210 protein-coding genes and 7 tRNA genes (2 of these 217 only partly in view) are annotated in these 230,686 nt (G+C 55.2%); 118 read left to right on the forward strand and 99 right to left on the reverse strand.

Annotated elements, in window-relative coordinates; all coding sequences use genetic code 11:
* The 4 genes from H151_RS0110545 to H151_RS0110560 all read right to left on the reverse strand — a co-directional run.
* Nucleotides 1–1,720: the 5' portion of a TonB-dependent receptor plug domain-containing protein gene (locus H151_RS0110545; protein WP_019961632.1), read on the reverse strand. The gene continues 362 nt to the left of window position 1, outside the view; the window shows 1,720 of its 2,082 coding nt (coding positions 1–1,720); its start codon is at nt 1,718–1,720; its stop codon lies beyond the left edge, outside the window.
* A gap of 30 nt (nt 1,721–1,750) precedes the next feature.
* Entirely contained in the window at nt 1,751–2,263 is a 513-nt protein-coding gene (locus H151_RS0110550; RefSeq protein WP_019961633.1) for a hypothetical protein, read from the reverse strand.
* Nucleotides 2,264–2,366: 103 nt separating this feature from the next.
* Nucleotides 2,367–2,990 carry a hypothetical protein gene (locus H151_RS17125; RefSeq protein WP_019961634.1) on the reverse strand — a complete coding sequence of 208 codons (624 nt, stop codon included), beginning with the start codon at nt 2,988–2,990 and terminating at the stop codon, nt 2,367–2,369.
* Nucleotides 2,991–2,999: 9 nt separating this feature from the next.
* Nucleotides 3,000–3,434, reverse strand: coding sequence for a hypothetical protein (locus H151_RS0110560; RefSeq protein ID WP_019961635.1), 435 nt, complete (start codon nt 3,432–3,434; stop codon nt 3,000–3,002).
* A gap of 202 nt (nt 3,435–3,636) precedes the next feature.
* Between H151_RS0110560 and H151_RS17130 the strand changes: the two genes are divergently transcribed.
* Complete coding sequence (locus H151_RS17130) at nt 3,637–4,227, forward strand: TetR/AcrR family transcriptional regulator (RefSeq protein WP_019961636.1); 591 nt, start codon at nt 3,637–3,639, stop codon at nt 4,225–4,227.
* Here the strand turns inward: H151_RS17130 and H151_RS0110570 are convergent.
* Nucleotides 4,224–4,862 (reverse strand): TetR/AcrR family transcriptional regulator, encoded by a 639-nt coding sequence (locus tag H151_RS0110570; RefSeq protein ID WP_019961637.1) that lies wholly within the window; start codon nt 4,860–4,862, stop codon nt 4,224–4,226. The two genes, H151_RS17130 and H151_RS0110570, sit on opposite strands and share 4 nt — an antisense overlap.
* A gap of 228 nt (nt 4,863–5,090) precedes the next feature.
* On the opposite strand from H151_RS0110570, the gene H151_RS16200 reads away from it, so the two are divergent.
* The 5 genes from H151_RS16200 (at nt 5,091) to H151_RS0110595 (ending at nt 9,079) form a co-directional block, all read left to right on the forward strand.
* Nucleotides 5,091–6,164 carry an efflux RND transporter periplasmic adaptor subunit gene (locus tag H151_RS16200; protein WP_169336741.1) on the forward strand — a complete coding sequence of 358 codons (1,074 nt, stop codon included), beginning with the start codon at nt 5,091–5,093 and terminating at the stop codon, nt 6,162–6,164.
* Nucleotides 6,154–7,356, forward strand: a complete 1,203-nt coding sequence (devC, locus tag H151_RS0110580; protein ID WP_019961639.1) for an ABC transporter permease DevC — start codon at nt 6,154–6,156, stop codon at nt 7,354–7,356. The genes H151_RS16200 and devC overlap by 11 nt, the downstream gene beginning before the upstream one ends.
* Nucleotides 7,356–8,039, forward strand: a complete 684-nt coding sequence (locus tag H151_RS0110585; RefSeq protein ID WP_019961640.1) for an ATP-binding cassette domain-containing protein — start codon at nt 7,356–7,358, stop codon at nt 8,037–8,039. The genes devC and H151_RS0110585 overlap by 1 nt, the downstream gene beginning before the upstream one ends.
* A gap of 167 nt (nt 8,040–8,206) precedes the next feature.
* Nucleotides 8,207–8,662, forward strand: a complete 456-nt coding sequence (locus H151_RS0110590; protein WP_019961641.1) for a helix-turn-helix domain-containing protein — start codon at nt 8,207–8,209, stop codon at nt 8,660–8,662.
* A gap of 9 nt (nt 8,663–8,671) precedes the next feature.
* Complete coding sequence (locus tag H151_RS0110595) at nt 8,672–9,079, forward strand: DUF1801 domain-containing protein (protein ID WP_019961642.1); 408 nt, start codon at nt 8,672–8,674, stop codon at nt 9,077–9,079.
* A gap of 62 nt (nt 9,080–9,141) precedes the next feature.
* Here H151_RS0110595 and H151_RS0110600 read toward each other — a convergent pair whose 3' ends face one another.
* The gene (locus H151_RS0110600) at nt 9,142–10,101 is read right to left on the reverse strand and encodes a hypothetical protein (protein WP_019961643.1); all 960 of its coding nucleotides are present in this window, start codon (nt 10,099–10,101) and stop codon (nt 9,142–9,144) included.
* A gap of 133 nt (nt 10,102–10,234) precedes the next feature.
* Between H151_RS0110600 and H151_RS0110605 the strand changes: the two genes are divergently transcribed.
* The 3 genes from H151_RS0110605 (at nt 10,235) to H151_RS17135 (ending at nt 12,427) form a co-directional block, all read left to right on the forward strand.
* Entirely contained in the window at nt 10,235–10,444 is a 210-nt protein-coding gene (locus H151_RS0110605; protein WP_019961644.1) for a hypothetical protein, read from the forward strand.
* Between the two features lie 106 nt (nt 10,445–10,550).
* Nucleotides 10,551–11,771, forward strand: a complete 1,221-nt coding sequence (gene zigA / locus H151_RS0110610) for a zinc metallochaperone GTPase ZigA (RefSeq protein WP_019961645.1) — start codon at nt 10,551–10,553, stop codon at nt 11,769–11,771.
* Nucleotides 11,772–11,812: 41 nt separating this feature from the next.
* Complete coding sequence (locus tag H151_RS17135) at nt 11,813–12,427, forward strand: DUF1826 domain-containing protein (protein ID WP_169336742.1); 615 nt, start codon at nt 11,813–11,815, stop codon at nt 12,425–12,427.
* A 147-nt stretch (nt 12,428–12,574) separates the two neighbouring features.
* On the opposite strand, the gene H151_RS0110620 is transcribed toward H151_RS17135, so the two are convergent.
* Nucleotides 12,575–12,665: transfer RNA gene (locus H151_RS0110620), tRNA-Ser, on the reverse strand.
* Nucleotides 12,666–12,848: 183 nt separating this feature from the next.
* Between H151_RS0110620 and H151_RS0110625 the strand changes: the two genes are divergently transcribed.
* Nucleotides 12,849–13,925 (forward strand): Mrp/NBP35 family ATP-binding protein, encoded by a 1,077-nt coding sequence (locus tag H151_RS0110625; protein ID WP_019961647.1) that lies wholly within the window; start codon nt 12,849–12,851, stop codon nt 13,923–13,925.
* Between the two features lie 10 nt (nt 13,926–13,935).
* Here the strand turns inward: H151_RS0110625 and H151_RS0110630 are convergent, their stop codons facing one another.
* Entirely contained in the window at nt 13,936–14,448 is a 513-nt protein-coding gene (locus H151_RS0110630; protein WP_019961648.1) for a hypothetical protein, read from the reverse strand.
* Nucleotides 14,449–14,564: 116 nt separating this feature from the next.
* Between H151_RS0110630 and H151_RS0110635 the strand changes: the two genes are divergently transcribed.
* Entirely contained in the window at nt 14,565–14,918 is a 354-nt protein-coding gene (locus H151_RS0110635) for a rhodanese-like domain-containing protein (protein WP_019961649.1), read from the forward strand.
* A 10-nt stretch (nt 14,919–14,928) separates the two neighbouring features.
* On the opposite strand, the gene H151_RS0110640 is transcribed toward H151_RS0110635, so the two are convergent.
* The 3 genes from H151_RS0110640 to H151_RS0110650 are packed head-to-tail and all read right to left on the reverse strand — an operon-like array spanning nt 14,929 to nt 17,437.
* A complete protein-coding gene (locus tag H151_RS0110640) occupies nt 14,929–15,870 on the reverse strand; it encodes an alpha/beta fold hydrolase (protein ID WP_019961650.1) in 942 nt (313 codons plus the stop codon).
* A gap of 10 nt (nt 15,871–15,880) precedes the next feature.
* Nucleotides 15,881–16,735: an alpha/beta fold hydrolase gene (locus H151_RS0110645; RefSeq protein WP_019961651.1), complete on the reverse strand. Its 855-nt coding sequence runs from the start codon at nt 16,733–16,735 to the stop codon at nt 15,881–15,883.
* A gap of 24 nt (nt 16,736–16,759) precedes the next feature.
* Complete coding sequence (locus H151_RS0110650) at nt 16,760–17,437, reverse strand: TetR/AcrR family transcriptional regulator (RefSeq protein WP_019961652.1); 678 nt, start codon at nt 17,435–17,437, stop codon at nt 16,760–16,762.
* 179 nt (nt 17,438–17,616) lie between these two features.
* Here H151_RS0110650 and H151_RS0110655 point away from each other — a divergent pair, with 179 nt between their 5' ends.
* From H151_RS0110655 to hisIE, 10 genes are all read left to right on the forward strand, one after another.
* Complete coding sequence (locus tag H151_RS0110655) at nt 17,617–19,893, forward strand: TonB-dependent receptor (RefSeq protein WP_019961653.1); 2,277 nt, start codon at nt 17,617–17,619, stop codon at nt 19,891–19,893.
* A gap of 111 nt (nt 19,894–20,004) precedes the next feature.
* Complete coding sequence (locus H151_RS0110660; RefSeq protein WP_019961654.1) at nt 20,005–21,360, forward strand: spinster family MFS transporter; 1,356 nt, start codon at nt 20,005–20,007, stop codon at nt 21,358–21,360.
* Between the two features lie 164 nt (nt 21,361–21,524).
* Nucleotides 21,525–21,857: a YerC/YecD family TrpR-related protein gene (locus H151_RS0110665; protein ID WP_019961655.1), complete on the forward strand. Its 333-nt coding sequence runs from the start codon at nt 21,525–21,527 to the stop codon at nt 21,855–21,857.
* Nucleotides 21,854–22,735: an ATP phosphoribosyltransferase gene (gene hisG / locus H151_RS0110670; RefSeq protein ID WP_019961656.1), complete on the forward strand. Its 882-nt coding sequence runs from the start codon at nt 21,854–21,856 to the stop codon at nt 22,733–22,735. The genes H151_RS0110665 and hisG overlap by 4 nt, the downstream gene beginning before the upstream one ends.
* 4 nt (nt 22,736–22,739) lie before the next feature.
* Nucleotides 22,740–24,044, forward strand: a complete 1,305-nt coding sequence (gene hisD / locus H151_RS0110675; RefSeq protein WP_040759411.1) for a histidinol dehydrogenase — start codon at nt 22,740–22,742, stop codon at nt 24,042–24,044.
* Nucleotides 24,045–24,046: 2 nt separating this feature from the next.
* Entirely contained in the window at nt 24,047–25,234 is a 1,188-nt protein-coding gene (hisB, locus tag H151_RS17140; protein WP_019961658.1) for an imidazoleglycerol-phosphate dehydratase HisB, read from the forward strand.
* Nucleotides 25,235–25,236: 2 nt separating this feature from the next.
* Nucleotides 25,237–25,854, forward strand: a complete 618-nt coding sequence (hisH, locus tag H151_RS0110685; RefSeq protein WP_019961659.1) for an imidazole glycerol phosphate synthase subunit HisH — start codon at nt 25,237–25,239, stop codon at nt 25,852–25,854.
* Nucleotides 25,851–26,579, forward strand: coding sequence for a 1-(5-phosphoribosyl)-5-[(5-phosphoribosylamino)methylideneamino] imidazole-4-carboxamide isomerase (locus tag H151_RS0110690; protein WP_019961660.1), 729 nt, complete (start codon nt 25,851–25,853; stop codon nt 26,577–26,579). The genes hisH and H151_RS0110690 overlap by 4 nt, the downstream gene beginning before the upstream one ends.
* A complete protein-coding gene (hisF, locus tag H151_RS0110695; RefSeq protein WP_019961661.1) occupies nt 26,579–27,346 on the forward strand; it encodes an imidazole glycerol phosphate synthase subunit HisF in 768 nt (255 codons plus the stop codon). The genes H151_RS0110690 and hisF overlap by 1 nt, the downstream gene beginning before the upstream one ends.
* Nucleotides 27,343–27,954: a bifunctional phosphoribosyl-AMP cyclohydrolase/phosphoribosyl-ATP diphosphatase HisIE gene (gene hisIE, locus H151_RS0110700; RefSeq protein ID WP_019961662.1), complete on the forward strand. Its 612-nt coding sequence runs from the start codon at nt 27,343–27,345 to the stop codon at nt 27,952–27,954. Before hisF ends, hisIE begins: the two co-directional genes overlap by 4 nt.
* Before the next feature lie 3 nt (nt 27,955–27,957).
* Here the strand turns inward: hisIE and H151_RS0110705 are convergent, their stop codons facing one another.
* Nucleotides 27,958–30,543, reverse strand: a complete 2,586-nt coding sequence (locus tag H151_RS0110705; protein WP_019961663.1) for a M14 family zinc carboxypeptidase — start codon at nt 30,541–30,543, stop codon at nt 27,958–27,960.
* A 174-nt stretch (nt 30,544–30,717) separates the two neighbouring features.
* On the opposite strand from H151_RS0110705, the gene H151_RS0110710 reads away from it, so the two are divergent.
* The 8 genes from H151_RS0110710 (at nt 30,718) to H151_RS16215 (ending at nt 41,132) form a co-directional block, all read left to right on the forward strand.
* Complete coding sequence (locus H151_RS0110710) at nt 30,718–32,397, forward strand: methyl-accepting chemotaxis protein (protein WP_019961664.1); 1,680 nt, start codon at nt 30,718–30,720, stop codon at nt 32,395–32,397.
* A gap of 93 nt (nt 32,398–32,490) precedes the next feature.
* The gene (locus tag H151_RS0110715) at nt 32,491–34,143 is read left to right on the forward strand and encodes a thiamine pyrophosphate-binding protein (protein ID WP_019961665.1); all 1,653 of its coding nucleotides are present in this window, start codon (nt 32,491–32,493) and stop codon (nt 34,141–34,143) included.
* 73 nt (nt 34,144–34,216) lie between these two features.
* The gene (locus H151_RS0110720) at nt 34,217–35,422 is read left to right on the forward strand and encodes a glycine C-acetyltransferase (RefSeq protein ID WP_019961666.1); all 1,206 of its coding nucleotides are present in this window, start codon (nt 34,217–34,219) and stop codon (nt 35,420–35,422) included.
* 12 nt (nt 35,423–35,434) lie between these two features.
* Nucleotides 35,435–36,469: an L-threonine 3-dehydrogenase gene (gene tdh / locus H151_RS0110725; protein WP_019961667.1), complete on the forward strand. Its 1,035-nt coding sequence runs from the start codon at nt 35,435–35,437 to the stop codon at nt 36,467–36,469.
* A gap of 196 nt (nt 36,470–36,665) precedes the next feature.
* Nucleotides 36,666–37,337 (forward strand): nitroreductase family protein, encoded by a 672-nt coding sequence (locus tag H151_RS0110730; protein ID WP_026353971.1) that lies wholly within the window; start codon nt 36,666–36,668, stop codon nt 37,335–37,337.
* A gap of 95 nt (nt 37,338–37,432) precedes the next feature.
* The gene (locus H151_RS0110735; protein ID WP_083918555.1) at nt 37,433–38,830 is read left to right on the forward strand and encodes a methyl-accepting chemotaxis protein; all 1,398 of its coding nucleotides are present in this window, start codon (nt 37,433–37,435) and stop codon (nt 38,828–38,830) included.
* A gap of 80 nt (nt 38,831–38,910) precedes the next feature.
* On the forward strand, nt 38,911–39,459 hold the full coding sequence (locus H151_RS0110740) for a heme NO-binding domain-containing protein (RefSeq protein WP_019961670.1): 549 nt from the start codon (nt 38,911–38,913) through the stop codon (nt 39,457–39,459).
* Between the two features lie 5 nt (nt 39,460–39,464).
* Entirely contained in the window at nt 39,465–41,132 is a 1,668-nt protein-coding gene (locus H151_RS16215) for an ATP-binding protein (RefSeq protein ID WP_019961671.1), read from the forward strand.
* A gap of 11 nt (nt 41,133–41,143) precedes the next feature.
* Here H151_RS16215 and H151_RS0110750 read toward each other — a convergent pair whose 3' ends face one another.
* Complete coding sequence (locus H151_RS0110750; protein WP_019961672.1) at nt 41,144–41,332, reverse strand: superinfection immunity protein; 189 nt, start codon at nt 41,330–41,332, stop codon at nt 41,144–41,146.
* Nucleotides 41,333–41,454: 122 nt separating this feature from the next.
* A complete protein-coding gene (locus H151_RS0110755) occupies nt 41,455–43,092 on the reverse strand; it encodes a long-chain-fatty-acid--CoA ligase (RefSeq protein ID WP_019961673.1) in 1,638 nt (545 codons plus the stop codon).
* 148 nt (nt 43,093–43,240) lie between these two features.
* On the opposite strand from H151_RS0110755, the gene H151_RS0110760 reads away from it, so the two are divergent.
* Nucleotides 43,241–44,257, forward strand: a complete 1,017-nt coding sequence (locus H151_RS0110760; RefSeq protein WP_019961674.1) for a threonine ammonia-lyase — start codon at nt 43,241–43,243, stop codon at nt 44,255–44,257.
* Nucleotides 44,258–44,269: 12 nt separating this feature from the next.
* Here the strand turns inward: H151_RS0110760 and H151_RS0110765 are convergent, their stop codons facing one another.
* Nucleotides 44,270–46,495 (reverse strand): lytic transglycosylase domain-containing protein, encoded by a 2,226-nt coding sequence (locus H151_RS0110765; RefSeq protein WP_019961675.1) that lies wholly within the window; start codon nt 46,493–46,495, stop codon nt 44,270–44,272.
* Nucleotides 46,496–46,689: 194 nt separating this feature from the next.
* Between H151_RS0110765 and dapA the strand changes: the two genes are divergently transcribed.
* Together dapA and smpB are read left to right on the forward strand one after the other, a co-directional pair.
* Complete coding sequence (gene dapA / locus H151_RS0110770; protein ID WP_019961676.1) at nt 46,690–47,562, forward strand: 4-hydroxy-tetrahydrodipicolinate synthase; 873 nt, start codon at nt 46,690–46,692, stop codon at nt 47,560–47,562.
* Nucleotides 47,559–48,032 (forward strand): SsrA-binding protein SmpB, encoded by a 474-nt coding sequence (gene smpB, locus H151_RS0110775; protein ID WP_019961677.1) that lies wholly within the window; start codon nt 47,559–47,561, stop codon nt 48,030–48,032. Before dapA ends, smpB begins: the two co-directional genes overlap by 4 nt.
* A gap of 40 nt (nt 48,033–48,072) precedes the next feature.
* Here smpB and H151_RS0110780 read toward each other — a convergent pair whose 3' ends face one another.
* Both H151_RS0110780 and H151_RS0110785 read right to left on the reverse strand, forming a co-directional pair.
* The gene (locus H151_RS0110780; RefSeq protein ID WP_019961678.1) at nt 48,073–48,729 is read right to left on the reverse strand and encodes a uracil-DNA glycosylase; all 657 of its coding nucleotides are present in this window, start codon (nt 48,727–48,729) and stop codon (nt 48,073–48,075) included.
* A gap of 8 nt (nt 48,730–48,737) precedes the next feature.
* Nucleotides 48,738–49,310, reverse strand: a complete 573-nt coding sequence (locus H151_RS0110785; RefSeq protein WP_019961679.1) for a LabA-like NYN domain-containing protein — start codon at nt 49,308–49,310, stop codon at nt 48,738–48,740.
* 3 nt (nt 49,311–49,313) lie between these two features.
* Here H151_RS0110785 and folK point away from each other — a divergent pair, with 3 nt between their 5' ends.
* The 11 genes from folK (at nt 49,314) to parC (ending at nt 59,952) form a co-directional block, all read left to right on the forward strand.
* Nucleotides 49,314–49,868, forward strand: coding sequence for a 2-amino-4-hydroxy-6-hydroxymethyldihydropteridine diphosphokinase (gene folK, locus H151_RS16220; RefSeq protein ID WP_169336743.1), 555 nt, complete (start codon nt 49,314–49,316; stop codon nt 49,866–49,868).
* Between the two features lie 77 nt (nt 49,869–49,945).
* On the forward strand, nt 49,946–50,320 hold the full coding sequence (gene rpoZ, locus H151_RS0110795) for a DNA-directed RNA polymerase subunit omega (RefSeq protein WP_019961681.1): 375 nt from the start codon (nt 49,946–49,948) through the stop codon (nt 50,318–50,320).
* 6 nt (nt 50,321–50,326) lie between these two features.
* On the forward strand, nt 50,327–52,540 hold the full coding sequence (locus H151_RS0110800; RefSeq protein ID WP_019961682.1) for a RelA/SpoT family protein: 2,214 nt from the start codon (nt 50,327–50,329) through the stop codon (nt 52,538–52,540).
* 28 nt (nt 52,541–52,568) lie between these two features.
* A complete protein-coding gene (gene pyrE, locus H151_RS0110805; RefSeq protein WP_019961683.1) occupies nt 52,569–53,159 on the forward strand; it encodes an orotate phosphoribosyltransferase in 591 nt (196 codons plus the stop codon).
* Entirely contained in the window at nt 53,159–53,902 is a 744-nt protein-coding gene (locus tag H151_RS0110810) for a pyridoxine 5'-phosphate synthase (RefSeq protein ID WP_019961684.1), read from the forward strand. Before pyrE ends, H151_RS0110810 begins: the two co-directional genes overlap by 1 nt.
* Nucleotides 53,903–53,905: 3 nt before the next feature.
* Nucleotides 53,906–54,316 carry a holo-ACP synthase gene (acpS, locus tag H151_RS0110815; RefSeq protein WP_019961685.1) on the forward strand — a complete coding sequence of 137 codons (411 nt, stop codon included), beginning with the start codon at nt 53,906–53,908 and terminating at the stop codon, nt 54,314–54,316.
* A 40-nt stretch (nt 54,317–54,356) separates the two neighbouring features.
* On the forward strand, nt 54,357–55,247 hold the full coding sequence (gene lepB, locus H151_RS0110820) for a signal peptidase I (RefSeq protein WP_019961686.1): 891 nt from the start codon (nt 54,357–54,359) through the stop codon (nt 55,245–55,247).
* 11 nt (nt 55,248–55,258) lie between these two features.
* Nucleotides 55,259–55,954 carry a ribonuclease III gene (gene rnc, locus H151_RS0110825; RefSeq protein ID WP_019961687.1) on the forward strand — a complete coding sequence of 232 codons (696 nt, stop codon included), beginning with the start codon at nt 55,259–55,261 and terminating at the stop codon, nt 55,952–55,954.
* Nucleotides 55,938–56,897 carry a GTPase Era gene (era, locus tag H151_RS0110830; protein WP_019961688.1) on the forward strand — a complete coding sequence of 320 codons (960 nt, stop codon included), beginning with the start codon at nt 55,938–55,940 and terminating at the stop codon, nt 56,895–56,897. The genes rnc and era overlap by 17 nt, the downstream gene beginning before the upstream one ends.
* A gap of 9 nt (nt 56,898–56,906) precedes the next feature.
* Complete coding sequence (gene recO, locus H151_RS0110835) at nt 56,907–57,635, forward strand: DNA repair protein RecO (protein WP_019961689.1); 729 nt, start codon at nt 56,907–56,909, stop codon at nt 57,633–57,635.
* Between the two features lie 67 nt (nt 57,636–57,702).
* Nucleotides 57,703–59,952 (forward strand): DNA topoisomerase IV subunit A, encoded by a 2,250-nt coding sequence (gene parC, locus H151_RS0110840; RefSeq protein ID WP_019961690.1) that lies wholly within the window; start codon nt 57,703–57,705, stop codon nt 59,950–59,952.
* Nucleotides 59,953–60,307: 355 nt separating this feature from the next.
* Here the strand turns inward: parC and H151_RS0110845 are convergent, their stop codons facing one another.
* The 7 genes from H151_RS0110845 to H151_RS0110875 all read right to left on the reverse strand — a co-directional run bounded on the left by H151_RS0110845 (nt 60,308) and on the right by H151_RS0110875 (nt 68,684).
* Nucleotides 60,308–61,405, reverse strand: coding sequence for an AI-2E family transporter (locus H151_RS0110845; RefSeq protein WP_019961691.1), 1,098 nt, complete (start codon nt 61,403–61,405; stop codon nt 60,308–60,310).
* Nucleotides 61,406–61,437: 32 nt separating this feature from the next.
* The gene (locus tag H151_RS0110850; RefSeq protein ID WP_019961692.1) at nt 61,438–63,012 is read right to left on the reverse strand and encodes a TRAP transporter large permease; all 1,575 of its coding nucleotides are present in this window, start codon (nt 63,010–63,012) and stop codon (nt 61,438–61,440) included.
* Nucleotides 63,013–63,021: 9 nt separating this feature from the next.
* The gene (locus H151_RS0110855; protein WP_019961693.1) at nt 63,022–63,801 is read right to left on the reverse strand and encodes a TRAP transporter small permease subunit; all 780 of its coding nucleotides are present in this window, start codon (nt 63,799–63,801) and stop codon (nt 63,022–63,024) included.
* Between the two features lies 1 nt (nt 63,802).
* Nucleotides 63,803–64,942: a TRAP transporter substrate-binding protein gene (locus H151_RS0110860; protein ID WP_019961694.1), complete on the reverse strand. Its 1,140-nt coding sequence runs from the start codon at nt 64,940–64,942 to the stop codon at nt 63,803–63,805.
* Between the two features lie 35 nt (nt 64,943–64,977).
* Nucleotides 64,978–65,736: an arginyltransferase gene (locus H151_RS0110865; RefSeq protein WP_019961695.1), complete on the reverse strand. Its 759-nt coding sequence runs from the start codon at nt 65,734–65,736 to the stop codon at nt 64,978–64,980.
* 83 nt (nt 65,737–65,819) lie between these two features.
* The gene (locus H151_RS0110870; protein ID WP_019961696.1) at nt 65,820–67,661 is read right to left on the reverse strand and encodes an SLC13 family permease; all 1,842 of its coding nucleotides are present in this window, start codon (nt 67,659–67,661) and stop codon (nt 65,820–65,822) included.
* Between the two features lie 105 nt (nt 67,662–67,766).
* Nucleotides 67,767–68,684, reverse strand: coding sequence for a flagellar motor protein MotB (locus H151_RS0110875; RefSeq protein ID WP_019961697.1), 918 nt, complete (start codon nt 68,682–68,684; stop codon nt 67,767–67,769).
* 85 nt (nt 68,685–68,769) lie between these two features.
* Between H151_RS0110875 and H151_RS0110880 the strand changes: the two genes are divergently transcribed.
* From H151_RS0110880 to H151_RS0110895, 4 genes are read left to right on the forward strand one after another with little or no spacing between them, the layout of a single operon-like run.
* Nucleotides 68,770–69,237: a flavin reductase family protein gene (locus H151_RS0110880; protein WP_019961698.1), complete on the forward strand. Its 468-nt coding sequence runs from the start codon at nt 68,770–68,772 to the stop codon at nt 69,235–69,237.
* A gap of 36 nt (nt 69,238–69,273) precedes the next feature.
* Nucleotides 69,274–70,140 carry an NAD(P)-dependent oxidoreductase gene (locus tag H151_RS0110885; RefSeq protein WP_019961699.1) on the forward strand — a complete coding sequence of 289 codons (867 nt, stop codon included), beginning with the start codon at nt 69,274–69,276 and terminating at the stop codon, nt 70,138–70,140.
* Between the two features lie 17 nt (nt 70,141–70,157).
* Nucleotides 70,158–71,147 carry a TIGR00341 family protein gene (locus H151_RS0110890; RefSeq protein WP_019961700.1) on the forward strand — a complete coding sequence of 330 codons (990 nt, stop codon included), beginning with the start codon at nt 70,158–70,160 and terminating at the stop codon, nt 71,145–71,147.
* A gap of 9 nt (nt 71,148–71,156) precedes the next feature.
* On the forward strand, nt 71,157–71,789 hold the full coding sequence (locus tag H151_RS0110895; RefSeq protein WP_019961701.1) for a trimeric intracellular cation channel family protein: 633 nt from the start codon (nt 71,157–71,159) through the stop codon (nt 71,787–71,789).
* A 38-nt stretch (nt 71,790–71,827) separates the two neighbouring features.
* Here the strand turns inward: H151_RS0110895 and hemB are convergent, their stop codons facing one another.
* Nucleotides 71,828–72,814: a porphobilinogen synthase gene (hemB, locus tag H151_RS0110900; RefSeq protein WP_019961702.1), complete on the reverse strand. Its 987-nt coding sequence runs from the start codon at nt 72,812–72,814 to the stop codon at nt 71,828–71,830.
* A gap of 88 nt (nt 72,815–72,902) precedes the next feature.
* Between hemB and H151_RS0110905 the strand changes: the two genes are divergently transcribed.
* The 5 genes from H151_RS0110905 to H151_RS16225 all read left to right on the forward strand — a co-directional run bounded on the left by H151_RS0110905 (nt 72,903) and on the right by H151_RS16225 (nt 77,595).
* The gene (locus H151_RS0110905; protein WP_019961703.1) at nt 72,903–74,039 is read left to right on the forward strand and encodes an isobutyryl-CoA dehydrogenase; all 1,137 of its coding nucleotides are present in this window, start codon (nt 72,903–72,905) and stop codon (nt 74,037–74,039) included.
* Nucleotides 74,036–75,094, forward strand: coding sequence for an enoyl-CoA hydratase/isomerase family protein (locus H151_RS0110910; protein ID WP_019961704.1), 1,059 nt, complete (start codon nt 74,036–74,038; stop codon nt 75,092–75,094). Before H151_RS0110905 ends, H151_RS0110910 begins: the two co-directional genes overlap by 4 nt.
* Nucleotides 75,095–75,097: 3 nt before the next feature.
* Nucleotides 75,098–76,000 (forward strand): 3-hydroxyisobutyrate dehydrogenase, encoded by a 903-nt coding sequence (gene mmsB / locus H151_RS0110915; protein WP_019961705.1) that lies wholly within the window; start codon nt 75,098–75,100, stop codon nt 75,998–76,000.
* 123 nt (nt 76,001–76,123) lie between these two features.
* Nucleotides 76,124–77,341 carry a 5-aminolevulinate synthase gene (hemA, locus tag H151_RS0110920; protein ID WP_019961706.1) on the forward strand — a complete coding sequence of 406 codons (1,218 nt, stop codon included), beginning with the start codon at nt 76,124–76,126 and terminating at the stop codon, nt 77,339–77,341.
* The gene (locus tag H151_RS16225; RefSeq protein ID WP_019961707.1) at nt 77,338–77,595 is read left to right on the forward strand and encodes a DUF6898 family protein; all 258 of its coding nucleotides are present in this window, start codon (nt 77,338–77,340) and stop codon (nt 77,593–77,595) included. Before hemA ends, H151_RS16225 begins: the two co-directional genes overlap by 4 nt.
* A 13-nt stretch (nt 77,596–77,608) precedes the next feature.
* Here the strand turns inward: H151_RS16225 and H151_RS0110930 are convergent, their stop codons facing one another.
* Complete coding sequence (locus H151_RS0110930; RefSeq protein ID WP_019961708.1) at nt 77,609–78,031, reverse strand: MucR family transcriptional regulator; 423 nt, start codon at nt 78,029–78,031, stop codon at nt 77,609–77,611.
* A gap of 237 nt (nt 78,032–78,268) precedes the next feature.
* Here H151_RS0110930 and glyA point away from each other — a divergent pair, with 237 nt between their 5' ends.
* The 10 genes from glyA to H151_RS0110980 all read left to right on the forward strand — a co-directional run bounded on the left by glyA (nt 78,269) and on the right by H151_RS0110980 (nt 87,394).
* On the forward strand, nt 78,269–79,570 hold the full coding sequence (gene glyA, locus H151_RS0110935; RefSeq protein ID WP_019961709.1) for a serine hydroxymethyltransferase: 1,302 nt from the start codon (nt 78,269–78,271) through the stop codon (nt 79,568–79,570).
* Between the two features lie 9 nt (nt 79,571–79,579).
* Nucleotides 79,580–80,083, forward strand: coding sequence for a transcriptional regulator NrdR (gene nrdR, locus H151_RS0110940; RefSeq protein WP_019961710.1), 504 nt, complete (start codon nt 79,580–79,582; stop codon nt 80,081–80,083).
* Nucleotides 80,080–80,769 (forward strand): RibD family protein, encoded by a 690-nt coding sequence (locus tag H151_RS0110945; protein WP_019961711.1) that lies wholly within the window; start codon nt 80,080–80,082, stop codon nt 80,767–80,769. Before nrdR ends, H151_RS0110945 begins: the two co-directional genes overlap by 4 nt.
* Nucleotides 80,751–81,356, forward strand: a complete 606-nt coding sequence (locus tag H151_RS0110950; protein WP_019961712.1) for a riboflavin synthase — start codon at nt 80,751–80,753, stop codon at nt 81,354–81,356. Before H151_RS0110945 ends, H151_RS0110950 begins: the two co-directional genes overlap by 19 nt.
* A gap of 56 nt (nt 81,357–81,412) precedes the next feature.
* Nucleotides 81,413–82,549 carry a 3,4-dihydroxy-2-butanone-4-phosphate synthase gene (ribB, locus tag H151_RS16230; RefSeq protein WP_019961713.1) on the forward strand — a complete coding sequence of 379 codons (1,137 nt, stop codon included), beginning with the start codon at nt 81,413–81,415 and terminating at the stop codon, nt 82,547–82,549.
* Nucleotides 82,536–82,970 carry a 6,7-dimethyl-8-ribityllumazine synthase gene (locus H151_RS0110960; RefSeq protein WP_156823481.1) on the forward strand — a complete coding sequence of 145 codons (435 nt, stop codon included), beginning with the start codon at nt 82,536–82,538 and terminating at the stop codon, nt 82,968–82,970. Before ribB ends, H151_RS0110960 begins: the two co-directional genes overlap by 14 nt.
* A gap of 9 nt (nt 82,971–82,979) precedes the next feature.
* Nucleotides 82,980–83,513, forward strand: coding sequence for a transcription antitermination factor NusB (gene nusB / locus H151_RS0110965; protein WP_019961715.1), 534 nt, complete (start codon nt 82,980–82,982; stop codon nt 83,511–83,513).
* Nucleotides 83,514–83,515: 2 nt separating this feature from the next.
* Nucleotides 83,516–84,496, forward strand: a complete 981-nt coding sequence (thiL, locus tag H151_RS0110970; RefSeq protein ID WP_019961716.1) for a thiamine-phosphate kinase — start codon at nt 83,516–83,518, stop codon at nt 84,494–84,496.
* 23 nt (nt 84,497–84,519) lie between these two features.
* On the forward strand, nt 84,520–85,065 hold the full coding sequence (locus H151_RS0110975) for a hypothetical protein (protein ID WP_019961717.1): 546 nt from the start codon (nt 84,520–84,522) through the stop codon (nt 85,063–85,065).
* Between the two features lie 178 nt (nt 85,066–85,243).
* Nucleotides 85,244–87,394, forward strand: coding sequence for a sodium-translocating pyrophosphatase (locus H151_RS0110980; protein WP_019961718.1), 2,151 nt, complete (start codon nt 85,244–85,246; stop codon nt 87,392–87,394).
* Between the two features lie 73 nt (nt 87,395–87,467).
* Here H151_RS0110980 and H151_RS0110985 read toward each other — a convergent pair whose 3' ends face one another.
* Nucleotides 87,468–87,977 carry an outer membrane protein assembly factor BamE gene (locus tag H151_RS0110985; protein WP_019961719.1) on the reverse strand — a complete coding sequence of 170 codons (510 nt, stop codon included), beginning with the start codon at nt 87,975–87,977 and terminating at the stop codon, nt 87,468–87,470.
* 115 nt (nt 87,978–88,092) lie between these two features.
* Here H151_RS0110985 and H151_RS0110990 point away from each other — a divergent pair, with 115 nt between their 5' ends.
* The 6 genes from H151_RS0110990 to H151_RS0111015 all read left to right on the forward strand — a co-directional run bounded on the left by H151_RS0110990 (nt 88,093) and on the right by H151_RS0111015 (nt 91,870).
* Entirely contained in the window at nt 88,093–88,626 is a 534-nt protein-coding gene (locus H151_RS0110990) for a ubiquinol-cytochrome C chaperone family protein (protein WP_019961720.1), read from the forward strand.
* A gap of 117 nt (nt 88,627–88,743) precedes the next feature.
* Nucleotides 88,744–89,811, forward strand: a complete 1,068-nt coding sequence (plsX, locus tag H151_RS0110995; protein ID WP_019961721.1) for a phosphate acyltransferase PlsX — start codon at nt 88,744–88,746, stop codon at nt 89,809–89,811.
* On the forward strand, nt 89,808–90,785 hold the full coding sequence (locus H151_RS0111000; protein ID WP_019961722.1) for a beta-ketoacyl-ACP synthase III: 978 nt from the start codon (nt 89,808–89,810) through the stop codon (nt 90,783–90,785). Before plsX ends, H151_RS0111000 begins: the two co-directional genes overlap by 4 nt.
* Nucleotides 90,786–90,875: 90 nt before the next feature.
* Complete coding sequence (locus H151_RS0111005) at nt 90,876–91,178, forward strand: integration host factor subunit alpha (RefSeq protein ID WP_019961723.1); 303 nt, start codon at nt 90,876–90,878, stop codon at nt 91,176–91,178.
* Nucleotides 91,179–91,205: 27 nt separating this feature from the next.
* Nucleotides 91,206–91,694 carry a MerR family transcriptional regulator gene (locus H151_RS0111010; RefSeq protein WP_019961724.1) on the forward strand — a complete coding sequence of 163 codons (489 nt, stop codon included), beginning with the start codon at nt 91,206–91,208 and terminating at the stop codon, nt 91,692–91,694.
* A gap of 98 nt (nt 91,695–91,792) precedes the next feature.
* Nucleotides 91,793–91,870 (forward strand) — tRNA-Pro (locus H151_RS0111015).
* A 212-nt stretch (nt 91,871–92,082) separates the two neighbouring features.
* Here H151_RS0111015 and H151_RS0111020 read toward each other — a convergent pair.
* Nucleotides 92,083–92,472, reverse strand: coding sequence for a VOC family protein (locus H151_RS0111020; protein WP_019961725.1), 390 nt, complete (start codon nt 92,470–92,472; stop codon nt 92,083–92,085).
* Nucleotides 92,469–92,981 carry a paraquat-inducible protein A gene (locus H151_RS16235; RefSeq protein ID WP_019961726.1) on the reverse strand — a complete coding sequence of 171 codons (513 nt, stop codon included), beginning with the start codon at nt 92,979–92,981 and terminating at the stop codon, nt 92,469–92,471. The genes H151_RS0111020 and H151_RS16235 overlap by 4 nt, the downstream gene beginning before the upstream one ends.
* A 157-nt stretch (nt 92,982–93,138) precedes the next feature.
* On the opposite strand from H151_RS16235, the gene H151_RS0111030 reads away from it, so the two are divergent.
* Nucleotides 93,139–94,188 (forward strand): COX15/CtaA family protein, encoded by a 1,050-nt coding sequence (locus H151_RS0111030; RefSeq protein ID WP_019961727.1) that lies wholly within the window; start codon nt 93,139–93,141, stop codon nt 94,186–94,188.
* A 31-nt stretch (nt 94,189–94,219) separates the two neighbouring features.
* On the opposite strand, the gene H151_RS0111035 is transcribed toward H151_RS0111030, so the two are convergent.
* On the reverse strand, nt 94,220–95,323 hold the full coding sequence (locus H151_RS0111035) for a hypothetical protein (protein WP_156823482.1): 1,104 nt from the start codon (nt 95,321–95,323) through the stop codon (nt 94,220–94,222).
* The gene (locus H151_RS0111040) at nt 95,215–96,648 is read right to left on the reverse strand and encodes an alkaline phosphatase PhoX (protein WP_019961729.1); all 1,434 of its coding nucleotides are present in this window, start codon (nt 96,646–96,648) and stop codon (nt 95,215–95,217) included. The genes H151_RS0111035 and H151_RS0111040 overlap by 109 nt, the downstream gene beginning before the upstream one ends.
* 226 nt (nt 96,649–96,874) lie before the next feature.
* Here H151_RS0111040 and rplM point away from each other — a divergent pair, with 226 nt between their 5' ends.
* Together rplM and rpsI are read left to right on the forward strand one after the other, a co-directional pair.
* Entirely contained in the window at nt 96,875–97,339 is a 465-nt protein-coding gene (gene rplM, locus H151_RS0111045; RefSeq protein WP_026353975.1) for a 50S ribosomal protein L13, read from the forward strand.
* A 2-nt stretch (nt 97,340–97,341) separates the two neighbouring features.
* Nucleotides 97,342–97,839 carry a 30S ribosomal protein S9 gene (gene rpsI, locus H151_RS0111050; protein WP_019961731.1) on the forward strand — a complete coding sequence of 166 codons (498 nt, stop codon included), beginning with the start codon at nt 97,342–97,344 and terminating at the stop codon, nt 97,837–97,839.
* A gap of 62 nt (nt 97,840–97,901) precedes the next feature.
* Here the strand turns inward: rpsI and H151_RS0111055 are convergent, their stop codons facing one another.
* Entirely contained in the window at nt 97,902–98,804 is a 903-nt protein-coding gene (locus H151_RS0111055) for a LysR family transcriptional regulator (RefSeq protein WP_019961732.1), read from the reverse strand.
* A 95-nt stretch (nt 98,805–98,899) separates the two neighbouring features.
* On the opposite strand from H151_RS0111055, the gene H151_RS0111060 reads away from it, so the two are divergent.
* Nucleotides 98,900–99,523 (forward strand): class I SAM-dependent methyltransferase, encoded by a 624-nt coding sequence (locus H151_RS0111060; protein ID WP_026353976.1) that lies wholly within the window; start codon nt 98,900–98,902, stop codon nt 99,521–99,523.
* Nucleotides 99,524–99,548: 25 nt separating this feature from the next.
* On the opposite strand, the gene phaC is transcribed toward H151_RS0111060, so the two are convergent.
* Complete coding sequence (gene phaC, locus H151_RS0111065) at nt 99,549–101,420, reverse strand: class I poly(R)-hydroxyalkanoic acid synthase (protein ID WP_019961734.1); 1,872 nt, start codon at nt 101,418–101,420, stop codon at nt 99,549–99,551.
* A gap of 86 nt (nt 101,421–101,506) precedes the next feature.
* Here phaC and H151_RS0111070 point away from each other — a divergent pair, with 86 nt between their 5' ends.
* The 6 genes from H151_RS0111070 (at nt 101,507) to H151_RS0111095 (ending at nt 106,653) form a co-directional block, all read left to right on the forward strand.
* Nucleotides 101,507–101,839, forward strand: a complete 333-nt coding sequence (locus H151_RS0111070) for a hypothetical protein (protein ID WP_156823483.1) — start codon at nt 101,507–101,509, stop codon at nt 101,837–101,839.
* Nucleotides 101,840–101,885: 46 nt separating this feature from the next.
* Nucleotides 101,886–102,851, forward strand: coding sequence for a class II fructose-bisphosphatase (glpX, locus tag H151_RS0111075; protein ID WP_019961736.1), 966 nt, complete (start codon nt 101,886–101,888; stop codon nt 102,849–102,851).
* Between the two features lie 20 nt (nt 102,852–102,871).
* Nucleotides 102,872–104,671, forward strand: a complete 1,800-nt coding sequence (gene recJ / locus H151_RS0111080; protein WP_019961737.1) for a single-stranded-DNA-specific exonuclease RecJ — start codon at nt 102,872–102,874, stop codon at nt 104,669–104,671.
* A 73-nt stretch (nt 104,672–104,744) separates the two neighbouring features.
* Nucleotides 104,745–104,819: transfer RNA gene (locus H151_RS0111085), tRNA-Glu, on the forward strand.
* A 67-nt stretch (nt 104,820–104,886) separates the two neighbouring features.
* Nucleotides 104,887–104,961: transfer RNA gene (locus H151_RS0111090), tRNA-Glu, on the forward strand.
* Between the two features lie 126 nt (nt 104,962–105,087).
* Nucleotides 105,088–106,653 carry an EAL domain-containing protein gene (locus H151_RS0111095; protein ID WP_019961738.1) on the forward strand — a complete coding sequence of 522 codons (1,566 nt, stop codon included), beginning with the start codon at nt 105,088–105,090 and terminating at the stop codon, nt 106,651–106,653.
* A gap of 50 nt (nt 106,654–106,703) precedes the next feature.
* Here H151_RS0111095 and ppa read toward each other — a convergent pair whose 3' ends face one another.
* On the reverse strand, nt 106,704–107,249 hold the full coding sequence (gene ppa / locus H151_RS0111100) for an inorganic diphosphatase (RefSeq protein ID WP_019961739.1): 546 nt from the start codon (nt 107,247–107,249) through the stop codon (nt 106,704–106,706).
* A gap of 190 nt (nt 107,250–107,439) precedes the next feature.
* Here ppa and H151_RS0111110 point away from each other — a divergent pair, with 190 nt between their 5' ends.
* Nucleotides 107,440–107,973 (forward strand): DUF192 domain-containing protein, encoded by a 534-nt coding sequence (locus tag H151_RS0111110; protein WP_019961741.1) that lies wholly within the window; start codon nt 107,440–107,442, stop codon nt 107,971–107,973.
* Nucleotides 107,974–107,979: 6 nt separating this feature from the next.
* Here the strand turns inward: H151_RS0111110 and H151_RS0111115 are convergent, their stop codons facing one another.
* Entirely contained in the window at nt 107,980–109,233 is a 1,254-nt protein-coding gene (locus H151_RS0111115; RefSeq protein WP_019961742.1) for a Y-family DNA polymerase, read from the reverse strand.
* A 2-nt stretch (nt 109,234–109,235) separates the two neighbouring features.
* Complete coding sequence (locus H151_RS0111120; protein ID WP_156823484.1) at nt 109,236–109,697, reverse strand: LexA family protein; 462 nt, start codon at nt 109,695–109,697, stop codon at nt 109,236–109,238.
* Nucleotides 109,698–110,004: 307 nt separating this feature from the next.
* Between H151_RS0111120 and H151_RS0111130 the strand changes: the two genes are divergently transcribed.
* The 3 genes from H151_RS0111130 (at nt 110,005) to H151_RS0111145 (ending at nt 110,659) form a co-directional block, all read left to right on the forward strand.
* Nucleotides 110,005–110,081, forward strand: a tRNA-Pro gene (locus tag H151_RS0111130).
* Nucleotides 110,082–110,133: 52 nt separating this feature from the next.
* Nucleotides 110,134–110,439, forward strand: a complete 306-nt coding sequence (locus H151_RS0111135) for an ETC complex I subunit (RefSeq protein ID WP_019961745.1) — start codon at nt 110,134–110,136, stop codon at nt 110,437–110,439.
* A 143-nt stretch (nt 110,440–110,582) separates the two neighbouring features.
* Nucleotides 110,583–110,659 (forward strand) — tRNA-Arg (locus H151_RS0111145).
* Nucleotides 110,660–110,859: 200 nt separating this feature from the next.
* On the opposite strand, the gene H151_RS0111150 is transcribed toward H151_RS0111145, so the two are convergent.
* Entirely contained in the window at nt 110,860–111,165 is a 306-nt protein-coding gene (locus tag H151_RS0111150) for a hypothetical protein (RefSeq protein ID WP_019961747.1), read from the reverse strand.
* A 150-nt stretch (nt 111,166–111,315) separates the two neighbouring features.
* Here H151_RS0111150 and H151_RS0111155 point away from each other — a divergent pair, with 150 nt between their 5' ends.
* Together H151_RS0111155 and H151_RS17145 are read left to right on the forward strand one after the other, a co-directional pair.
* Nucleotides 111,316–113,661, forward strand: a complete 2,346-nt coding sequence (locus tag H151_RS0111155) for a methyl-accepting chemotaxis protein (RefSeq protein WP_019961748.1) — start codon at nt 111,316–111,318, stop codon at nt 113,659–113,661.
* Nucleotides 113,662–113,673: 12 nt separating this feature from the next.
* Nucleotides 113,674–114,768, forward strand: a complete 1,095-nt coding sequence (locus H151_RS17145) for a hypothetical protein (RefSeq protein WP_019961749.1) — start codon at nt 113,674–113,676, stop codon at nt 114,766–114,768.
* Here H151_RS17145 and H151_RS0111165 read toward each other — a convergent pair.
* Together H151_RS0111165 and metC are read right to left on the reverse strand one after the other, a co-directional pair.
* The gene (locus tag H151_RS0111165; protein ID WP_169336744.1) at nt 114,765–115,904 is read right to left on the reverse strand and encodes an acyltransferase family protein; all 1,140 of its coding nucleotides are present in this window, start codon (nt 115,902–115,904) and stop codon (nt 114,765–114,767) included. The genes H151_RS17145 and H151_RS0111165 overlap by 4 nt on opposite strands.
* A 54-nt stretch (nt 115,905–115,958) precedes the next feature.
* Nucleotides 115,959–117,101 (reverse strand): cystathionine beta-lyase, encoded by a 1,143-nt coding sequence (metC, locus tag H151_RS0111170; protein ID WP_019961751.1) that lies wholly within the window; start codon nt 117,099–117,101, stop codon nt 115,959–115,961.
* Nucleotides 117,102–117,176: 75 nt separating this feature from the next.
* Here metC and H151_RS0111175 point away from each other — a divergent pair, with 75 nt between their 5' ends.
* Entirely contained in the window at nt 117,177–118,229 is a 1,053-nt protein-coding gene (locus H151_RS0111175) for an amino acid ABC transporter substrate-binding protein (RefSeq protein WP_156823485.1), read from the forward strand.
* 7 nt (nt 118,230–118,236) lie between these two features.
* Here the strand turns inward: H151_RS0111175 and H151_RS0111180 are convergent, their stop codons facing one another.
* The gene (locus H151_RS0111180) at nt 118,237–119,241 is read right to left on the reverse strand and encodes a cysteine synthase A (protein WP_019961753.1); all 1,005 of its coding nucleotides are present in this window, start codon (nt 119,239–119,241) and stop codon (nt 118,237–118,239) included.
* A gap of 90 nt (nt 119,242–119,331) precedes the next feature.
* The gene (locus H151_RS0111185) at nt 119,332–120,768 is read right to left on the reverse strand and encodes a cryptochrome/photolyase family protein (protein ID WP_019961754.1); all 1,437 of its coding nucleotides are present in this window, start codon (nt 120,766–120,768) and stop codon (nt 119,332–119,334) included.
* A 150-nt stretch (nt 120,769–120,918) separates the two neighbouring features.
* Between H151_RS0111185 and kdsA the strand changes: the two genes are divergently transcribed.
* Both kdsA and rfaE2 read left to right on the forward strand, forming a co-directional pair.
* Complete coding sequence (kdsA, locus tag H151_RS0111190; RefSeq protein ID WP_019961755.1) at nt 120,919–121,788, forward strand: 3-deoxy-8-phosphooctulonate synthase; 870 nt, start codon at nt 120,919–120,921, stop codon at nt 121,786–121,788.
* 38 nt (nt 121,789–121,826) lie between these two features.
* Nucleotides 121,827–123,293, forward strand: a complete 1,467-nt coding sequence (gene rfaE2 / locus H151_RS0111195) for a D-glycero-beta-D-manno-heptose 1-phosphate adenylyltransferase (protein ID WP_019961756.1) — start codon at nt 121,827–121,829, stop codon at nt 123,291–123,293.
* A 9-nt stretch (nt 123,294–123,302) separates the two neighbouring features.
* Here rfaE2 and H151_RS0111200 read toward each other — a convergent pair whose 3' ends face one another.
* The gene (locus tag H151_RS0111200; protein WP_169336745.1) at nt 123,303–124,520 is read right to left on the reverse strand and encodes a DUF3089 domain-containing protein; all 1,218 of its coding nucleotides are present in this window, start codon (nt 124,518–124,520) and stop codon (nt 123,303–123,305) included.
* A gap of 138 nt (nt 124,521–124,658) precedes the next feature.
* Between H151_RS0111200 and H151_RS0111205 the strand changes: the two genes are divergently transcribed.
* Nucleotides 124,659–125,375, forward strand: a complete 717-nt coding sequence (locus H151_RS0111205; RefSeq protein WP_019961758.1) for a DUF502 domain-containing protein — start codon at nt 124,659–124,661, stop codon at nt 125,373–125,375.
* 6 nt (nt 125,376–125,381) lie between these two features.
* Here H151_RS0111205 and recG read toward each other — a convergent pair whose 3' ends face one another.
* A complete protein-coding gene (gene recG / locus H151_RS0111210) occupies nt 125,382–127,466 on the reverse strand; it encodes an ATP-dependent DNA helicase RecG (RefSeq protein ID WP_019961759.1) in 2,085 nt (694 codons plus the stop codon).
* A gap of 82 nt (nt 127,467–127,548) precedes the next feature.
* On the opposite strand from recG, the gene H151_RS0111215 reads away from it, so the two are divergent.
* Together H151_RS0111215 and mfd are read left to right on the forward strand one after the other, a co-directional pair.
* On the forward strand, nt 127,549–127,857 hold the full coding sequence (locus tag H151_RS0111215) for an FAD assembly factor SdhE (RefSeq protein ID WP_019961760.1): 309 nt from the start codon (nt 127,549–127,551) through the stop codon (nt 127,855–127,857).
* Between the two features lie 33 nt (nt 127,858–127,890).
* Nucleotides 127,891–131,385, forward strand: coding sequence for a transcription-repair coupling factor (gene mfd, locus H151_RS0111220; RefSeq protein ID WP_019961761.1), 3,495 nt, complete (start codon nt 127,891–127,893; stop codon nt 131,383–131,385).
* Nucleotides 131,386–131,420: 35 nt separating this feature from the next.
* Here the strand turns inward: mfd and H151_RS0111225 are convergent, their stop codons facing one another.
* The gene (locus H151_RS0111225) at nt 131,421–132,701 is read right to left on the reverse strand and encodes a diguanylate cyclase domain-containing protein (protein WP_019961762.1); all 1,281 of its coding nucleotides are present in this window, start codon (nt 132,699–132,701) and stop codon (nt 131,421–131,423) included.
* A gap of 110 nt (nt 132,702–132,811) precedes the next feature.
* Between H151_RS0111225 and H151_RS0111230 the strand changes: the two genes are divergently transcribed.
* From H151_RS0111230 to H151_RS0111250, 5 genes are all read left to right on the forward strand, one after another.
* On the forward strand, nt 132,812–133,939 hold the full coding sequence (locus tag H151_RS0111230; RefSeq protein WP_019961763.1) for a CaiB/BaiF CoA transferase family protein: 1,128 nt from the start codon (nt 132,812–132,814) through the stop codon (nt 133,937–133,939).
* A 205-nt stretch (nt 133,940–134,144) separates the two neighbouring features.
* Nucleotides 134,145–135,011, forward strand: coding sequence for a YihY/virulence factor BrkB family protein (locus tag H151_RS0111235; RefSeq protein WP_233354571.1), 867 nt, complete (start codon nt 134,145–134,147; stop codon nt 135,009–135,011).
* A 147-nt stretch (nt 135,012–135,158) separates the two neighbouring features.
* Nucleotides 135,159–135,794, forward strand: a complete 636-nt coding sequence (locus H151_RS0111240; RefSeq protein WP_019961765.1) for a CoA transferase subunit A — start codon at nt 135,159–135,161, stop codon at nt 135,792–135,794.
* Between the two features lie 14 nt (nt 135,795–135,808).
* The gene (locus tag H151_RS0111245; RefSeq protein WP_019961766.1) at nt 135,809–136,459 is read left to right on the forward strand and encodes a CoA transferase subunit B; all 651 of its coding nucleotides are present in this window, start codon (nt 135,809–135,811) and stop codon (nt 136,457–136,459) included.
* Between the two features lie 172 nt (nt 136,460–136,631).
* Nucleotides 136,632–138,656 (forward strand): TonB-dependent receptor domain-containing protein, encoded by a 2,025-nt coding sequence (locus H151_RS0111250; RefSeq protein WP_019961767.1) that lies wholly within the window; start codon nt 136,632–136,634, stop codon nt 138,654–138,656.
* A 77-nt stretch (nt 138,657–138,733) separates the two neighbouring features.
* Here the strand turns inward: H151_RS0111250 and H151_RS0111255 are convergent, their stop codons facing one another.
* The 3 genes from H151_RS0111255 to H151_RS0111265 are packed head-to-tail and all read right to left on the reverse strand — an operon-like array spanning nt 138,734 to nt 142,276.
* Complete coding sequence (locus H151_RS0111255) at nt 138,734–140,116, reverse strand: L-serine ammonia-lyase (RefSeq protein WP_019961768.1); 1,383 nt, start codon at nt 140,114–140,116, stop codon at nt 138,734–138,736.
* Nucleotides 140,117–140,136: 20 nt separating this feature from the next.
* Entirely contained in the window at nt 140,137–141,381 is a 1,245-nt protein-coding gene (kynU, locus tag H151_RS0111260) for a kynureninase (protein ID WP_019961769.1), read from the reverse strand.
* A gap of 46 nt (nt 141,382–141,427) precedes the next feature.
* A complete protein-coding gene (locus H151_RS0111265; RefSeq protein WP_019961770.1) occupies nt 141,428–142,276 on the reverse strand; it encodes a tryptophan 2,3-dioxygenase in 849 nt (282 codons plus the stop codon).
* Between the two features lie 304 nt (nt 142,277–142,580).
* Between H151_RS0111265 and H151_RS0111270 the strand changes: the two genes are divergently transcribed.
* Nucleotides 142,581–143,036, forward strand: coding sequence for a hypothetical protein (locus H151_RS0111270; protein WP_019961771.1), 456 nt, complete (start codon nt 142,581–142,583; stop codon nt 143,034–143,036).
* A gap of 49 nt (nt 143,037–143,085) precedes the next feature.
* Here the strand turns inward: H151_RS0111270 and H151_RS0111275 are convergent, their stop codons facing one another.
* The 4 genes from H151_RS0111275 to trhO form a co-directional block, all read right to left on the reverse strand.
* Complete coding sequence (locus H151_RS0111275; RefSeq protein ID WP_019961772.1) at nt 143,086–144,936, reverse strand: M2 family metallopeptidase; 1,851 nt, start codon at nt 144,934–144,936, stop codon at nt 143,086–143,088.
* 96 nt (nt 144,937–145,032) lie between these two features.
* The gene (locus H151_RS0111280; protein ID WP_019961773.1) at nt 145,033–145,710 is read right to left on the reverse strand and encodes a fumarylacetoacetate hydrolase family protein; all 678 of its coding nucleotides are present in this window, start codon (nt 145,708–145,710) and stop codon (nt 145,033–145,035) included.
* Between the two features lie 11 nt (nt 145,711–145,721).
* Entirely contained in the window at nt 145,722–146,390 is a 669-nt protein-coding gene (locus tag H151_RS0111285; protein ID WP_019961774.1) for a glutathione S-transferase, read from the reverse strand.
* 8 nt (nt 146,391–146,398) lie between these two features.
* Nucleotides 146,399–147,325, reverse strand: a complete 927-nt coding sequence (trhO, locus tag H151_RS0111290) for an oxygen-dependent tRNA uridine(34) hydroxylase TrhO (RefSeq protein WP_156823486.1) — start codon at nt 147,323–147,325, stop codon at nt 146,399–146,401.
* Between the two features lie 136 nt (nt 147,326–147,461).
* On the opposite strand from trhO, the gene amt reads away from it, so the two are divergent.
* Nucleotides 147,462–149,867 carry an ammonium transporter gene (gene amt, locus H151_RS16245; RefSeq protein WP_019961776.1) on the forward strand — a complete coding sequence of 802 codons (2,406 nt, stop codon included), beginning with the start codon at nt 147,462–147,464 and terminating at the stop codon, nt 149,865–149,867.
* A gap of 47 nt (nt 149,868–149,914) precedes the next feature.
* Here the strand turns inward: amt and H151_RS0111300 are convergent, their stop codons facing one another.
* The 5 genes from H151_RS0111300 to H151_RS0111330 all read right to left on the reverse strand — a co-directional run bounded on the left by H151_RS0111300 (nt 149,915) and on the right by H151_RS0111330 (nt 159,708).
* The gene (locus tag H151_RS0111300; RefSeq protein ID WP_169336746.1) at nt 149,915–151,375 is read right to left on the reverse strand and encodes a glycerophosphodiester phosphodiesterase; all 1,461 of its coding nucleotides are present in this window, start codon (nt 151,373–151,375) and stop codon (nt 149,915–149,917) included.
* A gap of 19 nt (nt 151,376–151,394) precedes the next feature.
* Nucleotides 151,395–152,894: a glycerophosphodiester phosphodiesterase family protein gene (locus H151_RS0111305; protein WP_169336747.1), complete on the reverse strand. Its 1,500-nt coding sequence runs from the start codon at nt 152,892–152,894 to the stop codon at nt 151,395–151,397.
* Between the two features lie 203 nt (nt 152,895–153,097).
* Entirely contained in the window at nt 153,098–154,060 is a 963-nt protein-coding gene (locus tag H151_RS16250) for a glycerophosphodiester phosphodiesterase family protein (RefSeq protein WP_019961780.1), read from the reverse strand.
* A gap of 63 nt (nt 154,061–154,123) precedes the next feature.
* Nucleotides 154,124–156,568 (reverse strand): TonB-dependent receptor, encoded by a 2,445-nt coding sequence (locus H151_RS17150; RefSeq protein WP_169336748.1) that lies wholly within the window; start codon nt 156,566–156,568, stop codon nt 154,124–154,126.
* Between the two features lie 554 nt (nt 156,569–157,122).
* Nucleotides 157,123–159,708: a TonB-dependent receptor gene (locus tag H151_RS0111330; protein ID WP_083918563.1), complete on the reverse strand. Its 2,586-nt coding sequence runs from the start codon at nt 159,706–159,708 to the stop codon at nt 157,123–157,125.
* 225 nt (nt 159,709–159,933) lie between these two features.
* Between H151_RS0111330 and H151_RS16260 the strand changes: the two genes are divergently transcribed.
* Both H151_RS16260 and H151_RS0111340 read left to right on the forward strand, forming a co-directional pair.
* On the forward strand, nt 159,934–160,452 hold the full coding sequence (locus H151_RS16260) for an RNA polymerase sigma factor (RefSeq protein WP_019961783.1): 519 nt from the start codon (nt 159,934–159,936) through the stop codon (nt 160,450–160,452).
* A gap of 128 nt (nt 160,453–160,580) precedes the next feature.
* Nucleotides 160,581–161,492 carry a FecR family protein gene (locus H151_RS0111340; RefSeq protein ID WP_169336751.1) on the forward strand — a complete coding sequence of 304 codons (912 nt, stop codon included), beginning with the start codon at nt 160,581–160,583 and terminating at the stop codon, nt 161,490–161,492.
* 87 nt (nt 161,493–161,579) lie between these two features.
* Here the strand turns inward: H151_RS0111340 and H151_RS0111345 are convergent, their stop codons facing one another.
* Nucleotides 161,580–162,023 carry an SRPBCC family protein gene (locus H151_RS0111345; RefSeq protein WP_019961785.1) on the reverse strand — a complete coding sequence of 148 codons (444 nt, stop codon included), beginning with the start codon at nt 162,021–162,023 and terminating at the stop codon, nt 161,580–161,582.
* 412 nt (nt 162,024–162,435) lie between these two features.
* Here H151_RS0111345 and H151_RS0111350 point away from each other — a divergent pair, with 412 nt between their 5' ends.
* Complete coding sequence (locus tag H151_RS0111350) at nt 162,436–164,508, forward strand: outer membrane protein assembly factor BamB family protein (protein WP_019961786.1); 2,073 nt, start codon at nt 162,436–162,438, stop codon at nt 164,506–164,508.
* Between the two features lie 43 nt (nt 164,509–164,551).
* Here H151_RS0111350 and H151_RS0111355 read toward each other — a convergent pair whose 3' ends face one another.
* Both H151_RS0111355 and H151_RS0111360 read right to left on the reverse strand, forming a co-directional pair.
* Complete coding sequence (locus H151_RS0111355) at nt 164,552–165,241, reverse strand: DUF4336 domain-containing protein (RefSeq protein WP_019961787.1); 690 nt, start codon at nt 165,239–165,241, stop codon at nt 164,552–164,554.
* Nucleotides 165,242–165,370: 129 nt separating this feature from the next.
* A tRNA-Ser gene (locus H151_RS0111360) sits at nt 165,371–165,460 on the reverse strand.
* A gap of 117 nt (nt 165,461–165,577) precedes the next feature.
* Here H151_RS0111360 and H151_RS17155 point away from each other — a divergent pair.
* Nucleotides 165,578–166,156, forward strand: a complete 579-nt coding sequence (locus tag H151_RS17155) for a septal ring lytic transglycosylase RlpA family protein (RefSeq protein ID WP_083918576.1) — start codon at nt 165,578–165,580, stop codon at nt 166,154–166,156.
* Between the two features lie 17 nt (nt 166,157–166,173).
* Here the strand turns inward: H151_RS17155 and H151_RS0111370 are convergent, their stop codons facing one another.
* The gene (locus H151_RS0111370; RefSeq protein ID WP_019961789.1) at nt 166,174–168,588 is read right to left on the reverse strand and encodes a TonB-dependent receptor; all 2,415 of its coding nucleotides are present in this window, start codon (nt 168,586–168,588) and stop codon (nt 166,174–166,176) included.
* Between the two features lie 284 nt (nt 168,589–168,872).
* Here H151_RS0111370 and H151_RS0111375 point away from each other — a divergent pair, with 284 nt between their 5' ends.
* Genes H151_RS0111375 through H151_RS0111395 form a run of 5 tightly spaced genes read left to right on the forward strand, consistent with a single transcriptional unit; the run spans nt 168,873 to nt 173,340 of the window.
* A complete protein-coding gene (locus H151_RS0111375; RefSeq protein ID WP_026353980.1) occupies nt 168,873–170,024 on the forward strand; it encodes a D-alanyl-D-alanine carboxypeptidase family protein in 1,152 nt (383 codons plus the stop codon).
* A gap of 2 nt (nt 170,025–170,026) precedes the next feature.
* Nucleotides 170,027–170,656: a dTMP kinase gene (gene tmk / locus H151_RS0111380; protein ID WP_019961791.1), complete on the forward strand. Its 630-nt coding sequence runs from the start codon at nt 170,027–170,029 to the stop codon at nt 170,654–170,656.
* A 9-nt stretch (nt 170,657–170,665) separates the two neighbouring features.
* Complete coding sequence (locus H151_RS0111385; protein WP_019961792.1) at nt 170,666–171,706, forward strand: DNA polymerase III subunit delta'; 1,041 nt, start codon at nt 170,666–170,668, stop codon at nt 171,704–171,706.
* A gap of 15 nt (nt 171,707–171,721) precedes the next feature.
* The gene (locus H151_RS0111390) at nt 171,722–172,501 is read left to right on the forward strand and encodes a TatD family hydrolase (RefSeq protein ID WP_019961793.1); all 780 of its coding nucleotides are present in this window, start codon (nt 171,722–171,724) and stop codon (nt 172,499–172,501) included.
* A gap of 8 nt (nt 172,502–172,509) precedes the next feature.
* Entirely contained in the window at nt 172,510–173,340 is an 831-nt protein-coding gene (locus H151_RS0111395; protein ID WP_019961794.1) for an MBL fold metallo-hydrolase, read from the forward strand.
* Here the strand turns inward: H151_RS0111395 and H151_RS0111400 are convergent.
* The 5 genes from H151_RS0111400 to H151_RS16275 form a co-directional block, all read right to left on the reverse strand.
* The gene (locus H151_RS0111400) at nt 173,324–174,454 is read right to left on the reverse strand and encodes a hypothetical protein (protein WP_019961795.1); all 1,131 of its coding nucleotides are present in this window, start codon (nt 174,452–174,454) and stop codon (nt 173,324–173,326) included. The genes H151_RS0111395 and H151_RS0111400 overlap by 17 nt on opposite strands.
* Before the next feature lie 28 nt (nt 174,455–174,482).
* Nucleotides 174,483–175,322, reverse strand: a complete 840-nt coding sequence (locus H151_RS0111405) for an AraC family transcriptional regulator (protein WP_019961796.1) — start codon at nt 175,320–175,322, stop codon at nt 174,483–174,485.
* A 125-nt stretch (nt 175,323–175,447) separates the two neighbouring features.
* Nucleotides 175,448–176,692 (reverse strand): acyl-CoA dehydrogenase family protein, encoded by a 1,245-nt coding sequence (locus H151_RS0111410; protein ID WP_019961797.1) that lies wholly within the window; start codon nt 176,690–176,692, stop codon nt 175,448–175,450.
* Nucleotides 176,693–176,731: 39 nt separating this feature from the next.
* Nucleotides 176,732–177,919, reverse strand: a complete 1,188-nt coding sequence (locus tag H151_RS16270) for an aminotransferase class I/II-fold pyridoxal phosphate-dependent enzyme (RefSeq protein ID WP_019961798.1) — start codon at nt 177,917–177,919, stop codon at nt 176,732–176,734.
* A 163-nt stretch (nt 177,920–178,082) separates the two neighbouring features.
* Nucleotides 178,083–178,973 carry a sterol desaturase family protein gene (locus H151_RS16275; protein WP_019961799.1) on the reverse strand — a complete coding sequence of 297 codons (891 nt, stop codon included), beginning with the start codon at nt 178,971–178,973 and terminating at the stop codon, nt 178,083–178,085.
* Nucleotides 178,974–179,311: 338 nt separating this feature from the next.
* On the opposite strand from H151_RS16275, the gene mazG reads away from it, so the two are divergent.
* The gene (gene mazG, locus H151_RS0111425) at nt 179,312–180,142 is read left to right on the forward strand and encodes a nucleoside triphosphate pyrophosphohydrolase (protein WP_019961800.1); all 831 of its coding nucleotides are present in this window, start codon (nt 179,312–179,314) and stop codon (nt 180,140–180,142) included.
* A gap of 26 nt (nt 180,143–180,168) precedes the next feature.
* Here the strand turns inward: mazG and hflX are convergent, their stop codons facing one another.
* The 9 genes from hflX to dusB all read right to left on the reverse strand — a co-directional run bounded on the left by hflX (nt 180,169) and on the right by dusB (nt 191,739).
* Nucleotides 180,169–181,485: a GTPase HflX gene (gene hflX, locus H151_RS0111430; protein ID WP_019961801.1), complete on the reverse strand. Its 1,317-nt coding sequence runs from the start codon at nt 181,483–181,485 to the stop codon at nt 180,169–180,171.
* Nucleotides 181,482–181,739 (reverse strand): RNA chaperone Hfq, encoded by a 258-nt coding sequence (gene hfq, locus H151_RS0111435; protein ID WP_019961802.1) that lies wholly within the window; start codon nt 181,737–181,739, stop codon nt 181,482–181,484. The genes hflX and hfq overlap by 4 nt, the downstream gene beginning before the upstream one ends.
* A gap of 108 nt (nt 181,740–181,847) precedes the next feature.
* On the reverse strand, nt 181,848–183,242 hold the full coding sequence (locus H151_RS0111440; protein ID WP_019961803.1) for a TrkH family potassium uptake protein: 1,395 nt from the start codon (nt 183,240–183,242) through the stop codon (nt 181,848–181,850).
* A gap of 21 nt (nt 183,243–183,263) precedes the next feature.
* Nucleotides 183,264–184,637 carry a Trk system potassium transporter TrkA gene (gene trkA, locus H151_RS0111445; protein WP_019961804.1) on the reverse strand — a complete coding sequence of 458 codons (1,374 nt, stop codon included), beginning with the start codon at nt 184,635–184,637 and terminating at the stop codon, nt 183,264–183,266.
* 34 nt (nt 184,638–184,671) lie between these two features.
* Nucleotides 184,672–186,069, reverse strand: a complete 1,398-nt coding sequence (ntrX, locus tag H151_RS0111450; RefSeq protein WP_019961805.1) for a nitrogen assimilation response regulator NtrX — start codon at nt 186,067–186,069, stop codon at nt 184,672–184,674.
* On the reverse strand, nt 186,069–188,312 hold the full coding sequence (locus H151_RS0111455; protein ID WP_156823487.1) for a sensor histidine kinase: 2,244 nt from the start codon (nt 188,310–188,312) through the stop codon (nt 186,069–186,071). The genes ntrX and H151_RS0111455 overlap by 1 nt, the downstream gene beginning before the upstream one ends.
* A gap of 77 nt (nt 188,313–188,389) precedes the next feature.
* Nucleotides 188,390–189,667 carry a response regulator gene (locus H151_RS0111460; RefSeq protein WP_019961807.1) on the reverse strand — a complete coding sequence of 426 codons (1,278 nt, stop codon included), beginning with the start codon at nt 189,665–189,667 and terminating at the stop codon, nt 188,390–188,392.
* Nucleotides 189,668–189,670: 3 nt separating this feature from the next.
* Nucleotides 189,671–190,723 carry a two-component system sensor histidine kinase NtrB gene (locus H151_RS17160; protein ID WP_019961808.1) on the reverse strand — a complete coding sequence of 351 codons (1,053 nt, stop codon included), beginning with the start codon at nt 190,721–190,723 and terminating at the stop codon, nt 189,671–189,673.
* Nucleotides 190,720–191,739: a tRNA dihydrouridine synthase DusB gene (gene dusB, locus H151_RS16285; protein WP_019961809.1), complete on the reverse strand. Its 1,020-nt coding sequence runs from the start codon at nt 191,737–191,739 to the stop codon at nt 190,720–190,722. The genes H151_RS17160 and dusB overlap by 4 nt, the downstream gene beginning before the upstream one ends.
* A gap of 94 nt (nt 191,740–191,833) precedes the next feature.
* Between dusB and H151_RS0111475 the strand changes: the two genes are divergently transcribed.
* Both H151_RS0111475 and H151_RS0111480 read left to right on the forward strand, forming a co-directional pair.
* Nucleotides 191,834–192,985, forward strand: coding sequence for a bifunctional 2-C-methyl-D-erythritol 4-phosphate cytidylyltransferase/2-C-methyl-D-erythritol 2,4-cyclodiphosphate synthase (locus H151_RS0111475; protein ID WP_019961810.1), 1,152 nt, complete (start codon nt 191,834–191,836; stop codon nt 192,983–192,985).
* Between the two features lie 14 nt (nt 192,986–192,999).
* A complete protein-coding gene (locus tag H151_RS0111480) occupies nt 193,000–193,494 on the forward strand; it encodes a CinA family protein (protein ID WP_019961811.1) in 495 nt (164 codons plus the stop codon).
* A gap of 2 nt (nt 193,495–193,496) precedes the next feature.
* On the opposite strand, the gene H151_RS0111485 is transcribed toward H151_RS0111480, so the two are convergent.
* The 17 genes from H151_RS0111485 to eno all read right to left on the reverse strand — a co-directional run bounded on the left by H151_RS0111485 (nt 193,497) and on the right by eno (nt 211,397).
* The gene (locus tag H151_RS0111485) at nt 193,497–194,018 is read right to left on the reverse strand and encodes a type II toxin-antitoxin system RatA family toxin (RefSeq protein WP_019961812.1); all 522 of its coding nucleotides are present in this window, start codon (nt 194,016–194,018) and stop codon (nt 193,497–193,499) included.
* A 12-nt stretch (nt 194,019–194,030) separates the two neighbouring features.
* Entirely contained in the window at nt 194,031–194,999 is a 969-nt protein-coding gene (gene lipA / locus H151_RS0111490) for a lipoyl synthase (RefSeq protein ID WP_026353981.1), read from the reverse strand.
* A 75-nt stretch (nt 195,000–195,074) separates the two neighbouring features.
* Nucleotides 195,075–195,626, reverse strand: coding sequence for a DUF6702 family protein (locus H151_RS0111495; protein ID WP_156823488.1), 552 nt, complete (start codon nt 195,624–195,626; stop codon nt 195,075–195,077).
* Between the two features lie 3 nt (nt 195,627–195,629).
* Nucleotides 195,630–198,071: a M1 family metallopeptidase gene (locus H151_RS0111500; protein WP_019961815.1), complete on the reverse strand. Its 2,442-nt coding sequence runs from the start codon at nt 198,069–198,071 to the stop codon at nt 195,630–195,632.
* Nucleotides 198,072–198,189: 118 nt separating this feature from the next.
* Nucleotides 198,190–199,431 carry a bactofilin family protein gene (locus H151_RS0111505; protein WP_156823489.1) on the reverse strand — a complete coding sequence of 414 codons (1,242 nt, stop codon included), beginning with the start codon at nt 199,429–199,431 and terminating at the stop codon, nt 198,190–198,192.
* Nucleotides 199,432–199,448: 17 nt separating this feature from the next.
* Nucleotides 199,449–200,282 (reverse strand): hypothetical protein, encoded by an 834-nt coding sequence (locus H151_RS0111510; RefSeq protein ID WP_019961817.1) that lies wholly within the window; start codon nt 200,280–200,282, stop codon nt 199,449–199,451.
* A gap of 287 nt (nt 200,283–200,569) precedes the next feature.
* Nucleotides 200,570–201,238 carry a hypothetical protein gene (locus H151_RS0111515; RefSeq protein ID WP_019961818.1) on the reverse strand — a complete coding sequence of 223 codons (669 nt, stop codon included), beginning with the start codon at nt 201,236–201,238 and terminating at the stop codon, nt 200,570–200,572.
* Nucleotides 201,239–201,381: 143 nt separating this feature from the next.
* The gene (gene lpdA, locus H151_RS0111520) at nt 201,382–202,800 is read right to left on the reverse strand and encodes a dihydrolipoyl dehydrogenase (protein WP_019961819.1); all 1,419 of its coding nucleotides are present in this window, start codon (nt 202,798–202,800) and stop codon (nt 201,382–201,384) included.
* A 49-nt stretch (nt 202,801–202,849) separates the two neighbouring features.
* Entirely contained in the window at nt 202,850–203,641 is a 792-nt protein-coding gene (locus H151_RS0111525) for an acyl-CoA thioesterase (RefSeq protein ID WP_019961820.1), read from the reverse strand.
* Between the two features lie 12 nt (nt 203,642–203,653).
* Nucleotides 203,654–204,958: a pyruvate dehydrogenase complex dihydrolipoamide acetyltransferase gene (locus H151_RS0111530; protein ID WP_019961821.1), complete on the reverse strand. Its 1,305-nt coding sequence runs from the start codon at nt 204,956–204,958 to the stop codon at nt 203,654–203,656.
* Between the two features lie 32 nt (nt 204,959–204,990).
* A complete protein-coding gene (locus tag H151_RS0111535; protein WP_019961822.1) occupies nt 204,991–205,404 on the reverse strand; it encodes a hypothetical protein in 414 nt (137 codons plus the stop codon).
* Nucleotides 205,397–205,819: a GFA family protein gene (locus H151_RS17165; protein WP_019961823.1), complete on the reverse strand. Its 423-nt coding sequence runs from the start codon at nt 205,817–205,819 to the stop codon at nt 205,397–205,399. Before H151_RS17165 ends, H151_RS0111535 begins: the two co-directional genes overlap by 8 nt.
* Before the next feature lie 2 nt (nt 205,820–205,821).
* On the reverse strand, nt 205,822–207,222 hold the full coding sequence (locus H151_RS0111545; protein ID WP_019961824.1) for a pyruvate dehydrogenase complex E1 component subunit beta: 1,401 nt from the start codon (nt 207,220–207,222) through the stop codon (nt 205,822–205,824).
* 73 nt (nt 207,223–207,295) lie between these two features.
* Entirely contained in the window at nt 207,296–208,300 is a 1,005-nt protein-coding gene (gene pdhA / locus H151_RS0111550) for a pyruvate dehydrogenase (acetyl-transferring) E1 component subunit alpha (RefSeq protein WP_019961825.1), read from the reverse strand.
* 112 nt (nt 208,301–208,412) lie between these two features.
* Nucleotides 208,413–208,736, reverse strand: a complete 324-nt coding sequence (locus H151_RS0111555) for an FtsB family cell division protein (RefSeq protein ID WP_019961826.1) — start codon at nt 208,734–208,736, stop codon at nt 208,413–208,415.
* Nucleotides 208,737–208,868: 132 nt separating this feature from the next.
* The gene (locus H151_RS0111560; protein ID WP_019961827.1) at nt 208,869–210,011 is read right to left on the reverse strand and encodes an agmatine deiminase family protein; all 1,143 of its coding nucleotides are present in this window, start codon (nt 210,009–210,011) and stop codon (nt 208,869–208,871) included.
* A 108-nt stretch (nt 210,012–210,119) separates the two neighbouring features.
* Nucleotides 210,120–211,397: a phosphopyruvate hydratase gene (gene eno / locus H151_RS0111565; protein ID WP_019961828.1), complete on the reverse strand. Its 1,278-nt coding sequence runs from the start codon at nt 211,395–211,397 to the stop codon at nt 210,120–210,122.
* A gap of 228 nt (nt 211,398–211,625) precedes the next feature.
* Between eno and H151_RS0111570 the strand changes: the two genes are divergently transcribed.
* Nucleotides 211,626–212,099, forward strand: coding sequence for a YbaK/EbsC family protein (locus tag H151_RS0111570; RefSeq protein ID WP_026353982.1), 474 nt, complete (start codon nt 211,626–211,628; stop codon nt 212,097–212,099).
* Nucleotides 212,100–212,173: 74 nt separating this feature from the next.
* Here H151_RS0111570 and rpmF read toward each other — a convergent pair whose 3' ends face one another.
* The 5 genes from rpmF to tpiA all read right to left on the reverse strand — a co-directional run bounded on the left by rpmF (nt 212,174) and on the right by tpiA (nt 216,677).
* The gene (gene rpmF, locus H151_RS0111575) at nt 212,174–212,356 is read right to left on the reverse strand and encodes a 50S ribosomal protein L32 (RefSeq protein ID WP_019961830.1); all 183 of its coding nucleotides are present in this window, start codon (nt 212,354–212,356) and stop codon (nt 212,174–212,176) included.
* Between the two features lie 120 nt (nt 212,357–212,476).
* On the reverse strand, nt 212,477–214,105 hold the full coding sequence (locus H151_RS0111580; RefSeq protein WP_019961831.1) for a CTP synthase: 1,629 nt from the start codon (nt 214,103–214,105) through the stop codon (nt 212,477–212,479).
* Between the two features lie 128 nt (nt 214,106–214,233).
* Nucleotides 214,234–214,749 (reverse strand): preprotein translocase subunit SecG, encoded by a 516-nt coding sequence (gene secG / locus H151_RS17760; protein WP_019961832.1) that lies wholly within the window; start codon nt 214,747–214,749, stop codon nt 214,234–214,236.
* A gap of 127 nt (nt 214,750–214,876) precedes the next feature.
* Nucleotides 214,877–215,875, reverse strand: coding sequence for a response regulator (locus H151_RS0111590; RefSeq protein ID WP_019961833.1), 999 nt, complete (start codon nt 215,873–215,875; stop codon nt 214,877–214,879).
* Between the two features lie 67 nt (nt 215,876–215,942).
* Nucleotides 215,943–216,677: a triose-phosphate isomerase gene (gene tpiA, locus H151_RS0111595; RefSeq protein WP_019961834.1), complete on the reverse strand. Its 735-nt coding sequence runs from the start codon at nt 216,675–216,677 to the stop codon at nt 215,943–215,945.
* Between the two features lie 180 nt (nt 216,678–216,857).
* On the opposite strand from tpiA, the gene H151_RS0111600 reads away from it, so the two are divergent.
* Nucleotides 216,858–218,750, forward strand: a complete 1,893-nt coding sequence (locus H151_RS0111600) for a peptidylprolyl isomerase (protein WP_083918567.1) — start codon at nt 216,858–216,860, stop codon at nt 218,748–218,750.
* Between the two features lie 17 nt (nt 218,751–218,767).
* Nucleotides 218,768–220,276, forward strand: coding sequence for an anthranilate synthase component I (gene trpE, locus H151_RS0111605; RefSeq protein ID WP_019961836.1), 1,509 nt, complete (start codon nt 218,768–218,770; stop codon nt 220,274–220,276).
* Nucleotides 220,277–220,592: 316 nt separating this feature from the next.
* Here the strand turns inward: trpE and H151_RS17170 are convergent, their stop codons facing one another.
* Entirely contained in the window at nt 220,593–221,759 is a 1,167-nt protein-coding gene (locus tag H151_RS17170; protein ID WP_169336749.1) for a divergent polysaccharide deacetylase family protein, read from the reverse strand.
* A gap of 172 nt (nt 221,760–221,931) precedes the next feature.
* Between H151_RS17170 and H151_RS0111615 the strand changes: the two genes are divergently transcribed.
* The 4 genes from H151_RS0111615 to lexA all read left to right on the forward strand — a co-directional run bounded on the left by H151_RS0111615 (nt 221,932) and on the right by lexA (nt 225,183).
* Nucleotides 221,932–222,519, forward strand: coding sequence for an anthranilate synthase component II (locus tag H151_RS0111615; protein ID WP_019961838.1), 588 nt, complete (start codon nt 221,932–221,934; stop codon nt 222,517–222,519).
* The gene (gene trpD, locus H151_RS0111620) at nt 222,516–223,553 is read left to right on the forward strand and encodes an anthranilate phosphoribosyltransferase (protein WP_019961839.1); all 1,038 of its coding nucleotides are present in this window, start codon (nt 222,516–222,518) and stop codon (nt 223,551–223,553) included. Before H151_RS0111615 ends, trpD begins: the two co-directional genes overlap by 4 nt.
* A gap of 12 nt (nt 223,554–223,565) precedes the next feature.
* On the forward strand, nt 223,566–224,357 hold the full coding sequence (trpC, locus tag H151_RS0111625; RefSeq protein ID WP_019961840.1) for an indole-3-glycerol phosphate synthase TrpC: 792 nt from the start codon (nt 223,566–223,568) through the stop codon (nt 224,355–224,357).
* Between the two features lie 115 nt (nt 224,358–224,472).
* Complete coding sequence (gene lexA / locus H151_RS0111630; protein WP_019961841.1) at nt 224,473–225,183, forward strand: transcriptional repressor LexA; 711 nt, start codon at nt 224,473–224,475, stop codon at nt 225,181–225,183.
* Nucleotides 225,184–225,222: 39 nt separating this feature from the next.
* Here lexA and H151_RS0111635 read toward each other — a convergent pair whose 3' ends face one another.
* Nucleotides 225,223–227,157 carry a ComEC/Rec2 family competence protein gene (locus tag H151_RS0111635; RefSeq protein ID WP_169336750.1) on the reverse strand — a complete coding sequence of 645 codons (1,935 nt, stop codon included), beginning with the start codon at nt 227,155–227,157 and terminating at the stop codon, nt 225,223–225,225.
* 275 nt (nt 227,158–227,432) lie between these two features.
* On the opposite strand from H151_RS0111635, the gene gltX reads away from it, so the two are divergent.
* A complete protein-coding gene (gltX, locus tag H151_RS0111640) occupies nt 227,433–228,857 on the forward strand; it encodes a glutamate--tRNA ligase (RefSeq protein ID WP_026353983.1) in 1,425 nt (474 codons plus the stop codon).
* Nucleotides 228,858–228,902: 45 nt separating this feature from the next.
* Nucleotides 228,903–230,207: a citrate synthase gene (gltA, locus tag H151_RS0111645; protein WP_019961844.1), complete on the forward strand. Its 1,305-nt coding sequence runs from the start codon at nt 228,903–228,905 to the stop codon at nt 230,205–230,207.
* Nucleotides 230,208–230,278: 71 nt separating this feature from the next.
* Here gltA and lpxB read toward each other — a convergent pair whose 3' ends face one another.
* Nucleotides 230,279–230,686 carry the final stretch of a lipid-A-disaccharide synthase gene (gene lpxB, locus H151_RS0111650; protein ID WP_019961845.1) on the reverse strand. It continues 756 nt past the right edge of the window, so the window shows 408 of its 1,164 coding nt (coding positions 757–1,164); its start codon lies beyond the right edge, outside the window; its stop codon occupies nt 230,279–230,281.

The following is a 230,686-nucleotide window of genomic DNA, read 5'->3' on the forward strand; positions in this document are numbered from 1 at the left end:
CACCGGGCCGGGCCAGTAAGTCATCATCGGTGTCTGAATAGGCATAGTTGAGCCGCCAGCTGAAGTTCGATGCGGTTTCACCATAGAGTTGAGCCTCAAAGCCATAGGTGTCGGCATCGCCGATATTCGCAGAGCTTAAATGATACTTATTGGCCGGGTTCAGGCGCATGACATAGCTGCGCCGGATAATGTCGGTGTCTTTGCGCAGATAGGCCGACAGATTGAAGCCGCCATTCAGGCTGGGGATTTGACGTTCCCAGGCGGCTTCGAATTGTTGGGAATATTCCGGATCAATATCGGGGTGGCCACCCACCGCATCTGTGACGCCGGGCACCAATAGATAGGCATGGATGTTATTTCCGCCCAGATTGAAGAGATTGGGTGCATTAAAGCCGCGGCTATAGGTGAAGCGATAAAGATTGTTCGCGTCTGGCGTCCAGATCAGCGCCATATTCAGGCTAAGCGCGGTATAGTCTTTAAAGTCGGTGTTTTTGAAGGCGAAAATATCGAGGTCAATGGCATCGCGTTTGGTGTCGACATAATCGACGCGGGCTGAGGCCATAAAGCTGACCGTGGGCGATACCGTATAGTCCGCCAGGCCCGAGGCGAACAGGGTGGTATAGGACACATCCCCAGTATTATCGGCCGCCGAGACACCAAATTGCGGCACGGCGTCTTTTTGATATCCAGCTGAGAAACGCAGGCCCAGATCTGAACGGGGTTTGGAAACCCGGCTCACGGTGATATTGGTACTTTTGGCCTCAATGGAGCTTAACAAGACAACTTCCTGTCCGCCGGGAATAACAACCACAGTATTTCGCGTTTCGGCTTGATCATTGTGATTGGCGCTCAGCGTCCAAACGGCCCCATCAGCGCGATAGGACAGGAAGCCGCCATAAGAGCGGTCTTCAATCTCGGTATAGGCATTATCGCCGGTATTAAGTTGGATACGGCCTGGCCCTTCGAACAAGCTGGCGTTAAACCCGCCTGCAAAGCGCTCGCTCAGCTGGAAGGCGGCTTCAATATTGGCGCGCTCATAATCGGGTTCACCTTTGGCGATGCGTTCGCCGGGGGTGAGATCGGCGTCATAGTGATCCATTTCACCACGCCCATAGGACAGGCGTACACCGCCTTTGTTATTGGGCAGCTGGAAGGTATAAAGGGCGGCCCCTTCATACTGATCTTCACTGCCGATGCGCGCGCTAAACGCGCTTAAATCTTCAAACATCGGCTTATAGGTGATGATATTGATCACCCCGGTGACGGCATTGGCTCCATAAAGCGCGGTAGATGGCCCGCGCACAACCTCGATCTGACGGATCTCTTCCATATTCACGGGCAGGGAGGCCCAAATGGTTACGCCTTCATAATTGCGGAAGGTGTCACGACCATTGATCAAAACCCGTAGACGACCGCTGTCGATATTCATGCCGCGAATACCGATGGTGGCCGAGCTTTGCTCGGTGCGTTGAACATCGACCCCGGCAACCCGGCGCAGGATCTCAATGACATCGCGCGCGCCAGAGCGGCGGATTTCATCGGCGGTGATGATGGTCATATTCGCGGGCGTTTCCGAAGCGCGCTTGGGTGTGCCGGTGGCCCCGATGGTGATGGGCTCATCAAACAACATTTCATAGTCGGCATAGTTCAGCTCTTGGCCGTGGGCTAAGCCGGTCAGGGTCACCAGTGTGGAACTCGTAAGGAGGATGGAGCGGATCATGAGTATCTTCCCTTTCCTGAGGGCTGCGGCCTAAATTTCTTCAACAAGCATCACGAAGGCGGGTTCAAAACGGATCCCGGCTTCAGCAAGGCTGGCGCGATTGGCAAGGATGCGCACATTGGGCGCGCTTTGAACGCCGAGCATGCAGATATGCGCGGTGACACAGGCGAGATCGGTGGAAATCGTAACAATGCCTTGGCTTTGCGCGGCGGCGATCAGGGCTGAATTATTTTTGGCATTACCCACAAGGAAGACCGCATTGGCCCCGCTTAAGGCCCCGACATCTTCACCGATGGCGCGCCCGGTTAAACGAATCGAACCGGCTTGAACGCCGCCACTAAGAAGGCCCGCGATATTGGCCGCTTCGCCGGCTCCGTCACCATCATGGGCGATGACCATAACCCTTTCGCTGCCGCCCGCGCCTTCTAAGAATTTTAAGGCGCGTGCGACCACTTCCAGATCGCGTTGGGTGGTTTGGGCGAAGGTGAGCGATGCCGGACCCATAAAGGTCAGGCATGCGGCTAATATGACTTTGCGCAACATCAATCCAAGCCTTTGTTTGCATTCGAGCGATTGTGCGCACATTCGCTGAATGCATTTTATGAGGCGTTAATCATGAGGGTGATTAACGCCTCGGTAAGGCTGGCTAAAGGTCTTTAGGGGTGGGGCGATAGGGTTCCTCACGCACCGCATGACCCAATATAAGTTTTAAAAAGAGACAAGGAATAAACCAGCTAAGCCCTGGGCCTAGGGGTAGAAAACTGTGAGCGATGATAATGGCAAACAGGCATAGCCCCGCTGCCAAAGGCCGACGCAGATAAAGCGGAACGGCCAATACACTCAAACACGCCAGTTGAAGCGCGACATACCAGATAAGGCCGACTTGCCATCCGGCCCCCAATAGGCCAGCCGCGATAATCGGATGGATATGGCACAAGGTGAAGACGAAGGAATGTTTAAAGGCGCGGCCGATGCGGCCTTCACCAGGTTGGGCCGGGGCGTGATAATAACGCTTACACGAGTTTAAAAAATTCGCGATCACGCCGCCGCACAGATCAAAGGCGAGAAAGAGAATGAGCGCGCCTTGCCACAGGCCATGATGAGGGCTGTCCCGCCACCAGATATAACACACGAGCCCAGTGAGAAGAGCGGCGCTGATCATTGTTAGCGCCTGTTCAGCGCGCGTCGCGCCATTGCCCATCAGGGGGTCGTTTTTCCCCGTGAGCGCCCAATCAATATGGCAGGTTGGCTTTGAAGATGTATCGCTCATGATGGCACCTTAAATATGGCCTAGCGCGCGATGGCACAGCACCATCACATAGGCGGCAAGGATCCCATCCAGGATTTCGATTATACCGAGGAGGAGGGGGATGGGATCTGGCGAGAGCGGGAAGACATGGCCCAAATCTAGCGCGACCACGAAGATATACCCCCAGGATACACCAATCGCGATCCAGGCCGCGAGGTTATAGCCAAAGCGCAGCATTACCGCGCTGGCGATCGCGATCAGGCCCAGGCTGATCAAGAAGGCATTAAAGCCCCAAAACACCGGCCCACCGAGATGGGAGAAATCGCGCGTTTCAATGGGGCCGCCGGGGACGAGCGTAATGAAGGTCATCACCAGGATCAGAAGACAGGTCGAAGCCATTTTCATAGTGTCACGCTTTTTCTGGGCGCAGAGGTGGGGCACATCATAGGGAGGTTCGTGGGTCATGCGGGGCATCCTTTATTTATTCCGACCGGTCGGTCATAATAAATTTTGCACTCTTGGAAAAGCGCAAAATGGTAATAATCGACCCATCGGTCGATAATATCGCATATAGATCGGTGAGCGCTGAAGCAGATGGGCCGCGGCTTGGCCGTGTGTCGTGTGCAAAAAGCCGGGCTGAAACAAAGATAAAGGTGAGGGGGGCAGGATGCCGAAAATCGTCGATAAGGACGCCGTTAAAGCGCAAATTTTAAGCGCAGCCTTGAGCGTCTATAGTCAAAAGGGCGTACATTCGGCCTCGATGAGTGATGTGGCCAAGGCTGCCGATATGGGCAAGGGCACGCTGTACCACTATTTTGCAAGTAAAGAGGCTTTGGCCCTGGGCTTGGTGGAGGCCCATTTTTCTGGTTTGAAAGCGGCGCTGGACGCCCAGCCGCTTGCCACGACACGCGATGTGTTTCTCGATCAGCTAGACGCCATGCTCGATCTACCGCCCGAGGCTGAGCATATGACGCGGGTCATGATTGAAGTGTTCTCGCCCAGTTTTGGCTCCGGCGCGATCCGTGAGTATGCCGCGCGGTTTTTTGAGGATGTTTCTGTAGGGATTGCGGCGCGTATGAAAGCTTTAGAGCTAGGGCGCGAACATGCGCTCAGCGCTGATCCTAAAGCCTTGGCGCGGTTTCTGGTCTGCATGCTGGACGGGATGAGCCTTCATTTCTCGCTTTTTCATATGCCGGGCGAAGCGCGCTCTGCCATGCGTATGGTCTGGCGCACGATGATTGAAAAGGCGCTGGATTAAAGCGCGTCCGGTTTGAGAAGACCCTGACGGATCAGGTGAATATGATCATTCATGAAGGCGTCAGTATCCATAGCATCTTCACCGGCAAAGACGCTTTGCCAGATCGCGGCCATGATGGCGGGCGCGATAATCAGACGCGCATCCAGATCGCTCATGCCGTCGCGTAATTCCCCGCGAGCTTGCGCGCGCTTTACGATGAAGCCTATGGCGGCCATGCCAGTTTCAATTGCCACTTCGCGATAGAGCTTTACCAGGTCCGGAAAGTGATGACCTTCGCCGATTAAAACTTTCAACAAAGTCACAGCATCGGTTTTCAGCAGGCGCGCATACACGGTGTTTAAGAACAGCGTCAACAATTCAGCGCTAGACCCTTCAAAACTTTGGGAGAGGCCTTGGTGTTCGCGCATCACGCTCACTAAGCGATCTTGGATGGCGGCTTCGAACAGCGCTTCTTTGGACGCGTAATAAAGATAGACCGTGCCTTTGGCGATGCCTGCAGCCTTGGCGACATCGTCCAGACGTGTCGCGGCAAAACCGCGTTCTGCCCATAAAACCATTGCCGCATCAAGGATTTCCTGGGGGCGTGCGTCTTTGCGACGTTGGCGTTTTTTACCCGGTTCTGCGTCTCTCGTCATTATTCTCTCTTGTGCGTTTCTGCGTTCTATGCAATTTAATGACCCATCGGTCATTAGTCAAATGGAAGCCCCGCTATGCAGGACACGACCCCAGATCCCACCCGCACGGGTCTACCTTTGAGCGAGAATGGTAAGGGAAAGGGCCCCACCCGACCTCACCTATCGTTCAAGCGACTATGGCCGATACCGGTTATCATCGCCTTGCTGTTTACCGGGGCGGTGATTGGCATGTATTTTCAACCCCCCGGACTGAAGGCGTTTTTCCATTTCACTGGGCTAAAACCCGGCGCGGGTACGTCGCGGCCCATCGCTGTGCCTTTGACCCGTTCTGAGGCGCGCGGTGAGGGCGAAGTGATCGCGTCTTCAGTGACGGCGCTGGGGCGGCTCATTCCCGAAGGTGAAACCATCGCCCTTGCCATGCCCAATGGCGCAGGGGATGCGCGCATTGCCCGCCTGTTTGTCGATGAAGGTGATAGTGTCGCGGCAGGCGATGTCATCGCCGAGCTTGATAGTCTGCCGCAATTAGAGGCCGCCTTGGCAAGTACGCAGGCCAATGTCCAAACGCGGGAGGCGGCCCTGGCCCAGACCCGGATCAATGTCGCGGCTAGCCTGGCGGAAACTCGTGCGGCGCGTGATCGCGCAGCGGCGGCGGCGGATCTGGCGCAGCGCGAATTGGCGCGGGTACAAGATCTGGCCCAGCGCGGGGTGATGCCCCAATCGCGCCTAGATAGTGCCGAAGCCCATGCGATAGAAACCGCGCGTGAACTGGACCGCCTGACCGCGACCCTCAGCCGGTGGCAGGGCGGTGAGGCGCAAGGCGATATTACGTTGGCCGAACGCCAGTTGGATCAAGCGCGCGCTGAGCTGGAGCGGGCCCGGCGTGATATGGCGCGTGGGCGGGTGATTGCGCCCCAGGCCGGGGCCATTTTGGATCTGCATGCGCGCGCCGGGGAGCGCCCCGATCAGCGCGGTGTCGCGACTTTGGGCTCCATCACCCATATGCAGGCCGAGCTGGAGGTCTATCAAGATGATATCGCGCGTGTGCATGTGGGACAGCGTGTGCGTCTTACCGCACCTGCGCTTGATACCCCCTTAGAGGGCGAGGTGGTACGTATCGGTCTGGAGGTTGAACGCCAGAGCGTGCTCTCCTCCGATCCTGTCGCCCATACCGATGCGCGCATTATCCGGGTGTTAGTCAGCTTGGATCCCGCCTCTTCCCAGCGGGCACGCGCGTTGAGCGGGTTGGAAGTGGTCGCAAGCCTAGGGGCGAATTTGGGCGGGGCCGCATCTGATGGCCAGTAATGCGCTGCGCGATACGATCACGCGGGCACTGACCCAAGTTTTGGGCCGGATGCCCATAGGGTGGTTACAGCTGACCCATAGCCGGATGCGCATGATCGTTGCGGTCGCGGGGGTGGTGTTTGCCAATATTCTGGTCTTTGTCCAGCTGGGTATTCTGGGCGCGCTAAACGGCACCATTGAGCAATCGTATGAGTTGCTTCGCGCGGATATCATTATCGCCTCTGATGATGCCCATACGCTGGCGGATGGTTCACCCGTGGCGCGGCGCTATCTCTATCAGGCGTTAAGTGTTCCGGGTGTTGCTGCAGCCAGCCCACACTATCTGGGAAAGCTCGACTGGGCGCGCCCGGATCGCTCCTCGGCGACGCTTTATGTCTATGGCCTTCCTGTGGATGTGTCGGACTTTGCCGGGCCGATGATTGCGCCTCATCTGCCGCGTTTAAGCCTGGCAGATCGCGCCCTGATTGACCGTCATATGCGCGGTGGGGATCGTGATGCCTTTGGCGCGATCAGGGCTGAGGATCCTATGCTGATTGAGGCGAGGGGCCATCAATTGACCCTGGTGGGCAGTTTTGCCCTGGGCGGCGGGTTTACCGCCGATGGCGCGCTGTTCGTCTCAGATCAAACCTTCTTGCGCCTTTTCCCCCAGAGGCTCGCCGGAACGCCCAGCCAGATCCTGATCAAGGTGGAGGAGGGCTATAGCCCCGCCCAAGTCGTTGCTGACTTACAGCGCGTGCTGGACGCTGAACCGGTTCAGGTCAAAACCTGGTCGCAATTTATCCGCGCCGATCGGAGTTATCAAACGACGCAGCGCCCCGTGGGTATCGTCTTCGGCTTTGGCGTTTTTATCGGCGTGTTGGTGGGTATCGTGATCGTCTATCAGGTGCTTTCCACCGATGTCGCCGATCATATCAAGGAATATGCGACCTTTAAGGCGATGGGCTATCCCCAGGGCTTTTTCCTGAGTGTCGTGTTTGAAGAGGCGATGATCCTGGCCGTTCTGGGCTTCATTCCAGGCTCGATCATAGCAACGCTGATTTACAAGGGATTGTCCAGCGTCAGCGGGCTTCCCGTCGCCATGGATGCGGGCCGTATTGGCCTGGTCTTCATCGGGACTTTGGTGGCGTGCTCCATTTCGGGCGCGATTGCCACCCGGCGCCTGACCGCAGCCGATCCGGCGGAGTTGTTTTGATGTCTCCCATTATTGTCTCTCATCTCGATCATTGGTTCGGGGAAGGCGAAGCGCGCAAGCAAGCGATTTTCGATGTCAATTTAGAGATTGAAGCGGGCAAGCTGACCATTCTGATGGGGCCATCGGGGTCGGGTAAAACCACGACTTTGACCCTGATGGGGTGTTTGCGTGCGGTGCAATCGGGATCGGTCCAGCTGTTGGGGCAAGAGCTAAAAGACGCCTCCGACTTCCAACAAGAGACTTTGCGCCGACGTCTGGGCTTTATCTTTCAGGCCCATAATCTGCATAATTCTTTGAGCGCGCGTCAGAATGTTTTGATGGGGCTGCAAGTGCATGGGCGCGGCGATAGCGCGCAACAGACCCGCGCGGCCTGTCATGCGCTGGAGCTGATGGATCTGGGCGAGCGTATTGATTACCTGCCTGAGCATCTCTCCGGCGGTCAAAAGCAAAGGGTCGCCATTGCGCGCGCTTTGGTCTCCAACCCCGATATTATCTTTGCTGATGAGCCAACGGCCGCGCTCGATAAAACCTCCGGGGCCAATGTCGTCACAATGCTGAAACGTCTGGGCGAGGAGCGCGGTACCACCACCGTCATGGTCACCCATGATAATCGGATCCTGGACCTCGCCGATCGCATCATCACCATGGAAGATGGGCGCATCGTTAAAGATAGCCTGACTTAGCGGGCACCTAATTTTTTTGAGCGCATTCCCTTAAAGTACTGATTCATTGCCACTGGCGGGGTGGTGGCGGCAGGCTGGCGGGTTGACGTCACCGTGCTGGCGTCGTCAAATCCCGCTTCATACGCTCTTTGGGGCTATCTGAAATTTAGACCCTTGAAGGAGTGAACATGGCTTTCAAAGTTGATGCAGAAAAAATCAAACGCTGGCGTGAGGAGCGTCATTGGTCGCAAGAGCATCTGGCCGGATTGGCCGGGATTGGTCTGCGCACCATTCAGCGCGTGGAAAAGGGCGAGCCTGCCGCCAAAGAAACGCTGATGGCTCTGGGGGCTGCGTTCAATGTGGATGCGATGGACCTGAGCTTGGATCCAGAGCAAGAGGCCGCGAAAATCCTGATCAGTAAAAACCAGAAAATTCGCGCCGCTATGCGTCTCTCTTTAGGGATCAGCGCGGCGAGCTATGTGTTGGGCATGATAATTTTTGCGGGCATCAGCTTAGGCATGCAGGCGGGCAGTTATGTCATGGTGTGGCCTAGCATTTGGTGGACAGTGGGCCTTGTGGCCCATGGTGTAACGGCGCTGATCATTGAGTTGGCGACGCGTTATCAAGATCAATATGGAGCATAGAGAGCCGGAATGAGCGACAGCGCGCACCCCCCCTCCGCATTAATCGACCAACGCATAGCCGATTTAGACGATTGGCGCGGGCCATGCCTGGCCCGCATGCGCGCGCTGATCTTAAAGGCTGAACCGGCCATCACAGAAGACTGGAAATGGCGCGGCGTACCGGTTTGGTATCATCAGGGCATGATCTGTACCGGTGAAAGCTATAAGGACAAGATTAAGCTGACCTTTGTTAAAGGCGCGCGCTTACCCGATCCCAAAGGCTTATTTAATGCTAGCCTGGAGGGCAATACCCGGCGCGCTATCGACATCTTTGAAAGCGATGTGATCGATGAAGCGGCGTTCCTGGATTTGATGAAGGCGGCGTTGGACCTCAACGCCGCAAAACCCGCCAAGCCTACACGCAAGACTAAAGCTTGAAATCTATACAGTTCAGGAAAAATGGGCTCCCCCGAGAGCCCATTTTTTTTCGTAAGGTCGATTTATTCTGCAGGGTTCGGCTCTGTGTTCGATGAACACTGCGGATCAGCATGGCGATTAGAAGCGTTGGGATCAATCGCGCGCGCTGCGATGGCAGAAGTTGGTCCAAGGACGATTAAAGTGAAGAGCGTCATAAGGGGCGTTAGCACATAGGTGAAGTTGCCAAAGGGGTTGGACATTATGTTCACCATTTGCGCCATATGTGCCTCATCCGTATTGGCCCCTACTGTAGCCAATTCAATACTGGACATCATCAAGGGCATAAAGACAATGAATTGAAGAACCACCAGGGCGATCACCATCACGAGGTGAGCGCTAAATAATGACCAGCCCATGCCTTTGCTTGATGACCAGCCCGATAAGGTCAAACGGCGAAACTTGATGCTGAGGGGAAGGCTGACGCCGAACCGACCCATGACATAAATCAAGACAGCATAAACTGGAATAACGATGAGTAAGATGATGAGGCTCATCATGACTGTGGGTGGTTGAGCATCGCCCATAAGGGGGGAGAGCGCCAATGTTAAGGCGAGCGTGACGAGACTCATCACGATTGCTAGAGCGATCATTACGCAAAGCATCACGGCGGCGACGGCTAAAGAGGCGAAAAAAATCCGAACTTCATCCAGGCCGAGTTGAACCGGTAAGCTGATTTTTAGATTGTCGCGTACGAGAAGGCGATAGGCTGCGGCGTAATAGATCACGCTAAACAGAAATAAAACTGGATATATAAGCGCAATATAAGAAAAATATGATCCCGCACCTTTTCCAGCGGAGAGGGCGTTTAACGATTGAGCATATCCAAGCAGAAAGCCTTGGCCGCTGGAGCTGCTTAGCCACAGATTGTACGCTAGCATTAAACAAGAATAAAAAGCGATAAAAAACAGTGTGTTCAAGGGTCGTCTTTTGAATACCACGAAGCTGTGGCTCATCATATCAATAAAAGCAACGCGCTCGCTCATGACATTCCCCCTTTAAGCGTATTTGCGCTATGGCACATCGCTCGAGGGGAGGCAATCGTTAATTGGCTCAATAGTCAATTTAAGGCATGTTCTTGAGAATATTAGCTTAGGTGAGGGTGCAGGAGAAATCTGCTTGATCAGGTCGCGTCATGAAGCGCGCCAGGGCCTCATCGCGCCAGTGTGGGGCGAAGAACCAGATGGTATGGGGGCTACCCTCAGCCGTGACCAGGGTGACATCCGCACCGGTGGCTTTGATCGCTTAGATTGGGGCGATGGCGATCGCGTGCATGCCGTCACCTTTCATTCTATGTGCAATTTTTCGCAGTTCGTACAGGTGTCATAATCCTTCACCCTTGCAGACGTGGCATTATGTTATATCATAACGTACAGCGTGAGCCTCGAAGACGGGACACGCCTGGTTCGGCACTTGCAAAAGGATGCGTCCCCTCATGGCAGACGATAAACGGCTCCCGGTAACCGTGCTTTCAGGCTTTCTGGGTGCAGGCAAGACGACATTGATGAACCACATCCTCAATAATCGCGAGGGTAAGCGCGTGGCTGTGATCGTCAATGACATGAGTGAGGTCAACATTGATGCCGATCTGATCCGCGAGGGGGGCGCTGATCTCAGTCGCACCGAAGAATCCCTGGTTGAAATGACGAATGGCTGCATTTGCTGCACGTTGCGCGATGACCTGCTCAAGGAAGTCCGTCGGCTCGCGCAAGATGGCCGGTTTGACTATCTGCTGATTGAATCGACCGGCGTTTCCGAACCGCTGCCTGTGGCTGCGACGTTCAACTTTCGCACTGAAGAGGGTGAGAGCTTAGAGGATGTCGCGCGCCTGGATACGATGGTCACCGTGGTTGATGCGGTGAACCTCCTCAACGATTACGCCTCTCCTGATTTCCTTAAGGATCGCGGGGAAGCCGCCGGAGAGGAAGACACGCGTACGTTGGTCAATCTCCTTGTTGAGCAGATCGAATTCGCCGATGTCATTCTTCTAAACAAGGTTGATGCGGCGACGCGCGCGCAGCTCGATGCGGCGCGCAAAATCATTCGCTCCCTCAATCCGCACGCCGATGTCATCGAAACCACCATGTCGCGCGTCGCGCTGGACAAGGTGCTGAACACCGGGCGTTTTGATCACGATAAGGCCGAGGAGCACCCCCTCTGGTACAAAGAGCTATACGGCTTCGCCGATCATAAGCCTGAAACAGAAGAATATGGGGTGAAGAGCTTTGTCTATCGCGCGCGCCGCCCGTTTCATCCTGAAAAATTATACGCCTTTATCAACTCCGCCTGGGCGGGTGTTATACGGGCCAAAGGCCATTTTTGGTTAGCCACGCGCCCAGAATGGGCCGGCGAGCTTAGCCAGGCCGGTGCCCTGGTGCGTCACGAGGCGATGGGCTTTTGGTGGTCCAGCATTCCTCAAGCGCGTTGGCCTGACCATCCGCAATGGCGTGAACACATCGCCAAGTCCTGGCATCCGGTCTACGGGGACCGACGCCAAGAGATCGTCTTCATCGGCACGGACATGGACGAAGACGACATTCGACGCCGCCTAGATGCTTGTCTTGTGGGCGAGCACGACGCAGAAACTCTCTCGATAGAAGCCTGGAGCCAGCTAAAGGACCCCTTTCCGGTCTGGAAGCGGGCCTCGTCGTCATGATCGCCGCATCCAGAGTGCAGGGTGGTGGAGAGAGCGGAGCTTTGCCCGCGTTTCCCATGGGCATTGAGATCTGCAAGACGGCGCAGGGTCTCGCGGTTATCAAAAAGCCGGGCATGGAGCTGGTGATCTGGAGGCGTACACTCTCTTCGGACTTGCAGACCTGGATCGAACGCTTGGATGCGTCGTGTCTTCCTGACATTCGCGTCCTCGTTCAGCCCCGAGATTTGCACGCGGCGCTGGAACCGCATTTAGAGGACTGCGTCATGCCTGCAGGCGAGATGCGGGACCTTCTTCTTCATGATATTGCGGCGCTTGTTACGGCCTTCGCCACGATCACCGGGCGGGCTTGGGTCGATGTTCGCTTGAAGCGTGTCAATACTGATGCGTGCTGGAAATTCCACCGCGACAGTGTGGAGACCCGGCTTCTAACGACCTATCGAGGCCATGGAACACAATGGGTCCAGCCCATCAACGCGGACCAGGCCTTGCGCGAACAGACATGTTTCAAAGGCAAGATCGAGCAGCTGCAGGCGCATGACGTAGCGATCTTTCGGGGCAGCAGTGCGGGACGGGGCAGGGGGATTGTGCATCGCTCGCCGCCCATTCTGGGTACGGGTCAAACCCGATTATTGCTTGTCCTTAATCTGGCGCAATAAGCGTCGTCTGAGCTCTAAAGTTCGGCATTTCTTACATCCTGACAGTTTAAGCCACAGGACTGTAAGCGTGTGTCATGCCTCAATCTGACTAGATGTGATCATGCGCAGGATTGAGGCGTGAGTTTTACATATCATAAAAAAGGGAAGTGGCGGACAGGATGGGATTCGAACCCACGGTACGCTTTTGGCGTACACTCCCTTAGCAGGGGAGCGCCTTCGACCACTCGGCCACCTATCCAAGACCGGGTTTAGCCGCTCCGGCTTGGTTCAATCAAGAGGATTAAGCGGCTGGAATGCAGCGGGGGCGAGTTTTTCTGCAGTTGATCCGTCCGCGGAAGGGTCTATTTGCCGCGCAATAAATCGGTAAATGTGATGTTTTGGGGGCTAGGCGGGCTTGGCGCTCTGGGCTAAGCGAAGGCGTATGAGTGAGATCCTAAAAGCCCATATCTTATCATTGCGTGCGCCTGGATCGGGTGATGCTTTGATCGAGCCCGCGCGTCTGGAAACCGCAATGGTGAAGGAGGGGGTGGCGACCCTTATCCTGCGTCCAGGGGCAAAGGATGAAGACGCTAAAGCCCTAAAGGCCCAGTTAGACACCGAACTGACGGGATTTGAAGGTATTACGCGCGTGCGTGTCATCTTTGAAGCCCCGGCATCAGGGCGTCCGGCCAAGCCACGCGCGAATGCCAATCCCAATGCGCCCCTGACTGTCTCTGCCAAACAGATCATCGCTGTGGCCTCGGGTAAGGGCGGGGTGGGGAAATCCACCGTGTCGGCCAATCTGGCCGGAGCCTTGGTGAAATCGGGCCTTAAAGTGGGCTTGATGGATGCTGATATCTATGGCCCTTCTGTGCCGCGCCTGTTCGGGTTGAGCGATGCGCCGGGCCTTAAGAAGACCGATGCGGGGATTCAGCCCTTAATGGCCCATGGCATCAAAGTCGTCTCGATGGGCTTCCTGGTGGGCGATCGTGAGCCGGTGGTTTGGCGTGGGCCGATGGTCTCCGGTGCGGTGCGCCAATTCCTGGGCGATGTCGATTGGGGCGATCTGGATGTGCTGATCATTGATATGCCGCCGGGAACGGGTGATATTCAATTGTCGCTGGCCCAAAGCGTGGCGGTGACAGGCGTGGTGATTGTTTCCACCCCGCAGACCCTGGCGCTGGATGATGCGCGCAAAGCCATGGCCTTGTTTGAAAAGACCCATATTCCAATTTTGGGTCTTGTCGAGAATATGAGCTTTTACATTTGCCCTTCGTGTGGCGATACGGCCGAGATTTTTGGCCGGGGCGGCGTGCGTGATGAGGCACAATTATTGGGCGTGCCGTTCTTAGGAGAAATTCCGCTTCATCCCGTTCTTCGCGACGCTTCAGATAAGGGTGAGTTGATCGCGCTGGGCGAGGGACCCGTGGCACAAGCTTTTGCCCGTGCGGCCGAGGCCATGCGTCATCAGGCCAGTCAGGCGGTCAAGCCCGAACCCATCGTGGAGTTTCTGGACTAGGCGTTAAGCCCTAGCCTTGGGTGAAAAGCGCATCGACATTGGCTTGCGTGCTTTCACCCAGGTCGAGCGAGGGGTCGATATGGCCGTGAATGGCCCCGCTGGCCGCTGCGATCAGGGGACGCACATCATGGGTGGCGATTCGCGCCAGACGTTGGCCGGTGGCCTGATCGACTTCATTCTCACGAATGATGAATTGGGCGTTGATAACCGTACGATCGAGCTGGAGAATAATGGTTTCCAGATGCAGACGTAGATCGCGCGGGGCCGCACGATAGGCCAAGATGGCAAGCTGTTTGTCTTTGAAGGTAGAGTGTTCAAAATGTTGCGGATAGCTGGCCGGTTTCCAGTCCAGAACATCTTCGGCACAATCAGGCATGTCGCCCAACATTTCCATCAACATCACGACTTCGTTGAAGTGATTAAGGTAATCCGTAGCGAGCCCCGTTGTAGGATTGATATTGGCCGCCGCCAAAATCTCGGGTGCCAGTTCACCTTCGCCTAATACCAACGTCTCTTGCGTCATGCTCTGGTCTCTTGTTATCCGGTTTGGCGTTAGAATAGCCGCACTAATCTTTCTGTTTTGATAACCAAAGCCGTCTCATGTGCAGACATTTGACGCCAATGACAGAGATCATACCCATGCCGGATATCGTAGACTGGACAGAAGAAGACGTCGCCAAAGCCCTACAGGCTGGCGAAATTACGCTGATTGATGTGCGTGAGCCGAATGAATATGGCGCACAGCGTATTCCCGGGGCTTTGCTTTACCCGCTATCGACCTTCGATCCGTTGGCTTTACCGGTCCATGAAAGTCGTAAAATCGTCTTCCATTGTGCGGCGGGGATTCGGTCCGCGCGTGCAATCGCTGCCTGCGAAGGGGTGGGGATCAGTGCCTTTGATCATATGCCAGGCGGTATTAAAGGCTGGCATGAGGCGGGCCTTCCCTTGATTTGGGCCGATCCCGCCACCGGACAACTGATGCGTTCGAGTTGATGCACTCTGCCTAATTGTTCAGGCCGTTCAAGAACTCCAGAGCGGGGGCCAGGCTCTCTTCTGGGGCTTCTTCCATGGCGACATGACCGGCATTTTCGATAATGACCAGGCGCGCATTCGGCATTGCCGCTTCAAAGCGTGGGCCATGCTCGGTTGGCACTAAAGTGTCGTGATCGCCCCAGATTAAGAGGGTCGGCACCTCCACTTCGCCGAGATCGGCTTGCGGGTCGGGCAGGGTGAATTGCTCCAACCGGGCAATCATCGCTTCGCCATTGCCATCGCGCTTCATCAGATCGGTAATACGGCGAACTTGCGCATCTGTAACCTTGCTGGGGTCGGCATAAAGCGCGCTGGTTGCGGCGCGAATGGCGATCTCTGGCGCAAAGCGGAAGAAGGCTTTTAAGGCGTCGGGCACTTCGACCGGGGTTTCCGTCACGCCATTGATGGAATAACCGCCCGGGCTGATCAAGATCAGCGCTTTGACCTGATCTTCGTGATCCTTGGCATAGCGCCAAGCCACCAGGCCGCCCAGCGAATTTCCCGCCAAAATGAACGGCCCTTCGGTGATCTCATCCAACAGGGCCGCGACTTGGTCGACAGTTTGGGGGATGGAATAGGCGTTATCTTCACGCGGACCGGTCAGGCCATGGGCCGGTAGATCAAAGCGTATCACCCGGTAAGTCTCATCAAGACGATCGGCCCAGGCCTCGAAGGCTTCCAGGCTGTGGGTGAAGCCGTGGATCAACACGAGGGTCTCACCGGTTTCAGGTCCGGTTTCACGCACCCGCCAGCGTGCGCCAGCGGCCTCGACATAGCGGTCATTGGCGGTGAAATACGGGTCATCACTCGGTGTTTGGCCCGGTTGTGCGCTGTCACCCATCTGGGTCCAGGCAAAATAAGCGACGATGGCGACGGTGATCAGGATCGCACCGCCCAGAATGCGTTTCAACATAGGTTTCCCCTTAATAAAAGGTCGAAATGGCCGACCACGCCGCTTCTTCGGTCAATAGGGGCGCATGGCCCACATCAGGCACTTGCACCACATCCATCTTACCATGACGCGTCTTCATGTCTTTCACGGTATCGGGGCTTAAAAGATCGGTCAGTTCGCCGCGAATTAGCAGCAGCGGAATGCCTCTAAGCGCCTCAAAGAAGGGCCACATATCCACGGGGGCGACATCACCGCCCTTAACCGGCTTTGAAATCTCTGGGTCATAATCCAGGCGAATACGGCCCGTTTCGTCTTCGCGGCAGGTCCGCTTGGCAAAGGCCAGCCAAAACGCGTCGCTGGTTTCCTTGGGGAAGGCGATGCCATTGATTGCGCGAAGGGCCGCGCTAGCGTCATCCCAAGTGGCAAAATCGCGGCTGCCCCCGACATAGCCCTTGATGCGTTCAATGCCCTCCGTTTGCAGGACGGGGCCGATATCATTGATGCAAGCGCGCGTGATCAGGCCGGGTTTCAGCTTGGCCATAATCATCGTCATCAGCCCCCCCATAGAGGTGCCAAGCGTCGCGACTTGGGTGATGCCGCGTTCTTCCAGCATGCCAAAGATGTCATTGACATAGGTCAGGGGGATATAGCGCGCCGGATCGGGGTCATAATCAGAGAAGCCCCGTCCGCGCACATCAATCGCAATCACATCATGGCCCATGGCGGCCAGGCGAGGGGAGATGTCTTCAAAGTCACGCGAATTGCGTGTCAGGCCATGCATGCACAGAATAGGCGTTTTGGTGCCCCCTTGGGCACCGGGATAAAAGCGATAAAACATTTTAATGCCATCGCCAGGCGTATAAAAATGTTCGCTATGGTTCGTCATGATGTCTCCCCTCAACATGTGAAGTTAGGGCGTGGGATCGCCCTTATCTTTCTGGCAGATGCGCCGAAAACCGGCGGCGATGAATTGTGGCAGGCGTTTATGCACGCTTTCGATATCGGATGCGCTGCATAGCCCGCCGGACAGATGGTCAATCCGCCCGGTCTGGGCGAAGGTTAGAACGAGGGCCCCCGATAGGAAGTGATAGGACCAGAATAGGTCTTCATCGGCGCTTTCGGGCAGGGCCTTACGCAGCGATTCCAGGAAACGGCGCACGATGGGGTCGAAATATTTCGGCATCACCGCCCCGCCCCATTCCGGGGAGTTGGTGATTTGCGCGACGAGCGCGAAATAGCTTTTCCAACCCGGCCCCCCAAATTCGGTGCGGTCCAAAAGAGGATGGCTGAAGGCGTGGATGATGTCTTCAACGCTGGGGCCTTCGGGGCCGGCGTTTTTCTCACACGCTTCCAACTCCTCAATACGGATCTGGTTGAGAATTTCTGCGCGGCGCAGCAAAACTTCATCAAACAATTCACGCTTACCGCCAAAATAATAGGCAATCAGGGCCGGATCCGAATCAGCCGCGCCAGCGATAGCGCGCACCGTGACCCCGTGAAAGCCCTTTTCTGCGAACAATTGTTCAGCCGCATCAAGCAGGCGCTGCTTGGTATGTTCACCGCGTTTATGCTGGCGTGCCTGGGCCATGGCCTCCCCTTTCTCTTCTTTTTTATGGATTGATGCATTTGCGCATCAACCTTTCAGAAACCAGCTTTAGCAGGGTTAAAGGCGTTGACAATTCATTCAACGTTGAAAATAACTCAAGGATCGCCGGAAAGAAAGTGTCTTTAGAACGCTAGGCCGGTCCACCTCAGGGGAGGAATACCATGGTGAAACACAAAACCTGCCTGAAGGCAGCGTTATTGCTGTCGTCTGTCGCTTTCGCACCAATGATGGCGGCTCCCGTTTATGCTCAATCAGATGAAGCTGCGGTTCAAGATCGCATTGTGGTGACGGCGCGTCGCCGCGAGGAAAGCCTGCAAGACACCCCTGTGGCCGTCTCGGCCTTCACCGGGGACATGCTGGAAGATACCGGCGCGGTGGACATCACCGACCTGCAAGAAAATGTACCCAATGTCACCGTAGAGGTTGCGCGCGGTACGAACTCCACCTTGATTGCTTTCATTCGCGGCGTGGGTCAGCAAGATCCGCTGTGGGGTTTTGAACCGGGCGTGGGTCTCTATGTCGATGACGTTTATGTCGCCCGTCCACAAGGCTCGGTGTTGGATATTTTTGACGTCGAACGTGTTGAGGTTCTGCGTGGCCCTCAAGGTACGCTTTATGGCCGTAACACCATTGGGGGTGCCATTCGCTATGTGACCAAGCGTCTGGACATGGATGCGCCCCAAGCGCGCGCCAATATTTCCGCCGGTAGCTATAATCAGCTCGATTACTCTGTTTCCGGCTCTGTGCCTATAAGCGATACCTTTGCCATTGGCGGGGCCTATGCGCGCTATCGCCATGATGGTTATGGTCAAAACCTGACCACGGGCGCAGATCACTATAATAAAGACGTTGAGGCCTTCCGCATCAGTGCCGAATGGGCTCCGACCGATCGCTTCTTTGCGCGCTTTGCGTTTGATCAAACTCAAGACGATTCCAATGCTAAGCACGGCCATCGTCTGATCCCAGGCATCTTGAACGGTGAGCCCGTTACCGATGATATCTATGATACCCGTGCGGGATTGGGTGACAAGAACTCGGTCGAGACTAAGGGCTATTCTTTAGCGCTTGAATACGAAATCAATGATAGCTTCACCTTCAAATCCATTACGGCCTATCGCGAAGGTAAAACCGAAACTCCGATCGACTTTGATGGTTTGCCTGGCCCTACCTTTGATGTGCCGGCCTATTATAAAGATGACCAGATCACACAGGAATTCCAGCTCTTGTTTAACCATGGCCGCTGGTCGGGTGTTGCGGGTCTTTATTACATTAAAGGCAATGCGGAAGGGGCGTTTGATGCGGCCTTGACTGCATCCACGGTTTTGACCGCTGGTGACGTTGAAACAAAGTCTTATTCGGCGTTTGCGGATGTGACTTATGAGGTCAATGACCAATGGAGTGTCTCTGTTGGTGGGCGTTGGACCTCGGATGAGAAAACAGCTGATGTTCTGCGTCAGATTTATTTGGGGCTTTACACGCCGCGTTTCGGAAATCCGAATGCGACCCCCTTTGGCGCACCCTTATCTGATTTCACAGGTAACCGCACGGATGATAAATTCTCGCCGCGCGTCTCGGTAAACTGGGAACCCACGGATGATCTCAGCCTCTATGCCTCTTACTCACAAGGCTTTAAGGGCGGCGGGTTTGACCCGCGTGGCCTGGCAGGGCCTGAAGGGACTGTAAATTACAAAGTCATCACCAGCGGGTTTGCGCCAGAGATTGTCGATTCCTATGAAATCGGCCTCAAAGGTTATTTCTTCGATGGCAATTTAATGCTGAACACTGCGCTGTTCTTGGCCGATTATTCTGATCAACAGATCACGGTACAAGAGGGGGCAGATTCCGATAACGATGGAACCAACGATACATTCGTATCAACGGTGTTCAATGCCGGTAAGTCGCAATATAAAGGTATTGAGGTCGAGTTTTTGGCCCGAGTGAATGAAAACTTCAACATCACGGGTATGATTGGCTTGATCGACGCTGATATTGAAGAAATCATTGATAAAGGTGTTAATGTCGCCGATGATTATGTAACGCAAAATACACCGGAAACTACGGCGTCGATTGCGTTTAATTACACCCGTGATCTTCACAATGATTGGGGTGATATTAGCGCCAATCTTGGGCTCTCCTATCGCAGCGATTTCCATATTTTCAATGTGGCAAATCCAGGTTTCCCGGCTGGCACCATCCCTAATCTGCCCAATACACCTCTGCCTGCGCTTGATCCAGACAGTGTAACTTTAGTGAACGCTAATCTGGTCTGGAATTCAGACAATGAGAAATGGCGCGTGGGGCTGCATGGCCGCAATCTAAGCGATGAAGCTTATAAGGTTGCTGGCTATAGCTTCCCGACAACGGGTGCGGATGGCGTGTACTCGTCCTTCTATGGCGCTCCGCGCACCTGGACAATTTCTGTGGGTTATAAATATTAAAGCTAACGCTTGATCTCTGAGGGGCCTGCTTTATCAAAACGGTAAGGCAGGCTCTTCCTATTTGCGCAAATGCGCACAATAGTGGGGGGATTGCGCGGGAGGATATACCGTATGACTGATACCCATCTCAGGGCTCAGCCCTCTGTGCCGGGCACCCCGCAACAAGGCGGGCTCTACCGCACCTTTGTGCTCTTCATGTTGATCGTGGTCTATACGTTCAACTTCATTGATCGCCAGATTATCGGCATTCTCTCCATTCCCATTCAAGAAGAATTGGGCGTCACAGATGCCCAACTCGGCTTGATGCGCGGGGTGGCGTTCGCAATATTCTATTCCATCCTGGGTGTCCCGATTGCGCTATTGGCGGACCGATTTAACCGCGTCACGATCATGAGTGTGGCGCTGGGCCTATGGAGTTTGATGACGGCCGTGTGCGGAGTGGTGACGACCCCGGTTCAGCTCTTCTTTGCCCGCATGGGCGTGGGCGTGGGCGAAGCGGGCGGTGTCGCGCCAGCTTATTCCATCGTGACCGATTATTATCCGCCGGAAAAGCGCGCGCGCGCGCTGGCCACCTATTCCTTCGGTATTCCGATTGGTAGCGCGATCGGGATTGTGTTCGGGGCCGTGATTTCCCAGATCCTGGATTGGCGGGCCGCTTTCATGATTGTTGGTGCGCTGGGCCTGGTTCTGGCCCCGATTTTCCGCCTTACAGTGCGCGAGCCCAAGCGCGGCCAGTACGATAGTGCCACGGCGAAAACTGAACCGGCGAAAATCTCTGAAGTCTTTGGCGTTCTCGTTAAAAAGCCCTCTTTCTGGCTGTTATCGCTGGGGGCGTCTTTCTCCTCCATGATGGGCTATGGTCTGTTTGCCTGGCTGCCTGCCTTCTTTGTGCGCAGTTACACGCCGGAGCTGGATGCGATGTTTGGCGGCTTGCCCGAATTGCTGCGCCCCAATGGCGGATCGCCCGTGCTCTATGCGGGGTATTTCTATGGCTCAATCGTGTTGATCGGGGGCTTGATTGGGATTTGGCTTGGTGGATTTTTAGCCGACCTCTTGGGCAAATCCGATAAGGCGATGTATGCGCGGGTTCCCGCCATCGCCTTTATCGCCACGGCACCGCTTTTCGTGCTGGGGGTTCTTTCGCCTAATCTGAGTTTGAGCTTTGTGCTCTTCCTCTTCCCAACCGCCTTGAGCTTGGCCTGGTTGGGGCCGTTATTATCGGCCTTTCAACATATCGTGCCGCCCAATATGCGCGTCACGGCCTCAGCGATTTTCTTGCTGATCAACAATCTCGTGGGGATTGGCGCCGGCGATTATATTCTGGGCTTCATCTCTGAAAGCTTGAAAGAGGGCTATGGCGCAGAATCGCTGCGCTATTCCATCCTCTCCGGGACCAGCTTTTATATTATTGCTGCGGTGATCTTATTGTTTGCGGCACCCTTCCTGCGTAAGGATTGGGAGAAATAAACGCTAGTATTAAGCGTGCAAGTGAAGGGTGTCCCGCAAGGGGCACCCTTTCTTTTTGGACTTAGGGCCTGCGTAAGGTGGGAGGTGATAATGCCTATTGTGTTAGCAAGCTAACACGCTATAAGGGTGTCACGTGAGAACAAGTACCCCCTTTGAGGTCTGAGATGAGTGCCATGAAACCCTCCAGCCAGGATGAAAGCCGGGCTCAGCAGCAAGCCGATATTGAAGCTTTGTGTGAGGCCTTGCTGAGTTTTGAAACCGCCGATGAAATTCAGCGCTTCTTGTTGGACTTGTCGACACCGGGGGAATTGCGGGCGCTGGCCGAACGCTGGCGGGTGGCGCAATTATTGGATACCGGTGCGAAATCCTATCGCGAGATCAGCGCCGAAACCGGGGTCAGCACCACGACCGTCACGCGGGTGGCGCGTTTCCTCTCTCAAGAACCTCATCAGGGCTATCGCCTGGCCCTATCCCGGCGCAAGGAGGCCCGATCATGACCGAGACCCGTATCAAAATCGCCGTCCAGAAAAAGGGCCGCTTGGCAGAAGGCAGCTTTGCCTTGCTGGATAAGGCCGGTGTGAAGCTGGCCTATGGCAAGGACCAATTGCTGCGCCGGGCCGAGAATATGGCCTTGGATCTGATGCTGATCCGCGATGATGACATCCCCAGCTTTGTCGCCAGTGGGGCCTGTGATTACGGCATTGTGGGTGAGAATGTTCTTTATGAACTTCAAGCCGATCGTGCTGGTCGGTTGAACGATTTAGAGGTCGCGTTGGAGCTGGGATTTGCCAAATGCGCGCTCAAACTGGCCGCGCCTAAGGACGGTACAATCGCGTGCGCGGCAGACTTGGAGAGCAAAGCCGTCGCGACGTCTTATCCGGGCCTGACAAAGGCCTATCTCAGCGCGCGCGGCATCCGCGCCGACATTATCGAAATGGGCGGATCGGTGGAAGTTGCCCCGCGTATGCATATCGCCGATGCCATTTGTGATCTGGTCTCAACCGGGGCCACCTTGGATGCCAATGGCTTGGCGGCGTTTGAAACCGTGTTGGAAAGCCAAGCGGTGATGATCAAGCGCAAAGATGCTCCAAAGGATGTCATCGGGGACATTTTGATCGAGCGCTTCAAGGGTGTGATCGCTAGCCGTCAGACCAAATATATCCTGTTGAACGCCCCAAAAGATCGCCTGGATGATGTGCGCAATATCTTACCTGGTGCCCAAGCCCCGACGGTTGCCCCCGTTGTGGGACGCGATGATGTGGTGGCCGTCCATGCGGTATGCACTGAAGCGGTATTCTGGTCGACCTTGGAACAACTCAAAAGCGTAGGCGCGCAGTCCATTCTGGTGCTGCCTATCGAAAAAATGATGGCCTGAAGTGATGCTAGATATAATTGACTGGAATAACGCATCCTCTGAGATACGAGCGGCGGTGCTTTCGCGTCCCTTAGAGGGGGCCAAAGCCTGCGATATTGCCCAAGATATTGTGCGCAACATTGAAGCGCGCGGCGATGAGGCGGTTGTTGACTATGCCCAACGCCTGGATGGTTGGACGGGGGATGGTTTTCTTGTCCCGCAATCTGACTTGGAAAGTGCTTTCAGTGCCTTAGATGCGGATGATAAGCTGGCAATTGAAGAGGCGATTGGTGCGGTGAGCCGTTTTCACGCCTCCCAGGGATATCGCGACATCCAGGTGGAAACCTGGCCCGGCGTCATGGCGCGCCGGGTGGTGCGCCCTTTAGAACGCGTCGCGCTTTATATCCCTGCGGGCAGTGCGCCCCTGGTTTCCACCCTCATTATGTTGGGCGTGCCCGCGCAATTGGCCAAGGTCGATGACATCATTTGCCTGGTGCCGCCCGGTCCCGATGGGCAGGTCAATTCAACTATTCTAGCCACCGCCTATATGCTGGGGCTCACCAAAGTCTATGCCATCGGTGGTGCGCATGGTGTGGCGGCGGCGGGCTTGGGTAAGGGTGGACTGCCCAAAGTCGATAAGATTTTCGGTCCCGGCAATGCCTATGTCGCTGCAGCTAAAGCGATCTTGTCCCAGATGCCCGGCGGGGCGGCCAGCGATCTGCCTGCCGGTCCCAGTGAGGTTTTGGTCATCGCCGATGATCAGGCCAATCCGGATTTCGTGGCGGCGGATCTGTTAAGCCAGGCCGAGCATGATCCCATTGCCCAAGTGGTTTTGGTCAGCGACAGCCGCGACCAAATTCGCGCCGTGAATGCGTGCGTGAAGACGCAACTTAAAACCCTATCGCGTCAGGAAATTGCCCGCCAAAGCCTGACCCACGCACGCGCCATTCTGGTCAAGGACATGGCTGAGGCGATTGCGGTCTCCAATCTCTACGCGCCCGAGCATTTAATTGTGCAATGCCGCGCACCGGAAGGCTATCTCGACCAGATCCGCCATGCCGGTTCGGTATTTCTGGGGGCGTTGACCCCAGAAGCAGCCGGTGATTATGCGGCTGGTCCCAATCACGCCCTGCCCACATCGGGCGCAGCGCGCGCCTATGGCGGGGTCAGTGTGGAGATGTTCCAGAAAACTATGAGTGTGCTCTCGCTTTCGCCGCAGGGTACGCAGACCTTAGGCCCTATCGTTGAGCGCTTAGCCGATCTTGAAGGCCTGGATGCCCACCGCCAGGCCATGCGCCTACGCCGGATCGCGATGGAAGAGGGGGTTTAAAAATGGATCTGTCTCAGAGCTTTGATGATCAGCGCCAAGCCTGGATTGCGCAGATTAAGGCGCGCCTGGGCGCTTTAACGGGTCACGATGAAGGCAAGATCTATGTCTATGATAGCGCACGTGCAGCCTATCAAGCCGCAGGCGCCATGCCCTGGATGATCTATGATTATACCGATCAAGGGGTGGAGGCGTTAAAGCGCGCCCCGAGCGAGCGCAATTATCCGGCATTACTCGCGCTTGGGACGCCAGAGGCCCCCGTGTGCGTGATGCTGGCTCCAGAGAAACTCGATAGTCGTGAGCTTCTGCCCGCTGCCATCGTCTTGAAGCAGCTACAAGATCGGCTTAGTCCGGCTGGATTGAAGACGGCTTATGATGAAGCTCTTGAAAAACACGCCATGATGACGCCCTTGGCAGGCTTTTTTGAAGCCCAAGCGGGCGCGATAAGCGTCAAAATTCACCAAAATGGGTTAACCATACGCCCAAAAAATGTCCCAGACTTTCAAAACAAAATAAAACACCTAGGGTTAACGCTATGCGAGGATGAAAACGGCTTTACCGCTTTCATTCCTGATGTCGTGACCGCGAAGGCCTTAGCCGCGTATCTGGGGCTTAACGGGACACATCGGCGTGCCCAAATCCGGCGCAAAACTAAAGAGACCGATATCGCCTTGAGCCTGGACCTTGATGGCAGCGGGACGCGCATTGAAACGGGACTGGAATTCTTTGATCACATGCTGGATCAGATCGCGCGCCATGGCGGCTTTGCCCTGGATGTGGTGTGTGAAGGGGATCTGGGCGTTGATGCCCACCACACGATTGAAGATGTCTGCCTGACTTTGGGGGAGGCCTTGCGCGAAGCCTTGGGCGATAAGCGCGGGATTGGCCGGTTCGGCTTTGCCTTACCCATGGATGAAACGCGCGCCAGTGTCTGGATAGATGTGTCCGGGCGACCCTTCATCAAGTTTGACGGTGATATTCCCGGTGAGCGCGTGGGCGATTTCCCTGTGGAGATGACGGCCCATGCCTTTCGTTCGCTTTCAGAAAGCCTCAAAGCCTCGATCCATGTCGAGGTGCAGGGCGAGAACGCGCACCACATGATTGAAGGCTGTTTCAAAGCCTTTGGCCGCGCCTTGCGTCAGGCCATTCGCATTGAAGGCTCCGATCTGCCCTCCACCAAGGGGGTGTTATAGCCATGACGATAGCGGTGATTAACACCTCGACGGCGAATATCGCGTCTGTGCTTTATGCCTTGGATCGTTTGGGCGCAGCCTATCGTCTGGTCGATTGCCCTGAGGAGGCCCAAGATTGCGCGCGTCTGATCCTTCCCGGGGTCGGCGCGGCGGGTCCTGCGATGGCAGCGCTTCATAAAAGCGGCTGGGTTGAGGTCCTGCGTAAAGAGACACGGCCCCTTTTGGGGATATGTCTCGGCATGCAACTCCTCTTTGACTATTCCGAAGAAAGCGATGTGGCGTTGTTGGGGCTAATCCCTGGACGGGTTGAGCGTTTGAAGTCCGAGCCCAAGCTGGTCTGGCCGCATATGGGCTGGAATGCGTTGGAGGCCGTCAACTCCGATGAGCCCTTGCTGAACGGGGTCGAGCCCGGTGCGCGGGTCTATTTCGTGCATGGCTTCTATGTGAAGGCTGGTCCGGCCTGTCAGGCCAAAGCGCACTATGGTGATGATATCACCGCGATTGCCCGCCAGGGCTATATCGTGGGCTGTCAATTCCACCCGGAACGCTCCGGCGCGGTGGGTGCTAAAATCCTGGAAAACTTTATCACGAATACGACGAGCGCTGAGGCCCGATCATGATCCTTTATCCGGCAATTGATGTTCTTGATGGCCGTGTGGTGCGCTTAAAGCAGGGCGATTTCAACGCGGTCACCGATTATGGCGATGATCCGGTGCGCGTGGCCGAGGGCTATTTGGCTGCCGGGGCGAGCTGGCTGCATATGGTGGACCTTTCTGGTGCGCGCGATGGTGCCCGTCGCCAGCATGATCTGGTTAAAGCCGTCAGTGATGTTGGCATCAAAGTCCAAACGGGCGGCGGTGTGCGCAGCGAAGCCGATGTCGAGGCGATCCTAGAGGCGGGGGCGAGCCGTGCCGTGATTGGCTCGCTCGCCGTTACGGATGTGCAAACTGTGATTGGTTGGCTCGCGCGCTTTGGCGGGGATCAATTGGCGCTCGCCTTTGATGTGCGCATCATGGACGGGGCACCTTACCCCACGACCCATGGCTGGGCAGAGGCCGATGATCGGCCCTTGGGTGAGCTGCTGAGTGATTATCGCCGCGCGGGCCTGCGTCATGCTTTGGTGACCGATGTCGGGCGTGATGGCTTGTTGGAAGGTCCCAATCTTGATCTCTACCGTGATCTCGTGGTGGCGCGCCCGGATGTCGCCTGGCAGGCCTCTGGCGGGGTGGCGAGCCTCAATGACCTTCGCGCATTAAAGAGCTTGGGCGCAAGCGGTGCCATTATCGGTAAGGCCTTGTTCGAAGGTCGATTCACGGTTGGCGACGCGCTGGCGGAGGTCGCATAATGCTTGCCAAGCGGATTATACCTTGCCTGGATGTGCGCGATGGCCGCGTCGTAAAAGGTGTGCAGTTTAAGAACCACGAAGATGTCGGAGATATCGAAACGCTGGCCCGGCGCTATGCCCGGGAGGGCGCGGATGAGCTGGTCTTCTATGACATCTCAGCCAGCCCTTCAGGTAAGGTGGTGGAACCAGAATGGGTCGCCAAAGTGGCGCGCGCCATCGATATTCCCTTCTGTGTGGCGGGTGGTATCCGGAGCTTAGATCAGGCCCGTGCGCGCCTGTTCGCCGGGGCCGATAAGATCTCCATCAATTCTCCGGCGCTGGAAAATCCGGACTTTATTGATGAGCTGGCGCGTGAATTTGGCTCGCAATGCGTGGTTATCGGCATGGATAGCCGCAAGGTTGATGGACGCTGGTGCCTGCACCAATATACCGGCGACCCGGATAAGATGCGCCAGGCCAAAGCCCAAACCCTTGATTGGGTGAAAGAGGTGATCAGACGCGGGGCCGGTGAGATCGTTCTCAATTGCATGGATCAAGATGGTGTGCGCGAAGGCTATGACATTGAACAGCTGGAAGCGGTGCGTGAAGTATGCTCCGTGCCCTTGATTGCTTCGGGCGGTGCGGGCGCAGCCGCGCATTTTCGTGATGTGTTTGAGCGTGCGCGCGTGGACGGCGCGCTGGCCGCCAGTGTTTTTCATAAGGGCGTGATCGCCATCCCGGATCTAAAAAGCTATCTCGACACGTCAGGCGTAGAGGTCAGATTATGAGCATGTATGATGATATGATCCTGGACTGGGACAAGATGGCGGGGCTGATCCCGGCCCTGGTCCAAGACGCTGATAGCGGTGCCATCTTAATGCAGGGCTATATGAATTTAGACGCGTTGGACGCCACCCAGCGCGATGGTTTCGTGACCTTTTATAGCCGCTCGAAACAACGCCTGTGGCGCAAGGGTGAAACCTCTGGCCATACTTTGAGCGTGGTCTCCATCAAGGCTGATTGCGATGGGGATAGCTTGCTGATTGCGGCGCGCCCGGCGGGGCCGGTCTGTCATACCGGGGCGCAGACCTGTTTTGGCGATGAAGCCCTTCCCAGTATCGGTTTTATTGGATCACTGGAACGCATCATTGAGGAGCGTCTCAGCGCGTCCCCAGAGGAAAGCTATACCGCGCGCCTGATGGCCAAGGGTATTCGCAAAATCGCGCAGAAGGTTGGCGAAGAAGGCGTAGAAGTTGCGCTGGCTGGTGTTGCTGAAGGCGATGAGGCCTTAATCAATGAAAGCGCAGATCTGATCTTCCACCTGCTGGTCTTGTTAAAAGCGCGCGGGTTGAGCCTCGCCCAGGTCGCAGCCTGTTTGAAAGAGCGCCACCGCTAAGCCTTAGGGCAGGCGCCGGCCCGGATTGCGGAAGGATTTCTGGAAGAAGAGACTATTTGTGACCAGTCGGGCGGAGCCTTTGAAATAGGCTCTGAAATATGGATCATCGGCAAAGAGGATCACCGTGCCTGATCCGCGCCGCTCGGCAAACATAGCGGTGCGTCCGGCCAGGGCAGAGCGATTTTCGCGCGAGGCATAGCCCGAGAGCAAAGGATCATCTGGGCTATAGCGCACCACGGCCGCAAAGGGATTATCTGTCAGGGCGAAGGCCTCGGTACCGGCGCGATGGAGCGCGATATTTTGGTCTTCAAAGCCAAAGGCCAGCGGATGAGTGATATCCATGCGCGCGGCAAACAATGCCCCGGAAATCCCAGTTTCAGTATCCCAGGTCGCCAGATCATCATAGGCAGGCAGGCGGCGCACCGGATGCAAAGGGGTTTGCTCATCCCTTTGGGGGGCTTGAGCGGAGGTCAGGCCGTTTTCCATCAGAAAATGCGCGCCTGCGCGCGTCGCGATCAAAGTGCCCCCGGCCTCAGTCCAGCGTTGCAGCCTTTCTGCGCCATCCGTGCCGAGGCTGCCATAGTGCCCATGGGGCATCAGGATATGGGTATAATTTGAAAGATCTGCGCCAGAGAGATCCTCCATATCGATCATGCTGAGCGGGATGTGCATTTCCTTATCCAGTAAGAACCATAGCTCACCGGCATCACTCATGCTGATTGTCTCGCCGGTGATGAGAAGGACTTTAGGCTTGGTGAGGCTGAGAACATCAAATCCGCCCATGTCTGAGCCGAGTGAGGTATGACCCGAAGTCAGGGGATGGATGCGCACGCCATCTTCCTGGGCGGCGCGGACCATCAAGGCATGCAGGGTTTCTGCGTTGATCGGTTGGCGTGCCAGTGGGATCAGAATAGCTCCGCGCGGGACATTCAGCTCACCATCGGCGGTGTTGACTGTGGTCTCATCGGGGATCAGGCGCGCTTGCACCCCGCGATCGAGCAAACGATAGAGGGCGCGCGGCGCAAAGGCCGACGACCATTCCATGACATAGCCATACTCGGCCATGGCTGGGGCCGGTTGGGTGAGATCACCGGCAAGGACACGTTCGCCCCGCGCCCCGCGCCCACCGCGTAAGGGCGCATAATCAAGATCGTAAGCGAGAGGCTGGGTCCAGCCCGAGACATCATAAAATTCGGTCTTGTCGGTGATGATCCGCGTCTCAAACAGGCCCTCAATAATGCGATAGCCGGGCTGGCGCAAAGGGATCACATAGCTGGTATCAGCCTTATAGGTTCGCCCCTGAGCCTCAATGTCACGCGCGAGGTGATAAACCTCAATCCGGTGCAGGTTAAGAAGGTCGATGAAGGCCGCCAGGCGGGCCGGATCGGTGGAGGTGAAGACATAGCCGCTATTGGGATCGGCCATCGCCATTTGCAGGGTCTGGCGGGCAAATTCACGCCGATGAAGGATGAGATCCTGGCGCTTAACATGTGCAGAGTTGATCAGCGCCAAGGCCGCGCGCGCTTGCTGGCCGATTTTATCGTCATAACGCTGCACCCCGAAATCACTCTCCTGGATCAGGCCGCGCGCGCTGCTTTGTTCAAAGAGATAAGGGATAGAGCCGATAAGCCCTGGATAACTCGAACCATAGCCCAGATAAAAATCATCAAATAATTCCTCAGTGACATAGAGCTGCTGCTCACGATCAAAAAGGTCGATGAGCCCCTGATTAAGCTCCAGATTGAGCGCTAAACCGTCTTGAGAGAGCAGGGGATGTAAACCCTCAACAGGGCCGGGTGAGAAAAAGAAGGTCGAATTGGTCCCCATTTCATGCAGATCCACCGAAACATGGGGTGACCAGTCATGAGTGGTGTTGACGAGCGCGACGGCCTCGGGCTGGGTCACGGGCAGCCATTGGCGGTTAAGGTCAAACCAATAATGATTGGTCCGCCCCCAGGGCCAATGCGCGCTATGCTCGCGGTGTTGCGGATCGCTGACCGCGACGCTGGCATGATGATCATTGGTCCAATTGGCAAAGCGATTGGCCCCATCGGGATTGATCAGGATGATTTGATGCACAATCGTGGTGTCTAACAGCGCACGTGTGGCCTCATCCTGGGCCGCTGCCAGGTGATAAAGGATCGGCACAGCGCTATCATAGCCAGAGGATTCAGAGCCATGGACCCCATGGGTCAGTTGCACCACCAAGGGTAGGTCTTCACTCAACGCACTATCGGCGGCACCCGCGTTGAGATGGGCCAGACGTAAGTCTTCCAGGCGGGCTTGATTGGCGGGGCTCGTGATCGTGACGCGTAGGATCGGGCGGCCAAAATGCGATTGGCCAAGGGGCTCGATACTTACCCGGTCTGAGGCTGCATCAACGGCGCGCGCATAGCTATAAAGCATATCCGGGGTGAAGATGATTTCACCACTGCTATAGCCCAGCACGGTCTCGGGTAAGGGAATCGCTGCGTCATAGGAAACATCGCTGTTTAACAGGCGCGCGAGGGGCTTGGGGGTGTAAGGCTCTGCAAAAACAGGCGCGCTGACCATGATCAGGCCCACACAGGCCCAGATGAAACGCAACATGGCTATCTCCCCCTTATCCTTGGCGAAAATCCTAATACGCACGCGATGACGGTCAAGCGCTTTCGCCCGGTATGGTTCAATCCAAAGGCTCAACTGCCATAGAGTTAAGCATGGAAAGGAAAGTGTTAACGCTCTTGGGCGCTCAATGAACGGACTTTAATTTGGGGCGCACGCATGTTTAGTAATCTTTCAATTGGGCAAAAGCTCTACTGGGCCGTCGGCGGGATCGCGGCCTGTTTGGTCCTGGTTTCTGTCGTCAGTGCATTTCAGGTGAACCTCCAGGTGAATAATCGGGTCAATACGGCCTTGGAAGATGTGACCCAGATGGGCACGACGACGCTCAATCATTATTATGGCTTAGTACAAAACGGGGCGTTGAGTGAGGAAGAGGCCAAACGCCGGGCGTTGGAAACCCTTGCCGCGATGCGCTTTGATGATAGCAATTATATTTTCATCATCGACTATGATGCGAATATGGTGATGCATGCGGTGCAGCCTCAACTCAATGGCACCAGCGTGCGTGACCGCCAGGATCCCAATGGGAAATATCTCTTCCGTGATATGGTGTCGGTGGTCCGTGCCGATCATGAGGGTCTTGTCGCCTATGGTTGGCCGCGCGCAGGCTCAACTCAAGCTGTGCCCAAGCGGAGCCATGTGCGTGAATTTGCACCCTGGGGCATGATCGTTGGGGCCGGCGTTTATATTGATGATGTCAATGCCAGTGTTTTGGCCGCTCTAAGTGGTCAGCTTCTAGGCCTAGTCGTTCTGACAGCCGTTATGATTTTGGGGGCGCTGTTTTTAAACCGGACCATTCAAAAACCGGTCACCCGGCTTTGTGATGCTGTGGGGAATTTGGCGCAAGGTGATTATGATACGCCCCTTCCGCACCCCCAGGGACGCGAAGTTACAGCCTTGACCCGCGCGATTGAAATTTTACGAGCCAGTGCCCAGGAGCGCGCGCAATTAGAATCCAGAGCTCAGGCTGACCGAGAGGCTCAAGAGGCGCGCACCCGTGAGATTGAAACCCTGATCGCCCAGTTTGAAGATCAATCCAATCACGTGCTGAAAGCCTTTGAGATCGCGGGCGGGAAGCTCAACTCGGCCTCTGATATTTTGCGCCAGAGCTCTAGTCAAACCGGGGATAATTCTCAGGCGCTCGATCGGGCGAGTGCCTCTGCGGCGGATACCGCCGAAGTAGTTGCTGCAGCGGCAGAAGAATTGACCGCTTCCATCGGTGAGATTGCGCATCAGGTTTCGCGCTCTAGTCAGGTGGGCCAAAGCGCGGTAGAGCGGGCCAATATTGCCGGTGACGACATCAACCGCCTGGCCGAAGCCGCTGGGAAAATTGATGGCGTCGTGCGCTTGATCAATGACATCGCGGAACAAACCAATTTGCTGGCGCTCAACGCCACGATTGAGGCCGCGCGTGCGGGCGAAGCGGGTAAAGGCTTTGCGGTTGTGGCCAGTGAGGTCAAAGCGCTGGCCAGTCAAACGGCGAATGCCACCGATTCCATTGTCAATGAAGTGCGTGGTATTCAAAACGCAACCGACAAGGCCGTGGAAGCCATCCAGATGATCCGTCAGGTGATTGATGAAATGAGTGCCATTTCCACCTCAATCGCTGATTCTATGGATCAACAACGTAAAGCCGCTGATGAGATCGCAGGATCGGCGCAGACCGCCTCGGGTGCGGCGCAGGAAGTCGCCAATGCGGTCAATGGTGTGAAGAAAAGCGCACGCGAATCAGAAACCTGCGCTCAGCAGGTGGGTGAGGCCAATGCCTCGATGGATCAAGAGGTCGGGGCCCTGCGCCAGGCGGTTCGGGCCTTCTTAAGCGGGGTCCGCGCGGCGTAAACTGACCGCATTTCCACCCTTGCTATCTGACCCGGTTCAAGGCTAGCTCCTCTGACTTAAAAGATATAACCATATCCGTCAGGGGAGGCTGTCATGGCCCTGCGTACCGGTGCTCAACATCTTGTCGATGCGTTATTGGCCAATGGGGCCAATATGGCCTTTGGGGTGCCGGGCGAAAGCTATCTTGCCGTTTTGGATGCTTTGGTCGATGCGGGCGACGAGTTTCGCTTCATCACCTGCCGCCATGAAGCGGGCGCGGCGAATATGGCCGAAGCTTATGGTAAGCTGACCGGGCGTCCGGGCATCTGCATGGTGACGCGCGGGCCGGGCGCGACCCATGCCAGCATTGGCGTACATACCGCCTTTCAAGATTCTACACCCATGATCCTTCTGGTCGGGCAGGTCGCGCGCGATATGCGCGAGCGTGAGGCGTTTCAAGAGATTAATTATAAAGCTTTCTTCGGCGATCAAGCCAAATGGGTCGCAGAAATTGATGATGCTGCACGGGTGCCGGAATATATGGCGCGCGCGTTTCGCGTGGCGATGAGTGGGCGGCCAGGTCCCGTGGTTCTGGCGCTGCCTGAAGATATGCTGGTGGACACCGCCCAAGCGCCGGAGCTTTCCTATATTGATCCCGCCAAAGCTGCACCCCATGGCGATGATCTGGAAGGTCTTAAAGCCCTTTTAGGTGAGGCGCAAAATCCGCTGGTTTTACTTGGCGGTGGGGGCTGGAACGCTCAAGCCGTTAAAGACATCCAGACTTTTATTGAGAAAAACGACCTACCCGTGGGCTGTACCTTCCGCGCCAAGGATTATTACGACAATACGCGGCCCCATTATGCCGGTGATGTCGGCATTGGCCCGAACCCAGTTTTGGCGGAGCGCGTGAAAAACTCCGACCTGGTAATCGCTATCGGGCCCCGCTTGGGCGAGATGACGACCTCGGGCTATACGCTGTTTTCATCACCCGTCCCGCACCAGCGCCTGATCCATATTCACCCCGGCGCGGAAGAATTGGGTCGTGTGTATCAACCCGTGCTGGCGATCAATGCCTCCATTCCGGCGGCCTGTGAAGCGCTGAAAAAAATCCGCGTGGATAGCAGCGCCTGGGCCGGTGAGGCCGCCAAAGCCCATGCGGCCTTTGAAGCCTTCACTTGCCCCGTTGAGGTCAGCCACGGCGTCAATCTATCCAAAGTCTTCAGCCATTTGTCTGAGGTCTTGCCCAAAGATGCCATCATTACCAATGGCGCGGGTAATTATGCCGCCTGGTTGCATCGCTTTTATAAACATCGCACCTATCGCACTCAGCTCGCCCCAACTTCAGGCGCGATGGGCTATGGCGTCCCGGCGGCCATTGCGGCCAAGCTGATCGAGCCAGAGCGCACGGTGATTTCCGTCGCGGGTGATGGCTGTTTCATGATGAGCGTGAATGAGTTGGCGACGGCCGCGCGCTATGACGCACGCGTCATCTTCATCGTGGTGGATAATGGGGCATTTGGCACGATCCGCATGCATCAGGAACGCGAATACCCCAACCGCTTGTCAGGCACGGATTTGACCAATCCTGACTTTAAAAAGCTCGCCGAAAGCTTTGGCATTCTGGGCCTGGAAGTTCTTCATGAAGATGATTTCCCAGAAGCCTTGAAGCGCGCACGCCGGGCCAAACGCCCTGCCTTGATTGTGGTCAAAGGCGATGTAGAAGCGATTGCGCCAGGTAAAACCTTGACCCAGGTGCGTGGTCAGTAAACACCCATTGCTTAGACCCGGATAAGGGCCTATGTCAGCCGCACATATCTGAGCGATAATAAGGAAAAGCGTGATGTCTCACTCCTTTTACGATCACTTGAACGAAAGCTTGCAAGAGATTGAAGCCGAAGGGCTTTATAAGCGCGAACGCGTGATCGGCTCGCAGCAATTTTCTGAGATTGATGTCACCACGCCCGAGGGTGATCGCCATGTCCTCAATTTTTGCGCCAACAATTATCTGGGTCTGGCCAACCGCCCGGAATTGATCGAAGCGGCGAAAACCGCCATGGATCGCTATGGCTTCGGCGTGGCTTCAGTGCGCTTCATCTGCGGCACCCAAGAAGTTCACCGTCAGTTGGAAAAGGCCCTGGCCGAGTTCACTGGCAAGGATGACACTATTCTTTATGCCGCCGCTTTTGATGCCAATGGCGGAGTGTTTGAGCCATTATTGGGCCCCGAGGATGCGATCATTTCCGATGCGCTCAACCATGCTTCGATCATCGACGGCGTGCGCTTGTGTAAAGCCAAGCGCTATCGCTATGCCAACTCTGACATGAATGATCTTGAAGCCCAGCTCAAGCAAGCGCGCGCCGATGGCGCACGTCATATCCTGATCGTCACTGACGGCGTCTTCTCGATGGATGGCTATATCGCCGATCTGAAATCCATTTGTGATCTGGCCGATAAATATGACGCCCTGACCATGATTGATGATTGTCACGCGCATGGGTTCTTAGGGGCCAATGGCCGGGGCTCTGCCGAACATTGCGGCGTTCTGGAGCGGATCGACATTATCACCGGCACTTTGGGTAAAGCCCTTGGCGGGGCGATGGGCGGGTTCACCTGCGCGCGCCAGCCTGTGATCGACATGCTGCGCCAACGCTCGCGCCCTTATCTGTTCTCCAACTCGCTGGCACCCTCGATTGCGGGGGCCTCTTTGAAAGCCTTGGAGATGGTGCGCGAGGGCCATGATCTGCGCGCGCAGCTCTTCTCAAACGCCAAGCAATTTCGTGATGGGATGAGCGCGGCTGGCTTTAATCTTCTGCCGGGTGAGCATCCGATTATTCCGGTAATGCTCGGCGATGCGAAGTTGGCCCAGCAGATGGCGTCTAAATTGATGGATGAGGGGGTCTATGTCATCGGCTTCTTCTATCCCGTCGTACCCAAAGGCCAAGCGCGGATCCGCACCCAAATGAGCGCGGCCCACACCCCAGACATGATTGATCGGGCCATCGCCGCCTTTACCAAGGTTGGTAAAGAGCTGGGCGTGGTCAATTAAGAGAGAAAACCCATGAAAGCCCTTGTCAAAGCTGAACCGCGTGAAGGCATCTGGATGCAGGATGTCGACAAGCCCGAAATCGGGCCTGACGATGTTCTGATCAAGGTCCATAAAACCGCGATCTGTGGCACCGATATTCATATCTATAATTATGATGCCTGGGCGGAGAAAAACGTCCCCGTACCGATGGTTGTGGGCCACGAATTCGGCGGCGTGGTCGAAGCGATTGGTGCGGATGTGACCCGCGTCAAGGTCGGTCAACGCGTCTCGGGCGAGGGCCATGTGGTGGGCGAGCGTTCACGCGCGGTGCGCGCCGGGCGCTTCCACCTGGATCCAGAAACCAAGGGCGTGGGCGTCAATATGCCGGGGGCCTTCGCGCAATATTTGCGTATTCCAGCCTTCAATGTTGTGCCTTTGCCCGATGATGTGCCGATGGATATGGCCGCGATCCTGGACCCTCTGGGCAATGCGGTTCACACCGCCACCGCCTTTGATCTGGTGGGTGAAGATGTGCTGATCACTGGGGCGGGACCGATTGGGATTATGGCCGCAGCGGTCGCGCGCCATGTCGGGGCGCGTCACATCGTGTTGACGGATATCAACCCGGACCGTTTGGCCCTGGCGCAAAAAGTCGTGCCAAGCGTGCGCGCGGTCAATACGCTGGAAGAAGACCTGAAAGCCGTTCAGGGCGAGCTAAACATGACAGAGGGCTTTGATGTCGGCTTGGAAATGTCGGGTGCAGAACCGGCTTTGAAGCAGATGATCGCCAATATGGTCATGGGTGGTAAGATCGCCATGCTGGGCATCCCTTCAAAGCCGGTCAGCCTGGACATGGGTGAATTGATCTTGAAGGCGATCACTCTTAAAGGCATTTATGGCCGTGAAATGTTTGAAACCTGGCACAAAATGCTGGCCATGCTGCAATCGGGCTTGGATCTGTCCAAGCTGATTACGCACCGCTATAGCGCAATGGATTTCCAGCAAGGCTTTGATGCCATGCGCTCGGGTAAGTCCGGAAAAGTCATTTTAGATTGGGAAAATCTATAAGGGATTGGCTATCGGCTACGATAAAGGCGGGGCATGTCCCCGCCTTTTTTTGTTGTCTTTGCTCATGTTTTAGAACTGCGCAAATAATTTCTTATTCCTTAGTCTTCTAAGCGTTTTATAGTCTGATCGTGTGCAGCGAGCGCCGCCAAGAGCGCCGTATCCGGGGTTCACCCACACGCATGCGGAGGAGACGCAGATGATGACTGACGGACATGTCCCACTAAAGTTCAATGAGTTGCCGCCCGAGGAAATGCTGGCGCGTGCCCACCAAATGTATGAGCGCATGGCGACCCGGCGCACAGTGCGTGATTTTTCAGATCGCCCTGTGGCCCGCGAGATTATTGAACAAGCCATTTTAACGGCCGGGTCCGCGCCGTCTGGCGCAAATCACCAGCCCTGGCATTTCGCAGCGATCCAGTCACCGGACATTAAGCTGCAAATTCGCGAGGCTGCGGAAGAAGAAGAGCGCGCCTTCTATGATGGCCGCGCGGGCGCAGAATGGCTGGATGCGTTAAAGCCCCTGGGTACGGATGATCATAAACCGTTTTTGGAAACCGCGCCTTGGTTGATTGCGATGTTTGCCCAGCGTCGCGGCGGGGTTCATGCCGGGGATACGCGCAAGAATTATTATATTAACGAGAGCTGCGGCATTGCGGCAGGCTTTTTAATTGCTGCGCTCCATGAAGCCGGGCTTGCAACCTTAACGCATACGCCCAAGCCCATGAATTTCTTGAATGATATCTGCGCTCGCCCCGATGAAGAAAAACCGTTTCTTCTTATTGTTGTGGGCTATCCCGCACCCGGCGCTCAGGTGCCTGAACATGCCTTGATCAAGAAATCCTTAGAGGACATTTCCAGCTGGTTTTAGGCGAGCCCTCGGGGGTGATTAAAACTTTAAGCTGGTGAGAAAGCGTTAACGCAAATCAGGCTTGGCTTACCCCAATCATAGATCGGGGTAGCGCCATGTTTTGGAAAAAAGCAGACACAGTAGACACCACAACCCAGGCGCAGAGCGCAGTGTCTACGTCGTCGTGGATGAAGGACTTTGCCCAGGATCTGAGCACTGTGTCGCTAAAAGATTTGCTGGCGAACCCCGATCTGCCTGAGCCCATCGCCCAAGCGACGCGCGCCTTGGTCCAAGAAATCAACAAACGAAATACCGTCGATCTTGAGCGCGTGGTTGAATTTTCCATGCAGGCCAGCGAGACGATGGCCGCTGTGGCGCAAACCACTGGTGAAATGCGTCAACTGGAACACGACTGCCAGGGGATGAATGGTCAGGTTTCAACGCTGAATGCCTCGATTGAATCCGTTAATGGTATCGTGAAGGCCGCCTCTGATCAGCTCTCTGATTGTGTGATGGCGAGCCAGGATAGTATTAAAGCCGTTGAGACAACCAAAAAAGAAGTCTCTGAAATTCATGTTGCTTTTGGGGCGATTTCTGATCGCGTGACTGCGCTGGACGGCGCTTCACGTCAAATCGCGGAGATTTTAGAGACTATTGCCGCCATTGCGGATCAAACCAATCTGTTGGCCCTGAACGCCACGATCGAGGCGGCGCGCGCGGGCGATGCGGGCAAGGGCTTTGCCGTTGTGGCCGGCGAAGTCAAGGCGCTCTCCACTCAGACCGCCAAGGCGACCGAAAATATTCGCGCCATGATGGAAACGATCCAGAGCGAAGTCGCCCAGATCGTCGATTCGGTCGATATCTCGACCAAGTCCGTGCAAGACGGCATTGATTCGGCCGATCAGGCGGGCCGTCAGGTCGAGACCACCGCGCAAGACATTCAAAATAGCGCCGAACAAGTGCGCCAAATCCTCATTCATATGAATGAGCAATCACGCATCAGCCAGGATTTGCAACAGAGCGTCGATCACGTGGTCAGCGCAACACATAATGTGAACCGTCTGATGAAAGAGGCGATCCAATATATTTCCGCGTCCGAGAGCGTGATCGGTAAAACCTTGCAAGACTTGTCTTTGCGTGATGCCCAAGACTTTGTCCTGCATTGCGCGAAGTCTGATCACCTGTTGTGGAAGAAGCGTCTGGCCGGAAAAATGGTTGGTCTCGATGCGATCCGCGCACAAGAGCTGAGCGATCATAAATCTTGCCGCCTGGGCCGCTGGTATCAAGACGCGCGTGCAAGTGAGCTAGGCAATAATCCCACCTTTGTTGAGCTCGACACCTATCACGAGCAGGTTCATGCCAAAGGTAAGCTTGCTGCGACCTTATGCGAAAAGGGTGATCGTAAAGGCGCTCAACAGGCCTATGAAGAGATGAATAGCGCTTCAAATCAGGTCATGCGCTTGCTTAATGCACTGATTGAGCAGCAAAAGGCTTCGCGCGAGCGCGCCGCCTAACGGCCTCCTTTTGGGTGTGCGTATTCACTGAATTTTATAAATATTGTGCCAGGGTGGGCCTCCATTAAGGGAGTGCACCCATGTATGGTATGATCCACAAGGCCGTTGAGGCCATGGTGCTGGAAAATTTAGGTCCGGATGCCTGGTCCACCATTCTGCACAAAAGTGGGCTTAATGATGAGCACTTTTTTAGCGCTCAAAGTTATGATGATAAAGATACTTTCGCTTTAATCGGTACGGTTCAGGCCCATACCGGCATGACCTTGGAAGTCTTGCTGGAAAACTTCGGTCAATACTGGATCAAGTTTGCCGCAGAGGGTAATTTCTCATCGCTGATGGATATGGCTGGCGATGATTTAGAGAGCTTTATTCAAAGCCTGGACGCCATGCATGCTGCAATCCGTTCCACCATGCCGGATGCGGATATGCCCAGCTTTGAGGTGTCTCGCGCAGCCGAAGATACCTTGGTGGTCATCTATCGCTCATCGCGCGCAGGCCTGGATCATTTCGTGGTTGGTCTTTTGCAAGGTTTGATGGCGCGCTTCAACGAGACGGGTGAGGTCAGTGTCTCCCCGCAAGCTGATCATTCGATCTTCACACTAAAGCTTAAGCGTCAGTCAAACAGGTAAGCGGTGTGCAAGAGATCTTAGACGATGGTGATTTAGCGCGGGTCTGCCCCTGTTTCATCCGGGTGAATGGACAGGGCAAAATCACCCATGGCGGTCCATCCTTGATCCGATGTGTAGAAGGCAAATTGCTGGGCCAAGGCTTTTTAGAGTTCTTCAAAGTCGAGCATCCGCGCGATATTGACCGGGTTGAAAAACTATGGGGCTTGCGGCGCAACTTGATTTTGCGCACACAGACAGCACCTTTAGTGCGCCTGCGCGGTATTGTTTTGGAGCGCGATGATCATCTACTTTTCGTAATGGGCCATGTCCCCGATCAGCATGATCATTTAGGCAATCTCAATTTACGGATCGCCGATTTCTCACCCACCGATGGCACGCTTGATATGGTGATGGCCATGGAGATGCGCAAAAACATGCTGCGCGACACTCAAGAGTTGGCCGAAAAACTTCGTAAAGAACGTCAATGTGCGGAAGAAGCCAATCAGGCTAAAAGCGCATTTTTGGCGTTTATGAGCCACGAAATCCGCACGCCTTTAAACGGGGTCTTGGGCATGGCCGATGGTCTGTCGCGCACTAAACTTGATGAAGATCAAGAACATATGCTCGACATTATTCGGACTTCGGGCCGGGCCTTATTGACGGTGCTTAACGATATTTTGGATCTGTCCAAAATCGAAAAAGGCTTTGTTGACCTCAGCTTGGATGATTTTGAGGTCAGCGCCTTGGTCAACAGTGCCGGGGCCTTGTTTAAAGCCAAAGCGCAGGAAAAAGGCCTTCAGCTGGATGTCCGCTGTGATCGGGGGTGGTTTCGCGGCGATAGTGCCCGCATCCAACAAGTCCTCAATAATCTGGTGTTTAATGCGATAAAATTTACACGCGAGGGCTATGTCCGTCTGGATGTCAGCGTCGAGCCGGATGGACGAGACCGCGATCGCGCTTGCGTCATTTTTAGAGTTGAAGATAGCGGCATCGGTATCGCGCAAAAGAGCCTGGTGACCTTGTTCACACCTTTTGTTCAGGCCTCCAAACAGGAATTCGCGGTCACAAAAGAGGGCACCGGGCTGGGCCTGTCGATTGCGCGCCAGCTTTGTCAGGCCATGGGGGGGAAGATCGAAGTCCAGAGCATTGTCGATAAAGGTTCGACCTTCATCGTCAAACTGCCCTTACTGCGCGCCACAGAAGTCAAACTGGATCTGCCCGATCGTAATTGCCTGACCTGTGAGGAGGTGGAGTGTCGCACTAATCCACCGTTGAAGGTCTTGGTGGCGGAGGACAATGTGATCAACCAAACCGTCATCTGCACACTGGCGAAGCAATTACCTATCAGTGTTGATATCGCGGAACATGGATTGGAGGCCGTCGAGAAATGGCGGGTCAATGACTATAATCTGATCTTGATGGACGTGCAGATGCCTGAGCTGAATGGTGTTGAGGCGGCCAAGCGCATTCGTGAAGAGGAAAAGGCAAAAGGGCTCAATCCCATTCCGATTTATACCTTAACTGCCAATGTGATGCGTTCTCAACTCGATGTTTATGAAGCGGCAGGTATTAACGGGTGCTTGGCCAAACCCATTGATCTGGAGCATTTAAAGCGCGTCATTGCGCTCATTATGCGACAAAATAAGCAAGTTGCCTTGAAATGCCTCCCCGAAGAGGGGCATAACGCCCCCTGATGGGTTAATCCTTACGCACTCACACGCATTTTCTTTTCTGACGCCGTGACCGACCAGATGAGAGCAATGACCCAACCGATAAAGGTCCAACCCAATAACAGATTGGTCAGGAATATCGCAAAGCCATTGTGGTGACCGCGTAGAAGCGCAATGAAGGCGGGGAGGAAATACGCCAGCGCTGAGAGAACCAAAAATTCCATGTCCGGGCCCTTTCGTGAAGCCTTATCGTTTATCGATAAGATAAGGGCGTACGAATAATTGTTCAAGTTACGATCTGGTCATAAAAGGTGGGGCCTTCGCTCCACCTTTTATGATCCAGGGCTTAAGCCTCCACCGCGAAGGTGTAATCTTTGAACATTTCACGCAGTTTGGATTTCAAGATCTTTCCCGTTGCGCCGAGCGGCATTTGCTCGACGAACTCAATCCCGTCGGGCAGCCACCATTTAGGCAGGCGTTCAGCCAGGAAGGCGTGAATGCTGTCTCGGCTGGGCGAGGTATTGGGTTTGGCTTGAATGACCAATAAGGGGCGCTCCTGCCATTTGGGATGGGGCAGGCCAATGGCACCGGCGATGGCGACATCGGGATGGCCTATAGCGACATTTTCCAACTCGATGGAGCTGATCCATTCGCCCCCGGACTTGATGACATCTTTGGAGCGATCCGTGATTGTCATATAGCCATCAGGGTCAATATGGCCGACATCGCCGGTTTTGAACCAGCCATCATCACTGAAGCTATCCTCGCCGACCCCGCGATAATAGCTGTCAATGATCCAGGGGCCGCGCACTTGAATATGCCCGGCGCTTTGGCCGTCACGCGGTAGGACTTGGCCATCATCATCGACGCTGCGCATATCCACGCCATAGACGAGGCGGCCTTGCTTGATTTTGATCTTGACCTGTTCGTCATAGGAAATATCTGCGTGCTTGGGCAGCAGCGTGCCGATCGTGCCCAGCGGGCTCATCTCGGTCATGCCCCAGCCTTGTTGCATCTCGACGCCAAACTCGGCTTCAAAGGCGCGTAACAGCGCTTCAGGCAGCGCTGCGCCGCCGATCAATACGCGCTTGATCGAATCGATGCGTTTCTCGCTTTCGCGCAAATATTGCAACAGGCCCAGCCAGACCGTGGGTACACCGGCGACATAAGTGACTTGCTCTTGCTCGATCATCTCATGAAGGCCTGCGCCATCCATACGCGCACCGGGTAAGACCAGCTTGGCCCCCGCGATGGCCGCTGCGTAGGGAATGCCCCAGGCATTGACGTGGAACATCGGCACTACGGGCATCAAGACGCCATCGGCACCCACGCCCATCACATCGGTTGCACAACACGCCATGGCATGCAGCACGGTTGAGCGATGGGAATAAAGCGCGCCCTTGGGATCGCCGGTCGTGCCAGAGGTATAGCAAAGGCCCGAGGCCGCATTTTCATCAAAGTCCGGCCAATCGTATTCATGGGATTGATTGGCGATGAGGGTCTCATAAACCTCAATCTTGGTTTTGGCCTCAGGCTTATGGGCTTCATCACTGAGGACGACCCACTTTTTTACATATTTGCAGGACTTGGCGATCGCCTCGATAATGGGCGTGAAAGTCACATCAAAGAAGACGTGCTTGGCGCGTGAATGATTGAGCATCCAGGCGATCTGATCGGGGGCCAGGCGCGGATTGACGGTGTGAATCACCCCGCCCATACCCGATACCCCATAATAAAGCTCTAGATGGCGATGGGTATTCCAGGCGATGGTGGCCACACGGTCGCCGGGGCGGGTTTTAAACGGGCCAGTCAGAAGATTGGCGAGTTGTTGGGCCCGGTCATGGCATTGCGCCCAAGTATAGCTAAAAATTTGATGGTTTTCCGGTAGGCGCGAGGCAATGGCGCGCGAACCATGATTTTGCGCTGCATGGCGGATCAAATCCGCAATCATCAGCGGTCGGTTCATCATCTGCCCTTTGAGCATATATATTCCTCCCCAGGTGTTTTTGTTGCCGATTATCAAGGCTCGGCTTATGGATGATCTATGAAAGGCGTGATGGAGAAAAAGCGCAAGTCTTCTTCATCGCGCCATGAAAAGTTTTCGGTCGTGTCAAAGCTTATAAGGAGGCCCTATGAGCCCCACACTGCCCACTTTTGAGGCTATTCGTCAGGCCGCTGAGCGTCTTCGCGGTAAGGCCATTCGTACCGCTTTATTGCGCCATGATATTTTAGATGAGCGCGCGGGCGGACCGGTCTTTATCAAGCCGGAATGCTTGCAACATGTCGGGGCATTTAAATTTCGCGGCGCGTTTAACGCGCTGGCCAAGCTAGATCCAGAAGTGCGCCAGCACGGTGTGGTGGCCTATTCCTCTGGCAATCATGCCCAAGGCGTTGCGGCGGCGGCGCGCCATTTTGGTGTGGCCGCGACGATTGTCATGCCCAGTGATGCGCCAAGCGTGAAAATCGAAGGGGTACAGCGTCTAGGCGGCATTATCGAGTTTTATGACCGTGAGACCCAGAGCCGTGAAGAGATGGCGCGCGAGATTGCCGCTTTACGCCGCGCGCCGATTATCCCCGCATTTGATCATTCGGACATTATTGCCGGTCAGGGCACGGCCGGGCTGGAGATTTGCGAAGATCTAGAGGCGATGGGCCTGAAAGCCGATCTTTTTGCTTGCTGCGTCGGCGGCGGCGGCCTGGTCGCGGGGTGTGGTCTGGCGTTTAACGCTTTGTCGCCGAAAACTGAGATTTGGGCCGTCGAACCCGAAGGCTTCGATGATCATATCCGATCCTTAGCGGCGGGGGAGCGGGTAAAAAATCTGCGTACCTCGGGCTCGATCTGTGACGCGCTAATGGCGCCGATGCCGGGCGAGATGACTTTTGCGCTTAATCGCCATCAATTGACGGGTGGGGTCGCGATCAGCGATGAAGAGGCGATGGCGGCCATGGCCTTTGCCTTTCACCATTTCAAAATCGTGTTGGAGCCGGGCGGCGCGGCGGCATTGGCGGCAGTTTTGGCCGAAAAGCTCGATACCAAAAACAAGACCACCGTTGTCATGGCCTCGGGCGGGAATGTCGATCCGGCCATCTTCTCCAAAGCCCTTGGCTTTGGCCGTGCGCATTATGATGAGGAAGATGTGGACGTTTAAAAGGGGGGAGGGTTATCCCTCCCCATTTCCGGGACGCTCTTCATCAGCTTCATCTGTACGCTCTTCGCCCACCATGGCGTCACCGGCTTCCAGGGCTTGCAGATCGTCTTCGCGCATCGCATCCATTTGCGCTTCAGCTTCGGCGGCTTGAGCTTCAAGATAATCGGCGATGGCCTGGGTTTCGGGCAGTGTGAGGTCAAGCTGACCGGCGGCGCGATTACCCACCATGTCACGCTCTAAAAATAACAAGCTGGGCTGATCACCATTCAGGCGTGAGCGGTAAACTTGTAAATTCTCCAACACGCGCATGACATAATTGCGGGTCTCGGAAAAGGGAATGCTTTCGACCCAATCAATGGGGTCGATGGCCCCGCTGCGCGGATCGCCATAGCTTTCCACCCAGCGCCGCACCCGGTGCCCACCGGCATTATAAGCCGCGAGCGCCATCACTAGCGAGCCATCATAATTGTCCACCACCTCTTGCAAATGGGCCATGCCCAGGGTGAGGTTGTAGTCAGGATCATCGGTTAGCCATTGGAAATTATAAGGCTGGTGAATTTGGCGTGCAGTTTGGCGCGCAGTCGCGGGCATCATCTGCATCATGCCACGCGCGCCAGCATGGCTGACGGCGCGCGGATCAAATTCAGTTTCCTGGCGAATGACGGAGTGGGCGAGGGCCGCTTCGGTAATCACCGGGGCGGCTTCAGGAATATCAATCACCGGATAGGCCCGTGTGGTCAGGGTATAGCCTTGCATCCGGGCGGCCTTGGCCGCGCGCACCGATTGGCGGATGCGCGCGCTATCCAGGGCAAGGTCGGCCAGCAAGGCATGCTCATCCGGGTCAGAAAACTCATCATCGAGGTGATAAATGAAGACGCGGAAGAAATAATCTTCGCCAAATTCAGATAACAAGTGAAGGGCTTGAACCTGTTCATGCGCTTCGAAGCGAGCACGGGTTTCTTCATCCGGATCAGGCTCCGGCGGCAGATCTAAGACGGCGGCATCTGCACCCAGGGCCAAGATTGCCAGCTGGCCATAATAAGTGGTGTTATGCTGGGCGGCCTGAAGATAAGCCTCGCGCGCCTCATCCAAATGGGCTTGTTGTTCCGCAGCGCGTCCGCGCCAGTATTGCGCGCGCGACAGCGAGACGGCGGTGGAGACCCCGGCTTCAAGCTTTTCGAAGTGGATTTGGGCCTGTGCGCCATCGTTCAAATGGACCAACGCCAGCCAGCCCGCGAGAAATTCCGCATCGGCAAAATCAACACCGGCTGACATGCCATTGGCCGCTGCCAGGCGATAGGCGGTTTCATAATCGCGATCGCGGATCAGATTGAGGATCATGAGCTTACGCTCCGTCCACATTAATTCCAGCGCATCATCATTCTGATAACTACCTGGCAGTTCCAACAACAAAGGCAGGGCATTGTCATCATAGCCCGCCCGCCGGCGCCAGCGCGCACGCTCATAGAGAAGGCCTGGATCATTGCTCAGGCTATCGGGCACGGCGGCCACGGCATTATCTACCCCGCGCGAGCGTGAAGCGAGCTGAATACGCGCGGTCGCCAAGCGGCGCTCATTTTCACTGAGGTGAGACAAAAGGCGACTGGCGGCGGTGCGTTGACCGGCCCAGATCAGGAAATCGACACGCTCGCCATGATCGGCGCGGTCGAACATATCGCCATGATTGCGCAAGACCTCATTCTGGAAAGATAGGCGCATCTGATTATTGTGCCAGGCATCGCGGATCATCGCGCGGCCCTCATCACGCTGGCCCAAGGCGATCAAAGCCTCGCCATAGGCAACCTTGCCTTCGCCGCTGATGGGGGCGTGATCTTCAAACCATTGCGCGGTCAGGGCCGGGCTCATGCCTGAAGAGGCGATCTTCCATTCCGCTTCTTGCTGTATGCGATGATATTGCGGCCAGCCGACCAGGTCATCCAGCGCCAGATCCAACTCAGAAAAACTGGTGGAGGCATCGCCAATCGCCATACGCCACAAGAGGACTTTCTTCGCGATCGGGTTTTCCAGTTGATAGCGCGCTGTGCGTACATCGCCCCATTCATTATCCTGGGCGGCTTGAATACCGGCGCGATAAATCGCAAAGTCGGCATCTGAGAGAATTCGGCTGTGATTTTCGATCTCTGGCTTGACCCGGGGGGCAGGGCTTTGCGCCAGGCTTTGCGGAAAGGTCAAGGCACTCGTCGTCAATAGGGCGGCAAGGGCAATCCGAATGATCATAATCTTTGCTCGAAACCTCATTCCAAGATGGCAGCCCAGATCTATACGGGGCTATGAGACACCACGAATATGGCGAAAATTGCCCCTGTGCAATGGACTGTTTTGCCTGTTCACAGAAGCTTGTTGGTTTTATCTAAGCCCGATATGGTCTCGGGCTCGAAAAAGCCTCATAGCAGTTAAGAAAGGGAAAACTCATGATTGGCGGCTCCATTACTGCGCTCGTTACACCTTTCAAGGATAACGCTGTGGATGAGGATAAGTTCGCACAAATCATCGAGCATCAATTTATCAATGGCACGCGCGGGGTTGTGCCCGTCGGGACCACGGGTGAAAGCGCCACGATGGATTTGGCAGAGCGTAAACGCGTCGTGGCCTTGTGTGTGGAGATTGTAGCGGGCCGGATGTCTGTGATTGCCGGCACGGGCACCAATGACACGGCCGCGGTGATTGAGTTGCAAAAAGATGCCAAGGCGGTCGGTGCCGATGCCAGCCTGGTCGTTGCACCCTATTACAATAAGCCCAGCCAAGCGGGAATTATCGCACACTTTGAGGCCATCGCGAATGCGGTGGAATTGCCCATCGTGCTCTATAATGTACCGGGCCGAACGATTGTGGATATGAGCGTCGATACCGTGGCGCATCTCTCCCAACATCCCAATATCATTGCGATCAAGGATGCCACCGGTGAGGTCGAACGCGTGACCCAGCATTTACGCCGTGTGCCCAGCGACTTCATCTTGCTCTCAGGCGATGATGGTAGTGCCCTGGGCTTCAACGCCCATGGCGGTCATGGCATGATTTCGGTGACCTCGAATGTGGCACCGTCCCTGTGTGCGCAATATCAAGAGGCCAGTTTGAAAGGCGATTTTGTCCGCGCGCGTGAGATCAATGCCCGTCTTCAGACCTTGAATGAAGCCATGTTCTGTGAACCGAGCCCGGCCCCTGTAAAATATGCGTTGTCTTTGTTGGGCCTGTGCGGCCCTGAGGCGCGCCTTCCCATTATACCGTTGAGCGACAGCGCCAAAGCACGCGTTGAAGCCGCAATGAAAGTTTGTGGACTTTTATGAGTAGTAAGACTTCTAAGTCGAGCGATGCGATTGCCGTCAATCGCCGCGCCCGCTTTGACTATGAGATTGAAGAAACCTTTGAGGCGGGCCTGCAGCTGACCGGGACCGAGGTGAAATCCCTGCGTCAAGGTCGGGCCAATATTGCGGAATCCTATGTCAGCCCGGAACGTGATGAGATTTTTCTCATCAATGCCGATTTCCCGCCCTATGAAATGGGCAATCGCTTTAATCACGAACCGCGCCGTCATCGTAAATTACTGCTGCACCGCAAGGAAATCGGCAAGCTGCAAGGTGCGGTCGCCAAAGAAGGCCGCACGATCATTCCCTTGCGGCTCTATTTTAACCAGCGTGGGATCGTGAAAATCCAGATCGGTCTCGCCAAAGGTAAGAAGGCCGTCGATAAGCGCGAAACCATTAAGGAACGCGATTGGAACCGCCAGAAATCCCGCTTGATGAAAGACTTCGGATAAACAAAAGCCTCCCTCACATTTGATCGTGATGGGTGGTTTTTTATTGCGGCAATAGGCTGCGAACCTGATCGAAAATCGCTTCGAACATAGCCGTTGTCAGCCGTCCAGTATTGGTATTATAGCGCGAGCAATGATAGCTATCGATCAGCGTGATCGGCCCGTTCGGGCCTTCAAGCGTATATTGCGCCCCATGCTTGAACGGGGCTTCTTTCAGGCGCACGCCTAAGGCTTTGAGCGTATTGTCGTGCGAAATCTTACCCAAACACACCATGACTTTAAGCTGGGGTAGGGCCTGTAATCGCTTCACCAGAAAACCACGGCACAGATTTGCCTCTTCACCCGTAGGCTTGTTTTCAGGCGGCACGCAGCGCACCGCATTGGTGATCATCGCATCTATAAGAACCAAGCCATCATCGGGGCGTTGATCATAGATCCCGCGTGAAAAGCCATACTTATCCAGTGTGGCATAAAGAAGATCGCCCGCCCAGTCGCCGGTAAAAGGGCGCCCGGTCTTATTGGCCCCACCCCGTCCAGGGGCAAGGCCAATAATCAAGAGCCGCGCATCATCGCTGCCAAAGGAGCGTACGGGCGCGTTATGCCAGCTTGGTTCCTCGATGGCATTGGCTTGGCGGTAGGCCACTAGGCGCGGACACAAAGGGCAATCCAATGGCGCTTCAGGCGTGTAGGCAAATGTCATGGCGAAGATTAATCCTCGCCGTTAGACTCTTCATCTTGATGGTCATTGTGGCGGCGTTCCCGTCCGACCAGCTTCATCAAATCGGTCAGCTCAATAAAGGTATCGGCTTGGCGACGCAGATCATCTGAGGCCATCGGCGGGTTTGACTTCATTGTTGAAACAACAGACACCCGTGTGCCGGTGCGTTGAACCACTTCGATCACTTTCTTGAAGTCACCATCACCGGTGAACAAGATGATATGATCGAGATAGGTCGCCCCTTCCATCAAATCGACAGTAATTTCAACATCCATATCGCCTTTGATCCGGCGGCGACCGTTCTCATCGCTATATTCTTTGGCCGCTTTAGTGACGACCTTGAAGCCATTATAATCAAGCCAATCGATCAGCGGACGAATGGGCGTGTATTCTTCGTTTTCCAGTAAGGCGGTGTAATAATTAGCGCGAATAAGGCGGCCGCGCTTTCGGAACTCCTCAAGGAGCTTGCGATAATCAATATCAAAATCTAAGGATTTTGCAGCAGAATATAAGTTAGCCCCATCAATGAACAAGCCAATGCGTTCGTTGGGATAAAAGGTCATAGTGTGTCCTTCTTATTAGACCTAAATGAATCGACTCAGCGTTATAAGGGAGTTTACATCGCTCTGGGAGGGAATCTAGCGTTTCAACGCAAGACGCCGATAGAGACTTTGCAACTGGCGTTAAATGCTTTGTCTGACAATGGTTTAAAGGTTATTCGTGTGTCTCGTCCCTGGCGCACCCCGGCGTGGCCCGATCCAAGGGATCCCTTCTATATCAACGCCGCAGCAGAAATACAAACAGATTTAAATGCAGAAGCGGTGTTAAACCAACTTCATGATTTAGAAAATCGCTTTGGCCGGGTTCGCACGCGCACAAATTCGCCGCGAACACTTGATCTGGATTTGATTGATTATAGAGGTGAAGTCACATCTCTAGAGGAAAAAGTGATCACACCACATCCGCGTTTGAGGGGTAGGGCGTTTGTGCTTTGCCCTTTACGCGAGATTGCGCCAAACTGGATTTGTCCAAGACATAAGCTGCATATCGATCAATTGATTGGTGAAATTCCCAAAGCGGATCGAAAAGCGGTGCGCCTGGCGGGAGGTGCGTTTTTCTAGCAGTGATGCGCTTGCGAGCATCCAGCGCTTGGGTTAAACAGATATATTCCCGCATCAGGTTAAGGAGCGCATCGCGCATGGCCCGTGTAACGGTTGAAGATTGTATTGAGAAAATTCCAAACCGCTTCCGCTTGGTATTGCTGGCTGCGCACCGCGCACGCAATATCACTGCCGGTTCGCAATTACAGGTCGATCGTGATAACGATAAAAACCCTGTTGTTGCGCTGCGAGAAATCGCAGATGATCGTCTGGATCTGGGCAATCTGTCTGAAAGCCTCATCTCTGGTCTGCAGCGTGTTCTGCCCCATGATGATGACGAGGACCGTGCGCGTCCTGCTGAAGGTACACCTGAAGCGGCACCTGTGGCTCTGCCCATGCCTGAGCTTGACGAGTCGGCCATGCTGAAGGCGTTGCAAAGCGACCGTGATGGACCCCAAGACGGGCGTTTGTAAGCTTTGATGACTGTGGCAAATCCGGACCATGACGGGCCGGGGATTGCCGACGCTATTCCGAGCGCCGACGATCTGGTCGCCCGTGTGAGAGCCTATCACAAGGACGCTGACGGCGATCTGATCCGGCGTGCGTATGAATTTTCAAAAGCCCAGCATGAGGGACAAACCCGTCAATCGGGTGATCCTTATTATGGCCACACGGTTGCTGTGGCCTTTTTGCTGGCTGATCTACGCCTGGACACCGCCACGATTTGCGCCGGTCTGCTCCATGATACGGTCGAAGATACCAGCGCCACCCATGAAGACCTGATTGAGCTGTTCGGCCAGGATGTGGCCGATCTGGTGTCTGGCGTGACCAAGCTCACCCAGATGGAGCTGGCCAATAAGCGCACCAAGCAGGCGGAAAACCTGCAGAAATTGGTGGTGGCGATCACCAAGGATGTCCGCGTTCTATTGGTGAAATTGTGCGATCGCTTGCACAATATGCGCACGCTCTATCATATCGACAAATTCGAGAAGCGTGAGAGAATTGCGCGCGAAACCCTTGAAATTTATGCGCCGCTGGCGCGTAAAGTGGGGGTCAACCGTATCTGTGTTGAGCTGGAAAACCTCGCCTTTCAGAATATCAATCCGGCCGCCTATGTTTCGATCACGCGCCGCCTAAGTGCGCTTCGTGCCCAACGCTCTGAAGCCATTGCCATGGTTTCGGAGATCATTGGTCAGCGTTTGACGGAAGCAGGTATTGATGTGCGCGTTTTTGGCCGGGAAAAGCGGCCCTATTCGATTTGGCGCAAGCTGGATCGTAAGGGCGTCTCGTTTGAAGAAATCGCGGATATTTATGCCTTTCGTGTGATCACGGAAACGGTGGATGAATGCTATCGCGCGCTTGGGGTGATCCACCAGACCTGGCGCTGCGTGCCGGAGCGGTTCCGCGATTTCATCTCGAACCGCAAGCCCAATAACTATGCCTCGCTGCATACGACGATTATTGGTCCCCAGAATATCCGCGTTGAGCTGCAGATCCGCACCGAGCAGATGGAGGCTATCGCCGAAACCGGGGTGGCGGCGCACTGGCGTTATAAATCCGGCACCTATTCCTATGATCCCAATGCCGCGCAAGCGGCTGGCGGCGATCCGTTGGAGCGTTTGCGTCCTCTGGTCGAAATCTTAGAGCAGGGCGGCGATCCGGACGAATTCCTGGAACATGCCAAGCTGGAAATGCTGGTCGATCAGGTTTATTGCTTCACACCGAAGGGCGATTTGATCGCGCTGCCTTATGGGGCGACGCCGTTGGACTTTGCCTATGCGGTGCATACCGAGTTGGGCAACCGCACCATCGGCGTCAAAATCAACAGTATTGAGCGCCCGCTGCGTACGCGCATTCGCAATGGCGATGTCATTGAAATCATCAAGGGCGGGAAGCGCCAACCGCCCCCCGGTTGGGAAGATCTGGTCATCACCGGGCGCGCGCGCGCGGCGATCCGGCGTTTGATCCGCAATTCTGAGCGCGATGAGTTTGAGCGCATCGGTAAGGTGATCGCCGAACATGCCTTCCTGCGTGAGGGGATGGAGTTTCGCGAGAAAGCCATCCAGGACGCCTTCAAGCGTTTGGAAGTTCACGCGATTGAGGATCTTTATCTGGCGCTTGGTAAAGGTCAGATCACTTCAACCGAGCTGATTGACGCGGTCTTTCCGGGCCGACGTGAGGAGCGCGGGGATCTGCGCCTTCGCGAATTGATCAATGACGAAAAGGGTGCGCTGTTTGTCCATGGTCGTGGTTTGACGCCAGGGGTCACCTTACATTTTGCCGATTGCTGTTCGCCCATGCCGGGCGACCGCATCGTCGGGGTATTACGGCCCTTAAAAGGCGTTGAGGTTCACGTCATTGATTGTGAACGCTTGGCGAGCCTGGAATATGAGGCTGATCAGTCCAATTGGATTGATTTGAAATGGACGGCTGAGGCGCAAAGCAATTCCATCTCCATCGGGCGTGTGGTAGCCACTTTGCGCAATGAACCCGGCGTTCTGGCGCGCATTGCCGGAACCGTGGGGGATGGGCGAGGCAATATTGCCAATGTCAAAACACTGCATCGCACGGTAGATTTCTTCGACATGGAGTTCGATCTAGAGGTCATCGATTCACGTCACTTGAATAATATCATTGCGGCGTTGAAAACGAATGATTGTGTGATCAATGTAGAACGGGCGCGCGCGGATTAGCCGGGCCCAGTAAAATTGGGGATGGGCGATGAGCTATACCACTGAAGCGGTCCTAAACGAGTTTCGCGATGCCGGGGCCTTGCTGGAGGGCCATTTCATCCTGTCATCGGGGCTGCGCAGCTCGGTCTTCTTGCAAAAAGCCTTGGTGTTTCGTAATGCCGCGCGCACGGAACGCCTGTGCAAGGCGCTGGCGGAAAAGATTAAATCTGAAACCGATCTGAGCTTTACCGCGATTGTCTCACCGGCCATGGGTGGGATTATTCCGGGCTATGAAACCTCGCGCCATATGGATTTGCCCTTCTTGTTTGTCGAACGCGAAGAGGGCGAGTTTAAGCTGCGTCGTGGGTTTGAGCTGACCAAAGCTGACCGCGTTTTGATCATCGAAGACATTGTGACCACGGGGCTTTCCTCACGCGAATGCATTGGCGCAGTCGAAGCGACAGGCGCGAAGGTTGTCGCGGAAGGCTGTTTGGTCGATCGTTCGGGCGGTAAGGCCGATGTTGGCGTGCCTTTGGTGGCGCTGGCCCAGGTGGCTTTTCCCACCTATGATCCGGACAATCTGCCTGAAGAGCTTGAAAAAATTCCGGCAATCAAGCCGGGCAGCCGGGGGCTTGCCTAATGGAGTTTTGCCGTCTGGGGGTCAATATTGACCATGTCGCGACCGTGCGCAATGCGCGCGGCGGCCATGTTCCCGATCCCATCCGGGCCGCGCAATTGGCCGAGGCGGCGGGCGCAGACGGCATTACGGCCCATTTGCGCGAAGATCGCCGCCATATCCGCGATCTTGATATTGATCGCTTGATGGCGACTTTGAATGTGCCGTTGAATTTTGAGATGGCCGCCACGCCGGAGATGCTGGCGATTGCGCTCAAACATCGCCCGCATGCCTGCTGTTTGGTCCCAGAAAAGCGTGAAGAGCGCACCACTGAAGGCGGCTTGGATGTGTTGAGCCAGCGCGATCACTTGCGTCCCATGATTGAGGCGCTCAACGCGGCGGGAAGTCGGGTCTCGCTCTTTATCGAAGCAGATCCAGACCAGATTACGGCCTCAGCCGAACTGGGCGCGCGCGTGGTTGAGCTTCATACCGGCAGCTATTGCGAGGCCTTTGTCGAGCACAACGCGCTCAAAGCCGATCATGAACTGTCGAAAATTCGCGAAGGAGCGCGCTTGGCGGCGGCGGCAGGCTTGGAGGTTCATGCCGGCCATGGCCTGACTTATGATAGCGTGAAGCCGATCGCGGCCATCCCTGAGATTAAAGAGCTGAATATCGGCCACTTTCTGATCGGTGAGGCGATTTTTGTAGGTCTGGATGTGGCCATCGCGCGTATGCGTCAATTGATCGATGAGGCGAGGCAGGGTTAGGCGATGATTTTGGGCCTCGGCAATGATCTTACGGATGTGCGCCGGATTGAGGCCTCGATCCATCGCTATGGGGATCGCTTTATTCGCCGGGTGTTTTTAGATGGGGAGATAGCGCGCGCCCAGGCGAGCCGTTTGCCCATCCAGACCTATGCCAAGCGCTTTGCGGCCAAGGAAGCCGCGGCCAAGGCCGTCGGCGTCGGCCTGTGGCGCCAGGGTGTGACGTTTCGTGATTTTGAGATTGCTAATGATCCGGGCGGTAAGCCGAGCCTGCATCTGCATGGGCAAGCGCGTAAACTTGTTCAGGCCCAGTTGCCAAAGCGCCATTATCCTGTTTTCCATGTCAGTATGAGCGATGATGGTCCCTGGGCGCAGGCCTTTGTGATTATCGAGGCGCGGACTTTGAACGTGCAGTAGCCAGACCTCTCTTTGAGGGGGCTAGAAGGGGGAGGCAGAGATGACAGATCCGACATTGCCAGACCCTGAGGCTGCGCTGCGCCAGGAGGCGGGTGAACCGAGCATTCTTGTGGGAGAAGAAGCCCCCTGGGAAGGCGAGCAGACGCGCACGCCACCCGTCGCCGATAAACCTGAAAAACCAACAAAAGACAAAGGCTCACCCAAGAAACATACTGCCTTGGATGAAGCCGCCTGGACGGTCGTGCTGGCCTTTGTCGTGGCGCTTCTCGTGCGCAGTTTTGTCTACCAGCCCTATCATATTCCATCACCTTCGATGCAGCCGGGCCTGGTTGAGGGGGATTATGTCATCACGAGTAAATGGGCTTATGGCTTTTCGCGCTTTTCGCTGCCGGGCTCGCCCCCAATCGGCGATCAGCGCCTGTTCCCGCGCACGCCCAAGCGCGGCGATATTATTGTGTTTCGCGGCCCCCACAATGAAAGCGCGACCTATGTGAAGCGTCTGATCGGCCTTCCCGGTGATGAGGTGCAGATGCGTGATGGCGTGCTTTATCTTAATGGTGAAGCGCTGACGCGTGAGTATGTCGATGAGCGCTATGGCACCGATGAAGCGGGTAATCTGGTGCGCTATGGCGTCTATCGCGAGACCTTGCCGGGCGGAGCGAGTTATGAAGTGTATGATTCGGGTGTCGATGCGCTTGACACTACGCCGGCCTATCAGGTGCGTGCGGGCCATTTCTTCGTGATGGGCGATAACCGCGATGAATCGCGTGATAGCCGCGTTCAAGCCCCTCTTGGTCCGGGCCAGGTGCCAGAGACCCATATCATTGGGCGCGCAGACCTGATATTACTCTCGGTTCAACCGGCCTTCTCTTTGTGGAAACCCTGGACGTGGTGGCATCTGCGCAGAGATCGCTTTTTCAAAACACCTTAGGAATGATGCGGATGAGTGGACGGCTGGAGCTGTTCCAGGCGCGAATTGGGTATACCTTCGCCGATCAGGATTTATTGGAACGCGCCTTAACCCACGCCAGCTATGGCGATGGGCGCCAGCGTGCGCAATCCAATGAGCGCTTGGAGTTTCTGGGCGACCGGGTTTTGGGCCTGATCGCAGCGGAGCGACTGCACGAAGCGTTCGAGAGCATGAATGAAGGCGGGCTGGCCCAGCGTCTGAATGCGTTGGTGCGTAAAGAGGCCTGCGCCCGCGTGGCGCGTCTGATCGGATTGGGCGAGGCCTTGCGCCTGTCTAAAGCCGAAGAGCGTTTGGGCGGGCGTGATAAAACCTCCATTCTGGGTGATGCGTGCGAAGCGATTATCGGCGCGCTTTATCTCGATGGCGGTCTTGATCAAGCCAAGGTGTTTTTTGACACCTTCTGGGCTGAGGAGTTTGAGGCGCAAAAGGGCCGTAAGAAAGACGCGAAATCCCATCTGCAAGAATGGGCCGCCAAGCAAGGCTTTGGTGTACCGATTTATGAAGATGTCTCGCGTAAAGGTCCAGATCATCGCCCAATTTTCGTGGTCCGGGTCAGTGTACCCGGCTACACCCCGGTCGAGGCCGAAGGTGGATCCAAACAAGATGCTCAACGCGCTGCGGCGGCGGGGCTATTAGAGCAGGAACATATCCATGGTTACAGCGAATAACACCCCTGAGACACGCCGGGCTGGCTTTGCCGCCATTTTGGGCGCACCCAATGCGGGCAAGTCGACTTTGGTCAATGCCTTGGTGGGCCGTAAAGTCTCCATCGTGACCCATAAGGTGCAAACCACCCGCTTTCAGGTGCGCGGCGTGGCCATGCATGGCCTGGCGCAATTGGTGCTGGTGGACACACCCGGCGTTTTTGCCCCGCGTCGACGTTTAGATCGCGCCATGGTGGCTGCGGCCTGGGCCGGTGCCGATGATGCCGATGTTCTGGTCCATGTCATTGATGCGGCGGCCGAAGCCCGCGTCATGGCTGGTGAGGGTAAGGGCCAGGATAAGCGCGCCAGCGCGGATGTCGAGCGTGTGATGGACGGCCTGAAAGCCACGGGGCGCAAGGCGATTTTGGCGCTCAATAAAATCGACCTTCTCAAGCGCGATACCCTGTTGGGCCTGACACAGCATTTCTTTGAAAGTGATGTGTATGATGAGGTCTTTATGATCTCAGCTGAGAAGCAGGACCATGTCAAAGACCTGGCTGATGCGATCGCGCGCCGCCTGCCCGAAAGCGAATGGCTCTATCCCGAAGACCAGATCGCGGATCTGCCTGAGCGGATGCTGGCCGCCGAGATTACCCGCGAAAAACTATATCTGCGCATGCATGAGGAATTGCCTTATGAAATGACCGTGGAAACCGAAAGCTGGCAGGAGCGTAAAGACGGCTCGATCCGTATTGAGCAGACGATTTATGTCACCCGCGACAATCATAAACCGATGATCCTGGGGAAGGGCGGTACGGCCATTAAAGTCATCGGCCAACAGGCCCGTGAAGAGTTAGAGCGCGAACTGGGCTGTGATATTCACCTGTTCATCCATGTGAAGGTCCGTCCCGGTTGGGGGGATGAGCGTGCGCGCTTCAACGCGCTTGGCCTTAATTTCGACGCCTAGGGCCTCGAGATGGAATGGAGTGATGTCGCGCGGATCCTGGCCGTTCGCCCCCATGGCGAAACTAGTGCGATTGTTGACATCTTGACCCCCAGCCAGGGCCGCCATGCGGGCCTGGTGCGCGGGGGGCGTTCTAAATCGCAACGTCCTGTCCTGCAGGCGGGTAACCGTGTGCATGTGACGTGGCGCGCGCGCCTGGCCGATCAATTGGGTAATTTCCAGATTGAGCCGGATCATTTAAGCGCCGGGGCGCTGATGGAAGACCCTTTGGCGCTCTCAGGGCTTAATGCAGCCTGCGCTTTATCGGTTTTAAGCCTACCCGAGCGTGAGGTTCACCGCGCGGTCTATGACGCGTTTGAAGTGCTGATTGAGACCTTGAATGATCCTGATATCTGGCCTGCGCTCTACGTGCGGTGGGAGGCCGGACTGCTGTCTGATTTGGGCTATGGCCTGGATCTCAAACGCTGTGCGGTGACGGGGGTGGAAGACGATCTCTCCCATGTCAGTCCGCGTACAGGGCGCGCCGTCTGTTCCCATGAAGCCGAACCCTATCGTGATAAGCTGTTGGCTCTGCCCGGATTTTTAAAAGGTTTGGGCGATGTGAATGAGGGCGATATTGGCGCCGGTCTGGCCCTGACGGGTCATTTTCTGGAGCGCCGGGTGCTCTGGCCCACCGATCGCGTCCTGCCCGAGGCGCGCCATTTGATGCAGGACCGGCTGGAGCGCGCAGGCCGCCTTTAGCCAAAATTAAGCTATAGTGTTCGCGATGCGAATCACGTGCCAGCTTTAAATCAAAAAGGGCAGACCCATGGGTGAGATTATAACGCCAGAAGGCGGCCGGATTTTCGAAGAATCCTTTGATGATGCGCTCTCGACGCGTTATCTCGCCTATGCCCTCTCTACAATTACCCAGCGCGCACTGCCCGATGCGCGTGACGGCCTGAAGCCGGTTCACCGGCGTCTGCTTTACGCGATGCGGCTTTTGAAGCTGGATCCCGATGCGGCCTATAAGAAATGTGCGCGTGTCGTCGGGGATGTGATCGGTAAATACCACCCCCATGGGGATCAGGCCGTCTATGATGCGCTGGTGCGTCTGGCCCAGGATTTTTCCGCGCGCTATCCGCTGATCGAAGGCCAGGGTAATTTCGGCAATATTGATGGCGATGGCGCGGCCGCGATGCGGTATACCGAAGCGCGCCTGACCGATGCGGCTCAATTGATCTTGAAAGATCTTGATCAAGGTACGGTTGATTTTCGTGAGACCTATGATGGGGAAGATGCCGAACCCATCGTGATGCCGGGGGCATTTCCGAACCTTTTGGCCAATGGCTCTTCAGGGATTGCCGTGGGCATGGCGACCAATATTCCGCCCCATAACGCCTATGAGCTGTGCCAGGCCGCGCGCTATCTGATCAAAAATCCAGACGCGCCCACGGATGCCTTGCTGCATTATGTTCAAGGCCCGGATTTTCCCACCGGCGGGGTATGTGTGGAGCCCGCGACCAGTATCCGTGATGCCTATGAGACCGGGCGCGGGGGCTTTCGCCTGCGTGCGCGCTGGCAGGTTGAGGATTTGGGGCGCGGTCAATGGCAGATCGTCGTCACTGAGATTCCTTACCTGGTGCAAAAGGCCAAATTGGTTGAGCGTATTGCCATTTTAATGGAGGCTAAACGCCTGCCGCTGTTAGGCGATATCATGGATGAGTCCGCGGAAGATATCCGCCTGATCCTGGAGCCGAAAAGCCGCACGGTGGATCCTCAGCTCTTGATGGAATCGGTCTTTAAACTGACGGAGTTGGAGACCCGCTTCTCGCTCAATCTCAATGTTCTTGATCCCAAGGGCACGCCGCGCGTGGTGGGCCTGAAAGGCGCTTTACAGATTTGGCTCGATCACCGGCGTGATGTTGTGGTGCGCCGCGCCACCCACCGCCTGGCCCAGGTTGAAGACCGCCTGGAAGTGCTGTCAGGTTATCTGATCGCCTATCTCAACCTGGATGAGGTGATCCGGATCATTCGCGAGAGCGATGAGCCGAAGGCTGAGTTGATGAAGACTTTCAGCCTAACTGAGCGTCAGACTGAAGCGATCTTGAATATGCGCCTGCGCTCCCTGCGCAAGTTGGAAGAAATTGAAATCCGCAGTGAAGAATCGCGCTTGCAAGACGAACGCGATGAGCTTCAAGGCCTGTTGGCCAGCGATGAGCGTCAATGGCAACGCGTTGAGGATGAAGTCACTGAGGTCGGCGAGCGTTTTGGCCCGAAGACCGACATTGGCGCGCGCCGTACCAGCTTTGGCGATGCCCCCGATGAGGCCATGGTCGATGCGATCGAAGAAGCCTTGATCCCACGCGAGCCAATTACCGTAGTCTTGTCGCAGAAGGGCTGGATCCGCGCCTTGAAAGGTCATGTCGATGATCTTTCCACCCTTAAGCATAAGGAAGGCGATGAGACTTTCCTCTCTATCAAGGCGGAAACGACCGACAAGATTTTGATTTTTGCCACCGATGGGCGGTTCTTTACGCTGGATGCGTCTAAGCTGCCGGGCGGGCGCGGCTTTGGTGAGCCTTTGCGTCTGACGATTGATATGCCGGAAGATTCTCATCCCATCGCGATGTTGAAATTCACCAAGGGGCGCACATTACTGTTGGCCTCTGATGCGGGCTATGGCTTCCGCGTTGAAGAAGAGAGCCTTGTGGCGACCAAGCGCGCGGGCAAGCAAGTGCTCAACGTGCCTGAAGGGGCCAAAGCCGCCTTCTGTCTGGATGCCAGCCAGGGCGATTGCATTGGGGTGATCGGGGCCAATCGCAAGCTGTTGGTCTATACGGTGGAAGAAATTCCCGCGATGGCCAAAGGTAAGGGCGTCAAACTCTTTGGCGGTAAAGTCTCTACCCTTGATGACATCACCATTTTTGCCCGTGAAGAGGGGCTGAGCTGGACCGATAGCTCTGGGCGCCGGCGTGCCGTCGAAGACTGGCATTTGTTCGAAGGCAAACGCGCGCAGGCCGGGCGTATGGCCCCTAAGGGTTTTGCCAAATCCAATACCTTCACCCCTAAAGGTTAGACGGGGATGACAGTTGACGCTGCGTCATGCCAGACGTGATCTGGCATCCATGCCGTGAGTTTGACGATTATTCTGGGCGATCAGAACTTTGCTCAACCCGTCCGGCATGGACCCCAAATCAAGTTTGGGGTGACAGAATAAAACATGGACCCCGGATCAAGTCCGGGGTCGCGATACTCTTTGTGTGTCCTCGCTTTACTGCGGGCGGACAGTCATCCTTGCGGGCAAAGGCCCGATCAAATAGGTGCCGGGTTCCCGGCCAAGCGAAGCGCAGAGCCGGGATCCATAGACCTTCATGGCCCGCTGTATAGACCCCGGCTCGCGCGAACGCTTGCCTGGGATGACAAATCTTTGCTCACGCTGCAGGCGTGCCATCCTCACCCTCGGTCTCTTTCAACAGCCCTTTGAAGGACTGGGCATAGATATACCAAACCGAGGAGAAGAGGGCGGCAATCATCGGGCCGACAATAATCCCGACGGCACCAAAGAGTGTGATCCCACCCAGGGTGGAGAGCAGCACCATCAGATCAGACATTTGCGCGTCTTTACCGACTAAGCGTGGGCGCAGCACATTGTCGGAGGTGGACACCACAATCATGCCCCAGAGCGCCAGGCCAATGGCGGCTACATAATGCTCTTGCACGCCCAGATAAATCGCGGCTGGAACCCACACCAAGGGCGGGCCCACGGCGGGGATGATGGAGAGCACGGCCGTGACCGTTCCCCAGAAGGCCGCGCCGGGAATGCCGGCGGCAAAAAGGCCAATGCCGGTGAGGCTGCCTTGCACCACGGCAATCAAGAATGTGCCTTTCACTGTGGCGCGAATGGTGGAGATCACCCTTTCGACCAAGAGCGCGCGATATTTCTCCGTCAAAGGGACCAGATAGAGCGCTTTTTGCGCCATGCCCGGCCCACCGGTGAGGAAGAAGAAAAGCGCATAAAGCATCAAGAAGGATTTCAAGACGATAGAGAGTGTATCGCCGGTAATACTGGTCAGGCTCGACACCATGACGCCAGAAAAACTGCTGATCACTTCACCGGCCTTGGCGATCACTTCGTCTTGATAGGGGATCAGATTTTCACGGAAGGGCACCCAGGTCGGTAGGATCGCAAAGCCTTGTTCGCGAAAATTACTGACCTGTTCACGGATCCAGGGCGTAACCGTGTCGGCCACCGTCAAGGCTTGATCGGTGACAATGCCAACCAGGGCCAGGACCGGACCTAAGAACAGCAAGATCGCAATCAGTAAGACGATAATGGCGGCAAGGGCTTTGCGCCCGCCAAATAAGCCTGTCAGCCCAGATTGCAAAGGCATCAGGAAAATCGTGAACACACCGGCGATGAAGAGCGCGCTGAGATAGCCCCTGATCATCCATAAAAACAGGCCCGACAGGGCCAAGGCCAGCGTGATGATGAATAAACGCTGCAGGTTAACGCGATCTGCTTCGCTCATAATGAACCCCTATAGTCGCGAACCCACTCTGCCTATTGATATATCAGATCAGGTAGGCCCGTGGCCAGCCATGGAATGAGCGCCACTAGAATTAACGCTGCGATCTGGATGGCGACAAAGGGAATGGCCCCGCGATAAATATCGCCGGTGGTGACTTCGGGCGGAGCCACGCCGCGCAGATAGAAAAGCGCAAAGCCAAAGGGCGGGGTTAAAAAGCTGGTTTGCAGATTAAGCGCCATCAATACGCCCAACCAGACCGGATCAACGCCCAACATGAACAGCGATGGGGCGACGATGGGCACGACGACGAAAGTGATCTCGATAAAATCCAGGAAGAAGCCAAGGATGAACATCACCAGCATGACGAGGATCAGCGCACCAACCGCGCCGCCCGGTGCCGCGGCCAACAGATCGCGCACGCCATGATCGCCGCCCAGTTCACGGAAGATGAGCGAGAACAGCGCCGCGCCGATCAAAATGACAAAGACCATGGCGGAGATTTGCGCGGTCGAGGTCATCACATCATCAAGGACTTTATTCCTCTTGAGCAGATAAAGCGCACCGGCCCCACCAATCAGCGCGAGGGCGGAGAGTCCATAAGCCAGATAAAGCACAATCGCGCCCTGGGCATTGCGCACATCCACCACCAGGACCGAGCCGATGAGAAGAATGAGGGCAAGCGCGGAGAGCGCGGCGAGCGCCTGGAACAGTTTGGCTTCGCCCTGGCCACCGGCATTACGAATGGCGGCGAGCAAGGTCGCGCCGACCGCGCCAATCCCAGCCGCTTCGGTGGGGGTGGCGAGACCCGTGAGAATGGAGCCCAAGACCGCAATGATGAGCACCAGCGGCGGGGTTAAAGCGTGAAGGATCTTACCCCAATCGGTTTTAGCCTCGTCGTGGGGCATAGCTGGCGCAGAGCCGGGCCGGATGATGGCGATAACGATCTGATAGCCAACATAGGCGATAACGAGCAGGAAGCCTGGGATCAAGGCCCCGGCAAAAAGATCGCCCACAGAGACGACATCGGGACTGAAAATGCCTTGAGCGCGTTGCGCTTCGGCATAGGCCGAAGACAATTGATCGCCCAACAGGACCAGCACGATGCTGGGCGGAATGATCTGGCCCAAAGTGCCCGCTGCTGCGATGGATCCGGCCGCCAAGCCCTTATCATAGCCGCGCCTCAGCATGGTCGGTAGGGAAAGTAGCCCCATCGTGACGACTGTGGCCCCGACAATACCGGTGGAGGCAGCGAGCAGCGCGCCGACAAGGACTACAGAAATCCCCAATCCCCCGCGCATCCGACCAAAGGCCGCACCCATGGCCTCTAGTAATTCTTCGGCGACTTTGGATTTTTCCAGCATCACCCCCATGAAGACGAAAAGGGGCACGGCAACCAGGATGGACTTATCCATATCCATGATATTGCCATAGATCCGTTGGGGGAAGGCGCGCAAATGGATGGGGTCAAACACGCCGAGCGCAATGCCAATGAGGCCAAAAACCAACGCCACACCCGCCAGGGTAAAGGCGACGGGAAAGCCGCGCAGCAGCGCCACAAAGGCGGCGAGGAACATTAAAAACGGCAAAGCTTCAATCAGGATCGACATGGGGCGGACCTATACCGTTTTCGCGGCGTCAGCGCCGGGAACGACGTCTTCGCGGCCCATCAGGGTCAACACGCAATGGATCGCCCAGGCGAGACCTTGGGCCATGATCATGACGGCAAAAACGACAATGGCGGTTTTCAAAAGGAATATGGTTGGCAGGCCATCGCTCTCGCGTGAACGCTCTAAAATGCGCCAGGCCCCCCCGACATAGCTTTGTGACGTCGAAAGGATGATCCAGCCCATGGGAAAGAGCGCGAGATAAATTCCGATGAGATCGGTCAGCGCCTTGGCCCGCGCACCCAGCTTGGCGTAGAAGACATCCACGCGCACATGACCGCCCGCGATCAGGGTCGAGGCTGCGGCCAGCAAGAACAGCAAGGCATGCATATACATGATGCTTTCTTGCAGCTTGGTCGAAGAATAGCCAAAGACATAGCGCTGGATCACGATGAGGGCGGTGACAAGCACAAGACCCAACGCCAGCCAGCGTGCGCCATCGCCGATGACCTGATTGATCGTGGTGATGACGTTCGCACAGCCTTGGGCGACATTGATGACGATCGGGGGCAGGGCTTTGAGCCCCTCTAAGATCAGCATCACCAAGGGCAGGGCCAGGATGGGCAGGCTTGCCCAACCGAGCATTTTAAACCCAGCGCCGAAACTGCGTGCTAAACCGGGGAGATGGGCGCTGGCGGCGTCATAAAGCCCACCGCCCATCGCGCCATCGGCCACGAACACCCCAGCAACGCCGATCAGCGCCGCTAAAAAAACACCATCACCTGCGCGCATCTTAACGGCCTAGAACCAATTCGCGTTTCTGTAGATAAGGCGTTTCAGACACCAGACCCCATTCGCGCGAGAGCTGGCGCGCCTTGGCATAGCTTTCATAAACGCGCGCTGACATGGCATCGCCATTGGCGACATCGGCGACGACGTCTTCGGAGATTTCGCCGATCCGGGTCCAGATTTCATCAGAGAATTGGCGCAATTGCACGCCATGATCATTGACGAGCGTGCGCAGCGCTACGCCGTTTTGATAGGTAAATTCGGCGATGCTCTGATTGTTCGCAGCCTGACAGGCGGCGCGCACCATGGCTTGTTGATGGGCGGGCAGGCTGTCCCAGACCCCGCGATTCATCCCCACGGCCAGCGAGGCGCCCGGCTCATGGAAGCCTGGGCCGTAATAATAGGAGGCCTCGCGGTAGAAACCAAAGGCGAGGTCATTCCACGGTCCCACCCATTCGGTGGCATCAATGGAGCCTGATTGCAGGGCTTGATAAATCTCCCCGCCAGACAATGCCACGGCCGCCGCGCCCAATTCACGTAGGACCGCGCCGCCCAGACCCGGCATGCGCATGCGAAGGCCGCGGAAATCTTCTAACGTATTGATTTCTGACTTGAACCAGCCGCCCATTTGGTGACCGGTATTACCGGCCTGAAAGGCGATGATATTGAACTGCGCGGATAGCTCTTCCCACAGCTGTTGACCGCCGCCGAACTCCACCCAGGCCATAATTTCCATCGCGGTCATGCCGAAGGGCACGCTGCAGAAGAAGTTGAACGCCGGGGAGCGACCCTGCCAGTAATATTCCGCGCCGTGATACATGTCGGCAACACCGTTGGAGACGGCATCGAACACCTCAAACGCACCCACGATTTCGCCCGCGCCGAAGACCTCTACCTCTAGCTCCCCGCCCGAAAGGGCTTGAAGATGGGCCGCCACGCGCTCAGCCGCTGTGCCCAATCCGGGAAAGCCCGCAGGCCAGGTCGTCACCATGCGCAGGCGACGGGTGCGGTTACGATTGATAGCGGGGCTGGCGACACCGCTGGCCGGTGTTCCATTGTCCGCACCGCCTTCTTGTGAGCAGGCGGCGAGTACCCCGGCACTGCCCAAGATTGCAGAGCCGGTCAGAAAAGTGCGGCGATCCATGATCGTCTCCCCTCGATCAAAATAAACGGAGCCGATTATTCGATTGTGGGGGGCTCTTTTTCCAGGCGTTCCTCATCTCTAAGGCGACGCCACCCGGCCGGTTCCAGAATCTCAATCGGTTTATACTGGGCTTTGTAGGCCATTTTGGCGCTACCTTGTACCCAATATCCTAAATATATGAAGGGTAATTGTTGAGCCTTGGCATGCAGTATCTGATCCAAAATCATAAACCGGCCCAGGCTGCGCTTATCCTCGTTGGGGTCAAAGAAGCTATAGACCATGGAGAAGCCGTCTTTGAGATTGTCAATCAGCACGGCGGCGATCAAGGTTTTATCCGCGCGGCGATATTCCACCACATCGGTACGCTGCGCCCCATCCTCAATCATGCTGGCATAATCATAAAAATCCATGCCCGCCATATCGCCCTCTTTGTGACGCGCATTGAGATAGCGGCTCAAAAGGTCATACTGCTCCATGGTCGCAATCGGGGTGGAGACCTCGCCGTGCACATCCTGATTGCGCTTCAGAACGCGGCGATGGCTCTTGGTCCATTCAAATTCATTGACCGGCAGGCGCGCAGATTTACACGCCGAGCACAGCTCACACGCCGGACGATAGAGGATGGATTGCGAGCGGCGAAAACCGGCATGGGTCAGAGCATCATTCAGCTCTGGCCCGTCACCCAGCTCCAGCTTGGTGAAAATCTTACGCTCGCGGCGCCCTGGCAGATACGGACAGGGCGACGGCGCGGTCAAAAAGAACGGTAAGTGTTTATTATTAAATGGATGCGTCACCGCTTTATGCCCGTCTCAAAAGGCGTTATTTAATCCCTGACGTGTAAAGTGTAGGGCAAAATCTGATCCTGACTAGTAAATCATTATGTCGCAACCGGGCCAAGGCCGTAATGCCAGATCAGATAACCAGTATACGCCATCCAAATCACCAGCGCGAGCGGCAAACCAGCCTTAACAAAGTCACCAAATTGATACTTGCCCGGCCCCATGACCATTAAGTTCGTCTGATAGCCGATCGGCGTGGCAAAACAGGTATTCGCCGCGAACAGCACCGTCAGTGCGAAGGGTAAGGGGTCCATGCCCAATTGCTGGGCGGCCCCCACGGCAATCGGTGTAAACAGAATGGCGGTGGCGTTGTTGGACAACAGGCTGGTCAGCACCATCACCAGGAAGAAGAGCGCAGAGAGCAAAACCGCCGGTCCATAAGGCTCGAAAATACTGACCACATGATAGGCCAGGAAGTCCGCCCCGCCTGTCCCTTGTAAGGCTATTCCCAAGGCAAAGGCCGAGCCGATGAGCATATAGATGCGGAAATCTACCGCGCGCGCGGCTTGGCGGATATTCAAACACCCCGTTGCGATCATCAAAGTGGCCCCTAAGACCGATGACACCACGATAGGGATGATCCCGGTTGCCGCCAGCGCGACGACACCGACCAGGATATAGCGCGCCGCGGCAGCGCGGCGCGGATCCGGCAGGTCGCTGGTCGCCCATTCCATCAACAATAAATCGCGGTCATTGCGCATGCGGCGCATGGCCTCGGCCGAGCCAAACATCAATAATACATCGCCCGCTTCAAGACGAATTTCACCCAGTCGCGCGCGGATCATGCGCGAGCGACGTTGTACGCCCAGCACCAAAGTGCCCAGCGCATGGCGAAAGCCAATCTGCTCAATCGTGCGCCCGATAAGGCGAGAGCCGGGGGAGACAACCGCTTCGGTAATCGCCAGGCGTTCACCCGGTGCCAGGGTTTCACCCGGGCCTGCGGCGCGCAGCATACCAGTGAGATAAGCCGCCTTGCTGGACAGCATTTCGGTGAGAGTTTTTCGTGTCGCGGCAATGATCAACAAATCACCCGCCTGCAAAGTCACATCATCAAAGGGCGGCAGGATGGCCGTCTCACCGCGATGGATCATGCGTACGGTGATATTATTAAGGCCGGGGAACAAGCCCGCCACGGTGCGCGCGCCCTCCAAGGGGTGGCCCGGCGTCACTTCGATCTGCGCGATATATTGCTTGCCACTGGCCCCGGCGATCTCGCTTTCCATGCTGGCATGGGAGGGTAAAAGCCAGGGCATGATGAAGGTGATATAAATCAAGCCGAAGGCGGCCAGATAAAGCCCCAGCAAGGTCGGGGTGAAAAAGCCCATCTTCACCGCACCCAAATTGTTGAGCACATCGGCCACCAACAGGTTGGTGGATGACCCGATCAGGGTGGTCATCCCGGCCAAAACGCACACAAAGCTCAACGGCATCATGAATTTAGAGGGCGAGCTTTTCTTGCGCGCGGCAATCGCGGCCAGGATGGGCACGAACATCACCACGACGGGGGTGTTATTGATGAAGGCCGAAACGATGAAGAGGAAAATAAATAGACCCACAATCGTCAAGGTGGGATGGGTATCATAAAGCCCCAGGAGCTTGCGCGTAGGGTGATCGAGCGCCCCGGTCTGGAAAATTCCCTGGCCCACAATCAACAAGGCAATGATGGTGATCAATGCCGGATTGGCAAAGCCAGATAATAGCTCTGCTGCGTTCGGCGCGCCTTCAGAGCCGAATACCGCAAAGAAGACCAGCGCCGCAGCGACAACACAGCCCGAGACCAGCTCAATGGCAAAGCGTTCCCAGCAATAAAAGACAACCGCCACCATGACGCCAAACAAAACGGCGTACATTTGCCAATTATCTATCCACCCTTCACTCATCTTCGCTCGCTTTCATCTCGGGCTACGGCCCATCGCGCGACAGACTAAGAGGATTTGGGGGCGATTTGAAAGGGGGCTTTGCGCATAACAGCCCCTATCACCCGCTTAAAGCGAGTGATTGGGCGGCAAGACCGGCGCTTCACGCAGCAGCACAATGGATAAACGCCGATTGCCGGGCAGATAAGGATCGTCCGGGAAAAGCGGCTCAGACCCAGACTTTCCCGTCACTTCGGCAATGCGAAAATCAGACAGGCCATCTTGTTCGAGAATCTCGCGTGCGGCATTGGCGCGTTGCGCGGACAATTCCCAATTCGACGTCGTACCGCGCGGGGCGGGGGCGGCATCGGTATGACCGGAGATGGAGACGCGGTTTGGCAGGCGATTGAGCACTTCGCCAATGGCGCGCAGCAAAACGATGGCACGCTCATTAGGTTGGGTTGAGCCCGGCTCAAACATCGAGCGGCCTTCTTCATCAACCAATTGGATGCGCAATCCCTCTGGCGTTTCGTCAATCATCACATGGCGAGACAGCTCGGCCAGTTCCGGCATGGATTGCAACGCTTGACGTAAAGACATGCTGGCGCTGGCAAATTGTGCGCTTTCGCGGCGTGCCAACGCATTGGCCAAGGCATCTTCGCTGACATCTTGATTGGTACTGGATTGATTTTCAGTATCCGCCGCGACCGTTTGTTGGTTGGACTGGGAAACTTCTTGCGATTGTGGGGCCAGGCGTTCAATGACGGCCGAGCTCCCGCGGCCCTGATCGCCTTCATTACTGATCGTGGTCCCCGACAGGATGGAGCCAGAGCCTGAATTTGACGGGCTGACACTGGCGGGCGCAAAATAATCGGCAATCCCGCGTTTTTGTTCCGGTGTTGTGGTATTAATCAGCCACATCAACAAGAAGAACGCCATCATCGCGGTCACGAAGTCCGCATACGCGACCTTCCACGCCCCGCCATGGTGACCATGACCGCCACCTTTTTTAATCTTTTTGATGACGATTGGTTGTTCTGAAGCCATATCCACCCATCCTGAATTTCAGCTTGGTAAAATAGGAAGACAGGGTTAAGGCCCGGTTTCGAAAGCGCAGAAAAAGGAGTAAAGTGTGCAGTTAGAGCGAGATTATCGTGACGCCCTGTCCAGCTTTGCCACCGGTGTGGGGCTGGTCAGCACCCATCATCAAGGTGTGGGAAAGGCGATCACCATCAATTCTTTTGCTTCTGTGTCCTTGGAACCGCGTCTGGTCCTGTGGTCTTTGGATCGTAAAACGCAGCGCTTTGCCGCCTATGATGAGGCCGATCACTTTGCCATTCATATCCTGAAAGCCGATCAAAAAGACGTTGCCTTGCATTTTGCCCGCCAGGACGATGTCAGTTCCATTATTCAACACTGGCGCGCCAATGATCACCATGTGCCGATCACCGATGATGCTTTGGCGCGCTTCGAATGCCGACGCTATGCCCATTATGATGGCGGCGATCATGTCATCATCGTGGGTGAGGTGATTGCGTTTGCCCGCTTGTCAGATGACCCCGCCTTAGTCTTTCATAACAGCCAGTTTTCAAAGCTGTAGCGTGAAGTGTTCAAACCGCACATGAAAGGGTCGGGCATGGCGAAAGTGGCATTTTTGGGTTTGGGCGTTATGGGCCTACCGATGGCGGGGCATTTGGCCAAGGCCGGTCATAGCGTGACGGTGTGGAACCGCACGCCTGCCAAGCGTCAGGCCTGGCTGGATCTACATGCGGGCGAGGCGGCCGACACGATCGAGGCGGCGGTTCAGGACTGCGACGCCGTTTTTATGTGCCTGGGCGATGATCCCGATGTGCGCCATGTTGCGATCCACGCGCTAGGCGCGATGAAAGAAGGCGCCGTCCTGGTCGATCATACGACGGCGTCTGCGGATCTGGCGCGCGAATTGGCTGAGGATAGTAGCGCGGCGGGTATGGGTTTCGTCGATGCACCGGTCTCGGGCGGTCAGGCCGGGGCGGTCAATGGTCAGTTGACGATTATGTGCGGGGGCGAGCGTGCGCATTTTGATGGCGTCGCGCCCATCATGAACGCCTATGCCAAGGCGATCACCTATGCGGGGCCTGCGGGCTCTGGCCAGCTGACAAAAATGGTCAATCAGATCTGTATTGCCGGTGTGGTCCAGGGCCTGGCCGAGGGCTTGCATTTTGCGCAGGCCGCCGGTCTGGACCCCGAAACCGTGATCTCTGCGATCTCAAAAGGGGCCGCGCAATCCTGGCAGATGGAAAATCGCTGGAAGACTATGGTCGAAGATGAGTTCGACTTTGGGTTTGCGGTCGATTGGATGCGTAAGGATTTACGCATCACTTTGGACGAGGCTCGGCGTAATGGGGCGCAATTGCCTCTTACGGCACTCGTCGATCAGTTCTACGCCGATATTCAGGCCATGGGCGGGCGTCGGTGGGATACCTCCAGCCTGATTGCGCGTTTGAACATCACCAAGGACTAATCCTTTAGGGGGGTGGTATGCGTCTGATCGAGCTTTCCTTCAAAGATGGCGATAAAGTCCAGCCTTTGATCAAGGCCACATTAAAGACAGAACCTGTCGATTATCGTCTGTCAGAGCCGGATAATCGCGGACGCAGATTGCTGCGCCTGGTGTTTGAAGATGGGGATGGCCAAAAGGCGATGGATTCGATCCAAACCATTTTGGCCAGTGAGCCCGATTGGCGTTTGGTTGTCTTACCGGTTGAGGCGACCTTGCCCCTCATTGAAGAAGCCCCGCCCAGCGAAGATCAGAAAAAGAAAAAGCGCCTGGCCCTGCGTGAAGAGATGTATCAGGACATCGCTAAAGGGGCCAAAATCAATCGAGATTTCCTGGTTCTGACGGCGCTCTCAACCGTGGTGGCCGCGATTGGGTTGAATGCGGACAATATTTCGGCCGTCATTGGTGCCATGGTGATCGCGCCCCTGTTGGGGCCGGTGCTCGCCTTCGCCTTTGGATCTGCGCTTGGCGATTGGCCGATGATGAGCAAGGCCGGGCGCACCGCCCTGACGGGGCTGGGGCTAGGCTTGGGCTTTTCCATCCTGTTGGGCTTGATCATGCCGGTCAATATGTTCAGTGATGAGCTGATCGCGCGCACTCATGTGGGCTGGGATTCGACCGCCTTGGCCTTGGCCTCGGGCGCGGCGGCGGCGCTGTCGATGACTTCAGGTGCACCCGCGGTGCTGGTCGGCGTGATGGTCGCGGTCGCGCTATTACCTCCGGCCGCAACGATGGGTTTACTCCTGGGGGCGCAGGAATGGTCCTATGCCAGCCGGGCGGGGCTTTTACTGGGCATCAATGTGGTCAGCGTAAATCTTGCCGCCTTGATGGTTTATTATCTGCGCGGGGTGCGGCCGCGAACCTGGCTGGAGCGGCGCTCAGCCAAGCGTTCAGTCTGGATCAGTGCTGGTGTTTGGTTTGTGTTAATCGCGGTTTTGACCGTGCTGGCTGTGCGATTAGCCCCGCTTTAAAGGCGTATGATGAGCGTTGAATTTCTCTTCAGTCTGCTTGATTTCTGCGGTGTCGGCCTGTTCGCCTTTTCCGGCGGTATGCTGGCTGCGCGTAAGGAGCTTGATCCTTTCGGGGCCACAATTGTGGGCGCCGTTGCCGGTATGGGCGGGGGGACGCTGCGCGATATTTTGCTGGGACAGCTGCCTGTGTATTGGGTCTCAGCGCCACAATATCTTTGGATGGCGCTCGCCGGGGCGCTGATCGGCTATTATATTTCGGATTGGGCGCAGGCCGTATCGACGCGGCGGGCCTTCCTGACCTGGGCCGATGCCCTGGGGATGTCCGTCTTTTGTGTGCTGGGCGCACAAGCGGGGCTGGATGCCGGGGCGCACTGGTCCATTGCCATGCTGACCGGGGTGATGAGTGCGGCCTTTGGTGGGCTGATCCGCGATATCATTGTCAATGATATTCCGTTGGTCTTGCGTGCGGAGATTTATGCCCTCGCGGCGATGGCCGGGGCGGGGGCGTATATTCTCGCCTGGCATTTCAATCTGGACGGCTCAATCGCGGCCGTCAGCTCCGCGACCTTAGCCTTTGTGCTGCGCGGCTGTGCGATCCGCTATAACTGGTCGCTTCCCAGTATGGCCTTGAAGGGCCAATAACAAGGCGAGTGCGCCCGGCGAACCGGGCGCAGATCCGGCTAAGCGTTGAGGATTTTTGCCGCCTGCGGGGCGAAATAGGTCAGCACGCCATCGGCCCCGGCGCGTTTGAACGCGCTGAGCGATTCCATCATCACCCGATCGCCATCAATCCAGCCATTTTGCGCGGCGGCTTGGATCATGGCGTATTCGCCAGAGACCTGGAAGGCAAAGGTCGGCACACCAAATTCTTCCTTGATCCGCGCGACAATATCCAAATAGGGAAGGCCGGGTTTGACCATCACCATGTCTGCGCCTTCTTCTAAATCCATCGCCACTTCATGGATGCATTCATCGCGGTTAGCTGGATCCATTTGATAGGTTTTCTTATCCCCGACCAGGGCCTGGGCAGAACCAATCGCATCGCGATACGGCCCATAAAAGCCCGAGGCGTATTTGGCCGCGTAGGAGAGGATCATGGTATTGCGAAAGCCTTCACGCTCCAAAACCTGGCGAATGGCCCCCACGCGCCCATCCATCATATCCGAGGGGGCAATAACATCGGCCCCGGCATAGGCCTGGGACAGGGCTTGTTCACACAGGCGTTTGACGGTTTCGTCATTGGCGACATAGCCTTCTTCTAAAATGCCGTCATGGCCATGGGTGGTGAAGGGATCGAGCGCGACATCACAAATCAGGCCCATATCGGGTACAGCATCTTTTAAGGCGCGGATTGCCGTTTGCACCAAGCCTTGATTATTGGACGCTTCACTGCCCTGATCATCTTTTTTCGCCGGATCAATATGAGGAAAGAGCGCCAGCGCGGGGATGCCCAGATCATAGGCTTCTTTGGCGGCCTTCACGAGCGCGGGGATGGAATAGCGCACCACGCCGGGCATGGAGGCGACAGGCTCGGTTGGATCAGCGCGATCGGAGACGACCACACTCCATACCAGATCATCCGGACTTAAGGTCGTCTGGCGCACCAGACGGCGTACCCAATCGGCTGAGCGGGTGCGGCGAAAGCGGGTTTGCGGAAAGCTGGGCATGGAAGATGTCCCTTTTATGAAGCTATAGATCTTGCCGAGCGGCCAAACGCGCGCTAGGGCTTCGGCCAAATAGATAAGGAGTTGTTCGGTGCATTTCGAGCTGAGTGAAGATCAAACCCTCATCCAGGATGCTGCGCGTAAGTTTGCAGACGATCAATTAAAACCCTTCGCGGCAGAATGGGATGAGAAAAAGCATTTTCCCGTGGATACCCTGCGCGCGGCGGCGCAAATGGGCTTTGCCGGGATTTATGTGCGTGATGATGTCGGCGGGTCTGGCCTGTCGCGTCTGGACGCGGCCTTGATCTTTGAACAGCTTTCCCAAGGATGTGTGTCGACGGCGGCCTTTATCTCCATTCACAATATGGTGTCTTGGATTGTCGATAGCTGGGGCAGTGAAGCCCAGCGCCAGAAATGGCTGCCGAAGCTGACCACGATGGAGCTGATCGGCTCTTACTGCCTAACCGAACCGGGCGCGGGCTCCGATGCGGCGTCTTTACGCACCAAGGCGGTGCGTGATGGTGATCACTATGTCCTTAATGGCTCAAAAGCCTTCATCTCCGGCGGCGGGGTCTCTGACGTTTATGTCGTGATGGTGCGCACCGGCGGTGAGGGGCCAAAGGGCATTTCCACGATTTTGGTCGAGAAGGGCACGCCAGGCCTGTCCTTCGGGGCGAATGAGAAAAAGATGGGCTGGAATTCCCAACCCACCGCCGTGGTCAATTTTGAAGATTGCCGTGTTCCAGCCGAAAATCTGATCGGCGAGGAAGGCATTGGCTTTAACATCGCCATGAAGGGTCTCAATGGTGGGCGGATCAATATCGGGGCCTGTTCCCTGGGCGGAGCGCAATTCGCCTTTGAAACCGCACTGCAATACACAAAGGATCGCCAGCAATTTGGTAAGCCGATTGGCGTGTTCCAAAACTCGCAATTCAAGCTGGCCGATATGGCCACGGAGTTGGAAGCTTCACGCCTGATGCTCTACCGTGCTGCGGCTTCGGTGGATGCGAATGATCCTTCGGCGGCAAAATATTGTGCGATGGCCAAACGCTTTGCCACCGATCTCGGCTCTAAAATCGCCAATGATGCCCTGCAATTGCATGGCGGGTATGGCTATCTCAAAGACTATCCGATTGAGCGTATTGTGCGCGATTTACGTGTGCACCAAATCCTGGAAGGCACCAATGAGATTATGCGCGTCATCATTGCCAAGGATCTTCAACGATGAGTGAGATTATCGCAGGAAAAGTCGGCCAAATCGGGCGTATCACCCTTAATCGTCCTCAGGCGCTGAACGCCTTGACCCATGATATGTGTCTGGAGATGACCAAGGCGCTCTTGGCGTGGAAAGACGATGGCGAGGTCAAGGCCGTGCTCGTGGATGCGGCCGGTGAGAAAGCCTTCTGCGCGGGCGGGGATATCCGCCTGCTCGCCGAATCAGGCACAGCCAAGGACACCCGCGCCTATGAATTTTGGCGCGACGAATATCGCTTGAATGTTCTGATTCAGGAATATCCTAAGCCCTTCATCGCCTTGATTGATGGCATCACGATGGGCGGCGGCGTGGGGATTTCCATGCCCGGTTCTCACCGTGTGGCCGGCGATCGCACCATGTTGGCGATGCCTGAAACCGGCATTGGTTATTTCCCCGATGTTGGTGGATCATATTTCCTCTCTCATCTACCCGGCGAGCTGGGGACGTGGATGGGGCTGTCGGGCGCGCGTCTGAAAACCGCCGATGTTTTGGCCAGCGGCATTGCCACCCATTATGTGCCGTCTGATAAGCACGCGGCCTTGATCGAGGACTTGCAAAAAGCCCATCTCGATGAAGAGGGTGAGGCGCTTGAAGCGACCTTAGAAGCGCATGCAGGTGATGCCGGGTCTTCGGATTGGGCGCTGGCGCGCGGTCTGGTCGATGCGGCCTTCATCAAGGATAGCGTTGAAGCGATCCTGGCGCGCTTGGATGCGGCGGGCGATAGCTGGTCAACCAAGCAAGCCGCGATCTTGCGCACCAAATCTCCTTTCGCGATGAAGGTGACACTTGCAGCCCTTCATAAAGGCGCCAAGATGAGCTTCCGTGAGGTGATGAAACAGGATTTACGCCTGTCCATGCATTTCCTTACCGGCGTAGATTTTTATGAAGGCGTGCGCGCCGTCATCTTGGACAAAGATAATAATCCGCAATGGTCGCCCAAAACCTTGTCAGAGGTGAGTGCCCAGGCCGTCAACGCCATGTTTGAGCCTTTGGACGACGATCAAGAACTGACATTTATCGGGGAGTAGACAATGGCACGCATCGCCTTCATCGGACTAGGGAATATGGGCTCTGGCATGGCCGCCAACCAGGTCAAAGCCGGTCATGACGTTCATGTGTTTGACCTCAATCCCGACGCGATTGCCGCTCTGGTGGCCAAGGGCGCACAGGCTGCGGCCAGTGTCACCGAAGCGGTCACCGGCGCTGACGCCGTGATCACCATGCTGCCCGCGGGTAAGCATGTGCGCGGCGTTTATGAAGGCGATGAGGGCGTTTTGGCCAAGGTTGATGATCACTGCGTGATCATGGATTGCTCCACCATTGACGTCGAATCAGCGCGCGCAGTTGGCGCGGCGGCGGCCGAAAAGGGCATCAAATTCGTCGACGCTCCGGTGTCTGGCGGAGTTGCCGCTGCAGAAGCGGGCACTTTGACCTTTATGGTGGGCGGGCGTGATGATGCCTTTAAGGCGGCTGAGCCTTTCCTGAACGCTATGGGTAAAGCGGTGATTCATGCCGGGGTTGCCGGTGCAGGTCAGGCGGCGAAGATCTGCAATAATATGCTGTTGGGCATTCACATGATCGGGACCTGTGAAGCCTTTAATTTGGCTCGCAAATTAGGTCTTTCTGATCAAAGCTTCTTTGACATCGCCTCGAAAGCTTCGGGTCAGAACTGGTCACTCACCAGCTATTGTCCGGCCCCGGGTCCCGTACCGACTGCGCCGTCAAATCGCGACTATAAGCCAGGCTTCGCGGTCGCAATGATGCTGAAGGATCTGAAGCTGGCGCAAGATGCGGCCAAGCATGTTGATGCACATACCCCTATGGGCGAGCGTGCAGAAAGCCTATATGAGGCTTTCGATGCAGCAGGCGGTGGCGGCATGGATTTCTCCGCCATGATTAAGTTTCTAGAAGGTGAGGCGGGCTCAAACTCTTAAGCCTTGCGAGCGAGTTGACCCTGCGTCCATGTGTCCAGATCCCCGGATTAAAAATAAGGGTATATCTGGACCATCGGATACATCATATGGAGTTCAGCCTGAGTTATCAGGCGGATGGATATAATGGATTATAAAAACGCTTTCCGTTCTGCCGTAACCCGCGTTCGCGCCGAAGGGCGCTATCGGGTGTTTGCTGATCTCTTGCGTAAACGCGGTGAATTTCCGCGTGCGCGTTACCGCTCTGAAGCCGGTGATGTGCGCGAAGTCACCGTGTGGTGTTCCAATGACTATCTGGGCATGGGCCAAAGCCCTTGCGTGATCGGCACCATGAAGCAGGCCATTGACGATGTCGGGGCCGGGGCAGGCGGTACGCGTAATATCTCTGGCACCACGCATTATCATGTCGAATTAGAGCGCTCTTTAGCCGATCTTCATCAAAAAGAAGCCGCGCTTTTGTTCACTTCCGGCTATATCGCGAACCAGGCGACGCTCGCGACCCTGGGCAAGATTTTGCCCGGTCTCATCATTTTCTCTGATGAGCTTAATCACGCCTCCATGATTGAAGGCGTGAAGGGCGCGAAATGTGAAAAACATGTTTGGCGTCACAATGATGTCGCGCATTTGGAAGAGCTGCTAAAGGCTGCGCCCTTTGATGCGCCCAAGCTGATCGCGCTGGAATCAGTCTATTCCATGGACGGCGATGTCGGTCCTTTGAAAGCCGTGTGCGATCTGGCTGACAAGTATAACGCGTTGACCTATCTCGATGAAGTTCACGCGGTGGGCCTTTATGGTCTACGCGGGGCCGGGATTGCCGAACGCGAAGGGTTGATGGACCGCTTTGACATTATCGAGGGTACTTTAGGTAAGGCCTTTGGTGTGATGGGCGGGTATATCGCCGCGGACGCGATGATCGTTGATGCCATCCGCTCTTGGGCTCCGGGTTTCATTTTCACCACGTCTCTGGCACCGACCCTGGCGGCGGGCGCGTGGGCGAGTGTACAATATTTAAAATCTGCCAATCATTTGCGTGAAGCCCATCACGAACGCGCCGCGACCTTGAAGGCGCGCCTGCGCGCCGCGGGCTATCCGGTGCTGGACAGCTCCGTCACCCATATCGTGCCCGTGCATGTCGGTGATCCGGTGCAATGTAAGCGCATTACCGATGCGTTGCTGGACGAGCATAATATCTATGTTCAGCCCATTAATTATCCCACAGTGCCCAAAGGGACAGAGCGCATGCGCCTGACCCCGACGCCCTTACATACCGATACCATGTTTGAAGACCTGATTACGGCTCTGGATGTGGTGTACAAGAAATACGCCGTGGAGCGCGTTGCATGACAACACGCCGCGATCCTTTAGAGGGCCGCGAGATTATTGTTGAATTTATCAAGCGCGGCGAGTTTCAACGCGTCATTGCGGTGGATGTTGAAAGCGGTGTGGAGGCTGTGGCCACCGGACCGCTCAAAGCCGCGAAATCTGATCTGGAACATATCGCTTTGGGTAAGTTGACCCGGCGTTTGCAACAGGACAAAAGCTCATCTTCAGGCAATAAAACAAAACCCCGGCCTAAAGGCCGGGGTTTGTTAGCATAAAGCTGTCGCTGGCTTAGTCTTTACCAGCGCCGCGGCCCAGGCCGATTTCTTTAGCAAAATCAGAACGGCGGCGAGAATAGCTTGGCGCAACCATAGGATAGTCAGCAGGCAGACCCCATTTACGGCGGTATTCGTCTGGTGACATATCGTATTGTGAACGTAGATAGCGCTTCAACATTTTCAATTTCTTGCCGTCTTCCAAGCAAACGATATATTCGTCGGTGACGGATTTAGAAACTGGAACAGCTGGTTTCGTTTTAACTTCAACCTTCTGCTCTTCCCCAGAAACGTCTTTCATGGTGGCGTGAACAGAGCGGATAAGATCTGGAATGCTGTCGGCGGGAACAGAATTGTGGCTGAGGAAAGAGGCCACAACATCAGTTGTCATGCGCAGGAGTTCTTCGTTATCGACCGGTAATTGGGTTTCTTCACTCATATTCTTTATCTCTCTCATATATAGCGATGTGGTGACCCGATGAATATAGGTCATAGGATAAATCATAGAGTCGGGCAAGTCCTAGTCTTATAGAAACTGTATCTATAATTGATTTGCCCGCAGTTTTCTTATTCAATCAAATATGATTGCACCTAAAGACATCATGTGATGGTTGTTCTTTGGTCTGGCTCGTCATATGAGAGTAGCAATATAAGCTCACTCATCAGGAGGCGCGCCATGGCGGATGCTCACTATCAAGCCCCAAATTCTTTCTTTAACGAGGGTTTAGCAACGGTTGATCCCGAAATCGCATCAGCGATTGCAAAAGAGATCAAACGCCAGCAAGACCAGATCGAATTGATCGCGTCAGAAAATATCGTCTCGCGCGCGGTCCTTGAAGCGCAAGGCTCGCCTCTGACCAACAAATATGCCGAGGGCTATCCGGGCCGTCGCTATTATGGCGGGTGTGAGTTCGTCGATATTGCCGAATCACTGGCGATTGAGCGCGCAAAGCAGCTCTTCGGTGCCGCCTACGTCAATGTTCAGCCCAATTCTGGCAGTCAGGCCAATCAGGGCGTCTTCATGGCGCTGTTGAAGCCCGGCGATAAGATTTTAGGTCTTGATCTGGCGGCCGGTGGTCACTTGACCCATGGTGCACGCCCCAATGTTTCGGGCAAGTGGTTTGAAGCGCACTCCTATGGTGTGCGTGAAGACGATCACTTGATTGATTACGATAAGCTGCGTGATCAAGCGCGCGACGTAAAACCACAAATGATCATTGCCGGAGGCTCAGCCTATCCACGCGTGATCGACTTTAAAGCCTTCCGCGAGATCTGTGATGAGGTCGGGGCCTATCTGATGGTGGATATGGCGCACTTTGCGGGCTTGGTTGCGGGCGGGGCTTATCCTAACCCCATCGAATACGCCGATGCCGTCACCACCACGACGCACAAGACGCTTCGCGGTCCACGCGGGGGTATGATTTTGTCGCGCGATGAAGGGCTAGGCAAGAAATTCAATTCCGCGATTTTCCCTGGCATTCAAGGCGGGCCTTTGATGCACGTCATCGCCGGTAAAGCGGTTGCCTTTGGTGAAGCATTGAAGCCAGAGTATAAGGTCTATATCCGCAATGTCGTAGAAAACACTAAGGTGATGGGCGAGGCCCTGATTGAACGGGGTTTTGATCTGGTCTCTGGCGGTACCGACAGTCATCTGATCTTGCTGGATTTGCGTCCAAAGGGCCTGAAGGGCAATGTCTCTGAAGCCGCTTTGGAGCGCGCGCACATGACGTGTAATAAAAACGGTGTGCCCTTTGATCCGGAAAAGCCAACGGTGACTTCGGGTCTGCGTTTAGGGGCCCCTGCGGCGACCACACGGGGCTTTGGTCAGGTCGAATTCCGCCGCGTCGGTGAAATGATTGGTGAGGTTCTTGAAGCGCTCGCGGCCAATCCTGAAGGCGATAGCGCCGTCGAAGCGCGCATTCGTGAAGAAGTTTTGGCCATGTGTGCCCGCTTCCCAATCTATCCTGAACTGGGCTAAGCTAGGCGCATGCGCTGTCCGTTTTGCTCACACCCTGATACCCAAGTGAAGGATTCGCGTCCGGCGGAGGATGGCCAGGCCATCCGTCGTCGGCGCCAATGCCCAAGCTGTGGGGCGCGTTACACGACGTTTGAGCGTGTGCAATTGCGTGATCTTCAGGTGGTGAAGCGCGATGGTAAGCGCGTGGCCTTCGACCGCGACAAATTGATCCGCTCCATCTTGCTCGCCTCGCAAAAGCGCGCCATCGAGCGCGACCGCATCGAGCAGATGGTGTCGGGCATTGTGCGCCGCCTGGAAAGTGGCGGTGATACCGATATTTCCTCTGAACGCATTGGCAAATTGATCATGGAGGGATTGCGCAATCTCGATCCCGTGGCCTATGTGCGTTACGCCTCCGTTTATAAAGATTTCAGAGAAGTTGCGGACTTTTCGGACTTTATTAAAGGTGAGCGGTTATCATCCCCCCTTGTGGAGGATGAGGAGGGTGATATGAGCGAGGAGGGCTCTGCGTGAGCGTGCCGATTGAAGGCCGTGTCACGTTGAAAGTTGCGACATCCCTGGACGGAAAAATTGCCCTGGCAAATGGCAAGTCCCAGTGGATTACCAACGCATTATCGCGTCAATGTGTGCACCATATCCGCGCCGAGCATGATGTGATCGTGACCGGTGTAGGTACAGTCTTGTCTGATGACCCTCAGTTGAATGTGCGCGGCCTGGAAGGGTCTGATCAGCCTGCGCGCGCGGTGATTGATACCCATGGGCGCACGCCCTTGGATGCCAAGATTTTCTCCAGCGCTGAGAGCCCCTGCTATCTCTTCACTGGGCCTTTGCAGGCTGAACGCCGCGCCGATTATGAAGCGCGCGGTGCGGTGGTCATCGAATGCCCTATTCAAGAGGGCCGTGTCTCCCTCACCACCGTGGTTGAGCGCTTACGTGAACGCGGCATGGATGCGATCATGATCGAGGCCGGCGGGGCTTTGGCGGCCAGCGGCTTGAAAACTGGGCTCGTCACCCATATCGAGTGGTTTCGCGCGCCAATTATTCTGGGCGGTGACGGACTTAATGTAATTGCAGATTTAGGGCTTGTTGAGATCGCCCAAGCGGCCCATTTTCAGCGTGTTCAATCCCAGGCCGCCGGTAGCGATCTCTGGGAAAGCTATATCTATCAGGACACGCCCTCATGTTCACAGGACTTATAACCGACCAAGGTGTTTTACATTCCCTTACTCAGGGGCCTGTGCGTCGGTTTGAAGTTCGCTCATCCTACCCCCATGATGATCTTAAACTGGGGGCTTCCATTGCCCATAACGGCGTCTGCCTGACCCTGGTGGAGATCCATCCAGATCCCAAGGGCTCGCGCTTTATCGTTGAGGTCTCGCCGGAGACTTTGGCCGTAACAACCCTTGGCGATTGGAAAGTTGGCGATACCATCAATCTGGAACGCGCGCTGAAAATTGGCGATGAATTGGGCGGCCATATCGTTCAAGGTCATGTCGATGGTGTCGGTGAGGTGGTTGAACGCCAGGATCAAACCGGTTGGATTGGCTTTAAAGTGAAGGCCCCGGCTGCGCTTTCGCGCTTTATAGCGCATAAGGGCTCGATTACCGTTGAAGGCGTATCCTTGACTGTGAATGGTATTGAGGGCGATATCTTCGATCTGATGATCATTCCCCATACCGCAGAGGTCACAACTCTGGGCCAATTACAGTCAGGCATGCGTGTAAACCTTGAGGTGGATGTCATGGCGCGCTACGCCGCGCGCCTCAGCCAAACTGCCCAGACTTAAGTTTTTCTGTCCGCTCCTCATCTCGATGGGGCTCGGCCTTACCCTACAGGCTTTCCATGTCAGGTCTTGATAGCCCGCTTTCGCCGATCGAAGATATTATTGAAGATGCCCGGAATGGTCGCATGTTCATTCTGGTCGATGCTGAAGATCGCGAGAATGAAGGCGATCTGGTGATCCCGGCGCAATTTGCTACGCCTGAGGCGGTTAATTTCATGGCACGCTATGGTCGCGGGCTTATCTGTTTGACCTTGACCGGTGAACGTACCCGCACGTTGAACCTGCCCTTGATGACGCGCGAAAACGGCACGCGCCATTCGACCAACTTCACCGTGTCGATCGAGGCCAGGGAAGGTGTCACCACAGGTATTTCTGCGGCCGATCGCGCACGCACGATTGCGGCCGCGATTGATCCGACCAAGGGCGCGGACGACATTGTGACGCCGGGCCATGTCTTTCCCTTGATGGCGCGTGATGGCGGGGTATTGGTCCGCGCGGGCCATACCGAAGCCTCCGTCGATGTGGCGCGTTTGGCGGGCTTAAATCCCTCTGGCGTGATCTGCGAGATCATGAATGAAGATGGCACCATGGCTCGTCTGCCAGAGTTGATCGCCATCGCCCAGCATCATGGCCTGAAAATCGGCACCATTGCCGATCTGATCGCCTATCGGCGTAAGCATGACCGTTTTGTTGAGCGTCGCCTTGATAGCGAGGTTCACACCCGCTATGGCGCAAATTTCCGCGTCGCGGTCTTCCGCTCCATGATTGATCATGTTGAGCATGTGGCCTTGATCAAGGGGGCCCCCAAGCCCGAAACGCCGACCTTGGTGCGCATGCATAAAGTCACCTTTGCCGATGATATTTTAGGCGCGGGTGAAAAGCGCGCCAATCTGGTGGAAGAAGGGCTTAAGGCGCTCGCCGCCCATGAGGGGCCGGGGGTTATGGTCTTCATTCGCGAATCTAATCCCTTCGCGATTACCGAATATTTCGGCGCGAAGCCAGTTGAGAGCGGCGATGATCTCCATGCCAAGCGCCTTCGTGAATATGGTCACGGCGCGCAAATTCTGTTGGATGTGGGTGTGCGCAAGATGATCTTGCTCTCAACCGCGCCACAAACCATTGTCGGGCTTGAAGGCTATGGCTTAGAGATCGTAGAACAGCGCGATATTGATGGAGGCCCGCATGACGGCGAGTAAAAAAGTACTGATCATTTCTGCGCCTTTCTATGAAGAGATCAGCGCCGATCTATTGGCAGGGGCCAAAGACGCTCTTGATAAAGCCGGTGTCGGCTATGATGTGATTGAGGTACCCGGCGCGTTGGAAATTCCAGGCGTCATCGCGATCTGTGAAAACGCCAAGGCGGGCTATGAGGGCTATGTCGCTTTGGGGTGTGTGATCCGGGGTGAAACCAGTCATTATGATACGGTGTGCAACGAATCGGCGCGTGGGATCATGGATCTGACCCTAGAAGGGGTTGCGATCGGCAATGGTATCATCACCGTAGAAAATATCCTGCAGGCGCGTGCCCGTGCGCGCCTGAATGAAAAGAATAAAGGCGGCGGCGCAGCCGTGGCCTGTCTGGCTATGATGGCCATTAAAGATAAGTTTGAAAGCTAATATCCGATTATGACTGAAACGGCCTCTCAATCTCGTGCCCGCCTGCGCCGTACGGCGCGTCTCGCTGCGGTCCAAGCGCTTTATCAGATGGAAATCTCCGGGCGCGGTGCGCGTGAAGTCACGCTGGAATTCCTCAATCATCGCTTGAAGCCGCGTGATTATGTGCCTGATCGTGTTGAGGAAAACGCCGAAGGTGAAGGCGAGGGTGAAATGCATGACCTTCACCAGGATGACCGTTTAGAGGCCGATGAGACCTTCTTTGAAAACCTTCTTGAAGGGGTGGTGAAGGCGCAGAATAAAGTCGACAGCCTGGCCGCAGAAACCTTGAAAGAGGGCTGGTCGCTCAAGCGCATTGATGCCACGGTGCGTGCGATTTTGCGCTCTGGCGGCTATGAGTTGGTTGAGCGCAATGATGTCCCGGCCAAAGTTGTGATCGATGAATATGTCGAGATCACAAAGGCCTTCTTTGAAGGCCCAGAGCCCGGCTTCGTCAATGGGACTTTGGATGCGATTGCCCGCAAGGCCCGCCCAGACGAGTTCTAATCATGAGTGATGAGGGCGAGTTCGATTATATCGCGCGCGCCCTCGCGCCCTTAAGTGCGGATTGGCCTGGTGCCTTTGCTCTGCGCGATGATGCGGCGCAAATCCCCGTTAAGCCCGGCCATACTCTGGTGATAACCAGCGATATGCTGGTCGAAGATCGCCACTTCCTGCCCAGCGATAGCCTTGAAGACATCGCTTGGAAGGCTCTGGCGGTCAATGTCTCGGACCTGGTGGCCAAAGGCGCTAAGCCTGCGGGCTATCTGGTGTCCATGGCCTGGACCCGTGCACGGCTGAAAGACCGCGATGCCTGGGCGGAAGGCTTGAAAGCGGCGCAAACGCGTTTTGACCTGGCCTTGATGGGCGGGGATACCACGCTCAGCGATGGGCCGTTCACCGTGTCGATTACAGCGCTTGGCTGGGTCAAGGGTGCCGGGATGATCCGGCGTGCAGGCGCAAAGGCCGGTGATCTTATCGTCGTGACGGGCCTGATCGGCGATGCGGGGCTGGGCCTGCAATGTGCGTTGGGGGAGTTGAGCCTCGCCCAAGATCATCAAAGTACGCTTTTAAAGGCTTTGCGCCGTCCTGAACCGCCCTTGGCCTTGGTGGATGATCTTCCCCACTATCTGAGGGCTTCGGCGGATATTTCCGACGGTCTGTTGAGCGATCTTTCCCATATCGCCACGGCCAGCGGGTGTGGATTGAGCCTGGATCTTGAGCGCTTGCCGCTGTCGGATGCGGCCCGCGCTTGGCTTCACAGCCAAGCCAATCCCGGCCAAGCGTTAAGCTATCTCGCCAGTGCCGGTGATGATTACCAAATCATCGGGGCCATTCGCCCTGAAAAATGGGATGAGTTTCAAGCCTATGCCCAAACGCGCCATCACCGCGTTACGCAAGTGGGTGTGTTTACGCCCGGCCCGGACAAAAAGGTGCGCTATCAGGGCCAGGATGTCGCCCTTTCTCAGCCGGGCTTTACCCATTTTTGAGGGCTTTGGGCTAAGCTCAGCCTATGACCCAGTTTTGCAAAACATTGTCGATGATCTTGTCTGCGATGCTTCTCGCGCTAAGTGCTTCTTTTGGCGTGAGTTATGCTAGCCCACCGCCTGATGATGGACATGGTGGGGGCCATGGCGGTGAACCCGCCGGACCTGCCAATCGCATTATGGCGGGCTTTGATATCATCAGCGACAATGAACGCGCGCTCGCCGAAACCAATCAAGAGTTTTCGACCCCCGACGGGCCTTATGTCGATTTACCGGCCGTGGTCGCGCCTATCGTCGAGAATGGCCGCATGGTGGCCTATGCCTTTGTCGTGCCACGGGTTTTGATTGAGTCCAATAACGCAGAAAACCAGGTTCGCCAAAAAGCGCATATTCTGCTGGATGGGATCATTAAGGTCGTTCACGAGCATCCCTTTCAAAATGGCCCGCAACGTAGCTTTGACGATAGCGAAGCCCATGACGCGATTTTGGCCGAGCTCAATCGCTTGATGGCGCCGGTCGTCATTACTGAGCTACGGATTTTGGGCGGTGACCGGCGTGATCTTAATGGCTAATGTTGCAGCGCAAGATTAAATTCGTTCAAAGACAAGTTTAGATCAAGTATTGCCAGCGCATTAACCCTCCGGCATAGTTTTCTATTCGGGGAGGGTAAATGATGGCTGATTTATATAGAATAAAGTCGCTTTTGCCTTCTGAAACAAGCATTAGACTTGGAAAAAGGCAGAATCTCGAATGAGTGTACAAAACTGGTTATGGCTGGTGATCGCTGCGGGCGTGCTGGCTTTGCTCTATGGGGCGCTCCAAATTCGCGCCATTCTTTCCGCATCTCCGGGCAATGAGCGTATGCAGGAGATTGCCGCGGCCATTCAAGAAGGCGCCAATGCCTATCTGCGCCGTCAATATACCACCATCGCTATGGTTGGTGTGGTGATTTTGATCCTTGTTGGATTTCTGCTGGGGCCCATCGTTGCAGTGGGCTTTTTAACAGGGGCGGTCCTGTCGGGTCTGGCGGGCTTTATCGGCATGCTGGTCTCGGTACGGGCCAATGTGCGCACCACCGAAGCCTCACGAAAGGGCCTGCAAGCGGGCCTGGCGATGGCTTTCAAATCCGGTTCGGTCACGGGACTTTTAGTGGTCGGGCTCGCGCTTTTGGCTGTCACGGTCTATTACGCCTTCCTGGCCCCGAATGGCGCTTTTAGTGCGGTGACTGATCATCGCACAGTGATTGATGGCTTGGTCGCGCTTGGCTTTGGGGCGTCGTTGATTTCCATCTTTGCGCGTTTGGGCGGCGGGATCTTCACCAAGGGCGCTGATGTTGGCGGGGATATGGTCGGTAAGGTCGAAGCCAATATCCCTGAAGATGATCCGCGTAATGCCGCCACCATTGCCGACAATGTCGGGGACAATGTGGGTGACTGCGCAGGCATGGCCGCCGATCTGTTTGAAACCTATGCCGTTACGGCGGTAGCGACCATGGTGCTGGCCTCGATCTTCTTTCGTGATGCCGTCGGTGCGGTGACAGTTGATACCATGATGATCTATCCGCTGGCGATTGGCGGGGTCTGTATCCTGGCCTCAGTCCTGGGGACGTTTTTTGTGCGCCTTTCCAAAGGGTCAACCCATGTCATGGGCGCGCTTTATAAGGGCTTTATTGCCTCTGCCGTCTTCTCCCTCATTGGGGTTGCGGGCGTGACCTATCAGCTGATCGGCTTTGATCAGACGATCACCACCAGCTCTGGTGTAACTATGACGGGGCTGGACCTTTTGCTGTGTGGTTTGGCGGGGCTTGTCGTCACCGGTGCCATTGTCTGGGTGACGGAATATTACACCGGCACGCAATATCACCCCGTGCGCTCGGTCGCGAAGGCGTCCGAATCCGGGCATGGCACGAATGTGATTCAGGGCTTGGCGGTGTCGCTGGAGGCAACCGCGCTTCCTGCCCTCATCATCATTATCGGCATTGTCGTGACGTTTAACCTGGCCGGGCTTTATGGCATTGCCGTTGCTGTGACCACCATGTTGGCGCTGGCCGGAATGGTCGTGGCTCTTGATGCCTTCGGTCCTGTTACGGACAATGCGGGCGGGATAGCTGAAATGGCTGAGTTGGACAGTGCGGTGCGTGAAACCACCGATGCGCTCGATGCTGTGGGCAATACCACCAAAGCCGTCACCAAGGGCTATGCCATTGGTTCAGCCGGGCTGGGGGCTTTGGTGCTGTTCGCCGCTTATACCGAGGACCTCTCTTACTTTGCCAGCCACCCCGAAGATTATCCCTTCTTTGCCGACATCGTGGTCAATTTCTCGCTGCAAAACCCTTATGTCGTTGTGGGGCTCTTCTTCGGCGGTCTGCTTCCCTTCCTCTTCGGGGGGATGTCGATGACCGCTGTGGGACGCGCGGCGCAGGCCGTGGTCGAAGAAGTGCGTCGCCAGTTCCGTGAAAATCCAGGGATTATGAAGGGCGAGGTCAAGCCCGATTATGGCCGGGCCGTGGACCTGTTAACGGGCGCAGCGATCCGCGAAATGATCATACCTTCGTTATTGCCGGTGCTCTCTCCCATCGTGCTATTCATCGTGATCACCTTTGTCGCCGGTAAGGCCGAAGCTTTGGCCGCGGTGGGCGCGATGTTGATGGGGGTGATCGTTACCGGGCTGTTCGTGGCCGTTTCCATGACCGCCGGCGGCGGGGCCTGGGACAATGCCAAGAAATATATCGAAGACGGTCATCATGGCGGCAAGGGGTCGGATGCCCATAAGGCGGCCGTTACGGGTGATACCGTGGGCGATCCTTACAAGGATACGGCTGGACCTGCGGTCAATCCGATGATCAAGATCACCAATATCGTGGCCTTGCTGTTGCTCGCGGTTCTGGCAGCACGATTCTAAGGTTGATACTTGTGTGTAATAAAAAACCCCCACGTCTTGGACGCGGGGGTTTTTCTTTGATTACAGTAGGGTTTTAGCGTCCACCATCGGTGCGGGGGCCACCGGCACCGCCGGGCAAGTTCTGCTCACCGCCAAATTGTTCCGTGGGCAGGCGTCCGACATTGCCCAGGATTTGCTCCAGAATGGTCAGCTCGCGCCCACGGGTCGGGGTTTCACGGCCCACAACGGCAACGACACGTCCGTTTTCCAGACCAAATTCGTCGACAGCTGAAACCACGCCATTGTCATCAAAGCGTACGGCGATGATGCGCCGGTCGCGCGTTTCCGGGCGGCGATAGGCCAGGGTTTCGCGGGTCGCAGAGATATAATACCAGGTATCCGTCTCGAACACGCCGCGGGTAGAGGGATTGCCCAAAGTCGACATCACGCTGGCCTGGGTGTCCTGACCAACGAGAATCTCAGGCACTTCACCATCGGTGTAGCGAAAGCCATGGCTGCGCAGCGTTGGGTTACACGCGCTCAACAGGCCTGCACTGATAACAAGAAGGCCCAGAGCTGCGATACGGGTGCGAGGAAAACTCATCAGGTGGTCTACCTTCCTTGATTACTCATACGTGCGCACATTATACGCTTAATCTATTGCCTAAACGTCCAAAGGCGTGACGGCAAGTCACTTTCTACGGGGGAGTACACCTGCCATGCTCAAAGGCTTTTTTACGCGCAAATCCGACAAAACTACGGCAGAGCCCCTGTATCAGGCCATTGTCAGTGCAGCCCGCCGTCCTTTTCTCTACCAAAAGAACCCCGAACTCGACACGCTGGACGGTCGATTTAACCTTCTCAGCCTGCATGTGATTTTGGTCATTCGTCGGATAAACACGCAAGGCGAGGCGGCCAAGGCCTTCGCCCAAGACCTCTTTGACATCATGTTCAAAGATATGGAGGCCGCCATCCGCGAGATTGGCGCCGGTGATACCACGGTGGGTAAAAAGATCCGTACCATGGCCGAGGCCTTTTATGGGGCGGCCAAAGCCTATGAGCCGGGTTTGGAGGCCAAAGACCAAGAGGCCCTCAGTGAAGTTTTGGCGCGCAATGTCTTTAATCGTGAGGGCCGTGATGAAGCCAGCGATCTGCTCGCGTCTTATGTTTTGACCAGTGAAGCGCGGCTTTTGGCTCAGCCCTTTGAGGACTATTTGTCAGGACAAATCCCTCATTTCGCGGATCAGTTATAAAAGCTTGCTGCCAACGCGCTTGCATCTGAAAAGTCATGCGCTAAGGTCCGGCGCGAATTTGCCCCCAAGCTCTGGAGGCGAAACATTGTTCAAGAATGGGCGGACCGGAATCCCTTCATGAGTTCTCCACTGATCCTCTCCATCGACGCCATGGGCGGCGATCATGCGCCAGAAATCATCATTGATGGCCTGGTGCATTTCTTCAAAAACCGCAAGCGCACCGTCAAAATCCTCCTTCATGGGGATGAGGCACAGCTGAGCCCCTTGCTGGCTCAGCATGAGGACATTCGCGGTCATTGTGAGATTCGCCATACCGAGTTGGAAGTCGATATGTCCGCCAAACCGTCGGAGGCGGTGCGTCGGGCCAAAGGCTCATCCATGTGGAATGCGGTGCGTGCGGTCAAAGACGGCGAAGCGCATGTGGCCGTGTCTGCGGGTAATACCGGTGCCTTAATGGCGATTTCCAAAGTCGTGCTGCGCATGATGAAGGGCGTCCATCGCCCGGCCATCGTGGCCAGCTGGCCTACAGCGCGCGGGTTTTCATCCGTTCTGGATGTTGGCGCGAATATTGATTGTACAGCCGCGCAGCTTATTGAGTTTGCCATTATGGGCGAAGCGTTTCACCGCGCGGTTCATGGCGCGGCCAATCCCAGCGTTGGCCTTCTCAATGTTGGCGAAGAAGAGCTTAAAGGCAATGATCAGGTGCGTGAAGCCGATGGGGTTTTGCGCTCTGGCGAGCTGGAGATGAATTATTTCGGCTTTGTCGAAGGCAATGACATCTCAGCGGGAAAAACCGATGTGGTCGTCACCGATGGCTTCACCGGTAATATCGCGTTGAAAACCGCCGAAGGCATGGCGCGTCTGGTTGGCGGTTGGGTGAGGGAGGCTCTAACCTCCAGCCTGGTCGCGAAATTCGCCGCAGCTTTGCTTCAGTTGGGCGCGTTGAAAAGCCTGCGCGCCAAGATGGACCCGCGCAGCGTTAATGGCGGGGTTTTCTTGGGCCTGAATGGTGTCGTTGTGAAAAGTCATGGCGGTACGGATGGTTTGGGATTTGCCACGGCCCTACGCATTGCGCTAGAAATGGCGGATAGTTCTTATCTTATAGAAGTCGAGCGCAATATCGCCCGGCTGGAAGCGACGAAACAGGGGGGGGACGCGCAGTCCTCCAGTCAGGAAACGGCGTGAGCGCGTATATTTCGAAGATTCTCGGTGTAGGCTCTTATCTGCCTGCCCGGGCCATGACCAATGATGAGCTTTCCAGCCTGGTCGAGACCAGTGATGCCTGGATCCAAGAGCGCACAGGTATCAAGAAGCGCCATATCGCCGCCGATGGGGAATGCACCAGCGATCTCGGGGTCGAGGCCGCGCGCCGCGCCATGGCGCACGCCGGTATCACCATTGATGAGGTTGATATGATCGTGCTCGCCACGGCGACACCCGATCTGACCTTTCCCGCCTCTGCCACGATTATCCAGCATAAGCTGGGCATGCGCCACGGCATGGCGTTTGACGTGCATGCCGTATGCTCAGGCTTCGTCTATGCGATGGCAACGGCGGATAATTTTCTGGCACGTGGTCAAGCCAAGACGGCTTTGGTCATTGGTGCCGAGACGTTCTCGCGCATTCTTGACTGGACGGATCGCACGACCTGCGTCCTGTTTGGGGACGGGGCTGGGGCGATTGTGCTGCGCGCGGAAGAACAAACCGAATCAAATGCCGGTGAGGGTGTGATTTCGACCCATTTGCGCTCTGATGGCAGTTTTTGTGATCTCTTATATGTTGATGGTGGACCATCCAGCACGAAAACCGTCGGCCACCTGCGCATGCAGGGCAATCAGGTCTTCAAGCACGCTGTGAACAAGATATCAGGCTCAATCGAAGAGGCGGCAAAGATCGCCAATGTCGCGATTGAAGAGGTCGATTGGTTTATTCCACATCAGGCAAATTACCGGATTTTACAAGGCGTTGCGAAAAAATTAGGCATTCCTGTTGAAAAGGTCGTGTCTACCGTCGCCGATCATGGCAATACTTCTGCGGCGTCCATTCCGCTCGCGCTGGATGTGGCTGTCAAAGACGGACGCGTCAAAAAAGGTGACTTGATCTTGATGGAAGCCTTGGGTGGCGGGCTCACCTGGGGTGCGGCTCTGGCTCGTTTTTGACGTTTTTGACGTTTTTGTTGATAGTTAACATTGACCGCGTGCAGTAATGCGACGTAGGCTCATATAATCTCTTGATCGGGGGTCTATGTTATGGCTGAAAAAACACTAACTCGCGCCGACCTGTCTGAAGCCGTTTATCGTGAAGTGGGTCTGTCGCGCCAAGAATCGGCGACCCTGGTCGAAGCTGTGCTCGACCTGCTTTCTGATACTTTGGCCAATGGCGAGTCGGTAAAACTCTCCTCCTTCGGCTCTTTTGTCCTGCGTGACAAAAATGGCCGGGTTGGCCGAAATCCTAAAACCGGTGAAGAGGTGCCTATCGATCCTCGCCGGGTGCTGGTGTTCAAACCCTCTCAGGTTTTGAAAGACCGCATTGACGCTGCCCTTTCGAAATAAGTCTTCTTATCTGACGAAGGGTGTATCATGAGTGGGGCAGAGAAGTCGCCTGACGCGTATCGGACGATCTCCGAAGCGGCGGAAGATGCCGGTCTGCCCACCCATGTCCTGCGGTTTTGGGAATCGAAATTCTCCCAGTTAAAGCCCGTAAAGCGCCGCGGCGGACGCCGCTTCTATCGCCCTCAGGATGTCACCCTGATTAAGGGCTTGCGCCATTTGCTCTATGAAGCGGGCTATACGATTAAGGGCGCGCAGAAATATCTCAAAGATCACGGTGTTGGCCATGTTGCGGCCCTGGGTGAGGGCAGTGCGTCTATCGCAGCCATTCCCACTGGTGAAGAGGCGGCTATTCCTTCTCCAGCGCTCGATAGCCGTGCGAATGCGCTTGAAGCGCGCAGTGAGCTTTATCGTGAAAGCGCCCATAATCTCACACGCTTGATCTCTGATCTAGAAGACGTGAAGGCGCGCTTGGATGCCGCTATTACCCGCTCGCACATCAGCCGCAAGGCGAGCTGATATTTCACCGCTCTTTCGACTTGATGCGCCGGAGCACGCGGCCTATAAGACCTCCTCTCTTCTGATTGCCCCCCATTGTTAGAAGAGACCTAAGGTGTCGGAGCGTGGCGCAGCCCGGTTAGCGCACCGGTCTGGGGGACCGGGGGTCGGAGGTTCAAATCCTCTCGCTCCGACCATTTATTTCAGTAATTTAACGTACTCCTATGATTAAAATATAACTATATTCTATATGGCTTATTAAAAAAATGAGCTTTATTCCTACCACGCTGGCTTAATTCTTTGATCGCCGCCCTTTCTGTGGACGCGTCAAATTTAGCGATGCCCCGCGCGCCGCCAAATCGGCGTCCCGCCTGGTTCAATCTTTATGTTTACGTCTGCCAGAATGGCGCTAGGTGAGCTCTAAAAGGTCCCATTTATTGCCGAAGGGGTCTTGAAAAACGACGACTTGGCCGTAGCTTTCACGCCGTGGACCTTCTAAAAACGTGACACCATTTGCGTGCATCTTTTCATAATCACGTTCAAAGTCATCGGTTTGCAGGAAGAAAGCTACACGCCCGCCGGTTTGATGGCCGATGGCGGCCAGCTGATGCTCATCACTGGCTTTGGCGAGCAGAAGGGCTGTTTCCTGACTGCCAGGTGGGGCGACCCGCACCCAGCGTTTTGTCTCCGACAGGCGGGTATCTTCAAGCAGGGTAAAACCCAGGACATCGACATAGAAGGCTAATGCCGCGTCATAATCAGGAATGACGAGTGTAATGAGGCTGATGAATTGTGTCATGCGAGAGGGGGCTCTGGATCCAGGGGGGCAGGGTGTTCCAAATCGCGCGCGATGAGGCCAGAGGCGAGCATGAACATCAAGGCACTCACGGCAAAGGCATAAAGGCCGGGCTGGGTGAGCGCGCGTGCTAGCCCATTGCTGGATAAGCTCACTACGATCAGGGCTAGGACGAAAACGTCCATCATTGACCATTTTCCCAGCATTTCCAGCAATTTAAGCGCTGAGGCGGACATCATCGGGCGCGGCCCAAGGTTTAGCCACGCCAGGGTTGCAAACTTCGCCGTGGGAAAGAGGATGGAAAAGAGCGCGATCACCCCGGCCAGGGCGTAATCGCGTGACTGGACCAAAGCATCAATGGATTGAACAAGGGAATAGCGCTCTTTAAAGATTAAGAAGCTTTGGGTTTCGATCATGGGTAGGATCAAGCCCAGCGGAAACAAAACCGCGCCGAGCAGGAGGAGAATGCGGGCCAATAGCCCGCCGGTACCATGAGGATCGATCTTAACCATGGCGTGATTTTAGCGGGCTTTACACGTGTGCCTAGTGAATTTTGAGGGTCTTGCGAGGTTTTGGTGGGCACACTGAAGCCATCAACTGGTCTTACCCCCTTGTTCCAGATCCATTTGACCCTAATAAAAACGGTTAAGTCTTGTTGAGAGTATGCCCATGACCGCGAATGAAGCCTTGCCGCGTCCCTTTACTCAGGCGGGAACCAATCGTTTTGTGTTCTATTGGCTGGTCGTCATTGCGGCCTTTGTCTGCGCCATGATCTTGGTGGGAGGGGCGACGCGGTTAACCGATTCAGGCCTTTCTATAACCGAGTGGAAGCCCGTGACGGGCGCTTTACCGCCCCTAAATGAGGCTGGGTGGCACGAGGAGTTTGAGAAATACCGCGCTATTCCCGAATATCAGTTGCAAAATCGCGGCATGAGCCTATCCGAGTTTCAATTCATCTATTGGTGGGAATGGAGCCATCGTCAGCTCGGCCGGACTTTGGGCCTGGTCTTTGCGCTGCCGTTTGCCGTTTTCATGCTGCGCGGGATGATCGCCAAACCGATGCGGATGCGCCTGTGGATCCTCTTCGCTTTGGGGGGATTGCAAGGGGCGATTGGCTGGTGGATGGTGTCTTCTGGCCTGGTGGACCGCCTGGATGTCAGCCAATACCGCCTGGCGACGCATTTGTGCATGGCCTTCACGATTTTGGGCCTAACCGCCTGGCTTGCGATGGATGCACGCTATGGCTGTGAAGGTCATCGCTGGACCAAGCTGGCGCGCTTTACGGCGGCGTTCTGGGGGCTGATCTTCTTACAAGTTGCCCTGGGGGCCTTTGTGGCCGGTTTAGATGCGGGCCGGATCTATACCACTTGGCCCCTGATGGAGGGGCGCTTGATCCCAGAGGGCTATCTGGCGGGCCATCCTTTCTTCAGCGCGATTTTTGAAAGCCGCGCCGCAGTTCAGCTTCATCACCGTTGGACGGGCTATCTCGCGCTAATCAGTGGTTTAACGCTGGCCTATACCTTATGGCGCTCCAAGGTGCGCGCCGTTAAACCGGTAGTCGTGACCCTGGCAGCGCTCTTGATTGTGCAAGTCGTGTTGGGGATCGTGACCTTGGTCCACGCTGCACCGCTTAATCTGTCCCTGATCCATCAGGGCGGAGCGATTGCGCTATTTTTGACCAGTGGCGTTCTGACCTGGACGGCTCATCGCAGCACTTAAAGTGTGCGATGAGCCCTTCCGGCTTTAAGGCTTAGCCTTCGAGTTGCGTGCCGATAATGGCGCGGCTGAGGGCCTCCCGGCTGATCAGCTTGATGCGCTTATCGCCTTCGTCGAAAATGGCGACCAAGCCGCTGGCATAGGCGGTGCCGCCAAAGGAAGTCGCTGTGACGGCAACCGCGCCGGCTTGGCTCACCATGGGGGCGTTCAGGCCATCAACCGTGCGTAGCGAGCTGAGCTCACTGAGATCTTCGGCGTTATAAACCGTCAATAAAGGCGTGTCCGTGACGCTGGTGATCACGACGGGCCGGCCTTGAAGCTCGACCGCCAGCAGATCTGCAATCGAGAAGGCCTCAGATTGGGCCGCAACCTCACCGGATTCGGTGAGGCGCGTCACGCCGCCGGTTGGACCGGAGATGTAGATAGCAGAATTGAGTACCTGGCAATTGCGCGCCGGGAAAGGCAGGGCAAAGCTGGTGCGAACCTCCTGGCTGATCTGATCTTCACCGGTGTCGCGAATACGCACGATATGGCCGCGATCATCCCCGCTTAATAAGACATAATCGACATAGCCAATCCCGATCTCTTTTAAGCAAAGTCCGCTGACCCCGCCTTCAATTGTGACGGGGGCGAGGGGGGCGTCAACCAGCTGATTGGTCTCAGCGAGCAAGACATAGGCATGCAGTCCGCCCTCGCGGTCATTGCCGAGGATCAGCGGGAAGCTAGCCCCGCGCAGTTGGAAATTCTCAACCGCAGCTAGGTTCGCCAGGCGTGGCCCGCTGACCTGAGCCAGACGTTCCCCATCGACATTATAAAGATCAATGCCGCCTGGGCGCGCCGCGCCTACGATCCGGCCCAGCCAAGGGCTCTCACTGTTAGGCAAGAAAATGAGATCATCCATCGCCTGGCCTTCATCGAAGGCGGCAGTGATGATGATGTCGTTTTCTTCCAGAAGGTTCTGGCCTGCCCCGATACGGGTGTCTTCAGGTGCTGTGCTGTCTTCAGGGCTTTGCGAACAGGCGCTGAGCGTTACAGCTGCGCCAAGGAACGCTGTTGCCAGGGCCCGCGAACCGCGAAGGTGCGTCCGGGTCCAGACTGAACATTGAAGAAGAGTGTTTTTCCATCTGGACTGAAGCATGGTCCTGTAATCTCGCTTTTTTCCCCGTCTTCCATCGTGACGGCATTGCGTCCAATCGTATAGACTTGGCCCTGCGGCGTCACCCCACGAATGAACTGCTCTTCATCCCCATCCTCAACGACGATCAAATCGCCCCAAGGCGCGATGGTGATGTTGTCGCATTTCTCCATCACGCGTGCATCCGTTGTTTCCACAAACAGCTGAAGCTGACCGGGCTGATCAGCTTCCTGCGCGAGGCCTTCGGCCGGGCTGGGGTGATAGCGCCAAATCTGGCCAATATGGGCCGGGCCGCCATCGGTACAGCAAAAATAAAGCTCACCCTTATCAAACCAAGCCCCTTCACCACGGGTAAAGCGTGCTGCGCCCAGGGCGATGCCGCGCGTGGCCAGATCATTATTGGGATTATGGATATCCTCCAAATCGACCCATTCCACATCCATCCAGGTGTGAAGCGTGATTGTCTCGGGGCTGTCTTCCCAATTGCGGGTATCAAGGCCTGGACGGCCTTTGATCATCAAGGCTTGCTGACGACCAGGGCCATGCAGATCGCCGGGGATGTCAGGAATAAAGCGATAAAGCAAGGCCGGGCGATCATCTTCGGTTTGATAGACTGCGCCGCTGACCGGATCGATCGCGACGGCTTCGCGCTCAAAACGTCCCATATTCAACAGCGGGCGTGGCTCCACCAAGGTTTCGGCCAGCGCAGGCACTTCAAAGGCATAGCCGTGATCTTTGCCGCTGCCTTGGCTGGGATCTGCGCTCGCGAGATCAAGGCTTTCTTCGCAGCTGATCCAGCTGCCCCAGGGGGTCGGTCCGCCCGCGCAATTATTATCGGTTCCGGCCAAGGACAGGAATTGGCGGCGGACCGCCAAAGTTTCATTGTCGACATGGATGGTCGTCGTGCCGCCGTGATGGGGTTCGTTGCCCGCAACCCAGTCATAGACTTTATCGCGATCAATGAGCGATAAGCGTTCATCCTCATCACCGAAAGCGGAATACCCGACATGGCCGGGATTGATCTCATGATTGCGCACCAGAATGATCGTATTGTCGGGGCCTTGGAAAGCGGCCATGCCATCGGGCCGGCCCGGGACGCGCAGGCCGTCATCCATTTCATCACCAAATTGAGAAATGACCTGATGGGTGAAGCCTTCAGGCAAATCAAACAAACCCTCAGGGTCTGGGCTCAGCGGGCCATAGCCTTCAACCTGATTGATATAGGGGGCTTGATCGGTATTTTTGCAGCTGGCCAACAGGCTCAAACCGGCAAAAGCGCCCGTGGTTAGCCCTGAAACTTGCAAGAAAGTGCGCCGTGATAGGCTCATAATGTCCCCCAAAAACTGTGCCTTTTGAACATCTTCATACAGGGCCTGTGTTACAAGTTAAAGACAGGGTCTTCGTATTGCGGTAGTGGGGTACCGTATTCTTAAGGCCCTGTTTTAAAGCATTTTTATGAGCGCGCTTCTTGACGAAGCGTCATTTTACCCATACAAGGCGCGCTTTCCCGGTCAGGATCGTCCTGGTCGACAAGAAGTTCAAAGGCTAAAAGCGATGAAAACGTTTTCCGCTAAGCCCGCGGAGGTCGAACACAAGTGGGTTGTGATTGATGCAGAAGGCGCCGTAGTTGGTCGCTTGGCTGCCTATATCGCCCTACGCCTGCGCGGTAAGCATCGTCCTGATTTCACCCCTCATATTGACACGGGTGACCATGTTATTGTGATCAATGCAGACAAAGTTGTCTTCACGGGTCGCAAATACCAGGACAAGCGCTACTACCGTCACACCGGCCACCCCGGCGGGATCAAAGAAACCTCTCCAGCCAAAGTTCTGGAAGGCAAATATCCTGAGCGCGTTCTGCAGTTGGCTGTGAAGCGTATGCTTCCTAAAGAAAGCCCACTGGCACGTGACCAGTTTTCAAAACTGCGCGTCTATGGCGGCGCAGACCACCCTCATGTCGCTCAACAACCAGAAGTCGTCGACTTCAAGGCGTTGAACGTCAAGAACGCGCGGAGCTAATCATGGCTGAACAGGCTCGTTCCCTCGAAGATCTGAAATCTGCTTTGAAAGAAGCCGATGTTCCTGTAGCCGGTGCGCAGGACGAGATCGTATACGAAAAGAAAATTGACGAACATGGCCGCGCCTATGCGACCGGTAAGCGGAAAAACGCGATTGCGCGCGTTTGGATCAAGCCGGGCTCAGGTAAAGTCATCGTCAATGGCCGCGATCAAGAAGTGTATTTCGCACGTCCTGTTCTGCGCCTGGTGATCGCTCAACCGATGCAAATTGCTGAGCGTGTTGACCAATACGATGTGTTCGCCACCGTCACCGGTGGTGGTCTGTCCGGTCAGGCCGGTGCGGTGCGTCACGGCATTTCCAAGGCTTTGACCTATTACGAACCAGAGCTGCGCAAAGTCCTGAAAGCCAATGGCTTCTTGACCCGCGACAGCCGCGTTGTTGAACGTAAGAAATACGGCCGTGCGAAAGCGCGTCGTAGCTTCCAGTTCTCTAAGCGTTAATCGCTTACGCGTCTGGTTTCAGACTTTGGACAAAGGCGGTTCCCTTCGGAGCCGCCTTTTTCTTATGCTTTCAAGGCTGTGCTCAGGGCCTGGTGGAGCGCCTTGTACACACATTGAATGACGGGATTGGTTTTCAGCTCGCGATGCGTGACCAGCCATACCGGAACATCAATGTGGAAGATGTCTGACAGGACGGGCTCAAGATCATAAAGCTTGGCGATCGGTTCGGGTAACAGCCCAACGCCAAGGCCGGATTTTATCATTTCGGCCATAACCACGCCGCAGCTGGACCCGATCATAATGTCGCCTGTGGTCCAGCCGGGATTGAGCCCATAGCGTTCCAACATCTCGATGACAAAGCTGGGTTCCCCAAAGCCGATCATGGAAAGGTCTTTTAGCGCTTCGCGGCTTTTGGGAATGCCCTTGTCTTTGAGATAGGCTGGGCAGGCAAAATAATACCCCTTCATATCCCCCAGATGCTCACCATAAAGATCACCCGGTATTTGGGTGGTGTGGCGAATGGCGATGTCGGCATCGCGATTTTTCAAGTCCTCAAGGGTGTTTGACGCGATAACTTCAACGCTAATCTCAGGTGTCTCGGCTTGAAGGGCTTTGAGGGCTTTGGGCAGATACAGCGCGGCAAATTGCGTCGTCGCCGTGACTTTGACATGGCCCTCGAGTTTGGAAGCGCGGCCCGCTGCGAGAAGTGAGAGGGTCGAGGCGGCCTGGGCCATGGTGTGCACTTGCTCATACAGCTCTGCGCCATGTTTTGTCAGCGCCATGGAGCGGGTGCCGCGCTCAAAAAGGGTCACGCCCAATTGCTCTTCCAGCTGGGTTATCTGGCGCGACAGCGTGGGTTGGGTGGCACCTAAGGCGCGCGCAGCCGCAGAAAATGAGCCTTCTTGCACGGTCACCAGAAAGGCGCGTGCATAATTCCAATCGAAGGTGATGGCGTTCCACTTCATTGATATGCGTATATCAGGTGAAGAAATTTAGACAATTTATTTATAGGTGAGCGGCGTGTACGTGTAGTCTTCAAACATCATGTACGAGGGAAATGATGATCAAGGCGGCAAAATTCTGGAATAAATCCGCGCGTAAATATGCCGCGTCAAAAATCAGCGATCCAGAGGCCTATGCCCATAAGTTGGCGCAAACGGCGCAGCATTATTCTGCTGAGAGCATCTTGTTGGAGTTTGGCTGCGGCACGGGCACCACGGCGCTGCATCATGCGCCCCATGTTGCCTCTATCTTAGCCCTTGATATATCGCCTGAAATGATCGCCATCGCCAAGGAAAAGCAGACCGCAGCGGGCATCACCAATGTTGATTTTCGCGTAGGGGGTTTAGACACCATTCCAAGTCATGCTGATCACTATGACATGGTCATGGCCCATAGCATTTTGCACCTGATCGAAGATCCCAAAGGCGCAATTGCGCGCTTCCACCAGATCTTGAAGCCCGGCGGTTATCTTGTTTCCAGCACGGCGTGCTTGAAAAGCGGCGGGCTGCTCTTCTCGCTCTTGGTGCCGGTGATGCAGCTTTTCGGGCTCGCGCCCTATGTCAATCTTTTCACCAAGGACACGCTCAAAACCTGGCATGAAGAGGCCGGTTTTGAACTCAGCTATGTCTGGCACTCCGACAAGGCCAAGATGGTGCAGTTTCTGATAGCTAAAAAGCTATAGTGAAGGGGGCGTTAGCCCCCTTGATTTAACTCCTGACCTTCACATATTCACCTGGCGCATCGCACAGGGCCTTGAGCTTGCCTTTGCCCGGTTCACGTGCGGGGACTTCATCGCTGGAAAGTTGATAGAGCCAATCGCGCCAATGGGTCCACCAGCTGCCGGGATGCTCCACGGCCTTGGCGATCCAAGTGTCGAGCGTGGGTTCAAGATCGCCATGGGTCCAGTGCTGATACTTATTCGCACCGGGGTGATTGACGACCCCGGCGATATGGCCAGAGCCCGCGAGAGTATAGGTCACTGGCCCGCCAAACAGCTTGGCTGAGCGATAGACCGACGGGTAGGGCGCGATATGATCTTCACGCGCAGCCTGCATATAGACCGGGATTGTAACGTCTTTCAAATCCAGCGCCTGATCGGCCAGCACCAATTCGCCTTTTGACAGGCGGTTTTTGCGATAGAAATTATCCAGATAGAAGAGGTGCAGCGCCTTGGGCATGCGGGTCTGGTCGGCATTCCAATAGAGGAGATCAAAGGCCTGGGGCTGGCGACCCAAGAGGTAATTATTGACCACAAAGGACCAGACGAGATCATTGGCCCTTAAAAGATTAAAGGTATCCGCCATGGTGCGGCCATCTAAAACCCCGCCTTGCAGATCCATCAGGCGTTCAATCTCTTTCATCCAGGCGTCATCGACGAACATCAACAATTCACCGGCTTCGGCAAAATCAAGCTGCGCGGCGAAGAAGGTGGCCGAGGCGATGCGCTTGTCTTTGGTCTTGGCCATATAGGCGAGGCTGGTGCCCAGCAAAGTCCCGCCAATGCAATAGCCGACGGTATCCACGGCCTTTTCCCCGGTCGCTTTTTCAACGCTATCAAGCGCTTCGAACAGGCCTTCGCGCATATAATCCTCGAAGGTGACATCCTTCATCGACGCATCGGGATTGACCCAGGAGATGAGGAAGACCGTGAAGCCCTGACCGGTAAGCCAATGGATCATGGAATTCTTTTCACGCATGTCGAGGATGTAGAATTTATTGATCCAGGGTGGCACGATCAGCAGTGGACGCTGGCGCACCTGCTCGGTGCGCGGGGCATATTGGATCAGCTCCATCACCCGGTTGCGATACACGACTTTACCCGGTGTTGTGGCGAGATCTTTGCCGACGGTAAACCCATCAAGATCGGTCTGGCTAAGCGCCAGGCGGCCAGATCCGCGCTCCAAATCACTCACCAAATTCATCAAACCGCGGGTCAGGTTTTCGCCCTTGCTTTGAAAGGTTTCGCGCAAGACATCGGGATTGGTCATCGCGAAATTGGTCGGCGAAAGGGCGTCAATCATCTGCTTGGTCACGAAGGTGACTTTGCGCTTGGTGATGTCATCGACATTTTTCGCACCCGCAACCAGGCCCAGCATAAAGCGCTGATTGAGAAGATAGGATTGCTTGATTGCGCTGAACACTGGATTATCGCTCCAATCTTCAGAGCGCCAGCGCTTATCGCTTTTGTCGGCCTCAATGACGGGCGGTGAAGCTTGCCCAGCCATCAGGCTTTTCGTCGTATTGGCCCACAGATCAATATAGCCCTTGAAGAGGTCTGATTGGCTTTGCATCATCAGTTCGGGATCGGCGAGGATTTTTTCCCAGACCTGCGCCATTTCCGGTGTCGCCTTGAAACTGTCGATCGGCGGCAGCGGTGTTTCATGACCTTCTAGCGATTTATAGACGACATCACTGAACAGCTGCTGGCCTTTCAAGGCCGCTTGCATCAAATCGCGCGAGACTTTTTCCAGCGTGTCTAAATCCTTCTCTGCCAACTCAGAAAGGCCACAATCATTGGGATCATCGGACGTGCTCGAAGATGCAGAACCGTTTGCGTTCGGGGTGTGCGTCTCAGCCATTTTATGAAAAACCTTTCAAGGTGTGCGTGACAGGGCCAGAAGGTCGTGTATAGAAGTCTAACCACCTATAACCTAAGGAGGCCAGTTTGCGCATCCGTTCTCTTTATCTATTGGCATTTCTTCTCCCGCTTAGCGCGTGTTCAAGCTTTGGTAAAGACGAAGCTGAGCCCACATGGATGGAAGCACGCCGGGCAGAGGCCCTCGATACGCAAACCGCAAAGGCCCCGGACTTTATTCCCAGCCAGACCTTTTCACGGGACGAACAGACCCAGATGGATACCGCCCAGGGTGAGGTGCTTGCTGCACGCAATACCCTCATCAATCGCCTGGACGAAATCGAACTGGATCAGGAAGATACCCAAGAGTATCTGCGCGATGCACGTGAGCGTGCTCGCGCGCCTGAGCTGCCCGATGATTGATCGAAACCATTAGAAACAACGCTTACGACGTTAAAAGGATAAGACTATGAGTGAGGGGCAAGCCCAAGATCAATTGGCGCTTCATGCGCTGCGTGCTGCGGAAATGGCTGCGATTGCGGCCCATGGCCAAATTGGGCGCGGGGATAAAAATGCTGCCGATCAGGCGGCGGTGGATGCCATGCGTAAAGGTCTCAATGCCATGGCCATGAAGGGCCGCATTGTGATCGGTGAAGGGGAGCGTGATGAAGCACCGATGCTGTATATCGGTGAAGAAGTCGGCACCGGCGAAGGCCCAGAGATTGATATCGCGCTGGACCCGATCGAAGGCACCACGCCGACCTCTAAGGGCATGCCCAATGCGCTGGCCGTGTTGGCGATTGCGCCGCGTGGTGGTCTCTTGCATGCGCCCGATACCTATATGGATAAGATCGCGGTCGGTCCGGGCCTTCCCGAAGGTGTGATTGATCTGGATTTGAGCGCTGAAGAGAATGTGCGCCGTCTGGCCGAAGCCAAAGGCGTCAAAACCTCTGAATTGAGCGCCTGTATCCTGGATCGTCCACGTCATGACCATATCGTCAAGCAAATGCGCCAATTGGGCGTTCGCATCAATTTCATCACCGATAATGATGTAGCCGGTGTGATCAGTGCCGCCGATCCAAACGGCTATGCCGACATTTATATGGGCCGTGGCGGCGCACCCGAGGGTGTTTTGGCGGCGGCGGCTTTGCGCTGTATCGGTGGTCAGATGCAAGGGCGTTTGCACTTCCGCAATGATGATGAGCGTGCGCGCGCAGAAAAGACCGGGATCACTGATTTCGATCGCAAATATGATATGCGCGAACTGGCGTCAAAAGATTGCGTCTTTGTCGCTGCGGGTGTGACCACAGGTTTGTTGGTTGAAGGCGTGAAGAAAATCGGGCCCAATACCTATGAAACCGAATCACTCATGCTGTCCTCTAGTGACAAGGTGCGCCGCGTCGTGCGCACCCGCGTCGACGGGCCCAGCGTTTAATAACACTGAAAAAGGATGCCATGACCGGTCAGATTATGGATGATGCCCTGTTTGGGGTGTCTCACTCGATCACGGGCCGGACATGGCGTCTGAAACAAGCTGATGACCAGCATGTGGCGGAGATTGTGCGTCTGGCCGGATGTCCGGACGCCTTGGCGCGCATGCTGGCCGCGCGCGGCATTACGCCTGATGGGGCGGAGCGATTTTTGAACCCGCGCCTGCGCGATGTGTTTCCCGACCCCAGCCTCTTTCGGGATATGGATCTTGCCGCGCGCCTGATTTGGGATGCGGTTCAAGCCGATCACCGCATCGCGATTTTTGCCGATTATGATGTGGATGGCGCGACTTCAGGGGCTCAGCTGACGCGATGGTTGAAGTCTCAAGGCGCCGATCCCCTGCTTTATGTTCCCGACCGGTTGGAGGAGGGCTATGGCCCTTCTGAGTTGGCCTTTCAGCGTTTGAAAGCGGCAGGAGCCCAGCTGGTCATCACGCTCGATTGCGGCGCGGCGGCGTTAGAGCCGTTGAAGTGCGCCGCAGCGATGGACTTACCCGTCATCGTGGTGGATCACCATATGATGAAGGATGAGCGCCCGCCCTGTCTGGCGCTGGTCAATCCCAATCAAGAGGGTGATCAGTCCGGGTGCGGAATATTGGCCGCGGCTGGCGTGGTTTTCGTTCTGCTGGCGGCCTTAAACCGCGAGGGGCGCCGGCGCGGCGGCTTTAGTGCGGACCACCCAGAACCCGATATCATGGCGTGGTTGGACCTGGCCGCACTGGGTACGATTTGCGATGTCGTACCGCTTGAAGGGCTTAACCGCGCGATTGTTGCCCAGGGCCTGAAAGTCATGGCGCAATCGAGCACTTTGGGACTGCGCGCTTTATGTGAAGCCTCTGGGGCAAAGCCCCCATTCTCGCCCTATCATGCGGGCTTCTTGATGGGCCCCCGTATCAATGCGGGCGGACGTATCGGCAAGGCGGATCTGGGGCTCACCCTTCTGACGACGCACAATGAGGCTGAAGCCGAAGCTATTGCGCGCCAGCTCAGTGAACTGAATGATGAACGCAAGGCCATTGAGGCTGAGGTTCAGCATGAAGCCAGCTTGCAGATTGAGCGCCAAGCCATCTTGGAAGAGACCGGCTTTATCATGGCGGCGGGTGAGGGCTGGCATCCCGGCGTCATTGGCATTGTCGCCGGGCGCTTGAAAGACCGCTTCAACCGGCCGTGCATCATTATCGGTCTCGATCGTGAGCTGGGCATCGGTAAGGGCTCGGGCCGGTCCTGTCCGGGCGTCAATCTGGGCGCGGCGATCAGTGCCGCGGCCGATCAAGGCTTGTTGATGGCCGGCGGTGGCCATCCCATGGCGGGTGGGTTGACGATTGCCTATGATCAGGTGGAGGCGTTTGGTGCCTTCATGGCGCAGCGCCTGTCCCCGCAATGGCTTGCGGCAGATGAGGCGCGCTCCCTCATACTTGATGGCGTGTTGATGCCTGGCGCGGTCAGCTATGATCTGTGGACCCGTTTGCAAGGTGCCGGGCCTTATGGGGCGGGCCATGGTGAGCCACGCTTTGGATTTTCTCGCCTGCGTAAGACTTTTGCCAAGCGTGTGGGCGCGGATCATGTGCGCTATAGCTTCGAGGGTGAGGACGGCAAGCGCCTCAACGGCATTGCCTGGCGCTGTGCAGATGCCCCCCTGGGCGAGGCTCTGCTGAATGGTCCCGAAGGCTTCTGGCATGCTGTTGGCAAGATCAAGGGCGAGGACGGAGCCTATGGGCGTAAGGCCGAGTTGCAGTTAGAAGATTTAGCCTACTGCGAAAGCTGATGTAAAACCTGCAAAGAGATGCTTGCATTCGCATCAAGGTGTTTGTAAAAGACCGCCTCTCACGTCGGGCCATGGTCCCTTCGTCTATCGGTTAGGACGCCAGGTTTTCAACCTGGAAAGAGGGGTTCGATTCCCCTAGGGACTGCCACGTGAGAGGAAGCGCCTCGCGCTTTCATAATAGATCGGCTAAGATCTATCTATAGGCCAGCGTATGCGGTCCCTTCGTCTATCGGTTAGGACGCCAGGTTTTCAACCTGGAAAGAGGGGTTCGATTCCCCTAGGGACTGCCACGCGCACCATTTCCCAAAACATCTTCCAAATTTCTGCGTCCAGACCTGTTCGGACATGGAAACCGATCCTTTATCATTTCCTGCCACTTTGGCGGCGTTCAATTATGTCGTTCAGTGGGGAAGACTGTGCTTGCATCCACATCCAGCCATAGCCGTTTCGTGGCCTTTGCCTTTGCGGCGGCCGATATTCTGATTGAAACCAATGAGCTAGGCGAGATCGCCTTTTGTGCTGGGGCAACCAGTGTGATGGCGGCGCAGGAAGATTTGGTGGGCGGGCGCAAGCCGTTCTGGGATTATTTTGATGTGGTCTCGCGCCGCCTGGTTCAGGTGATTAGCGCTCAGGTGAAGGCCAATGTGCGCTCCGGCCCCTATCGGGTCACAGTCAATGGACGAACCGCGCAATTATCAGCATGGCGTTTAGAGGGCTCGGGCCAGATCCAGTGGACGGTCAATCTCGATCTCACCCACCACCCTGAAGACATTGATCAAGATGACTTTTCTCGCCAAGCCCAAAGGGTGCTCGATCTGGTGCGTTCCCAAGATGGTCAGGCCCATATTGGCTTGTTGGCCCTGAAAGGCATTGAAGGGCTGGGCGATCGGATTGGCCAAGATCGCCGCGATGAATTTTTCACCGCCATTGGCAATCTCGTCAAAGCCGCATCGATGTCCGGGGCGGGAAGTCGTACAAGCCCAGAGACCTTCAGTTTGGTGTGTGAAACCCGCGATGTCGTGGAAGATCTCAATGACGCCGTTGAAAGCCTGGTCCGCGAATCCAAGATCTCCGGGGTCAGTAGTCACATTCATAGTGTTGGCGATGACCCCAAGCTGGGCAGTGAGACCGCCGTGCGTGCCTTCCTTTATGGCGTCAATCAAGCGGTCGCGAGCCGCGACTTTACCTGCCTGACGTCCCTCAAAGGCTTGGTGGAGCGTGAAGCTGAGCAGGCGCGAAAGAATATGGACTCGCTCAGCGCCTTTATTCGCGGCAAAAAGATCGAGCCTTATGCGCAACCCATCGTCTTGACCGATAATCTCAGCGTGGAGCGCTATGAGGTTTTGGCGCGTTTACCGGGCGGAAAATCCCTGGATTTGGCTGTAGCCTTTGCCGAGCAGACAGGGGTTGTTCTGGAACTCGACTTCGCCATGGTTCATACCGCGCTCGATGCCTTAAAGGCTGATTCCGATCACCCCACTTTAAGCGTTAATCTCTCCGGGGCGAGCTTGTCTTCGCCGCGCTGGTGCACGGATTTGCTGGGCCTGATTGAAGATATTCGCATTGATCGCAAACGGTTGAGTTTTGAACTGACCGAGACCCATGCGCTGCGCGATATTGCCTGTGCCACGCGCACGCTGGAAAAAATTCGCAAGCGTGGTCATATGGTTGCCTTGGATGATTTTGGCGTTGGCGCCGCGGGGCTTAATTATATTCGTCTTCTGCCTGTGGATATGGTCAAAATTGATGGCTCGCTGATCCGCGGCAGTGCGACTTTAGAGCGTGATTTCATCATCACCCGCTCGATCGCTAATCTGGCCCATGGCTTAAAGATTGAGGTCGTGGCCGAGCATGTCGAAACCCATGATCAGGTCGATATGCTGCGCAAGCTCGGGATTTCACGCCTGCAGGGCTTTCTATTCGGTGCGCCGGCACCTTTAGTAACGCTCTCCACCAAAGGCGTGCAGAAACTTTCTGCCTGACGAAAAAAGGCGCTGTCGCCAGCGCCTTTTTCTTTAACATTCTAAAGCAATTACGCTTTAGCGGCTTTGGTCGCTTTTTCGCGCTCCAACGCTTCAACGATCAACTCGCGCGCACGATCCGCATCGGCCCAACCTTCGATCTTGACCCATTTGCGCGGCTCAAGGTCTTTATAATGCTCGAAGAAATGGGTGATGCGCGCCAGCATGGCTTGATTGACATCGGTATAGTTCTGGATGTCGTCATAAAAGGGTGTCAGCTTGGAATGCGGGGCAGCTAGGATTTTTTCGTCCATGCCGCTTTCGTCTTCCATCAACAACACGCCGATCGGACGCGCGCGAACGATACAGCCTGGGATTAAAGTGGTCTGGCCCAAACACATCACGTCGATTGGATCGCCATCATCAGACAAGGTGTGCGGCATGAAGCCATAATTGCAGGGATAGCGCATCGGGGTGTGCAAGAAGCGGTCAACGACGATGGTCCCAGAATCCTTGTCCATCTCGTATTTTACAGGCTCACCCCCAACAGGCACCTCAACGATGACATTGATATCTTCAGGGGGATTGGCTCCAGGTGAAATGGCATCCAGACGCATCGTCTTCTACTCCAATACTTGTGCAACATAAATTTCGCGCGAATGAACGCTGTGTGCGGGCAAAGTTCAAGGGGTTTTGTGCATTGGCGAAGACGTTTTCTTCGTTTTCATCCGCTTTGCTGCTGCGAGGAGCGCCGGGGCGGCGCAAAATTGATTGTCTAGGCCCCAGACACACGCTAGCTTCGCGCCCATGAAAACATCTGTCTTTATTCTGATCGGCGCAGCCTGGGCGGCTTTGTCCAGCGGCGCTTTGGCGCAAGAGGGCGAGGCGGCAGCGTCTTCCGCTCCTCTTACTGTGGAACAAGCCGTTTTACCCGATGCGGTGGTGGCTTATCGTGGGCCAGAGGCCTTTGTCATTGAGACGGACACCGGTCCCGTGACGATTATGGCCGAGATTGCCGACACGCCCCAATCGCGTGCGCGGGGCCTGATGTTCCGTGACAGCCTGGGTGAGAATGAAGGCATGGTGCTTGATCATGGCGTGGCGCAACCGTCCAGCATCTGGATGCGTAACACCTTGATTGGTTTGGATATTGTCTTCATCCGCGCCGATGGTCGGATTGCCAAGATCGCAGCAAACGCCCAGCCGCGATCTGAGCGTTCTATTCCTTCCGACATTCCCGTGCGTGCCGTTCTGGAAATTCCCGCGGGTCGCGCCGCCGCCTTGGGTCTTCGTCCCGGTATGACGGTCCAGCATGCGATGTTTGTCTCGGCTGCGGGCTAAGTCGATCTAACGCGCATAGACTTTGGGCAGTTCTGACCATTGGGTGGTGTAGCGCGGGCTACGCCGCCCACAACGCATCGCCCATGTATGTTTACGTTCAATCCCTTGGGCACCATAAAATATCGTATTGCGCCCATCGCGATGATTGATGTGGTCCAGCGTTGCCATCAAGCGTGCCTGGCGCGGATCAGGGGCCGGGGCGAGAAGGCTCAATTGCTCTTCGCCCACTTGCACCAGATTAAGCAGCATCACCCCACATTTTTGATATTTAAGGCCAGGTTGGAAAATCCGGTCCAATAGTTTGTGCGTGATTTTGATAATCTGGGCACTGTCCTGGGTGGGGGCAGGAAGGGTATAGCTCAACCCTTCATGAAAGGGCTGGGGGCCATGACGCGGGGTGGAGATGAAGGCATAAACCCCGAGCGCCAAACTGTTCTGACGGCGTAACTTCTCACAGGCCCGCACACTGTAACAGGCCATCGCCTCGGCAAGATCCTCCTTTTTGCTTGTCAGTTTCCCAAAGGAGCGCGAGGAGAGGATGTTCTGACGCGGCGCGAGATCTGAGATCGCCAGGCAAGGCTGGCCATTGAGCTCGCGCAGTAATCGCTCGCCCACCACGCCCATGACTTTACGCGCCTGACGCGGATCCCAACAGGCCAGATCATACGCGTTAGTAAGGCCTTCGTGTGCTAAGCGCCTGGATAATCGCCGACCTATACCCCAGATGTCACAGAGCTCTGTCTTGCGTAAAACCTGAAGGCGTTGATCCTCGGTGCGAATTTCAAAAACACCGGTGTTTTTCTTCGCAACATGATTGGCAAGCTTGGCCAGGGTCTTGGTCGGGGCCAGGCCAAAGGCGACGGGTATGCCGGTCCATTGATGGATGCTGTCGCGCACCTCATGCGCCAGTTGGGTCAATTGCGCCGGATCGTCCCGGCCAAATTCTAAAAACGCTTCATCAATGGAATAGGCTTCAAACCGCGCGCCCGTTTCGCGCAGGATATGCATGACCCGCGCGCTCATATCGCCATAAAGCTGATAGTTGGACGAACACGCAATGCCACCGCACGCTTCATACTCTTTTTGAATTTTGAAATAAGGCGCAGCCATGTCGATATCCAAGGCTTTAGCCTCGTTCGAGCGCGACACCACGCAGCCATCATTATTGGAAAGCACCACGACCGGCTTGTTTTTCAAGCCGGGATTAAAGGCGCGCTCACATGAGACATAAAAATTATTGCAATCGACCAGGGCGAACATGATCAAGGTCGCGGCTGGAGCAGGGCGTGCAGAACATGAACGGCCACGCCCCAGATCGTGATGTCTTCATACTGACTGATATCTAGATCGGTAAAGTCAGGGTGTTCCGCACAGAGAAAACGCTGGCGGCCGTGGAGCTTTAACCGCCGGATCATCAGCTCCCCATGACAGTCTACAACGACGATCTGACCGGAAACGGGGGTTAGGCTGCGATCAATGACCAGAATGTCGCCGTCATGAATACCAGCCCCGACCATGGCATGACCGATGGCGCGGGCAAAAAAGGTGCAGGCGGGGTGTTGAACCGCATAGCGATGCAGATCGAGATCGCGCTCAAGATAATCATCGGCCGGAGAGGGAAAGCCGCCGGCCATTGTATTGACATAACCAGGCGGGGCGGTGCGCACGCCATCGCGATCATTACGGGCATTGGGGGGGCTATAGGCAGGGGGGTGCATGCTCATCTCACATTCCACTTAGCGTGTTCATGTTATGTTCCGCGCGCACTAAAAGTCAAGCCATCTGTGTATGACACGGCGTTTTAGCGGCGCTGGACGGTGTGGCCCGTGAGAGAGGTGCGCGCATGATTACGCTTGGTGGGGTCAGCGAGGTGGCGCAGCGGACAAGCGAGCGAGATTGCCATCAGGCTGTGGACAATCTGTGGAAAACCGGATGTTATGGATTTCAACTGTAAGACATGCACAAAGAACAGCATTGAAGGGTTGCGCCGAGTCACGCTTATCCATTAGAACGCCTTTCTACTTCGACGGACGGAGCGTAGCGCAGTCTGGTAGCGCATCTGGTTTGGGACCAGAGGGTCGCAGGTTCGAATCCTGCCGCTCCGACCATCTCTTGAGTGTAAAAGGCTTTTTCTGCCGTTCCTCATATAGGACAATTGAGATGTTCGCGAAGATTTACCGTCCCTCTAAAAACGCCATGCAATCGGGTAAAGCCAGAACCAAATCTTGGGTTTTGGAATTTGAGCCGTCTCAGGCCAAGCGTCCCGATCCTTTGATGGGCTGGACGACCAGTTCAGATATGAACCGTCAGGTGCATTTGAGCTTTGAAAGCCAGGAAGAAGCGGTGGCCTATGCCAAGCGCCATGGCATCGCCTTCCACGTGCGCCCCGATCATCAGGTTGAGCGCAAGGCCAAGATTTACTCTGACAATTTCGCTTATGAGCGCAAAGAGCCTTGGTCTCACTAAGCGCTTAGCGGCAAGATCAAGGCAAAGCCTCGCAAGATCTGCGGGGCTTTTGTGTTTTTCAGCGCAAGGACGCTGAAGGTGGGGCTTGGCCCCATGCGCAGGCTGGCTTAAAACCGCTTCCTCAAGATCGACACCGATCACAAGCCTCCGTAGCTCAACCGGATAGAGCGCCCGCCTTCTAAGCGGATGGTTGCAGGTTCGAGTCCTGCCGGGGGTGCCACTTTTTCCTGATGCTCAACTTCGTCCGAACTTTCGCTCCTCGCTGACGCTGCGCGCGGCTGTTCGCCTTGCGAACCCGTTGGGTTAGAAGTTGGCCCGCCAAGGCGCGCCATTCTTCCAGGTCGTGCTCACTTTTCTGAACTAGTCTGATGTCGTCAGACACTCGGCAAGGTCGGGCTTTATCCCTTGAGTTTGCGTAACCTAGCGCTCGATCACAATCCGTACGGCTTGAATGTCAGAAACCCCGGAAACCCGCACAAAGCGTTGGCGGGGAGCGACATAATCACGGGCTAGAACTTCGCCATTATCGGCACCAAGAATGCGCACATGATACCCCTCGCGCAGGGCCCCCAGACGTGGGTGAGTCGCAGCAAGCGCAATCGTAAGTGTGTGATCGTCTTGCCATTGGGCGGCCAAAATTTCAGGGCTAGAAAAAATAATATCCGCCGGTGCGGTGGGGGTGCTGATCGCGCCAAGCGTCAGGGATAAAGCCAAAGCGGTAAGCATTATCAAGAACTCCGTTAAATGCGTTCAATTTTGAAACGCGTGTTGTGCTGATTAAGATTTTAGCAAGCTTTACGCCAGGGCGCATATCAGCAAGCAGTCATTAACAGAAGTGATGGCTCAACTAGTAATGGTTTGGCGGAGAACTCCCTCATGAAACAGACGCTTCTGTTTAAATTATCTCTTGTGTTTTTGGCGCTGTTGGTGTGTGCCGTCATGGTCTCAGCGGGCTCATATATCTTAACCGGGCAGGTGGCGAAGGCTGGTTCAGATGTTGGCTATGTCTACACTCCGATGGCGGACGCAGCGATGGAGCTGCGAATTTCGGCGGGTGAAGCTGACCGCATGGTAAAAGATAGCGAAGCGGGCAATTCCCATGACTGGAGTGAGATTCAAAGCGCGATTGATGAAGCCCGCCAATTCGGCCAAGTCATCTTAAATGGCGGCGTGATTGATGGAGAGCACTTCGTCGCCACCCAGTCCAGCCAGGTGCGCAATGCGATTACGGGTGTTCTTGACCAGCTCAATAACTTTGAGACCGCTGCTCAACAGCGCTTTAACGCGGTTTCCATTGATGAATCCGCGGGATCGGCGGCCGATATCGCCTTTGATGAAGCCTATGATGTATCATTAGAGATCATCGCACAGATTTATGACCTGCCGGGTGTGAGTGACAACAGCCGTGTGCAAAATTATTTGGCCGATGCGCGCTTTGAAATTGCCAATGCGCACCTGTTTACCGAAGAGGTGCTAGGCGGCGATGAGGGTGAAAGTATTGATGCCGTGCGTGAAGGGTTTGCAAATTCTTCGGCGGCTTTGCGTGCCATTATTCAAGGGGCAGGTCCACTAAATGGTCTGCCTGAAGAGGCGGCACAACATATCGACAATCTTGGGGTTTTGGCCCTTCAGCGCTATCAGGCCATGTTAGGGCGCAATTCTCAACTGGCCCAGACGCACCAGGCCTATGTGCGTTCTATCGAAGCGTTAGACCAAAGCGCAGCGCAGGCCGAAGAGTATGTCATAGCGGATATGGAAGCGGCGCTTGCTCACCTTCAAGCGAGTAAAGCGACGGCGACCTGGGTGATCTTAATTGGGATGGCCTTGTTTATGATAGCCATGGGGGTCGGGTTCTGGTTTGCGCGCCATTTGGTGGTCGTTCCGGTACGCCAAACGACGGACATCGCCCTGCGCTTATCCAATGGTGCCATTGATGATCAGGTGCGTGCCCATAACCGCAAGGATGAAATTGGCGATCTGTTGCGGGCCTTGGAAAATTTCCGTCAGAAGCTGCAATTGCAACGCGAAATGGAAGCGGAAAAAGTCACGCGTGACCATGAAGAATGGGCGCGCCAGGCTAAATTACGCGACTTGGTGGACCAGTTCCGCTTACGTATTGGTGATGTGGTGAAATCGGTCGCCGATGAAGTGTTGCGCATGGAAAATGTCGCACGCCGGTCTAAGGACACCATTGGCCAGGCCACGAAAGATGTTCAAAGCTCTGATCAGGCTTCTAGCCGGGCGTCTGAGGCGGTGTCCGCTGTTTCTGCGGCGGCACAAGAGCTTGTCGCGTCCATTTCGGAAATTGGCCACCAAACAAATTCGGCGCAAAGCGTTGTGCATTCTGCGGTGGAAGTCGCCAGTAAAACCGATGCTCAGGTGCGAACCCTGACCGAAGCCGCGACGCGGATCACCGAAGTGGTGGATTTGATCAATGACATCTCTAACCAGACCAATCTGCTGGCCCTGAACGCCACGATTGAGGCTGCGCGGGCCGGTGAAGCGGGCAAAGGCTTTGCGGTGGTCGCTGAAGAGGTAAAACGCCTGGCCGAGCAGACCGCCCAGGCCACGGGGGATATCGCTTCACAAGTCAGCGCCGTTCAGTCCTCTTCGGAGGCTTCGGTGAAGGCGCTGGCCGAAATCGCCCAAGCCATCAACAAAGTAACTGAGATTTCCAGCGGGATCGCCGGAGCGGTTGAACAACAAACCTCTGTAACTCAGGAAATATCACAATCCATCACCACAGCGGCGGATGGGGCACGCGCGTCTGCCGAAGCGGTGGGCCGGGTCAGTCGATCCATGGATGAAACGGTGGAGCAAGCCGATCAAGTCTATGCGGTCTCCCAGGCCATTGCCGCGTCAAAAACAGCTTTGGAGCACGCGATTGATGAATTTATCTCCGTGATCAATGGCGATCTAACAGAGCGTCGGCGCGACCCACGCATTGCGGGCCGGGCCGTGACCATCATCCTTAACAATGGAAAAACCATTGATGGCTTTGCCTTGGATGTTAGTGCCGGCGGGATGAAGCTAGCCAAACTGGCAGAGATCGAAGGGCAGCAAGGCTTCACCGTACGTCTACCTGATGGTCAAACTGTCAAAGGCAAATTGGTCCGCCGGGATGAAGATGGCTTTGGCGTTGAGTTTGCCTCTCGCGTGACGCTGCACAATCAAGGCGGTGCCAGTAATGTAACGCCGCTGAAAAAGCCTAAGGCCGCGTAGGTGTGTGTGACGATGACCCTCCAACGCTCTCAAACGCTCGGTCTTACCCTTGCCTTACTAACAAGCTTAACCTTATCAGGCGGCGCGCTTGCCACTCCCATCACCTGGCATGTTGAAAGCGCGGGCGAAGCCCAAGGCGTCCTGCCGGTCAAAAATGGCGAGGATAATGTCTGGGTTTGGGAAAGCACGATTGAAACCGCGATTGTGGCCGGGCTCAGCGAGCATTGGGCCGTGGCCACGGAGATTATCTTAGAACCGGTTGTGGATGGCGATGGCACCAGTTTTTCTCAAGAAGGCGTTTATATCGGAGTTTTAGAGCTGACCTATTCGCAGGCCAATTGGACGATTGCGGCGGGTAAAATCGGGCCGAATTTTGCCACGGCCTGGGATATAACACCGGGCATTTTTGGCATGGAATTGGCCGAAGAGTATGAAGTTGCCGAGCAGATCGGCGTACGCACAGACGTTCTGTTACCCAGTTTTGAGGCGCAGCCCTGGGACGAGGTGGTGGTATCTGGCGCGCTGTTTATGGAGGATACCACTGTTTTATCGCGGTCCATTTTGCGTGATCGGGGCCGGGTACGCGAAAACGATGGCGGGCCGGGTAATACCGGATCCTTGGAATCTTATGCCTTTGCGCTCGACATGTATGACATGCTGGCTGAGGGCATACATTTTCACGTCAGTCATCGTCGGCTCGCCCAGGCCCATGATATGGCCCACCCTGATGATGCTACCGCCGCCGCGATAAATTGGCATCATGAAGGCGAGTGGGCGTTCACCCCGTCCATCAATCTAGAACATATCTGGTATGATAACCCGCAAGGCGCGGCCGGTGATGGCGACAGCACCACGATGGGCGTGGTGGTAGAGCGTGGGCGTTGGCGCGCGGGGGCCGTCTATTCACGTACGGCGTATCGTTGGCACACCCATTCAGATTACCAGCGCCTGCGAGAGATTGCGGTTGGGTATAGCCTCACCCCATCTCTCAGCGTGGATCTGGCTTATAAACAGCAAGCCAATAAGGGCGAGGACAAGCAAGACTTCTTAGGTATTTTGATCGCCGCAGATCTGGTTCATATCTGGCGCGGGGGTGAGGGGGATTAACCCTTCGTGGTTACCGCGCGATGGCGCGACTGGGATGCGATCCAGCGCCCCATCCAGCCGCTATCGCTTTTCAGGCCCAGCGTAATCAACGCTAAAGGACCGCCCACCCATTGGGCCAATATTTGCGCGAGGATGGGCGCAAAAAGGCCAGCGCTGAGCCCGATGGCCAAGGCCGCATAATCCCCCGGGCGGCCTGTGAAATCATAAACGAAGATCACGCCCTGTATCGCGAACCAGTGATAGAGATAGATCGCGAAGGAATAGCGCCCCAGCGTACTCATCACCGGGACTGAACCGCGTAGGCCCAGTAAAGCCCCAGCCCCGATCAAGCCGAGCCCTAAAGCGAACGGCCCGCGCCGGACAGCTTCGAACAAGGGATCATGCAGGATCTGGCTGATATGGATGGCCCATAATAGGCTGGCGACAATCGCGGCGGTAAAAATTACGCGGTGGCTTAAATGCTGGCGCAAACGCCAGATCAAAATACCCCCAAAGAAATAGGGCGCCAAATAAAGCGCGCGCCCGAGAGAGAGAAAATTGACCTCCTCTAAAACCCCCGTCGCGTAAAAGGCGCAGGCCATAACCCAAACCCCCAGCATCAAAACGCTGTTAAAGGCCTTCGATTGGGTATCAATAATGGCCGCGATTAAAAACAGGACCAGCAGGGCCTGAATGAACCAGAACTGGGCATAGCCAAAGACATAAATGGTCCAGAACTGCGTAAGGGGCATGCCAAAAGCCCCGCCCAGAACCGTGCTGGCCCCGGCAAACAAGGTTGCGGCGAAGGCAAAGGGCAGCGCCAGGCGGCGCGCCTTGGATGACACGAAGCTACCTAAGCCTTGCGGACGGGCTGGACGCCATGCATAAACAAATCCTGCCAGCATCGCAAACAGCGGCATGCGCAGGGGCATGAAGACTGCATTGAATTGATTGAAGATGTGATCATCGGCCAGGCGCAGCCCCATATCCGGCGTATCACCGACCACATGCAGCATCACCAACAGGACGCAGGCGATCCCTTTTAGGGCGTTGATCCCTTGATCGGTCCCGGCGGGGCGCTCAAACGCATGAATCGGGGCTGCTTCAAACGGACCCGCGGTCGCGCTGCTGGCGCTGGTTGTGTCATTATGAGCCATGAAGATACCCCCATCATTCGATATCTCCATGGCTCGCAAGGCTTACGCCAAACTTTAAAGTTCCGTTAACCCTGTTTCCAGGTCAGCCCACAAATCCTCAACATCTTCAAGGCCTACGGATAATCGGACCAAGGCACCTTCACTGTGCCAGGGTGTCGCCGTGCGCACCAGCTGAATATCGAGGGGCAGGGCCAGGCTCTCAAATCCGCCCCACGAAAACCCAATGCCAAAAAGGCTTAGGCTATCGACAAAGGCTTCGGCCTGTTTGGGGCTATAGCCCGCTAGGACGAAGCTGAAACAGCCAGACCCGCCCGTAAAATCGCGCTGATAAATCGCATGATCGGGATGGGTGGGGTGTGCCGGGTGCAGGATTTGACCCACTTTGGCATGGGCGTGAAGGCGCTCGGCCAGGATCATCGCGCTTTCGAAGGAGCGATCGAGACGTAGACCCAAGGTGCGCAGCCCACGAAGCACCAGATAGGCATCATCGGGCGAGACATGGCCGCCATAGGCGATTTCAACCGCTTTCAGACGTTCTGCGGCTTCCCCGCGTGCATTGACGGCCCCCATTAATAAATCGGAATGCCCGCCGGCATATTTGGTCAGCGATTGCGCGGCATAATCCACACCCAAGTCCAGAGGGTTCAAAACAACGCCCGCACTCCAGGTGTCATCAATGATTGTGGGGACACCGGCCTTATGCGCGACTTGGGTGATGGCCGGAATGTCTTGCAGCTCAAACGTCAAGGAGCCCGGCGATTCCAGCAAAATCGCGCTGGTTTTATCGGTGATCAGATCCGCAATGCCCGACCCGATGCGCGGATCATAATAGCGTGTTGAAATGCCCAGGCGTTTCAGCTCTTGATCGCAGAATTTGCGTACAGGACCATAGACCGAATCGGTGACGAGAATCTCGCTATTGGCGCTCACACAGGCGTGAATGGCCAGAATAACACTGTACAAACCCGATGCTGCAAGTGCACAATGGTCGGAACCATAAAGGCTGGCGATGCCCGCGCGCAGTTCGCGATGAGGGCTGATGCCGCCCCGGCCATAATGCCGGCGCCGCCCATGGCTATGGTAAAGGTCATGGGATGTTGGCGCGAGCACCGTGGACGCACGCGAAATGGGCGGATTGACCAGGCCGTCTTCTTCAAACGGCCGGGCCATGTGAACAAAATGCGTATCGCGTTTCATGCTTAGTAACATCCTTGATGTATAAGGGTGATATCGGTTCGGTGCGGGAAGGGGAGCGCCCCTATGGGAGTGAATATGATCACAGCTTGGCTCAATCCTAGCGCCTTGGTAAAGCGCGTGGCAGCCCTTGTGCTCACTTTTGTCACCGCCCAGACCCTTCCAGAGACAGATCGTGACCTTTCGGGCCTGGAAGCCATCCGTGAACGCGGTGTTTTGTTATGTGGCGTAGACGCGGGCCTTGCCGGATTTGCCAGTGAAGTGGACGGCGAATGGGTCGGTTTTGAGGCCGATCTGTGCCGGGCCTATGCTGCGGCCTTCCTGGGCAATCGCGACCGGGTGCGCTTTGTGCCTTTGACCACCACCGAGCGCTTTGACGCCTTGCGGGCGGGCGATGTGGATATGCTGCTGCGTAATACCAGCTGGACCTTGGCGCGCGATGCGCAGCTGGATGTCAATTTCGCCGGTATTTATTATTTCGATGGTCAGGGCTTTCTGGTTCCCACTGATTTGGGCGTCGCCAGCGCGCGCGAGTTGGATGGAGCGCGCATCTGCGTTCAGCCCAACACCACCCATGCGCGCAATCTGATGGATTATGCCACAACCCATGGCATCACTTTGGAGCCCGTAGAGGGCCAAACTGCACGCCAAACCCGTGAAATGTATGACAATGGCGAGTGTGATGCGCTGACCAGCGATATCTCCTCTCTGGCCGGTTTGCGTTTGGGCCTGACCAATCCTGATGCCCACGCCATTTTGCCTGATGCAATCTCCAAAGAACCCTTTGGCCCTGTGGTGCGCGATGGCGATGATGTTCTAGCCGATGCCACACGGTGGGTACTCTATAGTTTGATCGCGGCTGAAGAATATGGCGTTACCCAAGCCAATGCGCGCGCCTTGTTAGAGCGCAGCCAGAACCCCGAAGTGCGCCGCCTGCTGGGCGCTGAAGGGGCTTTGGGCGAAAGCATGGGGCTGGATCAGCAATTTGCCTATCGCGCGATTGAGGCGGTGGGCAATTATGGCGAGCTGTTTGATCGCCATCTGGGCGAGACCTCACCGCTACAATTGCGCCGCGGCTTAAACGGGCTTTGGACCCAAGGGGGGCTAATGTTTGCGCCCCCGCTTGAATAGCGTCCAATTAGGCCAGCCAGCTGGGGATGGGCAGGCCCTTTTCCTTCAGGAATTCAGGATTATAAAGCTTGGATTGATAGCGTGAGCCATGGTCACACAATATGGTGACGATGGTGTGGCCAGGCCCCATTTTGCGCGCTAAACGAATGGCCCCGGCGATATTGACCCCGGCCGATCCGCCCAGGCACAGGCCTTCTTCCTGGATCAGATCAAACAGGATCGGTAAGGCTTCTTCATCGGGGATGCGGAAGGCTTCATCGACTTGAATGCCTTCCAGATTGCCGGTGATGCGGCCCTGACCAATGCCTTCGGTGATGGAATTGCCTTCGGCCTTCAGTTCACCATGGGCGTAATAGCCATAGAGCGCCGCGCCGCCGGGATCCGCAATCCCGATAGTGATGTCTTTATTGCGCTCTTTCAACGCCATGGAGACGCCCGCTAAAGTCCCGCCCGAGCCAACGGCGCAGATAAAGCCATCGACCTTGCCATCCAATTGGGTCCAGATCTCTGGCCCTGTGGTCTCATAATGGGCTTTACGATTGGCGGTATTATCAAATTGATTGGCCCAGATCGCGCCATGGGGCTCTTTGGCATTCAGCTCGGCGGCCAAAGTCCCGGAATAGCGCGCATAATGATTGGGATTAGCATAGGGCACGGCATCGACTTCAATCAGCTCAGCGCCAAGAAGCCGGATTGAATCGCGTTTTTCGCGCGATTGCGTGCGCGGAAAGACGATGACCGTTTTATAACCCAGCGCGCTGGCGACCAGCGCTAGACCAATACCGGTATTGCCGGCCGTCCCCTCAACGATGGTACCGCCGGGTTTCAGCGCGCCGGTGCGTTCCGCATCACGTATAATGCCCAGGGCTGCGCGGTCTTTGATTGAGCCGCCGGGATTAAGAAACTCCGCCTTACCCAGGATTGTACATCCGGTCAGTTCTGAAGCTTTTTTCAAATGAACCAGCGGGGTGTTGCCGATCAGATCAATGACGCTGTTGGCCGGTGCAGTCATGGCGGGGGTCCTTTTTTGACATTCCCCGCACCTTAAGAAGTTAGAAAACGTCGCACAAGTGAGGCTTCTTCAAAACGGTCGATAGTTTTTCTAAAGCGCTTGAAAAGCCTCCAGCGCGCGGTTGCGGGCTTCGCTATGATCGACGAGGGGCTTGGGATAGGTCTTACCCAGGGTGATCCCCGCCTTGATCAGTGTATGCTGATCGGCTTGCCAGGGGGCAAAGATATATTTCGTGGGCAGATCTTTCAGCTCCGGCACCCATTGGCGAATATACGCCCCATCGGGGTCAAATTTTTCGCCCTGGGTGATGGGGTTGAAGATGCGGAAATAGGGGGCCGCATCCGCGCCGGAGCCCGCCACCCATTGCCAACTCGCGGCATTATTGGCGAGATCGGCATCAACCAGAGTATCCCAGAACCAGGCTTCACCCTCGCGCCAATCGATCAATAAATGCTTGATCAAGAAGGAGGCGACAATCATCCGCACCCGGTTATGCATCCATCCGGTATGCCACAACTCGCGCATGCCCGCATCCACAATCGGATAGCCGGTTTGGCCGCGCTGCCAAGCCTTCATACCCGCCTCATTTTTATGCCAGGGGAAGGCATTGAATTTCTCTTGATAGTTGGCTTCGGGGAAGGTCGGGAAGTGATAGAGGAGATTATAAGAAAATTCCCGCCAGGCGATTTCAGACAGGAAGGTCCAGGCCCCATCAGGTAAGCCTGCCTCGGCGAAATGATCCTGCACCGCCCACCAAATTTCGCGTGGGCTAATCTCCCCAAAGTGAAGATGCGGGGAAAGGCGTGATGTTCCCGGCTTGGCCGGCAGGTTACGCTCAGATTTATAGCGTGTTATGGCCTCATGAATAAATTGGCCTAATCGCCCATGAGCTGCGCTTGATCCCACCGTCCACGCCTCACGCATGCCGCCCGCCCAATCGGGCAATGTGGGCAACAGCTTGAAATCGGCTAAGGCGCAAGCATGGGCAGGCTTCGGTCCGTCTTTAGCCGCTTTAGATGGTCGTGGCAAAGGGCGTTCGGGTTCGTGCCCCGCTTTGATCGCTTTCCAGAACGGGGTGAAAACCCGAAACGGGGTGCCGCTTTGGGTGGCGATGGTCCAGGGCTCAACAATCAAGCTAGCATTGAAGGATTGCACCTCCAGCCCGGCCTCTTTGAAATGGCTTTTCAGGGCGCTATCGCGTTCGCGCGCATAGGGCTCATAACAACGGTTCCAATAGATCGCCGCGTAGTCATCGGATGCTACGAGATCTTTCAAGACCAACTCACTATGACCCGCAATCAGGTGCAAGGTGAGGCCAAGGTCAGCGAGGTCTTCACTTAAGGCCTTCAAACTGTGATGGAGCCACCAGCGGCTCGCCGCGCCGCGCGCCCAGGGGCCAGGGGCTTCGTCATCCAGGATATAAAGCGCGCTTATCGGCCCACCGCGCTCAAGCGCGGCCATCAAGGCCGGATTATCCGCGATCCTTAAATCCTGACGAAACCAGACGAGGCTTGCTTTTTTGCTCATCGTTTGGGCCTTTCACTGATCAAGCGGATGACGGGGCGGGTGTTATGCAGTACTACGCCTATGTCATGCAAATGGATCATGACAAGGATTGTGAATCCGCAGGCGCACCTTATTTTAGAGGTGAGCCCTAGACAAAGCCGGAGCCTGGATATGTTAGACGATCAGCAAAGCCAAACCGTTATTTCTCTTGCGAAACCCTGCGGGGGCGTGATTGAGATCGGTAATCACCTGCCTTTGACGATCATCGCCGGGCCGTGCGCACTGGAAAGCCGCAATCATGCTTTGGAAGTCTCTTCTGCCCTTAAAGAGATGTCAGAGCGCCTGGGCGTCAAGCTGATCTATAAAACCTCTTTCGATAAGGCCAACCGGACCTCGATCCATGCCGAGCGCGGTATGGGCTTGGAAGCGGCGCTGCCGATCTTTGCTGAGATTCGCGAAACCACGGGCCTGCCCGTTCTCACCGATGTTCACACGGCGGAACATTGCGCCATCGCGGCTGAGGTCGTCGACGTGCTGCAAATCCCCGCCTTTTTGTGTCGCCAGACCGACATTCTGATCGCAGCAGCGAAAACCGGTAAAGTAGTCAATGTCAAAAAAGGTCAATTCCTGGCCCCATGGGACATGAAAAACGTCCTCAACAAAGTCATCGAAGCGGGCAATCCCAATGTCATGGCGTGTGAGCGCGGAGCGAGCTTTGGTTATAACACCCTGGTGACCGATATGCGCGCTTTCCCGATTATGGAAGCCTTTGGCGCGCCGGTGATTTTTGATGCCACGCACTCGGTTCAACAACCGGGCGGTAAGGGCACAGCCACCGGCGGTCAGCGTGAATTCGTTGCTCCCTTGGCACGCGGCGCGGTCGCCATCGGTGTGGCCGGTGTCTTCATGGAAACCCATCCTGACCCGGATAATGCGCCGTCTGATGGGCCTAACATGGTGCCGCTGAATGAATTTGAAGCGCTGGTGAAAGACCTGATGGAGTATGACGCTTTGACCAAGGCGAAAAAAGCGCGTAGCTAATCGCCGACCAAAGCCTTCCAACGCATGGGGTTTTCAAGATGAAGCGTGAAGATGCGGCCGCCCTCATCGGGTTGATCCGGGATAAATCCATTGTCTGTATTGGCGATGTCCTGCTCGATGAATTTGTCTATGGCCATGTTGGACGCGTCTCACGTGAAGCCCCGGTGCCGATCCTGTCTGAAGGCGGGCGGCGCGCCATGTTGGGCGGGGCGGGTAATCTGGCGCGCAATATCGCCTCTCTTGGCGGGCGGCCAACGCTCATCTCCGTGATTGGTGATGACCATGCGGGTGCCATGGTGGAGAGCCTGGGCACCAGTGAGGCGCAATCCCAGTTTGTCTTCGTTCAAGAGGCCGGGCGCTTCACCCCAACCAAGATCCGCTATGTCGCCCAGCAACAGCAGATGTTCTGTGTGGATCGTAATCCGCGCGGCGATATCAACCCTGAAACGGCGGGTAACATTCTCGACGCGGTCAAAGTTCAGATCGCTTCGGCGGATGCGGTGATTCTCTCCGACTACGGACGGGGCCTTCTCAGCCGCGATCTGTGTCAGGCCATCATTACCTTGGCGAAACAACATGGCTGCCCGGTGTGCGTTGATCCGCGCGGCGCGGATTACACCCGCTATGACGGGGCCTATGTCATTAAACCTAATGCGCAAGAGCTGGCTGATGAAGCGGGCCTGCCGGTGGACAGTGATGACAGCGCCATTGCCGCGCTTCATGCGGTGAAAGCGCGCTTGCCTGAAACCGCAGCCCTGTTGGTGACGCGCGGCGGGCAGGGGATGAGCCTGCTCGACCCCCAGGGTCAGATCCATCACCATCGCAGTAAACCGCGCTCGGTCTTTGATGTGTCAGGCGCGGGTGATACCGCGCTTGCAGCCCTGTCTTTAAGCGTTGCCGCGAAAGTCAGCCTGGATCGTGCCATGGGCTTTGCCGATTTGGCCGCCGGGGTGGCAGTAGGCAAAACCGGCACCGCCACCGTCAGCCCGGAAGAGATTTTACGTGATACCGCACCGGGTGCAGAATCGCCCGATTGGCGGGTCATGGCCTGGGATGATCTGGCAGACCAAGTGACCAGCTGGCGCGCTGAAGGGCTGAAAGTCGGTTTCACCAATGGCTGTTTTGATATTCTCCACCCAGGCCATTTATCGGTATTGCGCTTTGCCAAAGCCTCCTGTGACCGTTTGATCGTGGGGCTCAATTCCGATGCCTCGGTGAAGCGCTTGAAGGGTGAAGAACGCCCGATCAATAATCAGGCCACGCGCGCCCAGATGTTGGCCTCCTTGGAAACCGTGGACCGGGTGGTGATCTTCGATGAAGAGACCCCGGAAGACTTGATCCGCACACTCAACCCGCATTGCCTGATCAAGGGCGCAGATTATGTCGCCGATGATTTACCCGGTGCGGCGTTTTTGAAGGCGCAGGGCGGGGAGGTCTTGTTGGCCCCGCTAGAGGCCGGGTTGTCGACCACCAATATCGTCGCCAAGATCAAGGGGCTGACTTAAGCGCGTCCGCTACTGCGGCGGATCAATCGGGCGCACCGGCACATCACGTACCTCTTCCAGGGGCGGAAGTTCGGGCGCATAGCGGCGCTCATCGGCCAGGATGTCTTGGAGCAGCGCGGTGCGACGCGCCACATCCTGCTGAATATCCATATAGAATAGATTATATGGCGGCACGCGGCGTTCCTCACGCAGGCGATGGGGGCGACGCAGTAAGGATGAACGTGGGCGCTCGATAATCAGTAAGCCATTTTGACATTGCGCCCCGGTTTGCGCCGCGAGGGGTGAGGGCGTATCCTCAAAACTCATGCCTTGGGCCGCCGCGCCGCCTTTATGAAGGCGGGCGGGGGCATAGTCTTCACCCGTCGTCCATAAAAGCGGATTGACGCACAACAAGGCGCGATCTTCAACGCTGGAAAGCCCGCCCTCGGGCGCCCAGGTGAGATTGCGCTCCGTAATTGCTTGGATCCGGTTTTTCTCATTGGCGCGCAAGCTGTTGAAGGAAATGACGCAGCGCACATCATTAGGCTGATGACAGGGCTTTAAGCCCACAGTGTTTTCATCGAGAACATCCAAAGGCACGGGCGTTTCGAGCAGATAGGCCGCGACCATGCGCTTGGCGAGATCTTCATCAGGGGCAATTTCACTCAGCAAGATTTGCAAGCCATCCATGCCGCCCTGACCATAGCCAACCAGGATAAAGGGGCGAAGATCGCCAATTTGATCTTTGAACGCCAAAAAGGCATGACGCACATCAGAAGCCGCCGTCAGGCGCGCCTGCACCGAATCTTCGCGCATATTCATAAAGGCATAGAGGGCGGCCTGGCGATAATGCGGCGCGAACACCGCTCCACTGCGCGCGAAAGGCGCGGCAAAATTGGGAATGACAATATCATCCAGCTCGATGCGCTCTTGCGGGCGATCAAAGGGCGCATTCCAATGCGATCCGCCGTCATAGGTCGTGGGATGGATGAAAAACACCGCCGGGTGCGTATCATCGGCTAAGGCCGCAGGGTCTGGCTGAACGATCCAGCTGTCAGGGGCATTATAGTCTGGTGCGCGCGACAAGTCATAGGTCTGATAGGGCACACCGGGATCCAACGCTGTTTGGAAGATCTGATCGCGTAACACCCAGGAGGCCAGAGCCAAAAGGATCACAAAGCCCATCCCGCAGATCAGCAAGATTTTACAGACGAGGCCAGCGGTAAGGTCGGGTGTTTTCATGCGCATGATCATGGCCCCTGTGGTAAGCGAAAGAGATAGGCCCTTGCAAGCCCAAAGGGGTGGCTTTTACCGGTGAAGTCACGTTAAATATAATAAGGCGTTGGGAGATTTGTTCCCAATCGCGTCTAAAGAAAGGCAAAAAGCGTGCTGCGTTGGTTGCGTAACAGTTTTCTGACCGGGATAGTGGTGGCGACCCCGGTCGCGGTGACGATTTGGATCGTATATACCTTCATCAATTTTGTGGATTCAACGGTCAAGCCCTTGATCCCTATGCGGTACAATCCTGAAAGCTATTTACCCTTCGCCATTCCGGGCATGGGGTTATTGATCGCAATTGTCGGCCTGACCCTGCTGGGCGCTTTGGCGGCCAATATTTTTGGTCGGACCCTGATTTCCATTGGCGAGCGCTTGGTGAATTCACTGCCCCTGGTGCGCAATGTGTATGGCGCGCTGAAACAGATCGTCGAGACTGTGATGGCGGGCAAGGAAAATTCCTTCAAGGAAGTCGTTCTGGTAGAATATCCGATGGCCGGCCATCATGCCGTGGCCTTTGTCTCGGCCCAAGCCAAAGGCGCAATTGCCAATGAATTGGGTGAAGATGTCATCGGGGTGTTCGTGCCGACCACACCCAACCCCACATCGGGATTTTTGCTGTTCACCCCGCGCTCCAAAACCATAAAATTGGATATGTCGGTCGAAGAAGCGGCAAAGCTGATCATATCCTTTGGCCTGGTGACGCCCGAGCGCTTGCCCAAGGGGGCAATCCCTTCCAAGGCTCCAGCGAAAACCGGTCATCTGGAACGCCATGGGGCGGGCGAAGATCAGCCTAACGCGCCGCCCGAAACTGAACCTCAGGCCTAAACCGGTCTAAGCCGAGCGCATCAGGCGAATACCTTCATCACGCTCAAACAGATAGAGAAGGGTGCGCAGGGCCTCGCCTTGCGCGCCTTTTAACTCAGGGTCTTGAGCCAGAATCAGCTTGGCGTAATCGCTCGCCTGAGTGAGGAGCCCCGTATGATGGCTAAGATCGGCAAAGCGGTAATCAGGAAGGCCTGATTGGCGTAGACCCAGCGGATCACCGCTGCCGCGCAATTTCCAGTCTTCCTCAGCGATATAGAAGCCATCATCACTTTCGCGCATCACTTCCAAGCGCCGCCTTGCGGTTTCGCCCAGATTGCCGTGATAGAGGAGGAGACAGTTGGAGGCTTTGTCCCCACGTCCCACCCGCCCGCGCAATTGGTGCAGCTGAGCCAGGCCAAAGCGTTCGGCATGTTCGATAATCATGATCGTAGCATCGGGAGCGTCAACGCCCACTTCAATCACGGTGGTGGCGACCAGAAGATCAATCTCCCCTGCGCGAAAGGCGTTGGCGATGGCCTCTTTATCCTTACCGGCCATGCGACCATGCAGCAGGCCAACACGCACACCTAATGCCTCTTTCAACATGTCATAGCGCGCCTCGGCCGCGGCGAGATCGGTGGTGTCACTCTCTTCGACCAAAGGGCAAACCCAATAGGCACGCTCGCCCTTATTCAGTGCACGCCCCAGTCCCGCTATAATATCATCCAGGCGTTCACCCGGCAGGACACGGGTTTCGGGCGGAATGCGTCCCGCAGGCTTTTCATCCAGGCGCGAGACATCCAAATCGCCATAGACCGCCAGGGTCAAAGTGCGCGGAATCGGCGTCGCACTCATCACCAAGGTTTCTGGCATTGCGCCCTTCAGGGCGAGCTTGCGCCGGTCAGACACCCCAAAGCGATGCTGCTCATCAATAATCACGAGGCCTAAATCTTTAAACGCCACATCATCTTGGAACAGGGCATGGGTGCCACAAATGACGCTGGCCTCACCCTTAGCGATCCGCTCCAGCAAGGCCGTACGGGCTTTGCCTTTATCGCGCCCGGTCAGGACGATCACTTCAATACCAGCCGCCTTTAACAGAGGCGTCAGCACGGCCCCGTGCTGGCGCGCTAAAATCTCTGTCGGGGCCATCAGCGCGGTCTGCACACCCGCTTCACAGGCCTTGGCCGCGGCGAGGGCCGCAACAAAAGTCTTACCCGAACCCACATCCCCATGCAGCAGGCGGGTCATGCGCTCGCGCGCGCCCAGATCGGCTTTGATCGCTTGATAGGCCCGCATCTGTGCGCCCGTGGGGGTGAAGGGTGCCGCCGCCAAGACGGCCTCAACCTTCGTATCATCACCGGATAGAACCCGCCCGGCGCGGGTTTTGCGGCTGGCCCGCGCCAGTTTCAGCGCCAATTGATGGGCCAGCATTTCATCAAAGGCGAGGCGGCAACGCGCCGGGCTATCCAGCCCCGTCAACTTGGGCGCATCGGGGCAATGCAGCTGGGTCAGAGCCGTGCGCCAGCTGGGCCAGTGCGCGCGCTCCATCAGGCCAGGATCAAGCCATTCGGGCAAGTCTGGGGCTTGATCAAGCGCGGCTTTCGCGGCCTTGCGCGCCGTCGTCGCGGTCAGGCCCGCGGTTAAGGGATATACCGGCTGGATCAAATCCTGGGGCTTAATCTCATCGGGCCGGGCAATCAGATCGGGATGGGTCATCTGAATTTCGCTGGCAAAGCGTTCGGCCTTGCCCGAGATGACGCGCACTTCGCCCTCGGGCAATTGCTTTGTCAGATAATCAGCACGCGCGTGAAAGAACACCAGATGCATAAAGCCGGTGTCATCACTGACCCGCACCTTATAGGGCTGGCGCATAGTGGGGGGCGGGATATGGGCCTCAACCTCCACCTGGACGGTTACAATACCGCCATCGAGCGCATCACGAATCGCCACCTGTTTGGTGCGATCGATGATCGCAGTGGGCAGCGTGAACAGCACATCTTTCACCCGGGGCCCACCGGCTGTCTTCTCCAACAGCGGGGCTAAACGCGGTCCAATCCCCTTTAATCGGGTCATATCGGCGAACAGGGAAAAGAGAATCTGTGGGCGCATGGTGTATCAATAGCACAAAAGAGGAACAAATAAAGCTTTGAAGGCTCGACGAAGTCTACGCAGCGGTTTATATCCGTCCCCCATGACCGATCTATCGACCTCACTGGATTTAGAAACCCGGCGCAAGCGTTTGCGTTTTCGCGCCTGGCACCGTGGCTTTAAAGAAGCCGACCTCATCATGGGGCGCTTTGCCGATGCCCATCTGGAAAGCTTGAGCGTGGATGAAGTTGCGGAGTTTGAGCGCTTGCTCGATGCGCCTGATCAAGACGTTTATGGCTGGGTGATTGGCCGCGAACCGACACCGGATAAGTATCAAGGTCCGGTGATGCGCGCCTTGCAAGTCTTCCGCGTGGAAGATGGGGCAGAATTTGGTGATGGACCGGCGATATAACCGCCAGCGAACACGAATAATAGGAATACGGGCGTGAACGAGATTGAGCGCATTGCGCGCGCCGAGGGCCGCTTAACGGTCTGCGGTGCTCCTGAAGGCTATGATGCCCTGATTTTCTGTGATGGCGCGCGCCTGCGCGGTGGGATCAGCTGTTTTATCGCCCGTGATGAAGCGCGCGCGCAAGCCTTTGGTGAGGCGTGCCAGTTTTTTGCCCCGGACCTGGCGCAATTGCGCTTACCCGCCTGGGATTGTCTGCCCTATGATCGCGTCTCGCCCAGCCCGCGCACCGCGGCGCGCCGGGCCGGGGGGCTCTATCAGCTCGCCAATCGTGACGCCAGTTCCAAAACTCCGCTGATTGTGATCACGACGATCAATTCGGCCTTGCAAAAATGTGCCCCGCGTAAGGTGTTGGGCGCCGCCGGTTTGACCGCTAAGGCGGGCGCGGTGCTGGATCTGGAGGATCTCAAAGCCTATCTCAGCGTCAATGGCTATGCGCGCGCTTCGATGGTGACGGAGCGCGGGGATTACGCCATTCGCGGCGGCGTGGTCGATATTTTCCCGGCTGATGCGAGCGAGCCCATTCGCCTGGATTTTTTCGGTGATACGCTGGAAACTGTGCGCGCCTTTGATCCTGAAACCCAACGCACGACGCGTCAATTGCGCGAAGCGATGTTTACCCCGGTCAGTGAGGTCTTCCTCAACGAAGGCGCGATTTCGCGCTTTCGCAGTGGGTTTTTGAAGAATTTCGGCGGCGGCGTTTCCGGCGATCCGGTCTATGATAGCGTCAGTGCCGGCGCACGCGCCGTGGGCGTGGAACATTGGTTGCCGCTCTTTCATGAGCATCTTGATACGCTGTTTGATTATCTGGGCGATGAGGCCTTGATCGGGCTGGATCACCAGCTCGACGAAGCGCGCCAGGACCGCCAGGATCAGGTCCGCGATTACTACCAGGCGCGCCAGGATGCTGCGCAGCATTCGGGTAAGGGTGCCATGTCGGCCCCGGCCTATCGCGCCTTGCCTGTGGATGCACTTTACCTCAGCGATGACGACTGGGCCTTCGTGTTTGAAACAGTGGATCAGCGCTTGTTCACGCCTTTCCAGCAGCCCGGTCTCGGCGTGGTGGATATGGCTGGTAAGCAGGGCCGCACCTTTGCCGCCGAACGCACGGCTGATCAGAATGTGTTTGAGGCGACGCGCGATCATATCGGTGAGGTGCGCAAGGCCGGAAAACGCGTCGTGCTGGCGTCCTTCAGTGAGGGTAGCTCAGAGCGTTTGGGCGGGGTGTTGGGTGAGCATGGCCTCAAACCGATCCTCCCTCTGGCCGATTGGAGCGAGATTTCCAAACACAAAGCCAAAAGCGTGCTACGCGCTGTTCTACCCTTGGAGCGCGGCTTTGAAACCGACAGCCTCGCCATCCTGTCCGAGCAGGATATTTTGGGGGATCGTTTGGCGCGCACCCGCAAAAAGCGCAAATCCTCAGACTTCATTTCTGAAGCTGGATCGCTTTCGCCGGGTGATCTGGTGGTGCACACCGATCATGGTCTGGGCCGCTATCTGGGTCTACGCACCCTGGCCGTCCAGGATGCGCCCCATGACTGTCTGGAATTGGAATATGCCGGGGATGCCAAGCTCTTTCTACCGGTTGAGAATATTGAGCTATTGTCGCGCTACGGCTCGGACAATGAAAACGCTCAGCTTGATCGCTTAGGCGGGGCCGCCTGGCAGGCGCGTAAAGCCAAAGCCAAGAAGCGCCTGCGCGATATGGCCGATCAGCTGATCAAAATTGCTGCAGCCCGCAATGCCAAAACCGCCGATATTATTGAGCCCCCTTCAGGGCTGTATGATGAGTTCTGCGCACGCTTTCCCTATGCCGAAACCGATGATCAGTTGAACGCCATCGAAGATGTCTTCGGTGACTTCGCCAAAGGTCGCCCGATGGATCGTCTGATTTGCGGCGATGTTGGCTTTGGCAAGACCGAAGTGGCCTTGCGCGCCGCCTTTGTGATGGCGATGTCAGGGCGTCAGGTGGCCTTGGTGGCCCCCACAACCCTTTTGAGCCGTCAGCATTTCAAAACCTTCTCCGAACGCTTCCGCGGCTGGCCCTTAAAAGTGCGCCAGCTGTCCCGAATGGTCACCACCAAGGAGGCCAATGCCACGCGCAAGGAAGTCGCCGAAGGCCAATGTGATATTCTGATCGGCACCCATGCGGTTTTATCCAAGCAGGTTGGCTTTAAAGATCTGGGTCTTCTTATCATTGATGAAGAACAGCATTTCGGCGTGAAGCATAAAGAGCGCCTGAAAGAAATGCGTGCGGATATTCATGTGCTGACCCTGACGGCGACGCCGATCCCACGCACCCTACAACTTTCCATGTCCGGTATTCGCGATCTGTCTATCATCGCAACCCCGCCGGTTGATCGCCTGGCCGTGCGCACCTATGTCAGCCCCTTTGATCCGGTGACCGTGCGTGAAGCCTTATTGCGCGAGAAGTATCGCGGTGGGCAAAGCTTCTTTATTGTGCCGCGCATCACCGATTTGGAAGATGCCACCAAATTTATGGACACCCACGCGCCGGAAGTCAGCTATGTCATCGCCCATGGGCAGATGGCCCCGACCAATCTGGAAGAGATCATGACCGCCTTCTATGAAGGGCGCTATGATGTCTTGTTATCGACCACAATCGTTGAATCTGGCATCGACATTCCCACCGCGAACACGATGATCATTCACCGCGCCGATCGCTTTGGCTTGGCGCAGATGTATCAGCTGCGCGGACGGGTGGGCCGGTCTAAAACCCGCGCCTATGCCTTCTTAACCACGCCCGCAAACCAGAAAATCACGGCTTCGGCTGAGAAGCGCCTGAAAGTTCTGCAATCACTCGATAATCTGGGTGCGGGCTTTACCTTGGCCAGCCATGATTTGGATCAGCGCGGCGGGGGCAATCTGCTGGGTGAAGAGCAATCAGGCCATATCAAGGATGTTGGGGTTGAGCTGTATCAATCCATGTTGGAAGAGGCCGTAGCCTCGCTCAAAGGTGATCTGGATGAGGGCCAAAGCCAGGATTGGTCACCGCTGATCAATGTCGGGGCCGCCGTTCTGATCCCCGAACATTATGTGCCCGATCTGGATCTACGCATGGGGCTTTATCGCCGCTTGTCTGCGATCACGATCAAGGAAGACCGCGAAGCCTTCGCGGCGGAATTGATCGACCGCTTTGGTCCGTTGCCGGATGAAGTGGAACAATTGCTGCAGGTTGTCGCCATTAAAACCCTGTGTAAGAAGGCGGGGATTTCCAAGCTGGATGCCGGGCCGAAGGGCGCAGTCGCGACCTTCCGCGATCACGCCTTCGCCGATCCTGCGGCGCTGGTCGATCTCATCGCACGCAAGCCTGCGCTCTATAAGCTGCGCCCAGATAACACCATGGTTATTCGTGGGGAATGGCCGACGGTGGAGGAGCGTTTGAAAGATGTCTATCGCGCGCTTGGCCCGCTGGCCGATGCTGCACAGCGCAAAATGAATGCAGCTTAAAGCAAAAACCCCGCTTCATTGAAGCGGGGTTTTGTTTATACGGCGATTTTATGGGGCTCAGCCGCGGGAAGGTTTGCCATGATCCGCGCCACGCAATGCTGCGGGTCTTCGCCCGGTGCAATTGGCGAAACGGATTTGGCAATCTCTAGGCGGAAAGGCTGATAGGGATCGGCGCTTTCATAGGCGGTGCATTCAGCAATGGCGGCCACGCGTTTGGCGACGGTCTGCGCGCCTTTTTCATCCGTTGCCGGAAGAACCAGCACGAAGTCCTGATCATTCAGACGCACCGCCATATCTTCAGAGCGCACGCAATGGCGCAGCATGCTGGCAAATTGCTTCAACGCCGATTGCAAATGCGCGTGGTCATGGCGGGTCAAATCGGCCGGACCATGGGCCCGCAAGGCCACCAGGGTCAGATCCAGTTGGCGCTGGCCGAACAGGGCCTCCAGCTGCGCCATATGATTGAAGGCAAATTTCGGCGTATAAAGATCACTTTCATGATCTAATAGCCCCGTATGACGGCAGCGTTCCAAGGTCGCCTTGGCGGCGCGCCGACGCTGGCGCTCTTGGGCCAGGGTCAGGACATGGCGGGTGAAGTCCTCACAATCCGCCTTTGCCCACAAAATATCAGAAGCCCCACGTGCGAAAGCTTCATCGGCGCGGGCATAATGCTGATCCGGCGTCAGGATCAAGGCCGGGGTATGATAAAGCCGGGTGTTGCGACGCATGGCCGAACACACCGTATGGGCCATATCCGCATCACCGGCAGCGTTAAGGACGACACCATCAAAGGTGCGCTCATGCAGATAATCAAACGCCCCAAAGGTGGAGAAGGCCGCGATCACATCGACATTTTGTGCACTTAAAGCATGGCTGAGGCGCAGATAGGCGGGATCAGGCGGGCCGACAAACAGAATGCTGGTTTTGGCGCTGGACGCGTCGTGCGGGGCGCCGGGCGATAGCTGCGCATCGCGCGAGCGCAAATGCGCGACGGTTTCCATCACGCTGAGACGCATCAAAGCACGCAGACGACTGGCCACCTGTAAGGGATGAGCGTCAGGGCGCAGGACCGCGTCATACCCCTCAGGCGTGTCATGGCTCAAGGCCACATGCACACTGCCATAGGCTTTGGCATGGGGATCCAGTGGGGAGGGGTGGATATGCAAAACCCCTTCAATCCCACCTTGGGCGAGATAAGAATTCAGCACCGAGGCTTCACACGCATCCATGCGGAAGCCCAGAGGTGATAAGCGATCAGCCCAGCTTTGCGCCTCAGCGCGCGGTCCGACCAGACAGAGTGATGCTTCGCGACCCATATACCCCCCACGGGCAAGCTCATCGCTATTGTGTCTATGAATTTGCAATGTCACAACCCGTTACTTACTGTTTTGCCATCTGACCCGCAGTTAATGAGGGAGTATGGCATATGGGGCCTTTGCGAGGGGTTAAAGTGGTGGAATTTACCGGGCTGGGTCCGCCACCTTTTTGCACCATGGCCTTATCGGATATGGGCGCTGAGGTGATCCGCATAGATCGCCCCGGCGCAAAGGGGGGCGGCCCGGCAGAGATTTTGGCCCGCGGGCGGCGCTCCATCGCGCTGAATTTAAAGTCTGATGCGGGGCGTGAACTGGCGCTGCAGCTGATCACAGGATCGGATATTCTGATCGAAGGCTTTCGCCCGGGCGTGATGGAGCGTTTAGGCCTGGGTCCAGACATTGCGCATGCCCGCAACCCCAAGCTCATCTATGGCCGCATGACCGGCTGGGGCCAAACCGGCCCGCTGGCCGACAGGGCGGGCCATGATATTACCTATCTGGCTTTAACCGGGGCCTTGCACGCGATCGGGCCGAAAGAACACAGCGTGCCGCCGCTCAATTTAGTGGGCGATTTTGGCGGTGGGGCGATGTATCTGGCCTTTGGCGTTATGGCCGCGCTTTACCATGCCCAGAAAACGGGGGAGGGCCAGGTGGTGGATGCGGCCATCGTGGACGGTGTCACCCATCTGTTATCCGCGCAGCATCAGTTACAAGCCTTGGGCGTATGGACCGATCAGCGCGAGGATAATTGGCTGGACGGCGGCGCGCCCTTCTATCGCACCTATCGCTGCGCCGATGACAAGGAAATCGCGATCGGGCCGCTGGAGCCAGAATTCTATGCCCTTTTATTGGCGGGGCTGGGGCTCAGCGATCATCCGGATATGCAAACGCCCTATGATAAGGTGCGCTGGCCGGGGATGATCACGGTTTTCGAAGCCCTGTTTAAAACCCGCACCCGTGATGCCTGGGCGGCCCAGTTCGCGGAGGGGGATGCGTGTCTGGCTCCTGTGCTCACACTCGAAGAAAGTGCGGCCCATCCCCATATGGTAGCGAGAGGCGTGAAGACCGACATTGATGGCGTGGCGCAAAGCGCGCCCGCACCACGTTTTTCCAAGACACCCGGTCAAGTTCAGGGCCGTGCGCCAAGACCGGGCGAGCATTCTGACGCGATTTTGAGCGAATTGGGACTGAGTGCGTTACAGATTGCAGATCTGATAAAAACTGGTGTTGTGGGTTGATTTTCTGTTCATGACGGGTTCAGTGCATAAAGGATTATATGGGGATGAGATCACCGGGCCTGTTTATGTCCGTCCCTCGCAAGGTATAGTGGTGGTCTCTCCTGATGGTTTCAGGATAAAGCGCTGATGGGCTTGGCTCATCAGCGCTTTAATGTGTGACGGTGGCATGGCGGTTCGATACCTCATTCTTGCGCGTGATTTGATTATGTCTCAGCCCGCCCTGGCTGTGATTGTCCGCTCTGTGGATCGGATGATGGCGCGCGAAGTGATGTTGTTCGCGGGTGGTGTGTCCTTCTTTGGCTTGCTGGCGTTGTTTCCGGCCTTTGCGGTGGGGGCTTCGCTTTATGGTATTATCTTCGATACCAATGATGCCCAAAGCCAGGTCGCACGTATTGCGGAGGTTTTACCGCCCAGCGCGGAAAGTTTCCTGATCAGTCAGACCTCCCATCTGACCGAGGCCAGCAATCTGGCGCTGTCGTTTCAAGGCTTGCTAGCGGCCTTTATTTCGATCTTCGCGGCTGCACGTGGGGCGAAGGCGCTGATCGCCGGGCTTAATCAAATCGCGCGCCGGGGGGATTTGCGCAATATCCTGCATTTCAACCTTCTGGCGATGATCGCAGTGATTTTGGGGGGCACATTGGTGGCGCTGTCCAACATCTTCGTCATTGCGGTGCCCAATCTGATACAACCCATATTGAATTGGGCCCATATTGAGTTTGAATTGAACGGTGTTTTCAGCCCCTGGACGGCGGCCGCCTTTTCAATGGTAACCGCGTTAAGTCTTTTATATCGTTACGTGATGCAGCGTGCGGGTGAAACGTCGTGGTTTGCCTCATTAGTGTCGGCTTTCAGTGCGACCACACTTTGGCTTGCTATTTCCAAAGGCTTTGCCATTTATGTCTCCACAATCGTTCATCCGACCGCCTACGGCTCGTTAGGCGCATTAATCGTGTTCTTATTGTGGGTGTATTGGGCGTCTTACGCCGTCTTCTTTGGCGGTGCATTGGCCGTGGAAATCGATGTGCAACGGGGTTACGGGCCTAATCGGGGTTCGGACGAGATTGAAGACTAGATTTTAGCGGTCAAGCCGCTATAAAGCAGGAAAATTCTACGGGCGTTGAATAACGCGCCCGGACCGATACAGCCACGGGAGAGAGACACGGTGAGTAAAGTCAGAGCTGACGCTAATTCTGCCCTGGAAGGCGTGCTGTTTGACGGCATGACCATCATGGCAGGTGGATTTGGCCTATGCGGTATTCCAGAGAATTTAATCAAAGCGATCCAGACCTCAGGGGTCAAAGACCTGACGGTCATTTCCAACAATGCCGGTGTGGATGATTTCGGCTTGGGTATGCTGCTTAAAACCCGCCAGATCAAGAAGATGATTTCATCTTATGTTGGTGAAAATAAAGAGTTTGAACGCCAATACTTAAATGGTGAGCTGGAGCTGGAATTTAACCCGCAAGGTACGCTGGCAGAGCGCTGCCGCGCAGGCGGGGCAGGGATCCCAGGCTTCTACACCAAAACGGGTGTGGGAACGCTGATCGCGGAAGGCAAAGAGCATAAAGAGTTCAATGGCGAGACCTATATTCTCGAAACCGGCCTGGTTGCGGATCTCTCTATCGTCAAAGCCTGGAAAGCTGACCATGAAGGCAATCTGGTCTATCGTAAAACTGCGCGCAATTTCAACCCGATGATGGCAACCGCCGGTAAAGTCACCGTGGCGGAGGTCGAGGAATTGGTGGAGACCGGTGAGATTGATCCCGATCACATTCATACCCCCGGCATCTACGTCAAACGCATCATCAAAGGCGAGTTCGAAAAACGCATCGAACAACGCACGCTTCGCGCTTAAAGGAGGCAATCATTATGGCATGGACACGTGATGACATGGCCGCCCGCGCGGCCCAGGAATTACAAGACGGCTTCTACGTCAATCTGGGCATTGGTATCCCGACCTTGGTCGCCAACCACATTCCCGATCATATGGATGTGACTTTGCAATCGGAAAACGGCATGCTGGGCATGGGGCCGTTCCCGGCCGAGGATGAGGTCGATGCCGACCTGATCAATGCCGGTAAGCAGACGATCACCCAGCTCGATCGCACCAGCTATTTCAGCTCCGCAGACAGCTTTGCGATGATCCGTGGCGGGCATATCGATATTTCGATCCTCGGCGCGATGGAAGTGTCTGAGCATGGCGATCTAGCCAATTGGATGATCCCGGGTAAACTCGTCAAAGGCATGGGCGGGGCCATGGATTTGGTCGCCGGGGTGAAGCGCGTTGTGGTGATCATGGATCACACCAATAAGGCGGGCGAATCCAAGCTGCTCAAAAAATGTGACCTGCCTTTGACCGGTAAGGGCGTCATTGACCGCGTCATCACCACGATGGGCGTATTTGATGTCGCCGAAGATGGGTTGCATCTGATCGAATTGGCCCCCGGTGTAAGCGTTGAGGACATCACCGCGGCGACCCAAGCCAAATTCACCATTGCAGATGACCTTGTGACGCATTAATTTTGCCACACAGCTAACGCATTGAAACGCCAGGGCATTATGCTCTGGCGTTTTTTATTTGCGAGTGAAGCTGAGAATGAACTGCAAAAAGCTTTGACAGGCCGACGGCGCAGGTCTAATGCGAACGCCTCGCAAGAACAGCGTTCTATTTTGTGCCAGGGGGCCGTCTTTTATGTCTATTCAAGCCTTTACCCGTAATGTTTTATTGTCTGGTTCTGCTGTGTGCGCTGTGATGGCGGCACCGGCTTTTGCGCAGTCGAATGAAGCGCCAGATATTATCGAAGTCTGGGGGACACAGATCCAGTCATCCTCGCTCTATATGGGCGAAGAAGAAATCGGTCTGAAGCAAGCTGATCACCTCAGCGATCTGTTGCGCGACATTCCTGGTGTTGATATCGGGGGCACGCACTCGGTCAACCAACGCATCAATTTCCGTGGCCTGGATGATCGTAACATCAATGTCTTCATCGATGGCGCGTTGCAGACCAATTACATGTTCCACCATATGGGCAATCTCTTGATCAATGCGGACATTTTGAAGTCTGCCGACATTCAGCTGGGGGCGAACTCCGTCGTGAATGGTGGTATTGGCGGGGCGATCCGTTTTGAAACCAAAGATGCTCGTGATCTGTTGGACGCGAGCGAAAATCCTTTCGGTGGCCGCGTTATGGTTGGGTATAACACCAATGCCCAGCACTCCTATTCTTTGACCGGTTATGGTCAATTGGGCGAGCGCTTTGATGTGCTTGGATATTTCAACCAAGTTGACCGCGACAATTTCGAAGATGGCGATGGCGTAGATACCATCGGCAGCGATGGCACCACGCAGAACACGCTGATCAAAGTTGGCTTTGATCTCAGCGCCAATCAGCGTTTTGAGTTGAGCTATGACAATCTGGAAGACGAGGGCGATTACACCCAACGACCAGATATGGGCGTGCGTACCAATAAAGCCATTACCGGTGATTTGTTGATCCCAACCGAATATACCCGCACCAGCTGGAATGCGGGATATGAGTTGGATCTGGGTGAAGCGTTGAGCCTGCGCGCGACATACTACACCAATGATCTAAGCCTTTATCGTGATCAGCGTGCGACCATTACGCGCTCTGGCCCAGGCAAAGAAAGCAAGGCGTTTTCAAACAATTACGGTGTGAACATTCTGGCCCAATCGGTTTGGAACCAAGGCACCATTCGTCATGATTTCACCTATGGCCTTGAGTATTTCAATCAAGAGCTGAACCACCGCGCTGACCTGTCATCGACCGCACCAGCCACCCGTGAAGAAGGTCAATCTTTGGCGATCTTCGCTCAGGATGAAATCACCTTCGCCAATGGCATTATCGTGCGTCCTGGTGTGCGCTATCACCGTTTTGAGCAGGAGATCTTTTCAACGAAGTCATCTGACAGCTGGGATGATGTGACCTTCGCGCTGGCCGGTGAGTTCCCGGTTACCGAAGAACTGCGTTTCCTGGCGAGCTATACTGAGCTCTTCAAGGCGCCTGAGCTGGCTGAAGCCTTTGTCGGCGGCGCGGCCAATAAAATCATCAACCCGGATCTGGAGCCTGAAGGCGGCGACAATATCGAGCTGGGCGTGCGCTACTCAACCATGATCGGTGAGGGCAGCCTCAATCTGGGGGCCAATGTCTTCCGCCAGCGCATCACCAATTATATCGGTGAAGTGCCTGTTCCTGGCTCTACGACGGGTGAAGAATGGGATGAAAACCGCGGCGAGCTGAAGCTGGAAGGCTTCGAAGCCAGCGCCCATTATGGCCTGGGCGCTTGGGATTTCCTGGCGACCTATTCGCACTCTGATGCGGATGATAAGAAATTGACCGGGTCTTCAGGTGATAGCCTGCGTGAAATTGGTGACCAGTTGGGCCTCAATGTCGCCTACACCTTCACCGAGCATGACATCGTGCTGGATTACACCGTTCAAGTGGTAATGGATCAATCGGTTGAGGGCGCTGCCGACAAAAAAGGCTATGATGTGCATAACCTGTCCGCACGCTGGAATGAGCCCTTTGAATTCAAAGGCCTCTCTGTCCTCTTCGGTGTGGATAACCTCTTTAACGAGACCTATACCTCACACGCCTCTCGCGTGGGTGAAAGCAATCACCCGGTTTTCGGTCATCTGGTCCTCAACGATGTCGAGCCCGGTCGTAATGTGAAGATCAGCCTGTCTCAACGCTTCTAAAGCTGAGATCGCGTGTAAAAAAAAGAAGGCGGCCCCATTTGGGAGCCGCCTTTTTTATGGTCGTTTTGGGTAAAGTCTCAGCAAACAGGCACATTGACGGCGAGGCCACCGGTAGAGGTTTCCTTATACTTGTCCGCCATATCGAGACCGGTTTGACGCATGGTCTCGATCACTTGGTCCAAGCGGACTTTGTATTCACCGCAGCTCATCAAAGCCAAGCGTGCCGCATTGATCGCCTTGATCGCGCCAATGGCGTTGCGCTCAATACACGGGATCTGCACCAGACCGCCGACGGGATCACAAGTGAGGCCCAAATTATGCTCCATGCCAATCTCGGCAGCATTTTCAATCTGACGATTGGTGCCACCCATGGCCGCGGCAAGTCCACCGGCGGCCATCGAACACGCGACGCCCACTTCACCTTGACAGCCCGCTTCCGCCCCAGAGATTGAGGCATTCATTTTATAAAGCGAACCAATCGCGGCTGCCGTCAGGAAGAAACGCACCATCGCATCTTCATCCCCGGTTTTACGATGGTGGCGATCAAAATAACGCGCCACCGCCGGGATCAAGCCCGCCGCGCCATTGGTCGGTGCCGTGACCACGCGCCCCCCGGCGGCGTTTTCTTCATTGACGGCCATGGCCCACAGATTGACCCATTCCATGGCGGACAAGGGATCGCTTTCAACACGGTCGGCATTGGCGATCAGCTGGGCCTTCATCTGCGCGGCGCGGCGCTTTACCTTTAGACCGCCGGGCAGGATGCCGCCTTCACGGCTGCCGCGCTCAATACACTCTTCCATAGTCTGCCAGACCTGGCGCACGCCGTCGCGAATTTCGGCTTCACTGCGGAAGGCTAATTCATTGGCCATCATAATCTCGGGGATGGAAAGGTTTTCGCGCTCACCAATCTCCAGCAATTGCTCGCAAGAATTGAAGGGATAGGGCTCACCCGAGAGCCCTTCGGCGGCGGAATTACGCCCCGCCTCATGCTCATCAATGACAAAGCCGCCGCCTATGGAATACCAGATCTCGTCCTTAATCAGCTCACCTTGCCCATCATAGGCAAAGAACTTCATAGCGTTGGAGTGAAAGGGCAGGCGCACTTCACCCTTGAACCGCAAATCCTTGGCGGGGTCAAAGTCAACGGACTTTTCGCCTAACAAATTGAGCGTGTGCTCAGCCTGGATCCGCTCCAACATGCGCGGCAGAGCATCGGGATCGGCCTCACTGGGCACAACGCCTTCGAGCCCCCACAACAGCGCCTTATCGGTGGCATGGCCCGATCCGGTCAGCGCAAGCGAGCCATAGGCCTCAGTCTCGATCCGCGCCACATCGTTTAAACGACCTTCGTCTTTCAGGCGCTCAAGGAATAAACGCCCAGCCTTCATCGGTCCCACAGTGTGAGAGGAAGAAGGGCCAACGCCAATTTTAAACAAGTCAAAGACGCCAAAATGCATGGCGGTAAACCTCAATAGCTTTAAGTGACTTTGCCACGGTGTTTGAACTCTGGCTTATCCCAGCTGCGTGTCGTCATGATGTCGTGCAAAATGTCGACCGCATCCCAAACCTCGGTGAAGGTGTTGTAAAGTGGGGCAAAACCAAAGCGCATAATGTTGGGATCACGGAAATCTCCGATGACGCCGCGCGCGATCAACGCCTGAACGATGGCATAGCCCTCTTCATGTCTGAAGGAGACTTGGCTACCGCGCGCATCGCGATCAAGGGGGCAGGCCGGTTCAAAGCCAAATTCGCCGCAGCGCGTTTGCACCAGCTCTAAAAAGAGGCTGGTGAGGGCTTGAGACTTGGCGCGGCGCTCTTGATCATCAGCCTCCAAGAGGAGGTCTAAGCCCACTTCCAATGCGGCCATATGCAGAAGGCTGGGCGAGGAACAGACATAGCGGCGCATGCCGCTGGCCGGTTCATACTGATCGGAAAATGCAAACGGTGCGGCATGGCCCAGCCAACCCGGCAGCACGGGACGGCTTTCATTCTGGTGGCGGCGCGCCACATAAAGGAAGGACGGCGCCCCCGGACCACCATTGAGATATTTATACCCACAGCCCAGGGCGAAATCGGCCTTCACATCATGCACATTGACCGGCACGGCACCGGCAGAATGGGCCAAATCCCAAATCACCAGAATACCCTTGGCGTGCGCCTTTTCAGTCAGGGCTTTCATATCGCGCACGGAGCCGAATTTATAATGGGTCTGGGTCAGCAAAAGCGCGCAAACATCCTCAGTGAGGTGAGCCTCAATATCCTCAGGCGCGACCAGCTTGGGCGTGATGTGACGTTCGGATAGGGTCGCCAGCCCCTCCATCATATAGACATCGGTCGGGAAATTCCCGGTCTCTGAGAGCAGGATGGAGCGGGTGTTATTGATCTGCACGCACGCCGCTAAAGCTTTAAAGATATTGAGCGAGAGGGTGTCGGTGACGATGACTTCATCACTATCGGCCCCAATCAGACGCGCAACTTTTGCCCCCAAACGCTCAGGCGCGCCGATCCAATCGGCCGCGACCCAAGAGCGGATCAGGCCCTGGCCCCATTCGTCTTCTACAACTTGGCGCACACGCTCAGGCGTGGCTTTCGGCAACATGCCTAACGAATTGCCATCAAAATAGATGAGCCCCTCTGGATAGACAAAGGCGTCACGAAATTTGGCCAGCGGGTCGCGCTGATCAAGGGCGAGGGCATCCTCGCGGGTGTTCACTGTGGGCATAGGCCTCCCCTTACTGGCTGCTCAGGCGTCTAATGCGCCTTTATAGTTATAGACGGGTCCGCACGGTCCAAAGCTCGGGGAAGAAGCGCAGATTGAGCGCTTTGACGAGATAAGATACCCCGCCAGATCCCCCGGTGCCGCGGCGAAACCCAATAATGCGTTCCACCGTTTTCATATGATTGAAGCGCCATTGCTGGAATTTATGCTCCAGATCGACAAGCTTTTCGGCAAGCTCATAAATCGCCCACCACTCTTTTGTGCCTTGATAGACGAGCTTCAGCTGTGCCTCGACGGTCTCATTGGCGCTATAGGGTTGGGACCAATCGCGGTTCAAAACCTCATCCGGCATGGTCAGGCCCTGACGGTGGGCATAGGCCAGGAACGCATCCCACAGGCTGGGCTGGTGAAGGGCAGCTTTCACGGCCGCATAAACTTCGGGTTCAGGTTTATGAACCTCAGCCAAGGGCGCGCTTTTATTGCCCAATTTGTATTCTAAAATGCGGTATTGAAAGGATTGAAAGCCCGAGCTTTGGCCTAAACTGCCGCGAAATTTCATATAATCGGCAGGGGTCATGGTGGCGAGCACCGACCATGATTGGGTCAATTGCTCTTGAATGCGCGCAATGCGGGCGAGGTTTTTCATCGCCGCACGATCATTATCGGCTTCCAGGAAAGCAAAGGCTCCGTTCAGCTCATGCAGGCATAGCTTCAACCACAACTCAGAGGCTTGGTGTATTATGATGAATAACATCTCATCATGTTCATCGCTTAACGGGTGCTGCACATCGAGAATGGTATCGAGCGCCAGATACTTGCCATAAGACAGGCCCGCATCGGGTTGCCAGTGAATATCCTCATCAGAGACGTCGATATGGGTATCAACGGGTTCGCGCATTCTATTCCCCTTGGTTTTGTACTGGGTCTATGTGGGTTGCCAGACTTGGGCAAGTGCAGCATGTAGGCATGATGTCGCGCGAAGGCTCAGTCGTTTTTTGCGTACATAAAAGCCAAAGTTTTATCCCTTCAATGAGGCTTCAATCATAGGACAAAAGCCCATATGGCTTGCGTGGTGCCGATCAGACGCAAAAATTTTTGGGCTATTGTTAACCCTGGTTGGGGGTGCTGCATCAAATTTGCAGATGTTCATATTCAGTTTAAGTGCAAGCCTTAGGGTCCTCTTACGCGTTAGGGAGGGCAAAATGGCGATATTTCAAGGGCTTCTGAAGGCAATGAGCAGTGGCTATGGCGTGACCCGTCTGCCACTGATTAAACGCGGGGCGGTTGAGATTGGCGATAAAGCGCTCTCCAACCTGATCCTGCCCGCCGCCATAGATGCGCGTTTAGAAAATGATTATGGCAATCAAGAGGTTCGGCTCTATACTGGGCGTTTCATCTTCAATCGCCTTGTGATGGCCGCTAAAGTTGAAGGCCGCAGCGTGTTTATGGGGCCTATCTCGGCATTTATGATCAATCTCATTCTGATCCCGCTGTTTTTTGCCTCGAGCTTTGTCGTTGTGATTATGGCGCTGTTTTTTGCAGGTTTAGGCGAAACGAACGCGCTTGACCCCTTCATCCTTTATGGGGGGATCGGATGGGCAGTTTTAGGTCTCCTCAGAGTGGTGTCCAATTTCAAATCACTCTTCATGCTGGGATAAAAAAAGGCGGCTCATTGAGCCGCCTTTCTTGGTCTTGAAGGTGAGGGGCTTACCAGCCGCACTCCTGGCCTTCGTTTTCGTCTTCCAGATACGTCATTAAAGGCTGGAAGTAGGCGATAATGGCAGAGCCGTCCATTTCACGGGTACCCGTGAAGGCTTCCAAAGCGTCTGGCCAAGGCTGTGACGCGCCCATTTCCAACATCGCGTTGAAGCGACGACCGACTTCCTCGTTATCATAGATCGAGCAGCGGTGCAGGGGGCCTTCCCAACCAGCCATGTCACAGGCGGCTTTATGGAATTGAAACTGCATGACGAAGCTCAAGAAATAGCGCAGGTAAGGCGTGTTCCCTGGAATGTGGTATTTTGCACCCGGGTCAAACGCATCCGCAGGGCGTGGGCCTGGCGGTACGATACCTTGATACTGGGTGCGCAGATCCCACCAGGCTTGGTTATAATCGGCCGGTGCAACATCACCGCGGAAAACCGACCACCGCCATTTATCAACCATCAGGCCGAAAGGCAGGAAGGCGATTTTATCAAGCGCCTGGTTCAACAATAGACCCGTATCGGCTTCAGCCGATGGCACTTCGTCAATCAGGCCCAGCTGGCGCAGATATTCTGGCGTAATGGACAGACCAATGAAATCACCAATGGCTTCGTGGAAACCATCATGTGCACCATTGCGGAACAAGAAATCTTGTTGGTTATACGCGCGTTGGTAATAGTTGTGGCCCAGCTCGTGGTGAACGGTTTGGAAGTCTTCCGCATTCACCTGAGTACACATCTTGATACGGATATCATCGACATTGTCGAGATCCCACGCCGAAGCGTGACACACCACATTACGGTCTTGCGGCTGAGTGATCAGCGAACGCTCCCAGAAGGTTTCAGGTAACGGTTCAAAACCCAAAGACGAGAAGAAGCCTTCACCGGTTTCCACCATGCGGTGGGCGGTATAGCCTTGCTCGTTAAGAATTTGTGTCAGATCATAAGAGGGACCCGCTTCACCAGGAGCCACTAGATCATAGACATTGCTCCATTGTTGCGCCCACATATTGCCCAGCAGATCGGCACGGATCGGACCGGTCGCGGGTTGAACGGCGTCGCCGTATTCTTCGTTCAATTGGGAGCGAACATAGCAGTGCAGCTCTTTATAAAGCGGCTCAACCTGACCCCATAGGCGCTCAACTTCGGCTTCCATCTCATCGGCGGGCATGTCGTAGTTTGACAACCACATCTCGGTCAAGTTGGCAAAGCCCAGCTCGCGCGCGCCTTCATTGGCCACTTCAACCATGCGCGCATAATCATCGGCCATAACCGGTGACACTGTGCGCCAGCCTTCCCAGGCGGTTTGCAGCTCTTGCGGATTGCGCGAAGTGCCCATGATATTGCCCAGCTGGACCAGATCCAGGCTTTCACCATTGATCTCATACGTGCCGGTCGCATAGGTCGTGTCGAGGCGGGTTGAAATCTCTGCCAGCTCATCAGCTGCGCCTTCGCGAGAGGGCGCAGGGATCGTGATGCCTGAACGCAGGATATTCATCTTGCGGCGCAAATCTTCAGGCAGGTCCAGATCTTCAAAACGCTTGGTTTCATTGGCCAAACGAACTGCCAATTGGGTAGATTCAGAGCCCGCACGGGCCAACAGCCAATTGGTGTCATAGGTGATGAAGTTGGCATTAATCCAAGCAATACGACCGACATATTCCGAATTTTCGGTCAATTGCGCTTCGGCATCGGCCAAGAATGCGCGCGCGTCCTCAACGGTGACTTCGCTATGATTAGCAGATGGATTTTCGCGCACTTGCTGGCGTTCAGCCAGAATGGAGTTTTCGCCGCTATCGCACGCTGCCAACATCAAGCAGCCCAGGGCAGCACTTCCTAGCCAGAGTGATTTCATCACTTAACTCTCCCCACATGTGGGCCTTTAAGGGTTAAAAGCCTCTATGGCCTTCAAAGACGAAGTTTTGAGCCTTTGGTCAAGGCCCATGATGCGTTATCGGCTTATCAGCTTAAAGATTAGAGGGCTTAGTCCGGTGATCTCAGCGCGAACATGATCGCCGACAGAGAGCGGACCCACCCCGGCCGGCGTGCCGGTGAAAATCAGATCGCCGGCTTTTAAGTCCACATGGGTGGAGAGGTGAGCGATAATCTCCGCATTGGACCAGATTATCTGATTAATATCCGTGCTTTGCTTGGTTTCACCATTGACGCTGAGGCTCATGGTGCCGGTTTGCGGTGAAACACCAGGCGTCAGGAGGCCAATGGGCGCTGATTGATCAAAGCCCTTGGCCATATCCCAGGGACGGCCCTTGTCTTTGGCGGCGGCTTGCAGATCGCGCCGCGTCAAATCAACGCCCACTGCGCTGCCATAGACATGGCTGAGGGCATTATCCACGGTGATATCGCGGCCACCGGATTTAAGCGCCAGCACCAATTCCACTTCGAAGTGGAGATTTGCGGTCTGGGGCGGATAGGCGATTTCAGAATTATTCGTTGCTGCGTCCGTGGGTTTGGAGAAAAAGAACGGCGCTTCACGGCTGGGATCAGAGCCCATTTCACGGGCATGATCGGCATAATTGCGCCCCACACAGTAAATACGGCGCACAGGAAATTGCCTGCCCCCTAAGACGGACAACACGGTCGGGGCGGGGGCATCAATCACTAAGCTCATGGATATTCCCTTTAACGCTGAGGAGTAGGGGCGAAGGCTTCACCCAACCAAGGCTCACTTTGGGTCTCTTGCCATAGGGGATACTTGATCATCACCTTTTGGAAAAGCGTACTTTTTAGATGGCCTTCAAGCCAGCTTTGTAAGGGCGCAAAATCCTTCAGCGCATCAAACCAGGCCCGATCGACCTGAGCAAATTGGCGCACAAAGGGAAAGATCGCCATATCGGCAAGGTTGGGCGTGGCGCTGAAGAGATAGGGATGAGCCGCTAAACGCGCATTCAAGGGGCGCAGCACGTCCAAGCCGATTTCGCGTTGTTCTGCAGGATCAATCGCTTCATCGAGGTAGCGGGTGGGATATTTATAGCGATCAAGTGCGCGCTTGAAAGGGCCATCATTGGCCGCGATCAGTTCACGCATAAGGGTGACATCACCGTTCAACCACCCCGCCGGATCACTTTGGGCCAGGGCCCAGTCCATAATCTCCAAACTTTCAGCAATCACCTGATCACCGCCCAACCATAGGACGGGAACGGTGCCTTTAGGCGAAATGTCCAGCATGTGCGCAGGCTTATCACGCAAGATGAGCTCACGCACTTTGATCTTCAAACCACTGGCGATCAAAGCCAGGCGCGCGCGCATCGCATAGGGGCAGCGTCGGAAGGAATAAAGAATGGGCGTCATGAAGACCTTTAGGTCTGGCGTGGCATCTTCGCCCCGATATGGGCCTTGCCGCGCTGTTTTGCCAGCTGCATCTGTTTTTGACGTTCAGCGTAGCGCTGGCGTTGTTCCTCGCTCTGCTCATCATAACAAAGCGGACAAGAGACACCCGGCACATATTTGGGCGAGGCTTTCATCTCATCATCAATGGGGTGGCGACACGCATGGCATTGATCATAAGGCCCAGGCACCAGGCCATGACCCACAGAGACGCGCTGGTCAAAGACGAAACATTCGCCTTTCCACAGACTTTCTTCCTGGGGCACGGTTTCGAGATATTTTAAAATCCCGCCTTTGAGGTGATACACCTCATCAATGCCGAGGCTTTTGACAAAAGCGGTGGATTTTTCACAGCGAATACCGCCCGTGCAATACATGGCAATGCGTGCATTCGGGCGATCCTTCATGAAGGTCTTAAACCAGTCGGGAAATTCACGGAAGCTGGTGGTTTTCGGATCAATCGCCCCATCAAACTGGCCGATGCTGACCTCATAATCATTGCGCGTATCAATGGTAATGACATCAGGCGACTGGATAAGCTCATTCCAATCTTTTGGCTCTACATAGGTGCCAACACTCTTTAAGGGGTCGATATCGGCCACGCCCATGGTGACGATTTCCTTCTTCAAACGCACTTTCATGCGGAAGAACGGATTTTCGTGAGCATAGCTTTCCTTGTGATCGAGATCAGCAAAACCCGGCAGGGCGCGGATATAGTCCAGCACCGCATCAATGCCGTCGCGCGGACCTGCAATGGTGCCATTAATCCCTTCATGGGCGAGCAAAAGCGTGCCCGTGGTTTGCGCCTGTTCGCACACAGCCAGCAAGGGCTCGCGATAGGCTTCGAAGTTCGCAAAGGGGGTGAATTTATAAAGCGCAGCTACGGTATATGTCGTCATGGACATTTCCATAAAATAAATGGGGTCTCAAGGCAAAGCCTGGCGTCAGCAAAGGCCCAGATGACGCAGGCGCGTTGAAACTTGTTAACGAAACTAGGTTCAGTGTTCTGAAGCATTCGCGCGCGGAGCCAAGTTTATGAGTTTCTTCACCCTTGTCGGTTCAACGGCCAGCACCTTATCGCCTGAGCTGATCGAGGCTATACGGGCCGAGTTTGAAGCCAGCCAGGCCCAAGCCACTGAGAATCTGAACTTCGTCTGGACGATGGCCGCCGCTGCGTTGGTTTTCTTCATGCAGGTTGGTTTCTTATTTTTAGAGGCTGGGGCCGCGCGATCCAAAAACTCCATCAATGTGGCCCAAAAGAATCTGACTGATTTTTTTATGGCGACCACGATCTTCTTCCTCTTTGGGTTTGCCCTGATGTTCGGCCCGAATGTCATGGGCGTGTTTGGCTGGTCCAATGAATATCTGTTTGGGCCCAGTCAATCGAACTGGTCGATGGCATTTTTTGTATTTCAGGCCATGTTTGTCGGCACGGCCGCAACGATTGTGTCTGGGGCTGTGGCTGAGCGGATGACGTTTTCATCCTATATCGCCCTCACAGCCGTCGTGGCCGCTGTGATCTACCCCGTGTTCGGCCATTGGGCCTGGGGCAATCTTCTCGAAACTGAAAACACGGTTTGGCTGGCTGATCTGGGCTTTATTGATTTCGCGGGCAGCACGGTCGTGCACTCAGTTGGCGGATGGATTGCGCTGGCCGCGATTATCTGTGTCGGCCCACGGATCGGGAAATATACTGGCGACCAAAGTGTCACCGAGATCAAAGGTCATTCCATGGTAATGACAACGTCTGGGGCTTTGATCCTCTTTGTCGGCTGGATCGGATTTAATGGCGGCTCCACGACCGCGGGTTCTGCCGATATTGGCCGTATCATTGCCAATACCGTGATTGCAGGGGCCATTGGCGGCACTTTAGGCATGCTGATGGGGCGCTGGCGTGATGGCTTATTCCGCCCCCATCGCGGGGTGAATGGCATGCTGGGCGGTCTTGTGGGCATTACCGCTGGATGCGATGCGGTTTTACCCGGCGGCGCAGCCATGATCGGGGTGATTTGCGGGATCAGTGTCGGCTTTGTTGAGGATTTACTCGATGAACGCTTCAAACTTGATGATGTTATCGGTGCGGTGGCGGTGCATGGGGTTTGCGGCGCGATCGGAACCTTATTGGTCGCGGTGTTCGCCATGCCTGAAAAACTCGTCGCGGATACGCGTATGATGCAATTGGGTGTCCAGGCGATTGGTGTGGTTACGGCCTTTGTGTGGACCTTTGGTCTATCTTTTGTGGCTTTAAAGCTGATCTCACCGATTTTCCACCTCCGGGTCAGTGAGAAAGACGAACATGACGGGCTTAATCATGCTGAGCACGGCGAGAGCCTGGGCACGCATGATCTTCAAAACAAGCTGATGGATATTATTACGGGTAAAGCCGATCTCTCTACGCGCCTGGATGAAAGTTCGGGCGATGAATCCGCCGATCTTGCTAAAATCTTGAACCCTTTCCTTTATAAGGTTCAAACCCTGGTCAATGAGGTCGCGCAAAACTCTAAGCGATTGTCTCATGACCTTGATACGATCTCCGAAAAGGTCAGCTATTCGGCCAATGATGTCCACCATGAAGCCATGCAGGCCGAAAGTGCAACACGCGAAGTGGTCAGCGGTAATCGCGCCGCAGAGACTGAAATTCGCGATCTCGCAACGCGGGCAGGCAGTGTCTCTGAAACCGCGAACGCCATTCGCTCCTCGATGGGGGATATGGTCGAGGTGCTCGATAGCTTGTGTGAAGCTATCGTCAATATTGATGATACAGCGGGCAAAGCCTCAGGCGTTGTTGATGAAGGCGCGCGGGTGGCGCGTGAAGCCTCAGAAACCATATCACGCCTGTCGGCGGCGGCAGAGCGTATCGAATCCATTGTCGGCTTGATTGCCGACATTCAATCACAAACCAATCTCTTAGCGCTTAACGCCACGATCGAAGCGCAACGCGCCGGCGAGGCGGGTAAGGGCTTTGCCGTGGTCGCAGGCGAGGTCAAAGCGCTCTCGAGCCGAACCGCTCAAGCCACCGAAGATATTCGCCAGGCCTTAACTGATATCATTCAAACCACGGGTGATAGCCGCAAGCAGATGCAAATCGCGAGCGAGGTTATTCAAACGATTAGCGAGAGTGTCGCGACCATTACCCAATCCACGCGGGCCGAATCTGATAATGCGCAAGGCGTCAGGCATACGCTCCATGCTGAGATGAAGCGCGTGGATGAAGTCGCCAGCGAAATCAGCCAGTTTTCCAGTGCGTCGCTTCAAGCCGCGGATCGCGCCAGCGATGCGGCCAGCCATGCAGAGCGCGCCGCGGCCTCGGTTGGCGCGATGACGGAACATGCGCACGCCAACCTAAAAACCGCGCAAGATGTCGCGGAGTCAGCCGAACATCTCGATGAGATCAGTGAGAATCTGGCGATCAAAGCGGGCGCTTTGGGGCAGAAGCGATAACGAGTAAGGCGCTGAAATAATCGCGCCTTACTCATACTATCTTTTATCTAGGGATAAATTGGTCCCATATTGAGATAAACTTCTAAGGTCCAGTGGCTATGCTCTCGACCATAAATTTGGCGTTCTAACAGCTGCTCATTATTGTAGTTTTCGTAACGCATTGTGGCCTCGCCGGGATTATTGGGGTCATGAGGCGTGGTTATGAAGTAAAACCCCTCAGGGAAATGAGAGCGTTCACTTAAACAGCCCGCATCTGGCGTATTGTAAAGAGCAATACATTCTTCAAAGTTCTCAGATGTAAATGCGCTCGAGCGTTGATAACGATCAACCCCTTGGACATCTCCCCAACTTGAAATGTTTTCGTCCAGCGTAGGGTGCGCCATAATCCAATTGTCGAGATCTTGATTTTCAGGGCGAAGTGGTAAACTCGCTTCAATCCCATATAATCGCACACCTGTGGTATTCTGCCTTAGCGATTGAATGATTAACTCACGAACATTAGGCCGGTTTGAATCTGGCATAGCTATCATCACATAATCACCTACACGACCTGTCGTAGGAGTATTTCGCAAATCACTGGCGCTAAGCCCCTTCGTATCCAAAACATGGATAAAGGGAGCATAGCCAGGCACATAGTCCAAGGTCTCAGGGTCCATTTTAATAAGAAGATTATGACGATACGACCCGCGCGGATTATAGGGACCATCTAAAAGGTCATACCGTATGGAGACCGATTCAAATGGTCCATTCTGGTTCACCGTAACTGGGATTGCTTCAAACGGAACTTTAAAGATTACACGGCCCCACGTGCTTGTTGAACGAACAGATTCAATCGCACGCATATAGGTATCAAAGTCGGGAATATTTAAGATTAAGATCATGCCCTCTAACGAGTTGCCGGAGGACGGGGTTAACTCACGCAGGACTTTATTCAGCAGAATGTAGTCCGTATTCCCATACTCACGAAATCCATGAAAACGTCCGTCTTGATTATAAATTTTCGAATAACCCAAAGATGAGCGTATATCGCTCAAGGTTAGAGATGAGATCAGAGGATTTGTGATATGGTCATCATGATGGACTTGGCCGTTGACGAGGACTTCTGCGTCAACTTCAGGTATGAAGTCGCCGTTATATCCGTCAATATTGGTTGTACGCGCTAAGGTCTCATCGCGCATCAGAATGACTTTTTGATCTGCGGTGAGGCGCAAATCCACCTCTGCGGCGTAAAAACCCTGACAGCGCGCCCATTGTAAAGCAAGCAAGGTGTTCTCACCGGCATAGCTGTCATCGGGCAGGGCTTGGTAAAATGACCCACCGTCCGCGATAATCATCGGGTGATCAGGAGTTGAATGCTTGATGGCATACCAGGAGTCGGAAATAGTGATCGCATCACGTTTCGGACAGTCCCAGGACGCATCCCAACCAGAGCCTTGCGCTTGAGCAAACGGTGACACTAAAGCCAAACAGAAAGTAGAACATGCTAAAGTCAGCCAGTGATTGTTCATGGTTTTACCTTTCTGCTTACTAATGTGAATCATTGGAATGAGTGGAGTCTGAACACAGTTCACGCGAGTAAATGTGTTGCGGAATATCTGCCGTTACTACTGCCGCCTGTTGCGCCCAATTGATGCGTACATCTTGATGATCTGGATTAATGGCTGTGTAAACTAAGCGGGATTTATAAAAGTCGTTCATGCGAATAGAATTGACGCTATAGCAGTTTGCAGGCGCTGCGCTGGTCGCACGGTGGCATTCAGCTGAGTCAGAAGATGTATTACACTCTTCATGATCATCATGAGTGTGAAGCGGAACGCGACGAATATAGTCGGGTGAGCGATATACGCCCCAAGGCAACACCCCACTATAATTTTGTAAGTTGAGCTGTCTGTTATTTTGGATCCATTGGTCCGAGTGTGTCATGCCATCAAACAATAAGGCCTCAACGCCCATCAAGTTAAAGACGTTACTTACAGTGCCTACACCAAATATGTCTCCGTAAACGAACTGCTCTATGAATTCAATTTCCATATAGGGCTCTATTTCTTCATATGGATCTATGTAAACGTCATATATTTCTGCTTGCGGTGTCTGAGAATAGAGGTTGTGCTTATCTGTAAGCATTTCCAAGGTTATTCCATTGTCATGAGCGACTTCTGTATTGAAAAACTTTAATTGATAATTATCAGGTTGATTCGGATTTTCAGGCCTCATAACCAAACCATTAAAGGCGACTACGAGGTTTTGCTTAACTTTATTTGCGCTCGTTATTCCCATCGAGCGCTCTAGCACATCCCAGTTTAAACGAGGGGTCAAATAGCTATGTAATTCATGAGGCGCAAATTCAACTGGTATTGCCTCAGTCCAGACTTTAAAAATGACTCTATTCCATGCATTATGGTCTCGAACTATTTGCATAGCCCTTTGATAAACGTCGTAGCTCTGTATATCCAGAATTAAAACCGTGTTTTTAATAGGGTCAATATTGCCTTGCTCTTGTACTTTTGCTAGGAAGCCTTCAAACAGTATTTCAGAAGGGGAGTTGTAAGTCACTGCGTTACGAAATTGCCCAAAATCATCCATTCGGATTGACAAGAAATTATCTAGTAAAATGTTGGATATTGTTACACCTTCATTGGAATCGCCAATACCTTCTTCACGTGAATAAGGCGAATTGATCCTGCCTGGGGTGATAAACTCGGCAAGGTCCTCAGGTTTAACGGATGGGGTAAAATGGGGGTGACGACCTATTGTTGTCGTTCGCATGGGGCTTGAATCATGCATCATGATCAAGTCTCCATCCTGTGTAACGCGCAAATCAATTTCCACGCCCGCATAACCTTGGCACGCGGCCCAGGTATAAGCGGTATAGGTGTTTTCAGCGGCAAATTCGTTATTGGGTAAGGGTTTGAAAAATAGACCTCTATGTGCAATCAACGTGCGAGAGGAATCATTTTGACTCGAAAAATCATTGCTATGCGTAAAATCCCGATTTGGATCAGGACGAGCATTTGCAATGCGTGCCATATTATCGTCCAAGGAATGTGATGATACACATCTAGAATTCCAGCTTGAATCCCAATATGTGCTATCTTGGGCCTGGCTCGCACTGGGTAGGCTGAGAAGGCATAAGCTGAGCGTTACCGCACTGATTACGCCCTTTGATCGTCTATTCAACATGATCATTCCTTGGATGTTGAGTGGTGTAATTTATTGTACGTGTGATGGGGTTAGGGCTGTGATAGATCTTGGCGGCAGTAATGCTGATCTTCACGACAGCGCGCGGCTAAATAGGTCATCAAGACATCAGGATGGTCGGTCTGGATCATCGTATAGCCCTGATCGATGAAAAGCCCCCAGACGGTATCAGGATCACTGAGTGCGCCTGCATCGCCCAAACCCGCTGAGGTCCAACCTGAGAGGGAATTGACCCAGGCCCGTACATGCGCGGTGCGCGCGGCCTCTACACCTTGGATGGAAAAGTCGAGATCATCAAAAATATACTCGATGGCCACAGGGCGAGCCGTAATATGTGCAAAAAAATCAGAAACATTCCCCACTTCTTGCGAGAGTATTGGCATTGCCAAAACCTGATCAAAAGGGGCAAGGGATGAGAGAAGGGGCTCACTGGGATCCATCCACTTTTTCATCAAGATGTGGTCTTGCGTATCGGTCTCTTGCAACACAGCGAAGGCAGCATCATAGACATCAGCCTTGGCATCCAAATTGATCAAGATCCGCCCTTTAGCCGCTTGCATGGCCTCTTTAAAGGTTGGGATGTGCGCCTGTGTTTGCTCAGCAGATTCGCCCCCAAATCCGACTTTTAAGGTAAGGGCTGAAATCTCTTCATACGTCAGGTCACCAACCCGGCCGCTGCCATTGGTCGTGCGATCAACACGCTCATCATGCATGAGCACTAACACGCCATCGCGGGTTTGGCGTACATCCAGCTCCACCATATCCACACCCATCGCGATGCAGGCTTGAATGGCTTCAATAGAATTCTCCGGGGCGCGTTGAGTGCAACCGCGGTGCGCAATCACGAATATATGCTGGATGCTGGCATCTTGCAGGCTTGTGCGTAGCTGCTCTATACGTTGTACAGTCTCATGGGTTTGTGCGCTGGCTTGATTTAGCGCCAAGTTCAAACCTACTGCCATCCACAGCGATGATAAAAAGCTAGTCCGAATCATGCAGGCCCTCACGCATTTAATTTCATCTAAGGGTGAAGACGGATGGATGCGCGAAACCCCCACCTAATATTGCCAATGAAAACCCATAAAAAGCGCCTGCCCAAACAGGGAATAATCCGTAACCAGATTGTGATCTGGACCTGTTAGTTCCTGGCTTCGCGTGTTGGTGAGATTGCGCCCTTCCAATAAAACAATCGTAGAAGGGCGCAGATGCCAGCGTATTTGCGCATCCAAAGTTTGATAATCATCGATATAGGTCTGACGCTGTGGCGTGAAGAGATCTTGAGTTTTGAGATATCCACCGGTGAAGTTATAGGCAAGGCGCGCTTCAAAACTGCCATCTTGATAAAAACCAACAAAATTAAGAAGGTGTTCTGGCTGCTCAACGCGTTGATGGAAGGTGAGGCTAGCCTTGGGCTTTTGCCCAGACTCGATATGAGTTTGCGCGGCAATATAGGTATAGTTGGCACTCACCCCGAGATGATTAAGCGGCGCTGGCAGGCCTGAAAACTTTGACTTAATCAAATTCAATTCAAACCCTGTAACCTCTGCGCGGCCAGCATTTAAGGGGCGAAGACGATCGCTAGGCGCATAAATAATTTCATCTTGTATAACTTTGCGAAATGCACCTAACACAATCAAGCTTTGGGCATTATCAAAGCGCCATTGTGCAGAAAGATCGTAATTATTGGCATGACGGGCATTGAGTGTAAGGGGCAAGGGCACGTCGAGTGGGTTTTCACGAACACTTGCGAGTAAATCCGGATAATTCACCCTGGCGATGGCTTGATAATAGGCTGCACGTAGACGAATATCTTGAGTAACGTCATAGCTAAGATAGGCCGACGCCAGAACATCACCATAGCTTTGCGTTCGTTCATTTAAAGCAATCCGGCTTTTGATAAGGCTATAAGTCTTTAAGGAAAGATCGCTCATCTCATAACGCAATCCTACACCACCATGCCATGGGCCGTGAGCATAGATGACCTCGCCATAAGCCGCGCTCACCCCATCGCGGACCGCAAAGTCCCGGCCCCATGTATCGCGTAGGCTTTGCGTGTAGATAAAATCTTCTGGGCGCAGCGCTTTGAGCGCTAATGCGCGATCATTACCGATGATCACAGACATCAAAGGCGCATAAGGCGCGCGATAATGAGCAGAAAACTGGCCTTGCTCGTTGAGTAGAATGGGCGCTTGACCGTTGAAATCATAGCCATAGCGTTCCCCATCAAAGCGACGCTCACTCGTGCGATGAAAGACCCCTCCCGTTAAACTATAAGGAGTGGTGCCAAAGTTGTGAGTGAAATCCATGCGTGCAGAAAATACACGCCCTTCATTGCGGGCCGTTTTGGTTTCAATACGAGTGAGATGGTAGTGACTGAGGTCTGCGGCTGGAGCAATGTTTATAAAGTTAATTCGGCTTGGCGTGCGCGCTTGACTATAATCATACTCAAAATCAAGCCCACCAGGAGGTCCGCGATAGGCATAGTGAACATCACTGCGTCCACCATCACCATCTCGATAAAGGCTTTGTGAATAGGCAAGCTGGAATTGGATACGATCGTTGGAGCCAAGATCGTAGTGCGCATCAATGCCTAATCCCCAAAGCCGTTGCAGACTGGGGGTGTCAAGACTTTCCAACCCCCCTGAAACCTGTTCAACGCGTCCGGAATGCACCTGAATCTGGGCATGATCAACATCGCCCGCTAGTACCAGACTCTGGCGGTAAAAACGTTCTTTTTGCTCAAAAAAACGCCCACTTAGATCCACACGAAGGTGCGAATACGGGCGCATTTCAAATTTGGCAAAGCCCCCAAAACGCTCCAACCGGTTTTCAATACCATTCCAAATTAAAAAGTCGGGAACGAATTGTGCATTGTCATAATAGGCGAGGTAACGCTCCTCATCCTGATGGCGTAAAAAATAACTGCCAGCGAGTACGAGGCCTATTTTTTCTTTCTCACCAAAGGTCCGCGCCAAAGCTGCGTCTGCACGTACGGCCACAGGATTAGCCATTGCGTCAAAACCATCTGCAGTGAAATGGCCTAGGGATAGGTTTAAACTGGCAAACGGGTCATGACGGTCAAAGGCACTTCGCGTTTGTAAGTTAACGCCGCCGCCAATCATTTGTCCCTCGTGTGAGCCGTCACGCACTTTGATCACTTCGATGGCTTTAAAAAGTGCGGCCGGTAGGGTTTCGACAAAGTCGCGCCGTTCAGGCAAAGAGGGCTCGCTGGCAAAGGCCATATTATCCAGACTTACCAATACATAATCGGGCGAAAGTCCGCGAATACCGATGGCAATTGCTTCTTCTTCATCACGAATACTGACTACGCCGACAAGCCGTCGGGTGGCATCAACAATGTTGAAATCCGGCTGACGACCAATATCGTCCTGCACCAAGGAATCGCTGATGAGGGGGGTGTCGAATATATGAGCAATTTGCCCCTGGAGTTGAAAGCGCGTGCCGATGACAGCAATGGTTTCTGGGGCTGAAGGCTGAGGCAAAGGTGCACTAGCTTCATCGCGATGTGATTGGGGGGGCTGTTCAACGATGCTCGGTTCAAGATGTACAACAATCAAGGGAGGATGACGGGTGTCAACTCTAATGGTTTGGGGGGCTGCCAAGTTTTCAAGAGCTTGACCTAAACGATAGATGCCAGACAGCTGGAAAGACTTTGAACCGGGGGCTGGGGTTTCACCTTCTATAAGGATGGATACCCCGCATTGGCGCGCTAAAGTTACAATCGCGCTAGTAAAATCAGGTGCCTCTAGCGATAAGCGACATACCTGATCTATATGCGTGCTTTGTGCCACGCTGAGCGGTGTCAGCGCGAGGGGTCCCAAAAGACTTATGATAAAGCCTATCCAAATCGCGCCCTGACGTGTCACTATTTTACTCAGGCCCATTAAGCGAATGAAGCAAAATTAAAACTCGTAATGCGTGAGTATTGTTTATTCCTCAAGTGGAATATATCCCAGCTCTATGACAATGAAGTCACAGAGCTGGGAAAATTGGCTAGTACATTCGACAATCAGGGGTAGTCGAATACATCTAACCCTTAGTATTTATAGCTAAGACCAACAAAATAAGCACGACCAAAGACTGAATAGTCCTCAGGGCGGCTATGCGATGGCCCGGTTAAACCGACATTTTCTTCATTGGTTAAATTGCGTCCTTCTACCATGACCACGAATTGGTCATTCAGCTGCCAACGCGCTTGAGCGTCCACAGTTTCGAAGGCTGCGATGAAGGCGTCATCATCGGGATTAGTCGGATGAATACCGCTCGCAAATTTACCGGTATAATTATAGGAGATGCGCGCATCGAGCGGACCACGTTGATAAAAGAGCGCGACATTGGCCAAAGTTTCAGGCTGTTCTACTAAGAAGTCGACGTCACGCGACTTGCCATTACTGGCCAAAACAGTCGCATCAGCCTTGATGTAGGTGAAGTTTGCAGAAACCCCAAAATCCGCCAAAAAACCAGGCAGGCGATCAAATCGGTCTTTGATCAGATTGAGTTCAATCCCGCTTAAATGAGCCGCTTCGCCGTTTAAAGGCTGGGTTGTGATCACTGGGGCGTTATTGAGATTGGTGGTTTCGGTCAATTTGAAGATCTCATCCTCAATCGACTTATAGAAAACGGCAACCGATGCCATCGAACGTCCACCGTCGAAATAATACTCTAAAGACGCATCAAAATTATCAGCGATGCGCGGATCAAGATGTGTATTGCCCCCTGAAATGGTCGTAACACCGGCTGATTCCGTTACCGTTTGGGCTGGATTGAGATCGGGGTAATTGGCCCGGCCCAAGGCGCGATTATAACCCAGACGGATGATCAAATCATCACTAAGGTCATAGCTAAGCCCGGCTGAAGGTAAAAGGTGGGTGAAGTCATGACTATCTTCGATCGGTTGAAGCTGGCCATTGATACGCGCATAGGAAGAGGCACTGACATCTGTGCTCTCTATGCGCAGCCCCGCATGGGCATGGAGGCGATCACGGTTATAGTCCAGATTGGCATAGCCAGCGTAAATCGTTTCTTGGACTTTAAAGTCACTCTTTAACAGATTGGCGGGGTTTGTTTTATCCTGGAACTCACCAGGGTGGGCATCTCGATAAGCCAAGAGGGCTTGGTTATCAATTACCACAGAGCGCATGGGCGCATAGGGTGCAACATAGTCATCAGACAAGCGCCCAAATTGCGTGAGGCGCAGAGGGCTAGCGCCTACATATTTATAGTCATAATTAGCCTGATCAAAGCTACGATCAGCGCTACGCATCCGTGTGCCGAGATCTACGCTGAAACCGGTATTGACGAAGTTATGACTTAATCGGGCTTCCACATCCAGCGCCGTGCCGTCATTGTTACGCCAATCATTTTCAATCGTTGAAAGCTGGTAGTTATTCAAGTCTTCCGCTTCGGCCAGATTGAAAAAGGTGTGTTGTGGGGGAATGCCTTCACCTTCATAGCGATAGCCATAATCCCAGCCCCCACTCGGCCCACGATAGGCAAAGGTCAGATCCGAGCGATCACCATTACCATCGGTCGTTTTCCCGCTCGCTAATGAGGCGCGGAAAAACGCATGAGTATGCTCGCTAAAGTCATAATCAACTTTGAAATTATACCCGGTTTGGGTTTTACCATTCTCAGTGATTAGATTTTCCAATGAGCCACCGGTGTCACTCACCGTGCCTGTTGTGGGGCTAAGTACAGTGATATCATCTCCCCAGAGAACCAAGCTGGCACGCTCAAAGGTTTCTTTTTGACGGAAATAAAGCGCACTAAACTCCACCGCCAAACGATCACTTGGACGGTATTCAAATTTAGCAAAACCACCATAGCGTTTCAGCGGGTTTTCAATACCGTTCCAAATGCTGAAATTGGGCGATTGATACCCATTGTCATAAAAATTAAGGGCGCGAGCTTCGTCCTGATCCCGCTTGAAATAACTGCCTGCCAACACAAGGCCAAACTGATCTTGCGTGCCGAACGTGTTGGAAACAGTACCGTCTAAACGTAAAGATGGATCATTATCACGGCTGTCATAGCCATCAGCAGTAAATTTACCGATTGACCCTGTAGCAGTGGCAAACAATCCCTCACTGTCATAAGCGCTGCGGGTCACAAAATTGACCTGACCGCCAATGGCATTGGCGTCATGAATAGCGGTGCGTGATTTAGTAATGTCGGCGCGCCGGATTACTGTTGATGGGATAGCTTCCACAGATGTACGTCGTTGCAAAGCAAAGTCGGCTGAGGCCAGTGCCCCGCCATCCAATGTTACGAACGTAAAATCAGGATTTAAACCGCGTACAGATAAGAAAAGACCTTCCTCCTCATCACGCACGGTGCTAACCCCGGCGGTGCGGCGCAAAGCATCGGCTATATTGAAATCAGGTAAGCGACCGATTTCATCTTGGGAAATCGAGTCCATAATCGTGCCCGCATCACGCTTGGCACTGATAGATTGCAGGTTCTGTAACCGTGTACCGGTCACTGTAATAACATCGCTATTAACACTGGAATTGCTGTCTTGAGCATGAGCGCTCATGCCCACAAAGCTAACCAGGGCAAGACCTGAAGCGGCCATTAACAGTGATGGTTTTTGAGCGATCGCTCGACGATAAAGTTTGGTCATAAATGACGCCTTCACAAAGAAAATCAGACAATTGTTAAGGCGCGAATTGATTCCGGCTTGGTTAAGGCCCGTCCCCCAATACGCGTCATGGGTAAGGACGCATCTCGCTATCTAGTCCTTACCTCCGCGCTTGCAAACTTCATAAAAACTTCATGAAACTTTGTGTCAGGACGCTCTAGGAGAGCGCGTCAAAGCGGTGGGCATCAGGATCGATAAGGGGCCAGTGTGGACGGATTTGCCGACATTAATACGCTCTACACGGCCTATCGAAGCCGTCTGTACGCCTATTTTCTGGCCAAGTACATCAGTCCGGCTCAGGCGGAAGACTTTGTTCAAGACGTCTTTGTCAAATACCAAAGCGCGCGTTACGAAGTCGAAGATCATCGCGCGCGGGCTTTGCTGTTTCAAATCGCCAATAACGTGTTTTTTGATCATCTGCGCCGTCTGCGGACCCAACGACATCATGGTCTGAGTGCGGAACAAATGTCTGAGCTTGATCATGCTCATCAAGGTCAAGATGATAGCGTGGATATCGCGCGGGCTTTAGAGGCCAAGCAGGACCTACACGCGGTTATCGCATTGCTACAAGACTTACCCCCCAAGTGCCGGGATGTTTTCATTGATTTTCGTTTTGCAAATTTGAGTCAAAAAGAAATTGCCACACGTCGCGGGATCGGTCTGAGCATGGTTGAAAAGCATGTTGCTACGGCGCTGAAAAAACTCAAAACTGCACTGGAGAGGTAAGGGGATGAAGTGCCGATACGTCTTTTCCCCTAGAATGAGAGTAGTCCTGCAGATGAAAGCGCGCCGTCATGACACACTCTAAAGCTGAAGTTCAAGCTCGTGCTGCCCACTGGGTGCAAGCGCTGGACATGCGTGAGCTCAGCGCGGAAGAGTGGCAAGATTTTCAAGCCTGGTTGAGCCTTGATCCGCGCCATGGTGAAGCCTTTAGTGAAGTTCAAGCCTTGTGGAATGCTAGCGCTGTAGAAGACCATGAACTTGACCAAATTTTGGCTTTACGGTCTGGACCTTCACCGTCCAATCATTCGCCATTTTGGAGTAAACTGCCGACTATTCATTTATGGCAAGGCGCGCTTGTAAGTTTAACCGCAGCCCTGATCGCCGTTGCGATTTCTATACCGATATTTATGAAAACGGGTCAAACGATTGACTATGCGACGGCTATTGGTGAGCGCCGAGATATTACTCTGGCCGATGGAACTTTGGCAGACCTCAATACGCAAACACAGCTCAGCTATAGCCATACATCCAATCTGCGACGGGTCGTCTTTGATCAGGGTGAAGCGTTTTTTGATGTCGCACACAATCTTGATCGTCCGTTTGAGATTCAAACCGGGCCCCATACCATTCGTGTTTTAGGTACTGAATTTAATGTCACATATTTGAATAACACGCTGGAAGTATTGGTGGTGCAAGGCCACGTCACGGTTAATCCAGGTGAGGGCCGTGCGATCATCCATTTGCACGCGGACGAGGGAATACAGATATCTGCTGACGGTGATATCACGACGAAAAGCCTCAATGCAGCCCATGATCTAGCTTGGCGCGATGGCACATTTGTCTTTGATGATTGGACCTTGTCAGAAATTCTCACAGAGCTTGATCGCTACTATATCGAGGATCTTCGTCACGCTAATTTCGAAAATGAAACGCGCTATAGCGGTATTATTTATTTAGAAGATTTACCGGCAGTCTTAGAGCAATTAAGCGCATTAGCAAATCACAATATTACGCTATTTCAAGACGATAGCCCACACTCTTAACCAGAGCTGCGGGCCTATCATCTATGCCGAACACCTGATGTTATCAGTGTGTCTATTAGATAATTTAAATTAGGCACTTAATTAAACTTACATTTGAATGTCAGGCTCAACCAGCTTGGTGAGCTTGTCCAGTGATTGTTGCCATCCCATATAGCACGCTTCGGCGGGGATTTGCTCCGGCACGCCGGCCTGTTCAATGTGAATTTCTGTGCCCACGCTGACCGCTTTAAAGGTGATAGTGGTACGCATTTCCCCCGCCAGGTCTGCGCTATCAAATGCATCAGTATAAGCCAAGCGCTCACCCGGTATGCACTCAACATAAGTTCCACCAAAGCTGTGACTTTGATCGGTGGTAAAATTGCGAAAGGCCATGCGGTGCTTACCACCAACCTTGGCCTCTAACTCGAACACCCTACAGACATAGCCATAAGGCGGGATCCAGCTGGCCACGGCATCGGGCTCAACAAAGGCGCGATAAACCTTATCCGGGGTCGCTGCGATGACACGATGCAGGCGAATAATATGGGTCATGGGAAATGTCCTTTTAAGTGCGCCGCAGCGCGTTTGTAACAAAGCCGTGTACCGACCAGTTGGTATGTCGTCAACTTAAATCGGAATACAGTGGGGGGCGGGTCGGAGTCTGGCGTTGAGGGATGCCCATTATTATCGAGTCCCGTGACCGCCATCACAATAAAGACGTGTCCAGATCACTCGCCTTAAAGTGTATAACTAAAAATTACGGTGACGCTTTAAGGCGCTAGGGAATTGAGTTGCAAATTGATCAATGGCGGGGATATATATTATATATAGGATCTTTTTAAGCAATTTAAATAGTGTGAGAAGCCCCATAAATAATAAAATATTCGGCTAGGTTTGTGTCCAGGCAAAGGTTTTAATTCTCCTTCAGGTTGCGTTCGCGCCTGATCAATCAAGGAGAAGTTTTATGAAACTGTTGACGACGGTTTGGCAAACCAGCTTGCCTGGGTGCGGGTATAATATCGTAACGCCACTGATCGCGAATAAGGTGTTTTATTCAGGATCGAATGGCTATGTGTATAAGCAAGACCCTGTCAGCGGCGCGGTGTTGAAGACCAACGGACTTTCTGGGCGCGGACATCAAGAAATTCGTATGGCGCTATCCCATGATCAAAGCATGTTGCTTGTCGGGACGAATGGGTATGCAATTGGTCTGGATCCCGATACGCTGGATACGAAGTGGCAAACCAGTCTGCCGAGCGCGGGCTATGATGTGGTTTCGGTGATTGCCGGAGAGAATGGGGCCTATTTTGCCAGCAATGGCTATGCCTATCTGATTGACCCTGCCACGGGTGATATCAGCCATACCAATGGCCTGTCTGGCATGGGCAAGCATGAAATCCGCCTTTCGATGAGCCTTGATGGGCAAATGCTCTATCTTGGCACCAATGGTTATGCCTTGGGTCTTTCACCCAGTAATTTAGGTACGGTGTGGAAAACCAGCCTGCCGGGTAGTGGCTATGATGTTGTTTCCGTTGAAGCTGGACCAAAGGGCGTTTTCGTAGGCTCAAATGGTCTCCTTTATAAGCTGAAACAAGACGATGGCAGTGTTCAACTGACCAATAATCTCTCTGGTCGTGGCCATCACGAAATTCGCCTCTCTATCAATGAAAATGCGACCTTGATGAGTATCGGCACCAATGGCTATGCGTTGGGCATTGATCCTCAAACGCTGGAAACCAAATGGCAAACCAGCCTTCCCAGTTCGGGCTATGACATCGTCAATGTCTTGTGCGGGGATGGGGTGATTTATGTGGGCTCCAACGGTTATGCTTATGAATTGGATGGCGAAAGCGGCACAGTTTTAGGCACCAATGGTTTATCGGGCCGTGGGCATAATGAAGTTCGCCTGTGCACCAATGAAGACAACGAGCTGATGTGGATCGGCACCAATGGCTATACTTTAGGCCTGTCGCTGGATGATTATCCTGCGGTCGAAGGGCCATGGATGGGGCAAAATGCAAGCATTCTGGGGCCGCGCAGATTGCGCCAGATCACGATGCCAGGCACCCATGATTCCGGCACCTATGCGATCACGCCTTTATCCGCTTTTGGCATTGACAATGTTGATCCTGCCATCGCCACTTTGATTGATATTGCCCGCGTTTTAAGCCCGCTTCTGGGCCTGACCGCGACCAGCATTATTGCGCCTTGGAGTATTGCCCAGGGTCAAAACTTCAAACAGCAACTCGATGGCGGCGTACGCTATCTGGATCTGCGCCTGCAACACACCAGCTCGGGCTTCAATTTTGTGCATGGCCTGGTCGGCTCGCCTTTGTCTGACTTGCTGGAACAAGTCACGGCTTTCTATGCCGAAGCGGGCAATGAAAAAGAAGTCATCATGTTGGATTTCCAACACCTCTTCGGTATGGATGACGCCTCCACCAAAGACTTGATTAATCAGCTTCACACCACTTTTGGCGATAAGTTGATCCCAGCGGCGACGGGTACGAATGTGACCCTGGACGAGCTGTGGCAAGGGAAGGGCCGGATCATCGTCTTCTATGAAGACACCAACGTAGCCAATCAATACCCCTATATCTGGGCACGCAGTGGCAATCTCCATTCACCCTGGAAAGACAAGCAAGATGCCCAGGCCTTGCACGATGCGCTCAATAACGAGCTTCCCTATACGGGCTCATCCTTCTTCGTGTTGCAATCCATCTTAACCCCCGATGGGACGACGATTGCCAGCGGGCTTATTCCCTTTACCACTAATCCCTCTTCGCTGTTGGATTTCGCGGAAACGCTCAACCCTCAGGTCATTACCTGGATCAGCAATGAATGGCGCACTAAGGGCCTGAATATCGTTCTGTCTGATTGGTATGACCGCTCTAACCTGGTCAATGTCATCGTCAATATGAACCTGCAACGCGCCAGCCTGCCGCGGGCCTTGACGCGCTTGCTAGAAGGACATGCGGTGGAGATCGCCGCAGAGCACAAGAAAATGCTTGATGAGATCGAAGCGATGAAAATCTAAAACGCCTTGGCGAAATGGGAAAGCGCGCCTTCGGGCGCGTTTTCTATTTTAACCAGTCAAAAGACCGCGCGATGAAAGCCTGGCCATCGCCCTTTATGGGCGTGCCATGCGCCATCAAAACATTGTGGGCGGGCCATTGCGTGATCTGGGCCAAGGCCTGGCGGGCAGCGGCTTTATCCTTAAAGGCGACACGGAATTTTCGCGGTACGCGGGGGGTGTCGCCCGTCATCAGATCTAAATGGGCGATCACCGCGCGCCAGCCTTTGTACCACCCCTTGGGCATATTCTGTAAAAGGTCGGTGAAGATCACGCTGGCGCTTTCGCGGTGAAAGAACACAACTTCTTCGGTAAGGGCATTGCCCCGCATGACGACTTGATCCATCGCATCTGCCCATGGGGTAGGGGGCGTGTCATCCAACTCACCTGCAATCACCAAATCCCCCCGCTTGTGTGCCAATCCGGGCGCGGTATAGATTTGGGCCTCTGGGAAAGCGGTTTTCCAGTCAGCGATGTAAAGATCATGCAGGCTGTTGGGCGCGATCAGATAACGCACCTGGCCTAAGGCCGTGATCGCGGCGCTAAGCGCATCGCTCAAAGTTATGGGTGAGCAGATAAACAGCTGATCGTCTATTAGCCGGATCACGCACATACGGGTGGGATAGTGAAAGCCCAAGGCCGCCGTCACGACCGGTCCCTCAGCGGTCCAAATGTTCGGTCCAAACGCATTCAGCATGGCACGCTCCCTCATATGGAGGGGGGACTATGATCTGCGCACACGCAAATGCCAAGGTGTAGAAACGCGCCTGATCGAGTGTTAAAAACAAAGGAATTGGGTCGATGCTGAGTTTGCATGTCTGCAAAGTGGCGGAGGAGGAGGGATTCGAACCCCCGGAACGCGCTAACGTTCAACGGTTTTCAAGACCGCCGCAATCGACCACTCTGCCACTCCTCCGCAGCATGTCGAGCGCAGGTGTTTGCCTTATTCGACCCTAAACTGCAAGCCCTTGATGTGCAGAATGTGCATCAGATTGCAGTGGCCAGACCCATCGCCTTGGGCTATGGCAAAGACATGAGACACGCACCTGGTACGCACCGCTTTAAGATTATCCTGGGACTGATGGTTTCGGCGCTGGTTTTATCGGCCTGTAGCGCGACGAGCGCGCCGCAGCGAACGGCCTCTACGCGCGTGCCTGATGTGCCAGTGGGTGAAGGCGTTTTAAAACTTCCAACATTGCCAGTCCGTTCCGTTCTGCGCTTTGAAGAAGGCGTCGCATCCTGGTATGGGCCGGGCTTTGACGGCGCGATGACCGCCAATGGTGAGATTTATGATCAAGATAAGTTCACTGCTGCCCACAAATCCTGGGCCTTTGGCGCTCTGGTGCGGGTCACACGCAGTGATACCGGCCAGAGCACAATCGTGCGCATCAATGATCGCGGTCCCTATGTGGAAGGGCGTGTGATTGATCTCAGCGCTGCGGCAGCAGACGTTTTAGGCATGATGGAGGATGGGATCATTCCAGTGACCCTGGAAAACCTAGGCCACGCTGATCCTGTGGATCGGGCCGCCACGCCGATCTTTTTCAATCCAGGTGACGGCCCGCCGCGTTTCCCCAGCCATGAGGAAAATGAATTGGGGGTCGGGCAATAACCCAGCCCCCCAAACGCTTAGTAAGACATCCGGAAGTTCACACCAATCGTGCGTGGGGTGTTGACCCGATAGGATAGACGTGCAACCCCGCCGCGTTCACGGTCGTAAGACAACAAGGCCTTTTCAGAGAAGACATTGTTGGCATAAGCCACGACTTCCCAATTATCCTTGATCACACCCAGGCGCAGATTGACCAGCTCATAGCTGGGCAATTTTGGATCTAGGGTGAAGGTACTGCCCGGGGCTACACCGCCAAACCCCCGCAAGGTGAATGTGCCATAATTAGGTGTTTCATCTACGAACTGAGTGTAGCGATCACCAACATGCTGCAAGGTTCCGGTCAGGAACACATCCATATTGTCGAGATACCAGGTGTAGGTGGCATTCAGAGCCGCTTCGAATTGCGGCGCGGTGGGTAAGCGCGCCCCGTCCTCGATACCGGCAATGATCGTGGTCGTGCCGCCAGACGTCGTCGTTACGGTTGAATCAAGCTGTGCATCGGCATAGCTGGCCGAAACCGTAAACTCCAGATTTTCAGTCGCCAAGGCGCTGAAATCAAACTCGCCGCCCATCGTGTGCGCTTCAGGCACGTTGAAGACGATCCGTGAAGAACAGCTGCCGGCATCAATGGTGGCTTGCAGCCCCTCGATCTTGGCATAGAAGAGTGCGCCCGAGAAATTGGCCCGACCGCCCATCATCACGCCTTTGGCACCGACCTCATAGTTCCACTTTTCTTCGTCATCAAAGCTTTCGCGGCCACCAAAAGTTTGCAGGTCTTCAGCCGAGCAGAGCGCAGCGTTCAGCGGGTCATTGATACCGCCCAGGCGGAAGCCCTTGGAGGCTTGCGCATTGAGGGTCCAATCATCAGAGACATCATAGGACAGCAAGATGCGTGGTGAGAACCCATCAGAGGATGTCTCACCAGGCTCCAGCAAGGTCTCAGTCGCGAAGAAGCCATCAAAAGTCAGCGTGCGCTCTTCTTCGAAATCATAATAGCGAAGACCGGCGGTCAAGCTGAGGCGATCATTAAAGTCATAGGTGGCTTCACCAAACAAAGCGGTTTGCTTGAGGGTATAGGGCACCAGCGAGAAGTAAGGAGAATCGATCGGTGAGACCGCGTAATTGCCATAGAGGGCGGCATCAGTGAACCCGGCAGCACGCGCGCCATCATCCCAGCCGGGTGTGGGCAAATATTGCTTATACTTTCGATTGAGGTTCATGTAATAAACCCCAGCCACCCATTGGAAAGGCCCGTCACCATTTGACGTTAGGCGAACTTCCTGCGTGAAGAGATTAACTTTGGTGGTATCTTGAAGATTTGAGGGCAGCATCACCCCTGCATCAGCCATTCCGATATCATAGCTCACCGAGCCAGTCAGCGCGCTGGCATCGCGGCTGACCAGAACATCACGAGCGGTATAACTGGAAATCGCATTGATCGTGGCGAAGGGTGTATCCCATTCAATGCTGACATCGCTTAAGAAGAACTCATCCTTAAACTTCTCATCCAGCAGTAAAAATTGCTGATACGCGCCCAATTGCAAAGTAGGACGGGTGGTCGTCAGCTCATTAGCCAGAATGTGGAAATGCTCTTCCCGGTTGAAGCCATCATAGTCAATCTCTTGATAGAGAATGCGCGGTGTAATGCTGATATCAATTGTGGGCTCATAGGTCAGTGAGGCGCGTATCCCTTGGCGCGTGCCATCATTAACATCTTTTTTTAGGTTATAATTGGCATCATAAGCATCGATATAACCGCCGAAATTTGTGCGATAACCAACAATGCGCAGACCCAACTTATCCTCAACAATCGGGAAGTTGACCATGCCTTTAAGATGGCCGCCGGTGCCCCCATCATCAATGGTGTTGATTTCAGCTTCTGCTTCAGCCTCATAATCATCTAAATTCGGCTGATTGGTAATATAGCGGATGGTCCCGGCGAGGGAGCCCGAACCAAAGAGGGTGCCTTGAGGCCCGCGTAAAGTTTCAACGCGGTTTAAGTCAAATAAGTCAATGTCTGGCGTGAAGAGTGAGAGGGAAATCGCTGATTCATCAAGATAAACCCCGACTTGCTCTTTCACTTGTGGTTGATCGCGCACAATCTGACCGGCAGAAATCCCGCGAAGCGCAATCTGGCTTTGGCCAGGCCCTAAGTTTTGGATCGTCAAACCCGCAATGCTATTGGCCAGGCTTTCGATGTCTGTTGAGCCTGTGGCGCGGATGGCCGCTTGGGTCTGTACATTCAAAGAGAAAGGGACATCACGTACCGTCTCTTCACGCTTTCGTGCCGTTACGACAATAACATCAGGCACCATACTACGCCCCGTGGGCGCTTGTTCAGCGTCTTGGGCATTAACACCCGGCGCGAAGGCGAAAATAGAAGCGCTGCAGAGCGCAGCCGTCAGAATGGATTGACCAGGACGCACTTTCATGGAAACCCTCCCAGGTTCACAGCGAAAAACCGTACAGTGAAAGCGTTCACTGTATTTGCTTTATATGTCCATCCCCAATCTTAATTTCGTGCTAAGCATGAGGCAAAAAGGCGACACCGCTTAGGGCGCGCGCTGAGTTTCAGGCTGCGATTTTTCCGATCCCGACGCGGCTTGCGGTTTCCAAATCACAGGCTTCGCGCTACACCTATCGCCTCTAGGGTCTAGGGCTTATTTTATTAAGGCTTTGGCCAGGGTTGGGGTCTTTAAGGACAAGGATGATCATCATGCGTTTTGTGTCTGTGGTTAGCGCGCTCAGCCTGGGAATGCTGACCATTCCCGCTAGCTTGGCCCAAAGTCCCGCCTTTGAAACCCGCGCCAGCCATGCGGTGATCATGGATGCTCATACGGGGATAGTGCTGTTCAATAAAGATGGCGATGTCGCCATGCCACCGGCTTCGATGAGCAAGCTGATGACGACGCTGATGGCCTTCGAAGCTATTGAAAACGGTCGTCTTTCTCTTGATGATGAGTTGATGGTCAGCGAAAACGCCTGGCGCAAGGGCGGGGTCAGCTCCGGCTCTTCGACCATGTTTCTAGAGCCTAATACCCGCGTGAAAGTCTCCGACCTTCTTCGCGGCATTATCGTTCAGTCTGGCAATGATGCCTGCATCGTCATCGCGGAAGCCTTGGAGGGTACTGAAGACGCCTTCGCCGAAGCCATGACCCACCGCGCCCAGGAATTGGGTCTGACCTCTGCTACATTCGCAAATTCAACCGGTTGGCCCCATGAGGACCACCGGATCAGCGCGCGTGATCTGGCTGAAGTCGCCCGGATCATTATCGAAGACCACCCCGAATTTTATGAGCTTTATAACGAAGGCTCCTTTACTTACAACGGCATAACTCAATCCAACCGCAATCCCTTGCTGGGCGTTGTTGAAGGGGCCGATGGGTTGAAAACCGGGCATACCGAAGAATCTGGCTATGGCCTTGTGGGCTCAGCCGTGCGCGACGACACCCGCCGCATTATTGTTTTCAATGGCATGGGGTCCATGCGCGATCGCGCCAGTGAAGCCGAGCGCCTGATGCGCGCGGCCTTCAGTGACTTTGAAGTTTATACTTTAGGGGAGGCCGGTGAGGTTTTAGCCGAAGCCGATGTTTTCATGGGCCATGAGGCAAAAATTGGCCTCGTGTTGCCGCAAAGCCTCACTTTAGGCATGCATCGCCGTGAATATCGTGACTTTACCGCCCATGTTGAATTTGAAGGCCCGGTCACGGCCCCCATCCAGCAAGGCGATGTTTTGGGCCATTTGATCGTGGATATGGGTGAGGGCCGCGAGGAGCGGATCGAACTACAGGCCGAAAAAGATATCGCACGCAAAGGCCTTTTCGGACGCGCGGGCGATGCGCTGCTTTACCTCATTCGTGGCCGCTAAACATGGCTGAAACCCAGGCGCGCTTTATCACCCTGGAAGGCGGTGAGGGGGCTGGTAAATCCACCCTGACCAAAGCCCTGACGGCCCGGCTGAGCGCAGCGGGCATTGGCTGCGATGTCACGCGAGAGCCCGGCGGTACGCCGAATGCTGAGGCGGTTCGCACCTTGCTGGTGGAAGGCGACAAAGATCGTTGGCATCCGTTGAGCGAAGCCTTGCTGCTCAATGCCGCGCGCTTTGACCATGTTGAGCGCCGGATCAAACCTGCGCTCGCTTCGGGCCAATGGGTGATGTGTGACCGGTTTTACGATTCCACGTTTGCGTATCAGGGCGCTGCAGGAAAGCTTGACGCTGCACAATTGATGGCGCTCAACGCCGTCACTTTAGGGGCGTTCAAACCCGATTTGACCTTCATTCTTGATCTCGACCCCGAGGTCGGCCTCGCGCGGACTGTGGCGCGCGGTGAAGCCATCACCCGGTTTGAGGCCAAGGGTATGGATTTCCATCACGCCCTGCGCCAGGCCTTCCTGGACATTGCCGCACAAGATCCAAATCGCTGTGTGGTCTTGGACGCCAGTCAGGGCCCTGACGCGGTGGAGGCGGCGGCCTGGTCCCATCTCCAGGCGCTTTTATAGGCCCGCGCCATGAGTGATAGCCCCCAAGCCGATCAGGAAGGTGATCTCGCCCATCCGCGCACCGTCTATGATCTCTTTGGACAAGATGAAGCGGAGCGCCAAATCGCTGAGGCGATCGCCACCGACCGCATGCATCATGCCTGGATGATTACCGGGCCGAAAGGCCTGGGTAAAGCCACGCTGGCCTATCGCATTGCCCGGCGAATTTTGGGGGCCAAGCCCCTTGCTGATAGCCCGCTGGCGAGCGATCCTAGTGATCCGGTTTGCCACCAGATCGAAGCCCTATCGCATCCGGATTTTCTGCTTCTACGCCGACCCTATGATGAGAAAACCAAGAAAATCAAAACCGTTTTGACGGTGGATGAGGTGCGCCGTGCGCCGGATTTCTTCTCGCGCAGTGCCAGTCGTGGCGGCTGGCGCGTGGTGATTGTCGATTGCGCCGATGACATGAATGTCAATTCCGCCAATGCCTTACTGAAGACTCTTGAAGAGCCACCGCATAAAGGCCTTCTCCTGCTCGTCGTGCATGCGCCGGGGCGTTTACCGACCACTATTCGCTCGCGCTGTCGTAAATTGATGCTGCGCAGCCCTGAGGCGGGAGATACCCAAGCCTGGCTAGAGCGTGAACACCATCTCGATCCAGAGACGGCGGCTGCGGCCACGCGTTTGGCTCAAGGGGCACCGGGGCGCGCCCTGATGCTGGCCCGCAGCGATGCCGCCAAGGTGAAAGCAAATCTTGATCAAATCCTCTCAGGCCTGCCCCATCTCAACCGCGCGGGTCTGCAATCCTTGGCCGGGCAGATGAGCCGCAAGGGCCAAGAGGGTGTCTGGGCGATTGTGATGAATTTCCTGGTGGATTACGCCAATGATCATGCCCGAACCGCGGCGAATTCCAATCGCTTGAGCACGGCGGGCGAATGGGCGCAATGTGCCGATGATCTGCATCTGTTACGCATTCAAAGTGAAACCATCCACCTGGACGCCAAACAGACTTTGTTTAGCGCCTTTGATCTTTTAGAAAAGACCGCCCGCGCGGCTGAACCCACCTAACGTAAAGTCTTAGTCATGCTCATCGACAGTCATATCAATATTCACGGCGAAGATTATGCTGAGGATCTAGACGCGGTTTTGGATCGCGCCCGCGCCGCCGGGGTTAGTCCGATGATCGCGATATGCTGTCGCCTCAGCGATTTCGCGGCCGTATCCGCGATTGCTGAACGCCATGATGATCTATATTGCACGATCGGGGCTCATCCCCATCATGCCAAGGATCGCCCGGACATCACCCCCGAAGCCCTGATCGAGATTGCCCAGCATCCCAAAGTCATTGCCTTTGGGGAGACGGGGCTGGACCTCTATTATAATCACAGCCCATTGGAAGAGCAGCTTTCCAGTCTGAAAGCCCATATCGAGGCGGCCCGGCGCATGGATTATCCGCTTATTCTACATTGCCGAGATGCCGATGAGATCATGGCCGATCTGTTGGAAGAGGAAATGGGGAAGGGGGCCTTCCGCTTCCTCCTCCATTGTTATACGGGTGGACCAGAACTGGCCCGACGCGCCGCCCAGCTGGGTGGGTATTTCAGCGCCTCTGGCATTATTACTTTTAAAAAGGCCGATGATGTGCGCGAGGTCTTTCGTACCATCGTGCCTGATGATCGGGTGATTGTTGAAACCGATTGCCCTTATTTAGCGCCCATGCCTTATCGTGGTCGTAGAAACGAACCCAGCTATTTGCCTCATGTCGCCGAAAAGCTTGCTGAGGTGAAGGGCTGGCGCATTGAAGAGACCCATCAAAAAACCACTGAGGCGTGTTTGCGGCTCTTCAACACGATCAAGGTCTAGGCCACGCGATGGCGCTCTATCGCTATACGATTTTGGGCTGTGGATCTTCAGGCGGTGTACCGCGCGCGGATGGGGATTGGGGCGTTTGTGATCCCAGCAATCCGAAAAACCGCCGTTTAAGGTGTTCGTTATTGATTGAGCGCGGCGATGATCTCGACGCTGTGGAAAACGGGGACAAAGTCACGCGCCTGCTGGTCGACACCTCACCGGATTTTCGCCAGCAATGGTTGAATGTTGGATCACCTGCGCTTCATGGCATCTTCTATACCCATGATCATGCCGATCAAACCCATGGCATTGATGATGTGCGCGCGCTGGTCTATCGCCAGCACATTCGCTTTCCCGCCTGGATGAATGACGAAACCCATCAGCGCCTGACGCGCCGGTTCTCCTATATATTTGAAGCGCCTGCTCATTCGCTTTATCCGCCACTTCTCGACGCGAAAAAATTGCCTGAACGCGGTGAGGTTTTATTATGTGAGGGCCCAGGTGGACCCATCACAGCGCGGGTCTTTCCGGTGGAGCATGGCCGTGTGACCTGTGCAGCCTTGGTGGTTGGGGGCATGGCCTATACCCCGGATGTCAGCGCCATTGCGCCAGAGGACTTATCCACAGTATCGGGGATAAGTCTGTGGATTGTGGATTGTTTGAAGAACACACCCCATCCCACCCATGCGCATTTTCAACAGGTTATGGACTGGCGCGATGCGGTTAGGCCAGCGCGCATGGCGCTGACCAATTTGCATACCGACCACGATTATGAGGCTTTACGCGCCCAATGCCCGCCGGGTGTTGAGCCGGTCTATGATGGCTGGCAGGGGGTTAGTCTGTCTGATTAGGCAGATAAGGACGAACCTTGACATCAGCGTCTGGATCGAGGCGCGCGGCCAAGCCCCAGCCATTGGCACGATCTGCCACTGTGAAGGTCAGCACATTCTCGCCCGCGCGTAAGGGTAAGAACAGGGTCTGAGTGTTGATATCAAAATCCCCTCTAAACAGGGTCTGCGCATTTTTAGCCCGAAAACTGTTATTTAGCTCAACCAGATCCTGACCATTCAGCGCAATACGCGCCATGTCACTGACATCAAAATTCAGCCTAACGGTTTGATCGCTTTCACTCGTCACAATCACACCGGCCGTTACGACATCTACGCCATTGGCTTCAAAATTTCCGCCCTGGGCTTTTGCGCGATAACGCGAGATCAACACCGTGCCATTGGCTTCGCTCTCAACCTGATCCCAGGATGTGGCGCTCACGGCCTCAAAACCTGTGAAGGGGTGTGCGTTCGAAAGACCCCATTGCGTAATCAAACCAGCCCTCTCGATGGGCTCGGCACTTATATTGTTCAGCACGACGGGGCTGGGATCAAAGCTGACATTGGAAAAGCACGCGCCAAACAAGGAACGCAAACCCAAACCTTCACCATCACCGCGCAAGATCAGTTCGGCAATATCGAGATGCTCAACACCATGATCGGTGTGGACGCTCGCGCGGGCTTGGCGCTCATTAAACTCAACCTCAAAGCCAATCCAATCAGCTTGGCCGAAATTGATTTGGGCTTGGTGATTGGGGAATAACTGCCAATGGCTTTCTCCCTTGATTTGAGGGGTATATTGAACGCTATCTTCCAGGCCTGACTTATGAATACGCAGATAGACATCTTCATTATTATCGCCATCGCTGGCATGGAAAACCAGATTAGCAAACTGGCGCGCACGGGAATTATAGATATCTGCGCGTAAACGCCCTTGACCGCCCGCCTGATCATTGATCAACGCCACGCCGGAAAAACACATCGCATCGCGTCCGGCAAGGGTCTCGAAACGCACATCCCGCGCGCCAGATAGATCCAAGTTTTCCGCGTTTAACGCAATGTTGTGGGGCTGAGCCAGGGCTGAAGGCGATACCATCAAAGCAATGAGGCAGGGTATAAGACGAAGCCGAAGAGACATGGCAGAAACTTTCAATCGTGGATAGAGATCACATGATAGCCGTGCCGCCGGCTTTATTCTTGGAAAAATCGGACACGCCATGGCGACGTTCATGCGCGGCCTGGCGTGGCGCAACCCCTATCCAATGGGCAAATTCCCGGTTCAGATGGGCTTGATCGCTTAAGCCAAAATCTAACGCGCGCATGGCCCAGCTTTTCGCTGGATTGAGATCGAGATCCTTCAAAAGCGCGTTAAATCGCAACAATCTTGCGTAGGCTTTGGGACCAATCCCCAGGCGCGCAGTAAAGTCACGGTGCAGGCCCCGTTCACAGACCTCAAAGTGTGCGGCCAGGGCCTTGATAGGCGCTTGGCCGCCATCCAGACGCATAAATTCAGCTATCTTATTGTTTTTACTTGACTTAATGGCGGTGTTGTGATTTGATAGGGATGAAAGAACTGCTTGGGCCATATCAGCAAGCAGGCCAGGGGCATCAAAGCCTTGTTGCGCCTTGTTGAGAATGGGCCATGCCCAATCGCTCTCAACCAAGCTAGTATCGGTCAGAGAGATAAATGCGTCCATCACCTCATCACTGCGTAGATTGAACAGCGCGATGAGGGCCTCTGGCGCGAGCGCCAAACCTATCAGCTCCACACCTTGATCTGGCTGATAGATATGCGCCTTCAAGCGCGGACCCATTAGTCCGAATTCCAGCTTAGACACATCACCCGATGGTACCCAATGACGAACAATCACCAGGCTTGCATACCAATACGGCGCCACGCGATGGGCTTGAGCCTTATGTAAGCGTGAGCCCTGGACCCACGCCTCTAGAATAAAGGGCGATCGCGTAGAAAAATTCAGCTCTTTATAATCACGGACCTGGCGCATAGTTTGACATTATCAAAGCCCCATGGCCCTTTGCAAATAACAGTGTTGTTAGACATAATTTCTCATAAGATATATTATCAGACACATAACGATGGGAGCCTACTTTGCAGCCGATACAATTATATTTAAGCGCCATCCTGCTCCCAAGGTAAGCCTAAGCCCAGGATAAGCTTACCAGCCAACACTTCAGACGTGGCATTCGCCGGGCCCTGAAGGCGACCCGCGAAAGCATCGCGCAAAAAGCGCTCGACCGCATGACCGCGGCAATAGGCTTGCCCACCGCATAAATCCAACGCTTGAACAGCTAGCGCTTCAGCGGTTTGTGAGGCGACGACTTTCAAGCCGACCAGATCAATGAATTGCTCATCGTCGGACTGGCTAATCACATCAAAGAATTGGCCATTCTGACGCGCATGATCCAAAAATTGCTCAACCTCATCGCACACTTGTGCTGTGCGCTGTAGCCACGCCGACAAAGACGATAGCTGAAAGCGCATGTGCGCGATCTTGGCTTGAACGGTTTCGTGCTCGCTGAGGGTCAAATTATTATCGCTGAACCGACGTTTTTGAACATGATCACAGGCGATATCATAACACCGCCGGGCAATACCGTAATAGACCGCAGCCAGCCCCAGCATATAGGGCGGATAGGAATAGGCCATCAGCATCGCAAAAGACGCCTCAGGGTCACCAAAAATGTAATCGCTCGATAGGCCCTTGATATTGAACGTCATCGGAGCACTGGAACTGCCCCGCATACCTAAGGAATCCATAGCCTTTTTCGCCTCGATACCCGGCGTTGTGGCTGGCACCAGTGAAAGCACCAACTCATTCGAGCTGGCAAGCTCACCATCACGGACCGCGACAATATAATAATCAGCAACGCCCGCACTCGTCACAATGGACTTCACGGCATTGAAGGAAATGGCATCGCCCTCACGCACACCAAAGCTCGACATATGCCACAGCTTATTACCTGTACCGGGTTCGCTCATGGGAAAGGCGCAGATCTTACCTTCGCTCAAAATCTCACGCACTAAAGCCGTTTGAGCCTCGCTTGAGGCTTGGCGACATATGAAGGGCATGGCGCAGAGATGCATGCACAGGATCTGCGCCGTTGCAGGGGAATGCTGCGCGATTTCAGAGAGTAAGATGACAAGGCCAGCATGCCCTGCCCCCATACCCCCAAAGCTTTGCGGGCTATTGACGGCCATGACGCCACTTTGATGTATGTACTGGATAACTTCAGCGGGAAAGTGACTATCGCGATCAGCCTGATCGATAATGCTTTGAAGGTTATCAGATTTGAGGCCGACTAAAGCCTCTTTGATTTGCTCAGACATGCTGGCGAAACGGTCAAAGTCAAACATAATTCACCCCACCCTTAAAAGGTTAGACCTCTGAAAGAACTAGAATTTCGCAAGCGCCTGAAGGACAACATCAGCCGCAAAATCGAGATCTGCAAGGGTGTGATCAGCCGTAACCGTGGCGCGCAGGCGTGACTTGCCTAATGGAACCAGCGGGAATGGAACAGCAACCAAATACACCCCATTTTCAAAACAATAATTTGAGGCTTTCAGGCTACGCTTCGCATCACCAAACATGATCGGTGTAATCGGCGTTTTGGTCCCGGCGAGATCTGCACCGCCGTCAAGTAGGCGCTCATGAAAATGATGGGTGTTTTCCCATAACCGTTTGATGGCGCTATTGTCTTTCATCATGACTTCAAAGGCTGACTTCATCACCGCAACATTGAACGGTGCCAAAGAGCCGGAGAAAATATAGCTGCGCGCATTATGTTTGAGGTAATCCCCCAATTCGACCGAGCCGCTAGCATAGCCCCCAGTTCCGGGGATGGCTTTGCTCAAGACCCCCGTAATAACGTCAATATCACCAGGGCGAAGATTGAAGTATTCGGTAATACCCATCCCATACTCACCGAGCACACCTAAAGAGTGGGCCTCATCCACCAAGAGAATGGCTTTGTAGTCATCACAAATTTTGCAAAGCTGAGGGATAGGTGCGATATCTCCATCCATAGAAAAGACCGCATCAACAATAACGAGGCGATTTTTATATTCGCTAGTATTCTTTAGTTTTTCAACCAAGTCTTCAATATTATTGTGCTTGAAGATGACGAATTCAGCACCTGACAGTTTGCAGCCATCAACAATACTGGCGTGGTTCAGCTCGTCACCTAGTATAATATCCCCTTCCCCGACTAAGGCCGAGATCGTGGAGAAATTGGCCTGAAAGCCTGAGGGAAAAAGCGTCGTACTCGCCGAGCGATTGCTGGCTGAGATGATGGTTTCTAACTCTTCATGAAGGGTTGTCGTGCCGCAATTGGGGCGCGTGCCATGCGTACCTAAGCCAAACTGCTCAAGGGCATAACGCGATTTCGTCATCACCTCGGCATTCTTGATGAAGCCCATATAGGAATAACCCGCGAGCATCAAAAGGTCACTATTGCCCAAGCGTACCCGGCCATTATCCAGATAGGCATCAACAGGCGCATTCCAGCGATATGTGCCCATGGCGCGCGACTTATCAGCGAGATTGCTGACGTAAGATTTAGGATACTCAAAGTGTTCACGCATATCAATTCACCCAAAATAGAGATTCAACATGAAACGTGCTATAGTTAAAATCCAACCGCACTATTCATGTTATTATTTTATTGAGTAGCACATGATATCAATTTCCTCATCTTTATATTTGAGAACCTTTTGTGACACTTGCATGCAATTCCCTACAGTCAAACTAGAAACGCGCTGAATTCTTTATGTCCTGTACCTCTATCCTTGGATCGATAACATCGGTGGGGCCGCCATGATGACGTGCGTCGTCTTTTGAGGGCTGAAAAGGACCAAAAACCGGCCACCATAATTGCTGCCACCAGGTCAGCTGTTCGTTCTTAATCGTGCCATAGCGCTCAGGCAGCGCATCATGAAGGCGGGTCGCCGTGCCAAATAGATGATCCCAAAGGGCAAGTGTTTGGCCGTAATTACCAAACGGAACGCTGTTCTCGCCGACCCCATGATGGCCGCGATGCAGTGAGGGGGTGTTGAAGAGGCTCTCAACCCCGGCCATTATCTTACGCCCGATCGGATGGCGATAGAGCGCACAATCTGCAGTTAGGCCGGTGTGAATATAAAGATTATGAAGCCCAACAATGAGGGTCGCCAGCACCACCATGGGCCCTAATCCGAGATAGGTCATGATCCCCATCCACCAAAACCCTGGCATAAAGAGAAACCAGACAAAGCTCTCGCGAAATGCAATCGTGGTCTGATAGCGCTCTGCCGTATGGTGGGTACGATGCATGGGCCACATCCAATCACGCTCATGGGCAACGCGGTGATACCAATAATGAAGGAAATCGTCCGGGATAAAGACCATGAAGAACGCAATCCATGCTGGCATCGCTGCAAGGGCACCTGCGAAATGTGGCAAGGCCACGCTCATCAGTGTAAAGGCGATTACAATTGCTAGTGGCTTGATAATAATTGCCAATTGCGTGATGGCGATAAGGTCTATCGCCCAATCACTCAGCGTTTTACCCTTTGCCTTATGCAGGCCCGTGGCAAATTCCATGGCGATCAGCAAGATATAGGTCGCGACGAGCCAGATCGTTGATGCTTGTTCACCCATCCCCACCCTACCTTGACTTTACGCAAACAAAGCGAGCGCGATAAAGCATCACATTCACCTTGCAATATCCCCTTTGGGTTGTATCGCGAGGTAGCATGATCAGCCAAAGCTGTGCTTGACAGTTTTATCATTTTTTTATGAATGACCAGACCAGTAAAATTCAATTCATGAAAAACTCTTCACTATACAGAATGCTTTTAAGCTAAGTATTTATAATGCATTTAGATGAAGGGGCCAACTATATGAGCGTTTTATACTTTATAAGCCACTGAAGCACAGCCCTTGTCGATAACTTCGACGCGCTCTAATGTGCCGCCACCTCGAAAAAAGGCCCCCTCATGACCGCTAAGCTCGATTTCATTCTCAATGCTGAAAACCCGCCCATTGAGCGCTTGCTTGCCTTGATGACGCAATTACGCGACAAAGATGGCGGCTGTCCGTGGGATATTGAGCAAAGCTTTGCGAGCATAGCGCCCTACACCATCGAAGAAGCCTATGAAGTGGCCGACGCCATAGAGCGTGAGGATCTAAAAGATTTGCGCGATGAGCTGGGCGATCTGATGTTTCAGGTCGTCTTTCATAGCCAAATGGCCCGTGAAGCCGGCGCGTTTGAGTTCAACGATGTCATCCTCGGGATTACTGAAAAGATGATCCGCCGCCACCCCCATGTCTTTGGGGATGCCTCCGCGCGCGATGGCGAAGCGCAAACCTTGGCGTGGGAAACGCAAAAAGCCCAAGAGCGTGCCGATAAAGGCCTTACAGCCTCTCTTCTGGATGATGTGCCTTTGGGACTACCCGCGCTAAAACGTGCTCATAAATTGCAAAAACGCGCCGCCCATATCGGCTTTGACTGGCCCAGCTTTGAGCCGGTCTTCGATAAGGTCGAAGAAGAAATTGGCGAGCTGAAAGAGGCCATCGCCAGCGGGGATCATGACCATATGGCCGAGGAGATGGGTGATCTTCTCTTCGTGATGGCTAATCTCAGCCGTAAGCTGAAAATCCAATCCGAAGACGCTTTACGCATGGCCAATGCCAAGTTTGAACGCCGCTTTCGCCATATTGAAGCGCGCCTGCGCGACCAGGGCCGTGCGATTGAGACCGCCAGCCTGGAAGATATGGAAGCCTTATGGGTTGAGGCCAAAGTCCTGGAAAAGGCGGCGGCACAATAGCTCTGCCGCCCTCACCCTCATTGAACTTAGCTGATTTTCAGATCCGAAAAGCGTGACTTGAACCGGCCGGTATCCGCCGGATTAAGGCGCACCATCACCCAGATCTCGCTCTCATCCTCGCTCAAGCGTTCTTCGAGAACCTGGCCGTGTTCATGCAGCCAAGCGATTGCATCTTGGCGATAACTGGGCGCGCAGACCCGGATCGTATGATCAACCCTTGATAAGATTGCTTCAACCTGATCGAGCAGAGCCGCCAAGCCTTCACCACTATGCGCAGAGGTAAGGCACGCAAACATCCCGTCCCGGGCGCGCGCGCCTTGGGCGGAAAGTTTGGCCATCTCACGGTCTTCTTCATCCAGCCGGTCGGCCTTATTCCAGGCTTCGATCACCTCTTGCTCGTGATTTTCACCCGCCCCTAAGGCATCAAGCACCGCCTCGACATCCAGCTTGCGCCCTTCATGGTCGGGATCGACAATATCGCGCACATGGATCAGCACATCGGCTTCGCGCACTTCTTCCAAAGTGGCGCGAAAAGCCGCAATCAGTTGCGTCGGTAAATCGGTGATGAAACCCACCGTATCAGACAGCAGAATTTTGCGCCCACTCGGCAACTCAACCGCGCGCGTCGTGGGATCCAAGGTGGCAAAGGGCATATCTTTCGCCAACACCTCAGCCTTACTAAGGGTGTTGAAAATACTCGATTTACCGGCATTGGTATAACCAACGAGCGCCACCGTCGGCCAAGGCGCGGTTTGCCGGCGCTGACGGTGAAGGGTGCGCGTGCGCACAACCTCTTCCAGCTCACGGCGCAGCTTGGCCATTTTATCGGCCAGCAAGCGACGGTCCGTTTCAATTTGACGCTCACCGGGACCGGCCAGAAAGCCTCGACCGCCGCGTTGACGCTCCAAGTGGGTCCAGGTGCGCACCAGACGTGAGCGCTCATAGCTCAAGCGGGCCAGCTCGACTTGCAGGCGCCCTTCCTTGGTGCGCGCGCGTTCAGCAAAGATTTCCAAGATCAGCCCGGTGCGGTCAATGACCTTCACATTCCAGGCTTTTTCCAAATTGCGCTGTTGTACCGGGGTCAAGGCCGTATCGACGATGACGACCTGAACCTTCAGCTCAGCGATATAATCGCCCAGGCTCGCGGTTTTACCGGTGCCGAAATAACGCGGCGCCTCAATCTGGCGAACGGGTTCAATGCGCGCTTCAACCACGTCCAGACCCAAAGCTTCAGCAAGACCTGAGGCTTCTTCCAGACGCGCATCAGCACGCACATGATCGCTGGCGTGGGATTGAGGATGAAGAACGAGTGCGGTGGGAACCGGCGCGTCGCGTTCGATCAATCCTCGCCCTCGTCTTCAGTATCGGTGGGGTCAAACAATTGTACAGGCTGGCCCGGCATGATCGTCGAGATCGCATGCTTATAGACCAGCTGAATTTGCCCTTCACGGCGCAACAGCACGCAGAAATTATCAAACCAGGTGACAACACCTTGCAGTTTGACGCCATTGACCAAGAAAATCGTCAAAGGCGTTTTAGTTTTGCGGACCGTATTGAGAAACGTGTCCTGCAGGTTTTGTTTTTTATCGTTCGACATCGGTCTCACCGGAGTTTCTTGTAAAGTCGTAAGTGTCAGAAAATTACTCAAGGGAGTTGGTAAACGGGTCCGCGATTGTGTGCAATATCCCACATGCGTGAAATGCGCTTAATCTCGGCTGAATATCACAAAGATTGCAGCGGCCGCGGCCAGTACTTCCATTCTCCCTATAATCATCAGGATAGAGAGTAAGCCTAAGCTAGACATAGATAATTGGCTATAGTCAATTTCGCTGACCGGACCTGCGTTCAGCACACTGGCGCTGGCTGCGCGCCACGCCTCGCCAAATTCAGCCCCGCTAAAGCCCAATAACAACGTTCCAATTGCGGCCACCCCTGGAAACACCAGCGCATAAACCCAAACTGAAACAAGAGCTTCATCACTGACAAGGCGTCCGGCCAGATGAGTGCGTACCGCGGCATTGGGATGGGTCAATAAGGCCAACTCTTGCTGGGTGCGTTTTAACAGTAAAGCAATACGCGATATTTTGATCCCGCCGGTGGTCGAAACGGCCGATCCACCAATAAAGGCAAGAAGAATCAAAAAGACCGGGGCAAATCCCGATCCGGGCGCATGGGTAAGATACCCCGTGGTCGTGAGCGCAGAGAACGCATCAAAGACACCGCCGGGAAGATGGCCCCAGCCCTCAAAAACAGCCAGTACCCCCCCTGCCCCGATGGCAATCATCGCCATCATGCGTAGATCAGGGGTATGACGCGACAAACGCCCGCGGGCCAGAAATTCATATTGAAGCCCCATATTCCACGCCCCCATGCCCATTAACAGCATCAGAACGACCATGCTGGCTCCCGGCATCCAGGTATCAATCGGGCCATCTTGCGAGGCCATGCCCCCGGTCGAAATCCCCGATAAGGCCATGCAGAAAGCATCAAACAGGGGTAATCCGGTCAAGGTTAGCAGCGCGATCCCGGCTATGGTCGCCCCAGCATAATAACTGCCGATACGCCGGGTGGCGCGCCCCAAATTGGTGAACAGATCCTGGCCCTCCACGGTCAACATCGTGGTACGGCGCATGCCGGGTCCACGCGCATCGAGGGCGGCGAAAATCGTCACCGACAATACCAAAGTGCCCAAGCCCCCCAACCATTGCAGCCAGGCCCGCCAGGCCAATAAGGCATGGGGCAGGTCTTCAGCCCTGTAGACACTGGCCCCCGTCGTGGTCATAGCGGAGAAGGATTCAAACAAAGCCTTATCAATATTTTTGGGATCATCAATAAAGGGCGCAGCCGCCAAAAGCGGTAAGGTAATCCAGCCAAAAAAAGCCAGGCGAAGCGCCGAACTGGCGCGTGCTGGCGCGGTCATGCCCCGGGTCAAGATCCAACTGGTCCCGCCCAGAAAGACGCCCGCGCCAAAGGTCATGGCAAACCCTTGCGCCGTGCGCGCTTCACCCTCCGTTATGGCCCAGAACAAGAAGAAAACCGCCGAAAGCCCCAAGGCCAGCCAGCAAAATCCTAAAGCGCGTATCAGTCGCAAAAAGCGCATATAGGCCCGGCCCGATCCAAGCTAGAAATATTCAATGGAGACGCGCAGCAATTGCTCCACCTTGGGCACAGAGGCTTTTAGGGCAAAGAAAATAATGCGGTCATTTTCCTGAATAACCAGCTCATCGCGCTCAAAATAAACTTTTTCCGCGCGCACCACCCCGCCCAGGGCCACACCATCGGGTAAATCCAGCTCTCCGATGCGTTTGCCCGTCAAGGGCGAACTGGCCAGAATAACGCCTTCAAGGGCCTCGGCGGCCCCATTGGCCATGCTTTGCAGGCCCGTAATGCGTCCGCGGCGGATATGCTGAAGAATGGTAGAGATCGTCACCGCCCGCGGGTCAATCATCACATCAATATCCATCGCATCCTGGATGGTCTGGAAATTTTGCTCATTAACAAGGCAAAGTGAACGCCCCGCCCCTTCCTTCTTGGCAATGACCGAGGTCAACAGATTGACCTTATCTTCATTGGTCAGGCTTAAAGCCAGTTCCGCCTCCTCAATGCCCGCTTCGCGCAGGATCCGGCGATCCAGGCCATCACCATGAAGGACGACCGTTTTGCGCAGCGCATCAGCGGCGGCTTCGGCTTGGGCTTTGTTGGCTTCAACCAAGCGCACTTTCATGCCGTCCACACGTTCCAAAGCGCGCGCAACATAGAGCCCGATATTACCCGCCCCAACGATCACGACCCGGCGCGCGCGTTGCGAAGCCCGCCCAAACACATCCAACGCCCGACCCACATGGCCCGCAGACACGCTGATAAACACCTGATCGCCGGCCATCATCGGATCGGCACCATCTGGAATAAATAAAGATCGCTCGCGCAGAATCCCTAATACATCCAATTTGATATCTGGGAAAAGCTCCAGCAATTGATCACGGGAAATGCCCACGATCGGCGAATTGCCATCCACTTGCAGGCCCAAGAGCTGCAACCGCCCATAGGCGAAGGCCGCTGTCGCCAAAGCCCCAGGCGTTTCGAGGCGCTGTAAGATCGAGCGACCAACCTCCAGCTCGGGTGAAATCGTCACATTGATCGGCAGGTTTTCAGTATTGAAGAGATCACGCCATTGCTTTTTGAGATAGCTCTGCGCGCGCACCCGCGCGATCCGCATGGGTGTATCAAACAGCGCATGAGCAACCTGACAGGCCACCATATTGGTTTCATCGGAATAGGTCACAGCGACCAGCAGGTCGGCATCGCGTGCGCCCGCACGCTCCAGCACATCCGGGTGCGAGCCATGGCCAATAACGCCGCGCACATCCAGATCGGTGGTGACCTTGTCAATCAGCTCTGGCGACCAATCAACAACGGTCACCGAATTGCCCTCGCCCGCCAGTTCACGCGCAATCCCATAGCCGACGCGCCCCGCGCCACAGACAACAGCCTTCATAGGTGAAAATCCCTATTATTGAGTGACATGCGCTTTATTCTTCATCGTCTTTATCATCTTCACGATCGCCGGTCACACCCAGGCTTTTCAGCTTACGGTGTAGGGCCGAACGCTCCATGCCGATAAAGTTGGCCGTTCGTGAGATATTACCGCCGAAGCGGCTGATCTGCGCGCGAAGATATTCGCGTTCAAAGTTTTCACGCGCATCGCGTAAGGGCAAGGCAATCATGCGCTCAGTTTCGAACCCGCCGCTACCCGTTTCGCGGCCCGCGACTTCAGAAGGTAAGGCCGCCAAGGTGACAGGCTGATCGGCATCACCACTGGCCAGGATCAAGAGGCGTTCCACATTATTACGTAATTGGCGCACATTGCCCGGCCAGTCATGGGCCTGAAGCGCGGCCATCGCATCATCACCAATCCGGCGCCGGGGCAGGCCAGAGCTTGCCGCCAGGCGGTCAATGAAATGCTCCACAAGCGCGGGAATATCTTCGCGCCGCTCACACAATGAAGGGACGTTCACCGGCACCACAGCGAGGCGGTGATAAAGATCCTCACGGAATTTTCCGCCCGAAATCAACTCCCGCAAATCGGTAGAGGTTGAGGACAAGACCCGTACATCGACCTGAACATCGGTATTGCCGCCCAGACGCCGGAAGCGCTGTTCAACCAACATCCGAAGAAGCTTACCTTGTGTGCCAAGGGGCATATCCGCGACTTCATCGAGGAAGAGCGTGCCCCCATGGGCTTGCTCTAACAAGCCCACACGCTCAATCGTGCCATCGGCGCGCTCTTTACCAAACAGCTCTTCTTCAACCCGTTCTGGGGCCATCATGGCCGCACTGACAGGCACGAAAGCGCCTTCCCCGCGCAAAGAATCATCATGGATCAGGCGCGCAATCATTTCCTTACCTGCCCCGGCCGGTCCCGTTATAAGGACGCGGGAATTGGTCGGTGCGACACGGGTCACGGTTTGGCGCAATTGCGCGACGGCGGCCGAGGTGCCGATTAGCTTGGCTTTGCCATCGGTACGCGCGCGCAGTTCTGCGTTTTCTTTACGCAGACGGCTATTTTCCAAGCCCCGCTCAATCGTGAGAAGCAGCTTGTCACTTTTGAAGGGTTTTTCGATGAAGTCATAAGCGCCCTTGCGGATCGCCGCGACCGCGGTTTCAATCGTGCCATGGCCGGAAATCACAATCACTGGTACATCGGGATAGGCGGGCTTGATTTCATCAAGAAGCTCAATGCCATCCAGCCGACTGCCTTGTAACCAGACATCAAGAACGATCAGGTTCGGCGCGCGGTCACGCAAAGCCGCCAAAGTCTGGTCAGCATCGCGGGCATAGCGAGGGCTATAGCCTTCATCCTCTAAGAGGCCGCCAATCAGCTCGCGGATATCGGCTTCATCATCGACAATCAGAATATCATGCGCCATTAAGTGTGCACCTCTGTGTTGAGAGAGGACCGTGAGGAGGAGACATCCTCCTTCCCCGTGTCAGAAATCATCAAGGGAAAGACCAGGCGCACAATCGCCCCGCCCTGCCCATTTGGCCGGTCATCCAATTCCAGATGTCCGCCATGGTCTTCCATAACCCGCTTGACGATGGCCAGGCCCAGGCCTGTGCCCTTTTCGCGGGTGGTCATATAGGGTTCGGTCAAACGCGCCTTATCCGGGGTCGGCCAGCCTAAACCATTGTCTTCCACTTCAACCACGCAGAAATCATCGCGCTGGTAGAGCGTCACCGCAATCATGCCTTCATGCTTGCTGGCGACTTCATCCATGCGTGTCGTGACACTTTCGGACGCATTTTTCAGGATGTTCGCCAAAGCCTGCGCGGACAGGCGCGCATCGCATTCCACAATGACACCAGATTTGGGCCCCTGATAGGTCAGGTGAATATCCGGGCTGGCGACCCTTTGAGCAAAGACCGCGCCTTGAACAAATTCGGTAATGTCACTGGGCGCGATCTGGGGCGTGGGCATGCGGGCAAAGCTGGAGAACTCATCGACCATGCGGCCAATATCGCTGACCTGGCGAATGATCGTATCGATGCATTTATCGAAGGTCTCAAGACCATCCTCAGGCACATCTTTGCGATAACGCCGTTTCAAGCGCTCGGCGGATAATTGAATGGGGGTCAGTGGGTTTTTGATCTCATGGGCGATGCGGCGCGCCACATCGCGCCAGGCCGCATTCCGCTGCGCTGTCACCAGGCGGGTCACATCATCAAAAGTGATGATGATCCCATGCTTATCTTCCATGATTGCGCGTGCCGTCAGGTGCACGGTTGCGCCTTCAGAATTGATCAGATCCATTTGCCGTTCGGCCTCTTGGCCGGGACGTTTACGCGCATCCTCAACGATGGGGGTAAGAACCGGGATCACCCCATCAAAGGGCTGACCCATCCAGCTATCCTCATCAATCTCCAGCAAGGCGCGCGCAGATGGGTTCATGATGATCACCCGGCCATCATCATCCAGGCTGATGACACCCGCACTCACGCCCGCCAGAACCGCTTCGATAAAGCCGCGCCGGTCATCGGCATCGGCCTTGGCCTCTAACAAAGCATGGCGTTGGGTGCGCAGCTGGCGCGTCATGCGGTTGAAGGCCCGCGTCAGCGCCGTCAGCTCATCATCATTATCGTCCGGAACCGCGACGCGCACATCCAAATTTCCATGGCGCACTTGCTCGGCTGCCGCCACCAGGCGCCCTACGGGATGAACTACGCGGTTTGCCGCCGACAAAGCCAGCCAGATCGCCCCGGCGAGGATTAAGAAGGCCGCCTCAACATAGATGAAGGTAAAGACCCGTTGGGTCTTACGCTGCTCGCCGGTGGCTCGACGGAAGGCATGGGTGGCCTGCTCTGCTGCGACAATCAAGGAAAGATCGACATACCAAACGACGTAGAGATATTTGTCTTCATAGGCCGGCATTTTGACCAGGATACGCACATAATCCGGGCCATCTTGGCGCTGATAGGGATTACTAACCGCGATATCGCCCGCCTCAGCCAGATTGAGCAGAGCCTCGGAGGGTGAGGAATAAGCCGGAGCGTCTTGCGATTCCGCACGGGCCAGCACAGTGGATTGCTGATCAACCACATAGGCGGCGGCAAAATCGCGCACGATCGCCTGTTCACGCAAATAATTAGTATATTGGATCCGGCTGGTTTCTAACGCCCCAACCGCGCCTTCTTGTGACATATCCACGACCATAAGGCGCAATTGACGCTCAGCGGTATCCAGCTCTAGCGGGACCTGAGTGCGCATGACATTGGCCATGCTTTCCACCAGAGCGCTGAGACGATCACCATACCACAGCTCAGCCCCGCGGCTGACCACAATGCCAAAGAACACCGCCATCACCAAGGCTGGCGTCAGGGCGGCGATCCCAAAAAGGGCAATAAAGCGCAGATGCAATTGCGGCGCGGGTTCACCCCGGTGACGACCCAGAAAGCTGCGCGCCCCACGAACCCCCGCCCCGATACATAATAGGAGGATCACAGCGGCGTTGATCATCAGCAAATTCATCAGAATGGGCGAATCCTCGCCCACCCGACTGTCGGGATGTCCCGCCAAGACAGTACAGGTCAACATGATGAACACGGATAGGACAAAGCCCAAGGCGAACCAGGAAGGTCGCCGGGCCCAAACCGCCACATGTCGAAGACGCGTCATACTCACCTAAGGTAAGCCCCCTCGTGAAAGCGACATATTGGACCAGGTGTTGCGGTATTTCAACGCTTGTGTGGCCCTCAATCCCCAGATGGGTGAGAAAAGTTCAGTTGTTCCATACGCCGCGCCAAGGTGTTGCGATTGAGCCCCAGCAATTTAGCCGCGTCCTGGCGAATGCCCCGGCTATGATCCAAAGCCTGCGTAATCAGGGCGCGATCCAGCTCCTCCAAAGCCAGATCACGAATATTTTCCTGTTGTAAAGCAATGGCATCAAAGCAGAATGTTAAAGCGCTATCATAAAGACTTCCGGCATTGCCGCCTTGAGGGCGATGATGCAAGAGCGGCGTGATATCGCTGTGCGTGATCGGGCCGTCATGGGCCAAAACCGCCTGAACCACAACCGCGCGTAATTGCGCCACTTCACCAGGCCAATCATAGGCTTGCAAGGCCTTGATCGCTGAGGGATCAATCCGCGTGGAGGATAATTGCAAGCGCTGTAAGAGCGAATCGATCAACAGCTCCATATCCTCAAGACGGGTGTGAAGCGGCGGCAGGCTTAACCGGCTCAGCCCCAATTGATAGATGAGACCCGCTAACAGATCGCGCTCTGCCCCCGGTGTTAGGGTCACATAAATCGGAAAAGCAGACGTGCGCGCCTGAAGGCCCTCCAAAATCGCCTGCTGGGTCGGGCCATCCCAAAGCTGGCCATCGCGCAGCAGCACCGGAGCCTGAAGCGATTTGATCAGGCCCGGATTTTGGCTCACCTCATAGGGGCCATAGATCAAAAGATCATCAAAGCCGCGCGCGCTGTTGAGGGTCAAAGCGGCACTCGCCCGGCCAGAGCCCTGCGGGCCTTCGATCAAAACGGGGTGACGGTGGCGGGCCAGGCGGCCAATGGCGCTATAGACGGCCTGCATGGCGGGGCCTTGACCCACAAAATGCGGATATAATGCATCAACTTTACCCGTTGATCCGCTGATTTTCATACGTTTTTTGGGTGTGCGTGCACGCTCAACCGCGCCGACCAGATCATCAAGATCAAAGGGTTTGGGCAGATATTCAAACGCGCCGCCCTTTTGCGCCTTGATGGCACTGGCGGCGGTGGCCTGGGCGGTGATCACGATAATCGGTAGCTCAGGGCGGGCGCGTTTTAGATCCGGCAGGGCGTCGAGGAAATTATCCTCACCCAGCAAGACATCGGCGATCAACAAATCACCCTCGCCCTTGGCCAGCAATTCCAAGGCCGTCGTCATCGAGGCGGTCGCGCGCATTTCCAAGCCCGCCCGGCTGAGCGCCTTTGAGATCACAAAGCGCAGGGTATCATCATCTTCGAGCACGATAACTTTTTTACTGGCCACGACTTATCCTGAGGTATGAGGCAGGTAGAGACAAAATTGGGTGCGCACGCGCTGGCGTTGATATTCAACCCCGCCGCCATGCAAAGCGGCAATCCGCGAGACGAAGGCTAAGCCTAACCCTTCTCCGGCGGGTTTTGAACTGACAAATGGGGAAAAGACATCTGTGCCCAGCCGCGGATCCACGCCCGGCCCGTTATCCAGCACGTCCAGGCTTAGGCGGGCCTTAGGGCAGAATGCCCCTGGCACCACATCACGAAAGCGGGTGCGGATATCAATGCGCGGTGCCTCCACGTCTTTCAAAGCTTCCCCCGCATTGATGATCAGATTGAGCACGGCCTGGATCAAGAGATCGCGATCACCCTGAATGGGCGGTAAGGATGGGTCATAAAGCTCACGCACGCTGATGCGCGGATTGAGGCTGTGGCGGGCCGATTGTGCGGCCTCGCGGGCTATCTCGTGCAGGTTCAAAGCCCCAAAGGGCTCGGGCGCGACATCACCGATTTTGGACCAACGTTCCGCAATACGTTGCGCGCGATCAATTTCGCGCATGATCAGCGGCACCAGATCACGGCATTCTTCTGGATCACTGTGCAGGATCAATTGCGCCGCGCCGCGCGCGCCCGCTAGCGGGTTTTTCAGTTCATGCGATAACAGCCGCCCAAAGCCGATCGCCGCCTCCGCCGCGCCTTCGCTTTTGGGATGCTCGCCCATCAAAGGCCAGGGCCGTATCGCTAAACATCCCCCCGCCTCATCCGGGGTCAAATCCAGGGCAAAGCGCTGGGCCGGACCATCGGGCGCATCGAAATAGGCATCATGAATGACCAATGCCCGCCCAGCTTCGAATGCGGGCGCAATATGATCCCACAAAAAGCCCCCAAAAGGGCTTAGCTCCGCAAGATGACGACCCACGACGCGGCGTTGAGACAGGTGAAACAGGCGCTCAGCGGCCGGGTTGAAATAGGCAATCTCCCCCGTGGCCTGGACCCAGATGAGCGCAAGCGGGCTCAGCATCAGCGTTTTTAACGCGATATCGCCAGAGCTCCCTTCACCGGTCATGGGCGCACCTCACCAAAGGCTTCACCAAAGCGATCCAACTCATCAAGAACTTCGGCTAAGCCACGTTTTTGACATATGTTTCCACGCCAGACTTTCGCGCTCGTCTCATCCTCGCCGCACCACCAATCTATCAGGCTCGCATAATGTTTGCGCATGCATTTAACGCCCAAGGCCTCGCCATAAAGCTCCGCCGTTTCAACACTGACGCGCTTGATAGAGGTGAGTGCGGTGTGAAGATCGGGATAAACCACCTCACCGCCTTGGGTGAGCGCCTTGGCAATCGCGCCGGGCAGCCAAGGCCGACCCTGGCTCGCGCGCCCGACCATCACGGCATCGGCCCCTGATTGCGCCAAAGCCTGACGCGCGCTGGCGCCATCAACAATGTCGCCATTGACAATCAAGGGGATGGAGATCGCCTCTTTAACGGGTTTGATCAGCGCCCAATTGGCCGTGCCTTTATAAAATTGCTGGCGGGTACGCCCATGAACCGTCACCAAGCGAACCCCGGCATTTTGTGCACGCCGCGCCAGCTCCGCCGCATTGAGGCAAGTCTCATCCCAGCCCAGGCGCATTTTCAAGGTCACCGGCACGCTGACCGCGCCGACCGTGGCCTCAATCAGGCTAACGGCATGATCAAGATCGCGCATCAAAGCCGAACCGGAAAGCCCCCGCGTAACCTGACGCGCCGGACAGCCCATATTGATGTCGATGACCTCGGCCCCGGCCTCTTGCGCAATTTTGGCCCCAACGGCCATCCAATGGGCTTCGCGCCCAGCAAGCTGAATGATCCGCGGGGCGACGTCTGCATCGCCCGCCATGCGGCGTACAACATCGCGCCGGCCCATGGCCAGGGTCTCACACGCCACCATCTCGCTAACCACGGCCCCCGCCCCCCAGGCGCGCGCCTCCCGCCGGAACGGAAGGTCCGTCACGCCCGACATCGGGGCCAGCCAGACCGGGTTCTCAATCGTGACCGGGCCTAGAGTAATCGGTGTATAGCGGAATGAATCTGTCATAATGGCGTGTATAACACCGTCTTACGCCTCTGGACGCAAGCGATGACACACCCTAACGCTTTTATCGATGCCCATGCCGATCAGGACCTGCCTTATGAGTTATAGCGCCATTATTGTTGCGGCCGGACGCGGATTGCGCGCCGGAGGCGACCTTCCCAAACAATATCAAGAGTTGGCCGGTAAGCCCTTGATCCGCTATAGCGTTGAGGCTTTCGCAGAGGATCGCAACTGCGCCCAGATCATCGTCGTGATCACCCCTGATGATGAGGCGGTGATGACCGGCGCATTGGGGCCCTTTGCCAAGCTTTGCACCCTGGTTGAGGGCGGCGCGGTGCGCAGCGCCTCGGTTAAGGCCGGGGTGATGGCGGCGGATAAGGATTATGTCTTGATCCATGATGCGGCCCGACCCTTCATTGACCAGAGCCTCTTTACGCGCCTCACCACGGCGTTAGAGAATTTTGACGGCGTGGCTCCGACCCTTCCCGTCGTGGATGCCCTGTCACGCATGGATGAGGGCTATCAGCCTATCTCACGCGAAGGCCTGTTCCGGGTTCAGACCCCTCAAGCCTTCCGCACACACGCCCTGAAAGCCGCCTTTGCTAAAGCTGGGGATGGGCTGAATTTTCCTGACGAGATGAGCTTGGCCGAGGCTCAGGGCTTGAGCCTGACCACGGTGGAGGGTGAAGAAAACGCTTTCAAAATCACGCACCCCTCTGACTTCACACGCGCCTTACAGATACTTGGCTACAAGCCTGAAGATAAAGGGCGAACCTTCGTTGTCGGTCAAGGCTATGACGTCCATCGCCTGACCCAGGGTCAGGGCGTGACTCTGTGCGGGGTTTGGATTGAGTGCCCCTATCATCTGGTCGGTCATTCGGATGCCGATGCCGGACTTCATGCTTTGACCGATGCCATTTTAGGGACCTGCGCGCGCGGCGACATAGGCCAGCATTTCCCGCCCACGGATGAGCGTTGGAAGGGAGCCGACAGCGCGGCCTTCCTGATCCATGCGGTGGAGTTGGCGCGTTTGGCTGGGGTGCGCCTGACCCATGCCGATATTACGCTGATCTGTGAGCGACCTAAGATTGGCCCGCATCGCGCCGCCATGCAGGCGCGTGTCGCCCAGCTGACTGGCCTCAGCCTGGATCATATCAATATCAAAGCGACAACGACCGAAAAGCTGGGCTTTACCGGGCGCCAAGAAGGCCTCGCCGCCCAGGCCATTGTCAGCGGTATAAAATCCTAGATCGGAGCCCCGTCATGAGTGTTCTCTCGCGCCTATTGACCCATCGCGCTGAAGCCGTCCTCATCAAGGCGCGGAATGCGGGTCTGATGCTGGCCACGGCGGAAAGCTGTACCGGCGGTCTGGTCGCAGCCAGCCTCACGGACATTGCCGGATCATCGGATGTCTTTGAGCGCGGCTTTGTCACCTATTCTAACGCCGCCAAGCATGACCTGTTAGGGGTGAGCGCCGATAGCCTCGCCGATCATGGGGCTGTGTCAAAACAGGTTGCGCAAGACATGGCCCTCGGGGCGCTGGAAAACTCCCTCGCCGATATTGCCGTTTCGATCACAGGAATTGCCGGCCCAGGCGGGGGTAGTGAGGATAAGCCGGTGGGGTTGGTCTATTTTGGCCTGGCCAAGCGCGGCCATCGCACTCAGACCCATAAGCGCCTCTTCGGGGACCAAGGACGTGAGCGGATCAGAGAACTCAGCGCCCTTTTCGCGCTCGATCTCTTTAAGGCTGCGATTTAGCGCTAGGGGATAAAGGCGCCTTCACTGGCCAGCTTGTCGATGGCGCTTTCCAAATCGAACTGGGTTTCGCCAACATGGGCATAACGCCGCTCAGCTTCTTTTTCGAAACTGGAGACCAGATAACGGATCGCCCGGCTGCGACTGGAATCGAACAAGACCTGTAACACTGGGTTCTTGAAATTATACCGGATCCAGAAATCCACCAGGGTCGAGCCATCCTCAAGAGGGATGAAGCGCCAGCGATTGGCCAGATCATGAAATGGCCCGGACACATAGGTCACATCAATCCGGCGCAGCGCTTTATTGAGATGGACTTTAGTGGTGAATTTCTCGCGCACGAATTTGAACCGCACCCGCGCCTCAGCGGTCAGATCGCCGCTGCCATCAACCACACCATCTTTCAAAACCCGCATCGCGGAGATGAGGTCGATAAAGTTGGGATAGGTTTTGACATCGCTGACGAGGTCAAACAAATCATCCGCATTGAAGCGCAACCGCAGGCGCTCTGAATGTTCCCCAGGCATTGCTCGGCTCGCTTAGGCTTTACGACCCGCGGCCAAGGCGGCATCGCGCGCAGCACGCATTTTTTCAAAATCATCCCCGGCGTGATAGCTCGACCGGGTCAAGGGCGAGGCCGAAACCATCAAGAAGCCCTTGGCGCGCGCAATCGTTTCATAGCCCTTGAACTCCTCAGGGGTCACATAACGATCAATCGCGGCATGTTTGCGCGTGGGTTGCAGATATTGACCAATGGTCAGGAAATCCACGCCCGCTGAGCGCATATCATCCATGACCTGCATAATCTCTTCTTTGGTCTCGCCCAAACCGACCATCAGGCCCGACTTGGTGAATTGCGAAGGATCACGCTCTTTGACTTTTTCTAACAGGCGCAGCGAATGATAATAGCGCGCGCCCGGACGGATGGAGAGGTAAAGCCGCGGCACCGTTTCCAGATTGTGGTTGAACACATCCGGCTTGGCATCAATCACGCGTTCGGTCGCGCCATCTTTACGCAGGAAATCCGGGGTCAGGATTTCAATCGTGGTGCCCGGTGACGCCTCACGGATCGCCCAGATCACTTTTTCAAAATGCTCTGCGCCCCCATCGGGCAAATCATCACGGTCAACTGAGGTGATCACCACATGTTTGAGCCCCATCGTCGCGGTCGCCTCAGCGACGCGGCGCGGCTCATCCAGATCCAGGCCCGTCGGCATGCCAGTTTTGACATTGCAAAAGCTGCATGCGCGCGTACAGGTATCGCCCAAAATCATAAAGGTTGCGTGTTTTTGTGACCAGCATTCACCGATATTAGGACAGCCCGCCTCTTCACACACCGTCACCAAGCCCTTCTCTTTCACAAGAGATTTGGTCTCAGCAAAGACACCGCCCGCAGGGGCTTTGACCCGGATCCAATCGGGTTTGCGCACCACCGGGGTATCGGGGCGTTTTTGCTTCTCGGGGTGTCGGGCGGCGCGCGCCTGGCGCGCATCAAATAACGTGGTCATAGCGCGAACATGGCGCGCAAGCGCCAAAGTTTCAAGCACTCTGGCGCCGCATCGCATGACCTTTGGCAGATGGACTTAGCTGAAGCGCAACAAAAAGGGCTGGCGCTGACCCAGTGTCTGCATCGCAGAGCGCACATCCTGGCCCTTATAGAGATTGGTCAGATTGGTCTGATCATCCAGAAAATCTGCCAGAATGCGATTATCCACGATGACACCCTGATCGGGATCCACCGCACCTAACGTATAGTAAATATAGGTGAATTCGCCGTCCCGTTCCGCGCCGATGAAGCGCGGCGTATAAGCTGTGCCCATACCCGTTTGGCTGTGATGATAAAGGCGAAACCGCGCATCCACATAATCACGGATGCTCTCAAGCCCCTCTGGAGTTTCATAAAGCGGGGTATCGTCATAGGCATTAAAGCCCATGGCGTCATGGAGGTCATGGGAGAACAGGCGATGGACCAGCTCCCACTCTTCGGTGCGCGGATTGTATTGGATTTCCGTCAACCCTGCATGGGCGCGGTGTGCATACGCGTTAGAGGCTGACGCGAACATCGCGCCAGCCCCCAATACACCGCTCAGCACGACCAAAGCCAAGACTTTGATCATAGACTGAATATGTCCCATGACTTACTCCGCACGGTGACGAATGCTGTCACGGGTCACGACCCGGTCCATATCCGCCATCATCGATTCAGGGGTGTAATTGCTGCGATAAAGCTCAAGACGGCTTGGCTCGATCCGGCGAGGGAAGAAGTTGTCAGAGCGATCTGCGTCTGCGGTTTCCCAATGCGGATCCACCTCGACCTGGGTGACTTTCTTGTCGCTGAAATAGGTCCAGGTGAAATTATCCGGGTCGTAGCGCCAAACCTCAGCCGGAATACGGACTTCTTCAGTTGAGCCATCTTGGAAGGTAAACTCCAAGATCACTGGCATCACCACCCCGCCTTCATTGGTGAAGTCGAGATAATAGACATAACCCTTATAATCGAGGGCTTCGCGCTCCCATGGCTCGAGATCTTCCAGCGTACTTTCATAGCTTTCACGCTGACGATTGGTCACCGTGAACTCATCATTCTCGTTATAGAAATCACGCACTTCAGGATTGCGATCGGCATAGAATTCAATACCGGCTTCGACATTACGTTGCTCGGTCAGCGAGCCAGGATTGGCGTCATGCTCTTCACGTTCACGCCGGTTCTCAACAACCGGGTTTTCGGTATTGATCGTGCCTTCCACGACTGAGTTCAAAGCAATGTCTACGTGATCGGTGGAGTAGAACCAACCGCGCCAGAACCAATCGAGATCAACCCCTGAAACCTCTTCCATCGTGCGGAAGAAATCATACGGCGTAGGCCGCTTAAAGCGCCAGCGACGCGCATATTCTTTAAAGGCCCGGTCAAACAGCTCCCGGCCCAACACGGTTTCACGCAAAATCACTAAGGCAATGGTCGGCTTCGAATAGGCATTCGGGCCAAATTGCTGAATCGAGTCCGATTGTGTCATGATCGGCATCTGATTGGTCGAGACCATATAGCCGGTGATGGACTGCGGATCACCGCGGCGCACCGGATAGTTTTCTTCCCATTGACGTTCAGCCTGGAATTGCAGGAAGGAGTTGAGCCCCTCATCCATCCAGGTCCATTGACGCTCATCAGAGTTTACCGTCATGGGAAAATAGATATGGCCGATTTCATGGATGATCACGCCGATCAAACCGCGTTTAGACGCGCGTGAATAGGTCAGCTCCCCATCTTCACCGATTACCGGACGGCCATAGCTGGCCCCGTTAAAGGTGATCATCGGATATTCCATCCCGCCTTGCGGACCAGAAATTGATTGGGCTGTTGGATAGGAATACGGAAAGGAGAAGCTGGAATAGACATCCAGCGTGTGTTCAATCGCACGGGTGGAATACGTTGACCACAAAGGCTCGGCTTCATTGGGATAAAAGCTCATAGCCATAACGGTATTGGGGGCAATCCCCTCACCGTCCTGCTCAACGCCCATAGCGTCCCAAATAAACTTGCGCGAGCTGGCAAAGGCAAAGTCGCGCACATTTTCCGCTTCAAACCGCCAGGTCTTGGTACGGCGAGTGCCACGACGCTCGTTTTCACGCGCTTCTGCGGGCGTCACGATAAAGACCGGATCATCGGCCGTACGCGCTTGTTCCAGACGTTGGCGCTGGGCCTCGGTCAAAACCTCTTCTGGGTTCGCAATCACGCCGGTCGCGGCCACGATGTGATCTTCTGGCATGGTGATATTGACGACATAATCGCCAAATTCCAGACCAAATTCGCCCCGGCCTAAGAAAGCCTTGTTGTGCCAGCCTTCATAATCAGAGAAGACCGCCGCACGGGGGAACCATTGGGCGAATTGATAGATACAATCCCCGCCCTCATATTCGTCTTCAAAGCATTCCCAGCCTGAACGCCCACCCACAACGCCGGTTTCAACCAGAACATAATTCCATTCGATGGTGAACGTCACAGCCTCGCCGGTTTCCAAAGTGTCCGGCAAATCAACACGCATCAAGGTATCGACCACGGTGTAATCGAGATCGGCGCCATTGGCGTCCTTGACGGCCGTAATATTAAAGCCATGCCCGCGCTCTTGCAGCGCTTGATGGCGACGCACCGTGCTGGCCGAGATTTCATCAGGGATCGCCGTGGCCCCGGTGCGTGCCGCAGCCCGCCCGCCGCCGCCCATGGTTTCGGTAAGAACGGCAATGGAATCAGGACGAAAACGGTTTTGATCGAGCAAGAACCACAAGAAACCCAATTCATCCGGCGCGTTGTTGGTATAGGTGACCTGCGCGCTCGCGGTGACGCGCTTGGTGCCCTCATCAAAGCTGAGATCAATAGCGTAATCGACATCCTGTTGCCAATAGTCCGGACCTGGCGCACCGGTGGCGCGACGCACACGGTTCGGTGATGGCCAGTCTTCGTCCTCAAGCTGACGAAAGGCATCACGCCAATTATTGGTAGTTTGTTGAATAGGCTGTGCAGCAGCCACGCTCGCCGTGAGGGAGAAAACCCCCAAGGCTACCAAGCTTTTGGTCCATATCGCCATGGGCGACCTCCCCTTAAAATTCCCGCTTTTGGCCCCTTTTGTCATGGGCTCAAAAAACAATCCCGGCGAGTCTAGACGGACCCGCCGGGAAAATCACCCCATGAAGTGTTAAATTTTGTTATGGTGTAACGCTAGCTTGATCTTCACGCTTGGTGAAGAGGGCGAAACTCCACGCCCCTAGACCAATGGAGAACACGATGGTCCACAAAATAAAGTTCAACACCGGAATGAAGCTCAGCGCGGCAATGATGGCCAAAGCCAGGAAGAAGGTCAGCGCGCGCGCGCCAAATCCACCCATCTTGATAACGCGCTTGAACAGCGCCTCACCGATGGCCATTGCCCCGAAAGCATAGGCCAGGAACATCACCGGCACATAAGCCAGAGCCACAATCACCGCCAAAGGAATACCGATGATCGTGATGGCCAAGAACAGAACCAGAAGGAACAACATCATGGGTGAGAAGGCAAACACCACCATACCGGTCAAAGTGCTGACCCAGGGACGGCGCATAAAGTTGGCCGTGATGTGAGCGGTACTCTTAGGCGCAATCAAGGCCGCCAAAAGTCCTAGGACAAAGGCACTGGACGAGAACATGCTGCCCAGGAACCAGACCCCTGGGAAGAAATCCAGATCAACGTCCACCCCGTCAAAATCTTCCCAATCTTCACCGTGATTATCCGCGAATTGATAGACAACATCGCCCATGATCGTCACAGAAGTGGGTACATCAGGCTCTTTTGGGCCCTTAACCAGTAAAGCCCCTTCGATAATCGTACCTTCTTCCAGGAACAAGACATCACTGCGCAGATCCACATCGCCATGAAAAGTACCCCCCAAGGTAATCTCGCGCGCACGGACTTTCGAGCGCCCCGCGACTTCGCCTTGAATGATCGCCTCACGCGCACCAACTTCTAAATCACGCCCAACAACTGTGCTGGGGTCGATTTGAACCATAGCCCCGGCCACAGATAAATCTTGTCCAATGACGCCGGAAATCGTCACATCTGCCCCGGCCACATCCAAATTGCCTGTGACATTGCTGTTGAAGGAGACATCTGCACCCGCAGCATGCACATCGCCGCCGACGGAGCCCGAAATGCGCATATCGCCAGCGGCAATTTCCAGGTCGCCCTCAATCGCCGCATCAATATCCGCGTCGCCCGCAAAGACCTCGACATCGCCGCCAATACGGCCACGAAGGGTCAAATCGCCTGCCACGATCAAGACATCATCGTCTTCATCGAGGTTGAGGTTCATATCCCCACCGATATATTGCGCGCTGGCACCAGCACTGATCAGTCCCGCAACCATTAAAGCGAGAAAGAGCTTATGTGTTATTATTTTTATGAGCGCAGACATAGCGAGCTCCTTTCGTTTTAAAAGCGTTCACAGGGAAGGTTCTGACGCGGAATATAACGAATATTATCATTCGCAGATTCTATGACAGGCAGGTGATTAGCGATGATGGTCAAAACACCATCCGACACACCCGTAAATGCGACACGGTCGGCACAAATCTGTCCACCCACAAAGCGCCCGGCCATAGTCACAAGACCAGTTTGCTCCGCGGCCAAGGGGCCATCATCAAGGCTAATGACAGAAATGGGCGCGTGAAAGTTTCCAGAGAGCACACCGTGCGCCATAACAATCGAAACCGGCCCCTCATACTGACCGTGAATATCACCCTCACGGACATTGAAGGTCGCAGGACCGTAGACACGGGTATTGGCATCCAGCTGTAAAAACTGTCCACTAAAGGTGATGTCACTAAACGTGCCTTGCAATTGGGCGCTTTGTGCATTGGCAATGAAGGCACCATGAATGTCGCCATCCATGTGCAGGCGTTGCGCATTGATCACACTAGGTCCGCCGATATCACCGCTCAGCCAAACCGTTTGGGCCGAGGCGTTCAGACCATCATGCACGCGCGCATTCAAACGCAGACTTTGCGCCGACACATCCAAAGCCCCGATTTGGGCATTTGAAATTTTAACATCGCGCCCTTGTAGACGCAGTTGACCTTGGACCTGACCGTTTATTTCAATACTTTGAGCCGTTAAGCGAAAATCGCCGGGCTCATCCAAGGTAATCAGTGTGTCTTGCGTGATACGGCTTGGCGCATCCGCACGATCTGTCATTTCATAGTCTTTCACCACAACACAGCCAGACATGAAGCTTGTCGCAACGGTGACGAGGAGGAGTTGTTTCATTATTATTGCTCTCTATCGAACCAACCTTATTGAAAAACGATAACACACCCGCGCCACATTTCAAGCATTTTTTCCGATATTCGATAAATTTCTATCGAAATGCATGAAATATGTAAGCTAGCCCTTTGAAATACCTACAGCTGGGTTCTGATTTAATGGTTTTGTCATTTTTAGAGCATGCCCTTCCTGCGCTTTACGCGGTCAAAAAGGTGCCAAATATAAAAAGAAGCGGCGTGATCTATGATCACGCCGCGTTTTACAATCATGATGAAACCGCTTTAGCGACATCAATCCTGGCAGCCACCCTCAGGTTGGTCAGTAAAGGTGATCAGGTCAGGGTTCACGCCCGAAGGCACGTCTGGGCGCTCAGTGGCCATAATCACAAGAGGGCCGCCAATACGGATATTGTCATCCAGGCGAACTTCATAACTGCACACCTCACCGCCGCGCGCATAATCGCCCTTTAAAGTGACACGTGAGCGGTCACGGCGATGAAGGAAGCCGGAATTGGCTTCGGTATAAATGCGAATAGGCCCCGCATAGCGACCATCGAGTTCGACCTTGCCCGCATTAATGCTCAAGGCTTCAGCGAAATCACCGTCTAGCGTTGCAGCACCGGCTTGAATCTCAACAGGGCCTGCAAACTGACCTTGTAAGGTCAAAGCACCTGAATTGATCGTGCTGGATCCTGCGACATTGCCCTCGAAACTGACTGAGCCGCCATTAAGGTCCACATTCCCTAATACAGTGGCTTCGGCGCTGACCGCGGCCCCATTCATAATGAGATCCCCGGTAACACGCCCCGTAAAGCTGACCGAGGCCCCGTTCATTTCCATATTGCCATTGACATTTTCTTCGACATGACCGGCCAGGCCATCGAAGGAGCTATCTTGCGCATGCGCAGATATAGCCACAGCACCCGTCATGATGCTGGCTAAAAGACTATGTTTAATCATGAGCTTCCCCTGTTATCGGATCGACCGGATCAGAGGGGTCTTTGATCGCCCCCCTTAATCCTGGACCCATAATGACGAGTGTAGCCCCACGCGAAGATGACGGAAAGATGAACCTTCCGTCACTCTGAAGTTTTCATGATGATTTAGATATGCACGACCTGGTCATAGGCATCCAAGACGCTTTCATGCATAGCCTCAGACAAAGTCGGGTGTGGGAAGATGGTGTGCATCAATTCCGCTTCGGTAGTCTCCAAAGTCTTGCCAATGACAAAGCCGTGGATCAACTCGGTGACTTCTGCACCGATCATGTGCGCGCCCAGCAATTCACCGGTTTTCTTATCGAAAATGGTTTTGATGAGGCCCTGATCTTCCCCCAAGGCAATCGCCTTGCCAGAGCCGACAAAGGGGAAGCGCCCGACGCGGATCTCGTGTCCGGCCTCTTTGGCCTTGGCCTCAGATAGGCCCACTGAGGCGACTTGCGGATGGCAATAAGTACAGCCGGGAATGTTTTCCTTGATCATCGGATGCACATCTTTACCCGCAATTTTCTCAACGCAGATAATGCCTTCGTGCGAGGCTTTGTGCGCCAGCCATGGGGCACCGGCCACGTCACCGATAGCATACAGCCCCTTAACGCCGGTCTCACCAAAGCCGTTTTTCAATACGACATGGCCGCGATCAACGGTGACGCCCAGCTCTTCAAGGCCCAGATTTTCGACATTACCGGTAATGCCTATGGCGAGAATAACCTTCTCAACTTCGATGGCCTGAGCTTTACCCTTGGCGTCTTTGACATGGGCTTTGATGGTCGAAGCCCCCTTCTCCAGCTTTTCAACTTGGGTGCGGGTAAGGATCGTCATGCCTTGCTTCTTAAATTGCTTCTCAGCGAATTTAGAAATCTCCGCGTCTTCGGCCGGCAGAATACGATCCACCATTTCGACCACGGTGACATCGGCCCCTAGGGTTTTATAGAAGCTGGCAAACTCAATCCCGATCGCGCCCGAACCGATGACCAAAATCGACTTTGGCATTTCTTTGGGGGTCAAAGCCTCTTTATAGGTCCAGATGAATTTACCATCGGGCTCAAGACCGGCCTGAGGAATGGTCCGCGCGCGCGCGCCGGTCGCCAGAATCACATGCTTACCGGTAAAGGTGGTATCCTTCCCGGCTTTATCTTTGACGATCACTTTGGGGGCCTCAGCGCCTTTTTCCAAACGCGCCGTGCCATCAATGACGGTGATCTTATGCTTCTTCATCAAGCCGGACACACCGCTGGAGAGCTGCTTGGCGACCTTGCGCGAGCGCTCAACAATTTTGGTGATGTCAAAGCTGATGTTTTCGGCCTTCAGACCGAATTCTTCCGCGCGGTGGAAGAGATGATAAATCTCAGAGGTGCGCAGCAAGGCCTTCGTGGGGATACAGCCCCAGTTCAAGCAGATGCCGCCCATATGTTCGCGCTCCACGACCGCGGTTTTAAAGCCCAATTGCGCAGCGCGAATGGCCGTTACATAACCGCCAGGCCCACCCCCAATTACGATAACATCATATGCAGTCTCGGCCATGATCAATCCTCTAATCATTTCGCACGCAAACTATGCGTTCATCATCTCATTAAACCGCCTGTGACAAGGCTGGGGCCGGACTTGGCTTGCCCGCCTCATCAACACAGACCAGAATAAATTCAGCGCTGGAACAGGTGCGCCGCTCCCCACTCATCAAGTCTTCGGCATCCAGACGCACCGCAACCCGCATGGAGGTGCGGCCCACGCCCACAACTTCGGCATAAATATCAATCATCTCACCTTCGCGCGCAGGCGCAGTGAAATTGATCTTGTCCGAGGCGGCCATCACCACGGCCTGGCGCGAATGACGATAGGCGGCCAGAACGGCGGCTTTGCCCATCCGCTCCATTGCGGAGCCCCCATAAAGCCGGCTCAAATGATCGGTATCGGTCGGGAAGACAATCTCGACCATGCGCGTTGCGCCATTGATCCCGGTGAGCGGCTTGGCCCGCTCGGCCGGAACCGGCGGCACAGGGCTTTCATTGGTTTTGCGATCGGCGGCCACCATCACGAAATCACCCGCCGTGCAGACATGGCGATCCCCGGTGAGCAGATTTTCCGCCATCAAAGTCACGCGCACCGACATTGAATGACGCCCGACCATGCGGATTTCCCCGGCCAGCTCCAACATATTGCCGATAAAGGCCGGGGCCTTAAACTCAATCTTGTCAGAGGCCGCCGTGACAAAGGGACGACGCGCATGACGCGCCGCGACCAAGAACGCCACCTTATCCATATGCGCCAGCGCCGTGCCGCCAAACAGGCTACCCTGATGGTTGGTTTGACCGGGAAACACCAGATCGCACAGCGTCAACGCATCACTATGGGGATCAAAAGCCATCGGCTCAGATCCTTAGAACAACATCGTGACAGGGTCTTCGGCATAGCCTTTAAAGGCCTGAATGAATTTCGCCCCAACCGAGCCATCAACGACGCGGTGATCGCAGGTCACGGTGACACTCATCACATTTGCAATGGCTAGAGCCCCATCTTTCACCACAGCGCGTTCTTCCCCGGCCCCCACAGACATGATCATGCCCTGAGGTTCGTTGATGATCGAGGCAAAGGCCTTGATGGCGAACATGCCCAGATTGGACAGTGAGAAGGTGCCGCCCTGATATTCCTCAGGCTTCAACTTACGCTCACGCGCACGGGTCGCGAGATCTTTCATCTCCGCAGAAATAACCGCAAGGCCCTTGTTTTCCGCTTCCTTGATCACCGGCGTGATCAAACCGCCATCAATGGCCACGGCGACCGACACATCGGCGTGTTTGTGAAGCACAATGCCTTCGTCGGTATAGCTAGCGTTCGAAGCGGGCACTTTTTTCAACGCCAAAGCACAGGCGCGGATCAACATATCATTGACCGAAATTTTCACCCCTTCAGGGGCTTTGGCGTTCAATTCCTTACGCAGCTTCAGCATGTTATCCAGCTCGACATCCACGCTAAGCGGGAAGTGCGGCACATCGCGGAAAGATTTCGTGAGGCGCTTGGCGATGGTTTTACGCATGCCGTCCAGGGACTGAACCTCGTAGCGGCCCTCTTCCAGATTAAGGCTCGCCACGGTGATTTTATCGCCTTGCGGGGCTGGGGCACTGGCTTGGGGCGTTGCGCCAGCCGCAGAGTGCGCAGCCTGCGGCGCAGCGCCAGATTTCGCCCCTTCCACATCGCGTTTCACGATCCGGCCATAAGGACCAGAGCCTGTGACTTGGGCAAGATCCAGACCCTTTTCCTTCGCCAAACGCTTCGCCAAGGGCGAAGCTTTAATACGATCGCCCTCTTTGGCGGCCGGTGCAGCCGGTGCGCTCGCGCCAGAGGCTTTGGGCGCTTCAGAAGAGGTCGCAGCAGGGGCTGGCGCAGCAGCAGGTGCGGCTGAAGATTTGCCCGTGAACCCTTCAGCGGCGCTCTCGTCTTCGCCCTCTTCCAGCAAGACCGCGATCAGCGCATTGACTTTCACGCCCTCGGTGCCTTCTTCGACCAGGATTTTGGCAACTTTACCCTCATCGACGGCTTCGACTTCCATCGTCGCCTTGTCGGTTTCAATCTCGGCGATAACATCGCCAGAAGAGACCGTATCGCCGACCTTGACATTCCATTTGGCGAGCGTGCCCTCTTCCATGGTCGGAGACAGGGCGGGCATCAAAACTTCGATAGGCATGATCGACAAAGCTCCAAGGCGTTAGTCAGACGTCAGGCGTCCGCTCCGGCGCGGGGGCGCCAAAGAAAGGTGAGAAACAGAATGGCGAGATAAAAGGCCGCTGCGGCAAACCACATGGTTTCCTGCAACATGGCATCAATCCCGGTTTGATAATTCATCAGGGCTGCTTGGCCCGCAGGCGATAATCCGATGGCGCGGTCAATCTCAACCAAAGCATCCAGCAGACCACCGTGAATGACCTGTGCGCCTTTGAAAAAATTCAGTAAAAACGCGATGGTCAGGGTGAAAAACATAAACGCGAAAAACTTCATCACAAAGCCCGCGCGCGCCAAAAAGGCATACAACGCAACGACATAAGCCGAAACAATCGTGAAGAATACCGATACACCCACCAAGAGCACATTCATATATTCTATCAATTGTTCCATCACCTCACCTTCAGACATGATGACCCTCCCCGGTCTGATTTAAAACGAGACCCTGCTCGTCTTCATCTTCCAGACTAGGATCGTCTTCATAAGGGAGCCAGGTGATTTCGAGGTCGAGCTTCGAAAAATTGTCCAGCGTGCGAACATTCAAAGTCAAAGACATCGGGTAAGCATCTGAATATTGGCAGATTTTTACCCCACAAACGGGACACATCTGCCAAGCTTTACTGTCATCCTCAGCTTTATAGGGGATCAGGCTCGCCTCACCGGCTTCAAACGTGAAACCCTCGCGCGGACACACCGCGCTGATCGCGCCCAAACGCTCACACGGATCGCAATGACAGCCAAATACCCGAAAGGGTTGGGCCAGTGTCAGGCCATAGCGTACGGCGCCGCAATGGCACCCGCCTTTATGCGAAACACTGGCGCTCACGCTTACCCCACATAGCAGACTTTTTTGACCGCCGCGATGATGTCTTCTACGCCGGGTAGTGACATCGCTTCAAGATTGGCCGCATAAGGCAGCGGCACATCTTCCTGGTGAACGCGCGCAGGCGGGGCATCAAGATAATCAAAGGCTTCCGCCGTCACGACCGCCGCGATTTCTGCGCCGACGCCCATCCGGCCCCAGCCCTCTTCCGCGGTGACCAGACGATTGGTTTTCTTTACAGAATTGACGATGGTTTCGGTGTCGAGCGGACGCAAGGTACGTAGATCGACCACTTCGGCGTCAATGCCGTCTTCCGCCAGCTTTTCGGCCGCCTTCAAGGCAAAGCCAACCATGCGGCTGTGCGCCGTAATCGTCACATCTTTACCTTCGCGGCGGATTTTCGCCTTACCAATCGGCAGTACATAATCTTCCAAATCCGGCACATCGAAGCTTTCACCGTAAATCAGCTCATGCTCCAGAAAGACCACAGGGTTTGGATCGCGGATCGCCGCTTTCAACAGACCCTTGGCATCAGCCGCATCATAAGGCGCGATGACTTTCAGACCGGGAACATTGGCATACCAGGCAGAGTAATCTTGGCTGTGCTGCGCACCTACGCGAGAGGCCGCAGAGTTTGGCCCGCGGAACACGATCGGACAGCCCATCTGGCCGCCAGACATGTATAGCGTCTTCGCAGCGGAGTTGATGATATGGTCAATGGCCTGCATCGCGAAATTGAAGGTCATGAACTCTACAATCGGACGCAAACCGCCAAAGGCCGCCCCCACGCCGACACCGGCAAAGCCATGCTCGGTAATTGGGGTGTCGATGACGCGCTTGGCCCCAAATTCCTGCAGCAATTCGCGGGTCACTTTGTAAGCGCCCTGATATTCGGCAACTTCCTCACCCATGACGAAGACCGTCTCATCACGGCGCATTTCTTCAGCCATCGCATCGCGCAACGCATCGCGCACGGTGGTAGAGGTAAAGCTGGTGCCTGATGGAATTTCAGGGTCAGAGCCTGCAGACACAGAATGGAAGTTTGAGCCCGCATCGCTCAAAGAATTGGACGCGGCGGCCGGGGCCTCACTTGGTGTATCGGCGCTGTCTTGCGGCGCAGGCGCAGTGCCCGCCGCAAAGCCTTCAAGCGCGCTCTCATCTTCGCCCTCTTCAAGAAGAATGGCGATCGGAGCATTGACCTTCACGCCTTCTGTGCCTTCTTCAATCAACAGCTTGGCGATTTTACCTTCTTCCACCGCTTCGACTTCCATCGTCGCCTTGTCGGTTTCAATCTCAGCAATGACATCGCCCGAGGATACGCTGTCACCGACCTTCACATTCCATTTGGCGAGCGTGCCCTCTTCCATGGTGGGCGATAGGGCGGGCATAAGAACTTCAATCGGCATCGGGTGTATCCTGTTTCGGATGGGTCATCAGACCAAAAGGGATCAACAAAAGCGAACGCGGATAAAACGCGCTCTAGGCTTCAATCAAAACGTCGGTGTAAAGCTCAGACGGATCGGGCTCTGGGCTGTTTTTGGCAAATTCAGCAGATTCGTTCACGACCGCCTTCACGCGCTTTTCGATCTCTTTGAGATCATCCTCGCTCGCATATTCCGCATCCATGATCAGCTTTTTGACCAGATCAATCGGGTCACGGTGCTCACGCACCTCATTGACCTCATCACGGGTACGGTATTTGGCCGGGTCAGACATGGAGTGCCCCCGATAGCGATAGGTCTTCATTTCCAGAATATAGGGGCCATTCCCCTCGCGGGCATGTTTAACGGCTTTATCCGCGGCCGCTTTCACCGCCAGAACATCCATACCGTCAACCTGCTCACCGGGAATACCAAAGGAAATGCCGCGCTTATAAAGCTCCACTTCAGATGAAGCGCGTTTGACGGCGGTGCCCATGGCATATTGGTTGTTTTCGATCACATAGATGACCGGCAAATTCCAGAGCTTGGCCATATTGAAGCTCTCATAGACCTGGCCCTGGTTCGCCGCGCCATCACCGAAATAGGTCGCGCAAACCTTCTTATTGCCCTTGTACTGATCGGCCAGCGCCAAACCGGTCCCCAAGGACACCTGCGCGCCCACGATACCGTGACCGCCGAAGAATTGTTTATCGCGCGAGAACATGTGCATCGAGCCGCCCTTGCCGCGCGAATAACCCCCTTCGCGGCCCGTCAGCTCAGCCATGACGCCATTGGCACTCATCCCGCAGGCCAGCATATGGGCGTGATCGCGATAGCCGGTGATGACTTGATCGCCCTCTTCCAGCGCCGCTTGGATACCGGTAACGACCGCTTCCTGACCGATATAGAGGTGACAGAAACCCGCGATCAAACCCATGCCATAGAGCTGACCGGCCTTCTCCTCAAACCGGCGCATCAAGATCATGTCCTCAAAGTATTTGAGGAGCTCTTCTTTGCTGGCTTGAACCGTATTCGCACGCGAGGCAGACCGCTTAGTTGACATATTTCGCACGCGAACTAATGCCCGCGCTCCCTATTACCGTTTTGTGCCCTGTATCAGGCCAAAGACGATTGGTAAAGGGGCAAGCTATGCTGCAAGCGCGAACAAAATCAAGCTACTGGCCGTAATAAACCGGTTCAGCGCCTTCAATTTTAACGACGATTTCATTGGGATGCGCGTAATTTAAAACATCGCGCGCACGTTCTTCGAGATAATCGAGATCTAAAACGCCTTCTTGAACCGACAGGCGCGCCACTTGATCTTGCAAGCGTGCGCGCTGATCGCGCACGTCTTTCAGCTCTGATTCAACCTCAGCAATGCGCGATTGGATAATGAGGTGGCTGCGATAGCCTTCCTCCGCATCCACGGCATGAAAGGCCAAATAGGCCACAAAGAGAAACAACCCTGCCGTTGGCAGAAAGCGCTTTAGCTTTCCCATCGACTACCCCATCCACCGCCCGCCTTTTGCGGATCATCATGGGAAGACTATCGCTCAATTGCGTAAACGAAGCGTTAGGGGAATCACAAAAGCGGTGATTCGTACTGAGAAAAAGTGTTAACGGCCAAGGCGTTAACCTTTTGGTGCGGGCAGGACCTGGGTGAGATCATGAAGGCCGCCGCCCACTTCGCCGATGGCATTCACTTCCATCTGCACAATCTGGCGATCGGGAAAGGCGCGCGCATAAACCGCTTTTGCCGCTTCATCACGCACTTCATCGCCATATTTGGGCATCATCACCGCGCCATTGGCAATATAAGCCTTGGCATAGGACGCAATGAAATAGGCCGCGCGCTGGGGCATTTCTTCCCGCAAGGGTCGCTGAACCTCAATCACATCGAGAGGACGGGTCGCATCCGCGCTATAGCGCCGCAGACGGCGTAGATTGTCTTGCAAAGCGTAATAATCAGGATGGCTGCGGTCTTCAGTCACTTCGACCATCACGGCACTGTCGGAGAGAAACCGCGCCAGACCATCAACATGGCCATTGCTGAGCGTGTCAGCATCAGACCCATAAAGCCAAAGGATCTCTTCAGCGCCTGTCAGACGTTTAAGCTCAGCTTCCACCTCTTTACGGCCCTGATAAGGATTGCGCGAGGGCGATAAGAGACAGGTCTCACTGGTCATCAACCTCCCGGCTCCATCAACATCCAGCGCACCGGCTTCACACACGATGCCCGCCATCTCCATGGGGATGTCCAGTGCCTGCAATACCGGCTCAGCCAAGGCCCGATCGCGATCATAGCCGGGCTCATCAGGCACCTTTTCCCCCCAGACATTGAAGCGGGTATTGATGCCCACGCGTTGGCCCGCCGCATCAAAGCCAATCAAGGCAAGGCTATCGCGTGCCCACATATCAAAGGCGGGCGCTTCGATCAGGGTAATATTGCTCGCGTCTTCAATCAAACTCTGGGCGCGCTCACGCGCATCAGGGGCCACGAACAGGGTCACCGGCTCAAACTGCGCCAAAGCGCGGGCAAAGCGGATCTGCTCTTCTTGCAACGCCCGGGTCGTGGCTTCACCAAACTGGCTATAGGCCGCGCAAAATGTCATCAATGTCGCTTCATGCCGTGCCCATTCCGGCTCCACGCTCAAGCGCAGATCAGTCGGCTCGGACGTTTTCTTTTGACACGCAGACAGCGCCAATGTCAGGCCCAGGGCTCCACTGGCCCGTAGCCAATCACGCCGCGACAAAGATAGTGATGACATAGGCATGGCGAGGCTCCTTATTCAATCTGGCTCAAACTAATCAGCTTTGCGGATAAAACAAAGGGGCGAACCAATGGCTCGCCCCTCTTTTTTTTCTAACGCTGTAAGCCGCGATTAGTCTGCGGCGATATAACTGCGCCCGGCATATTCGCTGCTATCGCCCAGTTCAGCCTCGATGCGCAGCAATTGGTTATATTTCGCGGTCCGGTCAGAGCGGGCCAAAGAGCCGGTTTTGATCTGACCGCAATTGGTGGCGACCGCGAGGTCCGCGATGGTCACGTCTTCGGTTTCGCCAGAACGGTGGCTCATCACCGCGCCATAGCCCGCACGAAGGGCCATATCAACGGCATCCAAGGTCTCTGACAGGGTGCCGATCTGATTGACCTTGACCAGGATGGCGCTGCCTGCGCCATCATCAATGCCGCGCGCCAAACGTTCTGGATTGGTGACGAAAAGATCATCGCCGACCAACTGGCACTTGCCTTCCAACATCTGAGTGAGGCCAATCCAGCCCTCCCAATCATCTTCGGCCATGCCGTCTTCAATCGAGATAATGGGATAGGCATCCACCAATTTCGCGAGGTAGGAAGCGAACTCTTCCGACGAATGGGTCAAGCCCGCACCGGCCTGAACATATTTGTCGTCTTTGAAGAATTCGGTTGAGGCCACATCCAGCGCCAGCGCGACATCATCACCGGGGGTATAACCCGCGCTTTCAATCGCAGCCATGATCACGTCGAGCGCTTCTTCCGGGCTTTTCAGATTGGGGGCAAAACCGCCCTCATCGCCGACATTGGTGTTATGCCCATCGGCTTTCAATTTGGCTTTCAGAGCGTGGAAAATCTCGGCTCCACAGCGTAGGCTCTCAGAGAAGGTCGACAGCCCAACCGGCATGATCATGAATTCTTGGAAGTCGATCGGATTGTCTGCATGGGCCCCGCCATTGATGATATTCATCATCGGGGTCGGCAGAACACGCGCATTCACACCGCCGATATAGCGATAAAGCGGCATACGGTTTGCCAGCGCGGCCGCCTTGGCCGTCGCCAAAGACACGCCCAGGATGGAGTTTGCGCCCAGGCGCGATTTGTTCGCCGTGCCATCCAGACCGATCATCGTCTCATCAATACGGCGCTGCTCTTCAGCTTCCATACCGATCAAAGCGTCCAGGATCTCGGTTTCAACCGCTTCAACGGCTGCGCCCACGCCCTTACCCAGATAGCGCGCGCCGCCATCGCGCTTCTCAACTGCTTCGTGCGCACCGGTTGAGGCCCCTGAAGGAACCGCCGCGCGGCCCATCGTGCCATCTTCCAAAATGACATCCACCTCAACGGTAGGATTACCCCGGCTGTCTAGAATTTCCCGGGCGAGAATATCAACTATGGCGGTCATGATCGGGCCTTTTGAGAGAGGGAGGAGTGTTTGTCAGTGGTCTTACTGCGCTCGCCAAGACTTGCAAGCCCTAACCTGCTTTTGGGCCCGGACAGTTGTTAAACAGTCACAAAAAAGATCGTGCGTTTTTCTTGATTTAGCGCTTCCTCACACAGATTTGAAGCCGCATGACTTTTCAAAGCCCACTCCCCGTCTTTCACTGCATCATAAAACCAATTGGGGATGAAAATGAGTTTAGAGAGTGTTCGCGCGCACTTAGCGCAAATCGCCGATGATATTGAGATCATCGTGACGCAAGAGATTAGCGCTACGGTCGAAGATGCGGCCAAGGCCCATCAGGTTGAGTCTGCCCAGATCGCCAAGACGTTAAGCTTCCGCATCAAAGATGAGGTTCTGCTGCTGGTCACGCGCGGTGATATGCGCTTAGACAATACCAAAGCCAAGGCGCAGTTTGGCGCTAAGCTATCCATGCTCAAAATGGATGAAGTGGTGGCGCTGACCGGTCATCCCGTGGGCGGGATCTGTCCCTTTGGCTTGAAAACGCCCTTGCCCGTCTATTGCGACATCAGCTTGCAAGCCTTTGATGTTGTGATCCCGGCCGCCGGGGCGATCAACGCGGCCCTGCGCATCACGCCCACGCGTCTGGCTGAGATCACAGCCGCCCAATGGGTCGATGTCTGCCAGGCCCCCCGCACAGCTTAGCACCAAAACAAAACCCCACGGGCGTTAGCCCATGGGGTTTTAATGTTTAAGCATCGCAACATGCAAAAGGAGGATTAGTCCTCTTTCACGTCCAGAACTTGACGCCCACGATACATACCTGTTTTCAGGTCAATATGGTGCGGACGGCGCAATTCACCCGTGTCGCGATCCTCGATATAGGTCGGTGCGCCAAGCGCATCATGGCTACGGCGGAAGCCGCGCTTAGACCGGGTCACTTTACTCTTGGGGACGGCCATCGACGCCTCTCCAGTCTGTCTTCGAAAAAACGTGAACGGCGGCCAAAGCCGCCGATGTGAGGCGCGGTATATATCGGCTTTACCGCGCCTTGGCAATACATCACTACAGATGATCTGCCATTACACCAGTCGGCTCTGCTCCACTGCTGCGCCAATAAAGCTGGCAAACAGGGGATGGGGCTGGAAGGGACGCGATTTCAGCTCCGGGTGGAACTGCACCCCGATGAACCAGGGATGGTCTTCGCGCTCAACGATCTCAGGCAGGATGCCATCGGGTGACACGCCAGAGAATCGCAGGCCCTGCGCCTCCAATTGATCGCGATAGGCCATATTGACCTCATAGCGGTGGCGGTGACGCTCATGGATCTGACCATCGTCATAGATCTCACGCACCTTAGAGCCTTCTTTGAGGATCGCAGGATAGGAGCCCAAGCGCATAGTCCCGCCCAGATCACCCTCGGCGGAGCGACGCTCAACCTCATTACCCTTGACCCATTCGGTCAGGATCCCAACCAGCTTATGTTCAAACTGGCCAAATTCGCTGGAGCCCGAATCCGTTAAGCCCGCCTGATTGCGCGCAGCCTCAATGACCGCCATCTGCATGCCATAGCAAATCCCGAAGAACGGAATTTTACGCTCGCGCGCAAAGCGCACAGCCGCAATCTTGCCTTCCGCGCCGCGCTCGCCAAAGCCGCCCGGCACCAGAATCGCATGAACATCTTCCAGCGGACCAAAGCCATCGGGCTTTTCGAACTGTTCTGAATCCAACCAGCGCAGATTGACCTTCACCCCATTGGCGATGCCACCATGGTTTAAAGCTTCGATCAGCGACTTATATGCGTCCAGCAGGCTGGTATATTTACCCACGACCGCAACTGTGACTTCACCGTCGGGGTTTTTCACCCGCTCGACAATGTCCACCCATCGGCTGAGATCAGGCTCAGGCGCATCATGAATACCAAAGCGCTCCAGAACCACCTTGTCCAGACCCTGGGCGTGATATTCCAACGGCACGGCATAGAGCGAATCCGCGTCCCGGCCCTCGATCACCGCATGCTCGGGCACATTACAGAAGAGCGCAATCTTACGCTTCTCATCCGGGCGAATCGGAATCTCACACCGGCACAGCAAGATATCGGGCTGAATGCCGATGGAGCGCATTTCCTTGACCGAGTGCTGGGTCGGCTTGGTCTTCATCTCACCCGCGACCTTGATATAAGGCAGCAAGGTGACATGCATATAGATGCACTGATCGCGGCCTAATTCCTGGCCCAGCTGACGAATGGCTTCGAAAAAAGGTAAGCCCTCGATATCGCCAATCGTGCCGCCGATTTCGCACAGCACGAAGTCCACATCCCCGGCATCGGACAGGACAAAGTCCTTAATCGCATCGGTAACATGGGGAATGACCTGAACCGTCGCGCCCAGATAATCGCCGCGCCGTTCGCGCGTGATGATATTGTTATAGATGCGGCCCGTGGTGATGTTATCGCGCTGGGTCGCGGAGACGCCGGTAAAGCGCTCATAATGGCCCAGATCGAGGTCCGTTTCGGCCCCATCGTCGGTGACATAACACTCGCCATGCTGATAAGGCGACATCGTACCTGGATCGAAGTTCAGATACGGGTCGAGCTTACGCAGACGAACTTTATACCCGCGCGCTTGTAGAAGCGCACCGAGTGCGGCGGATGCGAGGCCTTTTCCGAGGGACGAGACCACACCGCCCGTGATGAAGATATAACGCGGCATGGGCGGACTTCTTACCTCATATTCGCGGTTTTTAGAAGATGATGACTGTTGTCACCTGTGAAAAACTTGCACAAAAAAAGCCCGCCCTCGCCAATGGCTGAGCGGGCCTTTGAAATCTGGTTTGAACCTTAGTTCTGCGGCTCTTCGCCTTGAGGTTCAGCTGGGGCTTCATCGCCTGAAGCCACAGGCTCCTGGCTTAGCTCAGCGCCGTCTTCAACTGGAACCTCGACGCTGACTTCAGGGCCAGCTTGCTCAGGCAAGCTTGCAGGAAGGTCTGCGGTCACGTCAGCCGGAACGGAGACGGGCTCGGACGCCTCATCGGTTGGCACTTCGGTAAATGTGCCAAGCCCCAGATCATCCACGGTGATTTCCCCCGGTTGGCGCGCATTGTTCAAACGCTCCACCACGGATTGGTCGGCATTTTCAACACCGCTGACAATGGCCAACAAGATGGAGTTCACGATAAACACTGCACCCAAAATCATGGTGAGACGGGTCAACAGATTGGCCGCCCCGCGACCGCTCATCATACCGCCGGGGCTGCCCCCGATCCCAAGTGCGCCGCCCTCAGAACGCTGCAGCAAAACAACCGTGACGAGACCCGCCGCGACAATCAGGTGGATGATGAGAAGAACCGTATGCATGTAACCCTGCTATCCCCAAGACGAGATAAAGACCTAAAAGGTGTGCGATTGAACGCGCAGGGATACACCACCCAAACCATAAAGGCCATAGCCGGTCACACACGCATGTAAGGGGCGAATATTCGACCTAAGCGGCGTCTTCAGAACCTGTTTCAGACTTCGCGACGGCATCGCGAATGCTGGCCATGCGCGGCGCAATACGCGCGCGCAGGCTTTCCACCGTACGTTCAATTTCTCCACGAGAAGTGACATCCATGCCTTCTTCACCCGCATAGGCCGCATAGGCCCCCATCGCCAATTCCTTAGCCAGAGCCAAGTTCTCAATGGAAAAACCTTCAGAGGTTTTTAAAGCGGCCGTCACTTCACACAGGGCCTGAGCCACACGGCTGGCATCCTTAGCCCCCAAACGCGCGAGGCGTTGGCGCAATTCCACTGCAGAGCGCTCCAAATCCCCAATATCAATCTGAACGGGACGATCAGCGCGGCTTTCGCGCATGGCGATTTCAACACCCACCACAATGCGCATGGATAAGCGGCGTAGACGCTCATTATCCACGGCCGAACGCGCCTCTTTGATCCAGGCATTGGCGTATTCCAGCGCGTCGTAATCTTCTTCGACAATGGCCTTTAAGGTATTCGGGGCTTCGATCGGTTTGACATTGCCATTCCCCCGGCTGGGATCGGTCCGCCGATCTGGACCAATATAGTCGGATGTCACGATGAAGGGTTTGCGCGCTTTGACCAAAGTGCGAATACGCTCTTCGATAAATGAGGTCGAGAACGGCCGGATAATGATATCATCCGCCCCACTGGCAATCGCTTGTTTAAGAAGGCCACTATCGCGCGACCAACAGGTCAGCAGGGTCACGACAAAGGGGTTGTGCCCCATCTCACCCATACGCAAGCCCTTGATACAGGGCAGAATTTCCTGCTCATTATTGGCGATTTCGGCGATGATCAGTTGCGGAGCATCGTCCATGACCCGGCGCTTGAACTCTTTGATCGAGCTCATGCACACAATATCACGAAAACCAAGCTCATGCAGGGCATAGCGGGTCGTGCGCAAATTGATATGCACCGGATCGAAAACAACCACCGATGCACGCGACAGATCCATACCGATCATAACGACTCACTCTGCCTTATATTTCCTAAGCTACCAAAGACCATGGCGTGTGAGTCTAAATATTGGCTTATGCAATATGCTTAATGATGTCCAAAAAGTCTTGCGCGTTCAAAGATGCGCCGCCCACTAAAGCCCCATCAATGTCTTTTTGTGCTAATAAGTCTTGCGCATTGTCCGGTTTTACCGAGCCACCGTAAAGTATACGCAAAGCCTCTGCCCCCTCATAGGGCCAGGCCGCCCGCAAAGCGGCGTGAAGGGCTTGTGCATCTTGTGCGGTTGCGGTTTTTCCCGTGCCAATGGCCCAGATGGGCTCATACGCAATCACCACATCAGCCCCATGCACCTGGGGCACACTGTGACGCAATTGCTGGGTCACGATGGCTTCAGCTTTACCGGATTCGCGCTGCTCTAAGGTCTCACCCAGACAGATGATGGGAATTAGCCCCGCACTCAATGCGGCCTCGGCCTTGGTACGGACATTGGCATCGCTTTCGCCATGGCCTTCGCGACGCTCGCTATGGCCCACGATGACATAACGACACCCAATGTCTTTGAGCATGGTCGCAGAAAGATCACCCGTAAAGGCCCCGCCTTTAAAGCACGAACAATCTTGTGCGCCCATCTCAACGACGCTGTCCTTCAGGGCCACTTTAAAGGGGAATAGCAAGGTCGCAGGCGGACACACCACAACATCACCCGGTAGAGGATGAGGCAAACCCGCACAAACATCTTGAGCCCACCCCAGATCGGCGCTCAGCCCGTTCATTTTCCAATTGCCCGCAATCAGTGCGCGACGTGTCATGACGCCCCCCTCCTCAAGATCGATTTGAGGCCTGTTCCTTTTCAAGTTTGGCCAAGCGATAGCAGGGCTTGGCCCGGACCGCAATCAAGCGGCGACACACGCTTGCCCCTTTCGCCCTCACCTATTAGGTTCGCGCGTTGACGTTTCACAGTTTCGCTCATGTGAAGGACTATAGGTTCTATGCTCGCTCTTATGCGCCATGCCGCGCGCTCTCCCATCGCCGTCGTTATTATTGGTCTTTTGATCGCCAGCTTTGCCCTGTGGGGGATTAGCGACATCTTCACGCGCGGCGGAAATGCTGTGGCTATTGTCGGGTCTGAAACCATTACCGCCCAAGAGCTGAACCAGGCGTATGAGACTGAATTCTCACGTATTCAGCGCGAAAACCCTCAGCTGACCCGCGAAATGGCCGATCAATATGGCTTGGGCGAGCAAGTCTTGCAGCGCCTGATTGGCGAAGCAGCCTTGCGGGTCAAGGCCAACACCATGAATCTTGCGGTTTCTGACGACAAACTGTTAGAGACAATCCAAGATATAGAAGCGTTCAAAAGCCCTTTCAGTGGTCAATTTGATTCGACCACTTACGCCTCGGTTTTGCGCGACATTAATTTGAACACACGTTTGTTTGAGCGCCAAGTGCGTGAGGAATTGCGCCGCGGTCAGATCAGCACAGCCGTTTATAAAGGCGTCAGCGTTCCTGAGATCATGCTGCAGGCCCAAGCGGCCTTTGCAGGCGAGCGCCGTCAGATCCATGCCTTGATGTTAAGCCCTAGCCTGGCCGGGGATATCGAAGCCCCAACGGATGAGCAGCTGACCACCTTCATCGAAGAGAATGCGCAATATTTTACCCGCCCAGAACAGCGTCGCTTCACGCTTGTTCGATTTGAACCCAGCGCCTTTGCCCCCGATATCGAGGTGAGCGAGGATGATATTCGTGCACGCTATGACTATGAACGCGAAAGCGGCAGCCTGGGCACACCCGCAACGCGTAGTCTGATCACGCTGGCCGCTGGCACGCAAGAGACGGCGCAAGCCCTCGCCGCCCGGCTGCGTGAGGGCGCAAGCGCCGATGCCTTAGCACAGGAGTTCAGCCTCTTAGAGCCGCAAACCTATGACAGCGTTCAAGCCTATCAAATTCCCGATAGCACTATCGCGGCCGCCGCTTTTGAGATGCAGACGAATGAAGTGCGGGCCATTGAAGGGCGTTTGGGCTGGACCGTCATCCAGGTCAGCGCGGCTCAAAACGCCGTTATCCCAACCTACGAGACACAAAGCGCAACGATCCGTCAAAGCCTAGCCGAAGCCCAAGCCGGTGATGTGATGTATGACCGTGTGAGCGCCTTCCAAGACGCCGTCGCCCAGGGTTCAACCCTGGAAGAAGCTGCCATCGCGGCGAATGTGCCCTATGAAAGCTTTGACTTCATCACAAATAATGGCTTCACCCTGGATCAGGAGCCGGTCTACACCCTGCTGGAAGCCTCTGACCTCTTAGAGCAGATCTTTGCCTTGCCGCTTGCCTATACCAGCGATGTTGAAGGCTATGGTGAGGGCAATTATTTTGTCGCGCGCGTAGATGCGATTGAAGATCAGCGCTTGGCCACTTTAGATGAAGTGCGCGATGAAGTGACGCCCGCCTGGCGCGCACGTCAATTGGATGAAGCGCTGGGTGTGATCGTTGCGCAGGCTCAAACCCGGATCAATGCCGGTGAAGACCTCAACGTCATCGCCGATAGTTTGGGGGCAGGTGCGCGCGTAGAAACGGCGACCCTCACCCGTGAACAAACCGCAGGGGCCTTCAATCAACGCCTTGTCTCCCAAGCCTTCAATGCCAACGCTCATGAAGCGTTCGAAGCGCGCGCGGGGGATGGACGCACGCGTGCCTTGGTGCTGGTGGACGCCATTTTGCCCCCGGCCAATGCGTCGATGGCCACTGTCAATCGCGAGGCGATGGAGCAAGGCTTAACCCAGGACATCGCCATTCGGTTTGAGAACGCTTTACGCAATCATTACGAGCCCAAAGTCGATACTAATCTGCGTGATTTGGCCCTTGGCCGCACCCAACCGACGCAATAAGGCAAGAGAGCGCGATCATGGCTGAGATTTCTCCGCGTTTAGAGGCCGCAAGCCTTCTCTATGAGCGTGGCCAAAGCGTTCTGTTGATAGCGCGCCGGGTGGATGATCTGGAAACCCCAGTCTCTGCCTATCTCAAGCTATCCGCCGCCTTTGAAGGGCCGTCTTTCCTGTTGGAAAGTGTGGAGGGCGGTGCCTATCGTGGGCGCTATTCGGCCATCGGGCTTAATCCTGATGTGATTTGGCGCTGCATCGACGGCAAAGCCGACATCGCCGAGGCCGAAGGTTTGGAAACGCCTAGCGATTTCAAGCCCGCGCATGAAGCCCCCCTCGTCTCGCTGCAAGCCTTGCTCGATCGCTCCGCGATGGATATGCCGCGCGATCTCGCCCCGATGGCGGCAGGCCTCTTTGGCTATCTGGGCTATGACATGATCCGCCAGGTGGAACGCCTGCCGGTCATCGCTGCGCCTGATCCTTTGGGGGTGCCCGAAGCGATCCAAGTGCGCCCGCGCGCCATGGTCATCTTTGATGCCCTGACCCAGGAAATCTTGATCACTGCGCCCATGCATCCCAAGGCTGGTGTCGATGCCGAAACCGCCTACCGTGATGCCAGCGCCCAGATTGAAGCCGTTCTGGCCGCGCTTGATGAGCCCGGTCCGCGTCGGACCAAGCCCAGCGCCGCGCCTGAAATCCATCAGGCCCCCCATTCCAACACCACGGTGATGGACTATCACGCCCATGTCGAAACCGCGCGCACCTATATTCGCGCGGGCGATATTTTCCAGGTCGTACCCAGCCAGCGCTTCCGCGCGCCCTTAGAGGCCTCACCCTTCGCGTTTTATCGTTCGCTACGGCGCACCAATCCTTCGCCCTTCTTGTATTTCTTTGATTTTGGCGATTTCCATATCGCAGGCTCCAGCCCAGAGATTTTGGTGCGTGTTCGCGATCGGCGCATGACCGTGCGCCCCATCGCCGGGACGCGTAAACGCGGGGGGACTTTGGAAGAGGATCTGGCGCTAGAAGCCGATCTGCTCGCCGACCCTAAAGAGCGTTCAGAGCATTTGATGCTGTTGGATCTGGGGCGCAATGATGTCGGGCGCGTCGCCAAGGCGGGCACCGTCAAAGTCACCGAGCGTGAAATTATTGAGCGCTACAGCCAGGTCATGCATTTGGTCTCCAGCGTTGAAGGCGATTTGCTCGATGGCGAAACCGCCCTCACCGCCCTGTTCGCGGGCTTCCCAGCCGGAACGGTATCGGGGGCCCCCAAAGTGCGCGCCATGGAAATCATCGAAGAACTGGAACCCCATCGGCGTGGCATTTATGCCGGGGCCATTGGCTATTTCAGTGCTGGCGGCGGGCTCGACACCTGTATCGCGCTGCGCACCGCGGTGATCAAAGACGGCTATATGCATGTCCAGGCGGGCGGCGGGGTCGTGCTTGATTCCGATCCTGAATTCGAACGCCAGGAAACCATCAATAAGGCGTCTGCCTTGTTCCGGGCCGCAGAAGACACCTGGCGGTTTACTTAAGATCTGTCACCCCGGACTTGATGGGGGGCCCATGCCGGTCGGGTTGAGCTGAGTTCTGATCTATCAGAATGTGAAGCAAGTTCACGGCATGGATGCCAGATCAAGTCTGGCATGACAATAAATAAACTGTCATCGAATACACTGTCATCCCGGTCTTGAGCCGGGATCTATAGACCTAAATGGGAAATTCAAGAGATCCCGAATGTGCGCTGACGCTTGTCCGGGATGACAGATCTGAACGGGCATTACTTCTCTGAAGGGACGTGACTTCCATCTTGGACGTCAGTGCCAAGGCGCAGCATCAAGCCGCGCATCCCTAAGTGCCCTGATTGGCGACCGGCGGATTGAACAGGCGCGAAATCGGCACCAGATCCACACCTTCGCGTGCGGCCTGACCACGAATATCAAACAGCGCATTCAAGGTTTCAGGATGGGGATGGCCAATGGCGATCGCATAGCCTTGACGCTTGGCGAGCGCGATGGCTTCACGCACCTGCGCACGCACGGCCTCTGGGCTCGGGTCATGATCGAGGAAGACATCGCGGCTGAGGGTTTCAAACCCCATTCCGCGCGCGACATCCCCGGCCACACTGTCAGAACTGGTCACCGAATCGATGAAGTAAAGATCGCGGCCCGCTAAAGGCTCAAAGACGGGGCGCAGCACAGCTGGATTTTGTGTGACCAAGCTGCCCATATGATTATTAAACCCGATTGCGCCCGGCACACGGCTAAACGCCCATTCGACCCGGCGGGTAATCTCCTCATCGGGAAGATCAATCATAATTGCGTTCGGGCCAGGATCATCCAGACCTTCAGGCTGCATCGGCAGATGGACAAAGGTCTCAAAACCGCGCGCCTGGGCCTGCTGGGCCAGATTGGGCGCATTATCCGGATATGGCAGGATAGACAGCGTCACTGCCGGATCCAGCGCCAGCGCATCGCGTGATCCAGCATTATCAATGCCCAAATCATCAATAATAATCGCCAGGCGAGGTCGCTGCGCAGATGGGCTGGCCGTCAAGACCGGGCGCGCTTCTGGTACGGCTTCACGCTCGACTGATACCACCGGCAGGTCAGGCTCAGCGCCCCCTAAAGGTTCGTCATCTTGCAAAGCAGCGTCCTGTGAAACAGCAACGTCTGACAAGGCATTTTGAAGAACGGGCGGATCAATCGGCACCACTTCAGCCACACGCACGCTTTGCGCTTCACCCAGGCTGGGCACCAGGGGATCGATCTGCGGGCTAACTTGGCGCGCAGGGCTTGGTTCGGGCAGATCTTCGGTGGCGCTCAGATAAGCCTCGCGCACACGGGTCTGCATCTCGGCTTGCCAGATCGGGGGATTGGCCGAACGACGCTCATATTCAGGAATGGGCGCGCTTGCCACCTCAATAGGGCGTTCACGGCTGACTTGCCGGCCGAAATAGGTCTCCTCATCGTTCGAGAGGATACCTGCCCCGACGAGCATCAAAAGACCAGCGGCCACAGACGCCCCAATTTGTGGGGCTATTGAGGAATATTTTATCCCGGACATAATCACTGCGTAACGTGAGTCGGATCGGTTGGCCTCACGCTTTCGCTGATTTAAGAAGACTATTCACAAATTTTGCCGCGCCGCCTGATGGATATCCTGATGCGCGCCTTGGGGGATTTCTGCCATGATTTTGGTCATTGATAATTATGACAGCTTCACCTTCAACCTGGTTCATTACATTCAGGAATTAGGCGGGCAAACCCACGTCATTCGCAATGATGCGATGAGTGCAGACGAGGCCCTGGCCCTGAAGCCTGAAGCCATCGTGCTGTCACCCGGGCCCTGCGATCCCGATAAGGCCGGTATCTGCCTGGAAGTGATCGACAAAGCCCCGGCGGATCTGCCGATCCTGGGCGTTTGTCTGGGCCATCAAGCCATGGGGCAAGCCTATGGCGGTAAGGTTGTGGGGGCCATGGATATCATGCATGGCAAAACCAGCCAGATCACCCATGATGGCACAGGGGTTTTTGCCAATATCCCCTCGCCCTATACCGCGACGCGTTATCATTCTTTGTCTGTGGATCTGCCTGAAAATAGCCCCCTTATCGTCAATGCCCGCACCGAAGATGGCGAGATTATGGGCTTTCATCATAAAGATCGCCCGCTTCATGGCGTGCAATTCCATCCTGAATCCATCGCCACGGAATATGGCCATGATCTGATCGCCAACTTCCTGCGTCTGGCCGGATTAAAGGCGGAGCGTGCGGCATGAGCGGGGCGTTAAGCGCGGCGCTGAAAAGCCTCAGCCTGGGCCGCATCCCGACAGAATCTGATCTGATCGCCGCCTTCGATGCCCTGATGGAGGGTCAAGCCCACCCGGCCGAAATCGGGGCCTTCTTGATGGGGCTCTCTGTCCTGGGCGAAACCCCAGAAGCCCTCGTCATCGGGGCCAAGGCCATGCGCGCACGGATGAACGCCGTCAAAGCCCCCGAGGGCGCGGTGGATACCTGCGGCACGGGCGGGGATGCCCATGGCACGTATAATATCTCTACGGCGGCAGCTTTGGTCGCGGCCGGGGCCGGGGCCGTCGTCGCCAAGCATGGCAATAAAGCCGCCTCCTCTAAATCGGGCTCGGCTGAAGTGCTCTCAGAGCTGGGCATCAATATTTTCGCCACTCAGCCAACCGTGGAACAGGCCCTGATCGAGGCGCGGGTCGGCTTTCTGTTTGCACCGGCTCATCACAGCGCTGTGCGCCATGTCGGGGAAGCGCGCAAGGCCATGGGCGTGCGCACGATTTTCAACCTTCTGGGCCCCCTCTCCAATCCGGCTCATGCGCCCTTTCAATTGCTCGGGGTGTTTGATCGGCGCTGGCTGGTGCCAATGGCCGAAGCGCTTCGCGCGCTAGGCAGTCAGCGCGCCTGGATTGTGCATGGCGAAGATGGCCTGGATGAGCTGTCCACCACCGGGCCCAGCCTGATTTGTGAACTTCACCCCGATGGACGCATTGAAGAACGCGTCTTGATGCCGGAAAGCCTGGGCCTTGTGCGCGCGCACATGAACGATCTCAAAGGCGGCACCCCGCAAGACAATGCCGTGGCGCTAAAAGCGCTGCTGCGCGGTGAGACCGGGGCCTATCGCGATATCGTGCTGTTAAATGCCGCCGCGGCTCTGGTCGTGTCAGGTCATTGCGAAGATCTACATGAAGGCCTGGTGCTCGCCACGCGCTCCATTGATGAAGGCCGCGCGCAAAATGCCCTCAATACCCTGGTGCGCCTGACCCAGGCCGACACCCGTCACAGCTTATAAAATAGGTGCGCCATGAGCGATATTTTACAGAAAATTGAAAGCTATAAGCGCGCTGAAGTCGCTGCCCGCGAGGCGCAAAAGCCCTATAAGGACATCGCCCAGGCCGCTGAGGCCATGGCGGCCCCGCGCGGTTTTATTGAGCGCCTGAAACATGACGCCCAAACCAAAGGCCTAGGCCTGATCGCGGAGATCAAAAAGGCCAGCCCCTCAAAAGGCCTTATCCGTGAAGACTTCAATCCGCCTGTCCTCGCTGTGGCCTATGCCAAGGGGGGCGCGAGCTGTCTGTCCGTGCTTACCGATACGCCCAGCTTCCAAGGCACCGACAGCTTTCTCGTGGCCGCGCGCGCGCAGGTGGACCTGCCGGTCTTGCGCAAAGACTTCATGTTCACCCGCTATCAAATCGCCGAATCGCGCGCGCTGGGCGCAGATTGCGTGCTGATCATCCTCGCCGCGCTCAGTGATACAGATGCGCGCGCCTTGATGGAGGAAGCCGCGCTTTGGGGCATGGATGTTCTGGTTGAGGTCCATGATGAAGACGAAATGCGCCGCGCCATGGATCTGCCCCCGGCACTTACTGGGGTAAACAACCGTAATTTAAGAACATTTGAAACATCGCTGGAAACCTTTGAAAATCTCGCGCCGATGGTTAATAATAACAGTCTTCTGATTGCAGAAAGCGGAATTTTCACCCCAGACGATGCCCGGCGTATGAAACAGGCCGGGGCCAGCGGGCTTCTGGTCGGTGAAAGCTTGATGCGTCAGGAGGATGTAGCCGCAGCGACCCGCACCCTTCTCAGCCTGTGATCCAGACCGACTGGAACAAAATGAGACTTTTCTCGCTCCGGTAACTTGACCTTAATACAGAACAGGCATAGAACAAATATCAACTTTCTGGTTTTGTTCTTGATGCGAGGCCCCAATGCTCACGCGTAAGCAGCATGAACTGTTACTCTTCATCCATCGCCGGATCAGTGAATCCGGGATATCTCCGTCCTTCGATGAGATGAAAGAGGCCCTCAATCTCGCCTCAAAATCTGGCGTTCACCGCTTGGTCACGGCGTTGGAGGAGCGCGGCTTTATTCGCCGTCTCGCCCATCGCGCCCGCGCACTGGAGGTCTTGAAGCTGCCAGAAAACCAAGGCGCGCAAACCCAAGGGGCAGCGCCGGCTTCCTCCGCCGCCAGCGGTAATGTCGTGCAAGGGGCCTTTGCCCGCACGCCAGATCCTCAAGGCCGAGCGGCGTCCGAAGACTATGATGTGCCGCTCTTGGGCCGCATTGCCGCCGGGGTGCCGATCGAAGCCATTCAGCACGAAACCGATCGCCTCACCGTTCCTGCCAGCATGATCCGCGGCGGAGATCACTTCGCCCTGGAAGTTCATGGCGATTCGATGATCGAGGCCGGTATTCTCGATGGCGATCTGGTGATCATCAAGCGCGGCGACGATGCCATCAATGGTGATATCGTTGTGGCGCTCGTGGATGAGGAAGAAGCGACCTTGAAGCGGATCCGTAAAAAAGGCGGCACCATTGCGCTCGAGGCGGCCAACCCCGCCTATGAAACCCGGATTTTCGGCCCCGACCGTGTGCGCGTTCAAGGTAAGCTCGTCGGACTTCTGCGCCAATATCACTAGAGGTCCGGGGCTCAAGCGGGGGGCGGCACCCAGCTCCTCTTAAGTCTCACGCCCCTGATAGGGTGTAGCGGGGCGCGTCCAGGGCTGGCGTGTGCGTGACCTTTCAACCGTTTCAATGCGGTAGATTTGCCCCTTATGGGTGTAAAGAAGGCTTCCTCCGGCGCGCCGACGGTCTTCATCATCCAAGATTAAGGCCTGACATCGCCGCCTGAGATAGGGTGAAACATCACCGTGAAAGATGATGACCTGGCTCAAGGCGCAATCGGCCTCTAGGGCTTCGCCTTGATGTGTGATGGCCAGACGCAGACCATCACGCGTTTCACCGCTACAACCCACATCATCGCAGCGAAACTGCGTAAGGGCGACATCCTCCGCCTCGCCAATGCGTTGCAGGAAGACACTGCGATCAAATCGTCCGCGCCGGGTGGAACTGACCATCCAGCCCGCCTCGCCCTCGGCCACCACCAGACCCTCATCTTGAATGAAGACACTCGGCTGGGGACTGAACGCCCATAGCACAGCGCCCGTCATCACAGTGACAAGGCCTAAAGGGCGTAACAAACTGCGCCCTAACAATAAGATCACCAGGCCCAGCATCACCAGCGCGAAGACCCAACCTGGCGGGGCCGAAATCGCCTGCATGTCCCCGCCCCATCGCGCCATATGATCGGATAGCGTCACCAAGACCTCCAGCCCCCTGCCCATCAGGCCGAAACCGTAGTGGCTAAGACCAAAGGGCATCAGACATAGACTGATCAGGCCTACAGGCATGATAAACAAGGTAAAGATCGGCATGACCACAACATTGATGACAAAGCCCATCCCTGCGAGACGCTGAAAATGAAACGCCGCCACCGCGCCGGTGGCTGAGCCCGCAACCAGGCTGGTTAGGGATAATCCGCCGATAAAATTACCCAGTTTGGCGAGCCAGCTTTGTGATCCTTTTTGCGATGTCCGGCGATGATCACGGATAGCTTCATAGGCCGCGACCAAGGCGGCGGTGGCGGCAAAGCTCATCTGAAAGCCCGCTTCCATAATGCTCCACGGGGTAATCAACAGCACAATCAAGGCACTGATCGCCAACGCGCGCATGGAAATCGCACGCCGATGCAGCAGCGTACCGATCAACACCACGCTGACCATGATAAAGGCGCGTTGGGTCGATACCGACGCGCCCGACATGATCAGATAAGCGGCCCCCACGCCAAATGCGATCAAGCTGGCCGGACGGCGCGGATCATGGGCGCGCGCATAGGAATCCCAGCTACTGAGCAAACAGCGCGCCAGAAAAAAAACGCTCGCGCAGACCAAACTCATATGCAGGCCCGAGATCGCCAAAATATGGCCCAACCCGGCCCGGCGCAGGATATCGACATCTTCGGCCTCTAAGAAAGCGCGCTCTCCGGTTAAGACCGCGGCCGCAATCCCACCCTTAAGTCCCGTTTCGCGCACAATCCGCTGCGAGATGTGCCAACGCCAATTGAGCCAGGCTTGCTCCACACTTACGGCCGCGCCCTCATCAACTTCAATTTTGGCAATGGAATAGCCCCGAAAGCCAATACGCTCGAACCAAGCCGCGCGGGCCGGATCATAGCCCCCGCGCAGAACCGGGCCTTGGGGGGCAGACAGCACGGCGCGTAGGCGCACATGATGGCCCGGCTCCAGCCCCTCCACAGAACCGCGCACTTCAATGCGCTTGGGCGGTTTTTCAAAGCCTTCAAGGCTGGCAACCCGGATGCGGATGCGATCACGCCCGCGCAGATCTACCGCTTCAATCCAGCCCGTGACATCAACAGCGCGCGTCGATAATGTCCCGACATAATCAGGCGCTTGAGGGGTGCGCTCAAAGCTCCACACATAACCAAACAAGACGAAGGCCACGCCAAATCCCGCCATTAAAAACCCGCCATGGCGGCGGGCAAAAACAACGGAAAAGCCCAGGATGAGCGGCAAAAGTATGAAAACCAAACTCACCCACGGCGCAAAAACACTTGTCGGATAAAGGCTATAGGCTATACAACCCACACCCATGAACACGGGTAACCATATCAACACCCTTTGATAGGATGGCTCGGCCAGGGACCAATGCGCTAGGGTCCAGCGTGTAAAGCCTTTCAAGGCATTATCTACGAGCCGACTGTTCATCATAACCGTCATTGTATGGCGTTGGGACAGAAGAGCACTATCTCTTTTATCCAATCCTATGCTATGGCTTTGTTTCCACTTCGCAGCGCAGCAAAAATTCGCACGTGCAAAATACACAAAAGATCATCACCCGCTTTGCCCCTTCCCCCACCGGTTTCCTTCATATTGGTGGGGCCCGAACGGCTTTGTTCAACTATCTCTTCGCCAAGCATCATGGCGGTGCGTTCAAACTGCGCATCGAAGATACCGATCGTGAGCGTTCAACGCCCGAAGCGGTCGCGGCGATTCTCGAAGGGTTGACCTGGCTGGGCCTGGAATGGGATGGCGAAGCGGTTTCGCAATATGACAATGCGCCCCGTCACCACGCCGTGGTGGACGAGCTGATCGCGCGCGGCAAAGCCTTCAAATGCTATTGCAGCCCCGATGAGGTTGAGGCTTTGCGCGAAACGGCCTTCGCTGAAGGGCGCGCCTTGCGTTCGCCCTGGCGTGACCGCGATCCGTCTGAAGCGCCCGCCGATGCCCCTTATGTGGTGCGCTTTCGTGCCAGCGATGAGGGCGTCACCTTGCACGATGCGGTTCAGGGCGAGGTGAAATGGGCCGCGAAGGAGTTTGACGATCTCGTCCTCCTGCGCGCCGATGGCAATCCAACCTATAATCTGGCCGTTGTCGTCGATGACCATGATATGGGCGTCACCCACATCATTCGCGGCGATGACCATCTGGTCAATGGCGCGCGCCAAGCCCAGATTTATGCCGCACTGGATTGGGATTTACCGCAATTTGCGCACATCCCCTTGATCCATGGTCCTGATGGCAAAAAACTTTCCAAGCGTCATGGCGCTTTAGGCGTCGAGGCTTATCGCGATATGGGCTATCTGCCCGAGGGCATGCGCAATTATCTCTTACGCCTGGGCTGGGCCCATGGCGATCAGGAATTGTTCAGCGATGACGAGATGGTTCAAGCGTTCAGCTTGTCGGGCCTGAATAAAGCCCCTGGCCGGCTTGATTTTGACAAGATGGCCCATGTCAATGCCCACCATATGCGCCTGGCCGATGATCAACGCCTGTTTGATCTGTTGATGGCCCATCTGGCCGACCGAGACGATTTGCGCCTTGACGAAATCACCAAGGCATGGGTTCTTCGCGCCATGCCCATCTTGAAAGCGCGCGCGAAAACCATCCCAGAGCTCGCCGATCAGGCCGAGTTCATGCTCAAACCCCGTCCCTTCGTTCTGACAGGAAAGCTGGCTAAGCCCCTGCAAGATGACGGGGCGCAGCGCATGGCCCGCCTACGCGCCGTCTTCGCCGATCATCAAGACTGGTCAGAAGATGCGCTAAGTGAGGCTTTAAAAACTTTTGCGGAAGCCGAAGAGGTTGGCTTTGGCAAGATTGGTCAACCTTTGCGCGCATGCCTAACCGGGGGTTCACCAGCCCCGGATATGGGTATTGTCCTGGCGATTTTGGGTCAGGATGAAACTCTGGCGCGTTTGGACGATCAACTCAACTCATCCCCTGGCACGGGCCAATAACCCAGGCCCAGGCCACGTCAACACCATCAATAATCGGGGTAGGATATGGAAAACAAGACACAACAAGCCGGCACAGCCCAGCTGACCATTAATGGTAAAACCATTGATCTGCCAGTTCTGAAGGGCTCAATCGGTCCCGACGTCGTCGATATTCGCACGCTGTATAAGCAAGCGGGCGTGTTCACCTTCGACCCAGGTTTCACCTCAACCGCCAGCTGCGAAAGCCAAATCACCTATATTGATGGCGATGAAGGCACGCTGTTATATCGCGGCTATTCCATTGATGATCTGGCCGATAATGCCTCCTTCATGGAAGTGGCGTACCTGCTGTTGAACGGTGAATTGCCAACCCAGGATGAATACGCCGAGTTTGACACCACGATCCGCAATCACACCATGTTGCATGATCAGGTGGATCACTTCTTCCGCGGCTATCGCCGCGATGCCCACCCCATGGCCGTTATGGTCGGTACGGTGGGGGCCTTGTCCGCTTTCTATCACGATTCAACCGACATCAATGATGCGCGCGCGCGTGAGATCTCGGCCTATCGCATGATCGCGAAAATGCCAACCATCGCAGCGCGGGCCTATAAATACTCTGTAGGCCAGCCTTTTGTGTGGCCACAGAATGATCTCGATTATTCTTCAAACTTCCTGCGCATGTGTTTTGCTGTGCCGACTGAGCCTTATAAAGTCTCTAAGACTTTGGCCCGGGCGATGGACAAGATCTTCATCCTGCATGCCGATCACGAGCAGAACGCGTCAACCTCAACCGTGCGCCTGTCTGGCTCATCTGGGGCCAACCCGTTTGCCTGTATCGCTGCGGGTATTGCGTCCTTATGGGGACCGGCCCATGGCGGGGCCAATGAAGCCGCGCTCAACATGCTCGAGCAGATCGGCAGCGTTGATCGCATTCCGGAATTTATCGCCAAAGCCAAAGACAAAAACGATCCCTTCCGTCTGATGGGCTTTGGGCACCGCGTCTATAAAAACTATGACCCGCGCGCCAAAGTCATGCGTGAAGCCTGTCACGAAGTGCTTGATGAATTGGGCGTCAAGAATGATCCAACCCTGGCTGTGGCTATGGAATTGGAAAAAATCGCATTGAGTGATGAGTATTTCGTCGAGAAAAAACTCTATCCGAATATCGACTTCTATTCGGGCATCACCCTGCGCGCGATGGGCTTCCCAACGGAGATGTTCACCGTGTTGTTCGCCCTGGCCCGTACCGTCGGCTGGATCGCGCAATGGCAGGAAATGATCGCTGATCCGTCGCAGAAAATTGGCCGTCCACGCCAGGTTTTCACGGGTGCAGAAAAGCGCGGCTATGTCGCGTTCGATAAGCGCTAAATTCTATAGCCTGAAAGAGAAAAGCCCGCTCAACCGAGCGGGCTTTTTTTATGATCAAGGATGGGCCGCGATCAATCGGTAAAACTGAGAAGCGCGCGCGCCGCATTCTCACTGGCCGCTCCGCCCTCACCGCGCATATGCTCGGTTACTTCTACCAAACGTTTAGACAGCGCAAAGCGGCGCGGGGCATCTTCTAATAACGCGCTGATCTCTTGCGCGAGCCTCGTCCCGTTACACTCCAATTGGATGCATTCAGGCAATAACAGCTCATTGGCGGCAATATTGACCAGAGAGATATATTTGGACTTCATCAAGAACAGCTTCGCCGCCGTATAGGCCAGCCAGCCCAGCTTATACGCCGCAACGGTCGGAACACCCGCGCGCGACAGCTCCAACGTGACAGTGCCCGAACAGGCCAGCGCCGCATCTCCGGCCGCAAAGGCATCCGCGCGCTCCTCCTCATCGACCAGGATGAGATC

Source organism: Woodsholea maritima DSM 17123 (assembly GCF_000382325.1).
GTDB lineage: Bacteria > Pseudomonadota > Alphaproteobacteria > Caulobacterales > Maricaulaceae > Woodsholea > Woodsholea maritima.

Excerpts from the sequence above, each read along its gene's own strand:
- H151_RS0110550 (WP_019961633.1), bottom strand. The coding sequence starts at position 2,263 with ATGTTGCGCAAAGTCATATTAGCCGCATGCCTGACCTTTATGGGTCCG.
- H151_RS17125 (WP_019961634.1), bottom strand. The coding sequence starts at position 2,990 with ATGAGCGATACATCTTCAAAGCCAACCTGCCATATTGATTGGGCGCTC.
- H151_RS0110560 (WP_019961635.1), bottom strand. The coding sequence starts at position 3,434 with ATGACCCACGAACCTCCCTATGATGTGCCCCACCTCTGCGCCCAGAAA.
- H151_RS17130 (WP_019961636.1), top strand. The coding sequence starts at position 3,637 with ATGCCGAAAATCGTCGATAAGGACGCCGTTAAAGCGCAAATTTTAAGC.
- H151_RS0110570 (WP_019961637.1), bottom strand. The coding sequence starts at position 4,862 with ATGACGAGAGACGCAGAACCGGGTAAAAAACGCCAACGTCGCAAAGAC.
- H151_RS16200 (WP_169336741.1), top strand. The coding sequence starts at position 5,091 with ATGTATTTTCAACCCCCCGGACTGAAGGCGTTTTTCCATTTCACTGGG.
- devC (WP_019961639.1), top strand. The coding sequence starts at position 6,154 with ATGGCCAGTAATGCGCTGCGCGATACGATCACGCGGGCACTGACCCAA.
- H151_RS0110585 (WP_019961640.1), top strand. The coding sequence starts at position 7,356 with ATGTCTCCCATTATTGTCTCTCATCTCGATCATTGGTTCGGGGAAGGC.
- H151_RS0110590 (WP_019961641.1), top strand. The coding sequence starts at position 8,207 with ATGGCTTTCAAAGTTGATGCAGAAAAAATCAAACGCTGGCGTGAGGAG.
- H151_RS0110595 (WP_019961642.1), top strand. The coding sequence starts at position 8,672 with ATGAGCGACAGCGCGCACCCCCCCTCCGCATTAATCGACCAACGCATA.
- H151_RS0110600 (WP_019961643.1), bottom strand. The coding sequence starts at position 10,101 with ATGAGCGAGCGCGTTGCTTTTATTGATATGATGAGCCACAGCTTCGTG.
- zigA (WP_019961645.1), top strand. The coding sequence starts at position 10,551 with ATGGCAGACGATAAACGGCTCCCGGTAACCGTGCTTTCAGGCTTTCTG.
- H151_RS0110625 (WP_019961647.1), top strand. The coding sequence starts at position 12,849 with ATGAGTGAGATCCTAAAAGCCCATATCTTATCATTGCGTGCGCCTGGA.
- H151_RS0110630 (WP_019961648.1), bottom strand. The coding sequence starts at position 14,448 with ATGACGCAAGAGACGTTGGTATTAGGCGAAGGTGAACTGGCACCCGAG.
- H151_RS0110635 (WP_019961649.1), top strand. The coding sequence starts at position 14,565 with ATGCCGGATATCGTAGACTGGACAGAAGAAGACGTCGCCAAAGCCCTA.
- H151_RS0110640 (WP_019961650.1), bottom strand. The coding sequence starts at position 15,870 with ATGTTGAAACGCATTCTGGGCGGTGCGATCCTGATCACCGTCGCCATC.
- H151_RS0110645 (WP_019961651.1), bottom strand. The coding sequence starts at position 16,735 with ATGACGAACCATAGCGAACATTTTTATACGCCTGGCGATGGCATTAAA.
- H151_RS0110650 (WP_019961652.1), bottom strand. The coding sequence starts at position 17,437 with ATGGCCCAGGCACGCCAGCATAAACGCGGTGAACATACCAAGCAGCGC.
- H151_RS0110655 (WP_019961653.1), top strand. The coding sequence starts at position 17,617 with ATGGTGAAACACAAAACCTGCCTGAAGGCAGCGTTATTGCTGTCGTCT.
- H151_RS0110660 (WP_019961654.1), top strand. The coding sequence starts at position 20,005 with ATGACTGATACCCATCTCAGGGCTCAGCCCTCTGTGCCGGGCACCCCG.
- H151_RS0110665 (WP_019961655.1), top strand. The coding sequence starts at position 21,525 with ATGAGTGCCATGAAACCCTCCAGCCAGGATGAAAGCCGGGCTCAGCAG.
- hisG (WP_019961656.1), top strand. The coding sequence starts at position 21,854 with ATGACCGAGACCCGTATCAAAATCGCCGTCCAGAAAAAGGGCCGCTTG.
- hisD (WP_040759411.1), top strand. The coding sequence starts at position 22,740 with ATGCTAGATATAATTGACTGGAATAACGCATCCTCTGAGATACGAGCG.
- hisB (WP_019961658.1), top strand. The coding sequence starts at position 24,047 with ATGGATCTGTCTCAGAGCTTTGATGATCAGCGCCAAGCCTGGATTGCG.
- hisH (WP_019961659.1), top strand. The coding sequence starts at position 25,237 with ATGACGATAGCGGTGATTAACACCTCGACGGCGAATATCGCGTCTGTG.
- H151_RS0110690 (WP_019961660.1), top strand. The coding sequence starts at position 25,851 with ATGATCCTTTATCCGGCAATTGATGTTCTTGATGGCCGTGTGGTGCGC.
- hisF (WP_019961661.1), top strand. The coding sequence starts at position 26,579 with ATGCTTGCCAAGCGGATTATACCTTGCCTGGATGTGCGCGATGGCCGC.
- hisIE (WP_019961662.1), top strand. The coding sequence starts at position 27,343 with ATGAGCATGTATGATGATATGATCCTGGACTGGGACAAGATGGCGGGG.
- H151_RS0110705 (WP_019961663.1), bottom strand. The coding sequence starts at position 30,543 with ATGTTGCGTTTCATCTGGGCCTGTGTGGGCCTGATCATGGTCAGCGCG.
- H151_RS0110710 (WP_019961664.1), top strand. The coding sequence starts at position 30,718 with ATGTTTAGTAATCTTTCAATTGGGCAAAAGCTCTACTGGGCCGTCGGC.
- H151_RS0110715 (WP_019961665.1), top strand. The coding sequence starts at position 32,491 with ATGGCCCTGCGTACCGGTGCTCAACATCTTGTCGATGCGTTATTGGCC.
- H151_RS0110720 (WP_019961666.1), top strand. The coding sequence starts at position 34,217 with ATGTCTCACTCCTTTTACGATCACTTGAACGAAAGCTTGCAAGAGATT.
- tdh (WP_019961667.1), top strand. The coding sequence starts at position 35,435 with ATGAAAGCCCTTGTCAAAGCTGAACCGCGTGAAGGCATCTGGATGCAG.
- H151_RS0110730 (WP_026353971.1), top strand. The coding sequence starts at position 36,666 with ATGATGACTGACGGACATGTCCCACTAAAGTTCAATGAGTTGCCGCCC.
- H151_RS0110735 (WP_083918555.1), top strand. The coding sequence starts at position 37,433 with ATGTTTTGGAAAAAAGCAGACACAGTAGACACCACAACCCAGGCGCAG.
- H151_RS0110740 (WP_019961670.1), top strand. The coding sequence starts at position 38,911 with ATGTATGGTATGATCCACAAGGCCGTTGAGGCCATGGTGCTGGAAAAT.
- H151_RS0110750 (WP_019961672.1), bottom strand. The coding sequence starts at position 41,332 with ATGGAATTTTTGGTTCTCTCAGCGCTGGCGTATTTCCTCCCCGCCTTC.
- H151_RS0110755 (WP_019961673.1), bottom strand. The coding sequence starts at position 43,092 with ATGCTCAAAGGGCAGATGATGAACCGACCGCTGATGATTGCGGATTTG.
- H151_RS0110760 (WP_019961674.1), top strand. The coding sequence starts at position 43,241 with ATGAGCCCCACACTGCCCACTTTTGAGGCTATTCGTCAGGCCGCTGAG.
- H151_RS0110765 (WP_019961675.1), bottom strand. The coding sequence starts at position 46,495 with ATGATCATTCGGATTGCCCTTGCCGCCCTATTGACGACGAGTGCCTTG.
- dapA (WP_019961676.1), top strand. The coding sequence starts at position 46,690 with ATGATTGGCGGCTCCATTACTGCGCTCGTTACACCTTTCAAGGATAAC.
- smpB (WP_019961677.1), top strand. The coding sequence starts at position 47,559 with ATGAGTAGTAAGACTTCTAAGTCGAGCGATGCGATTGCCGTCAATCGC.
- H151_RS0110780 (WP_019961678.1), bottom strand. The coding sequence starts at position 48,729 with ATGACATTTGCCTACACGCCTGAAGCGCCATTGGATTGCCCTTTGTGT.
- H151_RS0110785 (WP_019961679.1), bottom strand. The coding sequence starts at position 49,310 with ATGACCTTTTATCCCAACGAACGCATTGGCTTGTTCATTGATGGGGCT.
- rpoZ (WP_019961681.1), top strand. The coding sequence starts at position 49,946 with ATGGCCCGTGTAACGGTTGAAGATTGTATTGAGAAAATTCCAAACCGC.
- H151_RS0110800 (WP_019961682.1), top strand. The coding sequence starts at position 50,327 with ATGACTGTGGCAAATCCGGACCATGACGGGCCGGGGATTGCCGACGCT.
- pyrE (WP_019961683.1), top strand. The coding sequence starts at position 52,569 with ATGAGCTATACCACTGAAGCGGTCCTAAACGAGTTTCGCGATGCCGGG.
- H151_RS0110810 (WP_019961684.1), top strand. The coding sequence starts at position 53,159 with ATGGAGTTTTGCCGTCTGGGGGTCAATATTGACCATGTCGCGACCGTG.
- acpS (WP_019961685.1), top strand. The coding sequence starts at position 53,906 with ATGATTTTGGGCCTCGGCAATGATCTTACGGATGTGCGCCGGATTGAG.
- lepB (WP_019961686.1), top strand. The coding sequence starts at position 54,357 with ATGACAGATCCGACATTGCCAGACCCTGAGGCTGCGCTGCGCCAGGAG.
- rnc (WP_019961687.1), top strand. The coding sequence starts at position 55,259 with ATGAGTGGACGGCTGGAGCTGTTCCAGGCGCGAATTGGGTATACCTTC.
- era (WP_019961688.1), top strand. The coding sequence starts at position 55,938 with ATGGTTACAGCGAATAACACCCCTGAGACACGCCGGGCTGGCTTTGCC.
- recO (WP_019961689.1), top strand. The coding sequence starts at position 56,907 with ATGGAATGGAGTGATGTCGCGCGGATCCTGGCCGTTCGCCCCCATGGC.
- parC (WP_019961690.1), top strand. The coding sequence starts at position 57,703 with ATGGGTGAGATTATAACGCCAGAAGGCGGCCGGATTTTCGAAGAATCC.
- H151_RS0110845 (WP_019961691.1), bottom strand. The coding sequence starts at position 61,405 with ATGAGCGAAGCAGATCGCGTTAACCTGCAGCGTTTATTCATCATCACG.
- H151_RS0110850 (WP_019961692.1), bottom strand. The coding sequence starts at position 63,012 with ATGTCGATCCTGATTGAAGCTTTGCCGTTTTTAATGTTCCTCGCCGCC.
- H151_RS0110855 (WP_019961693.1), bottom strand. The coding sequence starts at position 63,801 with ATGCGCGCAGGTGATGGTGTTTTTTTAGCGGCGCTGATCGGCGTTGCT.
- H151_RS0110860 (WP_019961694.1), bottom strand. The coding sequence starts at position 64,942 with ATGGATCGCCGCACTTTTCTGACCGGCTCTGCAATCTTGGGCAGTGCC.
- H151_RS0110870 (WP_019961696.1), bottom strand. The coding sequence starts at position 67,661 with ATGAGTGAAGGGTGGATAGATAATTGGCAAATGTACGCCGTTTTGTTT.
- H151_RS0110875 (WP_019961697.1), bottom strand. The coding sequence starts at position 68,684 with ATGGCTTCAGAACAACCAATCGTCATCAAAAAGATTAAAAAAGGTGGC.
- H151_RS0110885 (WP_019961699.1), top strand. The coding sequence starts at position 69,274 with ATGGCGAAAGTGGCATTTTTGGGTTTGGGCGTTATGGGCCTACCGATG.
- H151_RS0110890 (WP_019961700.1), top strand. The coding sequence starts at position 70,158 with ATGCGTCTGATCGAGCTTTCCTTCAAAGATGGCGATAAAGTCCAGCCT.
- H151_RS0110895 (WP_019961701.1), top strand. The coding sequence starts at position 71,157 with ATGAGCGTTGAATTTCTCTTCAGTCTGCTTGATTTCTGCGGTGTCGGC.
- hemB (WP_019961702.1), bottom strand. The coding sequence starts at position 72,814 with ATGCCCAGCTTTCCGCAAACCCGCTTTCGCCGCACCCGCTCAGCCGAT.
- H151_RS0110910 (WP_019961704.1), top strand. The coding sequence starts at position 74,036 with ATGAGTGAGATTATCGCAGGAAAAGTCGGCCAAATCGGGCGTATCACC.
- mmsB (WP_019961705.1), top strand. The coding sequence starts at position 75,098 with ATGGCACGCATCGCCTTCATCGGACTAGGGAATATGGGCTCTGGCATG.
- hemA (WP_019961706.1), top strand. The coding sequence starts at position 76,124 with ATGGATTATAAAAACGCTTTCCGTTCTGCCGTAACCCGCGTTCGCGCC.
- H151_RS16225 (WP_019961707.1), top strand. The coding sequence starts at position 77,338 with ATGACAACACGCCGCGATCCTTTAGAGGGCCGCGAGATTATTGTTGAA.
- H151_RS0110930 (WP_019961708.1), bottom strand. The coding sequence starts at position 78,031 with ATGAGTGAAGAAACCCAATTACCGGTCGATAACGAAGAACTCCTGCGC.
- glyA (WP_019961709.1), top strand. The coding sequence starts at position 78,269 with ATGGCGGATGCTCACTATCAAGCCCCAAATTCTTTCTTTAACGAGGGT.
- nrdR (WP_019961710.1), top strand. The coding sequence starts at position 79,580 with ATGCGCTGTCCGTTTTGCTCACACCCTGATACCCAAGTGAAGGATTCG.
- H151_RS0110950 (WP_019961712.1), top strand. The coding sequence starts at position 80,751 with ATGTTCACAGGACTTATAACCGACCAAGGTGTTTTACATTCCCTTACT.
- ribB (WP_019961713.1), top strand. The coding sequence starts at position 81,413 with ATGTCAGGTCTTGATAGCCCGCTTTCGCCGATCGAAGATATTATTGAA.
- H151_RS0110960 (WP_156823481.1), top strand. The coding sequence starts at position 82,536 with ATGACGGCGAGTAAAAAAGTACTGATCATTTCTGCGCCTTTCTATGAA.
- nusB (WP_019961715.1), top strand. The coding sequence starts at position 82,980 with ATGACTGAAACGGCCTCTCAATCTCGTGCCCGCCTGCGCCGTACGGCG.
- thiL (WP_019961716.1), top strand. The coding sequence starts at position 83,516 with ATGAGTGATGAGGGCGAGTTCGATTATATCGCGCGCGCCCTCGCGCCC.
- H151_RS0110975 (WP_019961717.1), top strand. The coding sequence starts at position 84,520 with ATGACCCAGTTTTGCAAAACATTGTCGATGATCTTGTCTGCGATGCTT.
- H151_RS0110980 (WP_019961718.1), top strand. The coding sequence starts at position 85,244 with ATGAGTGTACAAAACTGGTTATGGCTGGTGATCGCTGCGGGCGTGCTG.
- H151_RS0110985 (WP_019961719.1), bottom strand. The coding sequence starts at position 87,977 with ATGAGTTTTCCTCGCACCCGTATCGCAGCTCTGGGCCTTCTTGTTATC.
- H151_RS0110990 (WP_019961720.1), top strand. The coding sequence starts at position 88,093 with ATGCTCAAAGGCTTTTTTACGCGCAAATCCGACAAAACTACGGCAGAG.
- plsX (WP_019961721.1), top strand. The coding sequence starts at position 88,744 with ATGAGTTCTCCACTGATCCTCTCCATCGACGCCATGGGCGGCGATCAT.
- H151_RS0111005 (WP_019961723.1), top strand. The coding sequence starts at position 90,876 with ATGGCTGAAAAAACACTAACTCGCGCCGACCTGTCTGAAGCCGTTTAT.
- H151_RS0111010 (WP_019961724.1), top strand. The coding sequence starts at position 91,206 with ATGAGTGGGGCAGAGAAGTCGCCTGACGCGTATCGGACGATCTCCGAA.
- H151_RS0111020 (WP_019961725.1), bottom strand. The coding sequence starts at position 92,472 with ATGACACAATTCATCAGCCTCATTACACTCGTCATTCCTGATTATGAC.
- H151_RS16235 (WP_019961726.1), bottom strand. The coding sequence starts at position 92,981 with ATGGTTAAGATCGATCCTCATGGTACCGGCGGGCTATTGGCCCGCATT.
- H151_RS0111030 (WP_019961727.1), top strand. The coding sequence starts at position 93,139 with ATGACCGCGAATGAAGCCTTGCCGCGTCCCTTTACTCAGGCGGGAACC.
- H151_RS0111035 (WP_156823482.1), bottom strand. The coding sequence starts at position 95,323 with ATGCTTCAGTCCAGATGGAAAAACACTCTTCTTCAATGTTCAGTCTGG.
- H151_RS0111040 (WP_019961729.1), bottom strand. The coding sequence starts at position 96,648 with ATGAGCCTATCACGGCGCACTTTCTTGCAAGTTTCAGGGCTAACCACG.
- rplM (WP_026353975.1), top strand. The coding sequence starts at position 96,875 with ATGAAAACGTTTTCCGCTAAGCCCGCGGAGGTCGAACACAAGTGGGTT.
- rpsI (WP_019961731.1), top strand. The coding sequence starts at position 97,342 with ATGGCTGAACAGGCTCGTTCCCTCGAAGATCTGAAATCTGCTTTGAAA.
- H151_RS0111055 (WP_019961732.1), bottom strand. The coding sequence starts at position 98,804 with ATGAAGTGGAACGCCATCACCTTCGATTGGAATTATGCACGCGCCTTT.
- H151_RS0111060 (WP_026353976.1), top strand. The coding sequence starts at position 98,900 with ATGATCAAGGCGGCAAAATTCTGGAATAAATCCGCGCGTAAATATGCC.
- phaC (WP_019961734.1), bottom strand. The coding sequence starts at position 101,420 with ATGGCTGAGACGCACACCCCGAACGCAAACGGTTCTGCATCTTCGAGC.
- glpX (WP_019961736.1), top strand. The coding sequence starts at position 101,886 with ATGAGTGAGGGGCAAGCCCAAGATCAATTGGCGCTTCATGCGCTGCGT.
- recJ (WP_019961737.1), top strand. The coding sequence starts at position 102,872 with ATGACCGGTCAGATTATGGATGATGCCCTGTTTGGGGTGTCTCACTCG.
- ppa (WP_019961739.1), bottom strand. The coding sequence starts at position 107,249 with ATGCGTCTGGATGCCATTTCACCTGGAGCCAATCCCCCTGAAGATATC.
- H151_RS0111110 (WP_019961741.1), top strand. The coding sequence starts at position 107,440 with ATGAAAACATCTGTCTTTATTCTGATCGGCGCAGCCTGGGCGGCTTTG.
- H151_RS0111115 (WP_019961742.1), bottom strand. The coding sequence starts at position 109,233 with ATGTTCGCCCTGGTCGATTGCAATAATTTTTATGTCTCATGTGAGCGC.
- H151_RS0111120 (WP_156823484.1), bottom strand. The coding sequence starts at position 109,697 with ATGAGCATGCACCCCCCTGCCTATAGCCCCCCCAATGCCCGTAATGAT.
- H151_RS0111135 (WP_019961745.1), top strand. The coding sequence starts at position 110,134 with ATGTTCGCGAAGATTTACCGTCCCTCTAAAAACGCCATGCAATCGGGT.
- H151_RS0111150 (WP_019961747.1), bottom strand. The coding sequence starts at position 111,165 with ATGCTTACCGCTTTGGCTTTATCCCTGACGCTTGGCGCGATCAGCACC.
- H151_RS0111155 (WP_019961748.1), top strand. The coding sequence starts at position 111,316 with ATGAAACAGACGCTTCTGTTTAAATTATCTCTTGTGTTTTTGGCGCTG.
- H151_RS17145 (WP_019961749.1), top strand. The coding sequence starts at position 113,674 with ATGACCCTCCAACGCTCTCAAACGCTCGGTCTTACCCTTGCCTTACTA.
- H151_RS0111165 (WP_169336744.1), bottom strand. The coding sequence starts at position 115,904 with ATGGCTCATAATGACACAACCAGCGCCAGCAGCGCGACCGCGGGTCCG.
- metC (WP_019961751.1), bottom strand. The coding sequence starts at position 117,101 with ATGAAACGCGATACGCATTTTGTTCACATGGCCCGGCCGTTTGAAGAA.
- H151_RS0111175 (WP_156823485.1), top strand. The coding sequence starts at position 117,177 with ATGATCACAGCTTGGCTCAATCCTAGCGCCTTGGTAAAGCGCGTGGCA.
- H151_RS0111180 (WP_019961753.1), bottom strand. The coding sequence starts at position 119,241 with ATGACTGCACCGGCCAACAGCGTCATTGATCTGATCGGCAACACCCCG.
- H151_RS0111185 (WP_019961754.1), bottom strand. The coding sequence starts at position 120,768 with ATGAGCAAAAAAGCAAGCCTCGTCTGGTTTCGTCAGGATTTAAGGATC.
- kdsA (WP_019961755.1), top strand. The coding sequence starts at position 120,919 with ATGTTAGACGATCAGCAAAGCCAAACCGTTATTTCTCTTGCGAAACCC.
- rfaE2 (WP_019961756.1), top strand. The coding sequence starts at position 121,827 with ATGAAGCGTGAAGATGCGGCCGCCCTCATCGGGTTGATCCGGGATAAA.
- H151_RS0111200 (WP_169336745.1), bottom strand. The coding sequence starts at position 124,520 with ATGCGCATGAAAACACCCGACCTTACCGCTGGCCTCGTCTGTAAAATC.
- recG (WP_019961759.1), bottom strand. The coding sequence starts at position 127,466 with ATGCGCCCACAGATTCTCTTTTCCCTGTTCGCCGATATGACCCGATTA.
- H151_RS0111215 (WP_019961760.1), top strand. The coding sequence starts at position 127,549 with ATGACCGATCTATCGACCTCACTGGATTTAGAAACCCGGCGCAAGCGT.
- H151_RS0111225 (WP_019961762.1), bottom strand. The coding sequence starts at position 132,701 with ATGGGTCGCGAAGCATCACTCTGTCTGGTCGGACCGCGCGCTGAGGCG.
- H151_RS0111230 (WP_019961763.1), top strand. The coding sequence starts at position 132,812 with ATGGGGCCTTTGCGAGGGGTTAAAGTGGTGGAATTTACCGGGCTGGGT.
- H151_RS0111235 (WP_233354571.1), top strand. The coding sequence starts at position 134,145 with ATGTCTCAGCCCGCCCTGGCTGTGATTGTCCGCTCTGTGGATCGGATG.
- H151_RS0111240 (WP_019961765.1), top strand. The coding sequence starts at position 135,159 with ATGACCATCATGGCAGGTGGATTTGGCCTATGCGGTATTCCAGAGAAT.
- H151_RS0111245 (WP_019961766.1), top strand. The coding sequence starts at position 135,809 with ATGGCATGGACACGTGATGACATGGCCGCCCGCGCGGCCCAGGAATTA.
- H151_RS0111250 (WP_019961767.1), top strand. The coding sequence starts at position 136,632 with ATGTCTATTCAAGCCTTTACCCGTAATGTTTTATTGTCTGGTTCTGCT.
- H151_RS0111255 (WP_019961768.1), bottom strand. The coding sequence starts at position 140,116 with ATGCATTTTGGCGTCTTTGACTTGTTTAAAATTGGCGTTGGCCCTTCT.
- kynU (WP_019961769.1), bottom strand. The coding sequence starts at position 141,381 with ATGCCCACAGTGAACACCCGCGAGGATGCCCTCGCCCTTGATCAGCGC.
- H151_RS0111265 (WP_019961770.1), bottom strand. The coding sequence starts at position 142,276 with ATGCGCGAACCCGTTGATACCCATATCGACGTCTCTGATGAGGATATT.
- H151_RS0111270 (WP_019961771.1), top strand. The coding sequence starts at position 142,581 with ATGGCGATATTTCAAGGGCTTCTGAAGGCAATGAGCAGTGGCTATGGC.
- H151_RS0111275 (WP_019961772.1), bottom strand. The coding sequence starts at position 144,936 with ATGAAATCACTCTGGCTAGGAAGTGCTGCCCTGGGCTGCTTGATGTTG.
- H151_RS0111280 (WP_019961773.1), bottom strand. The coding sequence starts at position 145,710 with ATGAGCTTAGTGATTGATGCCCCCGCCCCGACCGTGTTGTCCGTCTTA.
- H151_RS0111285 (WP_019961774.1), bottom strand. The coding sequence starts at position 146,390 with ATGACGCCCATTCTTTATTCCTTCCGACGCTGCCCCTATGCGATGCGC.
- trhO (WP_156823486.1), bottom strand. The coding sequence starts at position 147,325 with ATGACGACATATACCGTAGCTGCGCTTTATAAATTCACCCCCTTTGCG.
- amt (WP_019961776.1), top strand. The coding sequence starts at position 147,462 with ATGAGTTTCTTCACCCTTGTCGGTTCAACGGCCAGCACCTTATCGCCT.
- H151_RS0111300 (WP_169336746.1), bottom strand. The coding sequence starts at position 151,375 with ATGAACAATCACTGGCTGACTTTAGCATGTTCTACTTTCTGTTTGGCT.
- H151_RS0111305 (WP_169336747.1), bottom strand. The coding sequence starts at position 152,894 with ATGGCACGCATTGCAAATGCTCGTCCTGATCCAAATCGGGATTTTACG.
- H151_RS16250 (WP_019961780.1), bottom strand. The coding sequence starts at position 154,060 with ATGATTCGGACTAGCTTTTTATCATCGCTGTGGATGGCAGTAGGTTTG.
- H151_RS0111330 (WP_083918563.1), bottom strand. The coding sequence starts at position 159,708 with ATGACCAAACTTTATCGTCGAGCGATCGCTCAAAAACCATCACTGTTA.
- H151_RS0111340 (WP_169336751.1), top strand. The coding sequence starts at position 160,581 with ATGCGTGAGCTCAGCGCGGAAGAGTGGCAAGATTTTCAAGCCTGGTTG.
- H151_RS0111345 (WP_019961785.1), bottom strand. The coding sequence starts at position 162,023 with ATGACCCATATTATTCGCCTGCATCGTGTCATCGCAGCGACCCCGGAT.
- H151_RS0111350 (WP_019961786.1), top strand. The coding sequence starts at position 162,436 with ATGAAACTGTTGACGACGGTTTGGCAAACCAGCTTGCCTGGGTGCGGG.
- H151_RS0111355 (WP_019961787.1), bottom strand. The coding sequence starts at position 165,241 with ATGCTGAATGCGTTTGGACCGAACATTTGGACCGCTGAGGGACCGGTC.
- H151_RS17155 (WP_083918576.1), top strand. The coding sequence starts at position 165,578 with ATGAGACACGCACCTGGTACGCACCGCTTTAAGATTATCCTGGGACTG.
- H151_RS0111370 (WP_019961789.1), bottom strand. The coding sequence starts at position 168,588 with ATGAAAGTGCGTCCTGGTCAATCCATTCTGACGGCTGCGCTCTGCAGC.
- H151_RS0111375 (WP_026353980.1), top strand. The coding sequence starts at position 168,873 with ATGCGTTTTGTGTCTGTGGTTAGCGCGCTCAGCCTGGGAATGCTGACC.
- tmk (WP_019961791.1), top strand. The coding sequence starts at position 170,027 with ATGGCTGAAACCCAGGCGCGCTTTATCACCCTGGAAGGCGGTGAGGGG.
- H151_RS0111385 (WP_019961792.1), top strand. The coding sequence starts at position 170,666 with ATGAGTGATAGCCCCCAAGCCGATCAGGAAGGTGATCTCGCCCATCCG.
- H151_RS0111390 (WP_019961793.1), top strand. The coding sequence starts at position 171,722 with ATGCTCATCGACAGTCATATCAATATTCACGGCGAAGATTATGCTGAG.
- H151_RS0111395 (WP_019961794.1), top strand. The coding sequence starts at position 172,510 with ATGGCGCTCTATCGCTATACGATTTTGGGCTGTGGATCTTCAGGCGGT.
- H151_RS0111400 (WP_019961795.1), bottom strand. The coding sequence starts at position 174,454 with ATGTCTCTTCGGCTTCGTCTTATACCCTGCCTCATTGCTTTGATGGTA.
- H151_RS0111405 (WP_019961796.1), bottom strand. The coding sequence starts at position 175,322 with ATGCGCCAGGTCCGTGATTATAAAGAGCTGAATTTTTCTACGCGATCG.
- H151_RS0111410 (WP_019961797.1), bottom strand. The coding sequence starts at position 176,692 with ATGTTTGACTTTGACCGTTTCGCCAGCATGTCTGAGCAAATCAAAGAG.
- H151_RS16270 (WP_019961798.1), bottom strand. The coding sequence starts at position 177,919 with ATGCGTGAACACTTTGAGTATCCTAAATCTTACGTCAGCAATCTCGCT.
- H151_RS16275 (WP_019961799.1), bottom strand. The coding sequence starts at position 178,973 with ATGGGTGAACAAGCATCAACGATCTGGCTCGTCGCGACCTATATCTTG.
- mazG (WP_019961800.1), top strand. The coding sequence starts at position 179,312 with ATGACCGCTAAGCTCGATTTCATTCTCAATGCTGAAAACCCGCCCATT.
- hfq (WP_019961802.1), bottom strand. The coding sequence starts at position 181,739 with ATGTCGAACGATAAAAAACAAAACCTGCAGGACACGTTTCTCAATACG.
- H151_RS0111440 (WP_019961803.1), bottom strand. The coding sequence starts at position 183,242 with ATGCGCTTTTTGCGACTGATACGCGCTTTAGGATTTTGCTGGCTGGCC.
- trkA (WP_019961804.1), bottom strand. The coding sequence starts at position 184,637 with ATGAAGGCTGTTGTCTGTGGCGCGGGGCGCGTCGGCTATGGGATTGCG.
- ntrX (WP_019961805.1), bottom strand. The coding sequence starts at position 186,069 with ATGGCGCATGATATTCTGATTGTCGATGATGAAGCCGATATCCGCGAG.
- H151_RS0111455 (WP_156823487.1), bottom strand. The coding sequence starts at position 188,312 with ATGACGCGTCTTCGACATGTGGCGGTTTGGGCCCGGCGACCTTCCTGG.
- H151_RS17160 (WP_019961808.1), bottom strand. The coding sequence starts at position 190,723 with ATGACCGGTGAAGGGAGCTCTGGCGATATCGCGTTAAAAACGCTGATG.
- dusB (WP_019961809.1), bottom strand. The coding sequence starts at position 191,739 with ATGACAGATTCATTCCGCTATACACCGATTACTCTAGGCCCGGTCACG.
- H151_RS0111475 (WP_019961810.1), top strand. The coding sequence starts at position 191,834 with ATGAGTTATAGCGCCATTATTGTTGCGGCCGGACGCGGATTGCGCGCC.
- H151_RS0111480 (WP_019961811.1), top strand. The coding sequence starts at position 193,000 with ATGAGTGTTCTCTCGCGCCTATTGACCCATCGCGCTGAAGCCGTCCTC.
- H151_RS0111485 (WP_019961812.1), bottom strand. The coding sequence starts at position 194,018 with ATGCCTGGGGAACATTCAGAGCGCCTGCGGTTGCGCTTCAATGCGGAT.
- lipA (WP_026353981.1), bottom strand. The coding sequence starts at position 194,999 with ATGACCACGTTATTTGATGCGCGCCAGGCGCGCGCCGCCCGACACCCC.
- H151_RS0111495 (WP_156823488.1), bottom strand. The coding sequence starts at position 195,626 with ATGGGACATATTCAGTCTATGATCAAAGTCTTGGCTTTGGTCGTGCTG.
- H151_RS0111500 (WP_019961815.1), bottom strand. The coding sequence starts at position 198,071 with ATGGCGATATGGACCAAAAGCTTGGTAGCCTTGGGGGTTTTCTCCCTC.
- H151_RS0111505 (WP_156823489.1), bottom strand. The coding sequence starts at position 199,431 with ATGTCTGCGCTCATAAAAATAATAACACATAAGCTCTTTCTCGCTTTA.
- H151_RS0111510 (WP_019961817.1), bottom strand. The coding sequence starts at position 200,282 with ATGAAACAACTCCTCCTCGTCACCGTTGCGACAAGCTTCATGTCTGGC.
- H151_RS0111515 (WP_019961818.1), bottom strand. The coding sequence starts at position 201,238 with ATGATTAAACATAGTCTTTTAGCCAGCATCATGACGGGTGCTGTGGCT.
- lpdA (WP_019961819.1), bottom strand. The coding sequence starts at position 202,800 with ATGGCCGAGACTGCATATGATGTTATCGTAATTGGGGGTGGGCCTGGC.
- H151_RS0111525 (WP_019961820.1), bottom strand. The coding sequence starts at position 203,641 with ATGGCTTTTGATCCCCATAGTGATGCGTTGACGCTGTGCGATCTGGTG.
- H151_RS0111530 (WP_019961821.1), bottom strand. The coding sequence starts at position 204,958 with ATGCCTATCGAAGTTTTGATGCCCGCCCTGTCTCCGACCATGGAAGAG.
- H151_RS0111535 (WP_019961822.1), bottom strand. The coding sequence starts at position 205,404 with ATGTCTGAAGGTGAGGTGATGGAACAATTGATAGAATATATGAATGTG.
- H151_RS0111545 (WP_019961824.1), bottom strand. The coding sequence starts at position 207,222 with ATGCCGATTGAAGTTCTTATGCCCGCCCTATCGCCCACCATGGAAGAG.
- pdhA (WP_019961825.1), bottom strand. The coding sequence starts at position 208,300 with ATGTCAACTAAGCGGTCTGCCTCGCGTGCGAATACGGTTCAAGCCAGC.
- H151_RS0111555 (WP_019961826.1), bottom strand. The coding sequence starts at position 208,736 with ATGGGAAAGCTAAAGCGCTTTCTGCCAACGGCAGGGTTGTTTCTCTTT.
- H151_RS0111560 (WP_019961827.1), bottom strand. The coding sequence starts at position 210,011 with ATGCCTATGTCATCACTATCTTTGTCGCGGCGTGATTGGCTACGGGCC.
- eno (WP_019961828.1), bottom strand. The coding sequence starts at position 211,397 with ATGACCGCCATAGTTGATATTCTCGCCCGGGAAATTCTAGACAGCCGG.
- H151_RS0111570 (WP_026353982.1), top strand. The coding sequence starts at position 211,626 with ATGAGTTTAGAGAGTGTTCGCGCGCACTTAGCGCAAATCGCCGATGAT.
- rpmF (WP_019961830.1), bottom strand. The coding sequence starts at position 212,356 with ATGGCCGTCCCCAAGAGTAAAGTGACCCGGTCTAAGCGCGGCTTCCGC.
- H151_RS0111580 (WP_019961831.1), bottom strand. The coding sequence starts at position 214,105 with ATGCCGCGTTATATCTTCATCACGGGCGGTGTGGTCTCGTCCCTCGGA.
- secG (WP_019961832.1), bottom strand. The coding sequence starts at position 214,749 with ATGCATACGGTTCTTCTCATCATCCACCTGATTGTCGCGGCGGGTCTC.
- H151_RS0111590 (WP_019961833.1), bottom strand. The coding sequence starts at position 215,875 with ATGATCGGTATGGATCTGTCGCGTGCATCGGTGGTTGTTTTCGATCCG.
- tpiA (WP_019961834.1), bottom strand. The coding sequence starts at position 216,677 with ATGACACGTCGCGCACTGATTGCGGGCAATTGGAAAATGAACGGGCTG.
- H151_RS0111600 (WP_083918567.1), top strand. The coding sequence starts at position 216,858 with ATGCTCGCTCTTATGCGCCATGCCGCGCGCTCTCCCATCGCCGTCGTT.
- trpE (WP_019961836.1), top strand. The coding sequence starts at position 218,768 with ATGGCTGAGATTTCTCCGCGTTTAGAGGCCGCAAGCCTTCTCTATGAG.
- H151_RS0111615 (WP_019961838.1), top strand. The coding sequence starts at position 221,932 with ATGATTTTGGTCATTGATAATTATGACAGCTTCACCTTCAACCTGGTT.
- trpD (WP_019961839.1), top strand. The coding sequence starts at position 222,516 with ATGAGCGGGGCGTTAAGCGCGGCGCTGAAAAGCCTCAGCCTGGGCCGC.
- trpC (WP_019961840.1), top strand. The coding sequence starts at position 223,566 with ATGAGCGATATTTTACAGAAAATTGAAAGCTATAAGCGCGCTGAAGTC.
- lexA (WP_019961841.1), top strand. The coding sequence starts at position 224,473 with ATGCTCACGCGTAAGCAGCATGAACTGTTACTCTTCATCCATCGCCGG.
- gltA (WP_019961844.1), top strand. The coding sequence starts at position 228,903 with ATGGAAAACAAGACACAACAAGCCGGCACAGCCCAGCTGACCATTAAT.